At 63.1% G+C, this 229,088-nt stretch carries 204 protein-coding genes, 2 pseudogenes and 1 riboswitch (2 of these 207 only partly in view); of the genes and pseudogenes, 102 read left to right on the plus strand and 104 right to left on the minus strand.

What is annotated here, in order from left to right:
• Nucleotides 1-819, plus strand: partial view of an NAD(P)/FAD-dependent oxidoreductase gene (locus AWB77_RS09325; protein ID WP_061134155.1) — the 3' portion only. The gene continues 399 nt to the left of window position 1, outside the view; 819 of the gene's 1,218 nt are visible here — the last part of the coding sequence; its start codon lies beyond the left edge, outside the window; it ends in the stop codon at nt 817-819.
• Nucleotides 820-838: 19 nt separating this feature from the next.
• The gene (locus AWB77_RS09330; RefSeq protein WP_061134156.1) at nt 839-2,266 is read left to right on the plus strand and encodes an MFS transporter; all 1,428 of its coding nucleotides are present in this window, start codon (nt 839-841) and stop codon (nt 2,264-2,266) included.
• A gap of 108 nt (nt 2,267-2,374) precedes the next feature.
• Here AWB77_RS09330 and AWB77_RS09335 read toward each other — a convergent pair whose 3' ends face one another.
• The 4 genes from AWB77_RS09335 to tssB all read right to left on the minus strand — a co-directional run bounded on the left by AWB77_RS09335 (nt 2,375) and on the right by tssB (nt 5,390).
• Entirely contained in the window at nt 2,375-2,785 is a 411-nt protein-coding gene (locus tag AWB77_RS09335) for a type VI secretion IcmF C-terminal domain-containing protein (RefSeq protein WP_061134157.1), read from the minus strand.
• A gap of 9 nt (nt 2,786-2,794) precedes the next feature.
• Nucleotides 2,795-2,968 (minus strand): hypothetical protein, encoded by a 174-nt coding sequence (locus AWB77_RS37295; RefSeq protein ID WP_341844957.1) that lies wholly within the window; start codon nt 2,966-2,968, stop codon nt 2,795-2,797.
• Nucleotides 2,969-3,269: 301 nt separating this feature from the next.
• Entirely contained in the window at nt 3,270-4,823 is a 1,554-nt protein-coding gene (gene tssC / locus AWB77_RS09340) for a type VI secretion system contractile sheath large subunit (protein WP_061134158.1), read from the minus strand.
• 54 nt (nt 4,824-4,877) lie between these two features.
• Nucleotides 4,878-5,390, minus strand: coding sequence for a type VI secretion system contractile sheath small subunit (tssB, locus tag AWB77_RS09345; RefSeq protein WP_061134159.1), 513 nt, complete (start codon nt 5,388-5,390; stop codon nt 4,878-4,880).
• Nucleotides 5,391-5,844: 454 nt separating this feature from the next.
• On the opposite strand from tssB, the gene AWB77_RS09350 reads away from it, so the two are divergent.
• The 4 genes from AWB77_RS09350 (at nt 5,845) to tssH (ending at nt 11,627) form a co-directional block, all read left to right on the plus strand.
• Nucleotides 5,845-6,570 (plus strand): DotU family type IV/VI secretion system protein, encoded by a 726-nt coding sequence (locus AWB77_RS09350; RefSeq protein WP_061134160.1) that lies wholly within the window; start codon nt 5,845-5,847, stop codon nt 6,568-6,570.
• A gap of 5 nt (nt 6,571-6,575) precedes the next feature.
• Complete coding sequence (locus tag AWB77_RS09355) at nt 6,576-8,258, plus strand: OmpA family protein (protein WP_061134161.1); 1,683 nt, start codon at nt 6,576-6,578, stop codon at nt 8,256-8,258.
• A 98-nt stretch (nt 8,259-8,356) separates the two neighbouring features.
• Nucleotides 8,357-8,842 carry an Hcp family type VI secretion system effector gene (locus tag AWB77_RS09360; RefSeq protein WP_061134162.1) on the plus strand — a complete coding sequence of 162 codons (486 nt, stop codon included), beginning with the start codon at nt 8,357-8,359 and terminating at the stop codon, nt 8,840-8,842.
• A 127-nt stretch (nt 8,843-8,969) separates the two neighbouring features.
• Nucleotides 8,970-11,627, plus strand: a complete 2,658-nt coding sequence (gene tssH, locus AWB77_RS09365; protein WP_061134163.1) for a type VI secretion system ATPase TssH — start codon at nt 8,970-8,972, stop codon at nt 11,625-11,627.
• A gap of 2 nt (nt 11,628-11,629) precedes the next feature.
• Here tssH and AWB77_RS09370 read toward each other — a convergent pair whose 3' ends face one another.
• The 5 genes from AWB77_RS09370 to AWB77_RS09390 form a co-directional block, all read right to left on the minus strand.
• A complete protein-coding gene (locus AWB77_RS09370) occupies nt 11,630-13,069 on the minus strand; it encodes an amino acid permease (RefSeq protein WP_061134164.1) in 1,440 nt (479 codons plus the stop codon).
• 84 nt (nt 13,070-13,153) lie between these two features.
• Nucleotides 13,154-13,543 carry a nuclear transport factor 2 family protein gene (locus tag AWB77_RS09375; protein WP_061134165.1) on the minus strand — a complete coding sequence of 130 codons (390 nt, stop codon included), beginning with the start codon at nt 13,541-13,543 and terminating at the stop codon, nt 13,154-13,156.
• 33 nt (nt 13,544-13,576) lie between these two features.
• Complete coding sequence (locus AWB77_RS09380; RefSeq protein ID WP_061134166.1) at nt 13,577-15,010, minus strand: NAD(P)/FAD-dependent oxidoreductase; 1,434 nt, start codon at nt 15,008-15,010, stop codon at nt 13,577-13,579.
• A 112-nt stretch (nt 15,011-15,122) separates the two neighbouring features.
• Nucleotides 15,123-16,859 carry a cobaltochelatase CobT-related protein gene (locus tag AWB77_RS09385; RefSeq protein WP_061134167.1) on the minus strand — a complete coding sequence of 579 codons (1,737 nt, stop codon included), beginning with the start codon at nt 16,857-16,859 and terminating at the stop codon, nt 15,123-15,125.
• Nucleotides 16,856-17,842 (minus strand): AAA family ATPase, encoded by a 987-nt coding sequence (locus AWB77_RS09390; RefSeq protein WP_082852625.1) that lies wholly within the window; start codon nt 17,840-17,842, stop codon nt 16,856-16,858. Before AWB77_RS09390 ends, AWB77_RS09385 begins: the two co-directional genes overlap by 4 nt.
• 150 nt (nt 17,843-17,992) lie before the next feature.
• Between AWB77_RS09390 and AWB77_RS09395 the strand changes: the two genes are divergently transcribed.
• The 8 genes from AWB77_RS09395 to pdxR all read left to right on the plus strand — a co-directional run bounded on the left by AWB77_RS09395 (nt 17,993) and on the right by pdxR (nt 28,535).
• Nucleotides 17,993-18,745, plus strand: a complete 753-nt coding sequence (locus AWB77_RS09395) for an IclR family transcriptional regulator (RefSeq protein WP_061134433.1) — start codon at nt 17,993-17,995, stop codon at nt 18,743-18,745.
• A gap of 116 nt (nt 18,746-18,861) precedes the next feature.
• Nucleotides 18,862-19,710: an IclR family transcriptional regulator gene (locus AWB77_RS09400; protein WP_061134168.1), complete on the plus strand. Its 849-nt coding sequence runs from the start codon at nt 18,862-18,864 to the stop codon at nt 19,708-19,710.
• 290 nt (nt 19,711-20,000) lie between these two features.
• The gene (xsc, locus tag AWB77_RS09405) at nt 20,001-21,767 is read left to right on the plus strand and encodes a sulfoacetaldehyde acetyltransferase (RefSeq protein ID WP_374728684.1); all 1,767 of its coding nucleotides are present in this window, start codon (nt 20,001-20,003) and stop codon (nt 21,765-21,767) included.
• Between the two features lie 59 nt (nt 21,768-21,826).
• A complete protein-coding gene (gene pta, locus AWB77_RS09410) occupies nt 21,827-22,840 on the plus strand; it encodes a phosphate acetyltransferase (protein ID WP_061134170.1) in 1,014 nt (337 codons plus the stop codon).
• Between the two features lie 9 nt (nt 22,841-22,849).
• Nucleotides 22,850-23,674 carry an IclR family transcriptional regulator gene (locus AWB77_RS09415; protein WP_244158507.1) on the plus strand — a complete coding sequence of 275 codons (825 nt, stop codon included), beginning with the start codon at nt 22,850-22,852 and terminating at the stop codon, nt 23,672-23,674.
• Between the two features lie 195 nt (nt 23,675-23,869).
• The gene (locus AWB77_RS09420) at nt 23,870-25,543 is read left to right on the plus strand and encodes a GMC family oxidoreductase (RefSeq protein WP_061134171.1); all 1,674 of its coding nucleotides are present in this window, start codon (nt 23,870-23,872) and stop codon (nt 25,541-25,543) included.
• A 41-nt stretch (nt 25,544-25,584) separates the two neighbouring features.
• A complete protein-coding gene (locus AWB77_RS09425; protein ID WP_374728685.1) occupies nt 25,585-26,889 on the plus strand; it encodes an MFS transporter in 1,305 nt (434 codons plus the stop codon).
• 128 nt (nt 26,890-27,017) lie between these two features.
• Nucleotides 27,018-28,535: a MocR-like pyridoxine biosynthesis transcription factor PdxR gene (pdxR, locus tag AWB77_RS09430; protein ID WP_061134173.1), complete on the plus strand. Its 1,518-nt coding sequence runs from the start codon at nt 27,018-27,020 to the stop codon at nt 28,533-28,535.
• Nucleotides 28,536-28,545: 10 nt separating this feature from the next.
• On the opposite strand, the gene AWB77_RS09435 is transcribed toward pdxR, so the two are convergent.
• From AWB77_RS09435 to AWB77_RS09460, 6 genes are all read right to left on the minus strand, one after another.
• Nucleotides 28,546-29,079, minus strand: coding sequence for a cytochrome b (locus AWB77_RS09435; RefSeq protein ID WP_061134174.1), 534 nt, complete (start codon nt 29,077-29,079; stop codon nt 28,546-28,548).
• Nucleotides 29,076-30,137, minus strand: a complete 1,062-nt coding sequence (locus AWB77_RS09440) for a catalase family peroxidase (protein ID WP_061134175.1) — start codon at nt 30,135-30,137, stop codon at nt 29,076-29,078. The genes AWB77_RS09435 and AWB77_RS09440 overlap by 4 nt, the downstream gene beginning before the upstream one ends.
• Before the next feature lie 103 nt (nt 30,138-30,240).
• On the minus strand, nt 30,241-30,573 hold the full coding sequence (locus AWB77_RS09445; protein ID WP_061134435.1) for a ribbon-helix-helix domain-containing protein: 333 nt from the start codon (nt 30,571-30,573) through the stop codon (nt 30,241-30,243).
• A gap of 89 nt (nt 30,574-30,662) precedes the next feature.
• A complete protein-coding gene (locus tag AWB77_RS09450) occupies nt 30,663-32,246 on the minus strand; it encodes a GMC family oxidoreductase (protein WP_061134176.1) in 1,584 nt (527 codons plus the stop codon).
• A 41-nt stretch (nt 32,247-32,287) separates the two neighbouring features.
• Complete coding sequence (locus tag AWB77_RS09455) at nt 32,288-32,935, minus strand: twin-arginine translocation signal domain-containing protein (protein WP_061134177.1); 648 nt, start codon at nt 32,933-32,935, stop codon at nt 32,288-32,290.
• 117 nt (nt 32,936-33,052) lie between these two features.
• Nucleotides 33,053-33,451, minus strand: a complete 399-nt coding sequence (locus tag AWB77_RS09460) for a VOC family protein (protein WP_061134178.1) — start codon at nt 33,449-33,451, stop codon at nt 33,053-33,055.
• A 312-nt stretch (nt 33,452-33,763) separates the two neighbouring features.
• Between AWB77_RS09460 and AWB77_RS09465 the strand changes: the two genes are divergently transcribed.
• Genes AWB77_RS09465 through AWB77_RS09475 form a run of 3 tightly spaced genes read left to right on the plus strand, consistent with a single transcriptional unit; the run spans nt 33,764 to nt 38,702 of the window.
• A complete protein-coding gene (locus AWB77_RS09465; RefSeq protein ID WP_061134436.1) occupies nt 33,764-35,053 on the plus strand; it encodes an MFS transporter in 1,290 nt (429 codons plus the stop codon).
• A 25-nt stretch (nt 35,054-35,078) separates the two neighbouring features.
• Nucleotides 35,079-37,493 carry a glycoside hydrolase family 31 protein gene (locus tag AWB77_RS09470; protein ID WP_061134179.1) on the plus strand — a complete coding sequence of 805 codons (2,415 nt, stop codon included), beginning with the start codon at nt 35,079-35,081 and terminating at the stop codon, nt 37,491-37,493.
• Nucleotides 37,494-37,523: 30 nt separating this feature from the next.
• On the plus strand, nt 37,524-38,702 hold the full coding sequence (locus tag AWB77_RS09475; RefSeq protein WP_082852626.1) for a porin: 1,179 nt from the start codon (nt 37,524-37,526) through the stop codon (nt 38,700-38,702).
• 11 nt (nt 38,703-38,713) lie between these two features.
• On the opposite strand, the gene AWB77_RS09480 is transcribed toward AWB77_RS09475, so the two are convergent.
• Nucleotides 38,714-40,276 carry a glycerol-3-phosphate dehydrogenase/oxidase gene (locus AWB77_RS09480; RefSeq protein ID WP_061134180.1) on the minus strand — a complete coding sequence of 521 codons (1,563 nt, stop codon included), beginning with the start codon at nt 40,274-40,276 and terminating at the stop codon, nt 38,714-38,716.
• A 1-nt stretch (nt 40,277) separates the two neighbouring features.
• Nucleotides 40,278-41,804 (minus strand): glycerol kinase GlpK, encoded by a 1,527-nt coding sequence (gene glpK / locus AWB77_RS09485; RefSeq protein WP_061134438.1) that lies wholly within the window; start codon nt 41,802-41,804, stop codon nt 40,278-40,280.
• 223 nt (nt 41,805-42,027) lie between these two features.
• Here glpK and AWB77_RS09490 point away from each other — a divergent pair, with 223 nt between their 5' ends.
• Nucleotides 42,028-42,804 carry a DeoR/GlpR family DNA-binding transcription regulator gene (locus AWB77_RS09490; protein WP_061134439.1) on the plus strand — a complete coding sequence of 259 codons (777 nt, stop codon included), beginning with the start codon at nt 42,028-42,030 and terminating at the stop codon, nt 42,802-42,804.
• 24 nt (nt 42,805-42,828) lie between these two features.
• On the opposite strand, the gene AWB77_RS09495 is transcribed toward AWB77_RS09490, so the two are convergent.
• From AWB77_RS09495 to AWB77_RS09530, 8 genes are all read right to left on the minus strand, one after another.
• The gene (locus AWB77_RS09495; protein ID WP_061134440.1) at nt 42,829-43,230 is read right to left on the minus strand and encodes a hypothetical protein; all 402 of its coding nucleotides are present in this window, start codon (nt 43,228-43,230) and stop codon (nt 42,829-42,831) included.
• Nucleotides 43,231-43,241: 11 nt separating this feature from the next.
• The gene (locus AWB77_RS09500) at nt 43,242-46,553 is read right to left on the minus strand and encodes an adenylate/guanylate cyclase domain-containing protein (protein ID WP_061134181.1); all 3,312 of its coding nucleotides are present in this window, start codon (nt 46,551-46,553) and stop codon (nt 43,242-43,244) included.
• Nucleotides 46,554-46,572: 19 nt separating this feature from the next.
• Nucleotides 46,573-46,965 (minus strand): hypothetical protein, encoded by a 393-nt coding sequence (locus tag AWB77_RS09505; RefSeq protein WP_061134182.1) that lies wholly within the window; start codon nt 46,963-46,965, stop codon nt 46,573-46,575.
• 42 nt (nt 46,966-47,007) lie between these two features.
• Nucleotides 47,008-48,186 (minus strand): porin, encoded by a 1,179-nt coding sequence (locus AWB77_RS09510; protein WP_061134183.1) that lies wholly within the window; start codon nt 48,184-48,186, stop codon nt 47,008-47,010.
• A gap of 172 nt (nt 48,187-48,358) precedes the next feature.
• Nucleotides 48,359-49,174, minus strand: coding sequence for a poly(3-hydroxyalkanoate) depolymerase (gene phaZ / locus AWB77_RS09515; protein ID WP_061134184.1), 816 nt, complete (start codon nt 49,172-49,174; stop codon nt 48,359-48,361).
• Nucleotides 49,175-49,213: 39 nt separating this feature from the next.
• Complete coding sequence (locus AWB77_RS09520; RefSeq protein ID WP_061134441.1) at nt 49,214-50,848, minus strand: alpha/beta fold hydrolase; 1,635 nt, start codon at nt 50,846-50,848, stop codon at nt 49,214-49,216.
• Nucleotides 50,849-50,929: 81 nt separating this feature from the next.
• Entirely contained in the window at nt 50,930-51,394 is a 465-nt protein-coding gene (locus AWB77_RS09525) for a MaoC family dehydratase (protein ID WP_061134185.1), read from the minus strand.
• Nucleotides 51,395-51,507: 113 nt separating this feature from the next.
• On the minus strand, nt 51,508-51,972 hold the full coding sequence (locus tag AWB77_RS09530) for a cupin domain-containing protein (protein WP_061134186.1): 465 nt from the start codon (nt 51,970-51,972) through the stop codon (nt 51,508-51,510).
• 87 nt (nt 51,973-52,059) lie between these two features.
• Between AWB77_RS09530 and AWB77_RS09535 the strand changes: the two genes are divergently transcribed.
• Nucleotides 52,060-52,983 carry a DMT family transporter gene (locus AWB77_RS09535; protein ID WP_061134442.1) on the plus strand — a complete coding sequence of 308 codons (924 nt, stop codon included), beginning with the start codon at nt 52,060-52,062 and terminating at the stop codon, nt 52,981-52,983.
• A gap of 4 nt (nt 52,984-52,987) precedes the next feature.
• On the opposite strand, the gene AWB77_RS09540 is transcribed toward AWB77_RS09535, so the two are convergent.
• Nucleotides 52,988-54,730: an IlvD/Edd family dehydratase gene (locus AWB77_RS09540; protein WP_061134187.1), complete on the minus strand. Its 1,743-nt coding sequence runs from the start codon at nt 54,728-54,730 to the stop codon at nt 52,988-52,990.
• Between the two features lie 326 nt (nt 54,731-55,056).
• Between AWB77_RS09540 and AWB77_RS09545 the strand changes: the two genes are divergently transcribed.
• From AWB77_RS09545 to AWB77_RS09570, 5 genes are all read left to right on the plus strand, one after another.
• Nucleotides 55,057-56,163, plus strand: coding sequence for a sugar ABC transporter substrate-binding protein (locus tag AWB77_RS09545; RefSeq protein WP_061134443.1), 1,107 nt, complete (start codon nt 55,057-55,059; stop codon nt 56,161-56,163).
• A complete protein-coding gene (locus tag AWB77_RS09550) occupies nt 56,163-57,173 on the plus strand; it encodes an ABC transporter permease (protein WP_061134188.1) in 1,011 nt (336 codons plus the stop codon). Before AWB77_RS09545 ends, AWB77_RS09550 begins: the two co-directional genes overlap by 1 nt.
• Entirely contained in the window at nt 57,173-57,988 is an 816-nt protein-coding gene (locus AWB77_RS09555) for an ATP-binding cassette domain-containing protein (protein WP_061134189.1), read from the plus strand. The genes AWB77_RS09550 and AWB77_RS09555 overlap by 1 nt, the downstream gene beginning before the upstream one ends.
• Nucleotides 57,989-58,020: 32 nt before the next feature.
• On the plus strand, nt 58,021-58,764 hold the full coding sequence (locus tag AWB77_RS09560) for a FadR/GntR family transcriptional regulator (protein ID WP_061134190.1): 744 nt from the start codon (nt 58,021-58,023) through the stop codon (nt 58,762-58,764).
• A gap of 300 nt (nt 58,765-59,064) precedes the next feature.
• Entirely contained in the window at nt 59,065-60,333 is a 1,269-nt protein-coding gene (locus AWB77_RS09570) for a hypothetical protein (protein ID WP_244158508.1), read from the plus strand.
• Here the strand turns inward: AWB77_RS09570 and AWB77_RS09575 are convergent.
• The 6 genes from AWB77_RS09575 to AWB77_RS09600 all read right to left on the minus strand — a co-directional run bounded on the left by AWB77_RS09575 (nt 60,326) and on the right by AWB77_RS09600 (nt 65,619).
• A complete protein-coding gene (locus AWB77_RS09575; RefSeq protein ID WP_061134193.1) occupies nt 60,326-60,649 on the minus strand; it encodes a Rieske (2Fe-2S) protein in 324 nt (107 codons plus the stop codon). The two genes, AWB77_RS09570 and AWB77_RS09575, sit on opposite strands and share 8 nt — an antisense overlap.
• Nucleotides 60,646-61,464: an intradiol ring-cleavage dioxygenase gene (locus tag AWB77_RS09580; protein WP_061134194.1), complete on the minus strand. Its 819-nt coding sequence runs from the start codon at nt 61,462-61,464 to the stop codon at nt 60,646-60,648. Before AWB77_RS09580 ends, AWB77_RS09575 begins: the two co-directional genes overlap by 4 nt.
• Nucleotides 61,461-62,516, minus strand: a complete 1,056-nt coding sequence (locus tag AWB77_RS09585) for a maleylacetate reductase (protein WP_061134445.1) — start codon at nt 62,514-62,516, stop codon at nt 61,461-61,463. The genes AWB77_RS09580 and AWB77_RS09585 overlap by 4 nt, the downstream gene beginning before the upstream one ends.
• A 32-nt stretch (nt 62,517-62,548) precedes the next feature.
• Nucleotides 62,549-64,012, minus strand: a complete 1,464-nt coding sequence (locus AWB77_RS09590) for an aldehyde dehydrogenase family protein (RefSeq protein ID WP_061134444.1) — start codon at nt 64,010-64,012, stop codon at nt 62,549-62,551.
• 82 nt (nt 64,013-64,094) lie between these two features.
• A complete protein-coding gene (locus AWB77_RS09595; RefSeq protein WP_061134195.1) occupies nt 64,095-65,090 on the minus strand; it encodes a hypothetical protein in 996 nt (331 codons plus the stop codon).
• Between the two features lie 37 nt (nt 65,091-65,127).
• A complete protein-coding gene (locus AWB77_RS09600; RefSeq protein ID WP_061134446.1) occupies nt 65,128-65,619 on the minus strand; it encodes a cupin domain-containing protein in 492 nt (163 codons plus the stop codon).
• A 304-nt stretch (nt 65,620-65,923) separates the two neighbouring features.
• On the opposite strand from AWB77_RS09600, the gene AWB77_RS09605 reads away from it, so the two are divergent.
• A complete protein-coding gene (locus AWB77_RS09605) occupies nt 65,924-66,889 on the plus strand; it encodes a LysR family transcriptional regulator (protein ID WP_061134196.1) in 966 nt (321 codons plus the stop codon).
• A 6-nt stretch (nt 66,890-66,895) separates the two neighbouring features.
• On the opposite strand, the gene AWB77_RS09610 is transcribed toward AWB77_RS09605, so the two are convergent.
• From AWB77_RS09610 to AWB77_RS09620, 3 genes are all read right to left on the minus strand, one after another.
• Nucleotides 66,896-67,816, minus strand: coding sequence for an AEC family transporter (locus AWB77_RS09610; RefSeq protein WP_061134197.1), 921 nt, complete (start codon nt 67,814-67,816; stop codon nt 66,896-66,898).
• A 119-nt stretch (nt 67,817-67,935) separates the two neighbouring features.
• On the minus strand, nt 67,936-68,982 hold the full coding sequence (locus tag AWB77_RS09615) for a catalase (protein ID WP_061134447.1): 1,047 nt from the start codon (nt 68,980-68,982) through the stop codon (nt 67,936-67,938).
• Between the two features lie 70 nt (nt 68,983-69,052).
• A complete protein-coding gene (locus AWB77_RS09620; protein WP_061134198.1) occupies nt 69,053-69,430 on the minus strand; it encodes a hypothetical protein in 378 nt (125 codons plus the stop codon).
• A gap of 321 nt (nt 69,431-69,751) precedes the next feature.
• Between AWB77_RS09620 and AWB77_RS09625 the strand changes: the two genes are divergently transcribed.
• Both AWB77_RS09625 and AWB77_RS09630 read left to right on the plus strand, forming a co-directional pair.
• Complete coding sequence (locus AWB77_RS09625; protein WP_061134199.1) at nt 69,752-70,219, plus strand: zinc-finger-containing protein; 468 nt, start codon at nt 69,752-69,754, stop codon at nt 70,217-70,219.
• 28 nt (nt 70,220-70,247) lie between these two features.
• Nucleotides 70,248-70,721: a hypothetical protein gene (locus tag AWB77_RS09630; protein WP_061134200.1), complete on the plus strand. Its 474-nt coding sequence runs from the start codon at nt 70,248-70,250 to the stop codon at nt 70,719-70,721.
• 15 nt (nt 70,722-70,736) lie between these two features.
• On the opposite strand, the gene AWB77_RS09635 is transcribed toward AWB77_RS09630, so the two are convergent.
• From AWB77_RS09635 to AWB77_RS09645, 3 genes are all read right to left on the minus strand, one after another.
• On the minus strand, nt 70,737-72,806 hold the full coding sequence (locus AWB77_RS09635; RefSeq protein ID WP_061134201.1) for a TonB-dependent receptor: 2,070 nt from the start codon (nt 72,804-72,806) through the stop codon (nt 70,737-70,739).
• Nucleotides 72,807-74,187: 1,381 nt separating this feature from the next.
• Complete coding sequence (locus tag AWB77_RS09640) at nt 74,188-75,165, minus strand: ParB/RepB/Spo0J family partition protein (protein WP_061134202.1); 978 nt, start codon at nt 75,163-75,165, stop codon at nt 74,188-74,190.
• Nucleotides 75,162-76,373, minus strand: coding sequence for an AAA family ATPase (locus AWB77_RS09645; RefSeq protein WP_061134203.1), 1,212 nt, complete (start codon nt 76,371-76,373; stop codon nt 75,162-75,164). The genes AWB77_RS09640 and AWB77_RS09645 overlap by 4 nt, the downstream gene beginning before the upstream one ends.
• Nucleotides 76,374-77,008: 635 nt before the next feature.
• Between AWB77_RS09645 and AWB77_RS09650 the strand changes: the two genes are divergently transcribed.
• Nucleotides 77,009-78,415 (plus strand): replication initiation protein, encoded by a 1,407-nt coding sequence (locus AWB77_RS09650; RefSeq protein WP_061134204.1) that lies wholly within the window; start codon nt 77,009-77,011, stop codon nt 78,413-78,415.
• 33 nt (nt 78,416-78,448) lie between these two features.
• Here the strand turns inward: AWB77_RS09650 and AWB77_RS09655 are convergent, their stop codons facing one another.
• Complete coding sequence (locus AWB77_RS09655; RefSeq protein ID WP_061134448.1) at nt 78,449-79,705, minus strand: YbfB/YjiJ family MFS transporter; 1,257 nt, start codon at nt 79,703-79,705, stop codon at nt 78,449-78,451.
• Between the two features lie 133 nt (nt 79,706-79,838).
• Between AWB77_RS09655 and AWB77_RS09660 the strand changes: the two genes are divergently transcribed.
• The 7 genes from AWB77_RS09660 to asnB all read left to right on the plus strand — a co-directional run bounded on the left by AWB77_RS09660 (nt 79,839) and on the right by asnB (nt 89,162).
• On the plus strand, nt 79,839-80,114 hold the full coding sequence (locus AWB77_RS09660; protein ID WP_061134205.1) for a hypothetical protein: 276 nt from the start codon (nt 79,839-79,841) through the stop codon (nt 80,112-80,114).
• Between the two features lie 29 nt (nt 80,115-80,143).
• A complete protein-coding gene (locus AWB77_RS09665; protein WP_061134206.1) occupies nt 80,144-82,258 on the plus strand; it encodes a phosphocholine-specific phospholipase C in 2,115 nt (704 codons plus the stop codon).
• Between the two features lie 238 nt (nt 82,259-82,496).
• On the plus strand, nt 82,497-83,066 hold the full coding sequence (locus AWB77_RS09670) for an NUDIX domain-containing protein (protein WP_244158509.1): 570 nt from the start codon (nt 82,497-82,499) through the stop codon (nt 83,064-83,066).
• A gap of 210 nt (nt 83,067-83,276) precedes the next feature.
• The gene (locus tag AWB77_RS37185; RefSeq protein WP_279616176.1) at nt 83,277-83,405 is read left to right on the plus strand and encodes a hypothetical protein; all 129 of its coding nucleotides are present in this window, start codon (nt 83,277-83,279) and stop codon (nt 83,403-83,405) included.
• Nucleotides 83,406-84,395: 990 nt separating this feature from the next.
• Entirely contained in the window at nt 84,396-85,754 is a 1,359-nt protein-coding gene (locus AWB77_RS09675) for a glucosamine inositolphosphorylceramide transferase family protein (protein WP_061134207.1), read from the plus strand.
• A gap of 206 nt (nt 85,755-85,960) precedes the next feature.
• Nucleotides 85,961-87,094 (plus strand): glycosyltransferase family 4 protein, encoded by a 1,134-nt coding sequence (locus tag AWB77_RS09680; protein WP_061134208.1) that lies wholly within the window; start codon nt 85,961-85,963, stop codon nt 87,092-87,094.
• Nucleotides 87,095-87,140: 46 nt separating this feature from the next.
• Nucleotides 87,141-89,162, plus strand: coding sequence for an asparagine synthase (glutamine-hydrolyzing) (asnB, locus tag AWB77_RS09685; RefSeq protein ID WP_061134209.1), 2,022 nt, complete (start codon nt 87,141-87,143; stop codon nt 89,160-89,162).
• 240 nt (nt 89,163-89,402) lie between these two features.
• On the opposite strand, the gene AWB77_RS09690 is transcribed toward asnB, so the two are convergent.
• A complete protein-coding gene (locus AWB77_RS09690; RefSeq protein ID WP_061134210.1) occupies nt 89,403-90,536 on the minus strand; it encodes an MraY family glycosyltransferase in 1,134 nt (377 codons plus the stop codon).
• Nucleotides 90,537-90,731: 195 nt separating this feature from the next.
• Complete coding sequence (locus tag AWB77_RS35700) at nt 90,732-90,989, minus strand: hypothetical protein (RefSeq protein ID WP_157694786.1); 258 nt, start codon at nt 90,987-90,989, stop codon at nt 90,732-90,734.
• Between the two features lie 328 nt (nt 90,990-91,317).
• Between AWB77_RS35700 and AWB77_RS09695 the strand changes: the two genes are divergently transcribed.
• The 10 genes from AWB77_RS09695 to AWB77_RS09740 all read left to right on the plus strand — a co-directional run bounded on the left by AWB77_RS09695 (nt 91,318) and on the right by AWB77_RS09740 (nt 104,891).
• A complete protein-coding gene (locus AWB77_RS09695; protein ID WP_061134211.1) occupies nt 91,318-93,558 on the plus strand; it encodes a polysaccharide biosynthesis tyrosine autokinase in 2,241 nt (746 codons plus the stop codon).
• 94 nt (nt 93,559-93,652) lie between these two features.
• A complete protein-coding gene (gene tviB, locus AWB77_RS09700; RefSeq protein WP_061134212.1) occupies nt 93,653-94,930 on the plus strand; it encodes a Vi polysaccharide biosynthesis UDP-N-acetylglucosamine C-6 dehydrogenase TviB in 1,278 nt (425 codons plus the stop codon).
• 115 nt (nt 94,931-95,045) lie between these two features.
• Nucleotides 95,046-96,257: a glycosyltransferase family 4 protein gene (locus tag AWB77_RS09705; RefSeq protein WP_061134450.1), complete on the plus strand. Its 1,212-nt coding sequence runs from the start codon at nt 95,046-95,048 to the stop codon at nt 96,255-96,257.
• On the plus strand, nt 96,250-97,320 hold the full coding sequence (locus tag AWB77_RS09710) for an SDR family oxidoreductase (protein ID WP_061134213.1): 1,071 nt from the start codon (nt 96,250-96,252) through the stop codon (nt 97,318-97,320). Before AWB77_RS09705 ends, AWB77_RS09710 begins: the two co-directional genes overlap by 8 nt.
• On the plus strand, nt 97,317-98,483 hold the full coding sequence (locus AWB77_RS09715) for a glycosyltransferase family 4 protein (RefSeq protein WP_061134214.1): 1,167 nt from the start codon (nt 97,317-97,319) through the stop codon (nt 98,481-98,483). Before AWB77_RS09710 ends, AWB77_RS09715 begins: the two co-directional genes overlap by 4 nt.
• A gap of 13 nt (nt 98,484-98,496) precedes the next feature.
• Nucleotides 98,497-99,660 (plus strand): glycosyltransferase family 4 protein, encoded by a 1,164-nt coding sequence (locus AWB77_RS09720; RefSeq protein ID WP_061134215.1) that lies wholly within the window; start codon nt 98,497-98,499, stop codon nt 99,658-99,660.
• Nucleotides 99,660-100,679 carry a hypothetical protein gene (locus AWB77_RS09725; RefSeq protein WP_061134216.1) on the plus strand — a complete coding sequence of 340 codons (1,020 nt, stop codon included), beginning with the start codon at nt 99,660-99,662 and terminating at the stop codon, nt 100,677-100,679. The genes AWB77_RS09720 and AWB77_RS09725 overlap by 1 nt, the downstream gene beginning before the upstream one ends.
• 58 nt (nt 100,680-100,737) lie before the next feature.
• A complete protein-coding gene (locus AWB77_RS09730; protein WP_061134217.1) occupies nt 100,738-101,811 on the plus strand; it encodes a hypothetical protein in 1,074 nt (357 codons plus the stop codon).
• 5 nt (nt 101,812-101,816) lie between these two features.
• Complete coding sequence (locus AWB77_RS09735) at nt 101,817-102,830, plus strand: polysaccharide deacetylase family protein (protein ID WP_061134218.1); 1,014 nt, start codon at nt 101,817-101,819, stop codon at nt 102,828-102,830.
• Between the two features lie 126 nt (nt 102,831-102,956).
• Nucleotides 102,957-104,891 carry an acyltransferase family protein gene (locus AWB77_RS09740; protein ID WP_061134219.1) on the plus strand — a complete coding sequence of 645 codons (1,935 nt, stop codon included), beginning with the start codon at nt 102,957-102,959 and terminating at the stop codon, nt 104,889-104,891.
• A 4-nt stretch (nt 104,892-104,895) separates the two neighbouring features.
• Here the strand turns inward: AWB77_RS09740 and murJ are convergent, their stop codons facing one another.
• Together murJ and AWB77_RS09750 are read right to left on the minus strand one after the other, a co-directional pair.
• The gene (gene murJ / locus AWB77_RS09745; protein ID WP_061134220.1) at nt 104,896-106,281 is read right to left on the minus strand and encodes a murein biosynthesis integral membrane protein MurJ; all 1,386 of its coding nucleotides are present in this window, start codon (nt 106,279-106,281) and stop codon (nt 104,896-104,898) included.
• 212 nt (nt 106,282-106,493) lie between these two features.
• Nucleotides 106,494-107,069: a serine O-acetyltransferase gene (locus AWB77_RS09750; protein WP_061134221.1), complete on the minus strand. Its 576-nt coding sequence runs from the start codon at nt 107,067-107,069 to the stop codon at nt 106,494-106,496.
• A gap of 1,102 nt (nt 107,070-108,171) precedes the next feature.
• Between AWB77_RS09750 and AWB77_RS09755 the strand changes: the two genes are divergently transcribed.
• Nucleotides 108,172-109,380 (plus strand): glycoside hydrolase family protein, encoded by a 1,209-nt coding sequence (locus tag AWB77_RS09755; protein WP_061134222.1) that lies wholly within the window; start codon nt 108,172-108,174, stop codon nt 109,378-109,380.
• Between the two features lie 71 nt (nt 109,381-109,451).
• Here AWB77_RS09755 and AWB77_RS09760 read toward each other — a convergent pair whose 3' ends face one another.
• From AWB77_RS09760 to AWB77_RS09770, 3 genes are all read right to left on the minus strand, one after another.
• Nucleotides 109,452-110,627: a GDSL-type esterase/lipase family protein gene (locus AWB77_RS09760; RefSeq protein ID WP_061134223.1), complete on the minus strand. Its 1,176-nt coding sequence runs from the start codon at nt 110,625-110,627 to the stop codon at nt 109,452-109,454.
• 295 nt (nt 110,628-110,922) lie between these two features.
• Entirely contained in the window at nt 110,923-113,283 is a 2,361-nt protein-coding gene (locus tag AWB77_RS09765) for a penicillin-binding protein 1A (RefSeq protein WP_061134224.1), read from the minus strand.
• 83 nt (nt 113,284-113,366) lie between these two features.
• On the minus strand, nt 113,367-113,894 hold the full coding sequence (locus tag AWB77_RS09770; protein WP_061134451.1) for an Lrp/AsnC family transcriptional regulator: 528 nt from the start codon (nt 113,892-113,894) through the stop codon (nt 113,367-113,369).
• Nucleotides 113,895-114,046: 152 nt separating this feature from the next.
• On the opposite strand from AWB77_RS09770, the gene AWB77_RS09775 reads away from it, so the two are divergent.
• On the plus strand, nt 114,047-115,063 hold the full coding sequence (locus AWB77_RS09775) for a 1-aminocyclopropane-1-carboxylate deaminase (RefSeq protein ID WP_061134225.1): 1,017 nt from the start codon (nt 114,047-114,049) through the stop codon (nt 115,061-115,063).
• Here AWB77_RS09775 and AWB77_RS09780 read toward each other — a convergent pair.
• The 5 genes from AWB77_RS09780 to AWB77_RS09800 form a co-directional block, all read right to left on the minus strand.
• Nucleotides 115,060-115,929, minus strand: coding sequence for a nucleotidyl transferase AbiEii/AbiGii toxin family protein (locus AWB77_RS09780; protein WP_061134226.1), 870 nt, complete (start codon nt 115,927-115,929; stop codon nt 115,060-115,062). The genes AWB77_RS09775 and AWB77_RS09780 overlap by 4 nt on opposite strands.
• On the minus strand, nt 115,907-116,923 hold the full coding sequence (locus AWB77_RS09785) for a type IV toxin-antitoxin system AbiEi family antitoxin (protein WP_061134227.1): 1,017 nt from the start codon (nt 116,921-116,923) through the stop codon (nt 115,907-115,909). The genes AWB77_RS09780 and AWB77_RS09785 overlap by 23 nt, the downstream gene beginning before the upstream one ends.
• A 217-nt stretch (nt 116,924-117,140) precedes the next feature.
• On the minus strand, nt 117,141-117,461 hold the full coding sequence (gene ppnP / locus AWB77_RS09790; protein ID WP_061134228.1) for a pyrimidine/purine nucleoside phosphorylase: 321 nt from the start codon (nt 117,459-117,461) through the stop codon (nt 117,141-117,143).
• A gap of 102 nt (nt 117,462-117,563) precedes the next feature.
• Complete coding sequence (locus AWB77_RS09795; protein WP_061134229.1) at nt 117,564-118,886, minus strand: MFS transporter; 1,323 nt, start codon at nt 118,884-118,886, stop codon at nt 117,564-117,566.
• Nucleotides 118,887-118,958: 72 nt separating this feature from the next.
• The gene (locus AWB77_RS09800) at nt 118,959-119,813 is read right to left on the minus strand and encodes a class II aldolase/adducin family protein (protein ID WP_061134230.1); all 855 of its coding nucleotides are present in this window, start codon (nt 119,811-119,813) and stop codon (nt 118,959-118,961) included.
• A gap of 100 nt (nt 119,814-119,913) precedes the next feature.
• Between AWB77_RS09800 and AWB77_RS35705 the strand changes: the two genes are divergently transcribed.
• Both AWB77_RS35705 and AWB77_RS09805 read left to right on the plus strand, forming a co-directional pair.
• Nucleotides 119,914-120,180: a hypothetical protein gene (locus AWB77_RS35705; RefSeq protein WP_157694787.1), complete on the plus strand. Its 267-nt coding sequence runs from the start codon at nt 119,914-119,916 to the stop codon at nt 120,178-120,180.
• Nucleotides 120,181-120,587: 407 nt separating this feature from the next.
• On the plus strand, nt 120,588-121,319 hold the full coding sequence (locus AWB77_RS09805) for a Crp/Fnr family transcriptional regulator (RefSeq protein WP_061134231.1): 732 nt from the start codon (nt 120,588-120,590) through the stop codon (nt 121,317-121,319).
• Nucleotides 121,320-122,139: 820 nt separating this feature from the next.
• Here the strand turns inward: AWB77_RS09805 and AWB77_RS09810 are convergent.
• The 6 genes and pseudogenes from AWB77_RS09810 to AWB77_RS09835 all read right to left on the minus strand — a co-directional run bounded on the left by AWB77_RS09810 (nt 122,140) and on the right by AWB77_RS09835 (nt 128,717).
• A complete protein-coding gene (locus tag AWB77_RS09810; protein WP_061134232.1) occupies nt 122,140-122,967 on the minus strand; it encodes an ABC transporter permease in 828 nt (275 codons plus the stop codon).
• Between the two features lie 14 nt (nt 122,968-122,981).
• A complete protein-coding gene (locus tag AWB77_RS09815) occupies nt 122,982-124,235 on the minus strand; it encodes an ABC transporter permease (protein ID WP_061134233.1) in 1,254 nt (417 codons plus the stop codon).
• Nucleotides 124,236-124,260: 25 nt separating this feature from the next.
• Nucleotides 124,261-125,307 (minus strand): ABC transporter substrate-binding protein, encoded by a 1,047-nt coding sequence (locus AWB77_RS09820; RefSeq protein WP_061134234.1) that lies wholly within the window; start codon nt 125,305-125,307, stop codon nt 124,261-124,263.
• A gap of 1 nt (nt 125,308) precedes the next feature.
• Nucleotides 125,309-126,490, minus strand: a complete 1,182-nt coding sequence (locus AWB77_RS09825; protein WP_061134235.1) for an ABC transporter ATP-binding protein — start codon at nt 126,488-126,490, stop codon at nt 125,309-125,311.
• Between the two features lie 19 nt (nt 126,491-126,509).
• A pseudogene (locus AWB77_RS09830) lies at nt 126,510-127,635 on the minus strand (Rieske 2Fe-2S domain-containing protein).
• A 155-nt stretch (nt 127,636-127,790) separates the two neighbouring features.
• Nucleotides 127,791-128,717, minus strand: a complete 927-nt coding sequence (locus AWB77_RS09835; RefSeq protein ID WP_061134236.1) for a LysR family transcriptional regulator — start codon at nt 128,715-128,717, stop codon at nt 127,791-127,793.
• 175 nt (nt 128,718-128,892) lie between these two features.
• Between AWB77_RS09835 and AWB77_RS09840 the strand changes: the two genes are divergently transcribed.
• The 5 genes from AWB77_RS09840 to AWB77_RS09860 all read left to right on the plus strand — a co-directional run bounded on the left by AWB77_RS09840 (nt 128,893) and on the right by AWB77_RS09860 (nt 134,038).
• Entirely contained in the window at nt 128,893-130,236 is a 1,344-nt protein-coding gene (locus AWB77_RS09840) for a flavin-containing monooxygenase (RefSeq protein WP_061134237.1), read from the plus strand.
• Between the two features lie 30 nt (nt 130,237-130,266).
• Nucleotides 130,267-130,710, plus strand: a complete 444-nt coding sequence (locus tag AWB77_RS09845; protein ID WP_061134238.1) for a RidA family protein — start codon at nt 130,267-130,269, stop codon at nt 130,708-130,710.
• Nucleotides 130,707-131,384, plus strand: coding sequence for a DUF1028 domain-containing protein (locus tag AWB77_RS09850; RefSeq protein WP_061134239.1), 678 nt, complete (start codon nt 130,707-130,709; stop codon nt 131,382-131,384). Before AWB77_RS09845 ends, AWB77_RS09850 begins: the two co-directional genes overlap by 4 nt.
• Entirely contained in the window at nt 131,377-132,540 is a 1,164-nt protein-coding gene (argE, locus tag AWB77_RS09855; RefSeq protein ID WP_061134240.1) for an acetylornithine deacetylase, read from the plus strand. Before AWB77_RS09850 ends, argE begins: the two co-directional genes overlap by 8 nt.
• Nucleotides 132,541-132,616: 76 nt before the next feature.
• On the plus strand, nt 132,617-134,038 hold the full coding sequence (locus AWB77_RS09860) for a purine-cytosine permease family protein (protein ID WP_061134241.1): 1,422 nt from the start codon (nt 132,617-132,619) through the stop codon (nt 134,036-134,038).
• Here AWB77_RS09860 and AWB77_RS09865 read toward each other — a convergent pair whose 3' ends face one another.
• Entirely contained in the window at nt 134,039-135,433 is a 1,395-nt protein-coding gene (locus AWB77_RS09865) for an MFS transporter (RefSeq protein WP_061134452.1), read from the minus strand.
• Between the two features lie 303 nt (nt 135,434-135,736).
• Between AWB77_RS09865 and AWB77_RS09870 the strand changes: the two genes are divergently transcribed.
• From AWB77_RS09870 to AWB77_RS09900, 7 genes are all read left to right on the plus strand, one after another.
• Nucleotides 135,737-136,756, plus strand: coding sequence for an alcohol dehydrogenase (locus AWB77_RS09870; protein WP_061134242.1), 1,020 nt, complete (start codon nt 135,737-135,739; stop codon nt 136,754-136,756).
• 172 nt (nt 136,757-136,928) lie between these two features.
• Nucleotides 136,929-137,333, plus strand: a complete 405-nt coding sequence (locus AWB77_RS09875; protein WP_061134243.1) for a thioesterase family protein — start codon at nt 136,929-136,931, stop codon at nt 137,331-137,333.
• 26 nt (nt 137,334-137,359) lie between these two features.
• Nucleotides 137,360-138,703: a phenylacetate--CoA ligase family protein gene (locus AWB77_RS09880; protein ID WP_061134244.1), complete on the plus strand. Its 1,344-nt coding sequence runs from the start codon at nt 137,360-137,362 to the stop codon at nt 138,701-138,703.
• Complete coding sequence (locus tag AWB77_RS09885; protein WP_061134245.1) at nt 138,700-139,470, plus strand: enoyl-CoA hydratase/isomerase family protein; 771 nt, start codon at nt 138,700-138,702, stop codon at nt 139,468-139,470. The genes AWB77_RS09880 and AWB77_RS09885 overlap by 4 nt, the downstream gene beginning before the upstream one ends.
• A complete protein-coding gene (locus tag AWB77_RS09890; RefSeq protein ID WP_061134246.1) occupies nt 139,467-140,186 on the plus strand; it encodes an HAD family hydrolase in 720 nt (239 codons plus the stop codon). The genes AWB77_RS09885 and AWB77_RS09890 overlap by 4 nt, the downstream gene beginning before the upstream one ends.
• Nucleotides 140,183-141,316 carry a branched-chain amino acid ABC transporter substrate-binding protein gene (locus AWB77_RS09895; protein ID WP_061134247.1) on the plus strand — a complete coding sequence of 378 codons (1,134 nt, stop codon included), beginning with the start codon at nt 140,183-140,185 and terminating at the stop codon, nt 141,314-141,316. The genes AWB77_RS09890 and AWB77_RS09895 overlap by 4 nt, the downstream gene beginning before the upstream one ends.
• A gap of 88 nt (nt 141,317-141,404) precedes the next feature.
• Nucleotides 141,405-143,225 (plus strand): sigma-54 interaction domain-containing protein, encoded by a 1,821-nt coding sequence (locus AWB77_RS09900; protein ID WP_061134248.1) that lies wholly within the window; start codon nt 141,405-141,407, stop codon nt 143,223-143,225.
• A gap of 153 nt (nt 143,226-143,378) precedes the next feature.
• On the opposite strand, the gene AWB77_RS09905 is transcribed toward AWB77_RS09900, so the two are convergent.
• From AWB77_RS09905 to glyA, 3 genes are all read right to left on the minus strand, one after another.
• The gene (locus AWB77_RS09905) at nt 143,379-143,927 is read right to left on the minus strand and encodes a GNAT family N-acetyltransferase (protein WP_061134249.1); all 549 of its coding nucleotides are present in this window, start codon (nt 143,925-143,927) and stop codon (nt 143,379-143,381) included.
• Between the two features lie 27 nt (nt 143,928-143,954).
• Nucleotides 143,955-144,569, minus strand: coding sequence for a helix-turn-helix domain-containing protein (locus AWB77_RS09910; RefSeq protein ID WP_061134250.1), 615 nt, complete (start codon nt 144,567-144,569; stop codon nt 143,955-143,957).
• A gap of 103 nt (nt 144,570-144,672) precedes the next feature.
• Nucleotides 144,673-145,920, minus strand: a complete 1,248-nt coding sequence (gene glyA / locus AWB77_RS09915; protein WP_061134251.1) for a serine hydroxymethyltransferase — start codon at nt 145,918-145,920, stop codon at nt 144,673-144,675.
• A gap of 267 nt (nt 145,921-146,187) precedes the next feature.
• Nucleotides 146,188-146,295: riboswitch (guanidine-I (ykkC/yxkD leader) on the plus strand.
• Between the two features lie 58 nt (nt 146,296-146,353).
• Between glyA and AWB77_RS09920 the strand changes: the two genes are divergently transcribed.
• The 7 genes from AWB77_RS09920 to atzF all read left to right on the plus strand — a co-directional run bounded on the left by AWB77_RS09920 (nt 146,354) and on the right by atzF (nt 155,981).
• Nucleotides 146,354-147,418, plus strand: coding sequence for a putative urea ABC transporter substrate-binding protein (locus tag AWB77_RS09920; protein WP_061134252.1), 1,065 nt, complete (start codon nt 146,354-146,356; stop codon nt 147,416-147,418).
• A 30-nt stretch (nt 147,419-147,448) separates the two neighbouring features.
• A complete protein-coding gene (locus tag AWB77_RS09925) occupies nt 147,449-148,273 on the plus strand; it encodes an ABC transporter permease (protein ID WP_061134253.1) in 825 nt (274 codons plus the stop codon).
• Nucleotides 148,270-149,043, plus strand: a complete 774-nt coding sequence (locus AWB77_RS09930; RefSeq protein WP_061134254.1) for an ABC transporter ATP-binding protein — start codon at nt 148,270-148,272, stop codon at nt 149,041-149,043. The genes AWB77_RS09925 and AWB77_RS09930 overlap by 4 nt, the downstream gene beginning before the upstream one ends.
• 16 nt (nt 149,044-149,059) lie before the next feature.
• Nucleotides 149,060-149,767 (plus strand): urea amidolyase associated protein UAAP1, encoded by a 708-nt coding sequence (locus AWB77_RS09935; protein ID WP_061134255.1) that lies wholly within the window; start codon nt 149,060-149,062, stop codon nt 149,765-149,767.
• A 13-nt stretch (nt 149,768-149,780) separates the two neighbouring features.
• Nucleotides 149,781-150,425: an urea amidolyase associated protein UAAP2 gene (locus AWB77_RS09940; RefSeq protein WP_061134256.1), complete on the plus strand. Its 645-nt coding sequence runs from the start codon at nt 149,781-149,783 to the stop codon at nt 150,423-150,425.
• A gap of 169 nt (nt 150,426-150,594) precedes the next feature.
• Entirely contained in the window at nt 150,595-154,152 is a 3,558-nt protein-coding gene (gene uca / locus AWB77_RS09945; RefSeq protein WP_061134257.1) for an urea carboxylase, read from the plus strand.
• Nucleotides 154,153-154,181: 29 nt separating this feature from the next.
• Nucleotides 154,182-155,981 (plus strand): allophanate hydrolase, encoded by a 1,800-nt coding sequence (gene atzF, locus AWB77_RS09950; RefSeq protein WP_061134453.1) that lies wholly within the window; start codon nt 154,182-154,184, stop codon nt 155,979-155,981.
• Between the two features lie 4 nt (nt 155,982-155,985).
• Here the strand turns inward: atzF and AWB77_RS09955 are convergent, their stop codons facing one another.
• Together AWB77_RS09955 and AWB77_RS09960 are read right to left on the minus strand one after the other, a co-directional pair.
• Nucleotides 155,986-156,678, minus strand: a complete 693-nt coding sequence (locus tag AWB77_RS09955) for a GNAT family N-acetyltransferase (protein WP_061134258.1) — start codon at nt 156,676-156,678, stop codon at nt 155,986-155,988.
• 118 nt (nt 156,679-156,796) lie between these two features.
• Nucleotides 156,797-157,684: an SDR family oxidoreductase gene (locus AWB77_RS09960; RefSeq protein WP_061134259.1), complete on the minus strand. Its 888-nt coding sequence runs from the start codon at nt 157,682-157,684 to the stop codon at nt 156,797-156,799.
• 98 nt (nt 157,685-157,782) lie between these two features.
• On the opposite strand from AWB77_RS09960, the gene AWB77_RS09965 reads away from it, so the two are divergent.
• Nucleotides 157,783-158,610, plus strand: a complete 828-nt coding sequence (locus AWB77_RS09965) for a helix-turn-helix transcriptional regulator (RefSeq protein ID WP_061134260.1) — start codon at nt 157,783-157,785, stop codon at nt 158,608-158,610.
• A gap of 4 nt (nt 158,611-158,614) precedes the next feature.
• On the opposite strand, the gene AWB77_RS09970 is transcribed toward AWB77_RS09965, so the two are convergent.
• The 7 genes from AWB77_RS09970 to AWB77_RS10000 form a co-directional block, all read right to left on the minus strand.
• The gene (locus tag AWB77_RS09970; RefSeq protein WP_061134261.1) at nt 158,615-159,316 is read right to left on the minus strand and encodes an SDR family NAD(P)-dependent oxidoreductase; all 702 of its coding nucleotides are present in this window, start codon (nt 159,314-159,316) and stop codon (nt 158,615-158,617) included.
• Nucleotides 159,317-159,453: 137 nt separating this feature from the next.
• The gene (locus AWB77_RS09975) at nt 159,454-159,711 is read right to left on the minus strand and encodes a hypothetical protein (protein ID WP_061134262.1); all 258 of its coding nucleotides are present in this window, start codon (nt 159,709-159,711) and stop codon (nt 159,454-159,456) included.
• A 37-nt stretch (nt 159,712-159,748) separates the two neighbouring features.
• On the minus strand, nt 159,749-160,006 hold the full coding sequence (locus AWB77_RS09980; RefSeq protein WP_061134263.1) for a hypothetical protein: 258 nt from the start codon (nt 160,004-160,006) through the stop codon (nt 159,749-159,751).
• A 46-nt stretch (nt 160,007-160,052) separates the two neighbouring features.
• The gene (locus AWB77_RS09985) at nt 160,053-160,310 is read right to left on the minus strand and encodes a hypothetical protein (RefSeq protein WP_061134264.1); all 258 of its coding nucleotides are present in this window, start codon (nt 160,308-160,310) and stop codon (nt 160,053-160,055) included.
• A gap of 406 nt (nt 160,311-160,716) precedes the next feature.
• Nucleotides 160,717-160,974 (minus strand): hypothetical protein, encoded by a 258-nt coding sequence (locus AWB77_RS09990; RefSeq protein WP_061134265.1) that lies wholly within the window; start codon nt 160,972-160,974, stop codon nt 160,717-160,719.
• A 43-nt stretch (nt 160,975-161,017) separates the two neighbouring features.
• Nucleotides 161,018-161,275, minus strand: coding sequence for a hypothetical protein (locus AWB77_RS09995; RefSeq protein WP_061134266.1), 258 nt, complete (start codon nt 161,273-161,275; stop codon nt 161,018-161,020).
• Between the two features lie 310 nt (nt 161,276-161,585).
• Nucleotides 161,586-163,409: an alpha/beta fold hydrolase gene (locus AWB77_RS10000; protein WP_061134267.1), complete on the minus strand. Its 1,824-nt coding sequence runs from the start codon at nt 163,407-163,409 to the stop codon at nt 161,586-161,588.
• Nucleotides 163,410-163,840: 431 nt separating this feature from the next.
• On the opposite strand from AWB77_RS10000, the gene AWB77_RS10005 reads away from it, so the two are divergent.
• From AWB77_RS10005 to AWB77_RS10035, 8 genes are all read left to right on the plus strand, one after another.
• A complete protein-coding gene (locus AWB77_RS10005) occupies nt 163,841-164,167 on the plus strand; it encodes an HdeA/HdeB family chaperone (protein ID WP_061134268.1) in 327 nt (108 codons plus the stop codon).
• Nucleotides 164,168-164,508: 341 nt separating this feature from the next.
• On the plus strand, nt 164,509-164,958 hold the full coding sequence (locus tag AWB77_RS10010) for a cupin domain-containing protein (RefSeq protein ID WP_061134269.1): 450 nt from the start codon (nt 164,509-164,511) through the stop codon (nt 164,956-164,958).
• 102 nt (nt 164,959-165,060) lie between these two features.
• Complete coding sequence (locus AWB77_RS10015; RefSeq protein WP_244158511.1) at nt 165,061-165,993, plus strand: GlxA family transcriptional regulator; 933 nt, start codon at nt 165,061-165,063, stop codon at nt 165,991-165,993.
• Between the two features lie 141 nt (nt 165,994-166,134).
• Nucleotides 166,135-167,346, plus strand: coding sequence for a M24 family metallopeptidase (locus tag AWB77_RS10020; RefSeq protein WP_061134271.1), 1,212 nt, complete (start codon nt 166,135-166,137; stop codon nt 167,344-167,346).
• A gap of 84 nt (nt 167,347-167,430) precedes the next feature.
• Nucleotides 167,431-168,774, plus strand: a complete 1,344-nt coding sequence (locus tag AWB77_RS10025) for an MFS transporter (RefSeq protein ID WP_096031109.1) — start codon at nt 167,431-167,433, stop codon at nt 168,772-168,774.
• A 566-nt stretch (nt 168,775-169,340) separates the two neighbouring features.
• On the plus strand, nt 169,341-169,706 hold the full coding sequence (locus AWB77_RS10030; protein ID WP_157694788.1) for a hypothetical protein: 366 nt from the start codon (nt 169,341-169,343) through the stop codon (nt 169,704-169,706).
• Nucleotides 169,707-169,804: 98 nt separating this feature from the next.
• Nucleotides 169,805-169,972, plus strand: coding sequence for a hypothetical protein (locus AWB77_RS35710; RefSeq protein ID WP_157694789.1), 168 nt, complete (start codon nt 169,805-169,807; stop codon nt 169,970-169,972).
• Nucleotides 169,973-170,006: 34 nt separating this feature from the next.
• The gene (locus AWB77_RS10035; protein ID WP_061134273.1) at nt 170,007-171,383 is read left to right on the plus strand and encodes an undecaprenyl-phosphate glucose phosphotransferase; all 1,377 of its coding nucleotides are present in this window, start codon (nt 170,007-170,009) and stop codon (nt 171,381-171,383) included.
• A 15-nt stretch (nt 171,384-171,398) separates the two neighbouring features.
• On the opposite strand, the pseudogene AWB77_RS10040 reads toward AWB77_RS10035, so the two are convergent.
• From AWB77_RS10040 to AWB77_RS10075, 8 genes and pseudogenes are all read right to left on the minus strand, one after another.
• A pseudogene (locus AWB77_RS10040) lies at nt 171,399-172,129 on the minus strand (maleate cis-trans isomerase family protein).
• A gap of 12 nt (nt 172,130-172,141) precedes the next feature.
• Nucleotides 172,142-173,527, minus strand: coding sequence for an isoxanthopterin deaminase (locus tag AWB77_RS10045; protein WP_061134274.1), 1,386 nt, complete (start codon nt 173,525-173,527; stop codon nt 172,142-172,144).
• A gap of 24 nt (nt 173,528-173,551) precedes the next feature.
• Nucleotides 173,552-174,889: a nucleobase:cation symporter-2 family protein gene (locus AWB77_RS10050; RefSeq protein WP_061134275.1), complete on the minus strand. Its 1,338-nt coding sequence runs from the start codon at nt 174,887-174,889 to the stop codon at nt 173,552-173,554.
• 40 nt (nt 174,890-174,929) lie between these two features.
• A complete protein-coding gene (locus tag AWB77_RS10055) occupies nt 174,930-175,976 on the minus strand; it encodes a CobW family GTP-binding protein (protein ID WP_061134276.1) in 1,047 nt (348 codons plus the stop codon).
• A 17-nt stretch (nt 175,977-175,993) separates the two neighbouring features.
• Nucleotides 175,994-176,569 carry a UbiX family flavin prenyltransferase gene (locus tag AWB77_RS10060; RefSeq protein ID WP_061134277.1) on the minus strand — a complete coding sequence of 192 codons (576 nt, stop codon included), beginning with the start codon at nt 176,567-176,569 and terminating at the stop codon, nt 175,994-175,996.
• Complete coding sequence (locus tag AWB77_RS10065; protein WP_061134278.1) at nt 176,566-177,951, minus strand: UbiD family decarboxylase; 1,386 nt, start codon at nt 177,949-177,951, stop codon at nt 176,566-176,568. The genes AWB77_RS10060 and AWB77_RS10065 overlap by 4 nt, the downstream gene beginning before the upstream one ends.
• A gap of 54 nt (nt 177,952-178,005) precedes the next feature.
• Nucleotides 178,006-178,938 carry an amidohydrolase family protein gene (locus AWB77_RS10070; protein WP_061134279.1) on the minus strand — a complete coding sequence of 311 codons (933 nt, stop codon included), beginning with the start codon at nt 178,936-178,938 and terminating at the stop codon, nt 178,006-178,008.
• Entirely contained in the window at nt 178,938-179,870 is a 933-nt protein-coding gene (locus AWB77_RS10075) for an amidohydrolase family protein (RefSeq protein ID WP_061134280.1), read from the minus strand. The genes AWB77_RS10070 and AWB77_RS10075 overlap by 1 nt, the downstream gene beginning before the upstream one ends.
• 244 nt (nt 179,871-180,114) lie before the next feature.
• Between AWB77_RS10075 and AWB77_RS10080 the strand changes: the two genes are divergently transcribed.
• Complete coding sequence (locus AWB77_RS10080) at nt 180,115-181,008, plus strand: LysR substrate-binding domain-containing protein (RefSeq protein WP_061134281.1); 894 nt, start codon at nt 180,115-180,117, stop codon at nt 181,006-181,008.
• On the opposite strand, the gene AWB77_RS10085 is transcribed toward AWB77_RS10080, so the two are convergent.
• A complete protein-coding gene (locus AWB77_RS10085) occupies nt 180,986-181,891 on the minus strand; it encodes a LysR substrate-binding domain-containing protein (protein ID WP_061134282.1) in 906 nt (301 codons plus the stop codon). The genes AWB77_RS10080 and AWB77_RS10085 overlap by 23 nt on opposite strands.
• 106 nt (nt 181,892-181,997) lie before the next feature.
• Between AWB77_RS10085 and AWB77_RS10090 the strand changes: the two genes are divergently transcribed.
• Both AWB77_RS10090 and AWB77_RS10095 read left to right on the plus strand, forming a co-directional pair.
• Nucleotides 181,998-182,453: a (2Fe-2S)-binding protein gene (locus AWB77_RS10090; protein WP_061134283.1), complete on the plus strand. Its 456-nt coding sequence runs from the start codon at nt 181,998-182,000 to the stop codon at nt 182,451-182,453.
• On the plus strand, nt 182,454-184,661 hold the full coding sequence (locus AWB77_RS10095) for a xanthine dehydrogenase family protein molybdopterin-binding subunit (RefSeq protein ID WP_061134284.1): 2,208 nt from the start codon (nt 182,454-182,456) through the stop codon (nt 184,659-184,661).
• A 13-nt stretch (nt 184,662-184,674) separates the two neighbouring features.
• On the opposite strand, the gene AWB77_RS10100 is transcribed toward AWB77_RS10095, so the two are convergent.
• A complete protein-coding gene (locus AWB77_RS10100; protein ID WP_061134285.1) occupies nt 184,675-186,594 on the minus strand; it encodes an AAA family ATPase in 1,920 nt (639 codons plus the stop codon).
• Between the two features lie 520 nt (nt 186,595-187,114).
• On the opposite strand from AWB77_RS10100, the gene AWB77_RS34070 reads away from it, so the two are divergent.
• Nucleotides 187,115-187,276 carry a DUF1328 family protein gene (locus tag AWB77_RS34070; RefSeq protein WP_064506476.1) on the plus strand — a complete coding sequence of 54 codons (162 nt, stop codon included), beginning with the start codon at nt 187,115-187,117 and terminating at the stop codon, nt 187,274-187,276.
• A 77-nt stretch (nt 187,277-187,353) separates the two neighbouring features.
• On the opposite strand, the gene AWB77_RS10105 is transcribed toward AWB77_RS34070, so the two are convergent.
• The 10 genes from AWB77_RS10105 to AWB77_RS10150 all read right to left on the minus strand — a co-directional run bounded on the left by AWB77_RS10105 (nt 187,354) and on the right by AWB77_RS10150 (nt 197,046).
• On the minus strand, nt 187,354-188,607 hold the full coding sequence (locus AWB77_RS10105) for a cation:proton antiporter (RefSeq protein WP_061134286.1): 1,254 nt from the start codon (nt 188,605-188,607) through the stop codon (nt 187,354-187,356).
• Between the two features lie 103 nt (nt 188,608-188,710).
• Complete coding sequence (locus AWB77_RS10110) at nt 188,711-189,064, minus strand: RidA family protein (protein WP_061134287.1); 354 nt, start codon at nt 189,062-189,064, stop codon at nt 188,711-188,713.
• 85 nt (nt 189,065-189,149) lie between these two features.
• Entirely contained in the window at nt 189,150-190,322 is a 1,173-nt protein-coding gene (locus tag AWB77_RS10115; protein ID WP_061134288.1) for an NAD(P)/FAD-dependent oxidoreductase, read from the minus strand.
• Nucleotides 190,315-191,721 carry an FAD/NAD(P)-dependent oxidoreductase gene (locus tag AWB77_RS10120; protein WP_061134289.1) on the minus strand — a complete coding sequence of 469 codons (1,407 nt, stop codon included), beginning with the start codon at nt 191,719-191,721 and terminating at the stop codon, nt 190,315-190,317. Before AWB77_RS10120 ends, AWB77_RS10115 begins: the two co-directional genes overlap by 8 nt.
• On the minus strand, nt 191,711-192,073 hold the full coding sequence (locus tag AWB77_RS10125; RefSeq protein ID WP_061134290.1) for a (2Fe-2S)-binding protein: 363 nt from the start codon (nt 192,071-192,073) through the stop codon (nt 191,711-191,713). Before AWB77_RS10125 ends, AWB77_RS10120 begins: the two co-directional genes overlap by 11 nt.
• 7 nt (nt 192,074-192,080) lie before the next feature.
• Nucleotides 192,081-193,208: an NAD(P)/FAD-dependent oxidoreductase gene (locus AWB77_RS10130; protein ID WP_061134291.1), complete on the minus strand. Its 1,128-nt coding sequence runs from the start codon at nt 193,206-193,208 to the stop codon at nt 192,081-192,083.
• A complete protein-coding gene (locus AWB77_RS10135) occupies nt 193,205-194,002 on the minus strand; it encodes an ABC transporter permease (protein ID WP_061134292.1) in 798 nt (265 codons plus the stop codon). Before AWB77_RS10135 ends, AWB77_RS10130 begins: the two co-directional genes overlap by 4 nt.
• 16 nt (nt 194,003-194,018) lie before the next feature.
• A complete protein-coding gene (locus tag AWB77_RS10140; protein WP_061134293.1) occupies nt 194,019-194,891 on the minus strand; it encodes an ABC transporter permease in 873 nt (290 codons plus the stop codon).
• Complete coding sequence (locus AWB77_RS10145) at nt 194,878-195,957, minus strand: ABC transporter ATP-binding protein (protein WP_061134294.1); 1,080 nt, start codon at nt 195,955-195,957, stop codon at nt 194,878-194,880. The genes AWB77_RS10140 and AWB77_RS10145 overlap by 14 nt, the downstream gene beginning before the upstream one ends.
• A 33-nt stretch (nt 195,958-195,990) precedes the next feature.
• A complete protein-coding gene (locus AWB77_RS10150) occupies nt 195,991-197,046 on the minus strand; it encodes an ABC transporter substrate-binding protein (RefSeq protein WP_061134295.1) in 1,056 nt (351 codons plus the stop codon).
• 160 nt (nt 197,047-197,206) lie between these two features.
• On the opposite strand from AWB77_RS10150, the gene AWB77_RS10155 reads away from it, so the two are divergent.
• The 3 genes from AWB77_RS10155 to AWB77_RS10165 are packed head-to-tail and all read left to right on the plus strand — an operon-like array spanning nt 197,207 to nt 199,651.
• The gene (locus AWB77_RS10155; RefSeq protein ID WP_061134296.1) at nt 197,207-198,145 is read left to right on the plus strand and encodes a LysR substrate-binding domain-containing protein; all 939 of its coding nucleotides are present in this window, start codon (nt 197,207-197,209) and stop codon (nt 198,143-198,145) included.
• 40 nt (nt 198,146-198,185) lie between these two features.
• Nucleotides 198,186-198,659, plus strand: coding sequence for a VOC family protein (locus AWB77_RS10160; protein ID WP_061134455.1), 474 nt, complete (start codon nt 198,186-198,188; stop codon nt 198,657-198,659).
• Between the two features lie 26 nt (nt 198,660-198,685).
• Nucleotides 198,686-199,651, plus strand: a complete 966-nt coding sequence (locus tag AWB77_RS10165; RefSeq protein ID WP_061134297.1) for a GlxA family transcriptional regulator — start codon at nt 198,686-198,688, stop codon at nt 199,649-199,651.
• Nucleotides 199,652-199,660: 9 nt separating this feature from the next.
• On the opposite strand, the gene AWB77_RS10170 is transcribed toward AWB77_RS10165, so the two are convergent.
• Nucleotides 199,661-200,962: an aspartate aminotransferase family protein gene (locus AWB77_RS10170; protein WP_061134298.1), complete on the minus strand. Its 1,302-nt coding sequence runs from the start codon at nt 200,960-200,962 to the stop codon at nt 199,661-199,663.
• A gap of 76 nt (nt 200,963-201,038) precedes the next feature.
• Between AWB77_RS10170 and AWB77_RS10175 the strand changes: the two genes are divergently transcribed.
• The 5 genes from AWB77_RS10175 to AWB77_RS10195 all read left to right on the plus strand — a co-directional run bounded on the left by AWB77_RS10175 (nt 201,039) and on the right by AWB77_RS10195 (nt 204,815).
• Nucleotides 201,039-201,923 (plus strand): LysR substrate-binding domain-containing protein, encoded by an 885-nt coding sequence (locus AWB77_RS10175; RefSeq protein ID WP_061134299.1) that lies wholly within the window; start codon nt 201,039-201,041, stop codon nt 201,921-201,923.
• A 234-nt stretch (nt 201,924-202,157) separates the two neighbouring features.
• Nucleotides 202,158-202,664, plus strand: a complete 507-nt coding sequence (locus tag AWB77_RS10180; protein ID WP_061134300.1) for a helix-turn-helix transcriptional regulator — start codon at nt 202,158-202,160, stop codon at nt 202,662-202,664.
• On the plus strand, nt 202,661-203,077 hold the full coding sequence (locus AWB77_RS10185; protein ID WP_061134301.1) for a VOC family protein: 417 nt from the start codon (nt 202,661-202,663) through the stop codon (nt 203,075-203,077). Before AWB77_RS10180 ends, AWB77_RS10185 begins: the two co-directional genes overlap by 4 nt.
• Before the next feature lie 76 nt (nt 203,078-203,153).
• The gene (locus AWB77_RS10190) at nt 203,154-203,660 is read left to right on the plus strand and encodes an SLATT domain-containing protein (protein ID WP_061134302.1); all 507 of its coding nucleotides are present in this window, start codon (nt 203,154-203,156) and stop codon (nt 203,658-203,660) included.
• Between the two features lie 300 nt (nt 203,661-203,960).
• Nucleotides 203,961-204,815: a hypothetical protein gene (locus AWB77_RS10195; RefSeq protein WP_157694790.1), complete on the plus strand. Its 855-nt coding sequence runs from the start codon at nt 203,961-203,963 to the stop codon at nt 204,813-204,815.
• Between the two features lie 20 nt (nt 204,816-204,835).
• On the opposite strand, the gene AWB77_RS10200 is transcribed toward AWB77_RS10195, so the two are convergent.
• The 3 genes from AWB77_RS10200 to AWB77_RS10210 all read right to left on the minus strand — a co-directional run bounded on the left by AWB77_RS10200 (nt 204,836) and on the right by AWB77_RS10210 (nt 208,248).
• On the minus strand, nt 204,836-205,054 hold the full coding sequence (locus AWB77_RS10200) for a hypothetical protein (RefSeq protein WP_061134304.1): 219 nt from the start codon (nt 205,052-205,054) through the stop codon (nt 204,836-204,838).
• Between the two features lie 261 nt (nt 205,055-205,315).
• The gene (locus tag AWB77_RS10205; RefSeq protein ID WP_061134305.1) at nt 205,316-207,244 is read right to left on the minus strand and encodes a sensor domain-containing diguanylate cyclase; all 1,929 of its coding nucleotides are present in this window, start codon (nt 207,242-207,244) and stop codon (nt 205,316-205,318) included.
• 161 nt (nt 207,245-207,405) lie between these two features.
• Nucleotides 207,406-208,248 (minus strand): EamA family transporter, encoded by an 843-nt coding sequence (locus AWB77_RS10210; protein ID WP_061134306.1) that lies wholly within the window; start codon nt 208,246-208,248, stop codon nt 207,406-207,408.
• A gap of 102 nt (nt 208,249-208,350) precedes the next feature.
• Between AWB77_RS10210 and gcvA the strand changes: the two genes are divergently transcribed.
• The 3 genes from gcvA (at nt 208,351) to AWB77_RS10225 (ending at nt 210,703) form a co-directional block, all read left to right on the plus strand.
• Nucleotides 208,351-209,250 (plus strand): transcriptional regulator GcvA, encoded by a 900-nt coding sequence (gene gcvA, locus AWB77_RS10215; protein WP_061134307.1) that lies wholly within the window; start codon nt 208,351-208,353, stop codon nt 209,248-209,250.
• 1 nt (nt 209,251) lies between these two features.
• Entirely contained in the window at nt 209,252-210,277 is a 1,026-nt protein-coding gene (locus AWB77_RS10220; RefSeq protein WP_096031115.1) for a porin, read from the plus strand.
• Nucleotides 210,278-210,364: 87 nt separating this feature from the next.
• On the plus strand, nt 210,365-210,703 hold the full coding sequence (locus tag AWB77_RS10225; protein WP_061134309.1) for a DUF3140 domain-containing protein: 339 nt from the start codon (nt 210,365-210,367) through the stop codon (nt 210,701-210,703).
• 3 nt (nt 210,704-210,706) lie between these two features.
• Here the strand turns inward: AWB77_RS10225 and AWB77_RS10230 are convergent, their stop codons facing one another.
• Nucleotides 210,707-211,660, minus strand: a complete 954-nt coding sequence (locus AWB77_RS10230) for a quinone oxidoreductase family protein (protein WP_061134310.1) — start codon at nt 211,658-211,660, stop codon at nt 210,707-210,709.
• Nucleotides 211,661-211,763: 103 nt separating this feature from the next.
• Between AWB77_RS10230 and AWB77_RS10235 the strand changes: the two genes are divergently transcribed.
• A complete protein-coding gene (locus tag AWB77_RS10235) occupies nt 211,764-212,543 on the plus strand; it encodes an AraC family transcriptional regulator (protein WP_061134311.1) in 780 nt (259 codons plus the stop codon).
• A 61-nt stretch (nt 212,544-212,604) separates the two neighbouring features.
• Nucleotides 212,605-213,768, plus strand: coding sequence for a phytanoyl-CoA dioxygenase family protein (locus tag AWB77_RS10240; protein WP_061134312.1), 1,164 nt, complete (start codon nt 212,605-212,607; stop codon nt 213,766-213,768).
• Nucleotides 213,769-213,771: 3 nt separating this feature from the next.
• Here the strand turns inward: AWB77_RS10240 and AWB77_RS10245 are convergent, their stop codons facing one another.
• Genes AWB77_RS10245 through AWB77_RS10265 form a run of 5 tightly spaced genes read right to left on the minus strand, consistent with a single transcriptional unit; the run spans nt 213,772 to nt 219,058 of the window.
• The gene (locus tag AWB77_RS10245) at nt 213,772-214,494 is read right to left on the minus strand and encodes a FadR/GntR family transcriptional regulator (protein ID WP_061134313.1); all 723 of its coding nucleotides are present in this window, start codon (nt 214,492-214,494) and stop codon (nt 213,772-213,774) included.
• Between the two features lie 7 nt (nt 214,495-214,501).
• Complete coding sequence (gene yjfF, locus AWB77_RS10250; protein WP_096031110.1) at nt 214,502-215,524, minus strand: galactofuranose ABC transporter, permease protein YjfF; 1,023 nt, start codon at nt 215,522-215,524, stop codon at nt 214,502-214,504.
• Nucleotides 215,521-216,579 carry an ABC transporter permease gene (locus AWB77_RS10255; protein ID WP_061134314.1) on the minus strand — a complete coding sequence of 353 codons (1,059 nt, stop codon included), beginning with the start codon at nt 216,577-216,579 and terminating at the stop codon, nt 215,521-215,523. Before AWB77_RS10255 ends, yjfF begins: the two co-directional genes overlap by 4 nt.
• A complete protein-coding gene (locus AWB77_RS10260) occupies nt 216,572-218,092 on the minus strand; it encodes a sugar ABC transporter ATP-binding protein (RefSeq protein ID WP_061134315.1) in 1,521 nt (506 codons plus the stop codon). Before AWB77_RS10260 ends, AWB77_RS10255 begins: the two co-directional genes overlap by 8 nt.
• A gap of 6 nt (nt 218,093-218,098) precedes the next feature.
• Nucleotides 218,099-219,058 carry an ABC transporter substrate-binding protein gene (locus AWB77_RS10265; RefSeq protein ID WP_061134316.1) on the minus strand — a complete coding sequence of 320 codons (960 nt, stop codon included), beginning with the start codon at nt 219,056-219,058 and terminating at the stop codon, nt 218,099-218,101.
• A 393-nt stretch (nt 219,059-219,451) separates the two neighbouring features.
• Between AWB77_RS10265 and AWB77_RS35715 the strand changes: the two genes are divergently transcribed.
• The 4 genes from AWB77_RS35715 to AWB77_RS10280 are packed head-to-tail and all read left to right on the plus strand — an operon-like array spanning nt 219,452 to nt 221,112.
• Nucleotides 219,452-219,619 carry a hypothetical protein gene (locus AWB77_RS35715; RefSeq protein ID WP_157694791.1) on the plus strand — a complete coding sequence of 56 codons (168 nt, stop codon included), beginning with the start codon at nt 219,452-219,454 and terminating at the stop codon, nt 219,617-219,619.
• A gap of 2 nt (nt 219,620-219,621) precedes the next feature.
• Nucleotides 219,622-219,804 carry a DUF6726 family protein gene (locus AWB77_RS10270; protein WP_061134317.1) on the plus strand — a complete coding sequence of 61 codons (183 nt, stop codon included), beginning with the start codon at nt 219,622-219,624 and terminating at the stop codon, nt 219,802-219,804.
• Nucleotide 219,805: 1 nt separating this feature from the next.
• On the plus strand, nt 219,806-220,426 hold the full coding sequence (locus AWB77_RS10275; protein ID WP_061134318.1) for a hypothetical protein: 621 nt from the start codon (nt 219,806-219,808) through the stop codon (nt 220,424-220,426).
• A gap of 20 nt (nt 220,427-220,446) precedes the next feature.
• Nucleotides 220,447-221,112 carry a flagellar basal body L-ring protein FlgH gene (locus AWB77_RS10280; RefSeq protein ID WP_061134319.1) on the plus strand — a complete coding sequence of 222 codons (666 nt, stop codon included), beginning with the start codon at nt 220,447-220,449 and terminating at the stop codon, nt 221,110-221,112.
• Between the two features lie 11 nt (nt 221,113-221,123).
• Here AWB77_RS10280 and AWB77_RS10285 read toward each other — a convergent pair whose 3' ends face one another.
• Nucleotides 221,124-221,873 (minus strand): response regulator, encoded by a 750-nt coding sequence (locus AWB77_RS10285; RefSeq protein ID WP_061134320.1) that lies wholly within the window; start codon nt 221,871-221,873, stop codon nt 221,124-221,126.
• A 244-nt stretch (nt 221,874-222,117) separates the two neighbouring features.
• Here AWB77_RS10285 and AWB77_RS10290 point away from each other — a divergent pair, with 244 nt between their 5' ends.
• Genes AWB77_RS10290 through AWB77_RS10300 form a run of 3 tightly spaced genes read left to right on the plus strand, consistent with a single transcriptional unit; the run spans nt 222,118 to nt 225,049 of the window.
• Nucleotides 222,118-222,846, plus strand: a complete 729-nt coding sequence (locus AWB77_RS10290) for a response regulator (protein ID WP_061134321.1) — start codon at nt 222,118-222,120, stop codon at nt 222,844-222,846.
• 5 nt (nt 222,847-222,851) lie between these two features.
• On the plus strand, nt 222,852-224,159 hold the full coding sequence (locus AWB77_RS10295) for an ATP-binding protein (RefSeq protein ID WP_061134322.1): 1,308 nt from the start codon (nt 222,852-222,854) through the stop codon (nt 224,157-224,159).
• Nucleotides 224,156-225,049 (plus strand): tyrosine-protein phosphatase, encoded by an 894-nt coding sequence (locus tag AWB77_RS10300; protein ID WP_061134323.1) that lies wholly within the window; start codon nt 224,156-224,158, stop codon nt 225,047-225,049. Before AWB77_RS10295 ends, AWB77_RS10300 begins: the two co-directional genes overlap by 4 nt.
• A gap of 141 nt (nt 225,050-225,190) precedes the next feature.
• Here AWB77_RS10300 and AWB77_RS10305 read toward each other — a convergent pair whose 3' ends face one another.
• From AWB77_RS10305 to yghU, 3 genes are all read right to left on the minus strand, one after another.
• On the minus strand, nt 225,191-225,721 hold the full coding sequence (locus AWB77_RS10305) for a hypothetical protein (RefSeq protein WP_061134324.1): 531 nt from the start codon (nt 225,719-225,721) through the stop codon (nt 225,191-225,193).
• A gap of 173 nt (nt 225,722-225,894) precedes the next feature.
• The gene (locus AWB77_RS10310) at nt 225,895-226,929 is read right to left on the minus strand and encodes a lipopolysaccharide biosynthesis protein (protein WP_341844959.1); all 1,035 of its coding nucleotides are present in this window, start codon (nt 226,927-226,929) and stop codon (nt 225,895-225,897) included.
• 688 nt (nt 226,930-227,617) lie between these two features.
• Complete coding sequence (yghU, locus tag AWB77_RS10320; RefSeq protein ID WP_061134327.1) at nt 227,618-228,493, minus strand: glutathione-dependent disulfide-bond oxidoreductase; 876 nt, start codon at nt 228,491-228,493, stop codon at nt 227,618-227,620.
• A 108-nt stretch (nt 228,494-228,601) separates the two neighbouring features.
• Between yghU and AWB77_RS10325 the strand changes: the two genes are divergently transcribed.
• On the plus strand, nt 228,602-229,088 hold the 5' portion of the coding sequence (locus AWB77_RS10325) for a TetR/AcrR family transcriptional regulator (protein WP_061134328.1). The gene runs 125 nt beyond the window's last position; 487 of the gene's 612 nt are visible here — the first part of the coding sequence; the start codon lies at nt 228,602-228,604; its stop codon lies beyond the right edge, outside the window.

Here is a 229,088-nt window from a genome sequence, read left to right on the forward strand (position 1 = left end):
GACGATGCGGTTCATATCGGCAAGCGTCTGCGCGAAAGTCATAGCAAGCGTCTCGTCGTGATCGGCGGCGGATGGATCGGTCTCGAAGTCGCGGCGACCGCCAGAAAGCTCGGCGTAGACGTGACGGTGATCGAAGGCGCGCCGCGTTTGTGCGGACGTTCGGTGCCCGAGAGCGTGTCGGCGTTTTTGTTGAAGCTGCATCGCAATCACGGTGTCGATGTGCGGCTGAATGCATCGCTTGCATCGCTCGAAGATAACCAGCAAGGCGTGCGCGCTCTATTGGCGGATGGCACGTTCGTCGACGCCGATTTCGCCGTCGCGGGCATCGGGCTGAAGCCGCACACGGCGGTTGCGGAGAGCGCGGGCATCGAATGCAACGACGGCATCGTCGTCGACGAATTCGGCGCAACCAATGATGAACACGTGTTCGCTTGCGGCGATGTGGCCAATCATCCGAACGCGTGGCTCAAGCGCCGCGTGCGTCTCGAATCGTGGGCAAACGCGCAGAACCAGGCCATCGCGACCGCGCGCGCGGTGCTCGGCGCGCGCACGCCGTATGCGGAGATTCCGTGGTTCTGGTCGGATCAATACGACGTGAACCTGCAGATTCTCGGCGACGTTCCGCCCGGCGCGACGCCTGTCGTTCGCGGCGATCTGGACGCGCGCCGCGCATCGCTGTTCTTCTTCGAGGGCGATGTACTGCGCGGCGTCATCGCGATCAACGCGACGCGCGATCTCAAGGTCGCAAAGAAATGGATGAGCCAGGGGCGCGCGGTCGATATCGCGACGCTCGCGGATACGGCGAAAGCACTCGCATAACACATTGACGGGAGCAGGCATGAGAAGCATGAGCAACACGGCGGTCGAGCACGGCGGCTCGGCCACGACAGTCGCCGATGCGGCTGCGGCCGCTCAAGCGGTCACGAAGGGATCGATCATCGCGCGCATTGAACGTCTGCCCGCCAATGCGATGCAGGTGCGCGCGCGTATCCTGATCGGCGCGGCCACTTTCTTCGACGGCTTCGATGTCATCGTCATCGCGGCGACGCTGCCGCTGCTCATCCAGAAATGGGGGCTCACGCCGGGGCAGATCGGCTTTCTGATCGCGTCGGGATCGATCGGGCAATTGATCGGCGCGTTCCTGTTTCCGTCGCTCGCGGAGCGCTTCGGGCGCGTGCGTTCGATCGCGTGGAGCTCGGGCATCATCGGGCTGACGAGCATCGCGTGCGGCTTCGCGCCATCGTTCGCGGTGTTCGTTGCGCTGCGTATCGTGCAGGGGCTCGGGCTCGGCGGTGAGTTGCCGGTCGCGGCGACGTACATCAACGAGATCACGCGCGCGCATGGACGCGGGCGTTTCGTGCTGCTCTACGAGATCGTGTTTCCGATTGGCCTGCTGGCATCGAATGCGCTCGGCGCGTGGATCGTGCCGCGCTTCGGCTGGGAAGCGATGTATTTCATCGGCGGCATACCGCTCGTGCTGTTCTTCATGCTGCGCACGCTGGTGCCGGAATCGCCGCGCTGGCTCGGTGAACGCGGCCGCATGCGCGAAGCGGGCGATGCGCTCTGCGCATTCGAGGCGACCGTGAAGCAGCCGCTGCCGCCGCTCGGCAATCTCGCCGAATTCGAAGCGATGGCGAATCGTCATCCGAAGCGGCGTCGTCTCGATCTGATCGGACCGGCGTATCTGAAGCGCACGATTGCTGTCGCGCTGTTGTGGATGACGTGCGGCGTGCTGCAATACGGTCTTTCCACGTGGCTGCCGACGATCTACAAGACCGTCTATCACGCGCCGTTGCAGCTTGCGTTGAATCTTGCGGTGGCGGCATCGGTGCTCGGCGTGATCGGCTCGCTGACGTGCGCGCTGATCGTCGACAAGGTCGGGCGCAAGCCGGTCATCAACTGGTCGTTCGTGTTATGCGCGGTGTCGCTGGTGTGCGCGGGTGTGTTCGTCACGCAATCGGTGTATGTGGTTGCGACGTTCTGTGCGTTCGCGCTCGGGTTCATGGCTTGCGGGTTCATCACCGCCTATGTTTATACGCCGGAGTTGTATCCGACGAGCATTCGCGCTTTTGGATGCGGTCTGGGCGGTGCGTGGCTCAAGATCGCGGCGATTTTCGCGCCGGCGCTCGTCGGCAAGACCTTGATGGGCGGGAACATGGATGTCGCGTTTTATGCGCTCGCGGTCGTGCCGGTGATTGCGGCGGCGGCGGTGCATTTCATGGGGATCGAGACGAAGGGGAAGGTGTTGGAGCAGTTGGAGGTTTGAGAGATCTTGTCTTCATTGAGGCTTGAAGAAGAAACGCCGGAGCGTCCCTCGAGCCGCTCCGGCGTTTTAATAACCGCTACCGCAAACAATGGTACAAGCCCGCATGCATCAGTTCGCCCCCGGCAACGGAACGCCAACCTTCTGCGCGACTGCCCATGCACCCGGCGGCAAGGGCGGCGGCGTCGGTCCGGCAGCCTTCTCGGCGAGCGTCTTCGTCACGAAGATGCGCGAGGGCAGCGTAAAGTGACGGAGCGCCAGCACGTCAAGCGGACCCGCGCCCGCTTCGGCGCGCAACTGCACCGAGAGTAAGGGCCCCGCACCCTGGTCCGGCGTCCACGACAGCAGGTAGCGCGCATTATCCTGTTGTGTGACTGTCGCGCGCTCGAGCAGCCGGATGAATGCGAAGCGCCCCTGCGAGTACATCGTCGAACGCAAGCCGCCTTCCTCCGTCTCCCACTGAAGCTGCGCGTTGTTATCCAGCGCTTGCCCCGGCCATTCGAACGGCACCCACTGTTCCATCTGATTGAACTAGTGGAGTTGCTGATCCGATGAAATCAGCCTCATGTCCGTGATGCCCGGCGTCGCTACGCCTTGCAACTCGAAGCGCACGTGTGCATCGCCCGACGGGAAGAGCGCAGTCGAAACGTGGGTAAGCTTGTTGAGCGCCGTGAGGAGTTTCGGATCGTACCTTTGATCACACACGCGGGCAACATTCGTTCAGTCATGCGCTGTGTGCCTCTGCCTCGTTCACGAAGCCCACGGATTTCATTCTTTTGCCGAACTCCTCACGCTGCTTATTTGCACTCCAAGGCGGACTGTCCGGTGATCTTCCGAGCCAACATTTCTCCATCTAACAAAAATGACTCGTCTTGCCTGCCGAACCGGAATCCCGGTCGGCCGAAATGCAAGAGCTGCCGCTCCTGTGCGCGCCGGTCGAACCATAAAAAAACGCCGGAGCGGCCCTCGAGCCACTCCAGCGTTCCAGCAGAAGCTACGCAGCCAATCAGCTCTTCGCCTTAGGCATCTGCGAAACCAGCGACAGGCCAATATCCATCCCTTCCACCTGGAAATGCGGCACGATGAAAAGCTTGATGCGGAAGAAGCCCGGATTGTCTTCGATGTCCTCCACCATCACCTTCGCCTCGCGCAGCGGATGCGATGCCTGCAGTTCGTCGCCCGGATCCTTCATCTCGGTGACGAGACCCTTGATCCAGTTGTTCAGTTCCAGCTCGAGCAGACGCCGGTCCTTCGTGGTGCCGATGTTCTCGCGCTGAATCAGTTTCAGGTAATGCGCAATGCGCGACAGCAGGAAGATGTACGGCAGACGCGCGTTGATGCGGCTGTTCGCGGTCGCTTCCTTGGTCTCGTACAGCGCGGGCTTCTGCGTCGAGTTCGCCGAGAAGAAGCACGCGAAATCGTGATTCTTGTAGAACGAGAGCGGAATGAAGCCGAGGTTCGCGAATTCGAACTCACGCGTCTCGGGAATCAGAACTTCGGTGGGGATCTTCGGCTGCACGCCGGTTCCGAGGTCGTACAGATGCACCGGCAGGTCTTCCACCTTGCCGCCCGCCTGCGGACCGCGAATCTGCACGCACCAGCCGTTGTTCACGAAGCTGCGCGTCATGTTCGCCGCAAAGGCGAACGATGCGTTCACCCAGAGATAACGATCATGGTCCGGTCCCTTGACCTGCTCTTCGTAATTGAAAGCGCGCACGGGCGTCGTGTCCTTGCCGTACGGCAGGCGGCCGAGCACGCGCGGCATCACGAGGCCGACGTATCGCGCATCGTCCGTGTCGCGGAAGCTCTTCCACTTGATGTACTCCGCGCGATCGAAGTAGTTGCCGATGTCCTGAATCGCCGCGACTTCTTCCATCGACTTCTTGCCGAAGAACGCCGCGCCCACCGAGCCGATGAACGGCATGTGCGCCGCCGCCGCGACCTTCGAGATGTTGCGCAACAACGCCACGTCTTGCGCCGAGTTCGCGAATTCGAAGTCGCTGACGAGCGCGCTGATCGGCTGGCCGCCCGGGGTGTCGTATTCCTCGATGTACGTCAGGCGATACAGCCCGCTCTGAATGAGTTCCGGCGCGTCCTCGAAGTCGCGGATCAGCGCATCCTTCGACACGTCCAGCACTTCGATACGCGTGTTCTTGCGGAAATCCGTGCGCGACACGAGCATCTTCAGACCGCGCCAGCGGCCTTCCAACGCCTGGAACTCCGGGTTGTGCATCACTGAATCGAGCTGACGGCTGATCTGGCGATCAAGTTGCCCGATGAAGAAATCGAGCAGCGACTTGTCGAGGCGATCCACGGGCTTGCTCGTCTGCGCGACGAGATCGAGGAACGCGCCCATGCCACGCGCAAGGCGTTCGTCGGCGGATGCTTCGGAAAGCATGTCGTTGTCGCGGAATGCTTCGAGCGGGCGCGCTTGCACCACCGGACTCAGGTTGATCTTGTTGCAAAGCGACGCATAGACGCTGTCGCCGTACGACTCTTGCGGCGCATCGAGCACGACGGTTTCGCCTGCGGCGCTCGCGCGGACTTCTTTCTTACTCATTGTTTGTCCTGTCTGGAATGCTTGTCAGTTGAAGCGTGAGAAAGGCGGCCGGAATCAGGCCTGGCCTTCCGGCTGCGTCGCCGCCGTGGCGATCTGCGAAAGCTCGCCGCGCAGCTTGTCGGAGAGTTCCTTGTTCTTCAGGATCTTTTCGAACTCTCGACGGAACGTGCCGTTGTCGAGCAGGTTCGACTTCAGATCGCGTAGCAGATTGCGCACGGCGAGCAGCGCCTGCAATTCAGGAATCTGACGCGCCACCTGTTCGGGCTCGAAGTCCTTCATCGAACGGAAGGAGAGGTTCACCGGCAGCTCGGAGCCATCGTTCGCGAGCGTGTTCTCGGCGGCGAATTTCAGGTCCGGCGCGTGATCGGCGAGGACAGCGTCGAAGTTATTCTTGTCGATGTTGACTTTTTTGCGCTCGGAAAGCGGCGCCTGTTCGCGCCCCGCGCTGAAATCGCCTGCGACCAAAAGTTTCAGCGGCAATTCGACCTTCTTTTGCGCGCCGCCGGTGTGCAGATCGAGCGTGATCGAAACACGGCTCTTGGGAATTTCTCTGTGGAAGCTATCCATCAATAATCCTTAATAAAATTTGGAAAACAAGTACCTATCTCGCTTTCTTTCGCGGCGTATATTAGAACAGGTTTCACGGCAATCCAACAGAATGCTACGTCTGCCTAAATAAACGGCAAACAGTATGCGACACTCGTAGATTGCCTTTGATAAACAATGGTTTTTCAAATTCTTCTGACCGCTCCTGGATACGCGCCAAGCTAATGAACGATGCCGCGAGAAACATTAATTGACAAATTACAGCGATCTCCGTGCTCTCTCGAAAATAGCCGGAAATGGCTTCCTGCACCGCAAGTTACTGTTTTCGAAAGACCTTTCGCCTTTGCCCGTTATTTCTCTCCCGCTTATCCCGAAACTATACGAATCGTGTTCCGGAATATAAAATGCGCCGCCCGAATCACAAATAAGCATTCCGAAATATGGAAAGGCGGAAAGCAAAACCGCTTCGACACTCATGAACATGCTGTCTTCGTCTTCCGCCCATCCGAGCCTCGTGGAGGCTGCGCCGGGGGTTCCGCCGTCGCCCATGTCAGGTATTCGCGATCTTCTTCGCGACACCGCGCTTCTCGTCGCGACGCTATCGACCGGCGGCGCCCCCGAGAAATTCGACGTCTTGCGTCCGCGCTGCGCGGCGCTGGTCGCGGAATTCGGCGCCGCTCTGGATCGACGCGGCTATCCGGCGGACGTGCGTGAAGATGCGCGGAAGGCGCAATGCGCCTTGCTCGACGAGGCGGCACTGCATCATCTGTCGGACAAAGAAAAGTCGAGCTGGTCCGCGCAGCCGTTGCAGGTCGAGAATTTCCAACAGCACGATGCCGGCGAACGCGTGTTCGAGCGGCTCGAATTTCGGATGCGCGAACGCGCCCCGCAGGTCGACCTGCTCGAATGCTATGCGGCGCTTCTCGGACTGGGATTTCGCGGCCGGTACGCTGTCGGCGGCGAAAGCGAGCGCGCGGCGCTCATCGCTGAATTGAACGCGATGATCGAGCGCCTGCGTCCTCGAAGCGAGCGCGCGCTCGTCATCGACGAACCCGGTCGGCGCTTCGGCGACTGGCTGCGGCGCTTTTCGCCCTGGGCGATCGCCGGTATAGGCTCTTTTGCCGCGCTCGTGACGTGGCTCGTCTGGCACATCGCGCTCGATGCGCAACTGGCGGCGCTGATTCCCGCCGTCAAGCCGTGAGCGCCATGCAGAGACTGGGTTATCCGGCGCGCGTGATGATCGTTCTCGCGACGCTTCTCGCGCTGTGCGTGCACTGGTTCGTGCAGCCGTTCGGCAAGGAATGGATCTGGTTGTCGACGGTCGGCGTGCTGATCGTCGCGGCGAGCCTGATCGTCTGGCGCACGCGACAGTTGTCGCGTGCGCGCCGGCGCAGCGCGCATATCCTGAATGCGCTGGGCGCGGCCACCGTCGACATTCCGCTCAATCTGCGCACCCGCATGCCGCTCGTGCTCGTCACCGGCGATGCGCTCGCCACGCTCTTCGACCGCTCCGCTGGCGAGAAGCGCCTCGTGTTCATCGGCGATGGCGCGATCTGGCTGCGCGTGGATCGTCCGCAGGATCTGCCCGAAATCGCGCTCGCGACGCGCCAATGGCGTGACGGACAGCCGCCCGATGGCGTCGTGCTGAGCGTCGCGCCCGCGCTTCACGCCGATGCCGACGCGCTTGCGCAACGCCTGCGCGTGGCGCGTCAATCACTCGCCGATGCATCGCGCATCGTGAGTGCGCGCCTGCCGGGTTACGTGGCCGTCTATCAGCGCCTAACGAGCCTCGCGCCCCGCGATGCGAACGTGGCGCGCGAGTGGCATTGCGCGTCGGCATCGGCGCCGCTCGTCGATGCAGAACGCTTCGAAGCCGTCATCCGCAACGCGGAAGACAATGCGTGCCGCCACGCGGACAGTCGTTATGCGTCGGTGCATGCGGCGGCGCTGGCGTCGATCGTCGGATGGACGCAGCGCGTCGTGATCGACACGCTCACCGATTCCCGCCAGCCGGCTTCGCCGTGGGCGCTTCATGGCGCGGGCTGGATCGATTGCGGACCCGCGAGCGATGCGGCCAAACCGTGGGAACTCCACGTACAGACGCAGACGCGCATCGCGCCCGCGAGCGTCGATGCGACACCCGCGCCGTGGCCGTTGCCGCAACAGTTGATCGCATCGATGCCGCGCCGCATCGTGACATCGCCGCGTATGGCCGCGTTCGCGCATGCCATCGGCATCGTCGCGCTGGCTGCGGGCGCGGCGTTCCTCGGCGCGGGACGCCATAACGCGCAGCTTCTCGAAAGGATAAAGACGCATCTGGACCGCTACGCGTCGATCGCGCCGGATCACGACGCCGCACGCCGCGATGCGCTGCAAGCGGTCGTCGCCGACCGCGACGAACTGGATCGTTATAACCGGACCGGCGTGCCGCTGCGGCTGTCCTTCGGGCTGTATCACGGCGCGCAGCTTTCGCCTGCGCTGAATGCGGCCATCGCGAGCTATCAGCCGCCGCCACCACCGCCGACCGTCGTCACGCTCGACAGCATGTCGCTCTTCGACAGCGGCAAGACGGAACTGAAGCCCGGTTCGACGCGCGCGCTCGTCGCCGCCGTGGAACTCATCAAGGCGCATCCCGGCAAGCGGATCATCGTCGCGGGCCACACGGACGATGTCGGCAGCGCGGCGGCCAACCTGCTTTTGTCGAACGCGCGCGCGGCTGCATTGCGCGACTGGCTGATCGATGCATCCGGCATCCCGGCGACGCAGTTCGCGGTTCAAGGCTACGGCGATACGCGTCCTATCGCCGCCAACGACACGCCTTCGGGTCGCGCAAAAAACCGCCGCGTCGAGATTACGCTCGTACCGGACACCACGAACAACGCGAACTGACATCGCCATTCGAATCCCCGGAGTTCTCTCTCCGGGATCTTGTCGCTCGGAAAGCGAATTTTCGAGCATTGATTGGCAGTACCAAAGAGGAGTAGTAAATGGCAATTCCCGCATATATGTGGCTCAAGGATGACGGCGGCGCCGACATCAAGGGTTCCGTCACGGTGCAAGGCCGCGAAGGCAGCGTCGAGCTGACCGCGTTCGATCACGGCGTGCATATCCCGACCGATGGCAACACCGGCAAGCTGACCGGCACGCGCGTGCACGCGCCGATCACGCTGACGAAGGAAACCGATTCCTCGTCGCCGTATCTGTACAAGGCAGTGACGAGCGGCCAGACGCTGAAGTCCGTCGAGATCAAGTGGTACAAGATCGACGACGCGGGCAAGGAGAAGGAATACTTCAACACCAAGCTCGACAACGTCAAGGTCGTCGCCGTGCGTCCGAAGATGCTCGACATCAAGAATCCGGAATTCGAGAAGCACAACCATCTGGAAGAAGTCGAACTGCGCTACGAACAGATCACCTGGTCGTACAAGGACGGCAACATCATCCACAAGGACACGTGGAACGAGCGCGCGTAAGCGACTCGACTGAGCGTCTCATGACCACATGAGACGCCGATGCCGGCCCGTTCCGCGGGCTGGTCTTTTTTCTGCATATCCAAAATCCCCGCACGCTCTCTTTCATCTCCCTCGTCACGGACTTCATATGACAATGCGCGACTCCACTCATCTGCTTCGCCGGCTCAACCCGCATTGCGCCCGCACCCTCGAAGCGGCCGCGAGCCTGTGCCAGACGCGCCTTTCCGACGAGATCACCGTCGAGCATTGGCTCCTGAAGCTGATCGAGGCAGACGAAGGCGATATCCCCGCGATCCTGCGTCACTATGAAATCGATGTCGATGCAATCTGGAACGCGTTGCTCGCAGCCATCGAACGTGCGCCGCGCAATCTGCGCGGCATGCCGTCGCTGTCTATTCAACTCGCGAGCGTGCTGCAGGACGCGTGGAATCTCGCATCGCGCGAGGATATCGACGGCACGATCCGCTCGGCGCATCTGCTGCGCGCCATCATCGCGGCGCCGCACGTGATGCGCACGCAGGACGCGTGGCCCCTCTTCTCACTCTCCGACGCGCAGATCGAAAGGCTCGTGCCGCGTCTCGGCCGCGCATCGTGCGAGAACGCGACGCAGCCGCAAGACGATGTCGATGAAAGCGCACCCGTTGCCGATGAGAACGCGCCATTGAAACAAACACCCGCACGCTCGACCGAAGGCGAGGCGCTGGAACGCTTCGCCATCGATCTGACGGAGAAGGCGCGGCGCGGCGACATCGATCCGGTATTCGGCCGCGATCGCGAGATCCAGCAGATGATCGACGTGCTCGTGCGCCGCCGCAAGAACAACCCGATTCTCGTGGGCGAGCCGGGCGTCGGCAAGACGGCGCTCGTCGAAGGTCTCGCGCTGCGCGTCGCGGATGGCAGCGTGCCCGCGCTCTTGCGCGGCGTGCGTATCCTCACGCTCGATCTCGGCTTGTTGCAGGCTGGCGCGGGCGTGAAGGGTGAGTTCGAGCAGCGCCTGAAAAACGTGATCGATGAAGTGAAGGCATCGGCGACGCCGATCGTGCTTTTCATCGACGAAGCCCACACGCTCATCGGTGCGGGCAATTCGGCGGGCGGTTCCGATGCCGCCAATCTGCTGAAGCCTGCGCTCGCGCGCGGCGAACTGCGCACCATCGCCGCGACGACGTGGACGGAATACAAGGAATACTTCGAGCGCGATGCGGCGCTGGAGCGGCGCTTCCAGATGGTGAAGGTGGAAGAGCCGGACGACGACACCGCCTGCCTCATGCTGCGCGGCCTCGCATCGCACTATGCGAAACATCACGACGTGCATATCCGCGACGAAGCGCTCGTTGCGGCCGTCAGGCTGTCGCGTCGCTACATTCCCGCGCGGCAGTTGCCGGATAAGGCCGTCGATTTGATCGACACCGCTGCCGCGCGTGTACGCATGGGTCTCGATACGCCGCCCGCGGAGTTGCAGCGCGCCCGCGCCGCCGTGGCTGCACTGGAACTCGAACGAGCGAGCATCGATGCCGACGAACGTGCGGGTATCGACGAACCATCCGCGCATCGGGACGCGCTCGACGCCGCGCTGAAACAGGCGAATCAGGAGCTTGCGGCTATTCAGACGCGCTATGAGCGCGAGTTGCCGCTCGTGCTCGCGCTGCTGGAACGACGCGGCGACGGCAAGACGAAGCCCGACGCCGATGCCATCACCGCCGCGAACAACGCGCTCGCCAATGCGCAAGGCAAGACGCCGCTGATCTTCGCCGATGTCGATGCGCAAGCCATCGCGCGCGTGGTCGCGGAGTGGACGGGCGTGCCGGTTGGCAATCTCGTCGAGGACGAATTGTTGAATCTGCTGACGCTCGAAGATCAGTTGCAAAAGCGCGTGGTCGCACAAGACGATGCACTCGGCATGCTCGCGCAAAGTCTGCGCACCGCGAAGGCGGGGCTCAAGAGCGAACACGCGCCACTCGGCGTGTTCCTGCTGACGGGCACATCGGGCGTCGGTAAAACGGAGACGGCGCTCGCGCTCGCCGACGTGCTCTTCGGCGGCGAGGCCGCGCTCACGACGATCAACATGTCGGAGTATCAGGAAGCGCACACGGTATCGCAATTGAAGGGCTCGCCGCCGGGTTACGTCGGTTATGGACGCGGTGGCATCCTCACCGAAGCAGTGCGTCAGCGCCCGTATAGCGTGGTGCTACTCGATGAAGTGGAGAAAGCGCACCGCGACGTGCTCGACGTGTTCTATCAAGTGTTCGATCGCGGCTCGATGCGCGACGGCGAAGGCCGCGAGATCGACTTTCGCAACTGCGTGATCCTGATGACGTCGAACCTCGGCAGCGAAGAGATTCATACCGCGACGACGGACACGCCCGACATCGCGCATGCCGCGTTGCTCGATGCGATTCACGATCCGCTCGTGAAGCATTTCCAGCCCGCGCTGCTCGCACGTTTCCAGACCCTGGTTTATCGTCCGCTCGATGTAAATGCGCTCGGCAACATCGTACGTCTGAAGATCGCGAAAATCGCGGACAGGCTGAAACGTCAGCATGACGTCAAGCTCGTCTGCGATGAATCGCTGATCGCATCGCTTGCTGAAGTCTGCCTGTCGCGTGAATCGGGCGCGCGCAACATCGATGCGTTCCTCGATCAGCACATCCTGCCGACCGTCTCGCGCGAACTGCTCACGCGCATGGCGAACGGCGCCGCGCCTGCCGGGATTCGCCTTGCGAATTCGGAGGACGGGAATCTTACGATTGAGTTCATCGATCGTGATGAGGCCGGCCCTCTTCTCTAAGCTTATCGTTCGACCGCTTGCAGATGCCGCGCCGAATGCGCTTCGTCATCGGTCTCGACATCGTTGCGGCCGCGCTTGAACACCGCATACGCGACGATCAGAATCCCGAGGCTCGCTACGCCGAGCCATAGCGGCTTGCGTTGATCGGGAATGAAGGCCATCGCGATGAGGATCGCCATCATTCCGAAGATCGCGAGCCACGTGAGATAGGGAAATCCCCACATACGCACGCGCAGATCGCCCACCTCGAAGCTCGTCATGCGGCCACGCAGACGCAGTTGGGAGAACGCGATCAACAGGTACACGAAGATCGCCACCGTGCCGTACGAGTTCACCAGGAAAGCGAAGACCGTATCCGGCGATATATACGACATCACCACCGACACATAACCGAACACCGTGCCGAGCAGAATCGCACGCGTGGGCACACCGCGCTTGTTGACCTTCGCGAGTCCAAGCGGCGCATCGCCGTGACGCGTCAGTGCGAACAACATGCGCGATGCCGCGTACAGCCCCGAATTGAGCGCGGAGAGCACGGCGGTCAGCACGATCGCGTTCATCACGTTGGCGGCGGCAGGCATGCCCATGACTTCGAGCGCGCTCACATAGGGCGTGGCCATCTGACGCGAATTCCACGGCACCAGCGCGACGACGAGCGCCACCGAGCCGACATAGAACACGAGCACACGCGTAATGACGGAGTTGGTCGCCTTCGCCACGGCCTTGGCAGGCTCCTTCGCTTCAGCCGCCGCGATCGTGACGATCTCCGCGCCGAAGTAGAAGCCCGTTGCCGCGACCGCGCCTGTCATCACCGGTCCGATGCCTTTGGGCATGAAGCCGCCGTGCCCGAGGAAGGTCGCGGCGACATCGGTCGTGTGCATCGATGCGGGCCACAAGCCGCATACATAAAGACCGCCGAGGAACAGGAACACGATGATCGCGCCGACCTTGATCGACGAGAACCAGAATTCGAATTCGCCATAGCTGCCGACCGATATGAGGTTGGTCAGGGTGAGCACGACGAGCAGCACGAGACTGATGATCCATGCGGGCACATCAGGGATCCAGAACTGCACGAGCTTCGCGCCCGCGACCGCTTCGAGCGCGATCACGATGACCCAGAAGTACCAGTACATCCAGCCCGTCAGAAAGCCTGCGAGACGGCCCGGCCCGCGCTGCGTCCTGAAGGCGAGCCGCGCATATTCATAGAACGAGCCGACGGCTGGCATCGCGCAGGCCATCTCGCCTAGCATCCGCATGACGAGAACGACGAGGCCGCCCGTAATGAGAAACGAAAGGATTGCGGCAGGCCCGGCCTGCTGGATCACTACACCGCTACCGACGAAAAGTCCGGCGCCTATGACGCCGCCCAGCGCGATCATCGTCATGTGGCGCTGCTTGAGGCCGCACTTGAGATCGCCTTGCTCTGTGCTCGATTGCATGTCGTCTCCTGATTGCTCGTGTCGATTCGGCGCTCGCCCGCGGATGCGTTGCCCGCGATGTCGAGGCGCACATTCAATGATGCGTCAAAGCGCCGGACGATCCTTGCGATAGGCATTCTTCACGGCGATCTTGCCATCGCGGAACGTGAAGACGTCCACCATGCGCGCCTCGATGCGCGAACCGTCCGCTTTGGTGCCGCGAAACGTCGACTCCGACACGCCGCGCTCGCCGCTCACGAAGTGCTCGCCGTCGTTCCACGATGCATCCGGAAAGGTCTCCCACGCGAGCGTGAAGCCCTTGCGCACTTCGTCGCGGCCCTTGAACGTGCGGCCCAATTCATCGGGTCCGGCCACGCCGTGAAAGACGCATTCATCCGCCATGCAATTCATCAATGCATCGATATCGTGGCGATTCCATGCATCGTTGAATGACTCCAGGAGGCGAATGTATTGCTGATTCGTTTCAATGCTCATGTCTCGAAGTTCTCGGTGCGTTACTGGAAAATTTCAGCGCCTCTCGTCCTGCGCCAGATACTTGTGATACAGAAAACGTTGACCGACACGGCGAAACGGCGCGAATCCTTTCCATCGCACCATGCCCATCACATTCGGATATTCGAGCGCGGAGTCGTAGATCGGCAGATCGTCGCGGCTCTTCTGCCATTTGCCCGCGACGCGCTCCGCCATGCGCCGTCCCGCGTGTGCGGAGAACGACACGCCGTTGCCGCCATAACCGAGCGCATAGAAGATGCTCTGCTGCGGATCGGGCTGTGCGACGCGCGGCATCATGTCGTGACTGACATCGACCCAGCCCCACCACGAATAATCGATACGTATGCCCTTGAGCGACGGAAACTTGCGATGCAGTCCTTCGATGAGCACGTCCATGTGCCGGGGATTGGCCGCGTCCGCGCCAGTGATCGCGCTGCGGCTGCCGATCTGCACGCGGTTATCCGGCAGCAGGCGATAGTAGAAGCGCAGCGTGCGCGTATCGGTGATGACCTGGCGCGACAGAAAATTTGTCGATGCGAGTTCGTCCTGCGTGAGCGGCCGCGTAACGAGCGAGTTCGAAAGAATCGGCATGATCTTCGCGGACAGCGCGCGATGCATGTCGTTGCGCGTATAGCCGCCGGTCGCGAATGCGATCGCCTTCGCTCGGATCACGCCGCGAGGCGTGCGCACGTGATGCACGCCGCGAATCGTCTCGACATTCACCACAGGGGTGCTCGTATGCACCTTCACGCCGAGCGAGCGCGCCATGCGCATGTAGCCGAACGCGAGCTTGAGCGGATGCACGCCGATGCCATCGGGCTCCAGCAATGCGCCGCAATTCTCGCGGTCATCGACATACGATTGCGCCACTTCCTTCGCGCTCAGCATGCGGGCGTCGTAGCCGAACACATCGCGCATCACGCGGCATTCGTTCGCGAGAAAGTCCATCTTGCGCGCGCGATGCGCGATGTAGAGATGACCGCCCGGCTGCGGATCGCAAGCGAATTCGCCGATCAACTGCTTGAACGTGTCGAAGCCCTCGCGGATCTCCGCATCGAGCCTGAGCGCCGTCTGCTTGCCCCAGCGTTCGATCCATTGCGAACGATACAGCCGCCCGCTCGCGTTCTGCCCTTGTCCGCCATTACGGCTCGTGCAGCCCCACGCTGTGCGGTTCGCATCGACGATGGTCGCGCGGATGCCATGTTCGCGCGCTAGAAAGAGCGCGGTCGAAAGGCCCGTGAAGCCCGAGCCGACGATGAGCACGTCGACATCGGCGTCGCCGGGCAAGGGACCATCGTCGTCGGGCGGCTCACCCGCGGTCGCGACCCAGTAGGTCGGCGCGTAGTCCATCGCCTGTTTGCCGATGGGCGAAACGAGTGGATCGTAAAGCGGATCGTATGGGGCGCACGCGCCACGGAAAGCCGGTGCAACGTAGTCGAGAGTAGCCACCGATAACTCCTTGGAAAGTACCTTCATACTGCACCGAACTTTCCGTCTTGCTTAGAGCCACGCCGGGGCCTTCGTTAGTGCCAGGAGCGATTTCGTCTGCTCTTAGCGCGGGTCACGTGCTGCTTCTGCGGCGCGCGCCGAGCCATGCCGCGAGCTTCGCAAACAAGGTCATATCGGGCGGCGTGGACAGATCGACCGCGAAGTGATGCCGATAGTACGGGCTCAGATCGAGTCCGACGCCCAGACCAAGCACTTCCGTGCTTTGCGATGCCTCATGCCGCGCGACAACTTCGCGCAAGTGCTGATCGAGATAGCTCGGATCATTGGCTTGCGCAGTGGCGCTATCCATCGGGCTGCCATCGGAAATGACGACGAGCATGCGTCGCGCCTCATCGCGCTCGGTTAGCCGCGAGCACGCCCAGTCGACCGCCTCGCCATCGATGCCTTCGCGGAACAGATCGGCCTTGAACAGCGCGGCAATGTCGCCGCGCGCCGCGCGCCAGCTTGCGTCGCCATCCTTGAAGATCATGTTGCAGGCTTCGTTGAGCCGTCCCGGATGCTTCGGCCTGCCCTTCGCGAGCCATTCCATCTTCGCGCGTCCGCCGTTCCACGCGAGCGTCGTGAAGCCGAGCACCTCCGTCGCGACGCCCGCCATGCCGAGCGCACGCACGAGCACGTCGATCATCACGGCGACCGGTTCGATGCTCGCCTTCATCGACCCCGAACAATCCACGAGAAAACTCACCACGCAATCCGCGCGCGGACGCTCGCGCTCGCGCCTGAAGACGCGCCGCTCATCGGGCGATGCCACCACTTGCGCGAGCCTGCGTCCGTCGATACGTCCGTCCTCCTCGCCGAACGACCAGCCATCGCGATGCGGCACGGTAATCGATGCCTGAAGCATTCGCGCGAGACGCGGCACGTTGATATGCCGCGCGGCGATAAGATCGTCGAGGCGCTCGCGATACTCGCGCAACAACGCGGCGCGAATCGACGTCGACGGGCGAATGGTCTTGTCATAACGCGCTGTGAACACGCGATAGTCCTCGCCCGACGCCTCACGCGCGCTGCTTGATCCGCTCGACGCGAGCGCGAGCCGTTCGACTTCGCCTTCATCGTCGTCGATGTCGAACCATGTGCCGAGCATGGTGCGCGCTGCATCGTCCTCATCGTCCTCATCGGACGATGCATTGTTTTCGACGAACGCCTGACGCAAATCGCGCACGCGCTCGCCGATATGCAGCGCGATGTCTAGCGCATGTACCGCGTAGGCGCGCTGGTCGTCGCAATGACGGCGCATACCCGCGAGCGCATGACCCAACGATGGCGCGAGCGCGGCACGCGTCGCTTCGATGAGACCTTCGGTTTCTTCGAGCACCGCACGCCCCGAAAGCCGCGACTCGGCCATCTGCGCGACGGTGTAGATCAACAGGCCGATATCGCTGTCGAGCAGGCCCGACGCGTGACACGCGCGCGACCACGTATCGAAGCGATGACGCACGTTGCGCGTCACGCCTCGCATGCCCGAAGGCACGCGCGTTTCGCAACGCAATTGTTCGAGCATGTCGAAGACCATGCGCGCGACGGCATCGCCGGGTGCCAGCGCGCGATGCAGCGCCGCATCCGAATGCGCGATACGCAGCGCGGATGCATCCGCCGCGCCGCGTGTCGAATCGAAGTCCTCGTCGTCTCTGTGCTCGCTCCGCAGATGCGGCGCGTGCGCAGGCACCGGCCGCAAGTGTCGATACAGCTTACCGCCGCGATAGTGCAGCGCGTCGTCACCCGTCAGCGCGCGCACGGCCGCGGCGCACAGCGCGTCGCGTCGCGCGGGTTCACGCGAGCCGTTCATCTCGTCGACTCGTCGTACCACTGCGATGGCGTATCCAGTTCTTCGCCGAAGGCACGCTGAAAATATTCCGCGACGATCGGCCGTTCCGCTTCGTCGCATTTGTTCAGGAAAGTGAGACGCAGCGCGAGCTTCGTATCGCGGAACACTTCGCAGTTCTCGGCCCAGCTGATGACGGTGCGCGGCGACATCAGCGTCGACAGGTCGCCCGATTCGAAGCCGCGCCGCGTGAGACCGGCCATGCTCACCATCGAATCCACGAGCGCGCGGCCCGCGTCGTCATCGAGTTTCGGCACGCGCGCAAGCACGATGCGAGCCTCTTCATCGCGCGACAGATAGTTGAGCGTCGCGACGACATTCCATCGATCGACCTGCGCATGGTTCAGCATCTGCGTGCCGTGATACATGCCGTTGAGATTGCCGAGGCCGATCGTGTTCGTCGTCGCGAACAGGCGAAAGAAACGATGCGGCTGGATCACGCGATTCTGGTCGAGCAGCGTGAAGTTGCCGTTGCGTTCCAGAATACGCTGAATCACGAACATCACATCGGGCCGGCCGGCGTCGTATTCGTCGAACACGAGCGCGACCGGACGTTGCAGCGCCCACGGCACGATCCCTTCCTGGAACTCGGTGATCTGCATGTCGTCGCGCACGACGATCGCGTCCTTGCCGACGAGATCGAGCCGGCTCACGTGGCCATCGAGATTCACGCGCATGCACGGCCAGTTCAGCCGCGCCGCGACCTGCTCGATGTGCGTCGACTTGCCCGTGCCGTGGAGACCCTGCACCATCACGCGCCGGTTGAACGCAAAGCCGGCGAGGATCGCCAGCGTAACCTCGGGATTGAAGCGATACGCGTCGTCGATTTCCGGAACGTGCGGATCGCGCGTGCCGAATGCGGGCACCTGCAAGTCCGTATCGATTCCGAAAAGCGCGCGCACCGACACTTTCCGATCCGGCTCGTCCAACCATGTGTCGCGCATCATGTCGCTCTGCCCTCGTAACGAAGGCTTCAGCATATCAACAAATTTTTTCCGGAACAATTCATTTCGTTTATTTTTGTCTATACGGACTAGGGGGCCGAAACAGGCGCCTCAATTAAAATAATGCAGAACGAATTCATGGAAATCATGCCGATGGACAAGCCCGACACGCCCACGCTGCGCGCCTTCGCGCTGCTGGAATATCTCGTCCAGGCAGGCACGCCGGTGTCGCTGACGGATATGGCCGACGACATGGGCATGCCGAAGCCTTCGTTGCACCGCATGCTGGCGTCGCTCGAAACGGGCGGACTCGTCATCCGCGAACCGGGCGACAAGAACGCGTATGTCGTTGGCCCGCGCCTCGCGCAACTGGGTCTCAATGTCATGACGCACGCAGGCGCGCGGCGCTTGCGTCACGCGATTCTCACGCGGCTCGTTTCCGATCTGGGCGAAACCTGCAACCTCACGATGCTGCACGAGAACGAAGTCCTGTATCTCGATCGCGTGGAAGCGCCGTGGCCGCTGCGGCTGGACCTCAAGCCCGGCTCGCACGTGCCCGTATGGTGCAGCGCGAGCGGCAAACTGCTGCTCGCCTTGCAGCCGCGCGCGGAACGCAATGCGCTCGTGCGCGCGATGAAACTCGAGCGCTACACCGCCAACACGATCACCGATACGGAGATGCTCGAAGCCGAGCTCGACCGCATCGCGAAGAAAGGCGTGGCGATCGACAACGAGGAGTTCGTGCAGGGCATCGTGTGCGCCGCCGCGCCGATCGCCGACGCGCACGGCACCTGCATCGCGGCCATCGCGGTTCACGCACCGGTCTCCCGCACGCCGCTTTCGCACGCGATCGAAATGGTGCCGCGCCTGAAGGAAGCCGCGGTGGAACTGGGACGGACGTTCTGAACCGCACACCCTCGGCGCAGTAAAACGCAACCGCGCGTTCCGAAAATTATCACGCAGGGACGCGATCATCGGCGTAAAGTGACCGAATCCGAAACCAACCGTTCCGTTTCTGGTTCATGCGCGACGTCACTCATCTCGATCCCGCCGAGCATGCCGGCGATGAAACGCGGACGCTGCGTCCGCTTGCCGTGCTCGAACAACTGGCTGCGGCGGGCCACGCCTATACGCTGTCGCAACTCGCCGCGCGCCTGCGCATCCCCAAAGCGACACTGCTCCGGCTGATCGATTCGCTGGAAGCGCAAGGCTATGTCACGCACATGCCCGATTCGCGCGGCACCGATCGCGGTATCGCGCTCGGGCCACGCGCCGCGCAACTCGCGCTCGCCACGCTCGCGAACAACTCGTTCACGCGCGCCTGCCGTTCAATCCTGCGTTCGCTCGTCGACGTGATCGGCGAAAGTTGCAATCTCACCGCGCTCGACGGCGACACGGTTCTGTACATAGAACGCGTCGAAACAGCGGAGCCGCTGCGTCTGCACATGCAGGCCGGCATGCGCGTGCCCTTGCATTGCACCGCGAGCGGCAAGCTGTTTCTCTCGCAGATGCCGCTCGCCGAGCGCAGACAGATCCTCGGCCGCCTCTCGCTCACGAAGAGAACGCATCGCACGTTGACCGATCAGTCGTTGCTCGAAGCCGAACTCGATCGGCTCGCGGCGCGCGGTATCGGCATCGACAACGAAGAGTTCGTGCTCGGCATGGTCGCGGTCGCGGTGCCCATCACCGACGCTGCGAGCGGGCGCGCGCTCGCGTGCCTCGCCGCGCATGCGCCGACCGCGCGCGCGAATCTCAACGATCTTCTGCAGGCCGTGCCGCAATTGCGCGAGACCGCGGTCAGGCTCGCATCGCTCATCGATACGTCCGATGGGCTAACGCTCATGGGGCGTCATCGCCCGGCCGCGCGCTAGTTCCCTGGTTCGCTCCAATTCCGCCGGAGCCCGCAGCACGAGGCTCCAAGGGTAAAAGGCCGTTCGCGCATGAACCGCGTCGATATTTTTAGAGACGCATCATTCCGTTTACTTAAGAAACATGTTGACGACGGGGTCGTCCCGTCCTACGATGTGTCAAATATTCATATTTCGGAACCCATCGTTCCGTTTTATTCACATCGGAGACACTCATGAGCGAGCACGACCAAGCCCGTCCTTCCCAGACCACCCTCGCCGCCACCGGTGCTGCCGCGAGCGGTCCGCAGGCGATGACCCCGTCCGAAGCATTCGTCGAAACGCTCGCCGCCAATGGCGTGACCGAGATGTTCGGCATCATGGGCTCGGCATTCATGGACGCGATGGACATCTTCGCGCCCGCCGGCATCCGTCTGATTCCCGTGGTGCATGAACAAGGCGCGGGCCACATGGCCGACGGTTATTCGCGCGTGTCGGGCCGGCACGGCGTCGTTATCGGCCAGAACGGCCCGGGCATCAGCAATGCCGTGACGGCCATCGCGGCGGCTTACTGGGCGCATAGCCCGGTCGTGATCGTCACGCCGGAAGCGGGCACCATGGGTATCGGCCTCGGCGGCTTTCAGGAAGCGAAGCAACTGCCGATGTTCCAGGAGTTCACGAAGTATCAGGGGCACGTCACGCATCCCGCGCGCATGGCCGAGTTCACGGCGCGCTGCTTCGACCGCGCGATGTCGGAGATGGGACCGACGCAGCTCAACATTCCGCGCGACTACTTCTACGGTCAGGTGAAGGTCGAAATCCCGAAGCCGCAGCGTCTCGATCGCGGCCCGGGCGGCGATCAGAGCCTGAACGAAGCGGCCGACCTGCTCGCGCAAGCGAAATTCCCGGTCATCATCTCGGGCGGCGGCGTGGTGATGTCCGACGCCATCGAGGAATGCAAGGCGCTCGCCGAACGTCTGGGCGCGCCGGTCGTCAACAGCTATCTGCATAACGACTCGTTCCCCGCGAATCATCCGTTGTGGTGCGGCCCGCTCGGTTATCAAGGATCGAAGGCCGCGATGAAGCTGCTCAGTCAGGCCGATGTCGTCATCGCGCTCGGCTCGCGTCTCGGGCCGTTCGGCACGTTGCCGCAGCATGGCCTCGACTACTGGCCGAAGGAAGCGAAGGTCATCCAGATCGATGCGGATCACAAGATGCTCGGCCTCGTGAAGAAGATTTCCGTCGGCATTTGCGGCGATGCGAAAGCGACGGCCATCGCGCTCACGCAACGGCTTGCCGATCGCAAGCTCGATTGCGATGCAACGAAGGATGCGCGCGCGGAGACCATCGCCGCTGAAAAGGCCGCGTGGGAGAAAGAACTCGACGACTGGACGCACGAACGCGATGCGTACAGCCTCGACATGATCGAAGAGCAGAAGAGCGAGAAACCGTTCAGCGGCGGTCAATATCTGCATCCGCGTCAGGTGTTGCGCGAACTCGAGAAGGCGATGCCGGATGACGTGATGGTGTCCACGGATATCGGCAATATCAATTCGGTCGCGAACAGCTATCTGCGCTTCAACAAGCCGCGCAGCTTCTTCGCGGCGATGAGCTGGGGCAACTGCGGCTATGCGTTCCCGACGATCATCGGCGCGAAGGTCGCGGCACCGCATCGCCCGGCCGTTTCGTATGCCGGCGATGGCGCGTGGGGCATGAGCCTGATGGAAACCATGACGTGCGTGCGCCATAACATTCCGGTGACGGCCGTCGTGTTCCATAACCGTCAATGGGGCGCGGAGAAGAAGAATCAGGTGGACTTCTATAACCGCCGCTTCGTCGCGGGCGAGCTCGACAATCAGAGCTTCGCGGAGATCGCGAAGGCGATGGGCGCGGAAGGCATCGTGGTCGACAAGCTGGAAGACGTGGGACCGGCGCTCAAGAAGGCCATCGATCTCCAGATGAATCATGGCAAGACGACCATCATCGAGATCATGTGCACCCGTGAGCTCGGCGATCCGTTCCGCCGCGATGCGCTCTCAAAGCCGGTGCGCATGCTGGACAAGTACAAGGACTACGTCTGAGTCCTTCGTCACGCCGCCCGTCCCTGGGCGGCGTTTTCTTTCCAACGAAGTGAGCCGCCATGAAAGCCATGCATCGCATCATCGATCAGGCTCGCGACCTGCCGATGCGTATCGTCCTCTCCGAAGCCGAAGACGCGCGCGTGCTGCAGGCGGCGCAGCGCGCGCATAAAGATGGCATCGCGCGTGTCGTGCTCGTGGGCGCGAGTTCGCGCGCCTTTCAGGTTGCGGATGGCGCAGGCATCGATCTCGATGGCATCGACGTGATCGATCCTGCCCATTCGCCGCTTTGCGAACGCTTCGCCGAAGAACTCTTCGGCTTGCGCGAGAAGAAAGGCATGACACGCGATCGGGCGCGCGCCGCCATGCTCGATCCGCTGTGCTTCGCGAACCTGATGGTACGCATGGGTGAGGCGGACGGCTCGGTATCCGGCGCGGTCAACACGACAGCGGATGTCGTGCGCAACGCAATTCAGATCATCGGGATACGGCCTTCGTTCAAGCTCGTGTCGAGCTTCTTCCTGATGATGCTCTGCGAGCCTTTTCATACGATGAAAGGCGGTCTCGTCTTTTCCGATTGCGCGCTCGTCGTCGAACCGGATGCGGAGCAACTCGCGGAAATTGCGATGGCCGCCGCCGACAGCGCGCGCAGTCTGCTGATGGAAGATCCGCGCGTTGCGATGCTGTCGTTCTCGACGAGCGGCAGCGCGCATCATGCGGCCGTCGACAAAGTGGTCGATGCGACGCGGCGCGTGAAGGAAGCGCGCCCCGGTCTCGCGATCGATGGCGATGTGCAGCTCGATGCGGCCATCGTCGCTGAAATTGCGATGCGCAAGGTGCATCACTCGCAGATCGATGGTCATGCAAACACGCTGATCTTCCCGAGCCTCGAAGCTGGCAACATCGGCTACAAGCTCGCGGAGCGCATCGGCGGCGCGAAGGCGATCGGGCCTCTGCTACAAGGGCTTGCGAAGCCCGCCAACGATCTTTCGCGCGGCTGCAGCGCCGACGACATCTATCACGTGATCGCCGTGACCTGCGTGCAGGCGCAGGCGGCGCGGCATCAAACGGCATGAGTGCGCATCATGGATACGCGAGCCGATACCGAAGCGTTCATCCAGACCGAATCGACGGATAGCGCGCCGCCCGCCGAAAGCGCCGCGCGCACCGATACACCCACGCTGCGCGCGTTCAGCGTGCTCGAACATCTGGTCGCGGCAAAAGGCGCACTGTCGCTCGCGGAGCTTGCGAACATCGTCGAGCAGCCGAAGGCATCGTTGCATCGCATGTTGCAATCGCTCGAAGCGGGCAGCTTCGTCGCGCGCGAGCCGGGTCAGAAGAACGCGTATGTGGTCGGACCGCGTCTGGAAAGGCTCGGCGTCGACGTGATGATGCACAGCGGCGCCCGGCGGCAACGTCATGCGATTCTCGAGCGACTCGTCGCCGATCTGGGCGAAACGTGCAATCTGAGCACGCTGCACGACACACAAGTGCTCTATCTCGACCGCTGCGAATCGCCGTGGGCGCTGCGGCTCGAACTCAAGCCCGGATCGCATGTTCCCGCGCATTGCAGCGCGAGCGGCAAGCTGCTCCTTTCGACGATGCCGCACGACGAACGCGCCGCCCTCATTCGCGCAATGCGGCTCGAACGCTTCACGCCCAACACGCTCGACGATCCGAACCTGCTCGAAGCGGAACTGGATCGCGTCGCGCACAAAGGCATTGCCGTCGACAACGAAGAGTTCGTGCTGGGCATCGCGTGCGTCGCCGTGCCCGTGTTCGACTCGCGCGGCAAATGCATTGCGGCCATCGCCGTGCATGGGCCGGTGTCGCGCATGGCGCTGTCGCGCGCGTTGACGTTCGTGCCGCGCTTGCAGGAAGCCGCCGCCGATCTCACGGCGACCTTCTGACGCGCCGCAGCATACTTAGTTCGGATATCGAATCGATTAGGCAAGCATTCTATTTTGATCCGAATTCTGCACTTTCCGTTTCACTTTCGCGGCTTTGCGCGCTTTTCTCTTGGCATCCCTGCCCGCTTCTTCCACATTGGACGAGACGCAAGCGAAACGAATCGTTCCAGAAGAAGAACTCAGGAGACAGGTGTCATGCAGCAGGAAGTCGATTACGTCATCGTCGGTGCGGGCTCGGCAGGTTGCGTGCTCGCCAACCGGCTGAGCGCCGATCCGTCGAACACGGTGCTGCTTCTCGAAGCGGGCGGCCCCGATACGAATCCGTGGATCCATATCCCCGTCGGCTACTTCAAGACGATGCACGATCCCGCGCTGGACTGGTGCTATCGCACGGAGCCGGACGATGCCGTCGCCGGGCGCAGCATCGACTGGCCGCGCGGCAAGGTGCTCGGCGGCTGCAGTTCGCTCAACGGGCTGCTTTATGTGCGCGGCCAGCACGAAGACTACGACCGCTGGGCCGAGCTCGGCAACGCGGGCTGGAGCTTCAAAGACGTGCTGCCCTACTTCAGGAAGTCGGAAGATCAGGAACATGGCGCGAGCGAATATCACGGCGCGGGCGGGCCGTTGAAGGTATCGGATCTGCGGCTGCGCCGTCCGATTGCCGATCACTTCATCGCGGCCGCGCAGGAAATCGGCATTCCCTTCAACGACGACTACAACGGCGCAACGCAGGAAGGCGTCGGCTATTTTCAGCAGACGGCCCACAGGGGCCTTCGCTGGAGCACCGCGAAGGGCTTCCTCAAACCGGTGCGCGACCGGCGCAGTCTGATCGTGCGGACCGGCGCGCAAACGCGCAAGGTGCTCTTCAACGGCAAGGAAGCGACCGGCATCGAGTACATGCATGAAGGCGTCGTGAAGACGGTGCGCGCGCGCGTCGAAGTGATTCTCGCGGCCGGTGCGATCGGTTCGCCGCAGATTCTGCAGAACTCGGGCGTCGGGCCTTCGGATGTCTTGAACGATGCAGGCGTGCAAGTGAGACATGAACTGCGCGGCGTCGGCCAGAATCTACAGGATCATCTGCAAGTGCGGCTCGTCTTCAAGACGCATGAACGCACTTTAAACGACGAGGTCAACAATCCACTGAAGAAAGCACTCATCGGCCTGCAATATGCGATCTCACGCACCGGGCCGCTCACGCTCGCGGCGAGTCAGGTCGCGATCTTCACGCGCTCGTCGCCCGATGTCGTGCGCCCCGACATCCAGTTCCACATGCAGCCGCTTTCCGCCGACAAACCCGGACAAGGCGCGCATCGGTTCTCGGCGTTCACGTCGTCCGTGTGCCAGTTGCGGCCGTTCAGCCGCGGCAGCATTGCGATCCGCTCGAACGATCCGCTTCAGTATCCGTCGATCCATGCGAACTATCTGTCCGACGAACGCGATCATCCTGTCGTCATCGGCGGCATCAAGGTGGCGCGCCGCATCGCTGCAGCGCCGTCGCTCGCGAAGCACATCGTGTCGGAGTTCGTTCCCGGCTCGGCGTATCGGACCGATGCCGAATTGCTCGACGTCGCGCGCAAGTTCAGCCAGTCGATCTATCACCCGGCAGGCACCTGCAAGATGGGCGGCGATGCGCTCGCGGTCGTCGATGAACGTCTGAAGGTGCGCGGCATCGGACGTCTGCGTGTGGTCGATGCGTCGATCATGCCGGAACTGGTGTCGGGCAATACGAACGCGCCCGTCATCATGATCGCGGAGAAGGCCGCCGACATGATTCTCGAAGACCAGCGCTATCAGCACGTCACGCGTGTGGAAGACGTGCCCGAAGTCGTTGTGAAGAAGCCCACGGCCCATGCAGGCCAGAGAGACTGAGCACAAGTCTCACACACATCACGGAGACAACCATGAACGCACTGCCCCGAACCGATGGCAAGCAGATGAGGAAGGTCGTCGTCGCGAGCCTGATAGGCGCGACGATCGAGTGGTACGACTTCTTTCTATACGGCGTGGTCGCCGGTATCGTCTTCAACAAGCTCTATTTTCCGAGCGGCGATCCGCTCATCTCCACGATGCTCGCCTACGGCACCTTCGCCGTCGGCTTTCTTAGCCGGCCGCTCGGCGGCGTGATCTTCGGCCACTTCGGCGATCGCGTCGGCAGAAAGAGCATGCTCGTGATGACGCTGACGATCATGGGCATCGCGACGGTATTGATCGGCATGGTGCCGACGTATGCTCAGATCGGCATCTGGGCGCCCTCGCTGCTGCTGTTCCTGCGCGTGCTGCAAGGCATCGGGTTGGGCGGCGAATGGGGTGGCGCCGTGCTCATGGCGTTCGAGTACGCGCCTGAGAACAAGCGTGGCTTCTACGCGAGCATTCCGCAGATCGGTCTCGCGCTCGGGCTGTGTCTGTCGTCGGGTGTCGTCGCGGGTTTGTCGCTCACGCTGACCGATGCGCAGTTTCTCGCGTGGGGCTGGCGTGTCGCGTTCTTCCTGTCGTTCGCGCTCGTGCTCATCGGCATGTATATCCGGCTGAACGTGATGGAAACGCCGGAGTTCGCGCGCATTCAGAAGACGGGCAGCGAAGCACGCATGCCGATCGTCGATGTCATCACGAAATATCCCGGCAACACGATTGCGGGCATGGGCGCGCGTTTCATCGATGGCGTTTTCTTCAACGTGTTCGGCGTGTTTTCCATTTCATATCTCACGGGCACGCTGCATCTGCAACGCACGGACGCGCTGCTCGGCGTGATGGTCGCCGCGTTCGTGATGATCTTCACGATACCGCTTTTCGGGCGGCTTTCCGACCGCATCGGACGCGCGCGCATCTATTTCTGGGGATCGCTCGCGACCGGGCTTTCGGCGTTCTTGGGCTTCTGGCTCATGAAGAATAGCGGCGGCAATACGATGCTTGCGTGGCTCGCCGTCGTGATTCCGCTGGGTGTCGTGTATGCATCGATCTATGGTCCGGAAGCGGCGCTATTCTCCGAACTCTTCGATGCAAAGGTGCGTTACTCGGGCATCTCGTTCGTGTATCAGTTCTCGGGAATTTTCGCGAGCGGCATCAGCCCGATCGTCGCAACGTGGCTCTTGCAGCGCAATGGCGGCGATCCGTGGATGATCGCGGGTTACTGCCTCGCGGCGGGCATCGTCAGCGCGATGTCGGCGGCGTGGGTGGGAATGCGGCAGCGGCGGGAGTTGGCGTTTTCGGTGGGGTGAGGGTCGTCACGCGAAACATCGTGAGCCGCCGCGCCGCATCATCGGTACGGCGGTTTTTGTCGCACTGGCATGACGTGGAAGCCGCACGTAATATCTATACATCAAGACGAACCGCGCAGGAGACATGCATGCCCACCCGCCCAGCCGCCACGCTTTGGGCGCAGCTCTTCGAGCGCTCGCGGGTCTCGGGGATGAGCTTGCAGAATCAGATCCGCCAGATGATCGTCAATGCGATCCTGAGCGGTCATATCGCGCCCGATTCCGCCCTGCCTTCGAGCCGCGAGCTTGCCGATCAACTCAGCGTGTCGCGCAATACGGTCGTGCTCGCGTATCAGCAACTCGTCGAGGAAGGCTATCTCGTATCGCGCGAGCGCAGCGGTCACTTCGTGAATCCGGCGACCGACGAATTGCAGCGCGGCTTTACCGCAACCGGGCTCGCGGATACACCGACCATCGAAGCGCAGCAAGGTCATCCCGACTGGAGCGCGCGCATCCGGCACGCGCCCTCGCATCAGCGCAACATCGTCAAGCCGTCGAACTGGCAAAGCTACGAATATCCCTTTATTTACGGGCAATTCGATACCGAACTCTTTCCGACGAGCGACTGGCGCGAGAGCTGCATGCACGGTCTTTCGGTGATGGAGATCCGCAACTGGGCGCCCGATCTCATCGAACGCGACGACGAAACGCTCGTCGAACAGATACGCACGCGCGTGCTGCCGCGCCGCGGCGTGTTCGCGATGCCCGAGGAGATCGTCGTCACGAACGGCTGCCAGCAGGCGCTGTATCTCATCGGCGCATTGTTGTGCGGCGCGCAGACGAGCGTCGGCATGGAGAATCCCGGCTATCCCGATGCGCGCAACATCTTCCAGCATCACAACGCGCAGATCATGCCGCTCGAAGTCGATGCGGACGGCGCCGTCATCGACGACGAAAGCGTGATCGCGCCATGCGATTACGTCTATGTCACGCCGAGCCATCAATGTCCGACGACCGTGACCATGCCGATCGAGCGGCGTCGCAGATTGCTCGACTTGTCGGTGAAGCATGATTTCATCGTCGTGGAAGACGACTATGAAAGCGAGAACACGTTTTCGGGCACGCCTCATCCGGCGTTGAAGAGTCTCGATACGGCGGAGCGCGTCGTGTATATCGGATCGTTGTCGAAGACGCTCGCGCCCGGTTTGCGGCTCGGCTATATCGTCGCGCCGCGCGCGCTGATACGCGAATTGCGCGCGCTCAGGCGCCTGATGATCCGCCATCCCGCCGCTTACATTCAACGCGCGTTCGCGACCTTTCTCGCGCTCGGTCATCACGACACGCTGTTGCGCAAGCTCGGACGCGTCTACAAGGAACGCGCCGAAGTGCTGACGGATGCGCTCGCGAAGCATCTGCCCGACATGCGTGCATCGAACGTGACAGGCGGCGCGTCGTGCTGGGTCGAAGGACCGCCGTGGCTCGACGCGACGCGCCTCGCGAAAGACGCGCAGGCGCTCGGCGTGCTGATCGAGCCGGGCAGCGTCTTCTTCGCCGATCCCGCCGATGGCCAGCGCTGCTTTCGCATGGGCTTTTCAGCGATACGCGCCGAGCTGATCGCGCCGGGCGTGCGCGCGCTTGCTCAGGTCGTGCAGCAGCGGCGCCCGTGAACGCGTGTGTTCATTTCCACGGCGCCATTGCGTGGAAAACGCCATCGCGCCGAACGAGCGCATGAAAGAGCGCCGCCGCGAGATGCACGACGATCAGCGCGAAGAAACACAGCGCGAGAAACCGGTGCGCGTTCCACAAAACCGTGTGCAACGCATTGCTGTGCGGCAGAAGCGAAGGCAGCCGATAGCCGCCGATCACGACCGGATAATCCGCCGCCGACAGCATTCCGTAGCCGAGCAGCGGCAGCGCGATCATCAGCGCATAGAACGCATAGTGCGAGAGATGCGCCGCGAGCTTCATCGGCTCGGGCATGTTCGCGGGCAGCGGCGGCGCGCCGCGCGCGATGCGCACGGCAAGACGTATCAGCGCGAGCACGAGTATCGCGATGCCGAGCGGCTTGTGAATAGACACGAGCGTCAGATAGTCGGGCCGCACCGTCGACACCATGCCGACGCCGATGAACAGCATCGACAAGATGCAGATCGCCATGATCCAGTGCAGCGCGCGTTGCAGCGGCGAGAACCGTTGGTTGATCGCGTTCATTGCCGTGCTCCTTGCGAAGGCGTGCGCGGATAGTCCTTGTCCTCGGCGGTGCGTCGATTGAACGATACGGAGTAAGCGGCCGATCGCGCGGCGGGAAACGGATCGTCCGATACACGCATGCCGGAAGGCAGCACGGTCGGGTCGAAGTTGAGATCGCGGCACGGTCCATCGGGCTCGGGCTCGATCGTCTTCACGACGAGCGTGCCCACTTCCACCGTATGCCTGTCTTCGGGCCATGCCTTGCTCGGGTCGGCCGTGGCGTCGCCCGGATTCGCGACGGTGACGACCATCGCCCAGCGTTGCGGCGCGCTCTGCACGCGCTGCGTGATTTCGGCATCGAGAAAATTGGCGCCCTTCTGTTTCAGTTCGTCCGGCGTCAACGTCTCGGGTTTCGCGGCGGGAACGAAGGACCAGCGCACCGTCTGATCCTGTCCGTCCGCATTCGTGAAGACGAAGCTGTTGAGGCTGTTGTAGCGCTCGTCCGCGTACGAAGCGGTCCACGGCGCGCTGCCCGCCCATGCGCCGAACGCAGCGATCTCGGGGTGCGCGGCGGCAAACTTCTGCATCGCCTCGGGATCGTTCTTGTTCGCGAGCGCGCGCTGCAGATCGTAGAAAGCCTGCGGCGTCGCGACGGGGAAGAAGGGCGCGTCGATCATCGCGGAACGCCACTCGCTGCCGTCGGGCGTCAGGATACGCAGGCTCAGGCCGCGCACCCGCGCCATCGCGTCGGATGCTTTCGGGTCGGGCGTCGCGAGATTGAAGCGGCCGGTGACGGGAAACGTGCCCGGCATGAACATCCTGGCTTTGGAGAGCGCCGCGCCCGAACCGTTGGATTCGAAATCGCCGCTGAAGCAGATGCCCTTTGCGTGATTGCGACGGAAGCCCGGCACCGCGCCGCCCGGTGGCGCAAGGCTGCCGACGATCTTCGCCGGTGTGAGGCGCTGCGGCGTGAGCCAGCCCGCCGTGTAGGCGAAAGCCGCGACCAGCGCGGCAACGATGACCGCGATGAGTATCAGCGCAGGAAAGGGCGAACGCGGGGAAGCGGATTTGTCAGGCACCGTAGTCTCTCGATCAACGATTCTGTTGCCCGGTAATCTAGCAGCGTGACGGAAATCGTGCCAGTAACGCGCAAAAATCGCGGAGACTTCGGCCTCGCCCGCGCTATCCCGCTTTCAGCACGCGCAAGGCGACCGCGCCCGCCGCCTCGCTTTCCGCCGTCGTCTGCCTCGCTTCGCGCATCGACAGATAACGCAGACAGCACACGCGCAGAAACGATGCGAAGTTGGTCGGCACTTCGCCGCGCAGCGCGATGAGTTCGTCGTAGAGCTTGACGGCGAACTGGCTCGTCGTGAGATTCTCGCGGCCGGCGATTTCGTGCAGCACGTCCCAGAAGAGATTTTCCAGCCGGACCGTGGTGATCACGCCATGAATGCGCAGCGATCGCGTGCGCGATTCATAGAGGATCGGGTCGGCGTCGATATAGATCCTGCACATGACATCGCCCTCCAGAAAAGCGGCCGTCATGCCCGCGCACGACGGCCAACACGAAAAGCTACTCCGCTAAACGCGCATGGCCAATTGCATCAAACCCTGCGCTGCTTCATCTGACCGGCGATGTAGTCCGCCTGACGGATCGCCAGTGTGACGATCGTGAGCGTCGGGTTTTCCGCCGCGCCGGTCGTGAACTGGCTGCCATCGGAGATGAACAGGTTCGCCACTTCGTGCGTCTGGCCATGCGCGTTGCAGACGCCGTCGCTCGCTTTGGCGCTCATGCGCGCGGTGCCGAGATTGTGCGTCGACGGATATGGCGGCACGAGATACGTCGCCTTGGCGCCCGCCGCTTCATACACCGCGCTGCCCTGCTTGTACGCGTGCTGGCGCATCGCTTCGTCGTTCGGATGATCGTCGAAGTGGACGTTGGGCACCGGCAATCCGTACTGATCCTTCACGTCGGTGTTGAGCGTGACGCGGTTCTGCTCGCGCGGCATGTCCTCGCCGACGATCCACATGCCCGCCGTGTACTGATACTGATCCATCGCCGCCGCGAAGTTCGGTCCCCACGAGCCGGGATCGAGAAACGCCGCATAGAACGGCAGCCCGAGCGAGAGCGTCTCCATGTGGTAGCCGCCCGCGAAACCGCGCTTCGGATCGAACACGGCTTCGTCCTCGATGATGCCGGCCATCGTCGTGCCCTTGAACATCTCGACCTTCTCGTTGAACACGCCGTAGACCGAACCCGTGGTGTGCCGCATGTAGTTGCGGCCGACCTGGCCCGAGCCGTTCGCGAGGCCATCGGGGAACTTGCTCGATTGCGAGTTGAGCAGCAGGCGCGGCGTTTCGATGGCATTGCCCGCCACGGCGACGACGCGCGCCTTCTGGCGCTGCAGCTTGCCGTCCTTGTCGTAATAGACGACGCCTGTCGCCTTGCCGCGCGCATCGTGCTCGATCTTCACCACATGCGATTGCGGACGCAGCTCCATGCGGCCCGTTGCCTGCGCGCGCGGCAGTTCGGTATAGAGCGTCGACCACTTCGCGCCCGTGCGGCATCCCTGGAAGCAGAAGCCGCGCTGGAAGCAGTGCGTGCGATCGTCGCGCACCGTGCTGTTGATCGCCATGTGGCCGGTGTTGCATTCCTTGTAGCCGAGCTTCGTCGCGCCCGCCGACATCACCTTGAAGTTGTTGTTGCCGGGCAGCCCCGGATTGCCGTTCGTGCGCGTCACGCCCATCTTCCTTTCGGCGCGGTCGTAGTAAGGGTCGAGTTCCGCGCGCGTCACCGGCCAGTCGAGCAGATTGGCGCCCTGAATGTCGCCGTATGTGGTTTTCGCCTTGAACTCGTGCGGCTGGATACGCAGGCTCGCGCCCGCCCAGTGAACGGTCGTGCCGCCCACCGTCTTGCAGATCCACGTCGGCAGGTTGGGAAAGTCCTTCGCGACGCGCCAGTTGCCCGATGTCGTGCGATTGTCGAGCCACGAAAGCTGCTTGAACGCGCTCCACTCTTCCGTCGAGAAGTCGCCCTGCGTGTGCATCGCGCCTGCTTCGAGCACGACCACGTCGACGCCCTTCTGCGCGAGCTCGTTGGCAAGCGTCCCGCCGCCCGCGCCCGATCCGATGATCACCACGACGTGATCGTCGTTGTGCCTGAACTGCACCTTGTTGTCCGTGTACATGTCTGTCTCCGTTTTCCGTTCCGATCGATCGCGCGGTCGAGTTAGCTGTCTTTCGGAATCGGGCCGCTGTCGGCCGCGGGCGGATCGGGCAGCCAGGACAGATTGTTGAAGCCCTGATAGAGATAGCCGCCATCGCCCTTCGATGCGCCGTAGCCGAAGTGCTCGTACGCCATCGGATTGCTGTAGAGCGATACGACGGCGGTGCCGCGGATCGTGTTGAAGAACGGCGTGCCCGCGAGCGCGGCGATGTCCTGCGCCTGATCGTTCGTGCCGCGCTTCGTCCAGTCGGAGCCGGCTTTGGCGTCGAGCTGCGCGACGCCGTCGGCGAGTTGCTGGCGCACGGCGGGATCGGCTTTCGCCTTCGCGTCGAGATCCTTGACGACGAGCGCGTACACGGCGTCATCGAGCGTGGCGTGCGGATAGATCTGTCGCGTGACTTGCAGCAGCACTTCGCCCTGATGCGTGCTCAAGCCCTGCATCTCCAGCGCCCACACACGGCTCGGCGCGAGGCTCGCGAAAATCGACGTCGCCGCGATCGTGCCGACGAGCACGCCGGTGCCGCGCAGGAATTCACGCCGCGTGAGTGCGATCTTCGGTGGAGGCGCGGCGATGTCATCGTGATCGTGATGATGATGTGCACCGTCGTGCGCGCGCCGCTGCGCGACGATCGGAATGATCGTGTCTCGCATGTCTCTCTCCTTGTGGGGCACTGCAACCGCTTTATGTGTGTATTCCCGTCTGATGCGACCGGCTGCCATTCGTCATTGCTGTACTCGATCGCTATTCGTGATTGCTATTCGTGATTGCTATTCGTAATGTCCGTGACGTTCGAGCACTTCGATCTTGTAGCCGTCCGGGTCCTGAATGAAGAAGTAACGCGCAATGAGCGATCCGTCGTCGTTCCTGAATTCGCGCACGTCGTTGGGCGCAAGGCCGAGCGCGATCAGACGCTCTCGCTCCGCCTTCACGTCCGGCACGCTCACGGCGACATGGCCGTAGCCGTCGCCGTGCGTATAGGGTTCCGCGCGTCCCTTGTTCCAGGTGAGTTCCAGCTCGGCGTGCGTTTCGTCGTTGCGCAGATAGGCGAGCGTGAAGTCCGGAAAGTCCAGCCGATGCGCGACGCCGAGATCGAAAGCCTTTTGATAGAAGTCGAGCGAGCGTTGCAGGTCCTGCACGCGAATCATCGTGTGAATGAGCTTTGACATGGGCGTCTCCTCCTTTTGAAACAAGTTTAGGAAGCCGCGCGCGCAAAGGGTAATGGCGGGCTAAATCGGGGCTAGGCGTTTGCCCGGAGAGGCTGCGTCGCGTCCGCTGCGATGTGTTCGCGATGCGCGAAAACGAACATCTCCGCTAAGCAAACGAAACTATTTGTCGCAATTACGATAAATTTAGCTCGCAGTAGTACGATCGGAGGCGATATCGCGCGCTCGATTTTCGAATTCGATCATCGCGGTATCCGGGAAACGGGCGTGGCGCGCAGCCGCCTTCCGCCCGCCAAGAACAATGGAGACTCAATCTTGAAAACAGTCATCGGCTTGCGCTGGTGGATCATCGCGCTCGTCTGCGCCGGCACCATCGTCAACTATCTTTCGCGCAACGCGCTCGGGGTCATGGCCGCCGAGCTCAAAACGCTCATGAACATGAGCACGCAGCAGTATTCGTATGTCGTCGCGGCGTTTCAGGTCGGCTATACGATCATGCAGCCGGTGTGCGGACTCATCATCGACGTGATCGGGCTGCGGCTCGGCTTCGCGCTCTTCGCGTGCCTCTGGTCCGCGACGGGCATGGCCCACGCGCTCGCCAGCGGCTGGCTGTCGCTCGCGGCGCTGCGCGGGCTCATGGGGCTGTCGGAGGCCGTCGCGATTCCGGCGGGCATGAAGGTCGTCGCGGAGTGGTTTCCGAATCGCGAGAAGTCGGTCGCGGTCGGCTACTTCAACGCCGGCACGTCGCTCGGCTCGCTCTTCGCGCCGCCGCTCGTCGTGTTTCTATCGCTGCGCTACGGCTGGCAAAGCGCGTTCGTCGTGACCGGCGCGATGGGCTTCGTGTGGGCCGGATTCTGGTACTGGCTGTATCGCGCGCCGGGCGAGCATCCGCGTATCGGCGAAAAGGAAAAGCAGGCCATCGCCGATGGCCAGACGCCGCACGCGCAACGCACGGGCGAAAAACGCCGCATCCGCGAAGTGCTCGGCACGCGCCGCTTCTGGGCGATCGCGCAGGCGCGCTTTTTCGCCGAACCCGCATGGCAGACATTCAGCTTCTGGATTCCGCTCTATCTCGCAACAGAGCGGCACATGGACCTCAAGCACATCGCAATGTTCGCGTGGTTGCCCTTTCTCGCCGCCGATCTCGGCGGGCTGTTCGGCGGCTATCTGTCGCCGTTCCTGATGAAGCGGTTGCGCCTGCCGCTCGTCGCATCGCGCATCGCGGGCGTCGTGCTCGGCGCGTTCATGATGATCGGGCCGGCGTGCATCGGGCTCGTCGCGTCGCCGTACGAGGCCATCGCGCTGTTCTGCGTCGGCGGTTTCGCGCATCAGATGATCTCCGCGCTCGTCAACACGCTCGCCGCCGATGTCTTCGAGCCGGGCGAAGTCGGCACCGCCGCCGGCTTCGCGGGCATGGCCGCATGGATCGGCGGGCTGGGCTTCTCGCTCGTCGTGGGCGCGCTCGCGGACTCCGTCGGCTACGCGCCGCTCTTCGCCGCGCTCGGCGCGTTCGACCTGATCGGCGCGGCGCTGCTCGTCGTGCTGATGCGCGGCGTGAGCGACAGCGGGACACCGTCCGCGACGGCGCAACGTGCCGCCGCCTGACATCGAATCGAAACGGGAGAACATCATGGCCAACCTGAAGAATCGTCCGCGTTTCGCGGTATCGGAACGGACGGACAATCGCGTCACGCTGAAATCCGACGACGGCGCGCGCATCGAATTGTTCGTGCTCGCCGACGACATCATCCGCGTGCTGGTGTTGCCGCATGGCGAACTGCGCGGCCCGCGCACGTGGGCGATCGCGCCCGGCCTGGACGACGTGCCGCTCGAAGGACGCGACCGTTACGATCTCGGCGGCTTCGCGCCCACGCGCTTCACGTGGTCGGAAGATGCGGGGCATGTCGTCGTGCAGACTGCGCAGATCCGCCTGACGGTCGCGCTCGACGGCGGCTTCTGCGCGTGGCGCATCCTGCGCGCGGGACAGTGGCACGAAGTCATGCGCGATCGCAGGACGCAGGCGTACAACTTCGGCTTCTGGGACGAGCGCGTGTATCACTACGTCGAGCGCAAGGCGGGCGAGATGGTGGTCGGTCTCGGCGAGCGCGCGGGCTCGCTGGATCGCGCGAATCAGAGCTTCGACATGCGCAACGTCGATGCAATGGGCTACAACGCGCGCACGACCGATCCGCTCTACAAGCACATTCCGTTTTACGTGACGTGGCAGCCGGAAACGTCGACGGGCTTCGGTCTCTTCTACGACACGCTCGCCGATTGCCGCTTCGACATGGGCCGCGAGCTCGACAACTATCACGGGCACTACCGGCATTTCATCGCGGAGCACGGCGATCTCGACTACTACTTCATCGCATCGGCCGATACCCCGCTCAACGCGGTGCGCCGCTTCACGTGGCTGACGGGCCGCCCCGCATGGATGCCCAAGTGGGGCCTCGGCTACTCCGGCTCGACGATGAGCTACACCGACGCTCCCGACGCGCAGAAGCGCATGAGCGAATTCATCGATCGATGCCGCGAACACGACATCCTGTGCGACTCGTTTCATCTGTCGTCGGGCTATACGTCGATCGGCGGCAAGCGCTACGTGTTCAACTGGAACCGCGACAAGTTTCCGGATATCGGCGGCTTCGTCGCGAGCTATCTGCGCGAAGGCGTGCGGCTCTGCCCGAACATCAAACCGTGTCTGTTGCAGGATCATCCGCTGTTCGACTCGGTCGCCGCCGCGGGTCTGCTGATCGAAACGCGCAACGGCGATCCGGCGTGGGTGCAGTTCTGGGACGAAGTCGGCGCGTATCTCGACTTCACGAATCCGCACACCATCGACTGGTGGAAGGCGCGCGTGAAAGAGAGCCTGCTCGCGTACGGCATCGGCGCGACGTGGAACGACAACAACGAGTTCGAGATCTGGAGCCCGAACGCGATCGCGCGCGGCTTCGGCGAGCCGTTTCCGGCGCATGAGGCCAAAGTGCTGCAGACGCAACTGATGATGCGCGCCTCGCGCGATGCGCAACGCGAGCACGCGCCGGGCATGCGGCCGTTTCTCGTATCGCGGTCGGGCGGCGTCGGCATGCATCGCTACGTGCAGACGTGGTCCGGCGACAACTACACGTCGTGGGAAACGCTGCGCTTCAATCTGAAGATGGGCCTCGGTCTCGCGATGTCGGGCGTATCGAACAGCGGGCATGACATCGGCGGCTTCGCGGGTCCGGCGCCCGGTCCGGAACTGCTCGCACGCTGGGTCGCGTTCGGCATCTTCCTGCCGCGCTTTTCCATTCACTCGTGGAACGACGACGGCACCGTCAACGAGCCGTGGATGTATCCGGAAATGACGGATGTCATCGGCGGACTCATCAAGCTGCGTTACCGGCTCATCCCGTACCTGTACGAACTGCTGTGGCAATCGCATCGGGCGTATGAACCCGTGCTGCGTCCGATGTTCGCCGAATTTCCCGGCGATCCGCGCTGCCTCGCCGATGGCGACGACATGATGCTCGGCGCGTCGCTGCTCGTTGCGCCTGTCGTCGAACCGGGGCAAAGCGAGCGGCGCGTCTGGCTGCCTCTGGGCACGCGCTGGGCGTCGTACTGGAGCGGCGAAGTCTTCGACGGCGGCCAGACGATCACGCAGCCCGCGCCGCACGACCGCCCCGTCATGCTGATCCGCGAAGGGCATGTGATCGCGTTGAACATCGCCGAACAGCACTTCGCGCGCCCCGCCGATGAACGCGCGTTCATCGCGTTGCCTTACGCCGGCGCGGGCATCGCGCGCGGCGAATGCGTCGAAGACGACGGCGACAGCGAAGCCTGGCGCGACGGCATGCAAGGGCGCTGGAGCGTCGTCATCGGCAGCGATGCGCGAAGCCTGCGTATCGCGGTCGACTATCGCGGGCAGATGCCGCGCGTGCAGGACCGCGTGCGCGTGAGCGTGCCTGCATCGGACACGCGACGCGTGATCTGCGCGACGGGCGAATCGATCGGCGAGTACATCGCCGATGGCTGGCGTCATATCACGCTGCGTCTCGCGGTCTGATCCTCAACTTTCACGGAAGAACAACAAGCAATGAAGTCCATTAATCGCATAGGCATCCTGACGTCTTTCTCGCTAACGGTCGCGGCTTTCTGCGGCACGGCGTCCGCTCAAAGCAGCGTCACGCTATACGGCGTCGTTGACAACGCATTCGCGTATGTCAACAACCAGCGCGGGCAATCCAACATCTACATGAGCCAGGGCAACTTGCAGGCGAGCAAGTTCGGGTTCCTCGGCGCGGAAGATCTGGGCGGCGGCACGAAGGCCGTCTTCCGTCTCGAAAGCGGCTTCAATTCGCTGACGGGCGCGCAAGCCAGCGCGAACACGATCTTCAACCGGCAAGCGTATGCGGGCTTGAGCAACGAGCGCTACGGCACGCTGACGCTCGGCCGCCAGTACACGCCCTACTTCAGCATGGTCGGCGCGCTCGGTCCGACCGGCGTGCTAACCGGCGCGACTGGCGCGCATCCCGGCGACGTCGATGCGCTCGACACCACCCTGCGCTTCAATAACGCGGTCACGTATGCATCGCCGGTCATCGCGGGTCTTGCGCTCGGCGTGCAATACGGTCTCGGCGGCGTGCCGGGCAGTATCGCGACTGGCAGCAACTTCAGCGCCGCGCTGCGCTACGACTACAAGCCGGTGTCGATCGCGGCGGGCTACGTGAAGCTGAGGGACATCGCGACGAGCCCTGCGCTCGGCAGCTTCGCGATCAACTCGCCGGTGAACAACGGCTACGCGAGCGCGCAGCGCGCACAGTTGATCGCGACGGCCGCGCGTTACACGTATCAGGATCTGATGCTCGGGCTCAACTATTCCAACGTGCAGTACACGCCGGGCGCGCGGTCGCTTTTCGCGGACGAAGCGGTGTTCAACAGCTACGGCGCGATCGTCACGTACCGCTTCACGCCAGCCGTGAACGTCGCGGCAGGCTACAGCTATACGCGCGCGAGCAAGGCGAACGGCATCGCCGATCCGGCGCAGTATCACCAGATATCGCTCGAGGAAACGTATAGCCTGTCGGCGCGCACCACGTTCTATGCGCTGCAGGCGTACCAGCATGCGCGCGGCCAGTCGCTCGTCGCATCGGGCGGCGCGGGCGGCGTGGCGATTGCAAACGCGGTCGCGGTCGTCGGCGATTCGCAGAATACGTCGCCTGCGTCGGGACCATCGCAGATCGTCGCGATGGTGGGCATTCGCCACGCGTTCTGATCGACGCGACGTTATTCGAGCATCCACCGCCGCGCGAATTCACCGAACCGAGCAACTTCTTCCGCTTCCCATTCCCGCGATTTGCCCAGCTCGTCAGCGACGATCCGCGCCACTTCCGGCGCGGCGTCGCGGGCAGCGGCGGCATCCAGAAACAGCGCGCGATTGCGCCGCGCCAGCACGTCTTCGACACCGCGCGCGAGTTCCGCCCGAACCGCGAAACGCGTCTGCGCCTCGGTCAGCCCGCTCGCCTTCACCAGGACGTTCTGCGCGCCGGGGAGGCTTTCGATCAGCGCGGCATCGGAACCATAACTGCCGTGCTGCTCCGCCGTCGCGCCGTGCAGCGGCAAGGACGCCGTCCGGCACGGCGCCGCCGGCAACAGGCGCTTCTCGACAGCCATGTCGATGACTTCCTGCGCCATCAGGCGATACGTCGTCCACTTGCCGCCCGTCACGGTAATCATTCCGGCCGCGTTCGTTTCGATCGTATGTTCACGCGACAGCGCCGCCGTCGACGCCTGGCCGTCGCTCTTGACGAGCGGCCGAAGCCCCGCCCACACGCTCAGAACATCGTCGCGTGTCGGCCTGACCGAGAGATAATCGCCCGCCGCCGCGAGAATGAAGTCGATGTCTTCGTCGCTCGCGCGCGGATCGAGCGGCAAGTCGTGACGCGGCGTGTCCGTCGTGCCGACGATCGCATGGCCGTGCCACGGCACGATGAACAGCACGCGGCCGTCCTTCGTCTTCGGCACGAGTATCGCGTCGTTGCTTTGCAGGAAGCGCGCGGGCAAGGTCAGATGCACGCCCTGGCTCGGCGCGACGATCGGGCGCGCGCCCGGCTCCGCCATCGCGCGGATCGCATCGACCCAGACGCCCGTCGCGTTGACGAGACAGCGCGCGCCGACCGTGAAGGTGCCGCCGGTTTCGGCATCGGTCACCGTCAGCCGATGATGTCCCGCCGCGCGATCGAAGCCGACGCCGCACACCGCCGCGTTGTTCACCGCGATGCCGCCGAGATCGAACAGCGTGCGCATCAGCGCGACGGCGAGGCGTGCATCGTCGAACTGTCCGTCGCAATAGAGCGTGCCGCCGCGCAGCGCGTGACCGTCGAGGGAACCGGCGAGCATCGGCGATTTCTCGCGCGTCTGCGCAAGGCTCAGGGTTCGGCTCGCGCCGAAGTTCAGCGAGCCCGCGAGCCAGTCGTACATCTTCAATCCCGCGCCGTAGATCAGCTTGTCGCCGAAACGGTAGGCCGGAACGATGAACCCGAGCGACTGCACGAGATGCGGCGCATTGCGGGCGAGCAGGCCGCGCTCGCGCAGCGCCTTGCGCACGAGCGGCACGTTGCCCTGCGCGAGATAGCGCACGCCGCCATGCACGAGCTTGGTGGCCTTGCTGGACGTGCCCTTGGCGAAGTCGCGCGCCTCCAGCAGCAAGGTTCCATAGCCGCGCGATGCCGCATCGACGGCGGTGCCGAGTCCGCTCGCGCCGCCGCCGATCACGACGACATCGAAAAGCGGCGTCTGGTCCAGTTCGCGCAAAAGCGATGCGCGGCTCGAAGGCGTGACGGTTCGCATGTCAGAGCGCCTCGCAGGTCGGTGCAACGGCGGGCGTTTCCCAGCCGCGTGCGCGTTCGATCGCGCGCTGCCATCGTGCGATGTGGGACTCGCGCGCATCGACGGACATCGCGGGTTCGAAGCGCCGCGCGGCGGGCGTCGCGCACGCAATCTCGTCGTCGCCGGACCAGAAGCCCGAGCCGAGCCCCGCGAGCCGTGCGGCGCCCAGCGCGGTCGTCTCGATGACATGCGGGCGCACGACGGGCCTGTCGAGCAGATCGGCCTGAATCTGCATCAGCAAGTCGCTCTGCGACGCGCCGCCGTCCGCGCGCAATTCGCTCACGGCGATGCCCGCGTCGGCTTCCATCGCGGCGAGGACATCGACCGTCTGTAACGCGATGGCTTCGAGCGCCGCCCGCGCGATATGCGCGCGCGTCGTGCCGCGCGTCATGCCGAGCAGCGTGCCGCGCGCATACGGATCCCAGTACGGCGCGCCGAGTCCGGCGAACGCCGGCGCGAGCACGACGCCTTCGCTCGACGCGCATTGCGCCGCCAGCGCGCCGACCGCCTGCGCGTTCTCGATGATGCCGAGACCGTCGCGCAGCCATTGCACGATCGCCCCACCCATGAACACCGCGCCTTCCAGCGCGTACGTGAGATGGTTATCGCGTTGCCAGCCGATCGTCGTCAGAAGACGATGTTTCGACGCCACCGGCTGCGCCCCCGTGTTCATCAGCATGAAGAGGCCGGTGCCGTACGTGTTCTTGACGAGACCCGGCTCGACGCAGCCCTGGCCGAAGGTCGCCGCCTGCTGATCGCCGACGACGCCCGTGACCGGAATCGCCGCGCCGAACCACGCGGCGTCCGTATGGGCGACGAGTCCGCCCGATGGCACGACGGCGGGCAGCACGGCGCGCGGGATATCGAAAAGCGCGAGCAGTTCGTCGTCCCAATCGCACACGTGAATGTCGAAGAGCGCGGTGCGCGCGGCGTTCGATACGTCCGTCACGTGCACGCGCCGCCCGCTCAGTTGCCACACGAGCCAGCTATCGACAGTGCCGAAGGCCAGCTCGCCGCGACGCGCTCGCTCACGCAGACCCGGCGCGCTGTCGAGCAGCCACGCGAGCTTCGTCGCGGAAAAATACGGATCGATGCGCAGGCCGGTCTTGCGCCCGATCAGCGTCTGCGCGCCGCTTTCGATTAGGCGCGCGCAGTGCGCGGCGGTGCGCCGGTCCTGCCATACGATTGCCCGGCCGATGGTCTCGCCCGTGCGCCGGTCCCACAGAATCGTCGTCTCGCGCTGATTCGCGATGCCGATGCCCGCGATCTCCGACGCCTGCGCGCCGGCGTTCTGCATCGCTTCGCGCGCGACATGGAGTTGCGACTGCCAGATGTCGAGCGGATCGTGCTCGACCCAGCCCGGCTGCGGATAATGCTGCGCGAACTCACGCTGCGCGCGCGCGGCGATACGGCCCGAGCGGTCGAAGAGCATCGCGCGGGAACTCGTGGTTCCCTGGTCGAGCGCGAGGATGAAACGTTGCTGGCCCATGCCGCCGACTCCTGACAATCTGTTTTCGATCATGTTCGCAAACGAATCTGGATATTCGTTTTCGCACATCCTAACATCGAGGCAACGATCGGGAGAAGACGGCGGACAGTGCGCGCGGGAAGTTGTTTCGGCAAGCATCGGTCGCAGCGCGCACGGCGGCGGCGCGTTTTCGTCGTACACTTCTGCATCCGACAATTTTCACTTTTTTGCGATTTTGCGCGATTTGAAGACATCCGAACCTGCGCTCAACGGCCGGCAGCGCGCGTTGCTCGACCGCGTCGCGCGCGACGGCTTCGCGACCATCGAAGATCTCGCCGCGCAATTTCAGGTCACGCCGCAGACCATCCGCCGCGACGTGAACTGGCTGGCCGATCAGAACCTTCTGCGCCGCTATCACGGCGGCGCGAGCGCGCTGACGAGTTCGGAAAACACCGCCTACACCGCGCGTCAGCAGATGTATCTCGACGAAAAGCGGCGCATCGCGCGGCTCGTCGCGTCGGAGATTCCCAATCAGGCCACGCTCTTCATCAACCTCGGCACGACGACGGAGGAAGTCGCCCGCGCGCTCTGTCAGCACACGGGTTTGCGCGTCATCACGAACAACCTGAACGTGGCGAACATTCTCGCGGACGAATCCGACGCCGAACTGCTGGTCGCGGGCGGCAAGGTGCGCGCGCGCGACAAGGGCGTGGTCGGCGAGCAGGCCGTCGACTTCATCCGGATGTTCAAGGTGGACTTCGGGATCATCGGCATATCGAGCATCGAGGAAGACGGCACGCTGCGCGACTTCGACATCGCCGAAGTGCGCGTGGCGCAGGCGATCATCGAACAGTCGCGCACGGTGTTTCTCGTCGCGGATCACTCGAAGTTCGGCCGCGCCGCGCTCGTGAAGCTCGGGCATCTGAGTCAGATCGATGCGCTTTTCACCGATGCCCCGCCGCCCGAGTGGATGGCCGAAAGCCTCGCCGCCGCCGACATCGCCATTCGCGTCGCGCAATGAGCGATGCGGGAAAGCGCGCGGGCGTCATCCGAAAACGCGCGTCCACACCGCGCGAATGCGGCGCGCGCGGTCTTCGAACAGATACGACGCGAGCAGCGCCAGAAGCCCGGAAACCACGCCCGTCAGCACGTGCTCGACGTAGGGCAGACGGTAATGGCTCGTATGCGCGTAGGTATCGCCGATCATGGTCAGCGTGCCGACCATCGCCGCGTTGCCGTAGCGGTTGCCGTACAGCTTCGCGGCGGGCGTGAAGGTCAGCAGCACCGCGAGCAGTCCCGTCAGCAGCCCGGTCTTGAACGCGATCGTCCAGTGCGCGACGCTCGCAACATTGGCCCAGCTTCCCGGCATGCACGTCATGCACGCGCTCGTCGGCTGCCAGAAGCGCTGCACGAATAGCCTGATCCGGCGTTTCCAATCGTTCGACATGACCGCCGTCCTCATCGGCATCGACGATGAATCGCCGCGCCTGACAATGCGCGATCGATTGCGTCGAGCGCGTAAATGAATCCGCGTTGCCGGCCTTCGCGTTCGAGCCGTCGTAGTTCATCGGTCAATACGGCGTTCCGCTCGCCTTTTCCGTGCGCGGCGAGTGCGCGCCCGCGCGCCACGGCGAACGCGGAAAACGGCGACGGCTCACGGCGCGCGTAATCCTCCAGCGCCGTCGCATGATGCAGAGTCTCGTCCCAACGTTCGCGGTCGAGGCACGCGTCGATCGCATCGCGCCGGAAGAGAAAGTGATTGTGGCTCACCGCGCCCGCCGCGAGCACGGCTTCGCCTTGCGCGAGGGCTTCGTCGAACACGGCGATGTCATCGGTCGCGCGCGCGAGGTTGCCGAGATATGCCGCGCCCAGATACGCCATGCCGGTTTCGCGGCTGATCGAGAGCGCTTCTTCGATGTCGTCGAGCGCCTCGCGCCGCCGTCCGTCGATACGATGCAGCTCTCCCCGCAACGCGAGCGCCTCGCCTTCGAAACGCCGCGACTTCAGCTCGCGCGCGCAGCGAAGCGCGCCGTCGACATGTTCCCACGCGCGCGCAAATTCCGCGAGATCGTGCAGGCAGTGCCACGCGGCGTGATGCGCGACCGCGAGCGCCCTGAGATGGCCCGCCTTGCGCGCGGCGGCGACGCTCGCGAGCGCGGCATCGACTCCCGCTCTCGCTTCGCCCGTGAACCAGGTCGTGATGGCGTGCATCGGCAGATTGGCGACCTCGATGCGCCCGAAGCCATGACGCCGGCACAATTCGATGCATCGGCTGAACGCATCGTGCGCGCTGATCATCCGCCCGCGCATGTACGCCGCGTCGCCGAGGCCGCCGAGCGCCGCCGCTTCCTGTTCCGGATCGCGCGCCCGTTGCGCGAGCGCGAGGCTGCGTTCGTGTTCGCGCACGCAACCGTCGATATCGCCGCGCGGAAAACACAGGTTGCCGCGCAGGAAGTGAATGCGCGCTTCCTCGCGCCCGAGCCCTTGCGCGGCGGCGGCCTTCGCGGCATGACCGAGATCGGACCAGGCGCCATCGAGATCGTCGATGACGCGCTTCACCGTCGCGCGCCCGATCCACGCGTGGCATCGCTCGGCGTCGGTCGTCGCGATGCAAAGCGCCGCTTCGAACGATGCGAGCGCCGATGTCATATCGCCCATGTCGTGCAGGATGTTGCCGCGCAGACATTGGAGCGCGACGCGTTCGCTGCCCGCGTCCGCGAGCGCCAGCCCGCGATCGACGAGCGTCAACGCCGATTCATGCCGATACGCCGACGCCTGCGCGCGCGCCGCATCGCGATAGGCGAGCGGCGCGTCCCGATCCGCCGCGCGGTCCAGATGCTCGGCGCGCAGCACCGGATCGCGCTCGCCGTACCATTGGGCCGCGCGCCGATGCAACTCGCGGCGGCGGCTTTTCAGCAGGCCGTCGTAGACCGCGTCGCGGATCAGCGCGTGATGGAAGAGGAAGCCCGTGCCCTGGCGTCGCAACAGGCGGCCCGCGACGAGCGATTCCATTGCGCCGCTTGTCGCGCCGTCATCGACGAGATGATCGAGCGCCTCCTTCGCGACAAGCTGGCCGAGCACGGAAGCCGCCTGCAACACGGTCTTGTGCGCGGGATCGAGCCGGTCGAGGCGTGCCTGCACGAGACTGCGCACCGACCCGGGCACGGCCTCCTCCGCGTCGTCTTCGGCATGATTGAGCAACTGTTCCAGAAACAGCGGGTTGCCCGCCGCCCGCGCGATGCAGCGCCCCGCCAGTTGCGCCTGCGCATGCGGAAACGATGCGGCCATGACTTGCGCCTCGCCATCGCTCAGCGGACCGAGATCGACGGGCGAACACGGCGCGCCTTGGGCCGCGCGCCACGTTTCGTCGAACGCATCGGCGAGCGGCCGCGCCGTCATCACCAGCACGGCGGGACACGCCGACGCCGTTGCGGAGAGCGCCGCGAGATCGCGCAGCGTCGCTGCGTCCGACCAGTGAATGTCCTCGACGGACAGCACGCGCGGCTGCCGCACGCTCGCGCGCCGCACGAGCCCGATCACGGCGTCGCGCCGGCCGCGAATGCGCATCGCGTTATCCATCGCTTCGTAGATCGTGCGGTCGGCGGGCGGCATCGGAATATCGAGCAGATCGTCGAGAAAGAGCGCGTCGTTGGCATCGATCAGGCCATCGGCGGCGGCGCTGGCGAGCGCATCCGCGTGCGCCGGTTCGTCGAGCGCCAGAAGGCCGCGCACGAGCGATTGAATCGCGCCCCGGCCAGCCGCCGCGCCGAAGTCGAGCACGAGGCCGCTATGACAGGCGAATCCCGCGTCGCGCGCTTCGCGTTCGAACTCTTCGAGCAGGCGCGTCTTGCCGATGCCCGCTTCGCCGCAGAGCAGAAGCGCGCATCCGGCGCGGGTCGCGCGGCATGATCGGAGGATCGCGCGGAATTGCGCCAGCTCGTCGCATCGTCCGACGAACGGGCGGTCGCGCGTCGAACGCCGCAGACCGGTCACGCGCCACGCGCTCACCGGTTCCGCGAAGCCCTTCACGCTGAGCGCGCCGCGTTCGGCGCAGTCGAGACGGTCGGCGAGACACTGCCGCACGGCATCGGATATCAGGATTTCGCCCTGCCCGGCCGCGCCGGTGAGACGCGACGCGAGGTTGACCGTCTCGCCGGTGACGGTGTATTCGCGATGCGTGGCGCTGCCGGTGCCGCTCGCGACGACCACGCCGCCCGCAATGCCGATATGCGCGCGAACCGGACGCGCGACGCGCTGCGACAGGCCGGGCATCGCCTCGCCGATGGCAAGCGCCGCCCGCACCGCGCGCTCGATGTCGTTGCCGTGCGAGACCGGCGCGCCGAACACCGCCATGACGGAATCGCCCACGTGTTTGTCGACGCGACCGCCATGCTGCGAGACGATGCGATCGACGTGATCGAAATACTGCTCCAGCAACGCGTGAACGTCTTCCGGATCGATCCGCCGGCTCAGGTCGGTGAAGCCGCACAGATCGGCGAAGAGCACGGCGACCTGGCGACGCTCGCCTTGCGCCTCGCCCAGACGCGCGGGCGCTTTCCCGGCTTCAGGCTCGGCTCCGGCTTCGCCGTGCGCGCGCAATCCGGCGAGCGCATCGAGCAGCGTGCGCCGATGTCCGACCGGCGTGACGCCGAGATCCTTGAGATCGTCGGCGGTGAGTTTGCGGAGTACCTCGCCGTCGATGGCGTTTTCGCGAAACGTCTGCTCGTATCGTTCCAATCCGAGGCTGCGCAGCCACGCGGCGACGTCCACGATCGCTTTCCTCGATTGCCTATTTCGCGGGCTCCGGCGAGCCGCACTTCATGCCGGCGCCATGCGCGCCATCGACGTTTTTCAGCGAGACGAGCAGCCGGCTCCCCGTGGTCGCGGTGATGATGTGGCCATAGCTGACCGTCGGGATGAACTTGATGTCCGGCGCCACGGCGACCGGCGGATTCTGCGCGCCATCGACGGTCAGATCCAGCTCCACGGTCACCGAATCGATCGTCACGCCGTAATCCTGCTTGCCGGCCGCCTGAGCCTTCTTGAAGTCGCAGAGACCATCCAGCACGTTCTGCAACGCGGTGGGGATATCGACGGGCTTGCCGGCGGGCACAGGCGGCGTATTGCATCCGGCGACGAGAAAACATGCGGCAAAAACAGGCACTGAGAAGACGACGCGCATGGAAATCCTCCGGTCATACATCCAGTTCGACAGCACGCGAGATCAGAAGCGATGTCTTATTCCGGCTGTCGCCTGGAGCTGCGTCGCCGTGGACGACGGATTGCTCACGCCGTTGATCCACGCCACGCCGAGCGGCGACGTGCCGCTCGGGCTCACGCGCTGCCACGCGCCCTGAACATAGACATCGGTGCGGCGCGAGAATCGGTAGTCGGCCATCGCGCTCACCTGGTTCCAGTGCGGAACGCCGCCGCCGCCGTTTCCGCCCGCGCGGGAATAGGTGTAAGCGCCCGAGAGCTCGAGCGCCGGTGTCAGCGCGTAGCGAATATTTCCTTCGAAGTTCTGAAAATTCGCGCTCAGGTTCGTCTGAAAGAATCGCGTGAGCTTGCTCTGCGAATACACGAAGCCCGCCACGGCCGGGCCGAACGCATAGTTCACGCCAACGCCGAGCGTCTTCTGACTGTCGGCCAGCACGCCGACCGGCACCGCGCTCGTCGAGAGCACGCCTTGCAGCGACGACGCGGTCGTATCGGTGACCGCGCCGTTCGGGTTCAACTGGGCGGGCGTGCGCGCGGAACTGTTGAGCTGGAGATAGCCGAAACCGACATTCCACGGCCCGTTCGCATACGACACACCGAAGCTGTACGCACGGTTATTCGTAAAGCCGCCTGCCTGATTGGAGAAACCGTACATCGCGCCGAACCGGAAGCCGGCGAATTCCGGGCTCATGTACTTCACGGCGTTATTGATCTGGAACGAATCGTTCAGATTGTCGATGTCGAACGGATGCGCGAAATGCGTACCGCCGAACTCCGTGCCTGTCAGCGACAGCGGCGCGACGAAATCGACCATGCCATCGGTCTGTCGACCGAGCGTGAGCGCGCCGTATTCGCGGCTCGACACGCCGACGTACGCCAGACGATTGAAGATCCGATTGCCCGACGAGTACTGTCCGCTGTTTACGTCGAAGCCGTTCTCCAGCGCGAAGACGGCTTTCATACCCGCGCCCAGATCCTCGGCGCCGCGCAAGCCCCAGCGGCTGTCCTGAACGGCGCCGCTCGTCATCTGCCAGTTGCTGTGTCCGCCGCTCGTGCCCGTGGTCTCGTTGCTCGTGTATGTCAGACCGGCATCGATCAGCCCATAGAGCGTGATGCTGCTTTGCGCATGGACCGCGCTCGCCAGCGTGATCATCGTCGTGGCACTGCTCATAAGCATCTTCTTCATTTGCCTGCTCCAGCCAAGACAGGGAGAAAGGAATCTCCCGGTACGCTTCGAATACAGGACGTCGGCGATCGCGGCGCGGGTAGCCGCGCGGATCGCCGGGAAAACGCACGATGTTCTTCACACACTCTATGCGAGCGCGGCGGAAAACGGCAACCCGCAATCGAGGGCGGCGTTAATCGTGCTGCAGAAATCCGCGCACGAGCGGGCCGATTTCGCGCGTACGCGTAATGAGAAAGAGATGACCGTCCTCGACGACATGCAGCGTCGCGCGACGAATGCGGCGCGCAAGGATTTGCGCGTTGACGAGCGGCACGATGGGATCGTCGTCGCCGTGCATGACGAGCGTCGGCTGGCGCAGCGATCCGAGCCACAAGAGGCTGCTCCATCCCCATGTCGCGAACAGTTGATAGATGTAGCCGCGTCCGCCCGGCGCGCGAATGTGACGGCCGTGTTCCTCGAGCAGCGCGGGGTCGCGCCGGTAAGCGCCGCCATAAATCTCCGCGCCGACTTCGCGCAGATAATCCGGGTCGCGATAACGGCGCGCACCGATCAGCTTCGACAACACGGAAAGCCGTCCCGGCACCATGATGACGCCCGGCGACGTCGCGGCGAGCACGAGCTTGCGGCAACGGAACGGATAGAGATGCGCGAACTGCTGCGCGAGCGCGCCGCCCCACGACACGCCGAGCGCATCCACGGGTCCATCGTAGCCGAGCTTCGCGAGCAGCTTGTCCGTCATCACGGCGAGCGTGGAGAAGCGATACGGCACGAGCGGTGCGGGCGAACCGCCGACGCCGGGAATGTCGAAGATGACGACCTCGACGTCGCCGAGCGCATCGGCGAACGGCTGTATCAGTTCGAGATTCGCGCCGATGCCGTTGAAGACGACGAGCGGCGGCGATGCATTGCTGCCGCGCCAGATGCCCACGCGCAGCAGTTGGCCATCGAGCGAAACGGTCTGTATTTCTGGCGCACGCGTCATCTTCATCGTTATCGTTCCATGTGAATGCCGCAAGACCGCTTCGAATCAACGTTCGACGACGTACGTGCCCGGCGCATCGGCGAGACGCTTGTGCCGCCGGTTGCCCAGCGCGCGCGGCGCGGGGCGCAATTCGCCCGAACGTTCGGCGAGCCATGCGCGCCAGTCGGTCCACCACGAATCCGCTTCGGCACGCGCGCCGGCGAGCCATGCGTCGGGGTCGTCGGGAAGTGCGTCGTTATGGAAGAACTTCGCTTTCGGATTGCCCGGCGGATTGATGAGGCTCTGGATATGACCGCTCGAACTCAGCACGTATCGCGTCTTGCCGCCGAACGCGCGCGCCGTGCCGTAGACGCCCTTCCACGGCGTGATGTGATCCGTCATGCCAGCCATGACATACGTATCGCAACTGACTTTCGACAGATCGACGTTCTTGCCGAGCACCGTCAGCTTGCCCGGCGCGCTGAACAGGTTGCGCGTGAAGATGTCGAGCAAGTCGCCGTGCAGTTTCGCGGGCAGGCGTGTCGCGTCGTTGTTCCAGTAGAGAATGTCGAAGGCGGGCGGCGCTTCGCCCATCAGATAGTTGTTGATCCAGAAGCTCCAGACGAGGTCGTTCGGACGCATCCATGCGAACACGCGGCCCATGTCCTCGCCCGGCAGCACGCCCTTTGCGCGGCTGTTGCGCTTGGCGAGTTCGACGGCTTCGGGCGTCGTGAAGAGACCGAGCTGCGATTCCGACAAGCTGTCCAGCACCGCGACCATCAGCGTGGCCGCGTGCACCGTCTTGTCGCCGCGCGCCGCGAGATGGCCGAGCAGCGCGGAGATCGTCATTGCGCCGGAGCATGCGCCGTGCAGATTCACGTCCGCGTGGCCGGTGATGTCGCGCACCGCGTCGATCGCTTCGATGAGCGCGGCGACATACGTGTCCATGTTCCAGTCGCGCTGCGCTTCGGCCGGATTGCGCCAGCTCACGGCGAACACCTGAAACTCGCTCTTCACCAGATATTCGACGATGCTCTTGCCCGCCGACAGATCGAAGATATAGAACTTGTTGATCTGCGGCGGCACGATGAGTTGCGCACGCGCGCGGACCTTCGCCGTCGCTGGCGCGTACTGGATGAGTTCGAGCACTTCGTTGCGGAACACGACCGCGCCGGCCGTCGTCGCGAGATTGCCGCCGACGCGAAACGCGTGCTTGTCGACCTGCGACGGCATGCCCTTGTTGCCGATCGTATCGGCGAGCATGTTGCGCATACCCGCGACGGCACTCGCACCGCGCGATTGCACGAGCTTCCTGAGTGCGGCCGGATTGCCCGCGAGCGTGTTGGTCGGCGCGAGCGCATCGGTCATGAGGGACATCGCGAATTGCGCGCGCTCCTTGTTCGGACCGTCGAGCGCCGAGCGTTCGACGAAGCCCGCGAGCGCGTTGCGCCATGCCAGATAGCCCTGCAACGTCGCGCGATACAGCGTCTGTTCGCGCCACGCCGGATCGGCGAAACGCTTGTCGCCTTTCTCCGGTGTGCATGCTTCCTCGCCGATAAGCGCCGATGCGAGATCACGCACGAGCGACGTGGTCTGACTCATCAGCAACGCGGGATGCAACATCGCCTGCGCGCCGATCTGCCCGGCGGCGGCGAACATGTCGGTCACACGTAATCCGACGAACGGATTGGGCCCGAGCATGCCGTCCGTTGCGCTGGCCGTGAGGCCGCCGTTTTCGTTGAACTTCTCCACCTTCACTTCCGTCTCCTTCGAACGCCGCGTTCATGCGACGAGCATCGCGAGCGTCTGCGCGATCAGCGCCGGCTTCTCCTCGCCTTCTATCTCCAGTTCACTGTCCGTCTTCACGAGAATGCGGCCGCCGGCCTTCCGTTCCACCGAACTCAGCACCACGCGGCAACGCACGCGCGCGCCGGATCGCACCGGCGTCATGAAGCGCACCTTGTCGAGCCCGTAGTTCAGCGCAGCGGACGCGTCTGCCGGAATCAGGCCGATTTCGACCGAAAGCGTCGCGAGCAGCGAGAGCGTCAGATAGCCGTGCGCGATCGTTCCGCCGAACGGGCTCTCGCGTTTCGCGCGCTCTTCGTTGACGTGGATCCATTGCGTGTCGCCGGTGCAGTGCGCGAAGGTTTCGATGCGCGACTGATCGACGACGATCCAGTCCGACACGCCCAGTTCGCGGCCGACGAAGGCGTCGATCGTCGCCATGCTGTATCCGATGGTGCTCATGCTGTTGCCTCGCGATGCGGCGACCGCGCGCCGCGTAATGTGATAGCGAAGAATACGGAGAACGCGCGCACGCCGCCCCTCTCGCAGAGAGAGGGGCGCACGTTGCGATGAACTCAGCGATCCGGCGCGATGGGCGTCCCGTCCTTGTGGACGAAGCGGCCATCGGCGTTGGCGCTGATCATGTCGACATCGGAACAGGTAGTGAGATCGTCATATACGCGGCTGCCGACTTCTAGATATACCGCAGTGTTCTCCGAACGGTTAATCATGTGATGGCCGTTGCCCGTTCCCTTGCGGAACGCCGCGCTGTCGCCCGCGCGCAGGATGGTTTCGCCTTCGTTTTCGATCAGCACGAGTTCGCCTTCGAGCACATGCACGAACTCGTCTTCGTGCGAATGCCAGTGACGCTGGCTCGACCATCCGCCCGGCGGCAGGCGCATGAGATTGACGCCGAAATCGGTGAGGCTTGCCGCATCGCCGAGACGTTGACGGATGCGGTTGGCGCACGGCGCATCGAAGGGCGGCGGGTATCCCGAGCCTTTTTCCTCGGGCACGGCGGCAAGATCGATCTTCGGCATGGCGGGCTCACGTATCGATTGAAGCGATGAATGTCGCACACTTCACTACAATCGGATACTTTCGCTGCATCGAACAAGGACGCGAACATGGCGCAGGCGCCGCACATCGAACGGCAGGAAGACAGCAGCACGCAACGAGAACGACGCTGGCTCACGACAGGCGGCCCGATTCTCTTTCTGCTTCTCTGGTCCGCAGGCTTCCCGATCGCGAAGACCGGTTTGCATTACGCGTCGCCGTTGACGTTTCTCGCGATACGTTTCGCATTGAGCGTCGGCGTGCTGCTCGCGGTGTGCGCCGTGAAGCGTCCGCAATGGCCGCGCAATGCGCGCGCGTGGCTGCATCTCGGCGTCGTCGGCTTTCTCGTGCAGGTGATGTACTTCGGACTCAGCTATCTGTCGATGACGGCGGGCATCGCGACCTCCGTGCTCGCGCTGATCGTGTCCTTGCAGCCGATACTCGTCGGCGTGCTCGCGCCGCAGTTCGTCGGCGAGCGCATCGGCGTGCGCAGATGGATTGGCTTGCTGCTCGGGCTCGCGGGCGCGGCGGGCGTGATCGTCGCCCGCGGGACGCTGCATGCGGAAGCGCTCGGGCCTGTGCTGCTCGCAATCGGCGCGCTCATCGGCATCACGGGCGCAATGCTCTATGAAAAGCGTCTGGGCACCGCGCAGGATCCGGTGACATCGAACCTCGTGCAATACAGCGTGGGCTTCGTGTTCTGCGCGCCGATGGCGCTGCTCTTCGAGCACACGCAAGTGCAATGGACGCCCACGCTCATCGCGACGCTCGCGTATCTCGTCATCGGCAATTCATTGATCGCGATCACGCTGCTGCTGGCAATGACGCGCGCGGGCAAGGTTTCGCAAGTCGCGTCGCTGTTCTTCTTCGTGCCGCCCGCCGCCGCCGTGCTGTCGTACTTCTTTCTCGGCGAAGTGTTGCCGGCGGCGGCATGGTGGGCGATGGGCGTCGCGGTATCGGGCGTCGCGATTGCAACGTGGAACCCGCGCAAATGATGCGTCAGTGCGAGTGCTTCGGCACTTCCGCGCCACGGCATCCGACGAGAAAGTCGAAGTCGCAGCCTTCGTCGGCTTGCAGCACATGCTCCACATATAGCTTGCGATAACCCGTTTTATCCTCGGGGATGTCGCTCTTCGACGCATGCCACGCATCGAGGCGCGCGCGGATTTCATTGTCGTCGATGTCGATGCGCAGCACGCCGTTATCGCAATCGAGTTCGATGAAGTCGCCATCGCGCACGATCGCAAGCGGCCCGCCCGCGCGCGCTTCGGGCGCGACGTGCAGCACGACGGTGCCGTACGCCGTGCCGCTCATGCGCGCATCGGAGACGCGCACCATGTCGGTCACGCCTTGCGCGAGCAGCTTCGGCGGCAAGCCCATGTTGCCGACTTCCGCCATGCCCGGATAACCCTTCGGTCCGCAGTTCTTCATCACGAGCACGGAGTCCGCCGTGACGTCGAGATCGGGATCGGCGATACGGCGCTTGTAGTCGTCGAAATTCTCGAACACGACCGCGCGCCCGCGATGTTTCAGCAACGAAGCCGTCGCCGCCGATGGCTTCAGCACCGCGCCGTTCGGCGCGAGATTGCCGCGCAGCACGCACAATCCGCCATCCGCGACGAGCGGTTTGTCGAGCGGACGAATCACTTCGTCGTTGTAGAGCGGCGCTTCCTTCACGTTCTCCCAGAGCGTGCGGCCATTTGCGGTGAGCGCATCGGGATGCGGAATCAGCTTCGCTTCGCCGAGTCGCCGCAATACGGCAGGCAAGCCGCCCGCGTAATAGAACTCTTCCATGAGGAAGCGCCCCGACGGCTGCAAGTCGACGAGCGTCGGCGTGCCGCGACCGATGCGCGTCCAGTCGTCGAGTTCGAGCTTCACGCCGATGCGCCCCGCGATCGCCTTCAGATGGATGGCCGCATTCGTCGATCCGCCGATGGCCGCGTTCGCGCGAATCGCATTCTCGAAGGCTTCGCGCGTGAGCAGCTTCGACAGACGCACGTCCTCCAGCGCCATTTCGACGATACGCATGCCCGACAGATGCGCGAGCACGTATCGACGCGAATCGACGGCCGGAATCGCGGCGTTATGCGGCAGCGTGACGCCGAGCGCTTCGGCCATGCACGCCATCGTCGATGCGGTGCCCATCGTGTTGCAGGTGCCCGTCGAACGCGACATGCCCGCTTCCGCCGACATGAACTCGTGAATCGAGATCTTGCCCGCCTTCACCTGCTCGCTCAGTTGCCACACGACCGTGCCCGAGCCGATGTCGCGCCCTTCGTGCTTGCCGTTCAGCATCGGGCCGCCCGAGACGACGATCGCGGGCACGTCGCAGCTCGCCGCACCCATCAGCAGCGCGGGCGTGGTCTTGTCGCAGCCGACGAGCAGCACGACCGCATCGACGGGATTGCCGCGTATCGCTTCTTCGACGTCCATGCTCGCGAGATTGCGCGTCAACATCGCGGTGGGCCGCAGGTTCGATTCGCCGTTGGAGAACACCGGAAACTCGACCGGGAATCCGCCCGCTTCGAACACGCCGCGCTTCACATGCTCAGCGAGCTTGCGGAAGTGCGAATTGCACGGCGTTAGTTCGGACCACGTATTACATATGCCGATGATCGGCTTGCCCGCGAACTCGTGATCCGGAATGCCCTGATTCTTCATCCAGCTCCGGTACATGAAGCCGTTCTTGTCGGCGGTGCCGAACCACGCTGCCGAACGGAGCTTCGGTTTAGGGGCGCTCATGGCTTTGCTCACTCTGCGAGAAAGACCTATAAATAGCATGACTATATCGACAACACGTACCGGGAAAACGCTAATCGAAACGTCAAAACACTCTGCATATAGTTTGTCTATTGAAGTCAGCGCGCAGGCTTCACGTATCCCAATTACTAGTTCAAAACGCCGCGCATCCGAATCGCCCTCTCGCATACAGTTCGCATCGTCATCGTCGCGTTCGTTCTTTCAACCATGAAAGCCGCGCGCCGGTGACATGTGTGAAAGCCCAGTATCTGAACGTGATCGACGATGAGTCGACCTATCGACCAACGAAGAAGAGACCGGAGGAACACATGGCGCAGAATCGGGATGACGATGCAAAAGACGGCAGCCTCATCAGTGCGGGCCGGCGCGGCATCATGCAGGGCGCGGGACTCGGCGCGGCACTGTCGCTCTTGGGCGGCGTCACCGGCGGCGGCGGTTTGATCTCGGCCGCGCAGGCGGCCGAAGCAGCGTTTCCGCAGCACAAGAAATGGAAGATCGTGTTCGTCAATCATGTGACGACGAACCCCTTCTTCGTGCCGACGCAATACGGCATTCAGGATGCGTGCTCGATGTTCGGCATGGACTATCAATGGACCGGCTCCGCCACGTCCGATGCGGGCGAAATGGTGCGCGCGGTGAATTCCGCGATCGCCGCGAAAGCCGATGCGATCGCCGTGCCTATCGTCGATCCGAACGCATTCGACAAGCCGATCCAGGCCGCGCTCGATGCCGGCATTCCCGTATTCGCTTACAACGCGGACGCGCCGCGCGGCAAGACGAGTCCGCGGCTCGCTTACATCGGACAGGACCTGTATCTGTCGGGTTATCAGATGGGTGAGCGCATCGCGAGCATGATCGACAGCGGCATGGTCGCGCTCTTCATCGCGACGCCGGGACAGTTGAACATTCAGCCGCGTCTGGACGGCGCGAGCGATGCGATCAAGAAGTCCGGCAAGAAGATCGACATTCAAACCGTGGCCACGGGCGCGACCGTCAACGAAGAACTGTCGAAGATCAAGTCGTTCTATCTCGGCCATCAGGACCTGAAAGGCATGTTCGCCGTCGATGCAGGCAGCACGCAAGGCGTCGCGCAAGTGATGAAGGAATCGAATCTGCCTTCGAAGGGCGTGCACGGCGGCGGCTTCGATCTGTTGCCGCAGACGATCCAGCTCATCCACGAAGGCTTCCTCGACTTCACCATCGATCAACAGCCGTACGTGCAGGGCTTCTACACGGTGATGGAAGCGTTCGTGTTCCTCGCATCGGGCGGGCTCGTCGGGCCGGCGAACATCAACACCGGTCTCAAGTTCGTGACGAAGGATACGGTCGAGCCGTATCTCAACACGTCGACGCGCTATGAGGGCAAGACCACCAAGCCGCAGATCGTGCCTATGAAAGGCGCGATCAAATCCTGATGAACACAGTGAACGAACCTCGTAAAGCAACCCCGTCCCCGCGGATCGCCAGTCCGCGCGGTGCGTGGGCGTCGCATTGGGCGCCCGAGTTGCGCATCCTGCTCGTGGCCGTGCTGCTCGCGACTTACTTTCAGTTCGTCAATCACGACTTCCTGTTTAGTAACGCGAGCCTCGTCAACCTCTCGCAGTATGTCGCGCCGGTCGCGATCATCGCGTTCGGCGAGATCATGCTCATGATCGGTGGCGACATCGATCTGTCGGCGGGCATGGTCTTCGCATTCGCGCCGTTCATGATGGTCTTCGCGAGCGATGCGGGCGCGCCGATGTGGCTTGCGGTGATCGCGGGTCTCGTCGCCGCATCGATCATCGGCTTCGTGAATGGCGCGGTGACGGTCTTTCTGCGCCTGCCTTCTTTCGTGACGACATTGGGCACGCTCTTTCTGATCAACGGCATCACGTTGACCGTCTCGCGCGGCACGCCCGCCGCAACGCCGGGCTCGCCCGAATTCGCCGCCGTGATGGGTGCGTGGGGCTACAGCGAAATCATCTGGACCGTGGCGATCGCGTTCGTCATGCACGTGCTGTTGCGGCACACGCGTTGGGGCCTGCATACGCAGGCGGCGGGCGCGAACGGCCTCGGCGCGAGCGAAGCGGGCATACGCGTGAACCGCCTGCGGCTCGGTAACTTCGTGCTCGCGGCCGTGCTTGCAGGCTTCACGGGCATTCTCGAGAGCTTTCGCATCACGTCGATCGATCCTCAAGCGGGCGGCAATCAGATCATGTTCCTCGCTGTCGCCGCAGCCGTGATCGGCGGCACGCCTTTGACGGGCGGCTCGGGCACGATCGTGGGCGGGCTGCTCGGCGCGGCGGTGCTCGGCATCCTGAGCGACGGCTTCACGCTCATCGGCATCAACGCGTTCACCTTCAACATCATTCTCGGCGCCGCGATTCTCGCCGCGATGATCTTCAATATTCACGTCGGCCGCATTCGCCGCAAGGGGGCACGGTGATGGCAGAACCGCAAACGGCTCCCGTCGTGAACGTCGATCCCGCCAATCTTGCGCTGCGCGGCGACAAGATCGTCAAGCGCTTCGGCGCGGTCACCGCGCTCGATGGTGTATCGCTCACGCTCGGCAAAGGCGAGATTCTCGGCATTCTCGGCGACAATGGCGCGGGCAAGTCGACGCTCGTGAAAATACTCACGGGCTTTCATCAGCAGACCACGGGCACCTTGCATGTGCACGGCGAGGAGACGCTGCTCAAGTCCGTCGATCATGCGCGCGCGCTCGGCATCGAATGTGTGTATCAGGATCTCGCGCTCGCGAACTCATTGTCGATCTATCACAACATGTTCCTCAATCGTGAGATCGTGCGCCGCGGGCCGGGCCGCGTATTGCGTCTTGTCGATCACAAGCAGATGCGCGAGCGCGCCGCGCAGTTGCTCGAGGATATCGGCGTGCACGTGCCGTCCGTCGATCTTCCCGTGGAGCGTCTGTCGGGCGGTCAGCGTCAGGCGATCGCCGTGGCGCGCGCCGTGCATTCGAACGCGAAGATCCTGCTGCTCGACGAGCCGCTCGCCGCGATGGGCGCGCGCGAGGCCGCACTCATCATCGATCTCGTGATGCGTTTGAAGGAGAAAGGCGGCCTCTCGATCATCATGATCATGCACAACTATGCGCAAACGCTCGACATCGCGGATCGCATCATGTTGATGCAGCGCGGACGCGTGACTTACGAGCAACGAAGCGCGAACACGTCGGTCGCGGAGCTGATGGATATCGTGCGGCGGGAATATCGGGCGATGCGCGCGACGACCGCTCAATAAGCGCCGGCAGAAGCGATAGAAGCGCGCGCGTCATGGACTACCGCAACCCCAGGCAACGCAAGAGCATGCACGGACGCATCGTGCAGGAGCTCGGCATGCTGATCGTGAGCGGCGGCATCGCGCCGGGCGAGCGGCTGCCGGCCGAACCCACGCTCTGCGAAAGCTATGGCGTGAGCCGCCCGGTGTTGCGCGAGGCGACGCGCGTGCTCGTCGCGAAGGGGCTCGTCGTGTCGAAGCCGCGCGTGGGCAGCGTCGTGCGCGCGCGCGCCGAGTGGCACATGCTCGACCCCGACGTGCTCGTGTGGACCATCAGTCATCTTCCCGAAGGCGAGTTCTTCCGCTCGTTGATGACCGTGCGCCAGATCATCGAACCGGCCGCGGCCGCGCTCGCGGCGATTTCCGCCACGGATGAAGACATCGCGCGCATCGGGGCGGCCTACGAGCGCATGGAAGACGCGCCAACCGCCGCCGATCTGCTCGATCCCGACCTCGCTTTTCATCGCGCCATCATGACGGCCACGCACAACGACATGCTCGCGTATATCGGCAACATGCTGTCGCTCGCGCTCAGCGAATCGATCAAGCTCACGAGCCGTCATCCCAACACGCACGCGCTGTCATTGCCGCGTCACAAGGCGATCTACACTGCGATCGCGAACCGCGACGCACTCGCGGCACGTCAGGCAAGCGTCGTGCAGCTCGATAACGCGCGCGCCGACGCGACATCGATCCTTGGCGGCGCTGCGCTCGAACCAGAGCGTCCGTTGTCGGGGTAAAGATTTCCGATCCGCAGCATCGCAACGTTTGCTTCGGACGAAATTCGTTCAAGTCCCGTCCAACCTCGCCGTAAACCCTATAGAGACCGGCATCGACGCGGTCTCCTCTTCGCCCCCTGCTTTCATCGGCGCCCGCTCACGGGCCGCTCACCGGGGTTAATCGACGAGCAATCCACCATCCCTGCGTCCGACGCGGGATGAAGGTCCGTTATCGGTCCGTCCGCGCTCGTCCGGACGACTCGTGAAACGTGCGCCTACTTCGTGGACAGCGATGTTGACCATTCAGTAGTGCGTATCGACATGACGAACTTTGTTCAAACCCGCCTTCCGGCCCTGCGCTTCAGCCGATTCAAAGCCGTCACGCTCGCAGCAGCCACGAGCGTGCTGCTCGCCGCATGTGGCGGCAGTGGCGGCGGCGGCGACACCGCTTCATCCGCGAATGTCACGCAAAGCGGCGGCACGTCCGCGTCCGGCGTGAGTGCGCCGGCAGCGGATTCGGGAACGTCGAAGATCACGACGAGCCCGTCTCCCAACGTGAGCAACGGCACTTCCTCGCCAGCCGACAGTGCGCCTGCTGTCAGCGTGCCTTCAGCCAGCGCGCCCGACGCGGCTTCGAACCCGGGCAGCATCATCACGCCGCCTTCGACCGCCCGCCTCTTTTATGGCGTGAACGGCCACAACAACGAAGGCGGCGCATACGATATCTCCAGCCCCGCGCTTCAGCTTTCGCAATTGCAGGATCTCGGCGCAAAGCTCTATCGCAACGAGGTGTATGACCAGCACACGGCGACCAAGCTCGCGGGTATTGCGCAGACGATGGCGGCCGGCGGCGTCACCATCTATCCGGTGATCCTGTCGAGCATCAATACGTTCGCCAATGAAACCGTCGCGTATAACGCCGGCTTCGCGCTCGGCCAGCAGACGGCGAACTCGCGCCGCTATCCGTACTACGAGGTCACGAACGAGATGGAAGCGGAATTGCTCATCGGCAATGTCGATGGCGTCTATCCGCAGCAGTTCGATCTGACGAAGTTCAGGGTCTTGCGCGGCGTCATTCGCGGCATGATCGCGGGCATCAGGTCCGTGGATACGTCGGGCAAGATCATCATGGGCGGCGGCACGTGGCTGCACTATGGCTTCCAGAAGATGCTCGCGGCGGGCATGGAGCCGGATGGCAGCATTGGGCATCCGGTTGTCGACTGGGACATCACCGCGTGGCACTGGTACTCGGAACAGGGCGACATCACCAACGCATGCGGCGGCACCGGCTGTCATAACGTGCTCGCCGAACTGAAGTCACTCGGCAAGCCGATCTGGATCAATGAGTTCGGTGTGCGCCCGAACTACGGCACGGATCAGCAGATCGCGTCCTATCTCGTCGGCAATCTGATGATGGCTCAGTTCGTCGCGCTTGCATCGACGTATGACATCGAATCGATTCAAAGCTACGAGCTATACGACGATCCGGTCGGCGGCGAAGGCGCGTTCGGCTTGCTGAAGAACGATGGCTTCACGCAAAAGCCGGCCTATACCGCATACAAGAATTTCGTCGCCGCGCATCCTATGTAAGGTCGGCGTCTTCGATCACCACGCGGCCATGTTCGACGCGAATCGGAATGCGCCGCAGGCTCGCGCCGAGGCACGGTCCATCGACGCAAACGCCGTCCTCGAAGCGAAACATCGCGCTGTGATGCGCGCACATCAGAAGCGCGCCTTCGTAAGTCCAGAACGCGCCGGGCTCGTAATTGAGCGGAATGGAAAAGTGCGGGCAGACGTTGCGATACGCCCAGGCTTGCGCGCCGCGTCGCAGCAAGAGCACGGAAGGTGCGGCTTCGAAGCCGCCGCCATCGGGAATGTCGTGCAGCGCGCAGACATCGGTGCTCACGCTCGCTCCCGTGGAATCAGCACGAAATCGCGCGCGGCGTCGTAGCCTTCCTTGCCAGGCACATACTCGATGACGAGCGAAGGCTTTACGCCAAAGACCGCGTCCGACTTCACGTAGGGATCGTCAGAAGAGTAGAGCGCGGTCGTGAGCGGTTCGTAGCCATGCGCGTCGATGCGAAAGTGGATATGCGCGGGCCGCATCGGATGACGTCCAGTTGCAACGAGCATCTGACCGACGGGGCCATCGGTGGGAATCGGATAGCTCGTCGGCTTGATCGAATGAAACGCATACGCGCCCTCGGCGTTCGTGCGAAAGCGTCCGCGCAGATTGCCTTCCGGCTGATCCGGGTCTTGACCCTCGTACATGCCGTTCGGCGCGGTCTGCCACACTTCGATGAGCGCATCCGCAACGGGCTTGCCGTGAACGTCGCTCACCGTGCCATGAAAGAACACCGGCTCGCCATCGCTTTGCGCGATGTTCGCGCCGAACGCCGATTCCTTCACGCCATCGCGATAGAACGGACCTAGCAGGCTGCTTTCGGTCGCGTGTTCGTCGTGATGCTGGTTGATGTCGTCGAGTACGATCGAAAGCCCCAGCGTATCCGATAGCAGGATGAACTCTTGCCGAATTCCATCGCATTTCTTGCCGGTCGCGGTGAGGAACGCTATGCCGCGTCGCCATTCCTCATGCGTGAGCTTCACTTCGCGCGCGAATGCATGCAGATGACGCACGAGCGCACTGACGATTTCCTTCGTGCGCCCATCGGCGCATTGCGCAAATGAATCGGTGACGGACTGCGTGAGTGATTCGTTCATGGTCGTCGTCCTTCGTAAGCCGCTTCGAGCAACGCGCGCAGCGGCGCGCGCTCGATGGGCCGCGGATTCCAGTACGGGCTTTTCAGCGCGATGTCGACGGCGATTTCGATATCGCTCTCCTTCATGCCGATGTCCTTCAGCGCAGTCGGTGCGCCGTTCGCGCGCGCGAGGTCGAATGCGCCGCGCGCCGCGTCGTCCGAACCAAGTGCGCGCGCGATGCGCTTCATCGCGTCGGGCGCGGCATCGCGGTTATACGCAAGCGCGTGCGGCAACACGATGGTATGCGTTTCCGCATGCGGCAGATTGAACGTGCCGCCGAGCGTATGACACAGCTTGTGATGCAACGACATGCCGACGCTGCCGAGCACCGCGCCGCACAGCCACGCGCCATAAAGGCAATCGCTGCGCGCTTCGAGATCGTCCGGGCGCGCGGCGACGCGGCCGATGCCCTGCGCGAGCGCGCGTATGCCTTCTTCGGCCATGAGGCTCACGACGGGATTTGCATCCTGCGCATAGAGACCTTCGGCAGCGTGTGCAATCGCGTTGATGCCGCTCGTCACCGAGAGCGGCACGGGCAGCGACAGCGTGAGCTGCGAATCGTAGATGACGGTCTTCGGTAACACGCGCATGTCGCGGCCGGTCTTCTTGAGACCCGCTTCGGTGAGGCCGTAGATGGGCGTCATCTCCGAGCCTGCGTACGTGGTCGGCACCGCGAGTATCGGCAGCGACGATGTCAATGCGATCGCCTTGCCGAGTCCGGTCGTCGAGCCCCCGCCGATCGCGATGGCGCAATCCGCACCGATACGCTGCGCATAGTCGCGCGCCTCGCGCGCCGTTTCGACGGGTACGTGCATCACCGCTTCGGCGAACACGCCCGCCGCGCGATGCCCGATGCGTTCGGCAAGCGCCTCGGCCTGATCGCGCTGCGGCGGCGTCGAGAGAATGAGCGCGCGTTGCGCGCCAAGAAGTTCTATCTCGCGTTCGAGATGTTCGATGCTTCCCGCACCGAACACCACGCGCGACGGCATACCCTGATAAACGAACGATTGCATGATTTCGTATGCGCTCAACGTGCTTGACGTGTTCAACGTGGATAGTAAGGCGGAATGTTGGCGTCGACATTCACCCACACCGACTTCGCCTGAGTATATTCGCGCATTACTTCGAAGCCCATCTCGCGCCCATATCCGCTCGCGCCGACACCACCGAAGGGCGAGCCCGGACTCACGCGCTTGTAGCAGTTGATCCACACCATGCCGCTTTTCAATCGACGCGCGAAGAGATGCGCGCGTTGCAGATCGCGCGTCCATAGTCCCGCGCCGAGGCCGTATTCGGTGCCGTTGGCAATGGCGAGTCCTTCTTCGTCGGATCTGAACGTGCTGACAGTCACGAACGGCCCGAACACTTCCTCTTGCGCGACGCGATCGGTCGGTTTCGCCTGCACGATCGTCGGCTCCACATAGCAGCCCTTCGCGAGCGCGGCGGCGTCCGGCGACTTGCCGCCCGCGAGCACACGTCCGCCCTCTTCGCGCGCGATATCGACATATGAAAGCACGCGGTCGCGATGCATCTGCGACGTGAGCGGCCCCATCTCCGTCGACGGATCGAGCGGATCGCCGATGCGGATCGAGCGCGCGAGCGACGTGAAGCGTTCGAGCAAGTCATCGGCGATGGATTCGTGCACGATCAGGCGCGATGCCGCGATGCACGCCTGCCCCTGGTTGTGAAAGATGCCGAACGCGGAGCCTTGCACGACGGCATCGAGATTGGCGTCGCTGAACACGACGTTCGCGCCCTTGCCGCCGAGTTCGAGTTGCACTTTCTTCAGGTTTCCGCTCGATGCCTGCACGATCTTGCGGCCAACGGCCGTCGATCCGGTGAACGCCACCTTGCCGATTTCCGGGTGCTCCGCGATGTATTGCCCCGCGATGTGGCCGAGGCCCGGCAGCACGTTGACGACGCCCGCAGGAAAGCCGACTTCGGCCATCAACGCGGCGATCGCGAGGCTCGACAACGGCGTGAGTTCAGCCGGCTTCATCACGACGCAGTTGCCCGCCGCGAGCGCAGGCGCCATCTTCCAGCTCGTGAACATCAGCGGAAAGTTCCACGGCACCACTTGCCCGACGATGCCGACGGGCTCGCGCGTCAGATAGTTGAGGAAGCCCGCTTCGACCGGAATCACCGAGCCTTCGAACTTGTCCGCCATGCCGCCGAAGTAGCGGAATGTGGCGGCGGTGCGCGGCACGTCGAGATTGCGCGTATCGCGGATCGGATGGCCCGTGTCCATCGATTCGAGGCGCGCGAGTTCGTCGGCGTTCGCTTCGATCGCATCGGCGAGTTTCAGCAGAAGGCGTCCGCGATCCGCGGCGGCCATCGCGCTCCACGCGGGAAACGCTTTCTTTGCCGCTTGCACCGCGCGATCGATGTCCTCGCGGCCCGCCATCGAAACTTGCGCGATCACGCTGTTGTCGTGCGGATTCAGTGTTGCGAGCGTCTCGCCGGACAGGGCGGGCACGAAGCGGCCATCGATGAAGAGTTGCGTTTGCATGTCATGCTCGTGTCGAAGATTGAAGGCGAAGCGTTCCGGGCGACGCTGCTTGCGCGGCGTCGTATCGAACGAAGGGATGGGATCAAAGCGCGACCGGATACGGCGGCAGCTCGCCGCTTTCATAACGCTTTGGCAGATCGGGCGTCGCGTTCTCCCACACGAGCAACATCGAGCGCTTCTGCGAATAACCCTTGTGGCGGATGTCGGCGGGCATCGCGGCGATATCGCCCGCGTTCATCGTGATGCGTGCGCGCGGCTCGCCGGTGTCTTTGTCGGCGACATCCCAGATGATCTGATCCGACAACTGCAAGAACCACTCGACGCGATCGTTGCCATGAAAGACCGGAAGCACGAACTCTTCGGTCGTCGGGCAAAAGAGACTTTGCTTGCACACCGACGTGACCGACGGATTCCACGTCACGTCCGAGCGCGACAGATACTTGAAGAGGCTGAACGCGTGCAACTGCCCTTCGAATCCAGGCTCCGCGTGGATCTCCGGCTCGTCCTGCGATACGTCCGCGAACTGCCGATTCACCGGGAAATCGTCGCGCAAGGGCGAATCGCCTTCGAGGCCCGGCATGCGCTTCGTCGCGATGCGCGTGCGATCGATCGCCGCGATATTGTCGCCGTGCTTCGCGCCGAACGCAGAGCCGGTTTCCTCGGGCGCCGCGAACGGATCGAAGCCTTCGTTGACCCAGTCCTTCAGGATCGCCTTGAAGGTCGCCATGATGATCGGCGTTTCGAACTGCTGCGTGTAGTCGACGCCTGCATCGCGGAAGCTCGCGTTATAGGCGCCGGCATACATGTCGACCTTGCCGTAGTGATTGCGTGTGCCGATCACTTCGTCGAAGTTGACCCAGCCGTAGAAGAAACCCCACGCGACATCGCGCATCATCGCCCGCAAAAAGTCGTCGGCGTGCATCTGATGCGAACGCGTCTGTCCTTGCGCCGGCCACTTCACGGTGACGAAGTAAGCATCGCGGCTGAATTCGAAATCGCCCAGCTTGAACGTGCGATAACCGGTGGTCGCGTCGGGATCGGTGGCGACGACGCTTTGCAGGAAGATGGCTTGATCCATGATGATGTGCTCCGAAAAATGAGGGTTCGCGCGGCGCTTATTGAATGCAGATATCGGCCCACTTCTCGACCGATGCCGCGCCGAGAATCGTCTGCACGAGCAGCACGCCGGTCCTTCGCGCTTCGAAGCGATACGCCGCGCCCGCGGGCAGCAGCGCCTGATGCCCGCGACGCAGACGCACGAAGCCCATCTTCTGGCCCGATGGCTCGCCTTCGAGCTTCACCGTGCCTTCCGTCTCTTCGCCGACGAGCGCGCCATCGGACGGCTTGATGAAATGCACGTCGATTTCTCCGTCGAGCGCGACTGCGAATTCATCGTGCGATGCCGTGAACCAAGGCGACAAACCTTCCGCGCGAAGCGTTTCGATCACGTACTTGAGGTTCTTGCCGACGACCACCTTTTCATACGGCGCGGAACGGCTCGCGACTTCGAACACGTTGGACATCACGTAGTTCGAGGCCTGTCCCTTGATGATTTCGATGGTGCCTTTGCGATAGCTTTCGAGGCTGCCGAGTCGAGTCTGTTGCATGTCTGTCTCCATGTCCGCGTTCGATGCGTTGAATCAAGATTAGGGCTGCGAGGGTCGCCGCGCAATGAATCGAGGTTCGCGTTTGCCGAACGATGCGTGCTCGATTGCAGTCCTAGGGAAAGTACCTAGTTTCAGGGCTTTTCGGCGCGAGCGACGGATAGCGATGTGTGTTGCCTCACACGCGACGTTCGCGAACGGCGACCCATCGAACGTGCAGGCGCATCTATACTCGCGTGAATAGCGGCACGCGCGATCATGGGAGACATGACGAAGAGCGCCGTTGCGGGATATGCCAGGAGGAAGCATGGACCTCTTCATGTCGATGGAGGCCTTCGTTCGCGCAGCCGAAGCGCAGAGTTTCGCGAGCGCGGCGCGGCAACTCGGCGTGGCGAAATCGGTCGTCACGTCGCGCGTGAAGCAACTGGAAGAGCACTTCGGCGTGGCGTTGTTTCATCGTTCGACGCGCGCGGTGCGGCTCTCCGAAGCCGGCGAATCGTACTATCAGGATTGCCTGCTGCTCGTGTCGAAGGTGAACGAGTTGTCGGGACGCGCGAGTCCCGAAACGCAATCGCTTTGCGGCACGCTCAACGTGCATGTGCTGCCCGGCTTTGCGCTCGGGCACTTCTCACAAGCGTTGATTGCGTTTCGCGAGGCGCATCCGCGTATCGAATTCGTCGTGACGGTGAACGATCGCGTGATCGATCCCGTGCAGGAAGGCTTCGATCTCGCGTTGCAGATCTATCCGCCCGCGTCGAATCTTCTGGTCGAACGCAAGCTCTTTCCGGTGCGCGGCGTGTTGTGCGCGACGCCCGCGTATCTGAAGGAAGAGCCTGCCATCGAGACGCCGCTCGATTTGCTGCGCCATGATTTCGCGCGCTATGCGCACTATCCGTGGGGCGACAACTGGCCGCTCATGAAAGGCAACGAATGCTATGAAATCGCGCTCAATGCCGTGCTGAAGACCAACAGCGTGCATCTGTTGCTCGATTTCGCGCGCGCCGGCGCGGGCGTCGTTTATCTGCCGACGATGGTCGCCGCGAGCGATCTGCTCGAGCGCCGTCTCGTGCGCGTGTTGCCCGATTACGCTGCGCCGCCGTTATGGCTGTCGGCGGTGTATCCGACTTCGCACCGCTCGACGACCAAGGTGAAAGCCTTCGTCGACTTCCTGCGCGAGCGCTATCTGAGCGAACCGCAATGGGACAAGGCGCTCGGCATCTCACCGCCTGACGACGAAGAGCGCAATGTCGACGAAGAACTCGGCGATGTGTGAGCGCGCTCACAAGACATAGAGCCACGCGAGCAACGTGAAGATGGAAAGAAGCGTGGTCATGGAGATCACCGCGCCGACCACGCCTTTCTCGACATCGTATTCCGATGCGAGCACGTAAGCGCTTTTCGCTGTCGGCACGGCGGCGCAAACGACTGCCGCAATCGTCGCAGTGTGATCGAGTCGTACCGCGAGACACAACGCATACACGACGAGCGGCACGATGGCGAGCTTGAGCACAGTCAGAAGCGCATACAGATTCACGCGTCCGCGCAATTCGTCGAGCGTCAAATCGAGGCCGATCGCGAAGAGCGCGCATGGCGTCAGCGCTTCGCCGAGTATCGTCAGGAACGATGCGAGCGGCGCGGGCATCGTCAATCCTGCGACCGACCATAGCAGTCCGCAGATTGTCGCGAGAATCACGGGGTTGGTTGCGATCTGGCGCATGAGCGCGAGCGCATCGATCTTGCGCGACGCATCCATCCGTCCGATCTCGATCAACACGACGAGCACGGGAAACATGATGGCGCCGACGAACACTGTCGCGACCGCCGCCGCGAGCACGCCGGGTTTGCCGTACAGCGTCTTCAGTATCGGCAGCGCGACGAAGCCGGTGTTTGTCATCGCAACGGCGGCAGCGAGCATCGCGCTCGACGCAAGGCTCGCGCCGCGAACGATTCGCGCGGCGAGCAGCACGGCGGCGAAGCAGACCATCGAGCCCCCGCCGAACGCCCCGAGAAAGCGCCATTCGAGCAACGAATGAAGCGATTCGTCGGCGATGGTGAGGAAGACCAGCGCGGGCATCGCGACGTAATAAGCGAAGCGCATCAGCGACGGCGCCAGTGCGTGCGGCATGTAGCCCGACACGCGCGCCACCCATCCGACGAGGATGATGGCAAAGATCGGAAGGATCATGCCGGCAAGATGCATGGCGAACTCCGATAACGATGCAGCGCGCGGGCATGGGGCCCGCTTCCGAGTGGGCATCATTATCGGAGAAAAACGTCGCGCGACGTGCGATCTTGCGCAGTCGCGCGAGTGCCCCGCTGCTACCGCGCGTCGAGCAATGCGCGCGCTTCATCGCTCGACAACACGCCGCGTCCCTTGCGATTGGCCGCGCTCGCGGCATAGACATCGCGGCGTGCATGCGTGATGCCGAGGGGCGCGAAGCCGTTGGCCGGATTGAAGGCCATTCGGTCGATGCGCGCTTCAACATCATTCGCGGGCGGCGCATCGAGTTCGAGTTCACCGATTGTCAAGACATCCGCTTTCCATGCGATCGAAGCATCGTTGACGGGCGTCGCTTCTTCATCGACGAAGAACTGCACGCCGAGTTGCCACTTCACCGGCCCCTGCTCCAGACGATTGAAGATATCCGCCCGCAAATAGTTGTCGCCGTGCCGCTCCGCGTTAGTGCCAGGCGATGTCGACGGATGCGGATGCAGCGAGTACTTGATCGCCGCTTGCCCGAGTTGCACGACCGATCCCCAGTAATGCTCGGTCGCCACGCTTTCGACGTGATGCACACGCGTTTCCTTGAGCAGAACCCCGAGAATGCGTGCGCCCTCGACAGGCCCGAGCTTGGCCATCATCATCTCGCGCAAGCCCTGCGCGATGCCGCTCACCGTTCCTTCGGCAAGCAGCGCGACGATGATATCGGCGACCGCCATGAACTGGACCGCGTTGCGCGCGTGCGAACGGCCGCCTTCGTTCGTCATCAGAAGATCGGTTTCAACGCCCTCTTCCGTGAAGAACTTGAGCGCGATGCCGCGAACGTCTGGCGCGGTATCGGCTTGCGCGCACGGTTGTCCGTTGGAGATGCGGCATGCGACACGGTACGTCGCCGGAGGTTTCGCGAACGGGCCAAAGCGCGCGGCCCGGGGAATATCATTCGTTATCCGAATCGTTCCAATTGCGCCGAGCAATTGCTTTTGATGCTGCGCCCGATCGATCTGTCCGTTGAGACCCGTGTGACTGCTCGCAGCGAGCCTGGCCTGCTGTGCGCCGATCGCCTCGACGAGCATCGCGAGCGTGGCCGCGTCGTCGAGCTTGTCGGTCCAGCCGGTGCCGCCGCTGTCCGATTGAGTGGAGTTCATCATTAACCTCCGTTCGCGCCTCGCGTGTTGGCGCGCTATTGAAGTCTAGTTGCGTTATCTGACAAGCGACTCAACGATTGCGTCCCGCGAGCTTGCCGACGTATTTCCAGCCTTGATCGCGCATCCATACATAGGTGAAACCGGTCGGGCCGTCGATGAAGACGGTCATCGGCCGATCAGTGCTGGGCGCTTCCTTTTGCGGTTCCGTCGATGCGGGCGTGATGCGCGCTTCCATCGGTTTCAGGCGCGCGTCGCGATCGTCGATGCGCCAGCCGTCTTCATCGGCGTAAGTCAGGCGCGATATGCCGCCCGACGGCGTCTGAACGGTGAGTGCGAGCGGCTCGGCATCGTCGATGCCACTTGCGGCGACGCTGTTCGCGCACGCGGCGCTCAGTGCGATCGTAGCGATCGCGACGAACATCGCGTGCCTTGTCTGATTGGATTTCATTTTGAGTACCTCCTTGCTGGCCGCGCGCGGGCGGCTATCGAGATGTGCTGATGCATAGAGAACGAACGTGGCTTCGACAAATGTGAAGCCCAGAAATCCGCGAGCAATGGCGTTATGGATTCGCTACCGCTTCGCCGCGGATGAGCGTTGTCGCGTGAAACAGCGTCACGCGTGGCCGGCGAGCGGCCGTCTTCTGATGCGCTCTACTATCGATCGAACGGTCGTTTGGGGAAACCGTGCATAAGGAGGGAGTCGACCCCGCCATCGGGAGACTGCGTGATGTTTTGATATATTGGCTTCCCGCCCGTGAGTTTTCCTGCAATGCGCGTCGGCCGACCTGTCAAACCTCTGCCTCATCCGAACTGCGATTACTGCGGCCTGCCCGCGACCTTGACGCGCGCGGGCGACGAAACGTATCCGTATCGCGACGATCACGGCCCGCTCTGGACATGCGTCGATTGTCAGGCGTGGATCGGCATCTTTCCGCGCAGCACGCGCAACGTTCCGCTCGGCCGTCTCGCCGATGCCCGCCTGCGCGATCTCAAGGTAAAGCTTCACGCGGCGCTCGAACCGCTCGTGCAGGCGAAGGTCCGGCGCGACGGCTGCAATGTCTTCGAAGCGCGCTCGAAGGGAATGAAGTGGCTCGCGCAAGCGATCGGCGTCGATCCGGAAAAATGCAGCATTCACACGCTGGACGCCGATCAATGCGAGCGCGCGATCGCTGTCGTCGAACATTTCGAACAGGAACGCGGACAACACCCTCAAGATTCGGCGGTCGATGATCGTTAACCTGAAAAGGTCAACCATCGATCCTCGCATGTCACGTCCTATTCCTTTCCAGCGCTCGCCCCAGGCGACGCGCGCGCGGCTCAGCAAGGCGCAGCTGCTTCCCATCCCGCGCGCAGTGGCGGACGAGCTCGCGCTCGCCGCGCATATGTCGCTGACGGCCTTGCGCGCGGGTTCGCCGGATATCGCGCCCGCGCAGCACATCACCGAGGCGATGTATCTCGCCAAGTTCCTCGCGGAAGCCGGTCACGGCGACTTCGCGGACGACGAGCTGCTCCGCGCCGATCGCACAATGGCGGCCGTCTTCGACGCTGGCCGCGCGTCCGGCACGTGGACGCTGCCGGCGGAAGACTTCGACCGGCTCGCGGCGATCGTGTCGCTCTACGATCATCAGTTGCGGCGCGCATCGTTTGCGGCGCTTTCGGTCGCAAGCGAGCGGCTCGAGCGCTTCAAGGCCGGTGAGCCTTATCAGCCGATGCACACGCGCAAGTCGGCGCCGCTCTGAATCGCGCGATCGTCGTCAGAAGGCAGTACGCACGCCGATCATCACGCTGCGTCCGCCTTCCGGCGCAATGTCGCGCACGACCGAGCTCGCGTATCGCACGTCCTGATTCGTCAGGTTTTGACCGCGCAGGTAGGCGAGCCAGTTCGTCGCGCCAATGCGGAACTTGTACGTCAGGGTGACGCCGAGCGTGGTGTAGCTCGCGGTCGGCAGATCGTTTTCCGGCACGCGATGCTGCGCCCACGCGTGGACCAGTTCGGTTCGCGCGCCGTAGGGTCCATACGCGTAGTCGAGCGCGATCGTCGCGCGCAGCGGTGAGATGCGCGGCAGCGCTTCGCCTGTGTCGACATTGCGCGCGTGCGTGTAGTCCGCGACGAACTCGGCATCGAGACGCTGCGCGCCCTTATCGAAGATGCGCCAGGTGCCGTCCAGCTCGACGCCATAGAAGTCCGCGCGCACGCCGCGATATTGGGCTTCGTTGAGCGCGTCGACGGTGCCGGGCGTGACTGGGTTGTCGTCGTCATCGACTAGCCGGCCCGTGTTGAACTCGGTCAGATAGTTGCGAAAGCGGCTGTAGAAGACGCCCGCGCTCGCCTTGTTCGGGCCGCTCGCGAAGCGCAACGACAGGTCCGTCGAGATCGCCTTCTCTTTCTGAGCGTCGGGATTGCCGATCAGATACTGGCCGGTCGCATCGTGCGGACCGTTCGAATAAAGCTCGTAATACGTCGGTGCGCGCTCCGTATACGCGACGTTCCCCGCCACGCTCCACGCTGAATTCAGCTTGATTAGCGCGCCTGCGGAAATGCTGGCCGCGTTGAAATCGCGCTTCGTCGAATCGGCGAATTTTTCGTTTCCGCCGGATGTCGGGTCGATGTTCAAGTGCTCGTAGCGTGCGCCGATGCTCAATTTCAGCGCGTCGGCGACAGACCACTCTTCCAGACCGAACAGCGCCGCATTGGTCGTTCGCGATGTCGGCACGAGGGCTTCATCGCCAAGCGCCGAAAACGTGTTCTGGCTCAATTGCACGCCGATCGCGCCTTCGAGCGGCCCGATCTTCCTGTGGCGAGCCTCGACGCGCGCCTCGTATCCGTGATTGCGGAAGGTCGTGCCGGTTTCGCCGTCGTCGATTTCCTTGTGCTCGTAATCCGTATACGCAAAGTCGAACTTCACCTGGCTGAACGGCCCCTGCAGATTGCGCACCTCCGACGACGCCGCGATGCGGTCCTGATGCATACGAAGACGTACATCGTCCTCGGCGACCGAACCGTAATTCGCTTCGTAGCCGTTGTAGCTGATGCCCGCGTAGCCGTTCGCCCATGTGTATGAAGAGCCGATGGCGCCGCCGTGCCAGCGGCCATCGCTGTTCGGGATGCTGCCGTAGGGCTGCGGCGTGTCCGGGCCGTCGAGCGCGCGCTGGCGATCGGAATGCGCGAAGCCGGGGATGCGTTCGTTGCTGGTTGCGCGATCGAAGGCATCGACGTGGAAGGCAAATTTTCCGTCGCCGCCTTCGACTTGCGCCGCGCCGGCGCTCGCGTTGTTGGCGCCGCCGTAGCTGGCGTCGACTTGACCGGATACGCTGTCGATCGGCTCGCGCGGAATGCGATTGTCGATGGTATTCACTACCCCGCCGATCGCGTTGCCGCCGTAGAGGAGCGCGGCCGGTCCGCGGACGATTTCGATGCGTTCCACCGATAGCGTGTCTTGCGGAACGGCATGGTCGTATGACAGCGACGATGCGTCGTAGGCTGCGACACCATTTTGCAGCAGGCGGATGCGGTCGCCATCCATGCCACGGATGATGGGTCTTCCGACCATCGGGCCGTAGGTCGTTGTCGAGATGCCCGGAAGTCCGTTGAGGGTTTCGCCGAGGGAGTCGGCGCGTTTCAGGGTGAGAGCGGTGCCGTCGAGGGTGCTTGTGGGAGATACGAGTGTGTTTGCGCCGAGGGGGTTGGCGGTGATGAAGATCGGTTGAATCGGTGCGTCTTCGATCGCGGGTGATTGTGCTCGGGCGACGGCCGCGAGTAGCAGAGCGGCGGAGGGGAGGAGTTTGGCGCAGGCCGGAAAGATAGGTGGGTTTGATTCGACCATTTCGGTATGTAATGTTATATCGTTGCTGTTCGAGAATGTGCGTGTGACGTTTTTTCACGCCTGATTACAGTTTGCAATGATATAACGTATCACGTCGATCGCTTAATCGTCGGCTTCATAAGCGCGCGCTGCGCGGACACAAACGTATCGATTGATACACAACGGAATTGACGTGGCCTGGCGGATTGCACGCTGCGGTCGTCTCACACGACTTGCCGGAGTAAGACGGTTCGGCCGCGCGCGTTTCGTGAAACAATCTTGGATTCGTCGTCTAAGTATCTGTTTTAAAGAGGTTTAATTGTTATTCGACATGATAAAAGATGTTTCACGCGCGATGCGAACGCTCGCAGCAACAAGGAGTCTTTTGAACGTTCCTGCTAGAGGGACGCTGCGTTCGTCGAAGCGTCGTCGATGGCGGTGGAATGGTTTGGGTAAGACTTCGCGGGGACGCGCTGTGGCTGAATTGCGTCGGGTGATAAACCTGACCTCGGCGCCGTGCGCTGCGCTCAAGTCTCACCGCTTTTTCGACTGGACATTCCAGGATTGCTTCGGTCACCGAGCATCGGGACGGGGCCAAGGTTTCGCCTTGTATTTCTTATCGTCGCACTTTCGGCCGGCGAGGCCGCAGACATCGTTCGGCGTCGACGTTGCCCTACTCGATTACAAGCGAAGCAGTTTAATCAACGCGTTCCCGGCTTGTCGCTCATCATGCCGTGTTTGTGTTGCTTCGCGTTGTCGGCCGCCGTCGGTTCCTACTATGGGTAACGGACTTCGCTGCATGTCCACCTTTGTCGCGAAGCCGGACTGTCCAAATTCGGACACAGGGCGCGGGAGTCCCGTTCCGAGAATCAGTCGGAATAGGAGTGAGCGCGTTGATCTCGCCTGGTTCCCTCGGGCAAGTAGATTTACTCCCCATTCAAGGATGACGCCTCTTGGAAGCCAAGGCTGCACTCCCAATAGCCGTTTGAACAAGCCGATCGCTCGACTTCGAACAGTTATGCAGAGCCGATGTCGTGCGCTCAATCTTTGATCGGACAGGGCAAGTTGGGAACTGGTGTGGTTGAGGCATTGGTACCGTGCGGTGCATCGGTCGTCTGTGATTTCGCCAAGCCGCGAATCTAAGCGAGTTCCCTGCAGCTGCGCGTTGCTTGGAAGGCTTTCCCGCAGCTGTTCTTATGTTTCGAATTTGCGCGGAGCGCCTTCTTGCGGAGCCGAGTCTTGACAGGCGAGTGTCCGAATTCAGACAGTCGTTTTCGCAGCCAAGGTTGTCTTGCCAGCCGAAGCTGTCCGAATTCGGACACTTCGAGCTGAAGCGCTCTCTACACCGACTAACATCACCGTTCGCAAGACAAAAAAAACCCGCCGCAGCGGGTCTTTATGCTCATTCAGACTGTATCGAGAACATCTTGCCTATATGTTCCCTTAACTGATTTTCCTGCTCCTCCGTCATCACACCCGCCTTGAACTTGAACGTGAGCCCCTTAACATCCTTTGTGATACTGCCCGCCTGAACTTTGCCCGCAAATATCTTGAGGATGCTTCGTCCGCCGGCGTCAGTTGCGGACTCTCCCCGACTAGCCTGCGCGCTCATGCTCGCTGCAACTTTCGTTTGCACGAGATCGCCTGAAAGAACCTGCGGCCACAGTTCCTGAAGTGCCTTCAGGCCAGACTCGCCCGACTTCTTTAGCGCATTCGCAATATCTTGAGCCGACGAAGCACCAAGCACCGATGGTTTCAAATCAAGATCGCGCTTAACAAAATCTGGCAACGCGTCGTACGCAAGGAATCGATACAGATCACTACGAGTAATACCCATCGCTTCCGCAAGCCTGGTCCGATTCGGAAACTCCGATTCCGCGCGACGGATCGCAATCGCGATCTCATAGTCGGATAGATCATCGCGCGTGACGTTTTCCATCAGCGCCAACGCCGCCATGTCCTGATCGATACATTCGATCACGACGGCACGCACGGTGGCCTTATTGATAAGCTTGTGCGCCCGCCAGCGACGCTCACCCGCAACGAGCTGAAACCCCTCGCCCGCTCGTCGAACGGTCACGGCCTGAAGCAAGCCCACTTCTCCGATCGAGCGCGCCAGTTCTGCAAGTTTGGCCTCGCTGAATTGACGCCGCGGCTGCCAAGGATTCGGAACGATGGCATCGACGGAGATTTCGGTTTCAACACCGCGCGCCTCGAGTTCCTGAATCCGCAACTGAGCCGCTGCTAGTGCACTCGTAATACCTGGCATCGTCTGCGGACCGCGATTCGTCTTCTCTTTCTTGTTTTCACCTTTGAAATCCGCGGGCTTCGGCAAGTTGGCCGTCTTGGCCATGAGTTGTTCTCGAATGTTGTTACTCATGCCGACTCCTTCCACGATTTGACGAACATATCATCCAGCCATTTGGCGTATTGCATCATCGGCTGGCGCACGCGCTGAAGCGACTTGGCCGTAGAGTGCGTACTGACGACGTCCAGCGCAGTCGAGAAGGAGAGCGCCCCGCCGCTCATTACAGAGCTAGCCGGTATTTCGAAGGGGTCGAGCCAGCGACCGTACGCGCTCTGCGCCCATTGACGTACGACCGGCGCCGACGACGTCTTTCCATAATCCACTTTCGACAGGAGGATGGATATGAAGTCGTACACCTTGTCTTCTTCGTACGGAAGAAAATCCTCTGCGACATCGGAAAAGAGACGCCAGAAAGCAAGCGAACTGATGAAGTCGAGGTTTTCGGGAATCATCGGCATGACGAGCGCGTCCGCTGCAAGAAGCGCGTTCAAGTTCATATAAGACAGCGACGGAGACGTATCGATCAAGATGTAGTCATACTGCGATCGCAACGGCTCAAGCCCCTCGCGCAGCACAGCCCAAAATCGATAACCCTGAATCGTCTTTTGGCGCGCGGGCAGAAGAAACTCCGCTCCATATAAGAAGGTATGTCCGGGGATGATGTCGAGGCCGTCCCAGTATGTCGACTGGACGCTCGCTCCCAAACCGCCTTCCACATTCTGATCGTAGATGTACGGCAGCACGGTGTCATCGCCGGATATTTCCTTCTCGGCATAGAGGCCGCACAGCTCCGACGCCGACGCCTGCGGATCGAGATCGACAAGTAGCACTTTCCGACCGAGCAGCGTCAACGCCTGTGCCAGACAGACGGTCGTCGTGGTTTTGGCGGAGCCGCCTTTCAATTGGGCGGTCGTCAGGACTTTGCCCTTGAATGTGCCGTCACCATCATCGAGCCGGGTTTGATAGATGTCGGATGCCATCTTCACCCAGACCCGCACTTCGGGCAGCGTAAACGTCCTGCTGCGGCCATTGCCGTTGAGCGTTCCAGGAGGCAGTCCGCCTTCTCCCTTCGTCACCAGATATTGAATCTGCTGCCTCGTCAAATTGCACATCTCGGCCAATTCGCTGATCGTGTAGAAAGGCGCGAGCTTACGCGGACGGGGAGCAAGAATCTGCTCCCGCAAATTATCCGAAAAAGGTTCGAGGTTATCTGCAAACTCCGCGACTTCGCGAAGCGTAACCTTCCGATCTTCCATAGGTAGGGTGCCTACGTTTGCCATTCTGCGCTTTCTCCAAGTATTGACGTCGAAGCGCAGAATACACGAATACGCGTTAACAAGGTTGTATTGCGCCGAGAATTGACCGATCGGCAGATGCGGAAGTCCTAGCCGATTGATTTTGAAGCGAATTCTCAAACACCCGATCCAGCAGAATCTCATTATCGACGCTGTTCCGATTAAACCCGCGCGATTAACATGCGCCCTGCGCAGTGCCAGCACAAAAAACACCCACAGGACGGTTTTTGTGCGGAAGCGTTTTTCCCAGTATTTTCCGACACTTAGCGACTGATTACGGGCCCATTCGGCGTAAACTCCCATCGTGTTTGTTTTGTTGTTTTGTAAACCTAGACCCACCCACCTACTAACAAACGCCGACTTTTCCCTTAAAAATCAACGTCAAACCCTGTGGATAGGGACGGTTTTTGTGCAGCAAAAGGCGGTTTTTGTGTTGGCCGAGTTGGAAATTGGGCACCGCAGGGGCGAAAGTTGTGTCGAGCGGGGTGGAAGTTGTGCTCACCGCGCGTCACGGGGACGCCTTTTGTGCAGACGAAGCCTCGTGCCGGACGGGGCGGTTTTTGTGTTGACACCCCTTGCTCGCCTGTTAGAGTGCCGGGGATCGAAGCCGAATCGGAAGCATGGAAAACCAAGACCTCACTGTCACGCCGCAGCAACTCGCACTGGACATCTACGAAGATATGTCCGCGCAAGGCTCGGCAATCTACGAATCGACACGAGACATCGGTTTCCTGCGCAACAATATCTTCACGCGTGTCGGCGGCCTTGGCATCGCGGCGCGCCGCGTGCTCGATGCGGCGTATTTCATCGTCGCGACGAAGGCGCCCGAAGAACTCATCGACGACAAGGTCTACACGTTCACGGCCGACATCAACTACTTCAAGTGGCTGATGCGTTACGACAGCCGCAATCACAGTCACCTCATCGCGCAGATGCGAGCCGCAGCGCGCGCACGCGTCGAAATCATGACGGCGCCGTCGATTGAGGAACTGACCGAGAAGGACTCGTGGGGCACGATCAGCCTGCTGGGCGATTGCTACATCGAACGCAATGTCGTGTGCATCCTGCTTGCGGGCCGCGTCATCAAGTATCTGATCAGCCCGTACAAGGCGCATTGGCTGAGCCTGCGCGCATCGACGGCGTTCTCGCTTTCGCTCTCCCGCGCGATCTATGACCGCCTGATTCCATGCGAAGGCCACGGCGTGACGGAGTGGTTTGCGTTCGAAGACGTGCTCGAATGGCCGGGCAAAGTGGGCGAGTCGCGCAAGGAAGTGAAGGAATTCAAGAAGCGCTTTCTCGAGCCCGCGATCGACCAGCTCAATGAAGTCTCGGACTTCGATGTCAGCTGGGAGCCGAACGCCGAGCGCGTTCCCGCAGACAAGCTGAAGATCCGTTTTCGCTTCACGAAGAAGCAGGGCGCCGACGCCGCGCGCGCCGGCATTCAGGATTCGATGTATCTCCTGCTGCACAACGAATTCGCTTTCGATACACCCGACTTCGAGCGCCTCGCGAAGCGTCGCGACATCTGGACGGACGAACGCCTCGAGCAGGCCATCGAATACACGCGTTACAAGCTCAATGAAGGCAAGGTGACCGTCAGCCCGCGCGGTTATCTCTTCAAGGCGCTGGAAGGCAACTACCGCATCGGCGACGCGGACCGGAAGATGGCGTCGATCAAGGCGAAGCAGCTAGAGGACGACAGGAAGGACCGTCGTTCGCGCGATACGGCGCAGGCGAATCTCGAAGCCAGCATTCAGGCTCAGAACGACACGGCGCGCGCCAAGATGAGCGAAGAGATCAAGGCCGGACGCGAGTACTTCGAATCAGTCGATGCGCCTGCACGCAAGGAACTGTGTCACTCGTTCGTGAGCCAACTGATCCCGCAGCGACTCATCGAGAAACAGGGACTGTCGCGCGAGAGCCTGAGCGCCGATAACATTCTCACCGTCAATCGCGTGGTCGCCGACGCCTTCTGCTCGCATGTCTACGCGAAACTGAAGAAGGCGCGCGCCGGCAGCCGCATCTGAAATCGCAGATTCGTTCGGATTCCGGATGAATCCTCAACCCGGCGCCGATGTTCTCTGTAACGGCTTCTGACAAGCCGCGAGCACCGCGCCCACCGCGAGCACGAGCGCCGAATACACGAGACCGCGCGTCAGCCCGGCGCTATCCGAGACACGCCCGATCACCACTGGACCGATAATCTGCCCCAGCGCGAAAACGATCGTGAATGCGTTGATCCCACGCGGCCACTGCGCGGCGGGCAGGTTGTGCCGCACGAATGCCGTCGTTGACGCCACCGCCGATAGAAACGTCGCGCCGAACAACAAGCCCGATGCGAACGCCGCCAGCGGATGCGCAAACAGCGCGGGAACGAGCGTCGCGGCGGCGAGAAGGCCATTGAGGATCGCGAGCGCCTGACCGCCGCGCATGCGATCGAGCAGCCCTGACCACATCCGCGCCGATACGACGGTCGCCACGCCCAGAAGAATATAGAAGCCGGTTACGACCGCCGCGCTCATACCCGCGTTGCGAAGCAGGGCGACGATGAACGTCATGTAGCCGATATACCCAATGCCGAAGCAGCCGTAACCGGCGAGCGCGAGCGCGAAGCGCCGCCGTGGCACTGGCGCGCCGGATGCACGGTCCGCGCCGTGACGCGTCGATGAAGCCGGTTGCGCGGATTCGATGCGACGCGCGGCCCAGACCGCCGCGCCCGAGCACGCGGCGCAACCCAGCGCGAGCGTGAACCACGCGAAGCGCCAGCCGTGCGCGACGGGCAGCACCGCAAACGGCACGAGGATGGACGAGATCACGATACCCCAGCCCGTGCCGCCGTAGTAGAGGCCGATCACGAGCCCGGCATCGCGCGGCGACATCGATGCGAGCCGTGCCGCGAGCACGCCGCCGCTCACGAAGACCAGCGCGCTTCCGACGCCCGTCGCGACGCGCAGCGCGAGAAGGGCATCGGTGTTCGTCGTTGCGCCGCTTGCCGCCATCAGAAGCGCGGTGAGCGCGCAACCGGCGACGAAGAGCGTGCGCGATGCCACGCGCGTCGACAACCGTGAGAACGCGAGCGCGCCGAGCAGATAGCCGAACGCGTTCGCGGTATTCATCGCGCCGGCCTGGGCGAAGTTCCATGCGAGGTCGAGCCGCATCGGCGGAAGCAGCAGTGCGTAGGAAAAGCGTGCGAGCCCGAGCGCGATGGCGCTGCCGAGCGAAAGCGCCATCGCGAGCCGCAGCGCTTGTCTGCGACCCGTGGCATCGCGCGCAGTGAAATGCGCTCCGCTTGCATCGTCACGCTCGATCACGCTCATGTCGTCCTTTCGTTCGCGGTTCGTCCGGTCATGCGTGCGGTCATGGTAACGCGGACCGGTCACATTGCTTACACAAGCGATGGCTAAGCTTCGCAGCGCTGTATCGAACTGCGCGACCCTGCCGGAGAAACCGATGTCGACTGTCGCATACCGCCACGCGCTCGTGGCGTGTCTCGTCGTTTGCGCATGCGCAATCGTTTGCGGTTGCGGCAAGCCGGCGTCGGCCACGTCGTCATCGGTCGATGCGACGAGCGCCGCGCCGTCCGCGACGGGCGTAACCAGCGAGCTGCAGGACTGGGCGAAACAGGCCACGGGAGACGCATCCGATCAGATTCTTATCGCGCGACCCGTCATGGCACGGGCCGCGTCGGAGCCGCTCGCAACACCGGTGATTCACACCGCCGACTGACCCTTCCTTTTCACTTCCCCGCGAAACGAATGAAAAACAACAACCGTCGAGACTTTCTGCGCGCGGCCATCCAGGCCGCAGGCGCGACCGCCGCGTTGAACGTGATGCCGCTCGGCATTCGCCAGGCGCTCGCGATCCCCGCGAACAACCGTCACGGATCGATCGAGGACATCGAGCATATCGTCGTATTGATGCAGGAGAATCGTTCGTTCGATCATTACTTCGGCACCTTGCGCGGCGTGCGCGGCTTCGGCGACAAGACCGCCGTGACGCTCGCGAACGGCAAGCCGGTGTTCAATCAGCCGATCGCGGCCGGCGCGGGCGAAGTGCTGCCGTTTCATCCCGGCGCGTCGAATCTCGGCCTGCAGTTCCTTCAGGACTTGCCGCACGGCTGGACGGACGGGAAGGGCGCGTTCCACGACGGCCGATACGATCAGTGGGTGCCGTTCAAGGGCACGACGACGATGGCGTATCTGCAACGCGACGACATCCCGTTCCACTATCAGCTCGCCGACGCCTTCACGATCTGCGATGCGTATCACTGCTCGACCAACACATCGACCGATCCGAACCGCTATTACATGTGGACGGGTTACGTCGGCAACGACGGCACGGGCGGCGGCCCGGTCGTCGACAACGCCGAAGCCGGCTATGGCTGGTCCACGTTCCCGGAAGTGCTGGAGCGCGCGGGCATCTCGTGGAAGATCTATCAGGACATCGGCAACGGGCTCGACGCGAGGAACTCGTGGGGCTGGACCGACGACGCCTACATCGGCAACTACGGCGACAACTCGCTGCTGTATTTCACGCAATACCAGAACGCGCAGCCGGGCAGCCCGCTCTATGAAAAGGCGCGACGCGGCACGAACGCGGTCGCGGGCGACGACTACTTCTCGATCCTGAAGCGTGACGTGCAAGCGAACACGCTGCCGCAAGTGTCCTGGATCGTGGCGCCCGAGGCGTTCTCCGAGCATCCGAACTGGCCGGCGAACTACGGCGCCTGGTATATCGATCAGGTGTTGCAGGTGCTCACGTCGAATCCGGACTTGTGGAGCAAGACGGCGCTGCTCATCAATTACGATGAAAACGACGGCTTCTTCGATCACGTCGTTCCGCCGTTCCCGCCGACCTCCGATGCGAATGGCCTCTCGACGGTCGATACCAGCGCGGAAATCTTCCCGGGCAGCGCGAAATACGCGAGCGGTCCGTATGGTTTCGGTGCGCGCGTGCCGATGCTTGTCGTGTCGCCGTGGTCCAAGGGCGGCTGGGTGTGCTCCGAGACCTTCGACCATACCTCGGTGATCCGCTTCATCCAGAAGCGTTTCGGTCGCGGGCACAGCCTGGCCGAGCCGAACATCTCACCGTGGCGCCGCGCGATCAGCGGCGATCTGACATCGGCGTTCGATTTCCGCAATCCGAACAGCGCGATGCCCACGCTGCCGAGCACGAGCGGCTACGCGCCGCCCGACAAGCTGCGTCATCCCGATTACATTCCCGTGCCGCCCGCCGCGCAGGCGTTGCCGAAACAGGAAGCCGGCGTGCGCGCCGCGCGGGCGTTGCCGTACGAGCTTTTCCTGCGCGCGCGGCCGGATGCGTCGAAGGACAGCGTCGCGTTCCAGTTCATCAACACCGGAAGCGCGGGCGCGGTCTTTCTGCTCTATCGCAACGCGAGCGCGGATGCACCGCGAACGTACACGGTCGAAGCGCGCAAGCGGCTCGCGGATCGCGTCGCGACGAACGCCGACGGCAGCTTCGACTTCGTCGTGCACGGTCCGAACGGCTTTCTGCGGCGCGTCGCGGGACAGGCGACGGAAAAGCAGCACGGCTGGTGGACGCGCGAGCAGGCCGAACCGGAAGTCGCTGAAGGCTATGATGTGGCCAACGGCAATCTGCAACTTCGGCTCGCGAATCGCGGGACGGCCGCGTGCACCTTCAGCGTGATCAATGCGTACGATCCGTCGAAGACGATCTCGCGGCGCGTGCGCGGCGGCGACACCGAGCAGGTCTACCTCGATCTGCGCGGCGCGCACGGCTGGTACGACGTCGAAATCAAGGTCGACACGGATCGCACGTTCCTGCGGCGTCTCGCGGGCCATGTCGAAACCGGACGCGACAGTATGAGCGATCCGGCGCTCGGCGCATGACGAAGGCCTCGCACATCGCGCACTCGTCGCGGTAAGCATCGCGCGGCCGTGCGCCTCGAACCGCGCACGGCCGCGCTCCAAATGCGGGCATCCTTGTCCGTCTTCGGCAGTCACGCGGAACTCGTCCGCTCGAACTCACTCCCATTAGCCTTGCAAGAGCAGGCGAACTTTCCGCTCACGGCTCGTCGTGCAGCGCACATACGTGGGACATCACGCATTGCGTAGCCTGGCGAAGCCTGTGAAGATCGAACGTGCACACCAGTTCAAGCTTCGGATCGACGCGACGGTGAAATCAAAATGGCACGCCGCGCGTCGTATCGCACCATCAATCAACAACGAACTGGAGTGCAATACGGAGACGGGGATGAGAGAACGAGCAACAGTACTGCTGGTTCGTCACCAGTCAGTGCTGCTGGTCCGGGAGCGTGGCGGACCGTGGTTGCTACCAGGCGGGGCGGTGGCATTCGACGAATTGACGATTGTTGCAGCGATCCGAGCGCTGCACGAAGACACCGGCGTGGAGGCGAGCGCTGCTGCGTTTCTGTTTCAGCAAGCGTCCGCGCATCACCTGCATCATGTATTTCGTATCGCGATACCGGAGGGCCTGCATTTGCGGCCCAAAGCCGATGCGCGGTTCCACGAGCTAATGTGGGTCGAGGCATCGCAACTCGCGAACGTGAGCGCCACGCCGGGCACGCGCGCAATCCTCACCCGCGCGATGGGCGGCGCCCGCGAGTCCGCGCGACATGCGTGGCAGCACGGCGCCGAAGCCGAAACGGCGGCGGGGTTCGGCAGGCGAGGGCGCTGAATCTGGCGGCGTTGCGCCGTGTCCGATGAGTTTTTTCGTCTGCGCAAAAGGCTCGGGCGCATATTTCGCCGTGAATGAATACTTTCTCGGTGAAGATGCGCCTATGCTACCGATTGAGCGGTTGCGGCGTCCGTGCGTGCGTTCATTCGATGCGCGCCGGCGGCAGCCATGAGCAACGGAAGCACTCGCCTTCGACTGGCGGAGGAAACCATGAAGCTCGTCAGCATGTTCGCGGGAACCGTCGGGTTCGTCGCCGTGTTGAGTCTTTCCCTTTTGGCGGTAGCCGACATTCTCATGACGGCGCCCGACAAACCCGGCGAGAAAGAGCGTCTCGCATGAACAGGGATTTCTTACGGTTCCCGGTCATTTATTTGTCGGTCAAATAGACGACGCGCGATTTGCAAAGCGCATTCGAATCGTGGAATGCAGTCTTTTGAAACTTGTGCGGCGCGATTAACACGCCGCCGCAGATCAGCGATTAATTCCTGGACGCGCTCGCGCGTCGCTGATCGACGCGCAGCGCCGCAGACCCTTGCTGCCTGCGACGTCAGCGCGAGGCAGCGCGGTCGGCGGAACAGACCCGCTTTCACCCTTTTGTTCAGGGATTTGCCCGCGCGCGCTCCGTCCGAAAATCATCCGTATAGACCTTCGCGTTGGAATTCGGCCGATATGCGATGTGATATAATCAGTAATCAATAAAAAGAAATCCGGCCAAAACTTTTTTAAACGGGATTTATCAAATGCTTGATTCAACGCGGACGAGCGCGGAGGAAGCATGTCTGTAGTCGGTGTTATAGGCGCAATTGTTTTTTTCGCAATAGTCGGCCTGGCATTGCTAGCCGTGTTCGAAATCATCTTTTCGCCCGGCGCCAGGAAGAAGGCAGATCAATCGAGCAAGACCGGTCACAAGCGGCCTACGTGGTATCGCAGGCGTGAAGTCGCCGTGCGCCGCGACGAGCCCTGAGCCGGGACAATTTGTCCTGATCCGCCAATGGGTTAGGACTTTCCCCGAGACACCGCAAGAGGGCCGCCCCAGGCCGCCCGTCATCACGCGACGCAGACACAGCGCAGAAGCAACGCAGAAGCAACGCAGCGTTTGCCGCACAATCGTTCAAAATCCCTCGCTTTATTTCGCTGTCGCAACTGTGTGCGAAAGCGCACTGCGCACGCCTCTCTCACACCCTAGTCTTTGTTCGCCGGCATCCGCTTTGAAATGTATGTTCATCATTTCGAAAGCGCCGGACCACAACACATATAAAGACAGTTAAGCGTTTAGCTAAGGATTTAATCGGTCGACTGGCGAAACCGCTGCTGTCTGAGGGAAAAGAAATGGCGCAACCCGCATATCCTTCCGTGCTTCAGTGGTGGACGCGCGTCGAAAAGCGGCTCTACGGTGACTCCGGCGAGACACCGGGAGGCAGCGTTCGTGCGCGTGCGTCGATCATCGTCCTGTACGACGGCTACGAGAACATCGAAGCGCTGTGGAAGGCGCTTCTCCAGTGCCGGACACCGCATATCCAGGTCGCGTGGAAGTCGCCCGACTCCGGCGAGATGCGTCTGCTCGCCGAGTCGTATGTGGCGATACCCGAGAAGCTCTTCTTCCTGAAGTCGCTCCAGACGAGCCTTCAGCGCGTCGGCGTGCTCGTCGAGCGGGCGCAGAAGCGGCTCGACGCCGCATCGTCGGTGCGTGACTTTCCGGTCATCCGGCCGGAGGTGCGGCCGGCGCGTTTGTCCGCGTTGACGTCGGCGTGGTTCGCGCTGCGGCATCTCGGCCGCAAGGTGCTGAATCAGCCCGCCAAGCTGCTGATCCAGCGCGGCCATTGGGTGCTGGCGTACCGTCGCGCGGACGCGCCGGCCGAAGCGCGCGCGGAGAGCAACGTCGACGGCGACGAAAGCCGCAACTGGGTGACGCTGCCCGGCATGACGTCGCAGTTCCACGCCGATCCGTTCCTCTGGCGCGGCAAGAACGGCGATTACCACCTGTTCTTCGAAAGCCTTCCCTACGACACGAACCGCGGCACGATCAGCCATATCGCGTTCGACCCCGCCACGCAGTCGTGGCAGGAAACGCCGCGCGTGGTGCTCGACAAGAGCTATCACCTGTCGTACCCGTTCCTGTTCGAGCATGAAGGCGATGTCTTCATGATCCCGGAGACCTGCGGCAACCGCACGATCGAGATGTACCGCGCGGCGTCGTTCCCGACCGAATGGGTGCTGCACAAGGTCATCATGCGCGATGTGGTCGCCGCCGATACGACGCTGCATCACGACGGCAAGACCTGGTGGATGTTCACGAGCATGACCGAGGATGGCGGGTCGAACTGGGACGAACTGTCGATCTTCCATTCCGACAGCCCGTTCGGCGAGTGGACGCCGCATCCGATGAATCCCGTCGTCTCCGACTGCCGTCTCGCGCGCATGGCCGGAAACCTCTTCAAGGACGGACAAAACCGCCTGATTCGCCCCGCGCAGAATTGCGAGCGCGAATACGGCGCGGCGCTGACGTTCCGCGAGATCACCGAACTCACGACGACCACCTATGCCGAGCGTACCGTTTCGATCCGCAATCCGCCGCGCGGTCACCAGGGCCTGCATACGTGGAATGCGGTCGGCGGAATCACCGTCATCGATCTGAAGACGCAGCTTCGCAAGTGGAATCCGTGGCGCGGTGCGATGCGGCGCGCGTGACGTGCTTCGTGTAGGACGAACGGCGTGTGGCACGTCGCACAGTACGTGCCATCGCGCCGGCTTACATTGGTGACTCGTTGGAGCGTCCTCCGGCGAGCTATCCCATCGTCATAAAACACACCCGTCAGCACAAGCATTGCCGCCAGCGACGCGCGCGTCGGTTGCCTGGGGACGGGCCCAATCGTAGAAAAACGGCAGCCGGGACCATGAAGCTTCTCCATGTCATCGTTGCGCTCAATGCGGACGGCGCAGAACGCATGCTTCAGCGCCTCATCGAGTCGCATATCGAACATCCGCGATTCCGTCACGTCGTCTGCTCGCTCACGACGGCCGGCAAGATCGGCGAAGAACTCGCCGCGCGCGGGATCGAGGTGCATAGCCTCGGCATGAAATCCCCGCTCGGTTTCCCGCGCGCACTCGCGCGCCTCGTCAAACTGATCCGCGAAGTGCGCCCCGACATCATCCAGACCTGGATGTACCACGCCGATTTCCTCGGCGGCCTCGCGGGGCGGATCGCGGCGCACAAGCGCATCGTCTGGGGCGTGCGCACCACCGATGTCAGATCGGGCGGCTCGCGTGTCACCGTGCTGCTGCGCAAGGTGTGCGCGTGGCTCTCCTATTACGTGCCGCAGACGATCGTCTGCGCGGCCGAGGCATCGCGCCGCGCGCATGTTTCCGTCGGCTACGACGCGAGCCGCATGATGGTCGTGCCGAATGGTTTCGACGTCGCGCGCCTGTGCGCCACGCCCGAGCAACGCAGCGCGATCCGCGAGCAATGCGGCTTCAATGAACGCGATGTCGTCGTCGGCATTCTCGGGCGTTTTCATCCGGTGAAGGATCACCAGAATTTTGTGCGCGCGGCCGGCATGCTGGCCGCGCGTCATCCCGATGTGCGCTTCATGCTGGTCGGACGCGATCTCGACGCGAACAATCGCGAACTCGCGGACTGGATCGCGCAGACGGGATTCGCGTCGCGCTTCGTGCTGCTCGGCGAGCGGCGCGACGTGCCCGCGTGTCTGTCGGCGATGGATGTGTTCTGTCTGTCGTCGCGCACCGAAGGCTTTCCGAATGTCGTCGGCGAAGCGATGGCGATGGCGTTGCCATGCGTCGTCACCGACGTGGGCGATGCGGCCATGCTCGTTGCGGGCACGGGCGTCGTCGTCGAGAAGGAAAACAGCGATGCGCTCGCGGCGGGACTCGATCGCATCGTCGACATGAAACCCGACGAGCGCATTCGTCTCGGTCAGCTCGCGAAGGCGCGCATTCACGCCGAGTTCACGATGATGCGCGCGCGCGAGCGTTTCGAGGATATCTATCTGCGGCTCGTCGAAGAAAAATGAGCATCGCATCAGCGTGGCCTATGGCCGGATCGTAAGGAGAACGAATATGTGCGGTATCGTCGGCTTTCTGGGTGGACGCGGCTTCGGCGCGGGCGACCCGAAGACAACGGTCCGGAAGATGGCGCTCGCCATCGCCTATCGCGGACCCGACGACGCGGGCGACTGGACCGATGATCTGCGCGGCATCGCGCTCGGTCATCGCCGGCTCGCGATCATCGATCTATCATCGGCCGGGCATCAGCCGATGGCATCGGGCAGCGGACGTTATGTCATCGCCTTCAACGGCGAGATCTACAATCACCTCGACCTGCGCGACGAGCTCGAAGACACGCAACGCGCGCCCGCATGGCGCGGAAGTTCGGATACCGAAACATTGGTCGCGGGCTTCGACGCGTGGGGCATTCAGGCGACGATCGAGCGCGCGGTCGGCATGTTCGCGTTCGCGGTGTGGGACCGGCAGGAATGCCAGCTCACGCTGGCGCGCGACCGCATCGGCGAAAAGCCGCTTTACTACGGCTGGCAAGGACACGGCGACGAAGCCGCGTTCCTGTTCGGCTCGGAACTCAAAGGGCTGCGCGAGCATCCCGCGTTCGAGAACAATGTCGATCGCGGCGCGTTGACGCTGCAGATTCGCCACGGCTGCGTGCCGTCGCCGTATTCCATTTTCGAAGGCATCCGCAAGCTCGAACCGGGCAAGATGCTGACCGTGTCGCTGGAACGTCGCGAACCGCGTGTGTGGTCGTACTGGTCCGGCGTGGAAGCGGCGGTGAATGGCGCCGCGCGCGGCTTCGCGGGCAGCGCCGACGAGGCGGTCGATGAACTCGAGCATCTGCTGTCGGACGCGATCCGCCAGCAGATGCTTTCCGATGTGCCGCTCGGCGCGTTTCTGTCGGGCGGCGTGGATTCGTCGACGATCGTCGCGCTGATGCAAAAGCAGTCGTCGCGTCCGGTCAAGACGTTCACCATCGGCTTCAACGAAAGCGACTTCGACGAAGCCAAGCTCGCGAAGGCGGTCTCGAAACATCTCGGCACCGAGCACACCGAGATGTACGTGACGGCACGTCAGGCGCTCGATGTCATTCCGCGTCTGCCCGAGCTCTACGACGAACCGTTCGCGGATTCGTCGCAGGTGCCGACGTTCCTCGTTTCGCAACTCGCGCGGCAGCACGTGACGGTCTCGCTCTCCGGCGATGCCGGCGACGAGCTCTTCTGCGGCTATCAGCGTTACAAGACCGCGCCGGGCATGTGGGACAAGATGACGATGATGCCCGCGCCGTTGCGCAAGCTGGCGGCGTCGGGCATTGCGGGAATTTCGCCCAAGCGCTGGAACAGCATGGCGGGGCTCATGGAGCCGATCCTGCCTTCGTCGCTGCGCGGCGTGAAGGTCGGCGACAAGCTGCACAAGGGCGCGCAATTGCTGTCGTGCCAGTCGCGCGACGAAGTCTATCTGCATCTGATGTCGCAATGGAACGATCCGGCCGCGCTCGTGATCGGCGGCTATCAGCCTGCTACGCTGATGACCGGCAATGCGCCGGCCTTCACCGGTCTCGACGACGTCCAGCGCATGATGGCGCTCGACATGATCACCTACCTTCCCGACGACATTCTCACGAAGGTCGATCGTGCCGCGATGGGTGTCTCGCTCGAGACGCGCGTGCCGTTCCTCGATCACCGCGTCGTGGAGTTCGCGTGGCGTCTGCCGCAATCGATGAAGGTCCGCGACGGCCAGACCAAGTGGGCGCTGCGCCAGGTGCTTTACCGCCACGTGCCACGCGCGATGATCGAGCGCCCCAAGCAGGGCTTCGGCGTGCCGATCACGCATTGGCTGCGCGGCGAGCTGCGCGATTGGGCAGAGGCGCTGCTGGACGCGTCGCGTCTGCGTCGCGAAGGCTTCTTCGATGCGACCACCGTGCGCGCGAAATGGCAGCAGCATCTGTCGGGCGAGCAGAACTGGCATCGTCAGCTGTGGAACGTGCTGATGTTCCAGCAATGGCTCGAGCATCAGCAGGCTTCGTCGATCCCGCTGTTCACGTCGCGCGCCGCGGATCTCGCAAGCGTCGCAGGATGATTCGAACGTGCGATGCGCTCAGGCATCGCACATGACGGCATCGAATGAGAAAGGCCTTGGTTCAATGAGACCAAGGCCTTTTTGTTTGAGCCCTATCCGATGCATCCGAGTGCGCCCGAGTTCATTCCAGGGCATCCGATACGCAACGCTTCGCGGATCAGCCAAAACAAAAAGGCCCTGATCTATTCGATCAAGGCCTTTCGTCTTTCTGCAATTACGCGTCAGTCACATCGACGGCGATTACTTATGATGCGTCGTCTGTTCCGGAACGGCGGCGGCAACGACGCTTCTGCGTTGCGTGCCGACGAGCCAGCGCGGCGTCTTGAAGCGCACGATCGCCGTGTACAGCCAGACGTACGCCACTGCGAACACGACCGCCGTCACCGCGAGCACGACCGGGTTATGCCAGAAGAGCGAGGCGGGCACGATGCCGATCATGCTCAATACCCACAGATACGGCGACGTGCGTGCATTGCGGCGTTGACGCTGGCGCGGGTCCGAGCCTTTGCGCACGATGCGCTTGAAGATCAGCGTGTGCAGATGGATGCCGTCGGGCGCGCCGACCGGACGTCCGCGCACGATGCGGCGGCGATAGATCGAGAACAGCGTTTCGAAGAGCGGATAAATAGCGACGACCATCGCATACCATGCGCAGACGTTCGGATGCCGGGCGACCAGCAACACGAGCAATTCCGCGATCGTGAAGCCGATGAAATATGCACCGCCGTCACCGAGGAAAATCGACGCGGCCGGATAGTTCCAGATCGCAAAGCCGCCGATTGCGCCGATCATCGTGAGCGCGGTGCTCATTACGAGCAGATCGCCGACCTCATGCGCGACATAACCGATCGAGCCGAAGATCAGAATGGCCACGACCGCGGCGAGTCCGTTGAAGCCGTCGATGATATTGACCGCGTTGGTGAGGCCCGCCACGGCGAGCACTGTAAGACCGATCGCGATGGGCGCGACCGAAAGGATCGGATCGACGAGCGGCAGATCCACGCGGCCGATCACGCCATGCAGAATGAACGCGCCGAGAAGTGCGGCGAACATCGCGCTCAGGAGCCGCGCCCGCACGCTCACGCGTTTGGTCAGATCCTCGATCACGCCGCTGCCGAACGCGGGCAACGCGCAGAGCAGCAATAAAAAGGACTCGTCACGCGGATTGCCGCCGAATATCGCAGCGATCGGGAAAGTCACGCAGGCCGCGACCATCAATGCGATACCGCCAATCCGGGGAACCGGATGAGAATGATTCTTCTGAACTCCGTTCAAATCATGATCCAGGGAGAGCGCCCCGTAGCGCCCCGCGAATCTAACTATAAGTAGCGTCATGCAGAAAGAACTGATGAAGCCAAGCGCAAGGTTTAACATTTTTCTCACTCACGAAGAGGGCGCATCTCTTTTCGAATATCAAAACCCGAAAACGTATGGTAGGTACAACCCCTGCCATTGTCCACGCATTTATGGCGCTTTAATGTGTGAAACCGAGCCTACCGGCATTATATTGGGACTTCCACCGATTATTCATACAAACCGGATTTTAAAATCGCGGAAATAACAGCGATTTCACAAAATGGCCTTAATGCTTTTTTCCGAAAAGCGCGCGTTGTCGGTGCGCAAACCCACTTTCGCGCTCATTTTCTTCGTAGGGTCGGTGCGGTGGAACACTGAAACGCCGATCGAGCCGCCTCTTGCCCTAGGATAGGCGCAAAGCGGACGCTTTGGCAGCGACGAATTGTCCGGAAAGCGGTCGCCGGCTAAACCGCCTTTCTTCATAGAATTCGCTGTTTTATTAACAGCGATTGTATGTGCGGTGCCGCGCATACAACAAGCCGCGCTGTGATATTTTCCGATTTGTTCAAATGGCCGGCATACTCAATAAATTCTTAAAAGCGGTAAAGCGAACACTCGGTCGCGTTGAAAGGTTCGATAAACAACAAAAATCGTCTGTGGGAATTTCTCTTTTTTTGAGTCGTGTGTTTCAATACCACTGCAATGCCGGAGCGGGATTTTAACGGCTCCGAATGCAGGCCTGAATTCAAGAATAAGCAAATGATGTTTGTGCCCTTTTGGGCGCACAGCAGGTGTTTCGATCCGCATCCGGCGCGCATACCGCGGGCCGGTCCCATAAGAGCCTGTAACGAGACGTTCTATGAAAGTTAAAAATCAGGCGTCAGCCGTAACGGCCGAGACCGACAAAGAGATCGAGCTCACGTCGATTCTCGAAACGCTGGGCCGTCACTGGAAGATGATCGCGACGACCGTAGCGGTCGTCTTCACCATCGGGGTGGTGTACGCGTATTTCTCGGCCCCGATTTACCAAGCCGGCATGCTCGTCAGAGTCGACGACTCGAGCACTGCCCAACCCGCCGACTCGCGCGACATGGTGAGAACCGCCGCGACGATGTTCGACCAGCGCGCGACCGCCGAAGGCGAGATCCAGGTCATCGGATCGAAGTTCGTGCTCGGTCCCGTCGTCGATGCGCTCAAGCTGTATATCCAGGCCGCGCCGCATCGCTTCCCGGTGATCGGTGGAATGATCGCGCGCATGTCCGACGACGTGTCGACCCCGGGCCTCTTCGGCCGTGGCGGCTACGCATGGGGCGCCGAATCGATCGACGTCTCCGCGTTCGACGTGCCGAAAAAGTACGAAGGCAAGGAATACACGCTGCGCTATCTCGGCAACGGCCAGTATCAGGTGCGCGGCCCGGGCGTCGAGACGGGCGTCGGTGGCCAGGTCGGCAGCGTGCAGCGTTTCGACACCGATGCCGGTCCGATCTCGCTGCTCGTCGGCTCCATCCGTGGCGAGAAGGGCGTCGAGTTCGATCTGACGCGCAACTCACGCGTATCGGCTATCGATCGTCTGCAGAATTCGCTGGCTATTGCCGAACAGGGCAACAAGTCCGGCGTCATCAGCACGACGCTCGAAGGCAAGGACCCGGTGCTCGTGGCCGCGACGATCAATGAACTGTCGCGCATGTACGTGAAGCAGAACGCCGACCGTCGCGGGATCAACGCCGAGAAGTCGCTCGAATACCTCGAGCAACAGCTTCCCGACGCCAAGCGTCAGATGGAAACGGCCGAAGACAACTACAACGCGTATCGCAACAGCCGCACGCTGTTCAATCCGGACGAAGAAGGCCGCATCGTGATGCAGCAGGCTTCGCAAGCGGACGCGCAGTTGCTCGACCTGAAGCGCCGCCGTGCCGACCTGGCCGTGCACTTCTCGCCGTCGCACCCGAGCGTGGTGGTGATCGACCAGCAGATCGCGGCGACCGAGAAGTACATCAACGATCTGGCAGCGCGCGTCAAGGCGATGCCGCAAGCCGAGCAGGGCGCGCTTCGCCTGCAACGCGATGTCCGCATGAGCACCGATGTCTATTCGGCCTTGCGCAACAACATCGAAACGATGCGCCTCATCAAGGCTGGCCGCACGCCGACGGTGGAACTGCTCGATCACGCCGAAGTGCCCGAGCGTGCCGTCAAGCCGGTCAAGGCGCTGGTGCTCGTGATCGCGGCAGGCATTGGTCTTTTCATCGGCATCGTGCTGGCATTCGCTCGCGATTTCCTGTTCAAGGGCGTGCTCGATCCGAAGGAACTGGAATCGAAGACGGGTCTTTCGGTGTTCGCGACCATTCCGGACAGCGACCGCCAGAAGGAACTCGCGAAGCGCATCGCCGAGAAGAAGCCGGAACAGCTTGCGCTCGCCTCGCGTTACCCGACCGACCCGGCCGTGGAAGGCCTGCGCATGATGCGCTCGTCGCTGCAGTACGCGTTGATGGATGCGCCGAACAATGTCGTGATGCTGGCGGGCCCGCTGCCCGGTATCGGCAAGTCGTTCGTGTCGGCCAATCTGGCGACGCTGCTCGCCGCGGGCGGCAAGCGCGTCCTGCTGATCGACTGCGACCTGCGCCGCGGCCATCTGAACCAGTACTTCGGCATGCCGCGCGGCAAGGGTCTCGTCGACATCGTCAACGGCTCGGCCACGCTCGAAGAAACCGTGCATCGCTCGGTGCTGAACAACCTCGACTTTGTCCAGTGCGGCTTCTATCCGCCGGACCCGGCCGAGCTGCTCCTGTCGGATGCGTTCACGGAATCCGTGAGCCGTGCGTCGGAGGAATACGACATCGTGCTGCTCGACGCGCCTGCAATCCTGGCGGTGTCGGACACGGCGATCATGGCGCCCGTCGCGGGTTCGATCTTCCTGGTTGCGCGTTATGGGGATACGCGTTCCGGGGAAATCTCGGAGTCCGTGAAGCGCCTGGAACAGTCGGGCGCAAGCGTCACCGGCGTGCTGCTCAACGGTTTCAAGGTGCATTACGGCAACTACGCCCAGGCGCGCCAGTACGGCGGCTATGCCTACGCTGCCTATAAGGCCGACGAAAAAGCCTGAGGCCTGACTCATCCGGCATTCGCTCCTGCTGGACCCCGAATCAAAAAGCAGTACTAAACAAACGTCCTGAGTTGTATAACGAGGAGAAGTGAATATGTTCTCGCCGCAAGAGTTGAAACTCGGCATCGTCGGTCTGGGCTACGTGGGCCTGCCGCTCGCCGTCGAATTCGGAAAACGCCATCCTGTCGTCGGCTTCGACATCAATCGTGCGCGCATCAACGCGCTGCGCGAAGGGCGTGACGCCACGCTCGAAGTCAGCGATGAAGAGCTGGCTTCCGCCACCTTGATGCAGTACAGCGCCGATGTCGAAGACCTGCGCAGCTGCACGGTGTTCATCGCGACGGTGCCGACGCCGATCGATCACTACAAGCGACCGGACCTGTCGCCGCTGATCGGTGCGTCGACGACCATCGGCAGCGTGCTGAAGAAGGGCGACGTCGTCATCTATGAATCGACCGTCTATCCCGGCGCGACCGAGGAAGAGTGCGTGCCCGTGCTCGAAAAGATGTCGGGCCTGAAGTTCAACGAAGACTTCTTCGTGGGCTACAGCCCCGAGCGCATCAACCCGGGCGACAAGTCGCACCGTTTGCCGGACATCAAGAAGGTCACGTCCGGATCGACGCCCGAAGTGGCCGATTTCGTCGACGAACTCTATCGCGGCATCATCACGGCCGGCACGCACAAGGCGAGCAGCATCCGCGTCGCCGAAGCGGCCAAGGTGATCGAGAACACGCAGCGCGACGTGAACATCGCGCTCATCAACGAACTGTCGATCATCTTCAACAAGATGAACATCGATACGGAATCGGTGCTGCTCGCGGCCGGCACGAAGTGGAACTTCATCCCGTTCCGCCCGGGTCTGGTCGGCGGCCACTGCATCGGCGTGGACCCGTACTACCTGACGCACAAGGCGCAGGCGATCGGCTATCACCCCGAGATCATCCTCGCCGGGCGCCGTCTGAACGACAGCATGGGCAACTACGTCGTCTCGCAGCTCGTGAAGACGATGACCAAGCGCGACATCGCCATCTCGGGCGCGCGCGTGCTCATCATGGGTCTCACGTTCAAGGAAAACTGCCCGGACCTGCGCAACACGCGCGTGGTCGACATCATTGCGGATCTGAAGGAATACGGCGTTCAGGTCGACGTGTATGACCCGTGGGTCTCGAAGGAAGAGGCGCATCACGAGTACGGCATCGATCCGATCGACCAGCCGGCGAAGGGCATCTACGACGCGATCGTGCTCGCCGTGGCGCACAAGCAGTTCGCCGACGAAGGCGCGCAGGGCATCCACGCCTACGGCAAGTCGGAGCACGTGCTGTGCGACCTCAAGTACGTCCTGCCGCCCGAGTCGAGCGACATGCGTCTCTGAGGCCCGGCGGCGTCGGTTTCGACCGATGCAGGCCGTCGCACAACATCGCCGCGGTTCGGCTCCCGACATTCGGGCGCTGCCCGCGGCGATGTCAACCGGAGGTTCGGAGTTCGCAATGAAGATGCCCAAGGTAGTTCTGTACGCCAACACCGATTGGTATCTATTTAATTTTCGGCTTTCGTTCGCTCGCAAACTGCGCGATGCGGGTTTCGAGGTCATTCTATTGTCACCGGAAGGCGAATACGGCCCGAAGTTGCGTGACCTGGGCTTTCGCTGGCATGCCGTGCCGATGAACCGGCGCAGCCTGAATCCGCTGCGCGAGCTCGCGCTCGTGCTGTGGCTTGCGCGCTTTTTCCAGCGCGAAAAGCCGCAACTTGTGCACGGCTTCACGATCAAGAGCGCAGTGTACGGCTCGTTCGCAAGCAAGCTCGCGGGCGTTCCGGCGCGCGTGAACGCGGTCGCGGGCATGGGCTATGTCTTCACGAGCCGCGACCTCAAGGCGCGCATCCTGAAGCCGGTCGTGCGCTCGGTGATGCGTACCGCGCTGAATGGCCGCGACAGCATTCTCGTCCTGCAGAACCCGGACGACATCAAGCTGTTCGAAGCCGCGCGCATCGTGGAGAAGAAGTCGATCCGTCTCATCAAGGGATCGGGTGTCGATCTGCGGCGCTTCAAGGTGCGTGAAGAATCGGCGGACGATGCGGGCAAGCCGCTGCGCATCCTGCTCGCGGCGCGCCTCGTGTGGGACAAGGGTATCGAAGAATATGTGGAGGCAGCGCGCATGCTGCGGCGCGAGAACCGCACCGTGCGCTTCCTTCTCGCAGGCTCGCCCGATGACGGCAATCCGGCATCGGTGAGCACGGCGATGGTCGAGGGCTGGGTGAAGGAAGGGCTCGTCGAATGGCTGGGCCACGTGAGCGACATGCCCAGGCTCTTCACCGAAGTGGATGTGATGGTGCTGCCGAGCTATCGCGAAGGCTTGCCGAAAGCGTTGATCGAAGCGGCGGGCTGCGCGCTGCCGCTCATCACGACGGACGCGCCGGGCTGCCGCGAAGTGGTCAGCGAATCGGGCGTGGATGGTTTGCAAGTGCCGGTGCGCGACGCACGCGCGCTCGCCGATGCGATCCGCCAGCTCGACGACGACCGCGCGCTCGCGAGAAAGCTCGGTCTCGCCGCGCGCGAGAAGGCACTGAAGAATTTCGACGAACGCATCGTCATCGAGAAGACCCTCGCCGTGTATCGCGAGCTGGTGCCCTCGATCGCGATCGAAGACGAGCGCCGCGAACCCGTCGCGCCCGTCGGCAAATTTGGAGACTTTCATGTCTGACCGTTACGAATCGATCCGTCAGCAACTGACGCGCGATCCGCAGAAGTGGCTCATCACCGGCGTTGCCGGATTCATCGGCTCGAACCTGCTCGAAGCGTTGCTCAAGCTCGACCAGGAAGTCGTCGGGCTGGACAACTTCGCGACGGGCCATCAGCGCAATCTCGACGAAGTGCGTTCGGTCGTGACCCCTGCGCAATGGGCGCGGTTTCGCTTCGTCGAGGGCGATATCCGGAATCTCGACGATTGCCGCGCCGCGGTGAAGGGCGCAGCGCACGTGCTGCACGAAGCGGCGCTCGGCTCGGTGCCGCGCTCGGTCAACGATCCGATCACGACGCACGAAGTCAACATCAGCGGCTTCTTGAACATGCTCGTCGCCGCGCGCGATGCGAAGGTGGAGAGCTTCACGTACGCTGCGTCGAGCTCGACCTACGGCGACCATCCGGGCCTGCCGAAAGTCGAGGACCGCATCGGCCAGCCGCTTTCGCCGTATGCGGTGACGAAGTACGCCAACGAGCTGTATGCATCGGTATTCGCGCGCACATATGGGCTGAACGCGATCGGCCTGCGCTACTTCAACGTCTTCGGCAAGCGCCAGGACCCGGACGGCGCGTATGCGGCCGTGATCCCGAAGTGGACCGCGGCGCTCATCGCCGACGAACAGGTGACGATCAACGGCGACGGCGAGACGAGCCGCGACTTCTGCTTCATCGACAACGTCGTGCAGATGAACATCCTCGCCGCGCTCTCCGAGCCGCAGGCGCGCAATCAGGTCTACAACGTCGCGGTCGGGGATCGCACGACACTCAATCAGCTTTATGACGGCCTCAAGCGCGAACTCGCGGAGAACGGCGTCATCAATGAGGGCAGCGCGGTGTACGCGCCGTTCCGCGCGGGCGACGTGCGTCACTCGCAGGCCAACGTCGACAAGGCCGTGCAACTGCTCGGCTATGCGAGCGCCATTCCGCTCGCGGATGGTCTCGCGATCGCGATGCCCTGGTACATCCGCTTCCTGTCGGAACGGCGCGTGCCGGCCGAAGCCGACATGGCGACGAGGCCCGCATGAAGATCGTCGTCTTCATCTACTCGATGCACGGCGGCGGCGCGGAACGCGTCACCGCCAACCTCGCGAACGAGTGGGCGGCGCTCGGCTGGGACGTGACGGTCGTCACGCTGACGGCGGGCATCGGCGATGTCTATCCGTTCCATCCGGGCGTGAAGCGTATCGAGCTGGGACTCGCGGGCGGTGTCGAGGGCGGCGGCTTCGTGCGCACGCTGCTGTCGAACGTGAAGCGCGTGCTCGCGTTCCGCAAGGTGCTGCGCGAGACCAGGCCGACCGTCGCGCTCGGCGTCATGGCGACGGCCAACGTGCTCGCCGTGCTCGCGGGCATCGGCCTGCCGTGCAAGATCATCGCGAGCGAGCACACGCATCCGCCGCGCGCGCCGCTCACGCCGTTCTGGGAACGTCTGCGGCTCCTGACGTATCGCTTCGCGGACAAGGTCGTCGCGCTCACCGACGAAACGCGCGAGTGGATCGAAACGCATTGCCGCTGCACGGACGTGAAGGTCATTCCGCCGCCGTTCACGCTGCCCATCGCAAGAACGAATCCGGTCATCGAGCCGAAGCGTGTCGTGAAGGATGACCGCAAGCTGCTGCTCGCGGTCGGACGCCTGTCGCCCGAGAAAGGTTTCGACAGCCTCATCGACGCATTCAGGAAGATTGCCGGCGCACTGCCGCAATGGGATCTCGTGATCGTCGGTGAAGGTCAGGCGCGCGCGAGCCTCGAACGACGTGTCGACGAAGCGAAGCTGCATGGCCGCGTCTTCCTTCCGGGCCGCGCGGGCAACGTCGCGGACTGGTACGAGCGCGCGGATCTCTATGTGCTGAGTTCGCATTACGAAGGCTTTTCGATGACGCTCGTCGAAGCGATGGCGAGCGGCTGCGCGGCCGTCAGCTACGACTGCGATTCCGGCCCGCGCGTGATTGTCACGCACGGCACGAACGGCCTGCTCGTGAATCCCGTCGGCGATGCGGGGGCGCTCGCGAAGTCGCTCGAATCGCTGATGAAGGACGAGGCCGAGCGTCATCGCATGGCGCTCTGCGCGAGCTCCGTCAACGATACGTTCGCGTTGCCGAAGACCATCGCGCTGTGGCAGGAAGTGTTCGAAGAGTCCGGCGCGAAGGTGCCGCATCGCGCGGAGCTGCGCGTTCCCGCAGCCGGACGATAAGGAGCCGCCACCCATGAAAATCATGCTCGTGGTCAGTTCGATGGGAAGCGGCGGCGCCGAGCGCGTCGCGGCTTCGCTCGTCAATGCGTGGGCGCAGCGCGGCGATACGGTGACGCTCGTCATCACGTATAGCGGCCGTGGCGCGTGCTTCTATCCGCTCGCGCCGAACGTGCGCTGCATCTTCCTCGCCGATCGCGTGAAGGCCGGCGCACGCATGCTGCAATATCCCGCGCGGTTTCGCGCGCTGCGTTCGCTGATCCGCGAAAGCGCGCCGGATGTCGTCGTGTCGTTCCTGTCGAATGTGAACATCACGACGATTCTCGCGACGCGCGGTCTCGGCATTCCGGTGATCGCGGCCGAGCACATCGATCCGTCCGCCGATGGCCGCTCGCAGCTCATGAGTCAGATGTGCCGCTTCGTCTATCCGAGCGCGGACTTGCTCACGCTGCTCACGGACAACATGGAAGCGTCGTTCAGGAAGATGGTGCCGCGCGTCAAGCGCATCGAAGTGGTGCCTAATCCGCTGCCGGACGAGTTGTTGCTGTTGCAGCCCGAGAGCGTGGAGAAAAGCGAGCGCAAGCGCCTCGTCGCGGTCGGCCGTCTCAACACGCAAAAACAATTCGATCTTCTGATCGATGTCTATGCGACGCTCGCTCCCGAGTTCCCCGATTGGGATTTGTGGATCTGGGGCGAAGGCCCGGAACGCGCGGTGCTCGAAGCGCAGATCGCGCAACTGAAGATGAAAGAGCGCGTGCTGATGCCAGGCAAGACGACCACGCCGTGGGAAGAAATGGCGCGCTCGGATGCGTTCGTGCTGTCTTCGCGGTATGAAGGCTTGCCGATGGCGATGCTCGAAGGCATGGCGCTCGGACTCGCGACCGTCGCGTTCGATTGCAAGAGCGGCCCGCGCGAACTCACGCGCGACGGCCAGGACGGCCTGCTCGTGCCGCCCGGCGACAAGGCGGCGCTCATCGACGCCTTGCGCCGCGTGATGTCGGACGAAGCGTTGCGTGCCGAGCTTGGCCGCAAGGCGGCGGCATCGGTCCGGCAGCGTTATTCGTCGCCGGCGATTCTGCGCCAGTGGGATGCGATCTTCGCGCAACTCGGCGCACGCTCGCGTGGCGGCGAAGGCAAGGGCACCGCTTATCCGCGCGCAGTCACGGGGGAGAAGGCGTAATGGTGGGCCGGCGACGCGTGATCCACTCGCTGCTGTTGGGCGCCGTCGCCGGTGGCATGGGCGTCGCGGGCATCGGTGCGCGCGCGTCGCAGAAGCGCGATGTCGTCATCGACAAATCGTTCGGCGTGAAGGGCGATGGCAAGACGAACGACCGCGTCGCGCTGCAGAGAGCCATCGATCAGTCGGTCGATCAGACGCTCGTCATCACTGGCAGGTGCCGTATCGACGAGAAAGGGCTCGACCTGCGGCGCGATAGTCACATTCGCTTCGCGCCGGGCGCGTCGATCAAGCTGCTGCCGCACGATACGTCGTTCTATTCGATCTTTCGTTTGTGGGACGTGAGCAACGTGCTCGTCGAGAACGCGGTGCTCGACGGCAGCAAGGAGTTGAACGCGGCGAAGCCGGAGTTGCGTGAGAACGGTCACGGCATGGGCTTTTCGATTGCCGGCAGCACGGAGGTCACGCTCATCTCGCCGAAGACGGTCGGCTGCTGGGGCGATGGCATCTACATCGCGAACAGCTACAACGTCGGCTTCAAGTACAGCAGCGGCATTCGCGTGGTGAATCATCACGCGGACCGCTGCCGCAGACAAGGTGTGTCGATCATCAGCGGACGCAACATCGTGTTCGAGAATCCGCTGTGGGAGAACATCGGCGGCACGCAGCCGGAAGCGGGATTCGACGCGGAGCCGAACAGCAACGCGGACATCCTCGAGAACATCCGCATCGTGAATCCGACGACGCGCAATTGCCGGTACGGAATCATCGTCTGGCTGGAGGAGATCGTCGGGCCGATGCCCAAGCATGTCGATATCGGCATCATGAATCATCGCGACGAAGGCGCGAGCGATGCCGCGTTCGCCGTGTCCTCGCTCAAGCTGAAGGGGCGCACGGTGTCGGGTCAGATAGCGAGTCATTCGCCGACGTGGGTAAGTCCGAAGATGTCGACCGTGGAGAGTATCGATTACGACAAGGCAGGACCGAAGATCGTCGTCACCAACCTGAGGCTCGTGCCCTGAAAGCCGCGCCCACACAATAAATAAAGCGCAAATGGCCAATACGATGCAAGCAACGACAATGAACAATACGGCGCAGCAAAGCGCACCCGTCAGACGAATGACCGGTTTCGCGTACTTCATGACGCCGTCCGGATGGGCGTTTCTCGTGCTGGCCGCAACCGCGCTCGCGATCCTCGCGTTTCGCGAGCGCAGCGTCGGACTGATCTTCGACCAGGAAGCGTACATCCAGTATTTCCGCTCGACGGACTGGCACTGGCTCGTGCAGTTTTATCAGAACCGCGAGTCGGACATGGGCTTTCTCATCAGCCTCATCACCGAGGAGCTGGGCTGGCGTTCGTGGGTCATCTTTCTCAACGCGTTCGGCGTCACGCCCGAAGGCGGCATCCGCACGACGGTCGTGCTGCTCAACATCGTCGTCATGTATTCGCTGCTGCAGACGCGCCGTCCGCTCGTCGGCCTGATCCTGTGGCTCGTCATTCCATATGCGCTCGCAACGGTCGGCTTGTTCCAGATCCGTCAGGGCTTCGGACTCGCCATCGCGATGCTGTTCGCATGCCGCTTCAACAAGCCGACGCTCGGCATGGGACTCGCGAGCTTCGTGCACACGACGTTCGCGGTGCCCACGGCGTTCCTGCTGACGGCCGGTTTGTTCAGCGAGCAGAAGAAGGCGCGCGCGCTCGTCGCGGTGAGCGCGGTCGCGATCGTGCTCGCGTCGGCAGCGAAGTTTCTCTTCGCGACTTACGGCGGCCGTCGTATCGACGAATACTCGGGCTATCAGGAAAACTTCACGATCAAGCTGCTGTCGCTGCTGTTCTTCTACACGATGGCATCGGCGATGGTGCTTTATTCGACGTGGCGTTCGCAGGACACGCAACGTCAGCGCGCATTCACGCGTCTTTCCATCATGCACGTCGGCCTCTTCGTGTATCTCATCGTTGCGTTCTTCGTGTTCCCGTTCGCGAAGGGCCGCGTGTGGTACTGCGTGCCGCTCCTGCTGCCGTTCCTCGCGCCCGAGATCAAGTTCAAGAACGCGATGGTCCTCGTCATCACCTTCGGCGTGTTCGTAGCCGTTGCCGCCGATGCCACGAAGAGCTATTTCGAAGGCGTCTATCACTACTTCCTGATGCCCTGACGACGATGTCCTACTTCCTGATCTCACTCGATTTCGAACTGATGTGGGGCGTGCGCGACCATCGCACGGTGGCCACGTACGGCAAGAACATCCTCGGCGTGCGCGAGGCGATTCCGGCCATGCTCGCGATGTTCACGAAGCATCGCGTGAAGGCGACGTGGGCGACCGTCGGCATGTTGCTCTTCGATAACAAGAAGGACCTGCTCGCGAATCTGCCGGACGTGCGGCCGACCTATACCGACGCGAAGCTGAGCCCGTACACGAACGGTTATCTCGACTCGATCGGCGATAGCGAAAAGAGCGATCCGTATCACTACGGTCTGTCGCTCGCACGCCAGATCGTCGACACCGAAGGCAGCGAGCTCGCGAGCCACACGTTCTGTCATTACTACGCGCTCGAAAAAGGCCAGGACAAGGCGCAGTTCGCCGCCGATATGGCAGCATCCGTCGCGTCCATCCGGCGTCTCGCCGATCCGCCCGCCAGCATCGTGTTTCCGCGCAACCAGGTGAACAATGCGTATCTGCCGGTGTGCGCGGAGCAGGGGCTCATCGCGTATCGCGGCACGGAGCGCAACTGGATGTATCGCGAGACAGCGCGCGCCGATGAAGCCGCGCTGCGCCGTGCGGCGCGTCTCGCCGATGCGTACGTCAACCTTTCGGGCGATCACGCGTTCGAGCCGCGCGCGTCTTCACGCGGACTCGTCGACGTGCGTTCGAGCCGCTTCCTGCGTCCTTACGCGCACAACAAGCGCGCGCTGGAATGGTTGCGCATTCATCGGATCAAGCAGTCGATGACATCGGCGGCGCGCACGGGGCGCTCGTTTCATCTGTGGTGGCATCCGCATAACTTCGGTGCGAATCTCGCAGAAAACATCGCGGTGCTCGAAGCGGTGCTGAAGCATCACGTGTACTTGAGAGAGACCTACGGCATGCAGCCCGCGACGATGGCGGAAGTCGCGCGGGCGACGCAATCGCAAGAGACCGGGCTTGCGGAAATGGAATTCGGTTTGTCCGTTTGATCAAGCAGCAATCAGAAGTCACAAGACGCTAGAAAACGACCCGCACCGCGGGCGCGATGCCTTGGCGACAGCCATCGCATCGCGCCTGCGCGCGCGCGGCATAAAAAGAGTTTTGGGGGAAGCGCGATGAACTTTCGTAACGACATAAACGGCCTGCGCGCGTTCGCGGTTCTCGCGGTCGTCCTTTTCCACTTCGACGTGCCCGGCTTCAAAGGCGGCTTTCTCGGCGTCGACGTGTTCTTCGTGATTTCCGGCTACCTGATGACGAGCATCATCTTCAGGCGCCTGTCGAAGAACACGTTCTCGGTGCTCGAATTCTATGGCGATCGCGCGCGGCGCATCATTCCCGCGCTCGCGTTTCTCTGCTTCGCGCTCGGCGTGTTCGGCTGGCTCGTGTTCCTGCCGTCTGAGTTCCGCGCGTTCGGCAAGGCGGCGGGATCGAGCCTCGGCTTCTTCTCGAACATCGTCTACTGGCGGGAAGCGGGTTACTTCGATACGCGCTCGCATCTCAAGTGGCTTCTGCATACGTGGTCGCTGTCGGTGGAATGGCAGTTCTATCTGCTGTATCCGCTCGGCATTCTGCTCGTGCGCAAGCTCTTCGGTCAGCGCGGCACGGTGATCGCGCTGATCGTTGCGGCCATCGTGTCGTTCGCGGCGTGCGTCTATCTCTCCGATCCGACCAAATGGCCCACCGCAGCGTTCTTCCTGCTGCCCACCCGCGCATGGGAGATGATCGCGGGCGGTCTCGTGTTCCTCTTTCCGGTGACGCCGCGCAGGCTCGTTCGACGGACGATGGAGTTCGCCGGTCTTGCGATGATCGTCTACGGCGCGTTCACCTTCAACGAAGACATTGCATGGCCGGGTTATCTCGCGCTCGTTCCGGTGCTCGGCACGTCGCTCGTGATTCTTGCGGGCCGCAAGACTTCGATCTTCACGGGCAATCCGCTCGCGCAGTTCATCGGCAAGATTTCGTATTCGGTCTATCTGTGGCACTGGCCGTTCGTCGTCGCGCTCACGTACTTCGACAAGGAAGGCTCGCTGCACTGGCGCGTCGCGGCAATCGCGGGCGGCTTCGCGATGGGTTATCTGTCGTATGCGCTCGTCGAGTCGAAGACGCGCAAGGCGTCGGGCGGCGAGGCGCGTGCGTTCCCGAGCTTCATGACCTTGCGTCCGATCCTCGCGTTCACGCTGCTGCTCGCGATCGGCGGCGGCAGCATCTTTGCGAGCCAGGGCGTGCCGAACCGTTTCGACCGTTCGGTGTTCATCGCCGATAGCGAGACTTACGACACGAACCCGCATCGCACGAAGTGCCACATGATGATCGATCCGTGCGATGTCGCGAACCGGCAGAAGCAGAGCCGCGTGGTCGTGCTCGGCGACAGTCACGCGGAGGCGATCGCCGAAGCGGTCGTCGATGCCGTGCCCAACGGCAAGCCGGACGATGTCCTGCTCATCACGATAGAGGGCTGCCCGACGATCTACGGCATCCGCCGCGGCAATGGCGACTGCTTCGATCAGGACCGCAAGTACATCGATATCCTGAGCCGCGATCCCACCGCGAAGACGCCGGTCATCATCGCCAATCACTGGTCGCAATACTGGTCCGGCCCGACGATGGACGACTTCACGTTCGTCAATCCGGAGCAGCCGGCGCAGACATCGACACCGTTTTCGACGGAGCAGTATCGCGAGCATTTGCTGTCGACGGTGTGCCGGATCTCGAAGATTCGCCCGGTCTATCTCGTCGAGCCGATTCCCGAGTTCGACTTCAACGTGCCGCTCACGCTCGCGCGCGAGAAGATGAAGAACCCGAAGGCGCCCGATCTGTCGATCAGCATGTCCGACTATGTCGCGCGCAACGGCGCATTGCTGCGCGCGATGCGCGAGGCGCACGACGAATGCGGCATCCAGTTGCTCGATCCGCGCCCCTACCTGTGCCCGGACGGCCGATGCATGGGTTCGCACGACGGTCGTCCGTTGTACTCCGACTTCCATCACATGAGCGAATACGGCAACCGCTTCCTCGTGCCGATGTTCCGGCGCGTGTTCGAGCAAGGTTGAGACTTCATTGCGGCGCGTCCGTGCCTGCTTGCGGACCGTTGCCGGTGAAGGGCGGCGCGAAGCGCGTCCAGAAGATGTAGCTCGCGAGCACGGCGATCGCGCCCGCGCCGGTCGCGAGCAGCACGCCCTGCGCGCCGTAGATGCGCACGAGAATGATGTTGCCGATGATTTTCGTCGCGAAGCCGATCACCGATATCACCGAGATCGCGCGATAGCGCGTTTCGCTCGCGAACAACTGCACGAGCACGCACATGCCGAAGTAGAACGGCACTTGCAGCAGACCGTAGCGAAAGAGCGTGGTGACGGCGATGGTGTCGTCGGCGGTGAACGCGCCCTTCTGAAAGAGCAGCTTCACGACGTACGGCGCGAGCGCATAAGCGATGAGACTGCCGGTGAGACCGAGCATCGTCATGATGACCGACCACTTGAGCGCGGTGCTGCGCGCCCGCGCATGATCGCCGCGATGAAGAATCTCCGCGAGGATCGGCAGCGTCGCGCGCGTGATCGCAAGCGCGCCCATGCTCAGCACGAGCGACAGCAGCCGGCTCGCGTAGCCTAGCGTCGCGATGGCGCCGTCGCCTTGCCGCGCCATGAAATACTGGTCGATGGGAAGCCACAGACTTGCGACCACCGCGCCGATCGTGAGCATGCCCATCGAGCGGATCGTCGACGGCCATTGCTTCGAGCGCATCGCGACGCTCGGCATCGCGCGCAGGGTGTCGGCGCGTCGTGCGAGCACGCGCAGCCACGCGGCCTGCACGATAAAGCCGAGCGACGTGCCGACGACGAGCGGAAGAATCGATTCGTTGTTGCGCGCGATGAGCACGAAGACGAGCAGGCCGATCGCCGGCACGCATTCCAGCAACGTGTTGATGTGCCTGCCCGACGCCTGAAGCCGCGCCGACGAGATGCAGATCGTGAAGGTCAGCACGCCGACCGGCGTCATGCTGATGATCATCGCGCGGCACATGTCGCGTGTGGATTCGGCGAGACTGCCCGCGATCACATTCGCGAGATATGGCCAGAAAAGCCACAGCAGAAGCGACGACGCGAGTCCGATGACAAGCCCCGCGCCTTCGAGCTCGCCGAGAAACCCGTTGCGCTGCGACGTGTCTTCCTTGAGCGAAACGAGCGTGGGAACGAGCAGCACCGCGAGCACGTTCGTGAGCATCGTGGGCAGCCAGGTGACGAGCGTGAGCGCGAACTGATAGGCGTCGACGGTGCCGCTGATCCCGTAGCGATAGGCGATCGCCATTTCCTTCGATGCGCCTATGCACTTCCCGGCGATCACGAATATCAGCAGAACGACCGCGCTTCTCGCGATTCGCTTGTGATCCTGATGCACTCCGCCAAGGCGTCGTCGAACCGATTGCACTGCGGTGCTCAGCACTATTGCTCTCCAGCATGAAGCTTCTCGCCGCGTGGCCCGGCCTCAGAACGAGATCGCCATGCGATTGAAACGGGCGAGGGCCGGCGGCCTTTCGCGCGAGAGAGGCAAGCGTGCAGGAAAACGGCAGACGTGACTGTTCGCTGGGGCACCCGGCAGCGCCGATGCCCGCGCGTGCAGGACGGTACGCGGCGGTACGTGACGACGCGTGGCGGCTATGAGGCGCCCACGGACACGCCCGCCGGCCACGGACGCACGATGTAGCGCGCGGCACGGTCGAGCGAGGCGTCGTCGGTCAGGATGCGGGCCGGGCAGCCGGCGACGGTCACGTTCGGCGGAATGTCCCGCGTCACGACGCTGCCCGCGCCGATCGTGACGTTATCGCCGATGGTCACGTTCTCGACGATGCAGACGTTCGGCCCGATATAGACGTTGTTGCCGATCGTCGCGGCCTTGCCGTGATTCGAGCCGATCGTCACGCCTTGCGAGATGTTGCAGTTCGCGCCGATGACCGTCGTCGGATTGACCGCGAGTGTGCCGACATGACTGATGTAAAAGCCCGGCCCGATCTTCGTGCGCGGGCTGATGACGAAGCCGAAGCGGCGCTGCTTGAGCCGCACGATGTGATTGAGCACGAGGCGCACAGGCCGCGACGACGCCGCGCTCGCGAGCCGCAGCCAGAACATGTAGTTGAACCCTTCGTTCAGCACGAGTTGCTCGAGAAGCAGCATGAGGCTGTACTCGCCGGTGTAGCGGTAGAGGTCGCTCTTGATCAGGTCGAAGGTTCTCATCGCGGCACGTCTGTTCGTTTTGGTGATTTCTTGTAATACCTCGGGCCGGTCGGCAATGCTTATCCGAAGACTAATGCGTTGCAGCCCGGCGTTCGGTGCGAAATGGAACATATGACCGACGCGCGATGCGTCGCCCGCCTGAAACGCGGAATTATTTCGTCTGCTGAATGGAGATTATCCTCAATCAGATTATTAGCAATATCGCTTGAACCCAACGCAGACGCGGGCGGCAGGGGTTTGAAACTCACATTCGTATTAACCCGATAAGGGTAAGCACTGTAGGGTCTTTCGTCATGCGATTAAAAAAATTTTGAGTGCTGCGCTTACAAAATTGGTCTGGACAGCATTAAGGGCTGAAAGAGGACATTTCAGACTGTAATTTTTTCGTATGGGCAGCGTTGTAAGCGGTCATTTTGGCGCTCTAAATAAGAATTGCGGCTGACTGAATGGGAAATAAAGCGGAATAATCAGATGTTTCTTGCGCGTTTCGGCATACGAAAGGCGTCCGCTCAAGCCTTGCAGGGCGCGACACAGGGTTCTGGCGCGTTTTTTTCGCGTGCACGTTCGTAATGTTAAAATCGATTCTTCTGAAGAATATTTATCGTCATATCGAATGCGGTTTAAAGTGGTGTTATTCATCTACCGTATTAACTTTAAAAAGCACGTAGATTTTTTCTCTCTTCAGTCTTCAAAACGGAAAACGCTCCGCATTAAAGTTTCGAAAACACAAAATAAAAAGTTACAAGCGTACATTCTGTAACAAGTGCCGGGTAGAAATACACCGTAACAATCTGTAGGATTTAAAAAAGACGGTAATTCATGCCGTCGGACTTAAGTGCTCTTTCAGACCGTTCGCGGACCGATCGAGTACGGGGTGATGGGTTCTCCCGGTTACTGGTTTCATCCGATCCCGAGTCATCCGTTTTTCGCCGAGATGCCTTTCGGAGTCGCCGTGTGCGGCTGTCGAGCGCTGAGCGGCGCAATCGTTTGCGCCTGCTTATTAGCGTTGGTCATCTCTTATCCATAAAGAAACGTTGCGTGCGGCCGATGTCGCATGAACGGGTTCGCCCGTCGACAACGCACAACCAATCTTGGAAAGACAATGCTTTCGAACAACACTCAGGCAGACACCCAGGCAAACAACTCCGTCGTCGACTCGCGTATCGCAACCCGTCGCAAGCTGCTGACCTCGCTCATCGCGGGTAGCGGCGCGTTCGTCCTCGCCGCATGCGGCGGCGGCGGCGACGGCGCGGCGCCCGATGCGGTCGCCGACCGCTTTAGACGCCGCAACACGAGCGGCGCATCGACCGCGACGCCCGCAAGCTCGGCATCGTCGGCTAGCACGACGACGAGCGCCAGCGCACCGGCCGCGGCCAGCTCGACGAGCGCCGCCAGCACCAGCACCGCAGGCACCATCGCCGCTTCGTCGTTCGGCGTGAAGGCAGACGGCAAGACCAACGACCGCGCCGCGCTGCAGGCCGCGATCGACGGCTCCGTCGGCCAGATTCTCCTGATCTCGGGCCAGGTCCGCATCGACACGACCGGCCTCAAGCTGCGCACCAACACGCACATCCGCTTCGCGTCGGGCGCTTCGATCAAGCTGCTGCCGCACAACGCCGACATCTACCAGATGATGCTCATCGAAGACGTGAGCAACGTCATCGTCGAAAACGCGTACCTCGACGGCAGCAAGGAGCTGAACTCGGCTTCGGGCGGCGAGCACGGCATGGGCTTCTCGATCATCGGCGCGCAGAACGTGCACCTGATCGCGCCGACGACGATCAACACGTGGGGCGACGGCATCTACATCAACGACAGCCAGAGCAAGAAGAACACGCCGACGTACAACCTCGTCGTCGACAACCACAAGGCCGACGGCTGCCGCCGTCAGGGCGTGTCGATCATCTCGGGCGACACGATCACGTTCAACAGCCCGGTGTGGCAGAACATCAACGGCACGGCGCCGGCGTGCGGTCTGGACTTCGAGCCGAACGACAACTCGGCCGTGTTCAAGAGCATCACGATCAACAGCCCGACGACGGCGAACTGCAAGGGCGGCGGCATCAACGTGTGGTTCGGCTCGCTGCCGGGTCCGATCAGCAAGACGGTCACGATCGCGATCAACAACCACGTCGATACGACGAGCCCCGGCGGTTCGTTCGCGGTGCAGGGTCTGTCGCTCGACGGCTACATCGTCAATGGCCAGATCAGCAGCACGAATCCGAAGTGGAAGTACCCGCTGATCGTCGAGCAGTGGGACAACAACGGTCCGCGCATCAACGTGCAGAATCCGACGATCGTCAAGTCGTAAGCGGCGATGCAATGAAAAACGCCATGCGGGAATGCTTTCCCGCATGGCGTTTTTTCGCTGTGACGCGCGGCTTACTTGAACCAGCCGAGATTCACCGAGTTGGCGATCGCCTGCAGTCCCGCCGGATTCGGATGCAGATGGTCGCCGCTGTCGTACGCGCCGCGCATCACGGGCGGATTCGCCGGATCGCCGAGCGCGGCGGCCTGATCGAGCACGGCGTCGCAGCCGCTGTCGGGCGTGGCGACGAACGCGTTCACCGCGGCGCGCGTCGCCTCGATGTCCGCCGTCCACGACGACACGCCTTCGAACGGCGTGAGCGTCGAACAGATCACGCCGACGCCCGCCGCGTGCGCGCTCTGCGTGAGTTGCGTGTAGGCGGCGGTGAGGCGTGCGGCGGTCGGCGGCGCGTGGCCGATCAGGTTGTTCACGGCGTCGTCGGAAACGATGACCCACTTCACGTTGTACTTGTCGAGTGCGTCGCGCGCGAAGCGTGTGAGGCCGGCATCGCCGGAATCGTTCGTGAAGAAGTCATTGCCGGAAATGCCCTGATTGAGCACGCCGATCGTCATGCCCGCCTGCTGCAGACGCGCGGCGAGCAGGTTGGGCCAGCGGCCGTTCGTGTTCGGCGTCGATGCGATACCGTCCGTGATCGATGCGCCGAACGCGACCACCGCGCCCGTCGCATTGGCGTTCTGCACGACGGCGTCGGTGAGGAAGTAGTAAGACTGCGCGCCGAGCGCGTTGACGACGCCGCCGCGGAATTCCGTGTCGGCGCTCACGTCGCCGGGCGCAATGTAGACGTCCTGCAAACCTTCGGCGTGGCCGGTCGTTTCCATCGGCGTCTGTTGCGGAAAATACGCGCTGACGACGATGTCCGACTGCGCCGGCACCGCGAACGCGATCGGATCGCTCATCTCCGTCTTGCCGGGCGGAATCGTGACGAAGGACTGACCGTTGAAGGTGACGGCCCTGTCGCTGCCCGCGACGGTGCGCTGGCCGCCCGCGCGCAACGCGACGCGCACGTCGCCGATCACGAGCGGCTCGTTGCCGTATTGATTCGAAAACTGCACGCCGAGCGCCGTTCCGCCGATGCTCGTGTGCACGATCTGACGGATCGTCTGATTATTGAAGCCGCCGTCGCCGGTGATCATCGGCGCGGTGCTCCATGTGCCGGTCCACGGCAAGGTCGCGCTGATGTTCTGCGCGAAACTGGATGATGCGAGCGGCAGAGCGAGCGCGGTGGCCACGAGGGCTCGCCTGAGGCGGGGAAATCGCTTGTTCAACTTGTTCTCCGAAACCAGCCGGGTATGAGTTCGATGTCTCGCGGATGCGAGACCTTTTGGCAGGCGCGTGTGGCCACAGCGCGCCGGTGTGCGCGGCGAAATCTTGTCGTGATTGTTCCGCCTTGGTGAATCGAAGCACCGTTTGCGCGCGCGCTCTGTACGCGGCCGCTCGTATGAGCGTAAAGCGGCTTTCGAAATGCCTTCGCGCAACTAACCGCCGATGTTTTGCGCCCGCGTCAGGCGCGGGACGCGTCGAACGTTACTGCTGCGCGTCCAATGCGGGCGTTGGCGCTTCCGTCGCCGGGTCGCTCGCGCTTTCGGCGGGCGCGGGCAGGATCGGCGGCATCGTCGTGAAGACGGGCGGCTGAGGCGCGTCCTCGGTCACTTCGGCTGCCGGCCCGGTTGGCGCGCGCTTCGGACGCACTGGCTGCGATGCCGTCTGCGCGGTCTTCGGCTTCGACGGCTTCGGCGCTTTCGTGAAGGTCTCGTCGAACCAGCTTTCGACGCGCGTGAGCATCGTTTGCCACATGCCCGGCGTTTCCTGGGTATCGAAGCGCGCGCGGGCATCGACGAGATGCGAACGCAGCGCACGCTGCATTAAATCGCCGACGATCGGCAACGCGCTATGCGCGCCTTGTCCCCAGTAATCGCTGCGCAGCGTGACGCGGCTGTCGTTGAAGCCGACCCAGGCGCCCGCCACGAGCTGCGGCTGCATCAGGATGAACCAGCCGTCCGCGTTGTCCTGCGTCGTGCCCGTCTTGCCCGCGACGTCCGCGCGAATGCCGAAGCGCGTACGGATCGCCGTGCCCGTGCCGCGATTGATGACGTCGCGCATCACATCGACGAGCTTGCGCGTCGCATCGACCGGCAGCGCGCGTTCGGGCGTGCTCTCGAACTGCGCGAGCACGTCGCCGTCCTTGTTCTCGATGCGCGTGACGAGCAGCGGCTCCATATAGCTGCCGTCGTTCGCGATCGTGCCGTACGCCGACACCATCTCCTTCAGCGTGACCGGACTCGTGCCGAGCGCGAGCGACGGCACCACGTCGAGATGACTGTCGCGCACGCCCATGTCGCGCGCGAGCCGCGCAACGCGACCCGGCCCGACCTGTTCCATCAATTGCGCGGTGATGCGGTTCTTCGAATAGGCGATGCCGTCGCGCAGGCTCACCGGCCGGCCGGACGGCGGCGCGTCGTCGGCTGGACGCCAGATTTCGTCGCCGCGAATCGGGATTTCGACGGCCTGATCGACGATCGTATCGGTCGGCTTCGCGCCACGCTCGAACGCCGCGCCATAGACGAAGGGCTTGAAGGTCGAGCCGGGCTGGCGGCGCGCCTGCGCGACGTGGTCGAAAGGATCCTGCGAGAAATCGCGGCTGCCGACCCACGCCTTGATCTGGCCGTTGCGCGGATCGAGCGCGAGAAACGCGGCCTGCACGCGCGTCTTGTTCTCGCACAGCGCCTGCATGAACGGGCGATCCGACGCGAGCTTCCTGATGGCGTCGGCGTCGTTCGCGCCGCTCGCGCGCATCGCGCGATACGCATCCGTCTCGCGGATGAACGCGTGCCCGAGATCGGCGTTCGCGTTCGCGCAACCGGCGCGGCCGCCCCATGCGGCATTGGCGATCGACTGAAGTTGATTGCCTTGCAGCGCGAGCGCGTTCGTCGCCATCGATTGCAGGCGCGAATCGATCGTCGTGCGCACGACGAGGCCATCGGAATAAATGTTGTAGTCGTTGTCGTCGGCCCAGCCGATCAGCCATTTGCGCAACTGCTGCGCGAAGTGCGGGGCGCGGCCGGGCTCTTCCGTCTGCCGCTCGAAGTCGATGCGCAACGGGCGCTTGCTGAGCGCGTCGAGCTTCGCCGGCGGCAAGTGGCCGAACTTCACCATCTGCCCGAGGACGATGTTGCGCCGGTCGAGCGCGCGCTCCGGATTGATCACCGGGTTGTAGTAGCTGTTGCCCTTCAACATGCCGATGAGCGTCGCGCTCTCGAGCACGTCGAGCTGGCCGGCGGATTTGTCGAAGTACGTGCGCGCGGCCATTTCGATGCCGTACGCGTTGTAGAGAAACGGCACCGTGTTCAGATACGTCTCGAGAATCTCGTCCTTCGAATAGAGCGCTTCGATCTTGAAGGCGGTGATCGCTTCCTTCAGCTTGCGCGTGAGCGTTTGCGAGCGGCCTATGTCCTCGGGATACAGGTTGCGCGCGAGCTGCTGCGTGAGCGTCGAGCCGCCTTGCCGGTCGCCGGAGAACGTGCGCAGCGCCGCGCCCGCCGTGCGCCGGAAGTCGATGCCGTGGTGCTGATAGAAGCGCCGGTCTTCCGTCGCGATGAGCGCGTCCATGACTTGCGGCGAGATCTGCTTGAGGCTCACCCATTCGCGATGCGTCGGCTTGAATTCGGCGAGCAGCTTGCCGTCGGCGGAATAGATCTGCGCGGGTTGATCGACCTTGGCGCGGCGGATATCGCGGATGCCGGGCGTGAACGGGATCAGCACCAGCACATATATAAGAAGGAGCGCGGGCAACAGAAGCAGCGTGCGCGCGCGCAGATGCGGACGCAGCCGCGACGCGAGGCGAGCCAGAAGCGCCTTGGCCCAGGCTTTGAATTCAGACGCGGTCACAACGAAACGGGATGCCTGGACATGGAAAACCCTGAATCGTAGCGTAATTTTTCAGCAGGTCTTTCGCAAAAGTGTCGCCGACGCTACACCGCGCGCGTTCCCGCCGACTCGCCGATCGGAAACGCCGTCGTCGAGAGCACTTCGCGCAGCACGACGAACGTGCGAATCTGCCGCACGCCCGGCAGATAGAGCAGCTTTTCGGCGTGCAACCGGTTGAAGCTCTCGCTGTCGCGCGTGCGGATCAGCATGAAGAAATCGAATTCGCCGGTGACGACGTGGCATTCCATGCAGCCGGGCACTTTCTGCGCGGCTTTCTCGAAGGCGTCGAAGGAGTCGGGCGTCGAACGGTCGAGGATCACGCCGATCAGCACGAGCATGCCGGCATCGAGCGCTTTCGGATCGAGCAGCGCGACGGTCGCCCGGATGAGGCCTGCTTCGCGCAGCCGCTCGACGCGCCGCAGGCACGCGGGTGGACTCAGATTGACCCTCTCCGCGAGCGCGACGTTCGAGATCGACGCATCGCGCTGCAACTGACGCAGGATCGCGCGATCGACGCGATCGGTCTGAACGCTTGCTGGATGCGGGTTCGGAGATGTTCCGGTTATTTTCATTGCGTCGTTCCACTTTTTTTCGGAATAAAAGTTTGCAAGAAATTCGATCCGATTGAAGACGTTAGGCCGAAGCCATTTTTTTCGCAACCCGGTGGTTCACGAGAATCTCTACGATTCAGTGCATGCAGTCCCACCTTCACGAGGATGCCGATATGAACCTGCAACGTTTTCCCCGCTATCCGCTCACCTTCGGGGCGACGCCGATTCAGCCGCTCAAGCGCCTTTCCGCGCATCTCGGCGGCAAGGTCGAGTTGTATGCGAAGCGCGAAGACTGCAACAGCGGCCTTGCGTTCGGCGGCAACAAGACGCGCAAGCTCGAATACCTGATTCCCGAGGCGATCGCGGAAGGCTGCGACACGCTCGTATCGATCGGCGGCGTGCAGTCGAACCAGACACGCCAGGTCGCGGCGGTCGCGGCGCATCTCGGCATGAAGTGCGTGCTCGTTCAGGAAAATTGGGTCAACTACTCCGATGCCGTCTATGACCGCGTCGGCAATATCCAGATGTCGCGAATGATGGGCGCGGACGTGCGCCTCGTCGCCGATGGCTTCGATATCGGCATTCGCAAAAGCTGGCAGGACGCGATGGAAAGCGTGCGCGCGGCAGGCGGCAAGCCGTTTCCGGTGCCGGCCGGCTGCTCGGAGCATCCGCTGGGCGGGCTCGGTTTCGTCGGCTTTGCGGAGGAAGTGCGCGCGCAGGAAGCGGAACTGGGTTTCAAGTTCGATTACATCGTCGTGTGTTCGGTGACGGGCAGCACGCAGGCGGGCATGATCGTCGGCTTCGCGGCGGACGGGCGCGCGCGGCGCGTGATCGGCGTCGATGCATCGGCGAAACCGGAACAGACGCACGCGCAGATTCTGCGCATCGCAAAGCACACGGCGGAGCTTGTCGATCTCGGCCAGGACATCACGCGCGACGACGTGATTCTCGATACGCGTTTCGGCGGTCCCGAATACGGCCTGCCGAGCGAAGGCACGCTGGAGGCGATCCGTCTGTGCGCGCGGCTCGAAGGCGTGCTGACCGATCCCGTGTACGAAGGCAAATCGATGGACGGCATGATCCAAATGGTGCGCGACGGCGAGTTTCCGGAAGGCTCGAAGGTGCTGTACGCGCATCTCGGCGGCGTGCCGGCGCTCAACGCGTACAGCTATCTGTTCCGCAACGGTTAAAACGCGTCGCGGAATGCGTCGAACAAAGCGGCGACGTGTTCGGCGGTTTCGGCTTCGAAAACCGGAATGCGCGTGCCGAGCATGTGCGTGAGAATCGGCGGCGCGGCGTCTCCGGGGCGCAGGATGGCGAGAATTTGCGCGCGGAGGGTTTCATCGGCGAGCGCGGCCGTGTCGCGGGCGAGCAGCGCGGCGCCCGCGATATCCGGATCGTGGCCGTGGCGCTCGACGAGATCGAAGGCATCGGCATAAAGGCGGTCGAGATTGCCGGCTTGCGCGTAACGCGCCATCAGAAAGAGCAGGTCGATCGCGTCCTTGCGGTCCGATGCGTGCCGGTCTTGCCACGCGATGATCTTCAGCATCGCCTGCGCGGGCAGCGACGCGACCGGCACGACGAGATCCTGTGCGACGCGCACGGCGAGCGCAGCATCGAGCGCCTGGCGGAAACCCGCGACGTTCATGCGCACCGATCCATCCGGCGGCCAGGCGATTTCGCCCTGCGCGTCCTGCACGCCGCCGAAGGGCACGATATCGAGCCACGTGCGCTCGCCGGTTTGCGGCGCGCTGAAATTCAGCCGATGCGCCGAGCCTTTGGGCGCCGTGAAATGTCCCGATGCGATGAGGGCGCGCCGCAGCGCGTCGTGGCCGCTCCAGCTTTGAATCGAGATGCCGATGTCGATATCGGCGGTGGCCCGCGTCGACGGAATGTCGTGAACGTGCGTGAGCAGGATGTCGCGCGCGCTCGCGCCGCCGACGAACCACGCGATGTTCGTCACTCGCGACGCGGCGACGACTTCGCGCAGCATCGCGGCAAAGACGCTGGCGAGCGGGCGATGCGGCAGCAGTTCAAGCGGCGAGGTAGCGTTCACGCAGCATCCTGGCGGTTTCGAGATTGCGCGGATCGCCGCTCGCGACGAGATCGGCATAGACGATGAGCGGCGCGACGACGTTGGGCGGAAGGCCATCGACGGGCGCGAGCGCGACGGGCGCGCGCAGGAATTCGACGTTTCCGGCGGGATCGGGCCGCAAGCGCGCCGCACGTATCCATTCGCGCGGCGGCGCGTCGGCGCAATAGGCGGTGACGGTCGCAGGCTTCAGGTATTGCGTGAGGATCGCCGCGGCCGGCTCGCCGCCGAACTGGCATTCGCCTGGCAGATCGGGCATGTCGCGCCACCAGTCGTTCGATTCCGCGCGATATCGCCCGATCAGCAGCGACTCGCGCAATTGCCGCGGATACAGCGTCACCCATTCGTCGATGAGGCGATCCTTGTCGGCGAGTTGCAGGCCGCGTCCGTCGGGCTGCTCGAATATATCGCGATGATCGATGAGCGCGCGCACGGCGTTTTGCACCGTGCCGTGGCTGACGCCCGCGTGTTGCGCGATATCGCGATAGCCGCGCTGCAGCAGCGCGGGCGTGACGAGCAGGGCGAGCGTGACGCGCAGTGTCGATTTCGTCCACGTTTTCGAGCGGCGCGCCCTGCCGTGCGCAATGCGCGGACGGCCCGAGACGATCACGACGACGCTATCGCCTTCGACGACGCTCGCGTTGCCAGCGAGATCGAAGGCATCGACGTTCAGCTCGCGGCATGCGCGGATCATGTCGGGTGAGAGATACGGGGTGACGAGCGCGGGTTTCGCGCCGCCGTGTTGCGCGGCCGATGCGCTGAACGCGGACAGCGCGCTGAATCTGTCGATGTTGTCGCGCACGATGACCGGGCGCTTGATGCGCGTGCCGCCGATGCGCAATTCGATGGCGGCGTCGTAGTTGCCGCGTGCGGGCGGCCTGAGGCGGCGCGCGGCGAAGCCGGTGGCCTCGGTGAATGCGGCTGCAGCGGCTTCGACGAGTGGGTCGGTCGGGAGCATTGGCAGGAGAATGTCCAATTTTGGTCAGTGTACACGAAACGTGGACGGGATGAAAAATTGGACGGACGTCGATCTTGTCAGGCAGCACCGCGAAATAAGACCATGCGGTGTTCTTCGATGCGTGCGTTCAACGCTTCGGAATCGCTAAACGGCATCGGATTTGAACGAAAAACGGATCTCATCGCCGAGATCCGCATACGTTCCTCACACGCCTCAATCAAAGATAACTACAAACGTAATCCAGCGTTTCCGTCACTTCGATATCGAAGCGGCTCTTGCCCGGCACCGAGAACGATTCGCCCGCGCGATACGTCTTCCACTCGTCGCTGCCGTCGAGGCGGATGCGGCATTGGCCGGCTTGCACTTCCATGAGTTCGGGCGCATCGGTGCCGAAGTTGAGCGTGCCGGGCAGGATCACGCCGAGCGTTTTCTTCGTGCCGTCGGCGAAGAGAACCGTGTGCGAGACGCACTTGCCGTCGAAGTAGACGTTTGCGCGCTTGATGACGGAAACCTGATCGAACTGCGTTGCTGCGGTCATGACGATGGTCCTTTGGACGGTTGCGAGGGATGGTCCGCCATCATACAAAAAAGGCGATGCGGCTCACACCGCATCGCCTTTCTCGAACCGGTGCAAGACGCATCAGCGGTTCACGAGCCGCTTGGGCAACAGCAGAACCAGCAATCCGCCGATCGCGAGACACGCCGCGAGCGTGTACACGCCGAGGTCCGTCGAATGCGTCTTGTCGATGATCCAGCCGATCACGTACGGGCTGATGAAGCCCGCGAGATTGCCGAACGAATTCACCACCGCCACGCCCGTCGCTGCGGCCGCGCCGGCGAGGATCGCGGTCGGCAGACACCAGAACTGGCATAGCGTCGTCATCACGCCCATCGTTGCGACGGTGAGGGCGATCATCGCCAGCGTGACGTTGCCGCTGCCCGCCATCACCGCGGCGATCCATCCCGCCGTGCCGATCAGACCCGGCACCGCGACGTGCCAGCGGCGCTCGCGGCGCGCATCCGAACTGCGTCCGACGACGATCATCGAGATCGCGGCGGCGGCATACGGCAGCGTCGTCAGAAAGCCGATCATCAACGGGTCCTTCACGCCCGAACCCTTGATGAGCGTCGGCAGCCAGAAGCCCACGCCGTACAGCCCCATGATGAAGAACAGATAGATCACGGACAGTGCCCAGACCATCGGGTTCGTGAAGCCGTCCTTGAACGAGTGCGATGCAACGCCGTCCGCATCGGCCGCGACGTTGGCCGCGAGCACTTTCTTCTCGTCGGCGGTGAGCCACTTTGCCTGCTCGATGCCCTTGTCGAGTAGGAAGATGATGACGAAGCCCAGCACGAGCGACGGAATCGCTTCGAGCAGAAAGAGCCATTGCCAGCCCGCGAAACCGTGCGCGCCGCTCATCGCGTGAAGAATCCAGCCCGACAGCGGACCGCCGATCACGCCCGAGATCGGAATGCCCGTCATGAACATCGCGATGATCTTGCCGCGCCGCGCCGACGGATACCAGTACGTCAGATACAGAATCACGCCGGGAAAGAGGCCCGCTTCGGCGAGACCGAGCAGGAAGCGCAGGATATAGAACGTCGTGGGCGTCTGCACGAACATCATCGCGGCGGAGATGATGGCCCACGTGATCATCACGCGTGCGATCCAGAGCCGCGCGCCGACCTTGTGCAGGATGATGTTGCTCGGCACTTCGAAAATGAAATAGCCGATAAAGAAGATGCCCGCGCCCAGTCCATACACGGTTTCGCTGAAGCCGAGGTCCTTCAGCATCTGCAGCTTGGCGAAGCCGACGTTCACGCGATCCAGATAAGCCGCGACGTAGCAGAGGAACAGCAAGGGAATGAGGCGCCACGTCACTTTCGCATAGAGCGCGGACTCCGATCGGTCCGCGCGCTCGAACTCAGGCGACGCCGGGAACGCATGTCTCGACGTACTCATGGAAATGTCTCCAATCTTATAGGGGTGACGTTTCGCCTTTCTGCGAAGGCGAGGTGCTGCATGATGAAGCGGTCAGTCGAACATGTCGGGCTGCGTGGCGACGAGATCGTTCCAGATCGTCTGGAAGTGCAGCCAGCCGATGTAGTCGCTGCCCACGTGCTCGCGGCTATAGCGCGCGCGGTCTTCGGGCACGAGCTTCGGCGCGATGCCGGTCGCTTCGATCATCAGTTGTTGCTGGCAGCAGCGCTCGAGCGCGATGAACCAGAACGCCGCCGAATCGATGCTATGACGGCTCGCCGTGAGCAGGCCGTGATTCTGATGGATCGCGGCCTTCACGCCCTGAAACGCATTCGCGACCTTGTTGCCGCCCTTCACTTCGACGGCGACCTTGCCGGCTTCATCGCCGATCACGACGTGGTCTTCGAAGAACGCGCACGCGTCCTGCGACATCGGAACGAGCGGCTTGCCGAGCGCCGCGAACGCCGTGCCGTAGACGGTATGCGCGTGGCACATCGCGACGATGTCCTGATGCTGCTCATGCACGGCGGCGTGCAGCACGAAGCCCGCGCGATTGATCGCGTAGTTGCCTTCCACCACGTTGCCCCGGTGATCGGCGCAGATCAGGTTCGAGACCTTCACTTGCGCGAAGTGCACGGCCATCGGATTCGTCCAGTAAAGCGACGGATGCTCCGGATCGCGCACGGTGAGGTGACCCGCGAAACCGTAATCGAAGCCTTGCAGCGCGAACGCACGGCACGCGGCGACGAGATGCTCCTTCAAGTACTGACGATGCTCTGCGTGGCTCGAAAACGTCGGCAGCTCGGGGAAGACGAGGCCTTCCTGCTCCGGCTGGTAAATCGACACGCGGCCTTTGAGGTCGATGGACTGCTCGTCGGTCTTCGCGGGATTCTCCATGACGTCGCTCATCTTTTCGCTCCATGCGGATCAAGTGGGTATGTCACGCATGGTGCCGCGAGCGATGCTTGCGCACAAACGAAGGTTGTTCAACGTTGCATGAGTCACATTCATGCATGGAAGGTTTGAAGCGCCTGCTGAATGGGAATTCGTAGAAGGTTTAGGCGATGCAACATTTTTCGCTGCGGCGCGGAACCGCTACCTGTCACGCGCATCGATGAGACAACGCATCGCCGTTTCGCGCACAGGCCCGCCGGATAAGGCTTCGACGGAAACCATCGATAGCACTTCAAAAGCCGCACTCGAAGCCGTTAACCACCTTTGCAACATTTTTGGCGCGAGGCTTGTTTCTACCGCGACAAGGCTTTCAGGCGCTTGAACGCGAATGTTCGGCACCGCGCACACTTCCGCGGACCCTTATCCCGCGTGGGCATTCCCCATAGGAAAACGTTTGGCGTTGGCGGGCCGTCGCATGCGATCCGTATGAAGGTCGCTTTTCACGGTTGAATCATTTTTCTTCGTACTTGAGCGCACGTAGCGACGCGTTGTGCGGGGAACCGCGCAAAGGCCTGTTGGTATAAGGATTAGCGCTCGCTGGCACACCTCTCGCTAATGTATGACCACGCACGAACATCGACGCACGATACAAACAACAACAAGCGGCGGGTTCGTACTACGGGGCTGGCCGCAACAGGTTCGATGTACGCCATCGAGATGCATACACGAATCCTGTTGCGAGCTGGAAGAAAGCAAAAGCGCGAAGCGCACACGAACGAGACTAATAACATGTTGACTCTTCAATCCGATCTGCACGGCAATCATCTGTTGGGCGCGCTTCCCGCGCAGGAATGGCAGGCCATCGCGCCGCACCTCGAACTCGTCCAGTTGCGCACGGAGCAACTGCTGTGCGATTCCGGTCAACGCATTCATCACGTGTATTTCCCGACGACGGCGATCATCTCGCTGCTGCATACGATGGAAGACGGCGGTTCCGTCGAGGTCGCGGCTGTTGGGCGTGAGGGGATGTCGGGTGTTCCGGTGCTGACGGGCGGCGACACGATGCCGACGCGAGTGCAGGTTCAATGCGCGGGCTTTGCGTATCGCATGAGCGCGGGGGCGCTGCGTGAGCACTTCGGTCGTTCGGACTTTCTGCGTCGCGTGATGTTGCTGTACATGCAAGCCCTGCTGACGCAAGTTGCGCAAACGGCGGCGTGCAATCGTCACCATTCGCTGTCGAAGCAACTGTGCCGCTGGCTGCTGATTCAGACGGACCGCACGCCGTCGGATCAACTGCGTGTGACGCAGCAGATGATCGCCGATATGCTCGGCGTGCGCCGTGAAGGTGTGACGGAAGCGGCTGGCAAGCTGCATGATGCGGGGCTGATTCATCACAGCCGTGGATGCATCAAGATTCTCGATCGCGCTGGATTGGAAGAGCGGGCTTGCGAGTGTTATGGCATCGTGAAGCGGGAGTTCGATCGGATGCTGCCGCGGCGGGCTGCTGAGGCTTTGGTTTAAGGGTTTTGTGCCTCGCTGCTTCCCGTTGCGGTTTTGTTCTGTTGGCGCTGCCCCTGTGCGGGGCGGCAGTCACTTTCTTTGCTGCTGCAAAGAGAGCAGCTTTCGTAGGCTTGCGGTCATATGCACGTTGGGTGTTGCTCTCGGTCATTGGGGTACTTGCCTTCGGATCGCGGCGGGCTGCTTTCGTTTGAAGGTTCTTTGTCGCTGGATCCCGATTTGCTATTGGTCTATTAGCACTGCCCCTGTGCGGGGCGGCAGTCACTTTCTTTGCTGCTGCAAAGAAAGTAACCAAAGAAAGCAGCTTTTCAAGCCCGCGGTCACACGCACGTTGGGTAGTCCTCTCGTCCTCGGTGGCACTCGCCTAAAGAGTGCCCTCGTAGGACCAACCGGGCTTGGATCGCGCACGGTCTGACTAGCTAGTCTGTCTCGCGCGTTGGTTCAGCGCAAAACAGCTTCGGCACAGCGCTACGCGCTGCCGCCGGGTCTGCAAGGGAAACCGATGGTGCGCGTATGCTCGGGCATCGATCAACCCCTCGGCCGCGCAGCGGGCCGGAGCTATTTGGTGCTGAACCAATATGTTGTGTCGTGCGATGTGGCAGACCGTGCGCGAGCCAAGCCCGCTTGGTCCTACGAGGGCACTCTTTAGGCGAGTGCCATCTGCAACGAGAGGACTACCCAACGTACGTGTGACCGCGGGCGTATCGAGAGCTGCTTTCTTTGGTTACTTTCTTTGCAGCAGCAAAGAAAGTGACTGCCGCCCCGCACAGGGGCAGCGCTAATAAACCAATAACAAATCGGGATCGAGCGACAAAGAAAACAATCAAACCAGCGCCCGATTCGCCGCCGCCGCCCGCCCCCTCAACCAATTGATGCTAGCAAAGAGCAAAACAGCAAACACAATGAGCATAGTAGCGACAGCAAGAATAGAAGGATCGATGGAATCGCGAATACCGCTCCACATCTGCCGGGGCACGGTCCTTTGATCCGGCCCGCCGATGAACAGAATCACGATAACCTCATCGAACGAAGTCGCAAAAGCAAACACGCTGCCCGTAGCCACAGCAGGTGCAATAAGCGGCAATGTCACGCGCCGGAAAGCGATCCACGGCCTGGCCCCAAGCCCCGACGCAGCACGCAGAAGACTCTGATCGAACGACAGCAAAGAAGCCGTCACGGTAATCACGACGAATGGCGTGCCAAGCGCCGCATGCGCGAAGATCACGCCAGGATAGGAATTCACGAGCCCGAGCGGCGCGAAGATCAGATAGAACCCCGCCGCAACGACGACGATCGGCACGATCATCGGCGAAATGATGATAGGCATGATCACCGAGCGCAACGGAAACTGCGATCGCGAAAGCCCGAGCGCGGCAAGCGTGCCGAGACACGTCGCGATCAACGTCGATGCCGCGCCAATGCCGATGCTGTTCAAAAGCGAACGCTGCCAGTCGGAACTGGTAAGCGCCTGCTCGTACCAGCGCAGCGAAAAGCCCTGCAACGGGTACGAAAAGTAAGAACCCGAATTGAACGAGAGCGGAATGATCGCGAGAATCGGCGCGACGAGAAAGAAGAGCACGAGCGCCGTATGCACGCGCACCCATCGCGATGCGATGCGTTCGGTCAGCACCTTGTTGCGTTGTTCCGTCATGATGGAATCACTCCTCAACCGAAGCGCAAGCGGTCGATGCCGACGATGCGATTGAACAGGAAATAGAAGATCGCGGTGAAGATCACGAGATACGCCGAGAGCGCGCCCGCCAATCCCCAGTTGAGTTGCGTGTTCGTCTGCAACGCGATGAGCTGACTGATCATTTCATCGCCTGCGCCGCCGAGCAAAGCGGGCGTGATGTAGTAGCCGAGCGCGAGCACGAAGACGAGAAAGCAGCCCGCGCCGACGCCCGGCAGCGTCTGCGGAATATAAACACGCACGAACGCCGTGAACGGATGCGCGCCGAGCGATTGCGCCGCGCGCAGATACACCGGCGATACGCCTTTCATCACCGAGAAGATCGCGAGAATCATGTACGGCAGCAACACATGCGTCATGCCGATCAATACGCCCGTACGATTGAAGATGAGCGGCAACGGATGCGTCGCGAGGCCGAGTCCCATCAATAAACCGTTGATGACGCCGCCCGGTTGCAGCAGCACATACCACGCGGTCGTGCGAACGAGCAGCGACGTCCAGAACGGCACGATCACGAAGAGCATCAGCCGGTTGCTGCTTTGCGCGGGAAGATTGGCGAGCAGCCACGCGACCGGATAGCCGAGCACGAGACACAGCAATGTGACCGATGCGCTGATCGATATCGTGCGCAGGAACGCTTGCCGATACACCGACGAGTTATCCGGCACGAACGCCACGCTACCTTGCGGCGTCACTTGCGCATCGACTGCGGCGAGCAGATAGTCCGGCGTCGGCGATGTCGCCGCGCGCTTCAAAAGACGCCATATCTCCGGCGAATTCCAGCGCTCGTCCATCTCGATCAACGCGGGCTTCCACGCGCCCGGCGTCTCATCGCGCACGCTGCGCGCGGTACGCATCAGCAAGCTGCGAAACTCGGGCTGCGCGAAGTTGAGCCTGCGGGCGACGGTGCCAAGTTGTCCGCTCTGCTGCGCATCCTTGAGGCCGGATGCGAGCAGCGCGAACGTATGTTCATCGGGGACGCCGCGACCGTCCCATGCATCGAGCGCGCGCGTGAGCGCGGGCATGCTGTCGGGCACTTCCTTGTTCTCGACACTGCGCGCAAGTAACAGCGCGATCGGCGCGATGAACGTCGACAGCAAGAACACGATCAGCGGCAAGGCAAGCAACAACGCCTGCACCGATGCGCGGCGGCGCGCTCTTTGATATGAGGCGCGGCCATCGGCTCTCGTCGGAGAACCGGCGGCGTGCGCGTGGATCGATGCAGGCATGTCGTTCCCTTGATCTCTAGCTACGTTACTGCGTCAGCCAGACCTGAAAGCGCTTGTTGATCTGATCCGCGTTATCGGCCCAGAAGTTGGCGTTGATCTGCACGGCGCGCTTGAAGTTATCGGGCGCGGTCGGCATGTCGGCAAGACGCTGTTTGTCGACGAGCGCAACGGCATCCTTGCGCGGCGGCGCATACGCGATGTACTTCGACAGATCCGCCGATGCCTTCGGCTGCGCCTGCGCGACGATGAACTTCGCGGCGGTGTCGGCGTGCTTCGCGCCCGTCGGAATGGCCCACCATTCGAAGTCGTAAACCTGCGCATCCCATACGGCCTTGAACGGCTTGTTGTCTTTCTTCGCGGCATCGTCGATACGGCCGTTGTAGGCCTGCACCATCACGACCGCGCCATCGGCGAGGAGCTGCGGCGCCTGCGCGCCCGATTCCCACCACACGATGTTCTTCTTGATCGTGTCGAGCTTCTTGAATGCGCGATCCACGCCGGCAGGGGTGCCCAGCACCTTATAGACATCTTTCGGATCGACGCCATCGGCGATGAGCGCCCATTCCATCGATACCTTCGGCGACTTGCGCAGGCCGCGTTTGCCGGGAAATTTCTGCAAGTCGAAGAAGTCGTTGACCGTGGAAGGCGCGGTCTTCAGCTTGCTTGCGTCGTAGGCATACACGGTGGACCACACCATGCTCGCGACCGCGCAATCGCTGATCGATCCGGGAATGAAATCGCTCGTCTTGCCAAGCGACTTCTTGTCGAACTTCTGCAGCAGACCTTCATCGCATGCGGTGATCGCATCGTTGGTCTCGAGATCGATGAGATCCCACGTCGTGTTCTTCGCCTGCTCCATCGCCGAGAGCTTGGCCAGGCCGCCGTCATACGATTCGGTCGAGAAGTTCACGCCCGTTGCTTGCGTGAACGGTTCGAACCAGGCCTTCTTCGCGGCGGCTTCGTATGCGCCGCCGAACGTCACGACGGAAAGCGTCTCCGCCGCGTGTGCGGGGATAGTGGCGAATGCGAGTACTGCGAGTGCGGCGCATTGTGCTTTGATTTGAGTGCGCATGTCAGTTGGCTCCTGCGGGTGCGGTCGAGATGAGTGAAGGTGAGGGCGGTGTGGTCGGGGCCATCGCGGGTGCGCTCTTCGGCGCCATCATCGCGAGAATCTTGCAGTCGTCGTGACGCCATGCGATATCGATCGTGCTGCCCGCTGCGGGCAATGCATGACGTTGCGTGTTGGGCACCTTGACGACGATGGAATCGCGCGTGCCGAGCTTCAGATGCACGCGATGATGATCGCCGCAATACACGAGTTCCTCGACGCAGGCGCGCACGACGTTGCTGTGCTCGTCCGGCTGCATGGTGTCCGCGCCGGGAATGTGCGCGCGTTCGGGGCGCAGCGCGAGCATCGCTTCGTCGCCGGCGCGCAGGCCGTGCTCGCATCGTCCGCGAATCACGCTGCCGTCCGATAGCGAGAGCGTCGCCCATTCGCCGTTCGCACTGACGACGCGCCCCGTCAGCCCGTTGTTCTCGCCGACGAAGTTCGCGACGAACGCGTTCTGCGCATTCTCGTAGAGTTCACTGGGCGTCGCGGCCTGTTGGATGCGGCCATCGGAGAAGACGGCGACGCGGTCGGACATCGTCAACGCTTCGGCCTGATCGTGCGTCACATAGACGATGGTCAGCGCAAGCTCGCGATGCAGCCGCATGATCTCGTATTGCATCGTTTCGCGCAGGCGCTTGTCGAGTGCGCCGAGCGGTTCGTCCATCAACACGACGCTCGGCTCGAACACGAGCGCGCGTGCGAGCGCGACACGCTGCTGTTGTCCACCGGAAAGCTGCGAAGGGCGCCGGTTCGCGAGATGCGGCAACTCGATCATCTCGAGCGCCCGCTTCACGCGCGTCTTCTGCTCCGCGCGGCTCACGTGCCGCACCGAAAGCGGAAACGCGACGTTCTCCGCGATCGTCAGATGCGGAAAGAGCGCGTAGTTCTGAAACACCATGCCGATGTCGCGCTGATGCGGCGGCTTGTCGTCGAGGCGTCGGCCATCGAGACGAATCTCGCCTTGCGTCGGCGATTCGAAGCCCGCGAGCATCATGAGCGTCGTCGTCTTGCCCGAGCCCGATGGTCCGAGCAGCGAAAGAAACTCTCCCTTGCGCACATCGAGGTTCAGGTCCTCCACGACGTAATGCGCGCCGTCGTACGATTTGCTCACGCCCGAGAAGGAGATGAAGGAAGGGTCTGACATCGTGATTGCGTCCTGTCTTTCAGTGCTGTGCGAGCTTCGCGGCGAGGTAGCGCGCGAAGTCGAAATTGGGCCGTTCGAGATGGCTCAGATTGCCCGGCTTCGCAAGAGGCGCATGCACGCCGCGAAACACTGCTTGCACGCCTTGCCTGTCTTCGGCGTTCACTTCGTCGAGCAGCTTCTTCAATGTCGACATGTGCGCGTTCGCTTGCGGGTCGGCTATGAACTCAGGCGCAAGACCGCCGCCGAAACGGATATGCACTTGACCGACGCCGCGCGGTTGCAGCACGAGATACCAGAAGTAACCCGGCGTGAGCGTGACGAGATGCGTCGGATAGATCGCGAGCAACGCGGTCGTCTTGCGCCAGTGACCGGTCAAACGCGTGTTGTCCGGATGCGCGTTGCCGATGGGCAAGCTCGCTTCCTTCGTGATCCAGTGATAGTTGAACGCGGGGTAACCCGGCGGACATTCCATCTCTTCGAGCTTCGAATGCGGCCCTACGGTTGCACGATGCAGCATCGGCAAGTGATAACTTTCCATGAAGTTTTCCGCGAGGATTTTCCAGTTCGTATCCCACACGTGTTCTTCATAGAAAGTTTCGATGTAGCCGCTCATGCCGTATGCGCCGATCAGTTCGCTCAAATCCGCAAGCTGCGTTTGTACCGGCGGCGCGTTTTCATCGAGCGTCACATAGATCCAGCCTTGCCATTCCTCGCAGCGCACGGCGGGCAGCTTATAGCTTTCCTTGCAGAAGCCCGCTTGCCGGTCCATCAGCGGTGCGCCCTTCAATTCGCCGTCGAGTCCATAACTCCATGCGTGATACGGGCACACGATGCGTCGCTTGTTGCCGCGCCCTTCGAGCAGCACCGACATGCGATGGAGGCACACGTTCGACATCGCCTTGAGCTGCCTATGTTCGTCGCGCAATACGGCGATCGGCTGCGCGCCGATCTGCGCCGTGAGGTAGTCGCCGGGCTCTTTCAAGGCACTCGCGCGGCCGACGCATTGCCATTCGCGCGCAAAGATGTCGCGCTCTTCCAGAGACAGGAATTCGGGCGACGTATAGACGCCGCATGGCGCGCGCATCGCTGAATGGTCGTTCGCAATTCGAGCGCAACTCGTCGACGAGCATTTGCACCGCGATCATGAAGCCCTCCTTGTCCCGACTCGTGAGAGCGCGCTGGCGCGGGCTTTGACCGCATTGCGCTCGACATGGACATCAATCTATCAAGCCAAATTGCCAGCCAAAATATTGTTTTCGGATACAAAGCAAAGCTTTTCCCTATGCAGCGCGGATAACTTTCATATGTCGATGTGCAGCCTGCGAATATAGGTTTCGCAGAACGACGAAAAGCGATGCACGACCTGGCGCGGACGCATCGTGCGTGATTGCGCGATGCCGAGCGTCGTCGCGTTGACGTTGTCCTTGAAGCGCTTAATCACGAAGTCCTCGCCATCCACCGTGCGATTCGACTTCAATGGGAAATTCAGGATGCTATAGCCGAGACCATTCGCCACCATGCCGCGCACGACTTCCGGCTGCGACGACCGGAACGCGGGCACGGGACGGCTGCCGACTGCATCGAACAGCGCGGCGAAATACTCGCGGCTATGCGGTAAATCCAGCATCACATAAGGCTCCGATTGCAGATCCGCGAGCGATACCTTGCGCGCGCGCGCAAGCCTGTGCGTCTTCGGCAGGATCGCATAAGGCGGCAAGGAAAGCAGCGGCGTGAAGGCGATGTCCTCGGTCAGATCGAGGCTATATGTAAGAGCGATATCGAGCGAGCCGTCATGCAGACCGCGCAGCAAGCCGTCCTGATGCGCTTCGACGGTGCGAAACGAAATGCCCGCGTGCCCGGCCGTGAAGCGGCTGATGAGGCCCGGCATCAACGGCGGCGCGAGCGAAACCAGACAGCCAAGCGCGATGGAACCGGTCATGCCGCCATCCATTTCCTTCGCGGCCATCTGCAGTTCTTCGGCGATCTTCAGCAGATTGCGCGCTTGCCCGAGCAGATCGCGGCCGGCCTGCGTAAGCGACAAACCGCTCGCATGATGTCGAATGAATAGTTGCACGCCGAACGATGCTTCGAGATCTGCGAGCGCGGTGGATATCGACGGCTGCGAGATATGCAGTTTCTTCGCGGCGGCCGTGAAGGACAACGCTTCTGCGGTGACCACGAAATAGCGCAACTGACGCAGCGAATAGCGCAACGGATGGCTTTCCATCGATGACATTCCGGAAATGAGCTTCGATCAGCCGCATTGTGATGTGCTCAAAATTCATTGCATAGCCAGATCCGATGCTTTGCATTTTTTAAATATATTTTTCGAATTCTATTGAGGCGCGTAGATTTTTACGGGAGACATCACGGAAACAACGGCCTTTCAGAAGGACATAACCATGACAGTGGACACAACGTCTATCGATACGCTCGTCGTTGGCGCGGGCCAGGCGGGGGTTGCCATGAGTGAGCATCTGAGCAAGCTCGGCGTGCCGCATCTCGTGCTGGAGCGCGACCGCATCGCCGAGCGCTGGCGCACCGGCCGATGGGATTCGCTCGTCGCCAACGGCCCGGCCTGGCACGACCGTTTCCCTAATATGGAGTTCGCGGATTTCGACCCCAATGCGTTCGCATCGAAAGATCAGGTCGCGGACTACTTCGCCGCGTACGCAGAAAAATTCGATGCGCCCATTCGCACCGGCGTCGAAGTGAAGAAGGTCGTGCGCAATGCGGGGCGGCCGGGCTTTACCATCGATACATCTGACGGAACCATCGAAGCGAATCGCGTCGTCGTCGCGACCGGTCCGTTTCAGCGTCCCGTGATTCCGCCTATCGCGCCGAAGTCCGCGAAGCTCACGCAGATTCATTCCGCCGACTATCGCAATCCGCAGCAATTGCCGGAAGGCGGCGTGCTCGTCGTCGGCGCGGGATCGTCGGGCGTGCAGATCGCCGATGAATTGCAGCGCGCGGGACGGCATGTGTATCTCTCGGTCGGAGCGCACGATCGTCCGCCGCGCGGTTATCGCGGACGCGACTTCTGCTGGTGGCTCGGCGTGCTCGGCGAATGGGACGCGGAAGTGATGAAGCCAGGCCGCGAGCACGTAACCATCGCGGTAAGCGGCGCGCGCGGCGGTCATACGGTGGATTTTCGCCGTCTCGCGCATCAGGGCATCACGCTCGTCGGCCTGACGAAATCATTCGACGATACGCGCGTCACGTTCGAAGCCGATCTCGCGGATAACATCCGTCGCGGCGACGAGAACTATCTGTCGTTGCTCGACGCCGCCGATGCCTACGCCCAACGCAACGGCCTCGATCTTCCCGACGAGCCCGAAGCGCGCGTCATTCCCGCCGATCCCGAATGCATGACGCATCCGCTGCTCGAACTCGATCTGGCGGAAGCGGGCGTCACGTCGATTATCTGGGCAACGGGTTATGCCGTCGATTTCAACTGGCTGCAAGTCGATGCTTTCGACGAGAAGGGCAAGCCGAAACATCAGCGCGGCGTGGCGAAGGAACCGGGCATCTATTTCCTCGGCTTGCCGTGGCTTTCGCGACGTGGCTCCGCATTCATCTGGGGCGTGTGGCACGACGCGAAACATATCGCCGATCACATCGTCACGCAGCGCAAGTACCTCGCTTATTACGACACGCCGCAACGTCGCGTGGATATCGACCGCGAAGAAGAGCGCGCGCCGGATGCATCGCGCGCTCACAAGGTCAGCGAGATGGGCGTCAACTGATTACAAACTATTCGTATCAAGGTGCATTCGATGAGCCAACCCACGCATACCCGTATCCGCATGTTCAACACGAAGGATACGTATCCGAATCAGTCGCTCGATAACGATCTCTGTCAGGCCGTACGCGCGGGCAACACGGTCTATGTGCGCGGTCAGATCGGCACGGACTTCGACGGCAAGCTCGTCGGTCTCGGCGATCCGCGCGCGCAAGCCGAACAGGCGATGAAGAACGTGAAGCAGTTGCTCGAAGAAGCGGGCAGCGATCTATCGCACATCGTCAAGACGACGACCTATCTCACCGACGTGCGGTTTCGTGAGCCTGTGTATCGCGAAGTCGGCAAATGGCTGAAGGGCGTGTTCCCGATTTCGACGGGCCTCACCGTCGTCGCGCTCGGTCAGCCCGAATGGCTGATGGAGATCGACGTGATCGCCGTCATTCCCGAGGGATGGACGCCGCCACAGGAGCACGCATGACCTTCTCCATCGTCGGGCGATGCGAAGAGACCGGGCAGCTCGGCATCGCGATCAGTTCATCGAGCATCGCGGTTGGCGCGCGTTGTCCGTGGGTGCGCGCGGGCGTCGGCGTCGTCGCGACGCAGAACGTCACGCTGCCCGCGCTCGGTCCGCAGATTCTCGATGCGCTCGAAGGTGCGCAGATCGATGCCAGCGCCGCGCTCGAACGCACGCTGGGCGCGCATGAATGGCGCGAGTATCGGCAGGTGACCGTCGTGGATGCGCAAGGCCGCACCGCGTTTTTCAGCGGCAAGCAGGCGCTCGGCACGTATCACGCGGTCGCGGGCGCGCAATGCGTCGCGGCGGGCAACATGCTCGCGGGCGTGCATGTCATCGAAGCGATGATTCCCGCATTCGAGAACGCATCGGGCCATCTCGCGGATCGTCTGCTGGCTGCGATGCACGCGGCCATCGCAGCGGGCGGCGAAGCGGGGCCGGTGCATTCGGCGGCGCTGAAGATAGCGGGCGAGCAAAGCTGGCCGCTCGTCGATCTGCGTGTCGACTGGGCCGACGACGATCCCATCGGCAAGCTCGATGCGCTCTGGCGCGCCTACGAGCCGCAGATGCGGGACTACGTGACGCGCGCGTTGAATCCGACCGCCGCACCCAGCTACGGAGTGCCGGGCGATGAGTGACGTGACGAGCCGCGCGCTGCTCGAACGGCTGATCGGTTTCGCTACCGTCAGCCGCGATTCGAATCTCGCGCTGATCGAGTTCGTGCGCGATTACCTCGCGCAATTCGATATCGAAAGCGAGCTGTTCTACAACGCCGAGCGCACGAAGGCGAATCTGTTCGCGACGATCGGACCGCGCGATCGCGGCGGCATCGTGTTGTCGGGGCACACGGATGTCGTGCCCGCCGATGGTCAGCCGTGGACCGTCGATCCTTTCCGTCTCACGGAAAAAGATGGCCGGATGTATGGACGCGGCACAGCGGACATGAAAGGCTTTCTCGCGTCGGTGCTCGCGTCGGTGCCGATGTTCGTCGAACGCAAACTGAACATGCCCGTGCATCTGGCGTTTTCATACGACGAGGAAGTCGGATGCCTCGGCGTGCGGCCGATGCTCGCGCAACTCGAAAAGCGCGCGCACAAGCCCGTGCTGTGTCTGATCGGCGAGCCGACATCGCTCACGCCCGTGCTCGGTCACAAGGGCAAGCTCGCGATGCGTTGTCAGGTCAAGGGCGCGCCGTGTCATTCCGCATATGCGCCTTATGGCGTGAACGCGATTCAATATGCGGCGCGTCTCATCAATCGGCTCGAAGAGATCGGCGAAGCACTCGCGCAGCCCGACCATCACGACGCGCGTTTCGATCCGCCTTTCTCGACCGTGCAAACGGGTGTCATCAAAGGTGGCCGCGCGCTCAACATCGTGCCCGCGGAATGCGAGTTCGATTTCGAAGTGCGCGCGTTGCCGGGCTTCGACGCGAACGCCGTCGCCGGCGATTTGCACGCCTACGCGCAAGCTGAGCTATTGCCGAAGATGCGCGCCGTGAAATCCGACACTGACATTCGCCTCGAGGCGCTGTCCGCGTATCCCGCGCTCGCGACATCGCCCGATAGCGAAGCGGCGCGTCTCGTCGCGCTTCTGAGCGGATCAACGGAATTCGGCACGGTGGCGTTCGGCACGGAAGGCGGACTCTTCGACGAAGCGGGCATTCCGACCGTCGTATGCGGTCCCGGCAGCATGGATCAGGGTCACAAGCCCGATGAATACGTGAGCATCGAACAACTTCACGATTGCGACGCGATGCTGGTACGCCTCGCGGACCATCTCTCTACAGCAGCCTGAATCTTCAGACGCCGCAGGCGATACCGGCGCACGCGCGCCAGGGCATCGCTTTGCCGCGCACAAACAGGAGACGACTTTGACTAGTACGCCACGCAACGCTTCTCCGCTGATCGAGAAGCACACCATCGGCTATGTGCCGCCCGAGGATCGACACGGCAAGGTGCGCGACCTGTTCACGTTGTGGTTCGGCGGCAATATCGCGCCTTTGCCTATCGTGACGGGCGCGCTCGGCGTGCAGATCTTTCATCTGAACTTGCTGTGGGGCATCGTTGCGATCATCGTCGGGCAGGCGGTGGGCGGCGTGCTGATGGCGCTGCATTCCGCGCAGGGGCCGCAAATGGGCATCCCGCAGATGATCCAGAGCCGCGCGCAGTTCGGTTCGTGGGGCGCGCTGCTCGTGACCGTCATTGCGGGCGTGATGTACGTGGGCTTCTTCGCGTCGAATATCGTGCTTGCGGGGAAATCGCTGCATGGCATCGAGGCATCGGTGTCGGTGCCCGTGGGCATCGTGATCGGCGCGCTGGGATCGGGGCTGATCGGCATCATCGGATACAGGTTCATTCATATCCTGAACCGCATCGGAACGTGGGTGCTCGGCATCGGTATTTGTGTGGGCTTCGGCTACATCCTCACGCATGTATCGACGGACGATTTCTTCACGCGCGGCGGCTTCAACATCGCCGGATGGCTCGCGACGGTCTCGCTCTCGGCGCTGTGGCAGATCGCGTTCGCGCCGTACGTGTCCGACTATTCGCGCTACTTGCCGGCGAACGTGCGCGTATCGTCGACATTCTGGGCGACGTATCTCGGCTGCACGATCGGCTCGACGCTCGCCTTCGCGTTCGGCGCGGTCGCGGTGCTCGCGGTGCCGCCCGGCGCCGATGCGATGGACGCCGTGAAGCTCGCCACCGGACCGCTCGGCCTGCCGATGCTCGTGCTGTTTCTTCTGAGCGTCATCAGCCATAACGCGCTGAATCTCTACGGCGCGGTGCTCGCGGTCATCACGTCGTTGCAGACGTTTGCGTATCGATGGATTCCGACGGCGAAGGCGCGCGCCGTGTTGTCGGTCATGATCCTGATCGCGTGCTGCTATGGCGCGATCGGCGCATCGACGAACTTCGTCGGCAATCTCGTCGATCTCGTGCTCGCACTGCTCGTCGTGCTCGTGCCGTGGACCGCGATCAATCTCATCGACTTCTACGTGATTCACGAGGGCAAGTACGACATCCAGTCGATCTTCCAGGTGGACGGCGGCATCTACGGACGCTTCAGCCCGCAGGCGCTGATCGCCTATGCGATCGGCATCGCGGTGCAGATTCCGTTCATGAACACGCCGATGTACGCGGGCCCGGTGCCGAAGTATCTCAATGGCGCGGACTTGTCGTGGGTCGTCGGCTTGCTGCTGACGTCGCCGGTGTATTACTGGCTCGCGTCGCGCGATACCGGTTATCGGCGCCGGCAGAACGCGGCGCACGTGGCCTCCAACGCCGCGCGATGATCACGCCTGCGACGACCGCAGATGTATGCCGAGCGCGCGCCGCGCGCTCAACGCAAGCAGCGCGCACGACAGCGCGTTGAACAGAAAGAGTCCGCTCGGCCCGACGATCGTCATCATCGCCGATGCGAGCGCGGGCCCGGTCATGCCGCCGAACGAGAACAGCACGAGCAGCAACGCCGATATCGCCACGCGATGATGCGCCTCCGTGCGGTCCTGCACGTGCGACACGATCAGCCCGTATTGCGTGAACGTCACGGCGACATAGACGAGCGTCGCGGCCCAGGTGACCGCGCGCACGTCGAAGCAGAAGAGCACGAGACTCAGCGCCGCCGATATCGACGCCGTGTAGTACACGAGGCGGCGGCGGTCGACCTTGTCGGAGAGACGGCCCATCGGCCATTGCGGCACGAGCGCGCCGATCAGCGCGATGCCCATGAAGGTCGCGAGATCGCTCGTCGAGAAACCGGAACGTTCGAGATAGACGGGCATCATCGCGTAAAAGCTGCTGTAGATGAGGCCCGCGAGAATGCAGCCCGGCACCGCGAGCGGCGCGGACACCATCATCTCGCGCACGCTTTCGCGCCATGTGCGCGCAGGCACGCGATGCAGCGTCTCGTCGGCGACTTTCACCGGCCAGCCTTCGAGCAGCGTCACCGGCATCACGGCGGCGGCGAAAAGCGCGGCGGCGATCGAGAATTGCTGCCCGCCCGAGCCCGCGCCCACGTTCAGCAGAAATTGCCCCGTGCCAACCGCCAGATAGTTGATGGCCGCGTAGGAGCCGAAGACCTGCCCGCGCTTCTCGTTCTCGACCGTGCCGTTGAGCCAGCTTTCGATCGACGTATAGAGCCCCATGAACGCGAAGCCGGTCAACAGACGCACCGCGCCGAGCGTCCACGGCGATTGGGCCGCGCCGAACGCGAGCGCGAGTATCGACGCCGCCGCCGAGAACGCGACGAACGTCCGGTGCTGCCCGATCCGGTCGATGAGCCTGCGATTGAACACCGCGCCGAGGATGAAGCCTGCGTAATAGCAAGATTGAATCAGGCCGATGACGATCGTCGGATAACCCGATTGCAGGATGCGCAAGGGAATCAGCGTCTGGAAGAGACCGTTGCCGACGATCAGCAACGCGTAGCTGCACAAAAGTCCGGCGAGCGCGCGGTAACTGCTGCCCGCGACGCCTGAAACGTGCGGCGCGGCATCGGCGGGTGCGGCGGCGGCGGGCGGCGTCTGACGGCCGAACAGCTTGGCTTCGGAGAGGGGACCGGTGCGCGCGACGGCGGGCGCTTCGATATCCGGGTCCGGCTCGCCGTGCGGCTCGTCGTGCGTCTCGATGCGTGTCTCGTATGTTTTGCTTGCCTGATCGTCTGCCGCTGCGTCTTCGATATTTGACATGACACCCTTGAAGGTCGCTTCGATGATTGCGGTTTCGGCCGCTCGCGCTTCTTGTCGGCGCGCCGGATAACGATGGTAACCGGCGTCGGCGGTATCGGATGTTCCATTTTGTTTCCCGATTTGTTCCGTGACGCCTTCCGTCATCCGGACAACGCGGCGATGCGCCGCGTGAAGACCTGTCACAATCGCACTCTCCGACGTTACTCGACGAGACGGCCGCAATAGCGTGTTTGCCGGGCCGTGTCATCCGACTGCGGCGTGCGAGGCGCGCCGCGCTTTTTCTCCCATCACAAGGAGCAAGCGATGCCAACGATGCAGGCAGTGCAGGTAACGAAAGCGAAGGGTCCGCTCGAAGTGGTCGAGCGCGAGGTGCCGGAACCGCCCGCGGGACACGTGCTCATCAAGGTGCAGGCCTGCGGGATCTGCCATAGCGATTCGCTCACCGTCGAAGGACTCTGGCCCGGGCTGCAATTTCCACGCGTGCCGGGTCACGAGATCGCGGGCGTGATCGAGAAACTCGGCGCGGACGTCGAAGGATGGACGCAAGGGCAGCGCGTCGGCGTGGGCTGGCACGGCGGGCATTGCGGCCATTGCGAGCATTGCCGTCACGGCGACTTCGTGCTTTGCCAGCGCGCGCTCGTGCCCGGCATCAGCTATGACGGCGGCTACGCGGACTACATGGTCGCGCCGCAGGAAGCGCTCGCGCGCGTGCCCGACGATCTCTCCGACGTCGATGCCGCGCCGCTCCTGTGCGCGGGCATCACCACGTTCAACGCGCTGCGCAACAGCGGCGCGCGCGCGGGCGAAGTGGTCGCGGTGCTCGGCATCGGCGGGCTCGGGCATCTGGGCGTGCAGTTCGCGCGCAAGATGGGCTTCGAGACAGTGGCGATCGCGCGCGGACAGGACAAGGCGCCGCTCGCGAAAGAACTCGGCGCGCATCATTACATCGACAGCGAATCGCAGAACGTCGCCGATGCCCTCAAGGCGCTCGGCGGCGCGCGCGTGGTTCTCGCGACCGCGACGAGCGGCCGTGCGATGAGCGCGGCGATCGGCGGGCTCGGGCTGAACGGCAAGCTCATCATGGTCGGCATTTCCGAGGAACCGGTCGAGGTGCCGATCACGCAGTTCATCATGGGCCGGAACTCGGTGCAGGGCTGGCCGTCCGGCACGGCGGCGGATTCGCAGGAAACGCTCGCGTTCAGCGCGCTGTCGGGCGTGAAGCCGATGATCGAGGAATATCCGCTGTCGCGCGCGCCCGAGGCCTACGAACGGATGATGAGCGGCAAGGCGCGCTTCCGGGTCGTGCTGAAGCCCGGCGAATGAAGTCGGCCGCCGTCAGAAAAGCCGACGACCGTTTCGGATCGCAACGGTAAGAATCTTTCCGGTGCGCGCGAAGCGCATCATCGAAAATCGCTCGAAGCCCCGCCAGCCGGGGCTTCAACACATTTGGCCCGGCCCTTGCATTGATGGCGCTCCAGACAACCCGGAGCCGCACATGATCGAACCAGGCCGAGCCGCGACGCTCACCCACACCGTCACCCACGCCGACCTCGCGTCCGCCCACGCGCGCGATGCGGGCGAGCGTTATCCCGATGTGCTCTCGACGCCCGCGCTGCTGTCGCTGATCGAGCGCGCCTGCGCCGATGTGCTGCGCGATGTCGTCGGCGAGGGACAGCTTTCCGTCGGCGTGACGACGCATCTCAATCATCTCGCGCCGACGCCGCTAGGCGCCGACGTTTCCGCCACCGCGACCTTCCGCGATATCGACGGTGCGCTGTACTGGTTCGATGTCGTCGCAAGCGATGCACTCGGGCCGGTCGGCACCGGAAGCCACGCGCGCGCGATTGTCGAGCGCGCCGCGATCGAAGCGCGCGCCGCGAAACGCCGCCGCGCCGAATGACGCCCACACGAGGAGAGACCACGCACATGTCCGACTATTCCCCGACGCACGGCGTCTTCTTCGACGAAGCGTTCGAAACGCTCGCATCCGGCGAGGTGCGCCGTCATCAGGACGCGCTGTGGGCATCGCACTGGCCGTATCTGCGCGCGATGTCGGCGTTCTACCGGACGAAGCTCGCGCACTGGACCGGCCGCGACGACATCACGCTCGATACGCTGCAGGACATGCCCTTCACCGAGAAGGACGAGTTGCGCGTGAGTCAGGAAGGCGCGTCGCCGTACGGCGATTACGTCGCGTGCGCGGAGGCCGGCATCGCGCGGCTGCATCGCACGTCGGGCACGACCGGCCGTCCGCTGATTCTCGCCAACAGCGCGCGCGATGCCGAGGACATCGCCCGCGTCGGCGCGCGCTCGATGTGGGCGGCGGGCCTGCGTCCGGACGATCGCGTCGTGCATTGCCTGAACTACTGCATGTGGACGGGCGGCTTCACCGATCACACGATTCTCGAAGCGACGGGCGCGACGGTCGTGCCGTTCGGCGTCGGCAATACGCGGCTGCTGATCGATTCGATCGTGAACCTCGGCATCAACGCGATCTCGTGCACGCCGTCGTATCCCGCGCTGATCGAACAGGTGTTGCGCGAAACCGGCGGACCCGCGCCGCGCGATCTCGGGCTGAAGCTCGGCCTCTTCGGCGGCGAAGCGGGTCTCGACAATCCGGAACTGCGCGCCGCGATGGAAGAGAAGTGGGGCTTCAAGGTGCGCAACGCGAACTTCGGCCTCTCGGAAGTACTGAGCATTCTCGGCGGACAAACCGACTGGACGAACGATCTGCTCTATCACGCGGCGGATGTCGTGTTCGCGGAGATCGTCGATCCGCAGACGCTCGCGCGCTTGCCGATCGAAGCGGGCACGACCGGCGAGCTCGTCTGCACGCATCTGCGCAAGCAATGCCAGCCGCTCGTGCGCTATCGGACGCGCGACGTCGTCACAGTGACATCGACCGATCCCGGCCCGGACGGCCGCAGTGCGTGGCGCTTCCGCGTGACGGGCCGCACCGACGACATGTTCAACGTGCGCGGCATCAACGTGTTTCCGGGCGCCGTGCGGCTCGCTGTAGAGGCGTTGCCGCAATGGGCGTCGGGCATGTTCCGAATCGTGCTGAAAGGGCCGGGCCCGTATGACAGCATCGCGATGACCGTCGAGGCCGCGAACGGCTTGCCGGCCGAGCGCTGGCCGGATGCGGCATCGCGCATCGAAGCGGCGGTGCGCGAGCGTATCGGCGCGAGCGCGGCCGTGACGATGGTCCCGTTCGAACACTTTCCGCGCACCGAAGGCAAGACACGCTGGATCGACAAGGAGCCTGCATGAGCTACGTGAAGACACGCATGGATGGACCGGTTGGCATCGTGACGCTCGCGCGTCCCGAGCGCATGAACGCGATCGGCGGGCCGCTGCTCGACGATCTGCACGACGCGCTGCAACGCGCGAACGACGACGCATCGTGCCGCGTGATCGTGCTGACCGGCGAAGGCCGCGCGTTCTGCGCCGGCGACGATCTCAAGGAGTTCGGCGAACAGAGCGCGAGCGAGGCGAGCATTCGCAGCCACATCGAACGCATACAGCGCATCACGCGAGATCTCATGTTCAACGCGAAGCCGGTCGTCGGCGCGGTGCACGGCTTCGCGGTCGGCGGCGGCTTCGAATGGATGCTCAATTGCGATGTCGTCGTGGCATCGGACGATCTCGTCGCGTTCTTTCCGGAGATGGAGTGGGGCCAGTTCGTCACCGGCGGCGTCACGCATCTGCTGCCGCAATCGGCCGGCCATCAACGCGCGATGGAGCTATGGCTGCTCGGCGAGCGGCAAAGCGCGCAAGCGTTGCTGTCGATGGGCCTCGTCAATCGCGTCGTGCCGCGCGAAGCGCTGCTCGATACGGCGATGGCGCTCGCATCGCGCATCGCGCAGCGTTCGCCGTCGTCGATCGCGCGGCTCAAGCGGCTCGTGACGATGGACCTCACCGACACGCTCGCGCGCAGTCTCGACCTCGAATTCGCCGCGACGATCGAAGCCTTCGCGGACCCCGACGCGGCCGAGCGCGTGAAAGCCTTCGCCACGCGAAAGGAGCGCGCGCAATGAACCCGAAAGCCCTGACGTTCGATTACTTCGGCACGCTCGTCGACGTGGATCGCGGCGGCACGCTCGGCATGGCGGAAGTGCTGCGGCGGCTGTCGGTCGAAACCGGCGAGTCCGCGTTCGATGTCTATCTCGACTGGGACATCCGCAACGTGCGGCTGTATCGCGGTCAAGCCTACACGCGTTATCGCGATGTCGCGCGCGAGGCGCTCGCCGCGATGCTCGATGCGCGCTGGCCCGGCGCGCGCCGCGGTCATGCGATGGACACGCTCACCGACGTGTTCCTCACGCATCTCGTCGAGGCGTCGCCGCCGCACGACGACGCCGCGCCGTTTCTCGACTGGGCCGCGTCGCGCTATCCGCTCATGCCGATCACCAACATGGATAGCGACCTGTGGCGCCGCACGCAGCTCACGCGCTACTTCGAGCACGTGACGACCGCGGAGATGGCGCAGGCCTACAAGCCGTCGCAGGCGATCTTTTCGCTCGCGCTCGACCGCCTCGCGCTGAATGCGCGCGACGTGCTGCATTGCTCGCTCGCGAGCTGGGCGGATATCGATGGCGCGAAGCCGCTCGGCATGGCGGTCGCGTGGATCAATCGCGGCGGCGACACGCTCGGCACGTGGCAGCCGCGCCCGGATTTCGAGTTCGATACGCTGTCGCCGGTACGGGACGTTCTGGATGGTCTGTCATTCACAGCGACTGGGGAAACGATATGAAACCGATGAAAACGGCGATGAGTTTCATCGCATGCGCGATGCTGCTATCGAATGTCGCGCACGCGCAGGAAGTGGTGAAGATCGGCGTGGCCGGTCCGCTCACGGGCAGCGCGGCGCAAAGCGGCAAGGACGACGAACGCGGCGTGCGTCTCGCCATCGACGAGCTGAATGCGAAGGGCTTCACGATCGCGGGCAAGCCTGTGAAATTCGAACTCATCTCGATGGACGATCAGGGCGATCCGAAAGTCGGCGTGAATGTTGCGCAAAAGCTCGTCGACGATGGCGTGGCGGCGGTCATCGGCCATTACAACTCGGGCGTGAGCATTCCGGCGGCGCGCATCTACAACGATGCGAAAGTCGTGATGATGACGGGCGCGTCGTCGAATCCGGACCTCACGCATCTCGGCTATCCGTATGTGTTTCGCCTCGCCACCAACGACAACGTGATGGGCGGGCGCATGGCGGTCTATGCTTCCAAGGTGCTGGGCGCGCAACGCGCCGCCGTGATCGACGACCGCACCGCGTACGGCACGGGCGTCGCGGACGTGTTCATCAAGACCGCGAAGAAGGAAGGCTTGCAGATCGTCGCGCGCGAATACAGCACCGACAAGGCGACCGACTTCAAGGCGATTCTCACGCAGGTCAAGTCGCGCAATCCTCAGGTGGTGTTCTACGGCGGCTACTACGCGCAGGCCGCGACGCTCGCGCGGCAGATGGGCGAACTCGGCGTGAACGCGACGCTCGTGGGCGGCGACGGCATCTGTTCGCCGGAGTTCGACAAGCTCTCGGCGGGCGTAGCGGACAAGCGCATGTTCTGCGCGCAAGGCGGCGCGCCGCTCGACACGCTGCCCGACGGAAAGAACTTCCGCGCGAAGTTCAAGAGCGCATTCAGCGCCGATGTCGATACCTACGCGCCTGCGTTCTATGCGGCGACGCTCGTCGTCGCTGATGCGATGCGCAAAGCGGGATCGGCGAAACCCGAAGTGTTCGTGAAGGCGCTGCGCGAGCAGTCCTTCGATAGCATTCTCGGCCCCGTGAAGTTCGATGCGAACGGCGACTGGATCGATGCGCCCGTCACGGTGTATCGGCTGAACGGCGGCGCGCTCACGGCGATCGCGCAGAAGGACTGAACGCGCCGTATCGTGCCATGCAGCATCGGGCAGCGGGATTTTGTCCTGCTATATTCGAAGCCGTTGCCCGACCGTCACGCAGGTAGACATGGCCACCGTCGCGCTCGATCCCGATATCGCCACGCTGGAAAGCGCGCTCGCATCGTCGCGCTGGCGCGAAGCGCGCCGGCTCGCTGCGCGGGAAGCGAACGCGTGTGTCTTCACGCTGGATCGCAGCGGCCACGTGCTCGAAGGCCGCGCGCAAATCGGCGATGCCGCGCTCGATGCCTTCTTCGCGCGATGCCCTTCCGCGCGCCTCGCCGCGCTCGCGGAAGCGGCCACGGTTTCATCGGACGGACGCTGCGTGACGTTCGCGTTGCCGGACTTCGATGCAGCGATCGCGCAGGCATTCGCATTACGTGTCGACGCGCATGGCCGCCGCGTTTTTCTTGTCGCGTTGCGTTTGCACGATGCAGCGGAGAACGCCACGCCCGCGCCGTGGATCGCGCTGCTCGGCGCGACGCTCGACGTGCTGCTGCACAGCGCGTTCGATCTTGCCGCGTACGACACGCTCGTCGAAGAACAGCGCGCGATCATCGATCATATCGGCGATGGCCTGATGGTGATCGGCCAGGGCCATGTGTTGCGGCACGTCAATTCGGTTGCGGGACGCATACTCGGCATCGATCCGAAGACGAGTATCGGCAAGACGCTCAACGAGGTGATCGATTTCGAGCCTATCGTCGGGCCGATCTATCGGACGGGCGTGGGTTATGTGGATCGCGAACTCATCATCGATTCGCCCGCGCGGCATCTTCATCTGCTCGATACCGCGATTCCGATCAAGAATCGATGCGGCGAAGTGGTGTCGGTGGTCAACACGTTTCGCGAGATGCGGCGCGTGCGCAAGATGGCGGGGCGCTACGCGGGCAATCATGCGCGCTTCACGTTCGACAGCGTGATCGGTTCGAGCGCGGCGCTCAAACGTGCGGTCGACTCCGCGAAGAAGGCGGCGCGCGGCGCATCGAACGTGTTGTTGTCGGGCGAGAGCGGTGTCGGCAAGGAAGTGTTCGCGCAGGCCATTCACAACGCGAGCGCGCGCGCCGCGCAGCCGTTCATCGCGATCAATTGCGCGGCGCTGCCGCACGCGCTGATAGAAAGCGAACTCTTCGGCCATGCGCCGGGCAGCTTCACCGGCGCGGCGCGCGAAGGGCGTCCTGGCAAGTTCGAATCGGCGGATGGCGGCACGGTGTTTCTCGATGAAATCTCGGAGCTGCCCATCGACGTGCAGGCGAAGCTTCTGCGCGTGTTGCAGGAGCGCGAGGTCACGCGTATCGGCGATACGCGCGGCATTCCCGTCGACGTGCGGATCATATGCGCGAGCAATCGCGATCTTGCATCGATGGTGCTCGCAAAGACGTTTCGCGAGGATCTCTACTATCGATGCAATGTGATCGAGATCACGATTGCGCCGCTGCGCGAGCGTCGAGAGGACATTCGCGCGATGGCCGCGTTCTTTCTCGATCGATACTGCACGCGCATGCACAAGCCTACGCCGGAGATCGCGGAACAGGCGTTGCGGCAACTCGAAGCGCACGACTGGCCGGGCAATGTGCGCGAGATCGAGAACCTCGTCGAGAAGATCGTCAATTTCAACGAAGGCGAGCGTATCGCGGATGTGTCGGCGCTTCTAGGCGCTGCATCGGTTGCGCCGGCGCGCGGTGAATCGGCGGGGCGCGGTGGCGAGCCGGTGTCGCTGAAGGAAGCGGAGCGCATCGCGATTCAGGCTGCGCTCGAAGCGAGCCGTTTCAACGTGACGCATTGCGCGAAGTTGCTGCAGGTGTCGAAGCCCGCGCTTTACGCGAAGATGAAGCGGCACGGGATTCGGATCGAGCGGGGAATTCGGCAGGGGGCGGATATCTTGGACTAGCTAATCGTCCTTCCGCATCGACAACACCTCATTGCTAAAAACAGCGCTTGACCCGAGCGCATCGCATGCCGGCGAATTCCGCCGCCGATGCCCGGATCGATTCACTCGCCGTCTCGCCGCGTCGGATCATGGAAGCGCTTTCCATCGCCGATGTCAGCCGTCCACTGGCGCGAGCGGCGTTTCGAGATTGAGTTGATAAAACGCCGCATCCAGCCAGCGGCCGAACTTGAAACCGGCTTGCGTGATCGTTCCCGAATGCGTGAAGCCCAGCCGCGTATGCAGGCGAATGCTGCCCGCGTTCGCCGCGTCCACGCAGCCGACGAGCACATGCACCTGCGCCTGTCTCGCACGCTCGATCAGTTCGCGCAACAAACGCTCGCCGAGCCCGAGTCCGCGGCAATCGCGATGCACGTAGACGCTGTGCTCCACCGTGTACTTGTAGGCGGGAAACGCGCGGAACGTGCCCCAGCTCGCGAAGCCGAGCAGCTTGCCCGACGCATCGACCGCGCCCACGACAGGACAGCCGCCCGCGCGCTTCGACGCGAACCATGTCGACATTGCCGATGCGGGGCGCGGCACGTAGTCGTACAGCGCCGTCGAATTGACGATGGCCTCGTTCAGAATGTCGAGGATGGCCGCCGCGTGCTCGGCCTCGTTGCAATCGATGAGCCGCACGTCGTCGCGGTCTTCGGTGGTGTTCATACGTTTTCCGTTCAGGCTGAAGATGATTCAGGTTGCGGACGCGTCGCTGATCGCGAGGATGTAGCGCGCCGCCTTCGATGCAGGGTTGCTGAAGATGAGCGGCCGGTCGAGCCGCATCGCGAGGCAATCGCCTTGCTGGAGCGCATGGAGCACGTCGGCGATCACGATATCGATGCGTCCGCTCATTACCCAGACCTGCTGATGCAGCGCCGAGTCGCGTCCGCCCGTTTCGTAAGCGACGCGCGCCCCCGGCGGAAAATCCACTTCGACCAGTTTGAACGGCGACGGCCAGCCAGGCGGCGACAAGTTCCGGCGCGTGTAGCCGGATTCCGGATCGCGCCATTTAAGCTGCTCGCGACGCCGCACGACAGGCTGCGCGCGCGCGTTGTCCTGCTCGCCGCCGAAGAGACTCGCGAGCGATACGCCGAGCCCCGCCGCCAGCTTGTCGAGCACGACGGCGGTCGGGCTGGCCGCGCCGCGCTCGATCATCGATATCATCGAACGGCTCACGCCGCAGCGCGCCGCGAGCGCGTCGAGGGTATAGCCGCGCGCGGCGCGCAGCTCGCGCACGTACTCCGCGATGCGCGAGTTGATGTCGCTCTCGTTTCCATCGTCGGAAGAAGACTTGACGGTATCTAGCATAATGGACTCAGTTTCCAATAAGCTGGACGTCGATGTCAAGCGAAACGGGCTCCGCTGCACGAAGACAGCGGAGCCCGTCGAAGGCGCTTGCGGTCGAGTCAGATCAGCCGTACACGGGGAAACGCTTCGTCAGTTCGGCGACCTGTTGACGCACGCGTTCGAGATTGCCCGCGTCTTCGGGGCTTTCCAGCACATCGGCGATCAGGTTGCCGACGATCTCCGCTTCCTTCGTGCCGAAGCCTCGCGTAGTCATCGCGGGCGAGCCGAGACGCACGCCGCTCGTGACGAACGGCTTTTCCGGATCGTTCGGAATCGCGTTCTTGTTCACCGTGATGTGCGCCGCCCCGAGCGCGGCTTCCGCCGCCTTGCCGGTGATCTTCTTCGCACGCAGATCGACGAGCATCACATGGCTTTCCGTGCGGCCCGACACGATGCGCAGGCCGCGCTTCACCAGCGTTTCGGCGAGCACGCGCGCGTTGTCGACGACACGCTGCTGATACTCCTTGAACTCCGGCGACAGCGCTTCCTTGAACGCGACGGCCTTCGCGGCGATTACGTGCATGAGAGGACCGCCCTGAATGCCCGGGAAGATCGCGGAATTGATCTGCTTCTCGTATTCGGCTTTCATCAGGATCACGCCGCCGCGCGGGCCGCGCAGACTCTTGTGCGTGGTCGTCGTGACGAAGTCGGCGTGCGGCACAGGATTCGGATACACCCCCGCCGCAATCAGGCCGGCATAGTGCGCCATGTCGACCATCAGATAGGCGCCGACGCTCTTCGCGATCTTCGCGAGCCGCTCGAAGTCGATCTTCAACGCAAACGCCGACGCGCCCGCGACGATCAGCTTCGGCTTGTGCTCGTTCGCAAGCTGCTCGGCCGCTTCGTAGTCGATGTCCTCGGATTCGTTCAGGCCGTAGCTCACGACGTTGAACCACTTGCCCGACATGTTCACCGGCGAGCCGTGCGTGAGGTGGCCGCCTTCGGCGAGGCTCATGCCCATGATCGTGTCGCCCGGCTTGAGCATCGCGAAGAACACGCCCTGATTCGCCTGCGAGCCGGAATTCGGCTGCACGTTCGCGGCTTCGGCGCCAAAAAGCTGCTTCACGCGGTCGATAGCAAGCTGCTCGACGACGTCGACATACTCGCAACCGCCGTAATAGCGCTTGCCGGGATAGCCTTCCGCGTACTTGTTGGTGAGTTGCGAGCCTTGCGCGGCCATCACTGCGGGGCTCGTGTAGTTTTCCGACGCGATCAGTTCGATGTGATCTTCCTGACGCCGGTTTTCATCCGTGATAGCCGCCCAGAGTTCCGGATCGACGTTTTCAACGGTGCTGGCTGCGCGATTGAACATGATGGTTACCCAGTTGTAGAGAGAAGCGGGTTGGCGCGGGAACGCGTGACTGTCCCGTATTCCATCGAAAGCCGGCGTCGCAGGATAGAAGAATTTCGACATTGCGCTGGAACGCGGGCACCCGTCTGGTGCGCGCGTGCGTGCGCGTGTCGATGAGCGCGCGCCGCTTCAGTGCATGAATACGGCCGCAACGCGCCGCAGCCCCGTCAGTTCAACGTTGGCACGCTTATCGCATAAAGTGCTGCGGGAGTGGCAGTCACAATCTGGCAAATGGACGACTAGGGTTCCGGTCCGCATCGACGTCGATGCGCGACGCTGGTCCGAGAGTTGTCGACCTCGAACGAGGTTACACGGCGGGACAAAAGCCCGGGAGAGAACGCGATGCGTCGCGCCGCTCCTGCCGTCGATAACCGTTTACCGCGAGGTCAATCTCATGCGCGTCCGTTTTCTCGCCGCTGCCGCCGTCGCTCTCTCCCTGTGCTTCTCCACGCCTTCGTTCGCTCAGGCCCGCAAGGACTTCAAGGTCTGCTGGACCATCTATGCCGGCTGGATGCCGTGGGGCTATGCGAAGACGCAGGGCATCATGTCCAAGTGGGCGAAGAAGTACGGCATGGAAGTCGATGTCGTGCAGCTCAACGACTACATCGAATCGATCAATCAGTACACCGCCGGCAAGTTCGATGGCTGCGCGATGACCAACATGGACGCGCTCACGATTCCCGCGACGGGCGGCGTGGACAGCACGGCGCTCATCGTGAGCGACTACTCGAACGGTAACGACGGCGTGCTCGTGAAGGGCGCGGGCAAGAAGGTCGCCGATCTCAAGGGCCAGCAGGTCAATCTCGTCGAGCTTTCGGTGTCGCATTATCTGCTCGCGCGCGCGCTCGAATCGGCGGGCATGAGTGAGCGCGACATCAAGACCGTCAACACGTCCGATGCGGATATCTCCGGCGCATTCGCGACGTCCGCCGTGCACAACGCGGTCACCTGGAACCCGATGCTCGCCGATCTCAAGGCGAAACCCAACGTCACCGAAGTCTTCGATTCGAGCCGCATTCCCGGCGAGATCATGGACATGATGGTCGTGAACACGAAGACGCTGCACGACAACCCCGCGCTCGGCAAGGCGCTCACGGGCGCATGGTTCGAGATCATGCAGACGATGCACGGAACGTCGCCCGGCAGCGAGGCCGCGCTCACGTCGATGGCGAAGGCATCGGGCACCGATCTCGCCGGCTACAAGTCGCAGCTTTCGACCACCGCGCTCTTCTACACGCCGCAACAGGCGCTCGACTTTGCGACGAGCCCGGACATGCCGAAGATCATGACCCGCGTCGCGCAGTTCTCGTTCGACCACGGTCTGCTCGGCAAAGGCGCGCCGAACGCGGGCGCGGTCGGCATGGCGTTCGACAACAACGTGATCGTCGGCAGCAAGAGCAACCTGAAGCTGCGCTTCGATCCGACCTACGTGCGCATGGCCGCGCAAGGAAAGCTGTGAGCCTCGCGGCATTCTGAAGAGGAGAGGCCCATGCGGCTCATCAACCGGCACCCCGGCCGCACCGGCAGTCTGATGCTGTTGCTGCTGCCCTTCATCGTGCTCGTCGCGGTGTATTTCACCGGCTCGTCGTTGCGGCTGCAAGTCAATCCCGACGACAAGCTGTTGCCGTCCGCCGCGCAGATGAACAACGCGCTCGACGAATACGCGTTCACCGAAGACAAGCGCACCGGCGAACATCTGATGCTGAGCGACACGCTATCGAGCATGAAGCGCCTCGGGATCGGGCTTGCCGCGAGCGCGGCCATCGCGCTCGTGTTCGGCATCGTGACGGGCAGCATTCCGCTCGCGGGCGCGACGCTCTCGCCGTTCATCACGGTGATATCGATGATCCCGCCGCTCGCCGTGCTGCCGATACTCTTCATCGTCTTCGGACTCGACGAGTTGTCGAAGGTCGTGCTGATCGTGATCGGCATCACGCCGATGATGATTCGCGATCTGCAGCAGCGCACGCGCGAGATTCCCGAGGAACTGTGGATCAAGGCGCAGACGCTCGGCGCATCGAGCTGGACGCTCATCTTGCGCGTGATCGTGCCGCAGCTTCTGCCGCGCCTTCTCATCGCGCTGCGGCTCGCGCTGTGTTCCGCGTGGCTCTTTCTGATCGCGGCCGAAGCGATCGCATCGACGGACGGGCTCGGCTATCGCATCTTCCTCGTGCGCCGCTATCTCGCGATGGACGTCATCCTGCCGTATGTCGCGTGGATCACGCTGCTCGCATGGCTCATCGACGAGGCGCTGCGCCGCCTCACGCGATGGGCGTTCCCCTGGTATCAGGAAGGTCGCGGAGGCCGCGCATGATCGAGATCCGCAACCTGTGGAAGCAGTACGGCGATCAGGTCGTGCTGGAGCGGCTCAATCTGCGTATCGCGGAAGGCGAGTTCTGCTCGATGGTCGGCGCTTCGGGCTGCGGCAAGTCGACCTTTTTGCGTCTGTTGCTCGGCCAGGAACGCCCGACACGCGGCGAAATTCTGCTCGACGGCGATCCGTTGCCAGGCGAACCGGACGCGCATCGCGGCGTCGTGTTCCAACGCTATTCGGTGTTCCCGCATCTCACCGTGCTGCGTAACGTGATGCTCGGGCTCGAACTGCCGCAAGCGCGTTTCACCGGTCGCCTGTTCGGCGCGCGCAGGCGTCTCGCACGCGATGAAGCCGTCGCGATGCTCGCACGCGTCGGTCTTGCCGATTCGCTCGACAAGTACCCGCATCAACTTTCCGGCGGCATGCAGCAACGTCTCGCGCTGGCGCAGGCGCTCGTGATGAAGCCGCGCGTGCTCCTGCTCGACGAACCCTTCGGCGCGCTCGATCCCGGCATCCGCCGCGACATGCACGCGCTGCTGACGAGCCTCTGGCGCGAAGCGAAGCTGACCGTCTTCATGGTCACGCACGATCTAAAAGAAGGCTTCACGCTCGGCAGCCGCGTGCTCGTGTTCGACAAGGTACGCATCGATCCGCAAGCGCCGCAGGCTTACGGCGCGCGCATCACCTACGACATTCCGCTCGAACGCAACGGCGTGCGTGCATCGCAACCGGCGCTGGAGATGCCTTCGCTGCTCGCCGTGCCCGCATGAACGAAAGGACCATCCAATGAACGAAACCCTGCTCGAAGAAACGATTCCCGGCGGCGGTCATGCGTCGCTGATCGTGAAGCGCGGCCAGTCGCTGCGTCTCACCGACGTGCGCGGCGGCGCGAACGTCGCAATGCTGTTGTTCAATGCTGCCGAAAAAAGCGAGCATTTGAATCTGCCCGATACGCTCAAATGCCAGCACACCGCGAAGCTCACGAGAGGACATTGCCTTTATTCCGACATGGGACGCGTGCTCGCCGCGATCGTTGCGGATACCTGCGGATGGCATGACAGTCTCGCGGGCGTATCGAACGCGGCGGAAGTGTTCGAGAAGTATGGCGAAGGGCGCTATCAGGAATTGCGCAACGCGTTCTATCGCAACGGCACCGACAACCTGCTCGTCGAACTCGGCAAATGGGGACTCGGCCTCGCGGACCTTCTGATGACGCTCAATCTCTTCAGCCGCGTCGACGTGAGCGATGCGGGCCTGCTGAACTTCGTTCGCGGCAATTCGCAAGCGGGCGATTACATCGAACTGTATGCGCCGATGAACACACTCGTCGTGCTGACGGCGATTCAACATCCGCTCGATCCGAACCCCGAGTACGCACCGAAGCCTGTGAAGCTCACGCTGAGCGATGCCGACGCGCAGACGGCGGAAGTTTGCCGCACGTCATGCGATGAAAACACGCGCGGCTTCATCAACACAGAACGATTCTTTCTCTGAGCGGGAGACGCGCATGACGACATCGATACTCACGGCCAGCACGCGCGATACCGCCGACGCGGCCTTTCGCGAGACCTTGCCCGCGGGCGAGCCGTGGCTCAAGGAACTGAAGGCGGGGCAGACCTTGCGCATCCGCGATGTCGAAGGCAATCAGGCCATCGACACGTTGTTCTACAGCGCCGCCGATCCGCGCGAACGCTACGACGCGCAACGCACGCTGCGCCGTCAGCAAAGCCTCTATCTGACGACGGGCACCGTGCTCTATTCGAACCTCGGCAATCCGATGCTGACCATCACCGCGGATACCTGCGGCCGTCACGACACCTTGGGCGGCGCGTGCGCGCAGGAAAGCAACACCGTGCGTTATGCGCTCGAAAAGCGCTACATGCATAGCTGCAGGGACAACTACCTGCGCGCATGCGCGCACGATGGCCGTCTCTCGAAGCGCGACATCGCCGCGAATATCAACTTCTTCATGAACGTGCCGGTGACGTCCGAGGGCGGCCTCACGTTCGAGGATGGCATTTCGGGCGCGGGCAAGTATGTCGAGCTGCACGCGGAGATGGACGTGATCGTGCTGATCTCGAACTGCCCGCAACTGAACAATCCGTGCAACGCATACAACCCGACGCCGGCGGAGCTGACGATATGGAACTGATCACCTTGCGCCGCTGGCTCTACGCGATGATGAAGGCCCGCGCGGAACGCCTTCTGCCGATGGATCGCCGCCCGAAGCACTGAAGGCGCCGGAAGCGACATGACGGGGACGACCCTGGCATGCATGCCCACGTGGCGGGACGACCCGCCCACGCATTGAACATCCACTCATGTTCGACAAAGTCCTCATCGCGAATCGCGGCGCGATTGCGTGCCGCATTCTGCGCACATTGCGCGAGCTGAACATTCCCGGTGTCGCCGTCTATAGCGAAGCGGATCGCGCGAGCCGTCATGTCCATCTCGCCGATACGGCCTTCAGTCTCGGCGACGGCCCCGCGAACGTCACCTATCTCGACATCGCGAAGCTGCTCGACATCGCACGCGAACACGGCGTGCAGGCGATTCATCCGGGCTACGGCTTTCTGTCGGAGAACGCGGCGTTCGCTGATGCGTGCGAAGCCGCTGGCATCGCGTTCATCGGCCCGGCGCCGGCGCACTTGCGCGCATTCGGCCTGAAGCACACGGCGCGCGCGATCGCCGCCGAACAAGGCGTGCCGATGCTCGAAGGCACCGGCCTGCTCGACGACATCCGCGCGGCGCTCGATGCCGCGCAACAAATCGGTTATCCGGTGATGCTCAAGAGTACGGCGGGCGGCGGCGGCATCGGCATGCGCGTGTGCCGAGGCGATGACGAACTCATCGCGCAGTTCGATATCGTCAAGCGGCTCGGGCAAAACAACTTCAGCGATGCGGGCGTGTTCCTCGAGAAGTACATCGAGCGCGCGCGGCATCTCGAAGTGCAGGTGTTCGGCGATGGCCACGGCGACGCGATCGCGCTCGGCGTGCGCGACTGCTCGGTGCAGCGTCGCAATCAGAAGGTGCTCGAAGAAACGCCCGCGCCGAACCTGCCTGAAGGCATGGAGGCCGCGCTCTGCGATGCAGCGATCAGGCTCGCGCGGGCGGTGTCGTATCGCTCGGCGGGCACGGTCGAATTCGTGTACGACAGCGAGGCGGCGCGCTTCTATTTCCTCGAAGTGAACACGCGCTTGCAGGTCGAGCATGGCGTGACGGAACAAGTGTGGGGCGTGGATCTCGTGCGCTGGATGATCGAGCTTGCGGCGGGCGAACTGCCGCCGCTCGATATGCTCGTGCGCGATCTCGCGCCGCGCGGTCACGCGATCCAGGCGCGTCTTTATGCCGAAGATCCGGGCCGCGATTTCAAGCCCTGTCCGGGCCTTTTGACGGACGTGTCGTTTCCATCGGCGGATGGCCGCGCGTTGCGTATCGACACATGGATCGAAGCCGGTTGCGATGTGCCGCCGTGGTTCGATCCGATGCTCGCGAAGCTGATCGCGTGGCAGCCGACGCGCGACGAAGCACGCCACGCGCTCGATGCGGCGCTCGACGCGACGCGCATCTACGGCGTCGAAACGAATCGCGCTTATTTGCGGCAGATTCTTGCGGATGCGCCTTTCGCGAGCGGACAGCCGTGGACGCGCTGTCTCGAAGGCCTGCGCTATCGCGCATCGACGATGGAGGTGCTGAGCGGCGGCACGCAGACGACGGTGCAGGACTATCCGGGACGCCCCGGTTACTGGGCCGTGGGCGTGCCGCCTTCGGGACCGATGGACGATCGCGCGCTGCGTCTGGGCAACAGCCTGATCGGTAACGACGACGATGCCGCCGCGCTCGAAATCACGATGAGCGGCCCGACGCTGCGCTTCAACACCGACGCGGTGGTCGCCGTAACGGGCGCGACGCTGCCCATCATGCTCGACGACATCGCACAGCCGATGAACACGACGTTCTTCGTTGCGGCCGGCTCGACGCTCGCGCTCGGCGCGATTCGCGGTGCGGGCGCGCGGGCGTACCTTTGCGTGCGCGGCGGGCTGGATGTCGCGCGCTATCTCGGCAGCCGCAGCACGTTCACGCTCGGCCAGTTCGGCGGACATGGCGGACGCGCGCTGCGTGCGGGCGACGTGCTGCATCTCTCCACGCTGACGAATCGCGATGCAGGCGCGGCGTTGCCCGATGCGCTCGCGCATCGCTTCGACGACGTGCGCGTGTTGCGTGTCATCTATGGTCCGCACGGCGCGCCGGAATATTTCAGCGCGGCATACATCGAACGTTTTCTCGATACCGAGTGGGAAGTGCACTTCAATTCGAGCCGCACGGGCGTGCGTCTCATCGGTCCGAAGCCCGAATGGACGCGCGCCGATGGCGGCGAAGCGGGACTGCATCCGTCGAACATTCACGACAATCCGTATGCCGTCGGCGCGATCGATTTCACCGGCGACATGCCCGTGATTCTCGGCCCCGACGGTCCGAGTCTCGGCGGCTTCGTGTGCCCGGTCACGGTGATCGAAGCGGACCTGTGGCGCATCGGCCAGTTGAAGGCGGGCGACAAGGTGCGCTTCGTGCCCGTCGATATCGGGTCGGCGCGTGCGGAACCCGTGCGGCAGACGGCATTGCAATCGCCGGTCGTGCTCACTATCGGTGACGGCAATGAACGGCTCGTCGCGCGCCTGTCCGGCGATACCCATCTGCTGCTCGAAATCGGCCCGCCCGAACTCGATCTCGTGTTGCGCTTTCGCGGCCACGCGCTGATGCAATCGCTCGAAGCGTTGCAGTTGCCCGGCGTCGTCGATCTGACGCCCGGCATTCGCTCGCTGCAGATTCATTATCAGCCGGAACGATTGCCGCTCGATGCGCTACTCGAAAACGTCGCGACCGCATGGCAAGGCGTGCTGCTGCAAAAGGACTTGCGCGTGCCGTCTCGCGTCGTGCATCTCCCGCTGTCGTGGGACGATCCCGCGTGCCGCCTCGCCATCGACAAGTACATGACGACCGTGCGCAAGGACGCGCCCTGGTGCCCGAGCAACCTCGAGTTCATCCGGCGCATCAACGGTCTCGATTCGATCGACGACGTGAAGCGCGTCGTGTTCGATGCGAGCTATCTCGTGATGGGCCTGGGCGATGTCTATCTCGGCGCGCCGGTCGCAACGCCGCTCGATCCGCGTCATCGGCTGGTGACGACGAAGTACAACCCGGCGCGCACGTGGACCGCGGAGAACTCGGTCGGCATCGGCGGCGCGTATCTTTGCGTGTACGGCATGGAAGGGCCGGGCGGATACCAGTTCGTCGGGCGCACGTTGCAGATGTGGAACCGCTATCGTGAAGTCGCGGATTTTGCGGGACGTCCGTACCTGTTGCGCTTCTTCGATCAGATCCGTTTTTACGAAGTTTCCGCCGATGAATTGCTGCGCATACGCGAGGCGTTTCCGCTCGGACGCCATCCGTTGAAGATCGAGGAGACAGAGCTGTCTCTCGCGGACTATCAGGCGTTTCTCGATCGCGAAGCGGACGGCATCACGCGTTTTCGCACGCAGCAGCAGGCGGCGTTTTCGGCCGAGCGGCAACGCTGGCACGAAGCCGGCAGCGACGAGATCACGCTCGACGCACCCGAGGCGATCGAAGCGCAGACCGCGCCGCTCGCCGATGGCCAGATCGCCGTCGACAGCGAGATCGCGGGCAATCTGTGGCAAGTGCGCGTCGAGCGGGGCGCGAGCGTCGAGGCAGGCGACGTGCTCGTCGTCATCGAGTCGATGAAGATGGAGATATCCGTCATCGCGCCATGCGCGGGCACCGTCGGCGAGATACATGTCGCGCCGGGTGCGTCGGTGCGCGCGGGGCAGCGCGTCGCCGTGATCGAACAGCATGCATCATGACAACATCGCATCAAGAGGAATCATCGGACATGGATTCATTCGACTTGCGTCTTTCCAGCTTGCGCGCGGCGTATCGCGAAGGCCGCGCGACGCCGCGCGCGTTGATCGGCACGTTGCGCGAGCGCGCGGCGCTGCTGAACCCCGACTATCGGCTGTTCATTCATCTCTTGAGCGATGACGAAATCGAGCCGTATCTCGCCGCGCTCGACGACCGCGACATCGATACGCTGCCGCTCTACGGCGTGCCGTTCGCGATCAAGGACAACATCGATCTGGCGGGCGTGCCGACGACCGCCGCGTGCCCCGCGTTCGCCTATACGCCGACGATCACCGCGACGCTCGTTGCGCAGTTGATCGCGCTGGGCGCGGTGCCGATCGGCAAGACCAATCTCGATCAGTTCGCAACGGGCCTCAACGGCACGCGCTCGCCTTACGGCAAGTGCCGCAACAGCGTGCTTGCGGACTATCCGTCGGGCGGGTCGAGCGCGGGGTCGTCGCTTGCGGTCGCGCTCGGCGTCGCGAGCTTCGCGCTCGGCACCGATACCGCCGGCTCGGGGCGCGTGCCCGCCGCGCTCAACAATCTCGTCGGCACGAAAGGGACGAAGGGTTTGCTGTCGACGGCGGGCGTCGTGCCCGCGTGCCGCACGCTCGATTGCGTCACGTATTTCACCGCGACGGCGAGCGAGGCGAGCGAGCTGCTCGCGCTCACCGCTCGCCACGATCCCGCCGATGCCTATAGCCGCGCGAATCCGCAATGGAACGACGCGTCGGCATTCGGCAAGATCGCGCGCTTTCGCTTCGGCGTGCCGCGTCAGCTCGAATTCGCCGGCTGCGACGAAAGCCCCGCGCTCTTCGAGCATGCGCGCGCGGCGCTCGAAGCGATCGGCGGCGAGGCGGTGGAGATCGACTTCGCGCCTTTCCTCGACGCCGCGCGGCTGCTCTACGAAGGGCCGTGGGTCGCCGAGCGATACAGCGTGGCGGGCGCGCTGATGCAGGCGCAGCCCGACGCCGTGCTGCCCGTCATTCGCGACGTGCTCGCCAAAGCGCCGGGTGCGACTGCCGTCGATGCGTTCCGCGCGCAATATGCGCTGCAGGCGTTGAAGCAACGCTGCGATGCCGTGCTCGCGCCGCTCGACTGCGTGCTGACGCCGTCGATTCCGCGCGCGGTCACGTTGGCCGAACTGGAGCGCGATCCGGTCGGCGCGAACTCGCTGCTCGGGCATTACACGAACTTCATGAATCTGCTCGATTACGCCGCCGTCGCCACGCCCGCGGGCTTCATGAAGAACGGCTTGCCGTGGGGCGTGACGCTCTTCGGGCGCGCGTTCACGGATCAATATCTGCTGAGCGTCGCCGATGCGCTTCATCGCAAGCTCGATGTGCCGCTCGCCGGCGGTGCGCCGCACGACGCCGCCGCGCCCGCGCGCACCGCACGCGACGACAGGATGAAGCTCGTCGTATGCGGTGCGCATCTCGCGGGTTTGCCGCTGAACGAACAGTTGACCGCACGCGGCGCGCGTCTTGTCGAAGCGACGTCGAGCGCGCCGCGTTATCGGCTGTATGCGCTGGCGGGCGGTGCGATTGCGCGGCCCGGCATGGTGCGCGATGAAGCGAACGGCGCGGCGATCGCGGTCGAAGTGTGGGAGATGCCGAGCGCCGAAGTCGGCTCCTTTCTCGCGGGCATTCCCGCGCCGCTCGCGCTCGGCAAGGTCGAACTCGCGGACGGCCGCCGCGAGACCGGCTTCGTGTGCGAGGCGCAGGCGCTGGAAGGCGCCATCGACATCACGCAATACGGCGGCTGGCGCGCATGGATGAATCGCGCGACGTAAGGGCTCAACCGCGAGCGATCTGCGTCAGTGCGAACGCGTGGCGCAGCGCGAAGCCGAGCCGTTCGTACAGCGCGATCGCGCCTTCGTTATGGCTGAACACATGCAGAAACGGCGTGTCGCCGCGCCGCGCGATGTCCTTGCGCAGGATGTTCATGAGCCGGCCGGCGAGACCGCGCCCGCGACAACGTTCGTCGACGCATACGGCGCTTATCTCGACATGACCTTCGATGGCGAGGCGCTCGCCCGCCATTGCGATGAGTTCGCCGTGCTCGCGAATGCCGATGTAGCGGCCTATTTCGCGTGTGCGCTTGCCGAACGGACCCGGCTTCGTGCGTTGCACGAGCGCGATCATGTCGTCGACATCGGCGGGGCCGAGCGCGATCACGTCGCTATCGTCGATGACGTGTGTGAAGCGCTGCGTCTCGATCATCTGATGGATGGTGCCTATGCGCGTTGCCTGCAGGCCGTCGAGGTCCGCGATCGTCTCCGCCGACAACATCGCGACATGCTCGCCGGGCTGCATGAGCGCGTGCAGCGCGCGCCATGCGTCCGGCGTTTCCGAGGCGATGGCCGCGAACGGCGCGACTTCGGGATGAAAGCGCCGCGCCAGCGCGTCGCCCGAACCGAGATGCGCCTGTTTCGTCGTGAGCGCGGTCCAGATCGGGCGGTCAAGCGCGGCGTGGGTCGGACGGGTCATGTGTGCTCCGGATGCGTGAGTGGATCGGATATCGATCACTGTAGGCAAAAGAGAGCATACCGGCCATTGTCGGAAATGACATTTTCAGAGGCATTCACGCCAGGCAGCGCGGCGCGATTCAAACGTAACGCGCTTCGTCCAGATCGGCGATGAGCGTCGGTCCTGTCGGGTGCCAGCCTGAGCGCGCCTGCGTCAGCGCGCTCGATGCGGGCATGTCGAGGCCGACGAACATCGCCATCCAGCCGAAATGCGCGGCGGCATCGTCGGCGGACATCGATACGACCGGCAGTTCGAGTCCGCGGCCGAGCGCTTCGGCGATGGCGCGGCTCGCGATGCCTTCCTCACCGACCGCGTGATAGCGCGCGCCGCGCTCCGCTTTCTCGACGGCAAGCCGATAAAGACGCGCGACGTCGGACACGTGGCCCGCTGGCCAGCGGTTACTGCCGTCGCCGACATACGCGACGACGCCCTTGTCGCGCGCGATCCCGATGAGCGGCGTGATGAGCCCTTGCCGGAGCGGATCGTGGACTTGCGGCAGGCGCACCACCGACACGTTGATGCCCGCGTCGAGCAGCGCGTGGCCCGCGAGTTCGGACGCGATGCGCGGATTCGGATGACGCGCGTTGAAGACATCCTCGGTGGCGGGTTCGCCGTGCTCGCCGCTGCCCATGCCGGTGCCCGACGTGATGACGAGCGGACGATCCGAGCCTGCGAGGGCCGAGCCGAGCGCGGCGATCGCGCGCTTGTCCTTCTCGCAGTTCTCAGCGAAGCGCGAGAAATCGTGATCGAAGGCGGTGTGGATGACGGCATCGGCGTTCGCGGCGCCACGCGCGAGACTTTGCGGATCGTCAAGCGTGCCGCGATGCACGTCGGCGCCGGCAGCGGCGAGCGCCTGCGCGCCGGCGTCCGAGCGCGTCATGCCGGTCACCCGATGGCCTGCCGCGATGAGTTCGGGAACGAGGGCCGAGCCGATGAAGCCGGTCGCGCCGGTCAGGAAGATGCGCATCGTTGAGACTCCGTTGTCGTATCGCGCTTAATATCGGTCGAATGCTTATCCCGTTAAAGTAGTGACGTCATCCTATTAAAACGACTAACAGGTTCCGCATGTCAGTGGATATGGCGAGATCGCTCGGCGATTTTCTGCGCAGCCGGCGCACGCGTCTTGATCCGGCGAGCTTCGGCTTCTCCGGACGGCGGCGCACGCCGGGGCTGCGTCGCGAGGAGGTTGCGCAGCGCGCGAACATTAGTCCGACGTGGTACACCTGGCTCGAGCAGGGACGCGGCGGCGCGCCGTCGGCGGAAGTGCTGGAACGCATTTGCGGCGCGCTGATGCTGACCGATGCCGAGCGCGAACATCTCTTCATGCTCGGCCTTGGGCGGCCGCCGGAAGTCCGCTATCGTCTCGCCGATGGCGTGAGTCCGCGGCTTCAGCGTCTGCTCGATTCGCTGAGGACCAGCCCGGCCATCGTCAAGACGCCGACGTGGGACGTGATCGCGTGGAATCGTGCGGCGGCGGTGGTGCTCACCGATTACGGCGCGCTGCCGCCCGGCGAGCGCAATATCCTGCAGTTTCTGTTCCGCAATCCCGATGTGCGTGCGCGGCAGCACGACTGGGACAGCGTCGCGCGCTTCGTCGTCGGCGCGTTCCGGGCGGATGTAGCGCGCGCGGGTCTCGTGTCGGAAGTCGGCGAACTCGTGGCGCAGTTGAGTCGCGCGAGTCCGGAATTCGATGCGCTCTGGCGCGACAACGAAGTGCATAACCACGAAGAAAGCGGCGGCATCAAACGTCTGATGCATCCGGTCCTGGGATCGGTCGAGCTGGAGTATTCGGCCTTTTCCGTCGATGGCAGGCCGGACCTCGGCATGATCGTCTACACGCCGCTCGAGAGCGCGATGGCCGCGCGGATCGGCGAGCTCATCGCTAACGCGTGACGCTTCAGAACTTCTCGACCCACGGTCGCAACTCGATCTCCCACGCCCATGCGCTGCGATGCTGGCGCAAGACATCGACATAGGTTTGCGCGATGGCGTCGGGATCGAGCGTGCTGTCCGGCGCGTCGGCAGGATCGGCGCGCTGATCGGAGCGCACGCTGCCGTCGATGACGAAATGCGCGACGTGAATGCCTTTCGGCGCGAGTTCGCGCGCCGCGCTTTGCGCAAGGCCGCGCAGGGCGAACTTGCCCATCGCGAAGGGCGCGGACAGCGCGAATCCCTTGACGCCCGCGGTCGCGCCCGTCAGCAGGATCGCGCCTTTTCCCTTCGGCACCATGCGCCGCGCCGCTTGCTGGACGGCGTAAAACGCGCCGAGCGCCGATACGGCGACGGCCTGTTCGACCTGCGCCGCATCGAGTTCGGCGATCGGTCCGCGCACGCGTCCGCTCGCGTTGTACACGACGATTTCCGGCGCACCGATGCGCGACTCGGTTTGCGCGAAGAGCGTGTGCATTGCGCTTGCGTCGGAGGCATCGACGGGTAAGGCGATCGCGCCGGTTTCATCGACGAGATTCGCCAGCTTGTCGATGTTGCGCGCCGCGATGACGACCGGAATGTTCTCGGCGCGCAGACGCCGGGTGAGAGAGCCGCTGATGCCGGGACCGGCTCCGATGATGAGGGCGCTGCCGTAAGGAAGGGTGGTCATGGTTCCGCGCTCGGTGAGGGAGTGGAAACGATGATAGCGGGGTTGGGGGTGGGGTGTGCAAAGCGGGTCGCCACAACAAAAAAGGAGAAGGAACAACACCCGTGTTCCTTCCCCGACAACGATACTGCCGCGAATCCTCAAGCCTTCACGCCGTGCAGGAGGCTGCCGATTGCGTCGAGCGACTTCGTCACGTTGGTCAGATCGACCTTCGTGTATTGCGATGCATCGACCTGAGTCACGGGCGCCACGTTGATCTGCGGGCTCGCGAACGAGAAGCCGGTGATCGAATTGGAGTTGACGCCGTTATTCTGGAAGATGCTTGCGCCGCCGACAATCGCACCCATTTCAGCGCGGCCCAGTTCCTTGCTGACGGCGAGGTTTTCGATTTTCAACATGATGTCTCTCCTGATGACGTGATTGGCGAATGAGGACTTAGAGCTTCACGCCGCCGAGCACGCTGCCGACCGCTTCGAGCGACTTCGTGACGTTCTTCAGATCGACGTTCGTAGTCGTCGATGCGTCGACTTGCGTGACGGGCGCGACGTTGGTTTGCGGGCTCGCGAACGAAAAGCCGCCGTTGTAGTTGGAATTGATGCCGTTGTTCTGGAAGATGCTCGAGCCGCCGACGATGGCGCCCATTTCTTCACGGTCGAGTTCTTTGCTGACGGCGAGGGATTCGATCTTCAACATGATGGTTCTCCGGATGTGTGATGTGTCTGAAAGACTGGATGCGATATCAGAGTGCGACGCCGCCGAGCAGGCTGCCGACCGACGAAAGCGACTTGGTGATGTTCTTCATGTCGACGTCGGTGTGCTGCGATGCATCGACTTGCGTGACGGGCGCGACGTTCGTTTGCGGGCTCGCGAACGAGAAGCCGCCGTTGTAATTGGCGTTGATGCCGTTGTTCTGGAAGATGCTCGAGCCGCCGACGATGGCGCCCATTTCTGCACGGCCGAGTTCTTTGCTGACAGCGAGGTTTTCGATCTTCAACATGATGTAGCTCCTGACTTGGTTGGTTGGATGAGCACCAATCGTTGCGCTCGCAGCTACATATGCGAGGGCTGTGCCAGGCGCAGCTAGAGGATATTTTGGAGCGTGATAAGTTATTGATTTATAGAGACAAAAACATATTTCTATCGAGGCGCGCTTGCTTTTACGCAACCCGCTCTCCACGATGAATGTCGGTGGGCGAATGACAGAGCTTCGAAACGTGTCGGCGACAAACGAACAGTGGATCAAGAACGATTTGGAATCCGTATTAAATACGCAAAACGCATCGAACGCTGCGTCGCGATGAAATTAGAAGGAAGGGAAGGGAACGACAGGCGGGGCGTACGGCGAAGAAACGAAAAAAGGAGAAGGAACCGCTTGGGTTCCTTCTCCCGCGAAGACGATGCCTTTACAGCTTCGCGCCTCCGATCAGGCTGCCGACCGAAGCCAGCGTCTTCGTGACGTTGGTCAGATCGACGTTCGTCTGCGTCGAAGCATCGACTTGCGTCACGGGCGCGACGTTCGTCTGCGGGCTCGCGAACGAGAAGCCGGTCACGGCGTTGGAGTTGATGCCGTTGTTCTGGAAGATGCTCGCGCCGCCGACGATGGCGCTCATTTCAACGCGGCCGAGTTCCTTGCTAACCGCGAGATTGTCGATCTTCAGCATGATGTGTCTCCTGAGATTCGGTGGATGGATGAGCGTTGATCGCTTACAGCTTCGCGCCGAGCACTTCGCTGCCGACGGTGGCGAGCGTCTTCGTGATGTTCGTCAGATCGACGTTCGTATGTTGCGAAGCATCGACTTGCGTGACGGGCGCAACGTTGGTTTGCGGGCTTGCGAACGAGAAGCCGCCGTTGTAGTTGGCGTTGATGCCGTTGTTCTGGAAGATGCTCGCACCGCCGACGATGGCGCCCATTTCCGCACGGCCGAGTTCTTTGCTCACTGCGAGGTTGTCGATCTTCAACATGATGTAGCTCCTGGATTTGGTTGTTTGGTGAGCACCAATCGTTGCGCTCGCGGCTACTTATGCGAGGGCTGTGCCAGGCGTGGCTAGAGGATCGGTTCGGTTAAGTCAACGCGTTGATTGCAAAGGGAGTTTCGAGACGCTGCGCGTGAGACGCGCTGTTTATCGATGCGACCTGCAGAGCCGATCAGTCGGCTATGCAAGAACTTATCGGCTGGAGTTGTCGGCGTCCAACGAACAGTGTCGCGATACGAAGGCGTGCGTGCTGATGCACGCCGCGCTTCGTATCGGTATGGAAGTGATGGAAAACAGTTCAGAGTTGCTGCGACACGCCGAGGGGCGCGAGCGGTTCCATGACCGGCACGCTTTCCGGCTTCAGATCCCTGATGAAAGTTTCCGACAGCGCGATCACGCTCGCGAGCGCACGCGTGTCGTAGAGCGCGTGATCGACGTCCCCGCACACGGCCGCCTTCACGCGCGACATGCGCGACAGCTTCTTTCCGTGCCTGCCGAAATGCGCATTGAGTTGATCGAGGCCCTCGTCGCCCGCGCCATACACGAGCAGCGTACGCACGCCCTTGCGTTCGAGCGCATGCACGACGCTGTGCGGATCGGTGAGCGGTTTGTGATCGGCATGCATGACCTTCTTGCGCGTCACGCCGAGCATCTGCGATTGCAGTCGCGCCGCCGCATTCGATGCAAAGGCTTTCACAATGGGCTTGAGCCCGCGCTTGCCGCTCAGCACCAGCCACCATTTCTGCGGCTTCAGGATGGCGGGTCCGAGACGCGCCATCGTGTTGCGCCGTTGCGCTCTGAGCTCCTGCAGCGTGAGATGCTCGGATATGTGGAAGCGCTGCAGATTCACGGCGATGATCGCGCTGATAGCAGGCTCGACGAGCGATGCGCGCAACGCGCTATACGCGCCCGAGCAGATGCCGAACACGACGACGTTGTCATAGCCCTTGCGTTTGAGCCATGCGGCGGCCGTCGCGACGTCCTCGATCGTGCTCGATGCATGAATCGACGCGACCGTGTCGAGCGTGCCGTCGGGCGAACGCGCGGGACTGTCGCCGATGCCGCGCGCATCGAAACGCAACGACGCGATGCCACGTTGCGCCATCTCGCGCGCGATACGCACGGACAGCCGGCTGTCGCCTTGATGCACGCTGCCCGCCGTATTGGTGATGACGATGACCGGCCCGCCCGCGAGTCCGTCGCGCGGCTCGCACAAGATGCCGAAGAGTCCCGCCGCGCCGAAGATCACTGGCCGCTCGATCGCTTCCGGTGTTTCAATGATCGCGTCGTCGCTCATGCTCGGACGTGCTGCCTTGCGCATGCGAGCGGGTCTGGGATCGGCGAGTACGTCATCGGCCATGCCATGCGCGATCCATTGCGCGGTGCGCTTGAGCGTCTTCTCCGGCAAGGTCGATGAAGCGGTCTCCTGCATGAACTCGAAATAGTCGTCGAAGGCTTCCGTCTGTACGTCGACACCTCGTGCGCGCAATGCGTCGCATAGCGGCTTGCTTGCACTCGCGCGCATATCGGCGATGAATACGCGCTTGGGCATCACCGACTGACGCGCCATCGACTTGCCGAGATCGAACGCGCTCAAGGTATTGCGAAAGGCTTCGCTATAAACCTGTCCGAGCACGTGATATGGCGAATCGCTCTGCATCGCACGCACGACGACGGGCAGATTCTCCACCCACGTCTGCCGCAGCGCGGTCAGTTCGCGAAGATAATGGCGTCCTTTGACAACGGGCGCGAGCAGTGCAATCGAATCCACGAGCGAATGTTGCGATGCGAGCGCGGCCAACGTGCCGCCCAGACGCAAGCCGCATAACGTGACTTTCGTTACGCCTGTCTCCTGCCGCAAACGTTCTATCGCCGCGTTGATATCCGCGACGAAGTGATCGAGCCGGTCGCCATCATGATCGATGCCGACCGAATCGCCCGTTGCGAGATAGTCGAAGCGGAGGACAGGAATATCGCGTTGGGAAAGTTCTTCGGCCAGAAAACGCATGGCCTTGTGGCCCCACGCCTCTTCATGTCCGAAAGGGTTGCACAGTACGACGCCGTGCTTGCCTTGGCCGGCATGAAGCCAACCAAAGCGACCTCCAAAGACGATCGGCGTCATGCGTTGGCTCCCTGCCCGACATTACCGAAATGCACGCACGCGCTTCGGTAAGAAGCGAGGTTGGCAACGTGATGCATCCCTGGGCCGCTCAATGTTTTAATAAGGTCGCGCATTTTGTTGAGTTTCTCATTGCACGTTTTGCGAAATTAAACCTCCTTTCGAATCTTCCCTTCGGTGCGCTGGACAACAATTGATGTCCGTATGCCGGTGTGTGGGGTAGACCGCATTCGTTGCAAACGGGTTTTTCGAATGTGCGCCAGACCGGACATCTAGACAACGACGTACTGACGGCCTGCATGAACTACTACGTTAGCGCGGAAGCACCGCTGACGCCTGCATGGCGCGTTCTCGCTTTCATAATTCTCTGCTAACTCCGCCTTCATAAGATGCACGTGCAGTTTGCTCAATCTTATCCATGCAAGGAGTGTCTTATGAAGCCCGCCAAAGTTCTGCTCGCCCTGTGCTGTGTCTTCGTCGCCGGCGCCGCGAGCGCCAAGGAAGCGAAGGTCGCACCCGCCACGATGACGTGCGCGGACTTCGTGCAAGTCGATGATGCGTACAAGCCCGCGCTGGTATATTGGGTTGCCGGCGTCGATAAGCTTGGCGTGAAGGGAACCGAAACCACCGTGATCGATACGGCGCAACCCGTTGCGGCGACCGTGTCGGAAGCATGCATGAAAGATCCCACCGCGAAGTTCAGAACCAAAGTTCATTCGATGGTGAAGGCAAATCAGATCGCGCTCTTCGATCATCATTGATGTATTCGTTCCGATAACCAACCGTTACGTATCGGAATTCAGAAACCTTCTACACTTCTGGTCAAACACAAGGCGGCAATTGTCTTGCGGCACAGGCGATTGCCCGCATCGAGGCGATCGGTGTCCACCGGATCGCTGTTTCGCCTACCAAAACCGGCCTTTAGACCAAGGTCGTCATTCGTCAGTCTTATTGCGCGCTTTGATCATACAAGGCGGGCGTTTTCCGTTTTCATTTCCACGGGGTGCGGTATGATGGCCTAATATTACAGATTGTAATGTTAGCAACGAACGAATTGCTTGGGCATTTGTCTGCTCAGGACGAACCGATGAAAGGAGCATCCATGGCAAGTCCCGTTTTCGAGTCTGTGCGGCTGGACGATGTAGCGCTCGAGCCAGATCCAATCGATCCCGCATGGATCCTCGAAGGCAATCCTGTCGCGCGCAGCGGCCAATGGTCGCAAAGTCTCGATACGACAACATCATCGTGGGTCTGGGACTGCACCGCCGGCCGGTTCAACTGGTACTTCGAACAAGACGAAACCATCTACGTGATCGAAGGTGAAGTTATCATCACAGCCGAAGGCCAGGAACCGCGCACGCTGCGTGCCGGCCACGCCGCGCTGTTTTATGCAGGCACGCGGTCCCAATGGCACGTACCGAAGTACGTTCGAAAGCATGCCATTCTTCGTCCGCATATCACCAAGCCGGTATTGCTTGCGCTCAAGGTGAGCCGCAGGCTGCAGAGCAAACCGAGCGGCTATCTGCCTCGCACGAGTCCGCGCGCCATGTGAGAATCGGTATCACATCGAACTTCATTCGCCGCTGTGCCGCCCGAGAATAAAAAGCGAACGCATCCCGGCGTGCACGATTTGCGCGTATTGCGAATCGGCTTTTTGCTTCTGGATAACTTTTCGCTGATTGCGCTCGGCACGGCCGTCGATCCGCTGCGCATCGCCAATATGCTCGTCGAACGCACGGTCTACGAGTACACGCTGATCGGCACGAATGGCGATGTCATGCGCTCTAGCGACGGCATTCGCGTGATTCCCGATGTCGCGATGCCAGACGCGGCCGACTTCGATGCCGTGTTCGTCGTCGGACCGAATCCAATTCCACGAAAGGGCATCGGCGCAATCATGGATTGGCTGCGCTTGCAGGCGCGTCGAGGCAGCGCACTTGGCGGCCTCGACACGGGCAGCTATTTCCTTGCCCGGGCGGGATTGCTCAATGGCTATCGCTGCACCATTCATTGGGAAGATCAGGACACGCTGCTGGAACACTTTCCGAAGCTCACCGTTTCAAATCGCCTCTATGAAGTGGACCGCGACCGGTACACATGCAGCGGCGGCGTCGCGCCCCTCGATCTTATGGTGCATCTGCTCGCGCTTGCTCCCGGAAGTCCCGCGCTCGCGGCGCGCGTGCTTGAACTGCTCGTTGCCGAGCGGCGGGGACATGAAGAGCGGCAAGTGACGTCGCTCAGGCAATACATTGGCGACGCGCACGCGAAACTCGACGAAGCATTGCAGGTGATGGAGAGCAATATCGAAGAGACGCTCAGCATTGCCGAGATCGCGTCATTCGTGAAGGTCTCGCAACGTCAGCTCGAACGCTGGTTTCAGGAGCGGCTCGACAAGACACCGGCGCAGGCTTATCTGGAGATACGGCTGCTGCGCGCGCGTCAGTTGCTGTACAGAACCGCGCGCACGCTAGAAGAAGTGTGCGCGCGCACCGGCTTCACTTCCCTCACGCATTTCTCGACGCGCTACAAGGCGCAGTTCGACATTTCACCGATTGCCGATCGACGGCGTTATCAGAAAACACTCTGAACCGCCCGCATGAGCGCGTTGTTCGTGGTTAACCCTCGATGTCGAAAACGAGAATTTTGACGTCGAATCGGGAAACGTTCGAAATCACGAGGCTCCTACCATTCACTCACCCCGACGGACTTCCAACCAGGAGTTGAGTGCATGAAAATGGCAAACGTGATCCGTATCGAGAACGGCGATAAAGCAAAGCACACGTTCTCAAATGCCGAATACGCGAATCGACACGGCAAGCTGCGCGAACTGATGGCGCGCGAGAACATCGATGCCGTGCTCTTCACCTCGTATCACAACATCAACTATTACGCGGATTTCCTGTACTGCTCGTTCGGACGCAAATACGGACTCGTGGTGACGCCGCAGAAAGTCGTTTCGATATCTGCAAACATCGACGGAGGGCAGCCGTGGCGGCGTACCGTGGGCGACTATAACGTCGTCTATACGGACTGGCAGCGGGATAACTTCTTTCGCGCCGTGCAGGGCGAGATCGATAATAAGGGGCGCGTTGGCGTCGAGTTCGATCAATTGCCGGTCGAGACGTTATCGAAGCTGCAAGCCGCGCTGCCAGCGGTCGAATTCGTGGATATCGGCATGCAGACGATGCGCATGCGCATGATCAAGTCGGCGGAGGAAATCGAAGTTATCAGACACGGCGCGAACGTGTGCGATGTCGGCGGCGCTGCGCTCGCAAAGGCTGTGCGCGAAGGCGTGCCGGAGCACGAAGTGGCGCTCGCCTCGACGCAGGCGATGGTGCGCGAGATTGCCCGCCGCTTTCCTGACTCCGAACTCATGGATACCTGGACGTGGTTTCAGTCCGGCATCAACACGGATGGCGCGCATAACCCGGTTACCACGCGCAGGGTTCAGAAAGGCGACATTCTCAGCCTCAATTGCTTTTCGATGATCGCGGGCTATTACACGGCGCTCGAACGCACGATGTTCTTCGACCATTGCTCCGATGCGCACCTGCGTCTCTGGCAGATCAATGTCGAAGTACATGAGGCAGGACTCGCACTCATCAAGCCGGGCGCGCGCTGTTGCGATATCGCCGCCGAGCTCAACAAGATCTATGCGGAGTACGGCGTTCTGCAATACCGCACCTTCGGTTACGGGCATTCGTTCGGCGTGCTTTCGCATTACTACGGGCGCGAGGCCGGACTCGAATTACGCGAGGACATCGATACGGTGCTCGAACCGAACATGGTCGTTTCGATGGAACCGATGATCATGCTTCCGCAAGGATTGCCCGGCGCGGGCGGTTATCGTGAACATGACATTCTCGTCGTCGGCGAAAAGAGCGCTACCAATATCACGGCCTTCCCGTACGGACCCGAGCACAACATCATCGCGGCCTGACGCGCAAGCCGCGCAATATGCGCTCCGATAGCATCGTTGTCGGGGCGCGCACAGCTATCGCATCATCATGTCCGGAGACATTCGATGAACACGGAAAGAGCGGTACCCGCGCAGGTCGCGATGCCTCGGGCGTCGCATGAAGAAGGCACGCAAGTCGATCCGAAGCTATTGAAGCGTGCCGCCTGCGCGAGCTTCATCGGCAATTTCGTCGAGTGGTTCGACTATGCATCTTATGGCTATCTCGCGACGATCATCGCAGTCGTCTTTTTCCCGAAAACAGACGGCGCGACCGGCCTGCTCGCGACGTACGGCGTATTCGCGATCTCGTTCATCGTGCGGCCGATAGGCGGCATCGTGTGGGGACACGTGGGCGACAGGATAGGCAGGCGCACATCGCTCTCGCTGTCGATTCTCATCATGTCGTGTTCGACATTTCTTATCGCGCTGCTTCCCACCTATGCCCAGGTCGGCATGCTCGCACCCATATTGCTGTTGCTCGTGCGTGTGGTGCAGGGCTTCTCGGCATCGGGTGAGTATGCCGGCGCGGCTGCGTTTCTCGCGGAATACGCGCCGGACAAGCGGCGCGGTGTCTATACGAGCATCGTGCCCGCGAGCACGGCTGCGGGTTTGCTGTTCGGCTCCTTGCTCGTCGTGCTGATGCATGCCGCGCTCACGAGCGAGCAGATGCAGTCCTACGGCTGGCGTCTTCCGTTTGTTCTTGCGGCGCCGTTCGGGCTGATCGGTCGATACATTCGCGTGAAGCTCGAGGACACGCCGCGTTTCAAGGCAATGGAACATCATCACCACGCCGCGCAGGCGCCGATAGCCGAACTGCTGTCGAAGCATCGCGGACGGATGTTGATCGCGTTCGGCGTGACCTGTCTGAATGCGGTGGCGTTCTATCTCGTGCTGAGTTATATGCCGACTTATCTCTCGACCGAAATGGGAAAGAGCGAGACATCGTCTTTCATCGCGGCGACGATTTCGCTCACCGCATACATCGGCCTGATCTTCCTGATGGGCGCCATATCCGATCGCGTGGGGCGCAAGTCTATGCTGATTGGCGCATCGATCCTCTTCGCCGTGTTGACGGTGCCGCTGTTCAAGGGACTTGAAGGAGCGAGCTTCGCGATGATCGTCGCCATTCAGATTGCGTTCGGCGCGCTGCTCACGATGAACGATGGCACGCTGCCTTGCTTCCTGTCGGAGATCTTTCCGACTCGCGTGCGCTACAGCGGCTTCGCCTTCTGCTTCAACGCGGCGAATGCGTTGTTCGGCGGCACGGCGCCGCTCGTCGCGACATGGCTCATCGGCGTGACGGGCAATAAGCTCGCGCCGGCGTGGTATCTGGTTGGAGCGGCTGGCATCGCCTTGATGGCGATGCTTGCGAGTCGTGAGACTTCGCACGCGCCATTGGCGGACGAGTAGCATTGTCTCGTAACATATGAGGTGAATTAGATAGCTACTGAGCTTTCTGAAAAGTGGGCGCTTATATGCGCCCACTTTTCATTTGTGCTTGCGCAGAAGTGTCCGTCAAGAACAGCTTCCAAAAATAGCCGGGCAGTTTTCTCATATGGATGCGTGCGTTGTTCAACACTCGACGCGGTTTTTTCTTGCCTGTAACCTGCGTCCGTAGTCGCTCAGAGTTCAACAACCGACGACTCATCAGTCGCTACGCGCGTTCCGTACGAAGAACACTGACGCAACGACCCGGAGGCTCAGCGATGTCGACCTCATATGACGTCCTCGAACCCAGGTCATACAGTAGCAGGCTCGCAAGCGAAAGTTGTCGGGTTGCGGAACGAATGAGGCGGCGCGCGTTCTATCTCCCTGGCAGTCTCGCGATGACCAAAGCGCAACAGGATCGAGCGGCAGCAGCGGTCCGAAAAATGCTTAGCTTGTCCGCTCCATATGTCCGTCATCCTCCGCATCGATGATGTGCCGCCATGCCACTGAGTGCAGCCATGCGAAATGCAATGGGTCCCGCAGACGTGATGTCGATACACACGGAAGAAGCGCCCGATATGGGCGCTTGCCTCCGCATTGCACCGGTCATACTTGCCCGCGGATCGGGCACGCACCTCTGGCCAAAGTTGCGAGAACAGCTCGTGAAGCTACTGGCGTGCATTATGCCGGTGCACAAACGTATTGGTGGAACAGTGGTATCGTCCTCGGTCGCGCACGTGCGGTTCGATGCGCTCGCGCACCCCGACGGCGTGATGCATGCAACTTACAACCCGGCTCTGAAGGATCTTCAAACAGACGGTCGTTTTATCCGTCTCTGTCCTTATCAGTTCTGCCGCGTTCCCTCCGGGCGGCGATGGAACATGTCGGCGGCGGCTCGCCTTGCGAAAGCGTGATCGTGCCACTGTCGGCGGGATGATGGAGCCTGGGATCGTATGCCGCCGGGTGTGAAGCAATTTAGAAGGACGGACTGAGTAACGTCGGAAGCGGCGGCGTGGTCTTCAAATGCGCGACCGCAAGTCATGCGCGCTCCGAGGGCGTCGCGGATCGCTCGGATACGCAGGATATCGAGCGTCAGTTCGAAGTCATCGAAGTTCAATCAAGTTTCCATTTCGGCGAGGACGACATCGTGCGTCTCGACGATGGTTTTTTCTGCATCTGACCGCACCGCTGGTGCTTCGAATCCGAGGGATGACATGCGCGACTTTCAGGGATTGCTGGCACGGCTTTTCGATGTCGCCATGGTGGTGGGCGGCGCCACGGTCGCATCGCGGATCAGGTTCGAGAACATCGCGGAGCCGGCCTACTACATACCGTTTGTCGCGTTCGCGGCGGCGTTTTCACTCGTGCTGTTTCCGGGCTTCGGTCTGTACGAATCATGGCGCGGTCGTAGCAAGGTCGTGCTTGCGAGCCGCGTATCGCTCGCGTGGCTGGTCGTGCAGGCTTGCGTGCTCGTGCTGATGTTCTCGCTGCATCGTATCGATGCCGTTTCGCGGCTCTGGTTCGCGTACTGGACCGCGATGTCGGGCGCGCTGATGATCGTCGGACGACTCGTGATGCACGCGCTGCTCGCGCGTATGCGTCATGCGGGTATGAACTTCCAGCAGGTGGCGGTCGTCGGTTGCGGACGGCATTGCGAAACAATCATGCGACGAATCCAGCGCGCAAGTCATTCGGGCTTTCGCACGATCGCGGTGTTCAATGCATCGCCCGAAGTGCCGATAACTTCGCGCATCGCGGTCTTCGATGACTTCAATGAATTCGTGCGTCATGTCCGCGAGCAACAGGTACAGGAGGTCTGGCTGGCGCTGCCTTTGTCGCAGGACAGAACGATATTGCGCTTCGTGAACGAGTTCCGCGACGATCTCGTCAACGTGCGATTCATTCCCGACGTGCGCGACCTGGCGCTTTTCGAAAGCGGCGTCAGCGATCTCTTGGGCGTCGCCGCGATCAATCTCGTGGCATCGCCGTTATCGCAAAGGGCGCTCTTGCAAAAGGATATTTTCGACAGGCTATTCGCGCTTGCCGCGATCATCGCGGTTGCGCCGATTCTGATCAGCGTCGCGATAGCGGTCAAGCTAAGCTCGCCCGGCCCGATCTTGTTTCGACAGCGCCGCAAGGGCGCGGACGGGCGCGAGTTCACCATCTACAAGTTTCGCTCGATGCGTCTGCATACCGAAGAGGCGGGTGTGGTGAAGCAAGCAACGCGCAACGATCCGCGCGTGACGCGTGTGGGCGCATTCCTTCGCCGCACGAGCCTCGACGAACTGCCTCAGTTCTTCAATGTATTGCGTGGCGAGATGTCGGTCGTCGGGCCGCGTCCGCATGCGATCGCGCACGACGATCTCTATCAGAAGGTCGTGCAAGGCTATATTCACCGATATCGCATCAAGCCAGGCATCACGGGTTGGGCGCAGGTCAATGGCTTTCGCGGTGAAACCGACCGCATAGAAAAGATGGAAGCGCGCGTAGCGCACGATTTGTACTATCTGGGGAATTGGTCGTTCGCGCTGGATATGCGCATCATTGCCGCGACGGTGTTCAAGGGGCTACGCAGCGCGAATGCTTATTGACTGTCGAATTCCACTTTAGAAGCGCAACGTAAACAGCTTTCCCCAAGTCGATAACGCCGACGTATGACGTCGAGCATCCTCAATGCTTTCCATACGACGGTCGCGACCGTGTCATACGCAGCGATACCCGTGTCGCGCTCGAACGGCCGCGCCAGATGCGCGGCATGCAGATTCGTGCAGAATGTCGTCACCGCATCGGGGCGGGCGAACGCGGTTTCGCGCATCATGCTGTTTATCAGCGTGTCGCGCACTTCGGCGAAGCTGAAGTTGTCGCTCAGGTCAAGATGCCGCTCGGCCACGCATTCGATGCCGAGCCTTTCGTAGTTGGCGATGATGCGCTCCTGCACGTCATCGATATAAGGTGTGACGAGACCGAGGCGGCGCACGCCGGTCATCGCGAGAATCTCGTTCAACGCGAGCACGGATGTCGTCGCCGGAATGCCGGTCGCTTCCGTCAAATGACGGCACAGCGCATGGTCGCGCTCGAAGCCGAGCCAGCCGGCCGACGTGCCGCTCCATCCGATGACATCGACGCGCGCATCAGCAAGCTGCTTTGCTGCATCGAGAATTGGCGTCACGTCGAACTGTCCGAGCGCGTGATCGGCGAGACTGATCTGCGTCACCGTGAAGCGCGCGAAGTGTGCGCTCACGTGCGGTAACGCGCTCAACATCGCGCACGTCAGCGGTTCGAGCGCCGTGTTGGACGACGGCGTAAGAATGCCGAGCCGCAGACGTTGCTTTCGCATGGCGATGTCTCCCTAGTCGTCGAGCAATGCCTTCACGCCATCGGCGGCTTCGCGGCGCAGCGATTCGAGATCGAGGCCCGGAATCACGCCATCGTCGACGACCACGCGGCCATTCACGATGTTGTAACGCACGCGCGCCGGCTCGCCCGAAGCCACCGGCGCGACCGCGAGATCGTGATAACCGTAAAAGCGCGGATCGTCGATGTCGTACAGCACCAGGTCGGCGGCCTTGCCGACTTCGAGCGTGCCGACCGCATCGAGGCCGAGCACGCCCGCGCCGCCCGCGCTGCCCCAGTGGATCGTTTCCTCTACCGTTGTCGCCGACACGCCTTGCGCCGCGCGATGCACGAGCCACGCGAAATGCGCTTCGTTGATCATGCTGCCCGATTCGTTGGACGCGACGCCGTCGACCGCGAGCGACATCGGCACGCCCGCTGCAGCCATTCGCGGCGCGGGCGCGATGCCGCTGCCGAGGCGCGCGTTGCTGACCGGGCAATGCGAGCAACCGCTACCGGTTTCGGCAAGCATCGCGATTTCGCTCGCCTCAAGATGCACGAGATGCGCGAACCAGACATCGGGGCCAAGCCATTCGTGATCGGCGACGAATTCGACCGGCAACTGGCCGAATCGCTCGCGGCAGAAATCGACATAACGCCGCGTCTCCGACAGATGCGTATGCATGCGCAGACCCATGCCGCGCGCAGCACGCGCAATCTCCGGCAAGAGCGCGGGCGGCAGCGAGAAGGTCGGTGTCGTCGGCGCGACGACCACACGGCGCATCGACGTGCCGCGCGCATCGTGATAGCGCGCCTTTAGACGTTCGATATCGGCGAGCATCTGATCGAGCGTCTCGGGCTTCAACGCAACCTTCGAGAAGCCCGGATGATCGCCCGCCGCCTGCAACGCGCCGCCGCGGCACAGCACGAAGCGCAGACCGAACGACGCCGCTTCGTCGAAGAGCAGGTCGCCGGTTTCAGTGGTGCCATCCGCGTGATAGAGATAGTGATGATCCGCGCACGTCGTCACGCCGGACAACAACAGTTCGGCCATGCCGAGGCGTGCAGCCACGCGCGCAAGCTCGGGCGTGAAGCGCGCGAGACGCGGATACGGCACGGCAGCGAGCCATTCCTGAAGATCGGCGTTGATGCCGGAAGGTACCGCTTTCAGCAGGTTCTGGAACAAGTGATGATGCGTGTTCACCCAGCCCGGATAGACGACGCATGATCGCGCATCGATGACGCGTTCGTCGTCGATTGCTTCGAGATCGGGCGCGATCTTCGTGACGATGCCGTCGCGGATGCGAATATCGACCGCGCCGAGACGCGCTGCATCGCCGCGCAGTCCACTCATGACCGCAAGCGGATTCTTGATGAGTATTGCTGTATTTGAAGTCTTCATGAATATTTGTCCTGTCGTCATGTTTTACTCGCGGACCATGTTGTGCGCAGGCACGACATCTTCCTCATGGGCGCCGTTGAGCACCGCGTTGAGCACGACCGACACGAGACAGGCGAGCACGACGCCGCTGTGCACGAAGGGCTGAGTCCAGTCGGGCATCTGCTTGAAGACTTGCGGCGCCATCACCGGAATGAGTGCAGTGGCGATCGTGAAGCCGACGATCAGCACGTTATAGCGATTGCGTTCGAAGTCCACTTTCGAGAGCGTCTGTACACCCGCCGCGACCACCACGCCGAACATCGCGATGCCTGCGCCGCCGAGCGCGGCCGAAGGTGTCGATGCGACGATCGCGCCGATCTTCGGCACCAGCGCGACGACGCACATCAACACGCCGCTTATCGCCACGACCCAGCGGCTGCGCACGCCGGTGAGAATCACGAGCCCGACGTTCTCCATGAACGCGATGAAAGGAAACGCGGCGAACATGCCGGCAATCGCGCTCGCGAGACCATTGGCGCGCATGCCCCGCACGGCGTCTTCCTCGCTGATGTTCTTGTCGACGATATCGCCGATAGCGACGAAGAGACCCATCGACTCGACCATCTGCACGACCATGACGACGATCATCGTCAGCACGGGCACCACCGAGAACACGGGCATGCCGAAGTGGAACGGCAGCGGCATCGTGAACCACGGCGCATTGGCGACGTTGCTGAAGTCGCCCATGCCGAGTGCGCACGCAAGCACACTGCCCGCAACGAGTCCGATCAATACCGACAGATTGCGCAGGAACGCGTTGGCGAAGCGATTGACCGCGAGAATCACGAGCGCGACGACGAGCGCGACGCACAGGAAGGGCAGCGCGCCGAAGTGCCGGGCGTTCTCGCCGCCGCCCGCCCATTGATACGCAACGGGAAAGAGCTGCAGGCCGATGACGGTGACGATGCAGCCGGTCACCACGGGCGGAAAGAAACGCCGCAGCCGTCCGACGAGCGGCGCGGCGAACATCGTGAAGAAACCCGCGCCGATTACCGCGCCGCACACGCCCGCGAAGCCGACGCCCGGGCTCAGGCCGATCGCGATGACCGGACCCACGCTGCTGAACGCCACGCCTTGCAGGATCGGCAGACGCACGCCGAACTTCCATACGCCGACGGTCTGAAGCACCGTCGAGATGCCCGAGCAGAAGAGCGCCGTGCTGATGAGCACGGTCGTATCGGCGGGCGACATCTTCAATGCGGATGCGACGATCAACGGCACGGCAATCGCGCCGATGTAAGCAACGAGCATGTGTTGCAGGCCGAGCGTGATCATCTGCCGTTTGGGCAGGACGCGATCGACGGGATGTTGGTCGGTGTTCATCAACGTGTCTCCTGATTATCGTTATCGGCGGCTGCGTTCGTCAGGCCGCAACGGGCACGGCAAGGCAGGCATGGAAGCGCTCAGTCAGTGCCGCGCGATCGAGCTCGCGTCCAATGAACACGATGCGGCTCGAACGCGGCTCGTAGCCCCACGCCTGTGCCGCGCGCAGTTCGATGATGTCGTGCACGCCTTGCAGCACGTAGCGATACGGCTGGCCTTTCACGGCGAAGATGCCCTTCATGCGGAAAAGGTTCGTCGCGTCCGATGCGCGAAGTTCGGCGAGCCACGTTTGCAGCGCATCGAGGTCGACGTCCGCATCAACTTCGATTCCGACCGACGAGACGCTGTCATCGTGATGATGATCGTCATGATCTTCCTCATGATGATGGTGATGTTCGTGCTCGTCGTCGGCTTCGACTAGCTGTTGCGCGAACTCGTTGGCGCCCACGCCGAGAATCTTGCGCAGATCGATCTGCGCATAGCTCGATTCGACGATCTCCGCTGTCGCATTGAGCCCGCGCAGGCGTTCCTTCAATGAGGCGATGTCCTGCGGGGTGACGAGATCGACCTTGTTCACGACGATGCGGTCCGCGCAGACGATCTGATCGACCGCCTGATTGTCGCGTCCATCGAGCACGAGGTCGTCGAGATGCGCGGCGATGTGCTTCGCATCGACCATCGTCACGACGGCATCGAGCGTGACGCGTTGCGCGATCGGATCGTCGATGAAGAAGGTCTGCGCCACCGGATAAGGATCGGCAAGCCCGCTCGTCTCGACGATGATGTGATCGAGCCGCTCGGGGCGTTCGACGAGCATCCGCACGATGCGAACGAGGTCTTCGCGCACCGCGCCCACGCAGCACACGCATCCGTTGGTCATTTCGTAGATCTCTTCGGTTGATTCGAGCACGAGGCCGCCATCGATGCCGACTTCGCCGAACTCGTTCTCGATCACCGCGATCTTGTGACCGTGCTTCTCGCGCAGGATGTAGTTGAGCAGCGTGGTTTTGCCCGCGCCGAGAAAGCCGGTCAGCACTGTGACCGGAATCTTCTGGAACGCGTTATGAGTCGTATGAATGTGGGTCATTGCATGTCTCCTTTGAGTCAGTCAGCGTTGTGTTCTTTCCAGCGTCGAACGACGTTGCAATCGAGACCGAACAGATCGAGCACGCGGCCGAGGGTGTGATCGATCATCTGGTCGAGTGAAGCAGGGCGCGCGTAGAACGCGGGCACCGGTGGCGCGACGACGCCGCCCATCTCGGTCACCGCGATCATGTTGCGCAAATGCGCCAGCGTGTACGGCGTTTCGCGTGCGAGCAGCACGAGCGGGCGGCGTTCTTTCAACGTGACATCGGCGGCGCGCGAGATGAGGCTCGATGAAAGACCGCTTGCGATTTCCGCGAGCGTCTTCATCGAACAGGGCGCGACGATCGTGCCCAGCGTGCGGAACGATCCGCTGGAGATGGCGGCGGCCATGTCGTCGCAGCGGTACGTGACGCTTGCGAGCGCGCTTACATCGGCGAGCTTGTAGTCGGTCTCATGCTGCATCGTGAGGAGCGCGCTGCGCGAGATCGTCAGATGCGTTTCGATGTCGAGTTCGCGCAGCAACTGCAAGAGGCGCACACCGTACGTGAAGCCCGACGCGCCGCTGATGCCCACCGCGATACGTCGCGTGCTCATCGCGCGGCTCCATTGAGTATTGCGGCTGCGCGTTGCATCGCATCCGCATCGATGCGCGCGCGTATGCCATCGAATCGCGAGCCGCGCGTCGCGTCGATGCCCATGCGCGACGTCGTGCCATCCACGGACGATGAAGGATCGAGCGGACTGCCCGGCAAGCCGCCGACGATGAACACGTCCTCATGCGGTTGCGCATGCGCGGAGATCGCCCATAGCACTTGCGAATCGTCGGTGATGTCGATATCGCTATCGACCGCTACGACGTGCTTGAGATACGGATCCCAGCCGAGCAGCGCGAGCATGATCTGGCGCGCTTCGCCATCGCGCGTCTGCTTCAGCGCGACATAGCAATGAAAGTGCGTGCCGGAATTCGGATAGTGCAGCGCGGTGACCGAAGGGAAACGCGCCTTCAGTTTCTCGCTCATCTCCGCTTCGCGCGGCAGGCGCGCGAGCGTCAGATGTTCGGCATATGGACCGCCGACGACATCGACGAGCCACGCATCGCGGCGACGCATCATCGTATCGACGCGCAGCACGTTGTTGGTCGAACGATCCGATGAATAACCGGTGAACTCGCCGAACGGACCTTCTTCCGCGCGCGCATCGGGATCGATCGTGCCGTCGAGCACGAACTCCGCAGCGGCCGGCACGCCGACGCCATGACGCGGCGTGCGCACGAGTTCGAGCGGCGCGCCGAAGAGTCCACCGGCAATGGCGCGCTCGTCTGTACCGAACGGCACTCGCGATGCCGCAGCGAGCATGAACAACGGATGCGCGCCGACGACCATCGCGACCTTCAGCGTGTCGCCGCGCGCTTTCGCTGTTTGCAGCATGCGCCACAGATGACCGCGCGAATGCAGACTCGTTGCGAGCGCGTTCTTCGCGTGCAGCATCGAGCGGTGATAGCTCATGTTGGCGATGCCCGTCACAGGGTCTTGCGCGACGATCACCGCGTTTGTGATATACGGGCCGCGATCGGTGGCGAAGTGACGGATCATCGGCAGTTGCGCGAGATCGATCGCATCGCCTTCGATGACATCATCGAGCACGGGACCGCTTGCGACATGCACCGGCGCAATCGGTGCATTCGCGCGTCGCTGATACGCGTCGAAGAGATCGCGTGCCTCGACATCGAACAAGCGTGCGATACGTTCGCGCGATGCAAAGAAGTTGGTGGCCAGAGGCGTATCGATGCCTTCGATGTTTTCACACACGAGCATCGGATGCTGTCCGCGCGCGGCGAGCGCCGCGACGATCGCGGTCACGTCCTGATTGGCCGATAACGGTTGCGTGAGCGTCAGCACATCGTCCGGATATCGCTCGCGATACGCGTGCGCGAAGCAATGAAAGTCCTGCGTGGCGCGAAAGAGGTGATCGGCCATCGTGTGCTCCGTCGTGAGAATGAAGGGCGCGTGAACGACCGCGCCCGCGTGATATCAGGCCGTCTGCGCGACTTCGTCGCTCTTCACATACGTGGCCTTCAGGCGCTTCTCGGCTTCGGCAAGATCCTTCGGCGGCTTCGTCGGTTCGATGCCCACCAGCCGCGCGATGTTGTTGCCCATGTAGTCTTCGAGGCCGTCTTCATCGAGGTCCATGCCTTGCGGCGCGGGACCGCAGAGCATCTCCAGCTCGCGCAGCCACATGCCCGGCTCGTTCGGCGGCGAATCGGTGCCGAACACGATCTTGTTGCGCGGCAACTGACGCGCGAATTCGACGATGCGCGACTGATAGCACCAGCCCGATTCGCAATAGACGTTGGGCGTGTCCATCGCCATCCAGAACGCTTCGAACGAGTAATTGCCGCCCGTCTGAATGCCGAAGTGACCGATGATGAAATTCACCATCGGGAACTCGCGGATGATCGGATAGAACTGCGTGGGAATCGTGTACGGCCCGTCGCCGGTATGAATCAGCACGACGACGCCCAGCTCCGCGCATTTCTTCATCGCGGGACGCAGCCAGTCGAGCGCGCGATCGGGCCGGTAGCCGTGCATGTTCGCGTGCAGCTTGAGCATCTTGAAGCCGTATTCCTTGACGTGGAACTCGAGTTCCGCCGCGCCATTCTCCGGACCCCAGCGCGGGTTATACGTGAAGTTGCCGATGAAGCGATCCGGGTACTTCTGCGTGAGTTCGGCGATATAAGACATGTAATCGCGAATGCCTTCGCGTCCGCGCCGGTTGCCGTCGCGATAGCCGGTATTGCCCGGCGGCGGTTGAATGAAGCCCATGTCGATGCGGCGCGGCTTGCCGTTGATGATGTACGGACCGTCCATCATCTTGAGAAGACGTTCGCCGGTGAACGGCTCGCCCGTATGACGCCAGGCTTCGTCGACGAGGTTGGTCGGATGCAGATGGGTATCGATGATCATCAGCGGGCTCCCGCGTAGTCGGCTTCTTTGTATTGATCGAGATAGGCTTGCGCCTCTTCGACGCTCTTCGGCGGCGCGCTCGGCTCGATGCCGAGCATGCGCGCGAGGTTGTTGCCGAGATAATCCTCGAGCGTGTCTTCGTCGAGATTCAGACCTTGCGGCGGCTCGTGGCACAGCACTTCGAGCAGACGCAGCCACATGCCCGGCTCGTTGGGCGGCGTGTCCGAGCCATAGAGAATCTTGTGCGTGGGCAAGACCTTTGCGAACTCGACGATGCGCGATTGCAGGCACCAGCTCGATTCGCAATAGACGTTCGGGGTATCGAGCGCCATCTGATACGGCTCGAAGCAATACACGCCGCCGGTCTGCACGCCGAAGTGCGCCATGATGAAAGGCACGGAAGGAAACTCGCGGATCAGCGGATACCATTCGCTCGGAATGCTGTATGGGCCGTCGCCGGTATGCAGCTTGACGATCAGCCCCAGGTCCGCGCACTTGCGCAACGCGGGGCGCAGCCAGTCGAGCGCGCGGTCGGGGCGATACGCATGCATGTTGGCCTGCAACTGCACCATCCTGAAGCCGTGCTCCTTCGCATAGAACTCGATGGCGTCCGCGCCGTTCTCGGGACCGCAACGCGGGTTATAGACGAAACAGCCGAGCAGACGGTCGGGATACTTCTGCGACATCTCTACGGTGTACGCCATGTAATCGTCGATCGACTCGCGGCCGCGTCTCACGCCGTCCGTCCACGTATAGATGGTGTTGCCTTGCGGCGGTTGAATGAATGCCTTGTCGATGCGGCGCGGCTTGCCGTTGATGATGTACGGTCCGTCCATCACTTCGATCAGACGCTCGCCCGAGAACGGTTCGCCGTCATGGCGCCAGGCGAGGTCGACGAGATTGGTCGGATAACAGCTTGTGTCGATGATCATGGGTCTCGATCTCCTTGAGGGGAACTGGCGTGTCCAGTTGCCGGATCGCGGGCAGGCGCGTCGATGGAACGAAAGCTCTTGCGAGCTTGCCCATGCGGCCTTTTGCAAGACGCATATCGATTGCGCCTTCCCCTCGCCGGCATCGAGTGTCACACTGACGTGCACTGCTGCTTGCGATGCAGTCTCACAAGTTATGCACGCTCTGTACAATATTTTTTGACCACGATCTTGATACGTTAGCGATATGGACATGCGGCTTTTGCGGTACTTCGCGGTGCTCGCCGATGAACTGCATTTCGGCCGCGCAGCCGCGCGCCTGCACATCTCGCAGCCGCCGCTGAGTCAGCAGATACGCATCCTCGAAGAAGAGATGGGCACCGCGCTTTTTCTGCGCTCGCAGCATCGCGTGGAGTTGACCGAGGCAGGGAAAACACTGAAGGAACAGGCGCCGCTGATCTTCGCGCAGTTCGAGCGCGCAATCGACCTCACGCGTTGCGCGGGTCGCGGCGAAGCCGGCAGTCTCGAGATCGGCGTCATCAGTTCGGCGATGGTCGAACCCATTCCACGCGCGCTCGGCGTGTTCGCGCGCAAGCATCCGCAAGTGCGATGGACGCTGCATGAATTGACGCCCGCCGCGCAGATTCAGGCGTTGAAAGAGCGGCGGCTCGATGTGTGTTTCTTTCGCGTGTCGCACGACGATCCGCAGATCGTCAGCGAAGTCGTGTTGCGTGAACCCGCGGTGCTCGCGCTGCCGCTCGCGCATGCGTTCGCTTTACGCGCGCATATCGCGTTGCGCGAGCTCGAAAACGAGCGCTTCCTGTCGTTCGGATTGCTGCAATCGCAGCTTGCGCGCTTTCTGCGCGACTGTTGCGTCGAAGCGGGATTCACGCCGCGCATCGAACAGGAAGTCGTCGAGCTTCACACGCTCTTGTGTCTCGTGCGCGAAGGGCTCGGCGTCGCGTTGCTGCCGGCTTCGGCGCAGCAGTTGTCGAGTGGCGGCGTCGCGTTCGTGACGCTCGCCGCGCCCGCTCCCGAAGTATCGCTGCATGCGCGTTATCGTGCGGAAACGCCGTCGCCCGTGCTGGCGCGCTTTCTCGATACGGTGCGCGATGTCGTCACAGCGGACGTCGTGCGTTGACCGTTTGCGCGACGAGTTCGCGTATCGCATCGACGAGCCGCTTGACGCGTTCGGCTTTCTCGCGCGGCCAAACGGCATAGAGGTTGTAGTGCGTCGGTATTTCCACCGATGTCAGTTCGATCAGCTTGCCTGCGCGTTGCGCATCGGCGGCGAGCAGGCCGCGCGCAAGTCCGACGCCCACGCCCGCGCTCGCTGCCGCGATGAGTCCCGCCGCGTTGTCGAACACGGCGATTGCATGCGGCTCGGCTTCCGGAAGACCGGCGGCGGCGAGCCACGGAATCCATGAGCGCTTCGTGTAGCCGAGCAAGGGCAATGCGAGCACTTGCTGCGGTGCGAGCGGCGCGGCGAGTCCGCGCGCGCTCAGCAACGTTGGCGATCCCATCACCGTCAGACGATCGCCACAGATGAGCGCGTTCTCGAAGCCATCCCACTCGCCGTAACCGTAACGCAGCGCGAGATCGACGCGCTCGAACGCGCTGCGATCGTGACGCGGTGCGGAAAGCATCGTCAGCGATGTGCCCGTCAGCGCGCCGAGCAACGCGGGCAAGCGCGCGGCGAGCCAGCTTTGCGCAAGCTCCGGATCGACGTCGAGCGTGAGCGTGTGCTTCACCGCGCGTTCCTTCACCGACGACAACGCGCGATCGATCTGCTCGAAGCCATCGCCCAATTGATTGGCGAAGAGCGCGCCCGCATCGGTCAGCACGACGCGCGCGCCTTCGCGCACGAACAGCGGCTGCCCGACGAACTCTTCGAGCGTGCGGATCTGCTGGCTGATCGCGCTATGCGTGAGCGACAACTGGCGCGCCGCACTCGAGAAGCTGCCGGCGCGTGCTGCTTGCAAAAAGGCCTGCATCGATTGCAGCGAAGGGTAGCGCTTCAACATGGGTGTTAGCCGGGCTTACGGATGATCCAGGAAATCGTCGCTGGCGTTCGTGCCAGACGTCTTCGGATAATGGCTGCACGCACGAACGACATTCAGGAGACAGCGCATGATCGAACTCATCGTCAACGACACGCGGCACTCGCTCGACAATGTACCGGAAGACATGCCGCTATTGTGGGCGCTGCGTGATTCGCTTGGTTTGACAGGCACGAAATTCGGCTGCGGCGGCGGCTTTTGCGGCGCATGCACGGTGCATCTCGATGGCGAAGCGGTGCGCTCGTGCCTGTTGCCGATCGCCGCCGTCGCGGGCCGGCGCGTCACGACGATCGAAGGTCTTTCCAAGGACGGCACGCATCCGCTGCAACGCGCGTGGGTCGCCGAAGACGTGCCGCAGTGCGGCTATTGTCAGTCGGGACAGTTGATGCAGGCGGCGGCCTTTCTGAAGGGCAAACCATCGGTCAGCGATGAAACCATCACTGCCGCGATGTCCGGCAACATCTGCCGCTGCGGCACGTATGCGCGCATTCGCCAGGCCATCAAGCGCGCGGCGGCGGAGGTCTGAATGCTGATCGAACATCACCCGGCGCGCCGTCGCTTCATCAAGCAAAGTTCGGCTTTGCTGGCAGCGGGACTATCCATCGGTTTTCGATTGCCTGAAGCGGTGGCGAAGAACGGCGATCCGCATCCGCGCAACGGAGAGTTCGAGCCGAACGCATGGGTTCGCGTGCTGCCCGACGACACGATCAGGCTCGTCGTTCACAAGCACGATTCGGGCACCGGCACGCGCACGGCGCTCGCCGCGCTCGTTGCGGAAGAACTGGATGTCGATCCGTTTCGCATCGACGTCATCACGCCCGAGAATCCCTTCTATGCCGACTACATTCATCCTTTGTGGAAGGTGTTTTCGACGGGCGGCAGCACGAGCGTGTCGCTCGAATACGATCGCTTGCGTCATGCAGGCGCGACCGCGCGCGCGATGCTGATCGCCGCCGCGGCGAAGCAATGGAAGGTATCGCCATCCGCCTGTTCGACGAACAACGGCTTCGTCATCGACACAGCAAGCGGGGCGCGCGCGAGTTACGGATCGCTCGCCGAGGTCGCCGCGAGCATGCCCGCGCCGAAAGACGTGCCGTTGAAAGACGCGTCGCAATTCAAGTACATCGGCAAGCTGCAAAAGAAGCGCGATGCCGCGCAGAAGGTGTGCGGCGCGTTCGCTTATAGCATCGACGTGCGGCTGCCCGGCATGCTCGTCGCGGTCGTCACGCGCGCGAACGTGATCGATGCACGCGTGCGCAGCGTCGATGCCAAAGCGGCGCTCGCCGTGCCCGGCGTGCGGCAAGTGCTGCAGATACCCGGACGTCCCGATGTGCTCGGCGGCAATCAGGCGGGCGTCGCCGTGCTCGCCGACGATTACTGGTCCGCGCACAAGGGTCAGGCCGCATTGCGCATCGAATGGGAAGACAGTCTCTTCGAAAACTTCGACAGCCGCGACGTGTCCGCGCGTCAAGCCGCATGGCTCGACGATCCCGCCGCGCGCGTTGTGCCGACCGTCACGAACGGCGATGCGGAATCCGTCATCAAGCGTGGGCCTCGCGTGATTCAGGCGTCGTATTCGATGCCCTACAAGGCGGCGAATCCGCTCGAACCCATCAACGTGACGGCTTGGGTGAAGGATGGCGGCATCGCGTATTGGGGCGGCTTGCAAGTGCCATCGACGGCGCAGGAAGCCGCGCAAGCGATCGGCAGCATTCCGGCGGATCGCGTCACGTTGCACGAGTTCGTGTCGGGCGGCAGCTTCGGCGCGCGCGAATCGAAATACTGGCTATTCGAAGTGACATGGCTCGCGTTGCAAACCGGCAAGCCTGTCAAGCTGATGAACAGCCGCGAGGATGAGATGCGCGCGCTCTTCTATCATTCGGCGAGTCATCATCGCGCGAGGGCCACGCTCGATGCGCGCGGCAATCTATCGGCGCTGCAAGTGCGAGCGGTGATGCCTGCATCGCCCGAGCAATGGGAGCCGGGTTATTTCGATCGTCCCGATCGCATGGACTACAGCACGACGGAAGCGATCAGCAAGTACGAGTTCGCCTATGCCGCGCCGAACGTCGATATCGGTTGGGTGCGCCACGAAACGGGCATGCCGACGGGCTGGTATCGCGCGGTGAGTTATGTCCCGAACGTGTTCGCGGTCGAATCGTTCATGGATGAAGCCGCACATGCGGCAGGTCGCGATCCCGTCGACTTTCGCATCGCGCATATGAAGGATGCACGGCACGTCGCCGTGTTGCGCGAGGCCGCGTCGCGTGCGGGCTGGGGCAAGCCGTTGCCGCGCGGCACTGCGCTCGGTGTCGCTACGAATCGCGCGTATGGCAGCTATATCGCGGTGATTGCGCGCGTGACGCGCCGCGACGGCAGCATCGTGATCGGGAAGCTCACGTGCGTCGCGGACTGCGGACTCGCGGTATCGCCGGGCGGCGTAGAAGAACAACTGTATGGCGGATTGATGTGGGGACTCGGACACGCGCTCGCCGATCGCATCGATATCAGACACGGCCAGGTGCAGCAGACCAACTTCGATTCATATCGCGTGATGCGTATGAACGATATGCCTGATATCCACATTCATATCGTGCAGGGCGATCTGTCGAAGCCGAGCGGTGTCGGTGAGTTGTCGAGCCCATCGGTTGCGCCCGCCATCGCCAATGCGATGTTCACGCTCACCGGCAGGCGTCTGCGCGAGACGCCGTTCGATATGCGTCCCGCCACGTAAATGACGCGAGAGGTCAGGCGGCGAGCGCTTCGTTCGCCGCCGCGTCCGCTTCCACGACAGCGGCCGCATGTTCGCGGATCAGTCGGTAAACCGTCGCGCCCGGCACGGTCTCCGATTCGAGCAACTGATCGGCGATTGCGCGCAACACCGGCTCGTTCGCCTGCAACAGGGCGAGGCACTCATCGCTCAGTTCGTGCAGCAGCGCGTTCGCATGGCCGATCGAATTCTTCAGTTGCAAGCCCGCGTACTGTTGCGGCAGCGCGGCGAGGCTGAACAGATTGCCTTCCTCGTTGAAGCCGAACTTCGACACCATGTCGAGGCTGATGCGCGAAGCTTCCTGAAGATCCGACGCCGCGCCGCTCGATGCTTCTTCGAACATGAGCAGTTCCGCGTTGCGACCGCCGAGCAGCACCTGAATCTCGTTGCGCAATTCGGTTTCACGATACAGATGCTTGTCCTGCATCTTCGTGATGAGGGCGACACCGAGCGCGCCGCCGCGCGGCAGGATCGTCACTTCTTCGAGCACGCCGGTGCCGAGCAGCGCCGCGACGAGTCCGTGACCCGCTTCGTGCACCGCGATGCGCGTGCGTTCATCGTCCGACAATGCGCGCTCCGCGCCATTCACATCGCCGATGCGCGCGATCTTGATCGCTTCCATGAAATGCGCCGCGCCGACTTCGCGCTCGCCCTTCTTGCGCGCGACGAGACCCGCCTGATTGCAGATCATTGAAAGCGTTGCGGGCGAGAGACCTGTCGTGAGACGCGCGAGTTGATCGAAGTCGATGTCGTCGCGCTTCGTCTTCAGCGTATCGGCGTAGAAGCGCAGGATTTCCGCGCGGTCCTCTAGACTCGGCAGACGCACCTGCACCGTGCGGTCGAAACGGCCGGGGCGGCGCAGCGCTTCATCGAGATTGTCCGGATGGTTCGTCGCCGCGACGATGATGACGCCTTCGTTCGACGCGAAGCCGTCCATTTCCGCGAGCAGTTGATTGATGATGCGGTTGCTCTCCGCTTCGACCGGGCCACCGCCCGTATCGGTGCGCTTGCCGAGGCCATCGGCTTCGTCGATGAAGATCACGGTCGGCGCATTCTTGCGCGCGAGCTCGAAAAGATGCTTCACTTTCTGAATCCCGACGCCGTAATACTTCGCGCTGAAATAACTGCCCGTGATTGCGATGAAGTTCGCGCCGCATTCGCCCGCGAGCGCCTGCGCGAGGCGTGTCTTGCCGACGCCCGGGCCGCCCGTCATCAGAATGCCGCACGGCGCGCGCACGCCCATGCCGGTGAATTGCGCGGGTTCGGTGAGCCACGCGCGCACGTCGTTGAGCGCGGCTTTCGCTTCGCCTGCGCCGATCACGTCGTCGAATCGCAGTGTCGGCGATTGACCGAGCAGTTGCGCGCCGCCGCGCATCTCGCGGCGCATGAACCAGAGAAGGCCGCCGACCATCAACAGCGGCAGCAACAGGCTCAGGATGTCGCGCGAGCGGTCGAACATATCGCTCCAGCGCGCGACGCCGGTTCGCACGTCGGCATCGGGCAGCCACACGAGTTGATATGGCGAACTCGCGCCAGGCTTCATATCGCCGAGCAGGAGCGCGTTCGAGAACGCGCCGTTATGATCGGCGACGTAGTACTTCTCGCCTTTGATCGTCGAGACGAGGATCGCATCGGGACTTACACCGATCGTCGCGACATTCTTCTCGCGGATATCGGTCAGCATTTCCGATGCGTCTCGCTCTCGATGCGTCCACGCCGAAGCGTCATGGCGCATCTGGCTGGCCACGCCCGTCAGCACCGCGGGCTGCGCATGCGCCGCGCGTTGTTCGTGACGCCAGTGAAGAAAGCTCACGCCCGCCACGAGCGTAGCCGCGATCACACCATACGCGATATATCGGCCAACGCGTGACCGCAGCGAATTCCTTGCCGGTTTCATCAATTCTTTCCCAATGGGGCCGCGCGGGCGGCGCCCTCAATCTATCGTCGGACGAATAGTGTCCAGACGTGTCTCAGTTCGTGCTTCGGAGCGTGCTTCTGAGGTGGGATGCCCGCGTATGTCTTGATGCTCAAGATGGCGAAGCGATCGACCTTAACCGCGGATCGTCAACCATGCGAGCATGGCCCTTTTAGGGAAGTGCTCCGCTGGAATGGTGCCCGTAATGCATGACCATTCGATAACGCGGAGCAGCGCGCGAACGAGCGTTCGACATGCCGGTCCGAATGCCCGTCCCTTTCTTCCGATTAACGGCAAATGACGAGTCTTCTTGACGGCAATGTAAAAAGCGGATGATCCGCGCTCGCGGCGTGATGCAGGTTTGATGGTGTATGCAGGACGGAGCCAAGGATATCACGCAAAAAATCTATGCTCCATCCGGTAAGGAATACTGCTTGCTTACGCTAGGGAACTGTCCGCGCACATGGGGCGCGCGGCGGGCCAATGAGAGGGAGATAACATCATGTTGTATTACGCGTTGGTCTTTTTCATCATCGCGGTCATCGCCGCCGCGCTCGGGTTCGGTGGCATCGCGGCAGGGGCGGCGAGCATCGCGAAGATCCTGTTCTTCATATTCCTCGTGATATTCCTCGTGACGCTCGTGATGGGCCTCATGCGACGTTGACGGTCCTCACGCGAAAAAAGCGCCGTGCCGAGGCTGGTCGGCACGGCGCTTTTTTTTGCGCGCGCGATTCGTGGACGCTAACGCGCGATCGCCGCGCGCAGCGCCGCATTACGCCGCACGATCCAGTTGAAGAGCGGCGTCGCCATCAGCGTGCTGGTTACGGCCATCAGCACGAGGATCGAGAAGAGTCCCGGCAATATCACGCCCGCCGCAAGGCCGATGTTGATGATGATGAGTTCCATCAAACCGCGTGCATTCATCAGCGCGCCGATTGCCATCGCATCGCCGGAGGGCTCGCCGTTGGCGCGCGCCGCCGCCCAGCACGCGATGCCCTTGCCGCCGAACGACGCGAGCAGGATGACGATGGCCGCGAGCATGATCGACGGCTCCATCAGCATGTCGAGCCGCGTGTTGAGGCCCGAGTAGGTGAAGAAGATCGGCAGCAGGAACACGACGACGAAAGGCTGCAGCATCTCGCGCAACTTCTCCGTGAGCGGACCGCGCGGCAGCGCGACGCCGAGCAGAAAGCCGCCGAATACCGCATGAATGCCGATTGCGTCCATCGCGAACGCGCACAGCGAAAAGAGCGCGAGCACGGCCGCGAACACGGTCGCGGGCAACGGCGCGTCCGGCTTCAGCCCGGCCGCGAGCCTGCGCAGCAGCCTGCCGCCGAAGAAGATCATGAAGAGCGCGAAGCACGCGCCGCCGCCGATCGCCGCATATGCGCCCGTCCACGAACCGCCAAAACTCGCGAGCACGATGGCCAGAATGCACCACGCGGCGGCGTCGTCGAATGCGCCCGCGGTCAGCGCGAGCGTGCCGAGCGACGTGCCCGCGAGACCGCGTTCGTGGATGATGCGCGCGAGCATCGGGAACGCGGTGATCGCGATCGCCGCGCCGAGAAAGAGCGACGCCTCGTAAAGACGCACCTTGTCCGCGAAGAGACCGGGAATGCCGTGCAGCCACGGCGTCAGCGCGAACGCGAGCGCGAACGGCGCGACGATGCCCGCGAGCGACACGCTCATCGCACTCTTTGCACGCGCGCGGAAATGTTCCGCGCGGAACTCCGTGCCGACGAGAAACATATAAAGCCCGACGCCAAGCTGCGCGGCGACGTAGAGCGTGCCCATCGTCGCTTTTGGAAACAGCGCCTGTTGCCAGTGCGGAAGAAGCAGGCCGAATAGCGACGGCCCGAGCAGCACGCCCGCGATCATCTCGCCGACCACTTGCGGCTGGCCGACGCGCCGCGCGAGCTTGCCGACGAACTGGCTCGCGAGCACGATGGCGGCGGTCTGGATGAAGAAGTAAACGGACAGTTGAGACGTGGGCATCGTGCGCAGGCGTGAGAAACGGACGACGGCAGTCTGACGGCGGGAAGGTCAGTCTGTCAACGCGCGTTTCGAACCCCTCGCTCAAGCCGACGCAACGCGACGTTCAGGCGAGCGCCACGACCGCGATCTCGACGAGCAGTTCAGGCGACGCGAGTTGCGCCTGCACCGTCGCGCGCGTCGGTGCGCAGCCTTCGGGCACCCACGCGTCCCACACTTCGTTCATGCCGGCGAAGTCGCGGGCGATGTCGGCGAGCCACACTTGCGCGGACACGAGGCGCGTCTTGTCGATGCCGGCCTTGTCGAGGAAGCCGTCGATCTTTTCCAGAACTTTCGCGGTCTGCAATTTGACGTCGGGCGTGTGATCGGCCGATGTCTGTCCGCCGATGAACACGAGTCCCGCTGCCTTGACGACGCGGCTCATGCGCTGATTGGTGTCGATACGAACGATATCGCTCATGAATATTTCTCCGATAAGAACAGTCGAGACGAACGAAGCCGATGCGCGCGCTCATGCACGCGCACACGGCGAAAAAAAATGCGCATCAGTGAGCGACGAGTTGCGAGGCGCGCGCGTTCGCGGATGCGCTGTCGCGCGCGAAGCGATCGATCGCGAAGGCATCGAGTGAAAGCGATGGCGCGCCATCGAGCATCAATTCGGACACGAGCTTGCCGCAGCCCGGTCCAAGCTGAAAGCCGCTGCCGCAATAGCCGAACGAGTAATACAGATTCGACGCCGTGCGGCTCGCGGAGATGACGGGCAATTCGTCTTGCGTGAAGGCTTCGACGCCCGCCCACGCGCGATTCACGCCGAGATGCTTCAGATGCGGGAAGAGATCGGTAACGGTGCGCGCGCTTTTCACGAGACGGATGAAATCGACTTCGCCGTGACGGTTCGCAAGCTCCGCAATGCCGATCAGCTTGCCGCCGATGACCACCGTGCCGTTATCGAACTGCTTGAACGACAGCGGCCGTCCAGTGGCGCCGAGCGTCGCGCGGCAGAAGGGCGCGACCCGATGCGTGACCATCAGCATCAGGCCTTCGGGATGAACGGGCACCGCTTCGCCGGCCTGCTTCGCGAGTTCGCCGGACCACGCGCCCGCCGTGACGAGCAGCTTTTCCGCGCTGAACGTGCCGCGCGGCGTATACGCGAACCAGCGCGCGCCGCGCTGCTCGATGCGGCGCACGGGCGTGCCTTCCAGAAAACGCGCGCCGAGCTTTTGCGCGGCGAGACGGAATGCGGTCGTCGTTCTGAACGGCAGCGCGTAGCCGTCGCGCTCGACCCAGATGCCGCCCGTCACATGCCGTGCAAGCGCCGGTTCGAGTTCGAGCACGGTGTCGCGATCGATGACTTTCTCGTGCGTGAAGCCGTGCGATTCGAGTAGCGCGGCACGCTGACGGCAGGCTTCCAGCTCGTCATCCGTTTCGGCGATCTTCAACTGACCCGAAGCGACGAATCCACCATCCGCGCCGATGAGATCAGTCATGTTGTGCCATATTTCGCGCGACATCAGCGCGAGCGGAATTTCGGGCAGCGGTCGCCCGAGCGTACGCACGCCGCCCGCGTTCACGCCCGACGAATGACGCGCGACGTAATCGGCTTCGAGCACGATCACCTTCGCGCCGCGCTTCGCCGTATGGAACGCGCTGCTCGTGCCGTGCAAGCCGCCGCCGATGACGAGCACGTCCGCTTCCTGAATCACGCTTGCGTCAGTCACCGGCGAGTTCTCCGAGTGTGAGCGGCTTGATCGGCGGACGAATGCGGTAATAGCCGACATCGGCGGGCGAGACGCGGCGCGCATTGGCGATGACTTCCGTCACCGTGAGACCGCACATGCGGCCCTGGCATGGACCCATGCCGCAGCGCCCGAACGATTTCGCCTGGTTCGGCCCGACGCAGCCGAGTTCGACGAACTGGCGCAACTCGCCCGCCGTCACTTCCTCGCAACGGCACACGATGGTTTCGTCGCGCGGGATGCGGTTGACCTCGCGCGGGCGATACAGGCTGTCGAGGAACGGCCGGATGCGCATGACGTCCGCGAGCGTGCGGCGCAGCGGGGCGGCTTCGGCATCGCGCCTCTTTGCATCGATCGCGCCGAGTTGCGCCGCCGCAGCGAGTGCCGCAAGCGAGCCCTGCAATGCCGCTGCCTGCGCGCCGCCGATGCCCGCGCCATCGCCCGCGACGAAAACGCCGGGCACGTCCAGCTCGCCCCATGCGTCGGTTTTCGGCGTGAAGCACAGTTGCGCATCGTCCCAGCGATGCGTCGCCCGCAGCGCCTGCGTGAACTGCGTATTCGGCACGACGCCCTGATGCAGCAGGATCACGTCGGCTTCAATGCGATGCGCCGTGCCTTGCGTCGTGAAGGCGAGCGCCGCCGCGTGTTCGGCGTGATCGTCGCCGATGCGCGATTCCACGCGCAGATCGTCGGCGGCCTCGAAGATCGGCACGCCCGCTTCGCGCAACGTGCGGATCAGTTGCAGTCCCTTCGACAGGAACGGCCACGCGCGCAACGCCGACAGCATGTGACGCTTCGCGCGCCAGCGATCTTCGTGACGCGTCGTGTCGACGAGCGCGCGGATCGGCACGCCCGCGCGCACGTATTGCCAGCCGAGCAGATAGAGCAGCGGCCCGCAGCCCGCGAGCACCGGCGGCGCGGCGGGCACTTCTCCCGCGCTTTTCAGGAGAATCTGCGCGGCGCCGGCCGTGAGCACGCCGGGCAGCGTCCAGCCGGGAATCGGGAACGGACGTTCGAGCGCGCCGCTCGCGAGAATCACGCGCTGCGCATCGAACGAGCCGATCTTGCCGTCCTTCAGGTAGTTGACGGCACGCTCGCGCGTCACTTGCCAGACGCTCGCATGCGTGACGTGTCGCGCGCCGGATGCCGCGAACGCTGCCGCAATCGACGATCCCGCCGCGTAATCGGGCCCGAGAATCTCCTTGCGGCGCGCGTCCGCTTTCCCGATCCCGCGATAAATCTGCCCGCCGACGGCGTCCTGCTCGTCGATCAGGACGGTTTTCAGGCCCGCGCGCGCCGCGACGGTGGCCGCGCGCATGCCGGCGGGACCGGCACCGACCACGACGACATCGACGGCTTCGGATGCGAAATCAGCGGCCATGCGCGTTCTCCAGCGAGACATCGACAGCGTTCGACGGCGGCAGATCGCGCGCGCCTTCCTGCGAGCGCACGCGCATGCCGGGCTTCACTTCGACCATGCAGCTCTGGCGGCTCGGCACGCCGTCGATCTCGACGAGGCATTCGAAGCAAGCGCCCATCATGCAGTAGGGCGCGCGCGGTGCGCCGGAAACGGGCGTCGCGCGAAACCGCGATACGCCCGCAGCCAGCAGCGCCGCCGCGACCGAGCAACCGGCGGGCACGCTGAGCGCTTCGTCGTTGAACCAGATGTCGATGTTGCCGCCTTCCCGGCCGTCGAGCGGCCTGAAAAGCGAGTGTTTCGATTGGACTGTCATGGCGGATTCAGTGTGCGGAAATCAGTTCTTTGGCGTGCTCGAAACGGCGCGCGGAGAAGGTGGGCAGCTCGCCGGGCATCGGCGCGCCCGCGATCCACGGCGCGACGCGCAGCGCATGGGCGGCCGCGAGCGTCACGCCGCTATGGCAGGTCACGACGAACGCGCCCGGATGCTCCGGCGACTCGTCGTAGATCGGAAAACCATCGGGGCTGTAGACGCGCAGCGCGGCCCACATGCGCACGAGGCGGACGTGCTGAAGCATCGGGAAGGCGCGCACGCCGCGCCGGGCGATGTCGGCGAGCACGTGTGTCGTGGTGAGATCGTCGAAGCCGACTTCTTCCATCGAATCGCCGAACTGCACGCTGCCTTCGTCGGTCTGTCGCACGTTGAGCGTCGGATAGTCGAGAAACGGCGCGACGCGCTCGCTCACCAGTACCTGCCCGCGATTCGGCGCGACCGGCGCATTCAGCCCTACGAACGGCGCGAGCGCGCGATTGCCGAGGCCCGCCGCGAGCACGACACGCCCCGCGTGATACGTCCCGCGTTTGCCGTACACGGTGAAGCCGTTCGCGCCGGGCACGATGCGTTCGGCGCGCTCCGACGACACGAGCTTCACGCCGCGCGTCTGCATCGCGGCGTGCAGTGCGCGCAGCAGCTTGAGCGGATTGACGTGGCCGTCCATCGGCGTGTAGCTCGCGCCGATCACCGCCGGGCCGATCTGCGGGATGCGCGCGCGCACGTCGGCGGCATCGAGTATTTCAAACGGATAGTCGCCGAGTTCGGCGCGAAGTGTCGAAAGGCGCTGCTCGCGTTCGGCGCGCTCTTCGTCGCTGAAAAGAAACTGGAAGCCGCCCGGCTGACGCAAGGCGACATCGATGCCGGTTTCGCTGAAGAGCGCATCGGCAAGACCCGGCCAGCGCGTCGCGGACGAGCGCGACCAGGTCGCGTAAGGCGACAGGCCGTAGCCCTTGCCCTGAATCCACACGAGGCCGAAGTTGCCGCGCGAGGCGCGAAAGCCGCCGTCGTCCTCGTCGAGCACGGTCACGCGCGCGCCTTCGCGAGCGAGCCCGTAAGCGACAGCCGAACCGACGAGGCCGCCGCCGAGAACCAGTACGTCGGGACTTGCAGAAGTCATCGGGCTTCTCCGATCAGAATGCGATCCAGTCCGACCATGCGGTCGAGCAGGATCATCAGCAACACCGTGCCGACGATCAGCACCGCCGACACCGACGCGACGAGCGGATCGATCGTCTGCGCGATCTGGTTGTACATGGCGACGGGCAGCGTCGTGGTGCCGGGCGTCGCAACGAAGATGGTCATCGTGAGTTCGTCGAAGCTCTGGATGAACGACAGCACCCAGCCGCCCGCCACACCGGTGCGGATCATCGGCAGCACGACGCGGCGAAATGCGGTGAAACGGCTCGCGCCGCACGACAGCGCCGCGCGTTCGGCATCGCGATCCAGCCCGATCGCCGACGACAACGCAAGCCGCAACGCATACGGCAGCACGATCACGACGTGCGCCGCGACGAGCGACCAGAACGAGCCTGACAGATGCAGGAGCGACAGGAAGCGCAGGAACGCGATGCCGAGCACGACGGCGGGAATCATCATCGGCGAGAGAAAGAAGCTCGTGAGCGCGGCGCGGCCCGGAAAGCGATAACGCGCAATCGCGAGCGCGGCGGGCACGGCAAGCAATACGCCGATGGTCGCCGCCGCGAACGCGAGGCGGATCGACAGCCAGAACGCGGACACGATGTCGCCGTTCTCGATGATCGCGTGGAACCAGCGCAGCGACGCGCCATCGAAGGGCATCGAGATGAAGCCCTTGTCGGTGAACGCGACGAGCATCACGACGACGAGCGGCGCGAGGATGAAGGTGAGGAAGAACGCGTTGTAGACGAGTCCGAGCGGTCCGTTGCGGTTCATGATCGTTCTCCGGAACTCAGTCGAAGATATGGCGGAAGCGGCGTTCGGCGAGGCGGCTGCAGCCCATCACGATCGCTACGTTCGCCACCAGCAGCAGCACCGCGATGCTCGCGCCGAGCGGCCAGTTGAGCGTGCCGAGAAACTCGTCGTAGGCAGCGGTCGCGACCACTTTCAGACGCCGTCCGCCGATGAGCGCGGGCGTCGCGAAAGCCGAGGCCGAAAGCGCGAACACGATGATCGATCCCGACAGCACGCCCGGCATGATCTGCGGCAGCACCACGCGGCGAAACACCGCGAACGGCGAGCCGCCGAGCGAGCGCCCGGCCCATTCGACTTGTGGATCGAGCTTTTGCATCGTCGCCCAGACGGACATCACCATGAAGGGCACGAGAACGTGCGTGAGCGCGATGACGACGCCTGTCATCGTGAAGACGAGGCGCACGGGTTCATCGGTGATATGCAGCGCCTGCAGCGCGTTGTTGAGCACGCCGTTGTTGCCGAGCAGAATCTGCCAGCCGAGCGTGCGCACGACGACCGAGATCAGCAGCGGCCCGAGCACGATCAAAAGACACAGCGATTGCCACGGCTTCTTCATGCGCGCGAGCACGATGGTTTCCGGCACGCCGAGCACGATCGACAGCAGCGTGACCGCGAATGCCAGCCCCGCCGTGCGCAGGAAAATCGTGCCGTAGTACGGATCGCTCACGACTTCCCAGTAGTTCGAGAGCGTGTAGGCGGCCGTGACGCCGGCCGTATCGCTGAAGACGCGAAACGACAGCAGCAGCGTGAGCGCGAGCGGCACCAGCAACAGGCCGATGAACAGCAGCAGCGCCGGCCCCGACAGGATCCACGGCGCGGCGCCGGGACGGGCATCGTCAAGCGTGGCCATCGACGTTCTCCCGTTGCTCCTGCGTCAGCACGCGCAGGTCGTCGTCGGTCCAGTCGAGGCCGACTTCGTCGCCTTCTTCGGGCGGCGGCGCGCCGTGATTCGGCTGCGCGACGCGCAGCTTGCCGAGTCCCGTTTCCACTTCGAGCAGCCATTGATTGCCGACGAACACGCGCGTCGCGATGCGGCCTTTGATGCGCGCGTCGCCATTGGCGAGATGCACCTTCTCCGGACGGATGTAGACGTTCACCGCGCCATCGACATGACGGCCTTCGTGCGGAACGTGCAGCGTCGTGCCAGCGACATCGACGATCGCGCAGCGCGGATTGCGTTGCAGCACTTCGCCTGTGAACGCGTTGGTGCGCCCGAGAAACGTGGAAGCGAACGGCGTCGCGGGACGCTCGTACGCGTCGTATGGCGTGGACAGTTGCGAGATCGCGCCGCGATGCATCACCGCGATGCGATCGCTCATCGTCATCGCTTCGACCTGATCGTGCGTGACGAGGATCGTCGTGATGCCGAGGCGCTTCTGGATCGCGCGCAATTCGATGTGCATCTCTTCGCGCAGCTTGGCGTCGAGATTGGACATCGGTTCGTCGAGCAGGAGCAGTTCGGGCTGCATCGCGATGGCGCGCGCAATGGCCACGCGCTGCCGTTGTCCGCCCGACAGTTCCTTCGGATAGCGATGCCCGAGGCCCTTCAGACGCACGAGCGCGAGCGCCTCTTCGACGCGCGCCTCGCGCTCCTTCTTCTTCACCTTGCGCATTTCCAGACCGAAGCCGACGTTGCCCGCCACGGTCATGTGCGGAAAGAGCGCGTAGCTCTGAAACACCACGCCGATGCCGCGCTTCTCCGGCCGCTCGTGGGTGATGTCGCGTCCGTCGAGGAGGATGCGCCCGGTCGTCGGCGTGACGAAGCCCGCGACCATTTGCAGCGTCGTGGTCTTGCCGCAGCCCGACGGCCCGAGCAGCGACAGCAGCTCGCCGCGCTCGACCGACAGATCGAGCGCTTCGATCGCCGTGAAATCGCCGTAGCGTTTCGATATGCCTTGCAGTGTCAGGAAAGCCATGCGCCTTGCTCCTTCGTCAACGGATGCCGCGATTCAGCGCTCGACCGAACGGTTCCAGCGTTCGGTCCACTCGGTGCGATGCTGATTGATCGTCGCCCAGTCCATTGCGGTGAGCTTCGCAATCTGATCGGGACCGTAGGGCACGCGCGCCGCGACTTCGGGCGTGAGCTTCACCGTCTTGTTGACGGGGCCGAGACCGATGTTCTGCGCCTGCAGCATCTGCACTTCGGGCGTCAGCAGGTACTGCACGAATTGCTGCGACAGTTGCGGCTGCGCGTTCTCCGCGATGGCGCACGCCGCCACCTGCAACGCGACAGCGCCTTCTTTCGGATAGACGAACTTGAGCGGAAAGCCGGTGTTCTGCAACGCGACCGCGCGGCCGCTGCCGTAGGGCGCGAGGATCACGTCGCCGGACTGCATCTGGCCGTCCATCTCGCCGGGTGTCGGCGCCCACGAAAGCACGTTCGGCGCGACCTGCTTCGTCATTTCGGCGAAGCCCGGATCGATGTTCTTCTCGCCGCCGCCCGACAGCCGCGCGAGCATCACGAGCGTATGCAGACCGTAGGTGTTGGTGATCGGCGGCACGCCGAGCTTGCCCTTGATGCGCTTGTCGGCGAGCACCTTCCACGAATCCGGCGGCGGCAGGCCGGCCTTCTTGAACGCCTCCTCGTTGTAGCCGATGCCCGTCGCCACCATGCCGACGCCGATCGCCGTCGGCCCGAGCTTCGCGAGCGGATAGACGTCGTTCATGATGGGCGCGTCGTCGAGCTTCGCGCAGAGGTTCATCTGCATCGCCTGATACATCGGGCCGTCGTCCATCACCGCGACGTTGATCTGCTGATGGCCCTTCTGCGCCTGCAGCTTGGCGAGCGTATCGCTCGAATTGCCCGCGACGTAGACGATCTTGACGTTGTGCGCCTTCTCGAAAGGCGGAATGATTTTCTGCCGATAGAGCTGTTCGTTCGAGCCGCCGACATTGGCGACATACAACGTGGTTTCGGCGTGGGCGGCGAGCGTCCCGGCGATGCAGGCGCCCGCGATCGCGGTGCGGGACAGGACGGCCAGACGGCGATGCAGCGCGCTTCTCATGACGACGTTCTCCAGTTCCGTTACGTGGGGAGCGGGCTTGCAGGCCCGTCGAATGAGATTGAGTGTCGCGCCGCCGATTCATATCGTCCAATACGAATAAAATGGGTATCCATGCATGGATGATATGGATTCGGGACATCGAGAATAGGGAAACCCCGCAATGAATCTGAAGCACATCGAGGCTTTTCGCGCGGTGATGGTGTCGGGATCGATGACCGCCGCGGCCAAGGCGCTCTTCACGTCGCAGCCGAACGTGAGCCGGCTGATCTCGCAACTGGAGGGCGAAACGGGCTTGCAGCTTTTTCAGCGCAGCGGCGTGCGCCTGATTCCGACGAGCGAGGGCACCGCGTTCTTTCGCGAGGTCGAGCGCGCGTTCGTCGGCTTGCAGGGGCTCGCGAACGCGGCGGCGCAAATCCGCAATCTCGGCAGCGGGCGTCTGCGCATCGCGGCGATGCCCTCGGCGGGCATCACGCTCATCCCGCACGCGATCAAGCGCTTCGTCGAACTGTTTCCCGAGGTCACCGTGTCGCTGCATGTGAACACGTCGGGGACGGTGAATCACTGGACGGCGTCGCAGTTCTGCGACCTCGGCGTCGCGGTGTTCGTGAGCGAAGCGTCGACCTGCGAAGTGGAGCAGCTATCGAGCGTGGCGGCCGTGTGCGTGATGCCGGCGAAGCATCGGCTGGCGGAGAAGCGCGTCATCAGGCCGGAGGATCTGGAGGGCGAATCGTTCATCTCGCTGTGTCACGGCGACGGCACGCGCGCGCTGATGGACGAAGTGTTCCAGCGCGCGGGCGTGAAGCGCGTGCTCGCGATCGAGGCGCAATACACCGCGATGTGCTGCGAGATGGTGCGGCACGGCATGGGCGTGACGCTCGCGCATCCGATTGTCGCGCGCGATTTCCGAGGGCCCGATATCGCGATCCGCCCGTTCATGCCCGCAACGCGCTTTCCGATGCATCTGCTGTTTCCGCCGCATCGTCCGCGCGAAAGACTCGCGGCGGCGTTCGTCGACGTGTTGCGCACGCTGCACGACGAACTGCTCGCGGAGGTCGTGCCGCCCACGCGCGGGCGGGCGCGAGCATCGGTGCGGGCGTGATATCGTCGGCGGCACTGTTTTCATGCCGAAGGAGCGTGCGATGACCGAGCTCGTGAACTGCCTGTGGTTCGATGGAAACGCGCGTGAAGCCGCGGAGTTCTACGCCGCCACGTTCCCCGATAGTCACGTCGGCGCGGGGAATGTCTCCGCGAAACCGGGCGTGGGCGCGGGGCCTGAACTGACCGTCGAGTTCACCGTGCTCGGCAGGCGCTTCATCGGGCTGAACGGCGGGCCGAACTTCACGCCGAACGAAGCGGTGAGCTTCATGGTGCGCACGGGCAGCGTGCAAGAGACGGATCGCTACTGGAACGCGATCGTCGGCAATGGCGGCGCGGAAGGCCATTGCGGCTGGTGCAGGGACCGCTGGGGCTTTTCCTGGCAGATCGCGCCGCAGCGCCTGCTCGATATCCTGAACGGCGCCGACCGCGAAGCCGCCCGCCGCGCGATGGACGCAATGCTGTCGATGAAGAAGATCGACATCGCCGCGATCGAGCGCGCGGTGTTATCGTCGTAAATGACACGTTCAGAGTCATTCACGCCATGCGCATCGCGGTTCTCGCTCTCGATGGTCTCTTCGATACCGGTCTCGCCGTCACGCTCGATACGCTCAAGGCCGCGAACGGACTTTCCGCGCGCTTGATGGGCGGCGCGCCGCGTTTCGATGTATCGACTGTCGGCGTGCGCAGGCGCGTGCGCTCCGGTCAGGGCTTCGCGATTCCGGTGCAGGCCATCACGCCCGATCTCAAGCCCGACTGGGTGATCGTCCCGGCGCTCAACGCGACGACGCCCGAGCTGCTTGTACCCGCACTGGAACGCGCCGACGTGAAGGACGCTGTGAGGCAATTGCGGCAATGGCGCGATGAAGGCGTGCTGATCGCGGCGTCGTGCATCGGCACGTTTCTTCTGGCGGAGACGGGTCTGCTCGATCATCGGCACGCCACGTCGACGTGGTCGCTCGCGCCGCTTTTCCGGCAACGCTATCCGCACGTTCTACTCGACGAATCGCGCATGCTCGTGCCGAGCGACATCGGCGTGACGGCGGGCGCGGCGATGGGCCATCTCGATCTCGCGCTGTGGCTGATACGCAAGACGAGCCCCGAGCTGGCCGCGCTGGTGTCGCGCTATCTGCTCGCCGATATCCGCACGCTGCAGGCGCCGTACATTATTCCGAATCATCTCGCGCAGGCCGATCCGCTGATCCAGCGTTTCGAGCGCTGGTCGCGCGAGCATCTGAAAGAAGGATTTTCGCTGCAACGCGCGGCGAACGCGCTTGCGACGAGCACGCGTTCGCTGCAACGACGATGCCGCGAAGTGCTCGGCAAATCGCCGCTCGCGTATTTTCAGGACTTGCGCGTCGAACGCGCGCAGGCGCTTCTGCACGGCAGCGGCCTCGATCTCGAGGCGATCGCGGCGGAAGTCGGCTACGAGGACGGCGCGACGTTGCGCACGCTATTGCGTCAGCGGCTCGGGCGCGGCGTGCGCGATCTGCGCGCCGAGTTGCGCTGACGATTGCCTCTATAACGAACGCTCGATCGCCCGGCCGAGCAGATCCAGACCGAGATCGATCTCTTCCTCGCTCACCGTCAGCGGCGGTGCAATGCGGAACACGCCGCCCATGCCGGGCAATTGCACGATGTTCATGCTGAGGCCCAGATTCATGCACTCGCGCGTGATCTTCGCGCCGAGGCCATCGGCGGGTTCCTTCGTGCGGCGATCCTTGACGATTTCGACGCCGAGCAGCAGGCCGCGGCCGCGCACATCGCCGATGCAGTCGAAGCGCTCCATCAGATCGAGCAGGCCGCTCTTGAGCCGCGCGCTCATCACGTTCGCGCGCGCGACGAGACCATCGCGCTCCACCACGTCCAGCACGCGCAAGCCGACGGCGGCGGGCAGCGGATCGGACACGTGCGTCGTGTAGAACAGATAGCCGAGCTCGTGCGCTTTCTCTTCGATCGCCGCCGACGTCACCATCGCCGCGAGCGGCAGGCCCGCGCCGAGCGTCTTCGATAGCGTGAGGATGTCGGGCGTGACGCCGTCGCGCTGGCACGCGAACATCGTCCCCGTGCGGCCGATGCCCGTCTGCGCTTCATCGAGGATCAGCAGCATGCCGCGCTCTTCGCACTTGCGCTTCAACGCCGCCATATAACCATCCGGCAATTCGATGATGCCGCCCGAACTCAAGATCGGCTCCGCGATGAACGCGGCGAGATTGCCGCTCGACTGGCGATCGACGAGATCGAACGCGTAGTCGAGTTCCGCGAGCCAGTCGTATTGCCCGTTGCGCTCGAAGCGTGCGCGATACGCGAACGGCGCGGGGATCGCGAACGAGCCGACCGCCGCCGGCCCGACGCCCTTGCGCCCCGCGCTATAAGTGGCCGATGCAGCGTGGCCCGTCATGCCGTGCCACGACTGTGCGAAACCGACGACTTCATATTTGCCGGTGACGAGCTTCGCCATGCGCAGCGCCGCTTCGTTCGACTCGGCGCCGGTGCTGAGCAGCAGCGCGCGATCGAGACCGTCGGGCGTGATGTCGGCGAGACGCGTCGCGAGATCGACGACGGGACGCGAGAGCATGCCGCTGAACAGATGGTCCAGCTTGCCCGCGTATTCGTTTATCACCGACACGATCTCGGGATGGCTGTGGCCGAGCACCGCGCTCATTTGCCCCGACGTGAAATCGAGGATCGCGCGGCCATCGGCATCGTAGACGAAGCTGCCTTGCGCGCGCTCGATGATCATCGGCTCGAAGGTGCCGCCGTAGCGGATGAGATGCTGCCTGGCGTTGTGCCAGAAAGTTGCGTCGTCGTTGCGGGACACCGTGCTTCTCCTGGCGGACATGAGAGGAATTTGCAGTGTAGACAACGCTCGGGTTTTATAGAATCGAATAGTTCTAATGCAAGATAGAAGCGGGGCTAATACCTTGAGCCTGTCACTCGAAATCGAATTGCTGCGCTCGTTCGCGGTGATCGCCGAAGTGCGCGCGCTGAGCCGCGCGGCGGCGCGCATCGGCCGGACGCAATCGGCGCTCAGTCAGCAGATGAAGCGGCTGGAGGACATCGTCGATCAGCCGCTGTTTCAGCGCACCGGGCGCGGCGTCGTGCTGACGAATCCCGGCGAGCGTCTGCTCGTGCACGCGCAGCGCATCCTGCGGCTGCATGACGAAGCAATGGCCGATCTCTGCGGCAAAGGGCTGTCAGGCAGCATCCGCTTCGGCTGCCCGGACGATTACGCCGCCGTCTTTCTGCCCGCGCTGCTGCGGCAATTTTCGAGTCAGCATCCGCACGCGCAGGTGGAAGTCGTGTGCGGCCCGACGCCCCGGCTCGCCGAGCAATTGACGAAGCGCGCCCTCGATCTCGCGATGCTCTCGCTGCCCGAAGACCGTTCCGGCGGCGATGTCATCCGGCGTGAGCAACTCGTGTGGATCGGTTGTCCGGGGATGGAATCCGCGCATTACGATCCGCTGCCGCTCGCGCTGTCCGATCCCGACACGCTCGATCACATCGCCGCGTGCGAGGCGCTACGGCGCGCGGGCCGGGCGTATCGCATCGCGTATGCGAGCAGCAGTCTCGCGGGACTCATGGCGCTCGTGCGCTCGGGACAGGCGTTCGCGGTCATCACGCAGACAGCCGTGCCCGCCGATCTCTGCGTGCTCAACGCCGATGCCGGGCTGCCCGCGTTGCCGGGCGTCGGCATATCGCTGAAGTTCGCGCGTGAGCGCCCGTCGCTGTTGACGTCGGCGTTTGCGGAGCACATCCGGCTCACGCTGCCGCTGCTGTAACGCGCGTGCGATCCGGCGAACTGCGGTGCAATGCGGCCGCTTTCCGGCACTTTGCGCATCCGCGGCGGACGCTAAGATACTTCCATCTCCTCTAGCTTTTTCTTCTCCAGGGAATGAGCGACTTTCGCGTCGTGCGGATTCACGTCCTCACGACGCTTTTCTTTGCGCCTCGGATGACGCGCACAGCGGGCTACACTAGCCGCACGTTTTCATCCGCCACGCCATAGACCCGCCATGCCATCCCGCGATTCCGAGAGCGCCGCCTTGCAAGACCCGGCACTGCTGCGCCGATTGCTGCGCGCGAAGGATCGCATGGACGCGTCGTCGCACGAAGCGTGGCCGGTCAGCCGCCTGGCCGAAGTCAGCGGCGTATCCGAAGCGCATTTCGCGCGCTCGTTCAAGCGGGCGTTCGGCATTCCACCGCATCGCTATCTGTTGACGCGGCGCATCGAGCAGGCCGTCACGTTACTGCGCGATACCGATCTCGCCATCACCGATATCGCTTTCGTCACCGGCTGGGAAAGTCTCGGCACGTTCGGGCGCATCTTTCGCGACATCACCGGCTGCACGCCCGGCAAGATGCGAGTGAAGGCGCGCGCCGGCGATGCTTCGCTCGATCGCGTGCCGGCCTGCGTGCTGAAAGCCGCGCAACGTCCCGATCTGACGATCGCAGTTTTGGAGAAGCGGCGGCGCGGTGCGAAAGGTACAGTGCGGCCATCTTCAACGAAGGAGGTCACATGAACCAGGGCATCAGCGTGGTAGGCATCTATGTCGACGATCAGGACGAGGCGCTCGCGTTTTACGTCGACAAGCTCGGATTCCGCGTTCACACGGACGTGCGCAACGGCACGTATCGATGGCTCACCGTGCAGCATCCGGATCAGCCGTCGTTTCAGCTCGGGCTGTTCGCGCCCGGCCCGCCCGTTCACGACGATGCGACCGCGCAAACGCTGCGCGCGATGATCGCGAAGGGCGCGATGCCGCCGCTCGTGCTGTCGGTCGCGGATTGCCGCGCGGCTTACGAGCGGCTGAAGGCGGCTGGCGTGGAGTTCACGCAGGAGCCGGTCGATCGCTATGGCAGCGTCGATGCGGGCTTTCGCGATCCGGCGGGCAACGGCTGGAAGATGATTCAGGCGCCGCGCAACGAGCGCTGAAAGGGCGCGTCATCGGGACATGAACTGTCCGGATCGGCGGAGAAGATGAGGTCTGTTTTCGCACATTGTCACGAACATGACCGATACGCTCCTTCATCCTTCGCGAACCGGGCGCGACCGCCCGTACGACCCGCCCCGCGATACGCCCGCGCTCGTCCTGGCGTGGATCAGGCGCGCGCGTGAATCGCAGGTTCGTCACTATTCGATGGCCGACCGGCTCACGCGCTGCGGCCGGCGGCTCGGTCTTGCCGTCATCGGCATCACGGCGGCGACGGGCACGTCGGCGTTTCTGTCGCTCGTCGCGACGGTCGTGTCGCCCGATGTGCGCGTCGTCATCGGCATGACGAGTCTGAGCGCCGCGGTGCTGGCTTCGTTGCAGACCTTTCTCCGATACAGCGAGCGGGCGGAATTGCATCGCCGCGCGGGCGCGCAGTATGGCGCGGTGCGCCGACGGCTCGAAGCGATCCATGCCGCCGATCCTTCCATGCATGACGCGCGCGTCGTCGATGCGGTGCGCGACGAACTCGATCACATCGCGCAGAGCGCGCCGCATTTGCCGCGTGGGGTGGTTGCGAAGGGGTGAGGCTCAACGCCTGAAACACGCGCAAATCCCTGATTCGACTGATGAATATGGGTGTTCGAAAGGGGTTGTTTTCTCTTCCGAAACACTGCCCGGTATGCTACGGTGATTCGTATGTATTACTTGCGACCGGACGATCGCTGATTGTCGATCGGCCTTCCGAACTGATTCGGACGGAGTGGGACAATGGAACAGCGAGGCGATGGCTCGTCGCTTTATTTCGTCATCTGCCCCCGATGTGAAACCCTTTCATCAGTAGAAGAAAGTGTGTGCCCGTTTTGCGGCGCGGACCGGCATGGCGCCGTGCTGACGAAAGGCGCCGAAACGGCGCTACGGGCGGTCGAGGCGGCGCGCGGGGTGACGCGCCATTTTCAGGAACCGCGCGAAGTGGCCCGCGTGCGCTGGTTCGTGCGTCCGCGTGCCTACGGACCGCGCCTGCCCGCGCCGGTTTCTGCATCGAACGGCGCGGCGGTTCTGGGAGCGGAACGGTCGTCGAGTTCGATACTCGCGACTATCGCGATGGCCATCGTGGTTCTCGGCCTATGCTTTATCGCCCGCGCATACTTCGAGCAACGTGCATCGACGGCGCGCGCATCCGCGATGCCTGTCGCCGCCGCGGGCGTGGTCCGTCCGGCCGCGCCAAAAGCCGATATCGCCATGCCCAATCTGGACTCCGCCGACCGTCTCGCCGACGGCGCCGCGCGCGACGCGAGCCGTCCACCGGTCGAAGCCGCCTCGGCGCTGATTGCCGTCACCGCGTCGAGCAAGGACAGCGTGCATCAAGGCGTGGTCGCCGAACGTTCGGTCGATAAGAAGCTGGCTGCGCCCGTCGCGAAGCGCGTGACGAAGACCGCGTCGAAATCGCCATCGAAAGCTGCAACGAAAACTGCAGCAAAAACATCGAAGGTCACGCAAAAAACCGCCGCCGTATGCGCGCGCAAGTCCGACCGCGGATGCGCCGAGCGCACGCAACGTCACGCGTCGAAGCCGGAGTCGAAGCAGCGTCAGACGCGCGCGGCGCCGCGTGCGGCGCCGGCGGTCCGGGCAAAGTCGGATGAGAAGGAGTTTCAGAAAGTCGCGGCGATCCCGCAACCGGTGAGGCCCGCGATGACCGCCGACGATAGCTGGCGGCCCGGCAAGAGCAGGAACAAGAACTAGGCCGCGCTCATTCGACCAGTTTATTCGACCAGTTCCCAATGTTCGTCGACGGTCTTGTCGGTCACGCGGACCTTCGCGATCATCGGCGCATAGCCGCGCAGCTTGATCTCGTCGACGGCGAGACGCTCCGAGGGATAACGCTGCTGCGTCATGCGCGTGCCGTCGGGAAATTCCAGCGCATAGCCGTCGATAGGTCCCCACTGACCCTTCGGCATCGGTTCGATATAGACATTCTGCATCGCGTTTCTCCAGCTTGATTGGAAAGCAGCGGGCGGTTCGCGTCGGCGAATGTGCGCCTCTTGTATAAGAGGTTAGCGAAGAAAGCGCTCGCTCCGGCGGCGACGCGTGGTAGCGAATATTAAATAAAAAGCGATAAGAATCAGCGCACTAGCCGAACGCTCTCATGATGAGAAAGGCCATTCTCCGATGTGCAACCTCCGCCGTGCTGCCATGCAGCGTGCATTTTCGGAAAACGGACCTTCATCCCGCATCATGAAAATTCAGTGACTGACTGCCTCGTGACGATGCGCTTCGAGATAGTTGTTGACGGCCGGCGCGGCGTCCGCCATTACCGAGGCGAAGCGAAAGCCGTTTCGTCCCTTGCGCTTGGCCTCGTACATCGCGCGATCTGCGTCGCCGAGTATCGCTTCGGCGGACGTGTCATAGCCGCCCGCGCACATCGCGATGCCGACGCTCGTGCCGAGCAGCGCTTCCGCCTCGCCGAGCGCGAACGGCCGTCCGATCGCGCGGCAGATGTCCTGCGCGATCCGGCTGCACGCACTCGACGACGAAATGCCGCGCGCAAGCAGCACGAACTCATCGCCGGCGAGACGGCAGACGAGATCGCCTGCGCGCGTGGTTTTCTTCAGGCGCGCGGCGACCTGTCTGAGAAGCGCATCGCCGGCGTCGTGGCCGTGCTGGTCGTTGACGCTCTTGAAGCCGTCGAGGTCCATGAAGAAGAGCGCGAAGGGCACGGCGTCGTCGCGGGCGGCATCGATGCACAGCGCGAGTTGCTCGGCGAGCGCGCGGCGGTTCGGCAAGCCCGTGAGCGCATCGAGCATGACTTCGGAGCGCATCTGATTCTCGCGATGCTTGGTCTCGGTGATGTCCTGCGACATGATGTAAAAGCCGACGACTTCATCGCGCTGAAACTCGGGGATATACGTCGCGTTCCAGATGCGGCTCGGCGCGCCTTCGTAGACGATGTCCTCGTGCGACACGCGTTCGCCCGCCAGCACGCGCCGGAAGTAGGGCAGGCAGCGCTCGAACGTCGCCAAGCCGATCACCTCGCGCACGTGCGTTCCACGCAACGCGGAAGGCTCGACGCCGAACACCTCGCGATACACCTGATTGTTGAAGCGGTAGCGCAGGCCGGCGTCGACATGAGCGATCAGCACGGGCAGGTTGTCCGTGATCGTCTGCAGCGTGGCGCGGCTGCTCGTCAGCTCGCAGGTGCGTTCGAGCACACGCCGTTCGAGCTCCTGACGATAATCGCGCAACACCTGTTCGCTGTGCTTGCGGCTCGTGATGTCGTGCATCACGCTCACGAAGTGCAGCGGCCGGTTGCGGTCGTCGCGGATCAGCGCAACGGAGAGCTCGATCCACACCGGCTCGCCGTCGCGGCGGCGATAGCGTTTTTCGAGCGTATAAGTCTTGCGCGTGCCGTCGAGCAATTCGGCGACGTGCCGCAGATCGGTCGGAAGGTCCGCCTTCTCAGTGATCTGCTGGAAGGTCATCGAAACGAGTTCGTCGGCGCTGTAGCCGGTGATTTCGCAGAGCTTCGGATTGACTTCGACGAAGCGGCCATCCAGCGCGACGATCGCCTTGCCCGTCGGCGTCTGCTCGAAGATCGTGTGAAAGCGCGTTTCGGACAGGCGCAGCTTGCGGCGGTCGACTTCCTGCATCTGGCGCGTCTCTCGCGCGGCTTCGCGCTGCACGATCTCGCGCTCGACGGTCGCCGCGAGATCGCAGAGCGCAGCTTGCGCCGATGCGCTGAGCGTGCGCGGCCGCGTGTCGATCGCGCAGAGCGTGCCAAGCACGGGCCCGTGCGACGAGCGTAGCGGCACGCCCGCGTAGAAGCGCACGTGCGGCGCGCCGGTGACGAGCGGATTGCCGGCGAAGCGCGCATCGGCGTGCGTATCCTCGACGAGCAACAGGCGTTCGGAATGTACCGCGTGCGCGCAGAAGGACACATCGCGCGCGGTTTCGCATACATCGAGTCCGACGCGCGACTTGAACCACTGCCGGTTTTCATCGACGAGCGATATCAGCGCGATCGGCACCTGCAACAGTTCGGCAACGACGCGCGTCGCGCGGTCGAAGACTTCCTCCTGCGGCGTGTCGAGCAGATCCAGGCGGCGCAGCAATCGAAGCCGCTTTGCTTCTTCGGCGGGCAGAGGCGCCGCATGCCATTCGTGTACGGGTTGCAAGGTTATTCTCGTTTCGTTCGGGTTGCGTCCCGGATTGCCATCGGGCCCAATGCCACGATGAGCAATGTATCGAAATGTACGCAATCCCGATCCGCCGATCAAAGGCCCGCTTTTCCCTCAGTTCGCGGCATCTGCCTCACGCTCGAAAAGAGAACGGTCGTTCAAAGTCCGAGGCAGACGGCGCCGCCCGCGACCACCACGCACGCGAGCCAGCGTTTCGCGCTGACCGGCTCGCGCAGGAACACGCGGCCGATCAGCGCCGCGAACACCACGCTCGTCTCGCGCAACGCGGACACCGCGCCCATCGCGCCGGATTGCATCGCCCAGATGACGATGCCGTAGGCCGCAATCGACACGAGGCCGCCCGCGAGCGACGAACCGATGGCCATCGGCGCGTCCCTGAAGGGCGTCCAGAGTGCTGCCGCGCCGCGCCGCGCGATGAAAATGAGCGGCATGATCCAGTAGAACATGAACATCCACGCGGTGTAGGTGAGCGCTTCGCCGTCCGAAAGACGCACGCCGATTCCGTCGATCACCGTATAGATTGCGATGGTCACGCCGGTCGTCAGCGCGGCAAGCGCGCCCGCGCGCGATACGTGGCCGCCCTGCAATGCAAGCGCGATGATGCCGCCCGAGATCAGCACGATGCCCAGCGCGTGCAGCGGACCGATTGCCTCGTGCGCGAAGATTGCCGCGCCGAGCGTGACGAGCATCGGCGACGATCCGCGCGCGATCGGATAAGCCTGCGCGAGATCGCCGCGCCGGTACGAACGCACGAGGCTCACGTTGTAGACAATATGCACGAGCCCCGACGCGACGATGTACGGCCATGCGGCGCTCGCGGGCATCGGCAGATAAAAGACGACGAACGAGGACACGACGCCGATGGCGATGCTCATCCACGTCATCGAGAGAAAGCGGTCGCGATTGCCGTGGAGCATTGCGTTCCAGCTTGCATGCAGCACGGCTGCGAGGAGGACGACACCGCCGGTGTAGGTGAACATCGTTTATGTAGATTACGTGACGGGTATTTCATAGATTAACTATCTTGTACCCGGGCCACAAACCATATAAATTGCGCTGTCGCGTTAGAAAATCTCCTCTGAATGAGATCTGCATTGCCTTCGCTCAACGCGCTGCGCGCCTTCGAGGCGTCGGGGCGGCTCGGCAGCTTCAAGGAAGCGGCGGCCGAACTGCATGTGACGCACGGCGCGATCAGCCAGCAGGTGCGGCTGCTCGAAGCGTGGCTCGGCGCGCCCTTGTTCGAGCGTCATAACCGCCGCGTCGTGCTGACGCCGGCGGCGCGCGCGTATCTCGCGGAAATCGGACCGCTTTTCGCGCAGCTTGCACAGGCGACGGCGCGTTACGGCTTGCCGGAGGCCGTGTCGCGCACGCTCACGGTCAACGCGCCCGCCACCTTCACCTTGCGCTGGCTCGTGCCGAGGCTCGAACGATTCCGCGCGAATCATGCCGATGTCGAAGTGAGGATCGAAACGTCGAACGAGCCGGTCGAGCGTTTGAAGGACGCGTGCGATGTCGTCATTCGCGGCGGCCCCGACACGTTCTACGGCTACGTGATGCGGCCGTTCCTGACGGAAGAGCGCATGCCGGTGTGCAGCCCCGCGCTGTTGCGGCGTCTGCCCTTGCGCACGCCCGACGACATGCGGCGGCATACGCTGCTGCATACGTCGAGCTTGCCGCGCGTCTGGCCCGACTGGCTTGCACTCGTGAACCTGCCCGCGCTGACGCCCGCAGCGGTGCTGACTTTCGACCACTTCTATCTGACCTTGCAGGCGGCCGTCGATGGCATGGGCATCGCGATGGGGCCGAGCGCGCTCGTCGCCGACGATCTCGCCACGGGCCGGCTGGTCGCGCCGTTCGACGGTCCGCGTCTGCCGTCGCGAAGCTATTGCACCTATATCGCCGATGAAAAGGCGGGCAACGATCTCATCGTGCTGTTCCGCACGTGGCTGGAGGATGAAGGCGATGCGTTCGGGAGCGCGTGACATGCGGGCATCGAACTCGTGCGTTCGCGTGCTGGCGCTAGCGGCGATGATCTGCGGCTTCGGTGTATCGGCGCATGCGCAGAGCGCCGTGACCCTGTACGGAACGATCGATACGAGCATCGAAGTGACGAATCCTGGATCGTCGTGGACGCCGCGCATGGATTCGGGCGCGTATCGCGGCTCGCGCTTCGGCCTGCGCGGCTACGAGCAACTGAGCGCCGATACGCGTCTGCTCTTCGATCTCGAAAGCGGCTTCAATTCCGCCGATGGCACCTTCGCGACGGCCAACACGCTCTTCAACCGGCAGGCGTGGATCGGTCTCGGCGTGCCGTGGGGCGAGTTCCGCATGGGCCGTCAATATTCGCCGATCTACATTCCGTTCAAAGGCGGGCTCGATGCCTTCGGCGCGGGCACGATTGCGTCGGGTCTGAACAATCTGTCGAAGATCACGCCTTATACGAACAACGGCATCACGTATCTGTCGCCCGATGTTCACGGCTTCACGACGACGCTCATGGTCGCATTGCGCGACAGCGGCGACGGCAACGGACTCGCGGGCGACTACGAGACGTTCGCGTATCGCAACGGGCCGTTCCGCATTTCCTACGCGCATCAGCAGACGCAGGGCGACGCGGGCTTGCGCGCGAATCTCGGCGGCGTGTCGTATCGCATCGGCAAGACGACGGCGTTCGTGTCGTATTTCAATGGCGATGGCGGCGCGCCGCGCTATCACAGCGACGGCCTCGCGTTATCGATGCGCTATGCGGTCAGCCCGCGCCTGCGCGCATCGCTCGGCTATGCGTATGCACGCGATCGCTCCGGCGGCGACAACGATGCGGACCAGTTCAGCGTCGCGTGCGAGTACGACCTGTCGCCGAAGGTGCTGCTCTACGCGAGCGGCGCGATGCTGCGCAATCACGGCGACGCGACCTTCACGCTGCGCGGCGTGAACGTCGTCGGGATTCCGGCGGCTTATCCGGGCGCGCCGGTGCGCGGGGTGCAGGTCGGGATGATCGAGCGCTTCTGATCTTCGGTTGGCGATGCGTCATTCGGTGCGGGCGTGATGCTTGCTGGAACCTCAGCCATGCACATCGCCCGATGAAAGAGGCAGCTCATGACCACCCAGCACCACGATGACGACGCCGCCACTTACGACGCCTTCAAGGACCTCGTCAACATGACGCCTGCGCAACTCGACAAATGGCTAGCAACCGACGAGTCGCGCGAAGTCGGCCAGAAGAGCGGCGGCGGCGAATCGGTGGGGCACAAGTCGGGCCGACATATCATCGACATTCTCGGCAAGAAGAAAGCCGATCTCGGCGATGGCGACTACGCGCACATGCGCAAGGTCGTCGGCTATATCAAGCGGCATCTCGCGCAACGCCCGCACGAAGTCGAGCATTCGCACTGGCGTTACTCGCTGATGAACTGGGGCCACGATCCGCTGAAATAAGCCTCAGCCGGTGACGAAGACCGTGCGCATGCCGTCGTCATCGTCCCAGTGCGCGTCGAGTTCGGCGAGCGGCACGGCTTTCGCATCGACATGCAGCCCGCCTGACGCGGCGGCATCGAGCACGGCGCGCACGGTGACCAGCAGGCGCTCGAACGCGATACTGCCCAGCCCGCTGCCGATGAGCGTGATCGCGCTCGACCGGAGCACGGCGGCAGGCAACGCGATCTCGCCGCCGCTGATCGAGCCGATCTGCACGAAGCGCAGCGCGCGCTGCGCATCCGATGCCCGCGCCGCCGCCATCAGCATCGCGCGCGCGCTCGGTCCCCACAGATAGTCGAGCACGATATCGACGCCATCGGCGAAGCTTGCTTCGAGCGTGCGGTCCAGCGCGGCTTCGTCGTCGCCGAGCGGGATGATCGTATCGGCGCCCAGCGCGCGCAGCTTGTCCAGCACCGCCCGATTGCGTCCCGTCGCGATGATCCTGCCGGCGCCGAGTTGCTTCGCGACCTGAACCGCGAGTTGCCCGGACGCGCCCGTCGCGCCGTTTATCAGCACCGTTTCGCCGGCGACGAAACGCGCGCGCTCGGTGAGCGCCGCCCACGACGACATGCCGGGAATCGCGATCGCGGCGGCGGTGATGTCGTCGAGCGCGTCGGGCAGGGCGATGCACTGCGCGACGGCTGCGAGCGTGCGTTCGGCCATCGCACCGAAAGGCGCGGCGGGCGCGAAGAAATAGACGCGCGTGCCGTCGTCCAGCCGCCCGGCGCCATCGACGCCCGCGACGAACGGATACGTGCCCGTCGACGAATAATGCTGCCCGGAAGCCCGCGCGCGCGCCAGTTGGCTCAGCGCGGATGCGCCCACGCGCACGACGCAATGTCCGTCCGACGCGGCGGGTTCATCGAACTTGGCATAGACGGGCTTCTGTCCCGGCCCGCTGACGACTGCTGCTTTCATGCGATCACCTTTGCGTTGAATGTGCTTGATCGATGCAGCCAGTGTAGGCGTGCGCGATCGGCCGGTCTCCGGTATAAAGGCCAATCGATACCGCAATCCGGCCATGCACACACCGATCATCCGCGCGGACCTCGTGACGTCGCACGAAGGCCCGTTTCTCGCCGCCGCCGAACTCACGCAAGCCGGGCCGCGCGAAATGACCGCGCACAGTCACGCGCGCGGGCAGTTGATGGGCGCGCTGATCGGGCTGCTGTCGATCGGCGTCGATGCGCGGCAGTGGGTCGTGCCCGCGATCCACGCGATCTGGATTCCGCCGCATCGCGTGCATTCGGTGCGCTCGTTCGGGCCGTTCTCGGGCTGGAGCGTGTTCATCGCCGAGGCGCATTGCACGATGCTGCCTATGGAGCCGCGCGCGATCCGCACGACGCCGCTGCTGCGCGAGGCCGTGCATCGCGCGGCGACGTGGGCGGACGCGCCGCTCGAAGCCTCGCGGGCGCGCATTGCGGGCGTGATCGTCGACGAACTCGCGGCTGCATCCGAAGAGCCGCTGCATCTGCAACGTCCGCGCGATCCGGCGCTCGTGAAGATCACCGATGCGCTCGCGAACGATCTCTCCGACAACCGCCGTTTCGAGGAATGGGCGGCGTGGGCGGGCGTGTCGCCGCGCACGATGAGCCGCCGCTTCGTTGCGCATACCGGGCTGACGTTCGCGCAGTGGCGGCAGCAGGCCCGCATGCTGCGCGCGCTCGAACGCGTGGCCGATGGCGTGCCGGTCACGACGATCGCGCTCGAACTCGGCTACGGCAACATCAGCGCGTTCATCGACGTATTCCGCAAGACCTTCGGCACGACGCCGGGACGTTACATGACGACGCAAGATTGATCGCCGGACAGCCGCGCGAGCCGTTATCCTTGAAGAAAACGGAGCGAAAGCGGAGCGACACATGGACGAGACGAACTGGTACACGGAGGACGGTTGCTCGCTCGAAGACTTCGAGCGAGCGTTGAAACGCGATTCCCAAAGCAAGCCCGCGTTCGCGTCCGGCATCGCGCAGGGCATTCCGCTTTACGATTGCCGCGCGCTCGAGAACACGTTGAACGATGCGGCGGCGCGCATGGCGTTGCAGGCGGAGTGGGCGGCGGTCCTGCGCGACGGCGCGGGCGTGTTCGTGCTCGAACATGCGTATGCGGACACGCGTCCCGTCGACGAAGCCACAGAAATGTTCGAATCGATCATTCGCGGAGAACGTGAACGCGGCGCGAGCGCGGGCGATCACTTCGCGAAGGCGGGCGCGAACGATCGCATCTGGAATGCGCAGGAAAAGCTCTGTCTGCAGGCACCGCGCGTGTTTGCGCGTTACTTTGCGAACCGGTTCATCGAATGCGCGGCGCAGGCGTGGCTCGGGCCGGGTTTTCAGATGACATCGCAAGTCAATGTCGTGCGGCCTGGCGGCGACGCACAACAGGCGCATCGCGATTATCACCTCGGTTTCCAGACCGCCGATGAAGTGCGGCGCTATCCGGCGCACGTCCACGCGATGTCGCCGTATCTCACGTTGCAGGGCGCGGTCGCGCACAGCGACATGCCCGTCGAAAGCGGTCCGACCAAGCTGCTGCCGTTCTCGCAACGCTATGCGCCGGGATATCTCGCGTGGCGTCGCGCGGACTTCCGCGAGTACTTCGAGTCGCATTACGTGCAAGTGCCGCTCAAGAAGGGCGATGCGCTCTTCTTCAGCCCCGCGCTTTTTCATGCGGCGGGCGCGAACCGCACGCGCGATGTGCAGCGCATGGCGAACCTGCTGCAGGTTTCATCGGCGTATGGACGCGCAATGGAAACGCTCGATCGGGCGCGCATGTGCGAGGCGGTTTATCCGGTGCTGCTCGATTACAGATCGACGGCGCGTCTGAGCGATGAAGAGATCGATGCGGTGATTGCATCGTGCGCGGAAGGCTATGCGTTCCCGACGAACCTCGATCGCGATCCGCCGATCGGCGGGCTTGCGCCGAAGAGTCAGCAGGCGCTGTTGCGTCAGGCGCTCGATGAAGCGTGGGCTGTGGATATGTTGGTGAAGGCGTTGCAGGACAATGCCTGGCGGCGGAGTACGTAAAACCTACTCCTGATAAACCGCAGACAACACATTCTCCGCATCGGTCTTCGCGTTATCGAGCTGTACGAGACTCGCATGACGCGCGCCGAGTGGATCGCGATTCGCAATTGCTGTCAGAATCGCCTTGTGCCGAGGCAGCGACAGCGCATGCGTGTCCGGATGCCGGCTCGTCAGCTTGATCGACTCCGACAGCGCGAGCGACAACATGTGCCCGATATACATCAACATGTCGTTATGCGTCGCTGACATGATCGCGCGATGAAACTCCAGATCGGGCGCGAGCAACGCCTCGGGCGTGGGCGCATGCGACATGCGCTCGTACGCATCGCGAATGCGCGTGACATCCTCTTGCGTCGCATTCGATGCCGCAAGCGCCGCCGCCGCCGGTTCGACGATCCTGCGCACCACCAGCAGCGACTGAAAGAACTCGCCTTCGTGCACGCTGTTGATGGTCCAGAAGAGCACGTCGGGATCGAGCGTGTGCCATTCATCGCGTGCGCGCACGACGCTGCCAAGTCGCGGCTTCGAGAGCACGAGTCCTTTCGCGACCAGCACGCGCGTCGCTTCGCGCAACACGGGGCGGCTCACGCCATAGGCTTCGCACAGCTTTGCTTCGGCGGGCAGGCGATCGCCCGGCTGCAACTTGCCGCTCACGATATCGATGCCCAGTTCCTGCACGATGCGCGCGTGCATGCTTTTGCGGGGCTGTGGATGGCGATAGTCCATAACGTCGTCAGCGCTTCACCGCCGGGCGCTCGCCGAACGCGCGCTGCGACAGGCAGAACACGAGCAGCAGCGCGCCGACCGCGATCTTCGTCCACCAGGAACTGAGCGAGCCATCGAACGAAATCAGCGTCTGGATGATGCCGAGCAACAGCACGCCGAAGAGCGTGCCGATCACATAGCCGACGCCGCCCGCCAGAAGCGTGCCGCCGATCACGACGGAGGCGATCGCATCGAGTTCGAGGCCCATCGCGTGCAGGCCGTAGCCCGACAGCATGTAGAACGTGAACAGCACGCCGCCGAGCGACGAGCAGAAGCCCGACAACGCATACGCGCCGATCGTCGCCGCGTTCACGGGCAGGCCCATCAGCAGCGCGGATTGCGGATTGCCGCCGACCGCGTAGATCGTGCGGCCGAACGGCGTGTAATGCGCGATGAACACCGCCGCCGCGAGCACGGCGAGCGCGATCACCGCGCCGAGCGACAGCGACGCGCCGCTCATCACCGGAATGCGAATCTGCGACACGGCCGCGTACCACGGATCGGTGATGCTGATCGAATCGATGCTGATGAGATAGCACAGGCCGCGCGCGAGAAACATCCCGGCAAGCGTGACGATGAACGGCTGCAATCGAAAGCGCGCGATCAGCCAGCCCATCAGCGTGCCGAAGACGGTGCCCATCGCGAGCACGAGCGGAATCACGACGAGCGGATGCCAGCCCGCTTTCTCGACGAGCGCGGCGCAGACCATCGTCGTGAGCGCGATGACCGATCCGACCGACAGATCGATGCCGCCCGACAGAATCACGAACGTCTCGCCCACCGCGACGACGATCAGAAACGCATTGTCGATCAGCAGATTGAGAAAGACCTGCGGCGAGAAGAAGCCGGTGTACATCACCGAGCCGAGCACGGATACAGCGACGAACAGCGTGACCGTCGCGGCCAGCGGCAGATAGCGGCTGCGCGCGGCCTTGCGCGGCGGCGCAGGATCCTTGCGATGTTGCGTGAGCGTGCGCAGGTCCGAACTCATCGGCGCACCTCGCTATGGCCAGGCGCGGGGCGGCGCGCGAACTTCACGACCGTCGCGCGGAATTCGCCCGATTGCAGCATCATCACCGCGAACACGACGATCGCCTTCACCACGAGATTCACCTCCGGCGGCACGCCGAGCGAATAGATCAGATACGTGAGCGTCTGAATGATGAGCGCCCCGATCACGCTGCCCGCGAGCGTGAAGCGCCCGCCCGTCAGCGCGGTGCCGCCGAGCGTCACCGCGAGGATCGCATCGAGTTCGAGCAGCAGGCCCGCATTGTTGCCGTCGGCGCTCTTTACGTTCGAGCTGATGAGTATGCCCGCGACGCCCGCGCACAAGCCGCTGAACGCATACGCGCCGAGCGTGAGCCGCCTCGCCTGAACGCCCGCGACGCGCGCCGCGGTCGGATTGATGCCGATGGCCTGAAGGAAGAGCCCGAGCGCCGTGCGTGTGATCGCGAGATAGAGCAGCACGAAGACGAGCGCGACGATCCATATCGATGTCGGCAAGCCGAGCAGATAACCGCCGCCGAAGAAGAAGTAGGGCGAATAGTAGATCGTGATGATCTGGCCGTTCGTGATGAGTTGCGCGATGCCGCGTCCGGCGACCATCAGGATGAGCGTCGCGATGATCGGCTGCATGCCCGCGCGCGCGACGAGCAGGCCGTTCCACAAGCCGCACAGCAACGCGACGCCGAGCGCCGCCACGATCACGACGGGCAGCGCGAAGCGCGTGACGTTGCCCGCGACCGATCCGCCGATCGCCCATGCGGCAACCGCGCCCGCGATGGCGACGACCGCGCCCACGGATATGTCGATGCCGCGCGTCGCGATCACGATGGTCATGCCGAGCGCGACGACCGCGAGCGGCGCGGCGCGATTGAGAATGTCGACGAGACTGCCGTACACATGCCCGTTGCGCCACTCCACATGCAGAAAGCCCGGATTGAACGCCGCGTTCAGCGCGAGCAGCAGCGCGAGCGTGACGATCGGCCAGAGCAGCCGATGCTCCATCGCCGAGCGAAGCGTCATGCGTCGCACGCTGTCATCCATGTTCGGCTCCGATGAGTTCGCATACGGTGTCCTCGCTCGTGCCCGCCGGCAATTCGCCGACCTTGCGCCGGTCGCGCAACACGACGATGCGATTCGCGATACGCACGACCTCCGAGATCTCCGAGGAGATGAAGAGCACGGCCATGCCCGTCGATGCGAGCCGGAGTATCTCGTCCATGATTTCCTGTTTCGCGGCGACGTCGATGCCGCGTGTCGGCTCGTCGAGAATCAGCAGGCGCGGTTCGGTCGCGAGCCATCGCGCGATGAGCGCCTTCTGCTGATTGCCGCCGGACAACAGGCCGATAGGCATGTCGAGCGTCGCGGCCTTGATGCCGAGCGCGCGCACGAAACGTTCGGCGAGCGCGTTCTGTTCCGCGCGTGTGAGACAGCGCCGCGCGCCCATGCGCGCCTGCAACGCGAGCGCGATGTTCTCGCGCAGCGACAGTTCCGCGACGATGCCATCGGCCTTGCGCTCCTCGGGACAGAATGCGATGCCGTGACGGATCGCCTGCGCGGGCGTCGTGAACGAAACCGGCATGCCGTCGATGCGCAGTTCGCCTTCGTCGGGCTTCTCCAGTCCGAACAGCAGCTTCGCGAGTTCCGTGCGCCCCGAACCGAGCAGGCCCGCGACGCCGACCACTTCGCCCGCGCGCACGCGCAGATCGAGCGGCTGGAGCTGTCCTTTCTGGCCGAGGCCCGTGGCGTCGAGCAGCGCCGTTTCCTGCGTGGCCGTGTCGATGTCGTCGGGCGGTGTCTGACGCGCTTGCGCGGCGGCGAGTTCGCGCCCGAGCATCGCGGCGATGAGCGCCTGCGTGCCGAGTTCGCTTGCCCGCCATTCGCCCACGCGCCGGCTGTTGCGCAGCACGGTGATGCGGTCCGAGATCGCGTAGACCTGATTCAGAAAGTGCGTGACGAAGAGAATCGCGAGCCCTTGTTCGCGCAGGCGGCGCAGGACGTCGAAGAGACGGCGCACTTCGTCGTCGTCGAGGCTGGAGGTGGGCTCGTCGAGGATCAGCACTTTCGACGACAGCTTCAGCGCACGCGCGATCGCGACCATCTGCTGCACGGCGACGGAATAGCTCGTGAGCACGCGCGTCACGTCGATATCGAGCCCGATGCGCGCGAGCAGCTCACGCGCCTCGCGATGCGTCGTGTCCCAGTCGATGCGATAACCCGCGAGCGCGCCGCGCCGCGGAAAATAGCCGGCGAAGATGTTCTCCGCCACCGACAGATTCGGGCACAGATTAACTTCCTGATAGACCGTGCTGATGCCGAGCCGTCGCGCCGCGAGCGGCGAGTCGGGGCGGATCGCGCGGCCGTCGAGCAGGATCTCGCCGGCGTCGAGACTCACGACGCCGGTCAGCACCTTGATGAGCGTCGACTTGCCCGCGCCGTTCTGGCCCATGAGCGCGTGAACCTCACCCGGATAGAGCGTGAGGTTCACGTCCTGCAGCGCATGGACGCCGGCGAAGCGCTTGTCGATGCCGCGCAACTCCAAGACTGGCGATGTCATCGTCGCTCAATATTTGCGGTTGGGGAATTCCTTCGCCGCGACCTCCATCGGGAAGATGCTTTCCTGCGTCACGATGCGCTTGGGCACCGATTTGCCCGCCTTGATGTCCTTCACGACCGACATCAGTTGCGGCCCGAGCAGCGGACTGCATTCCACCGATACGTTGAGCTTGCCCGCCATCATCGCTTCGAACGCGCCCTTCACGCCGTCGACGGAAATGATGATGATGTCCTTGCCCGGCTTCATGCCCGCTTCCTCGATAGCCTGGATCGCGCCGATCGCCATGTCGTCGTTATGCGCGTAGAGCACGTTGATCTTCTTGCCTTCGGCCTTGAGGAACGCCTCCATCACTTCCTTGCCCTTCGCGCGCGTGAAGTCGCCGGTCTGCGAGCGGATGATCTTGAACTTCGGGTCGGACTTGATGATTTCCTCGAAGCCCTTCTTGCGATCGATCGCGGGCGCCGAGCCCACCGTGCCCTGCAACTCGACGATGTTGATCGGCCCTGCATTGCCTTTCTCTTTCTCGACGAGCCAGCGGCCTGCCTTGCGGCCTTCCTCGGTGAAGTCCGAGCCGATGAACGTCACGTAGAGCGTCTCGTCCTTGCTGCTGATCGCGCGATCCGTCAGCACGACGGGAATCTTCGCGTTCTTCGCCTCGACGAGCACGGTGTCCCAGCCGGTCTCGACGACGGGCGAGAACGCGATCACATCGACCTTTTGCGCGATATACGAGCGGATCGCCTTGATCTGGTTCTCCTGCTTCTGCTGCGCGTCGGAGAATTTCAGGTCGATCCCGGCATCCTTCGCGCTCGACTTGATCGACTCGGTGTTCGCGGTGCGCCATTCGCTCTCCGCGCCCACTTGCGCGAAACCGAGCACGATGGGCTTTTGCGCGAAAGCGGAAAGCGGGAGCATGGCGCCCAGCGGCGCGGCGGACAGCGCGACCAACACGGTGCGGCGTTTCATGTCAGTGGTTCCTCCATTCGTTGGCTATTTATCCGACCTTGTTCGAAGGATTCTGGAATAACCTGTTAATTCGTTCTTCTATTTATCTCGCCGCCATTCCGGTATTTGGGTTTTGATCGTTCGATGCAACCGGCGTCGAGATAGATTGACTATATGAAGGTATTTGGCCTCTTTGCATTCACGTTAACCCGCTTTGAGCGCGGAAACAGTAATACGATCTCGCGTCGTGCATTGCGGCGCAGCATCGCATTTCAAGCTGCGAAATAGCTGGTAAGCGCTCGTAAGCACTCGAGGAAAGCGCGTGTTGATCGGCTGATCGCCGCAGTGCGTGCCCGGAGAAGATTGCGTCCGTTGCAATCCGCAACGGTCTCTCATCTTCGAGGAGCATGCAGCATGAACGTCACCGGCCCGAGCACACAACACACGACGCAGGCGCTGCCGCACGCGCAGTCCATCAAACGCGCCACCGACACGCCCGCATTGCCGACCGGCACGCCCGATCTCAAGACGCCGTCGAGCAATCCGGCGCATCTCGGCAGCCATGTCGACACGACCGCGTAATCATGCCGTCGTCCTTTCGTCTCGCGCTCGCCTGCGCCGCGCTCGCCGCATTCCCGTTCATGCTCGATGGCTGCGCGCTCGCCGCGCTGCCGTGCCGTGCGACATCGGCGGTGCTGAAGATCGTGCCCGTCGTGGGTCATGCCGCGTCCACGCCGTTCGATGCCTGCGCTACCGCCATCGACTGATATGAAGCGAACGTTACTCCGCAGCGCGCTCTCCGTTTGCATGGCGATCCCCGCGCTCGCCGCTGCGCAAAAGCCTTTCGATTTTCGCGGACTGCCGCTCGGCATCGCGCTCGATGCGTTCCGCCGCGACGAACCCGCGCGCGCCACGCCGCCCGGCAGCGTCGCGGTATGCGACACGGACATCGAAGCGGCATCGCTCGGCATGGTGCTGCGCGATGCGCACAGCCTGAGCATCGCGTGCAAGTGGGCGCATCGCACGCAGACGGGCTGGAGCGCATCGCTGGCCGTCGTCGATGGCGTGCCCGCGCGCGATCACGTGCTGCGCTTCATGGCGATGCCGGGCGATGCGTCGCCGCGGCTTTACCGGATGTCGTTCGTGATCGATGCACACGTCGCCGATGACTTCGCCAACGGGCTGTCGTCGAGATTCGGACAAGGACGCGTCGAGCGCGCGAACGGCTATCGAACGCAAACGTGGGAGAACGCGACGAGTTCGATCACGCTGGAAGCGAACGGCGCGGCGGCGTCGGCGCGCGTGATCTATCGGCTCAAAGCGTATGAAGCGTGGCTGCGCGATACGACCGCCCGCTGGCGTCTTGCCGCCGTGCACGACGCGCCCTGAATCGAAGGAGAGGATTGTTCATGAAACTGGCGTCATTGCCTTGCGCGGTGCTCGTACTTGCCGCGTGCTCGTCATCGACGGAATCGCGCTCGATCGTCGAGATGCCCACGTATGCGCCGGCGGTCTCGCAGCCGGTCAACGTCAACACATTGGGCGCAATCTATCAGGCGGGATCGTCGGTGTCGCTTTACGAGACATCGCGGGCGCAGAAGGTCGGCGACGTGTTGACGATCCGTCTGGCGGAGTCGTATCAAGGTAGCAATTCCGCCGATGCCGCCGCGAGCCGCGCGAGCAGCATCAGCGCCGAGGCCGCCGACAAGTCGAGCGGCGCGGCGGCGCGGCTTGCGCGCCTGTTCAACGTAGGCACGGCGGATACGTCGTTCAAGGGCAACGGCAAGACGAGCAATCTTTCGGCGATGAGCGGCACGCTCGCGGTGTCGGTGATCGGCGCGTTGCCGGGCGGCAATCTCGTCGTCGCGGGCGACAAGATCATTGCGATGAGCGGCAATCAGGATCGTCTGCGCTTCTCGGGCATCGTGAATCCGAAGGATATCGAGGCGGGCAATTACGTCGCGTCGAACAAGGTCGCGAATGCGCGCATCGAACAGGCGGGCGTCGGCATGCTCGCCGACTCGACGACGATGGGCTGGCTGCAACGGCTGTTTATGAATGTGCTGACGTTCTGACGTTGCGCCAGCTACGCTTGCGCGCACGCCGCAATGCGTCCGGCCGCCGTTGGATCGCCGTGCGGCACGAAAATATAGCCTTGGCCCCACACGGTCTGCACATAGCGCGGTTCCGACGGATCGATTTCGAGCAGACGACGCAGACGCCAGATCGCGACATCGAGACTGCGATCGCGATGCGCGCCGTTGCCGCGCATCTTCTCGTTGAGCTCGGCGCGCGTGAGCACGACCATCGCGTTCTTCACGAGCGTCTTGAGCAGCGCGAATTCGCCCGAACGCAACGCGATGCGCTCGCCGCCGCGGCGCAATTCGCGCGCGCCGAAGTCCACTTCGAACGGGCCGAAGCGATACGCAGGGCGCATCTCGGGCGCGCTCGCCGCATGGGAAGGCGCGGGCTCGCGGCGACGCAGGATCGTGCGGATGCGCGCGAGCAGTTCGCGCGGATCGAAGGGCTTGCCGAGATAATCGTCCGCACCGAGTTCGAGGCCGATCACGCGATCGAGCACGTCCGAGCGCGCCGTCAGAAGAATCACGGGAATATCGTCGCGGGCGTTGCGCAATTCACGTAACGCGCTGATGCCGTCCTTGCCGGGCATCATCACGTCGAGGACGACCATCGCGGGGCGCTCGGCCTGCACGCGGCGCTTCAGTTCCGTGCCGTCGCTGAGAACGGAGACATCGAAGCCATGCTGCTGCAGATAATCGCGGACATGGTCGCGTACGACGGGATCGTCGTCGACCATCAGTACATGTGGTGTCATCCGCGAATTCTAAGCGCAAGGCAAACGCCATCGCGCCGGTCGCGAACTTACCGTTTCTTTCCGTTACGGCGTGTTTCACCGGTTGGTACATAGCCGCTTCTCGCGCGTGCGAGGCTCCGCGCGGAAATAGCACGCGCGTGCAGCGCCGGTTCATCGGCTGAAAGACGCATGCGGTAAGAATCCGTAATGTCGCGCCGGACGTGCGACGCGCGGTAAGGGTTTTGTGTACGAATAGAATTTTGGGATGTCTACATCGGTTCTCATCGTCGACGACGATCCCGCGGTGCGCGACCTGTTGCGCCATTTCTTCAACGCCCAGGGCATCGACGTTTCCGTGCTGCACGACGGCGCCGGGCTGCGCCGCAGGCTCGAACTCGAACGTCCGTCCATCGTCGTGCTCGACATCATGATGCCGGAGACCGACGGCCTGCGCGCGCTGCGCGATCTTCGCGCGGCGGGCGAGGACATTCCGGTGATCTTCGTGACCGGTTGCGACAGCGTGCCGCAAAAGATCGCGGGACTGCAATCCGGCGCCGACGACTATCTCGCCAAGCCGTTCGATCCGCATGAACTGCTCGCGCGCATCGAAGCCGTGCTGCGGCGGCGCGCCGTCGCGCCGAGCCGGCCGGAGCCCGCGCCGCGCGAACGTTTCGGGCGCTTCGAGGTGGACTTCGTGACGCGCTCGCTGCTGCGCGGCGACGAACGCATCGCGTTGCGCGACAGCGAGTTCGCGCTGCTCAAGGTCTTCATCAAGCATCCGTACAAGGTGCTGTCGCGCGTGCTGATCCACGATCTCGTGCATCGCGACGAACTGCCTTTCCGCGATCGCGGCCTCGACGTGCCGATCTGGAGGCTGCGCCGTCTCATCGAGGACGATCCGTCGCATCCGCGACATGTGCAGACGGTGCGCGGCCAGGGCTATGTGTTCGTTCCCGACGCGGACGCCGCCGAGACCGACTGGACCGGAGCCTGAGCCGCATGCGTTCGCTTTGCTGGCGGTTCGTGCGCCGTGCGCGCGGTTTTATCGACTCGCTGTTCGGCCGCATGGCGATCGCGTCGATTTGCGTGCTGGTCACGCTGCAGGTCGGCTGGTTCGCGATTCTCCATGTGCAAGGTCCGCACAAGGAAGCCGATGGTTACGCGCGCGCGCTTCTGATCGTGCTCGAAGCGGCGCATAACGATGTGGCGCTCGGCGGACGGCTCATGCGCGAGACGCGCGTGCATATCGTGCCGGTGTGGAACATGCCCGAGGGGCTCTCGTTGCGCGATCCGGCGAAGACGCGTCACGGACATCTCGCGCGCCAGCTCGCCAGCCGCCTGCCGAACGGGACGCAGATCGCCATCGATAGCGATGCGCACAACAAATCGCGGCTCTGGGTGCGCTATCCCGACAGCAACGTGTGGATCGTCGCGCCGATCGATTTGCCGCCGCCCGCGCCGTTCATGACCGAAGGCGTCGTGCTGCTCGCGGGCGCGCTCGTGCTCTCGCTCATCGCGACATGGCAGTTGCAGCGGCCGCTCGCGCGTGTGGCGCAGGCCGCGCGGCGCTTTGGCGGCGGCGAGCGGCCGGTGCCCATCGAGGAGAATGGGCCGCGCGAGTTGCGCGAATTGATCGGCGCATTCAATCAGATGATGAAGAAGCTCACCGATACCGACGACGACCGCGCCGTGATGCTCGCCGGCATCGCGCACGATCTGAAGGCGCCGCTCACGCGTCTGTCGCTGCGCGCAAGCGTGCTCGCGAAGGACGAGCGCGAGCGCGCGCACTTTCTGCGCGACATCGATTCAATGACGCGCATCGTGCAGCAGTTTCTCGAATTCGCGGGGCGTTCGCCGGCGCAGAGTTCGCAGACTCGCGTCGATGCGTTCATCGCGGAGCAGTTCGCATCGCCCGAAGATGGCGACGTGCCGTTGTTCGCGCTGTCGCTCGAGGCGGGCGATGCGCTTCGCCTGCCTCGCACGTTCATCGACCGTCTGATGACCAATCTCGTCGACAACGCGCTCGAATACGGCGAGCCTCCCGTCGAAATCCGCACAGCGCGGCAGGACGGCGAATGGCTGATCGAAGTGCGCGACCACGGCCCCGGCATTCCCGACGAGCGTCTCGACGAAGCGCTGCGGCCCTTCGTGCGGCTCGATCCCGCGCGCGGCGGCAACGGGCATTGCGGGCTCGGGCTCACCATCGTCGATCGTCTTGCGCGCGAGCAGCGCGGCCGCTGCGAGATCGGCAACGCCGGGAGCGGCGGGCTGATCGTGCGCATCGTCATTCCCATTGAAGAAACATGAAGCCTGCTTCGACCTTGCGCGCCGCCGATATGTCGCGCCGCGCGTTCATTGGCAGCGGCGCGCGCGTCGCGTTGCTATCGACGACGCTCGGTGCGGGCGCGTTGCTCTCCGCGTGCGGCGGCGCGAACGACGAACAGAGCGCGATGGAAACGCCTGCGCTGCCGTCCGTCGAAAACTTTCGCGACGTGGCAGGCGTGGGCGAGGGCTATCCGACCGTCGATGGCGGCCGCTTGCGCCGCGGCGTGTTCTTTCGCTCGGGCGCGCTCACGCCCGACGATGCCGATACGGCGTTGCTCGCACGTTTCTCGCTGCGCATGGTGCACGATCTGCGCGCGGTGGCCGAGGCATCGCTTGCGCCCGATCGCGTGCCATCGGGCGCGGTGCGCGAGACGCACGAGATCGCGCCGATCGACGCCGCCGCCGCGATGCCCGCCGATGCGTCGGCGGCAAGCGCATGGATGAACGCGCGTCAGCGTCAACTCGTCACCGATCCGGCAGCGCGCCTGCAATTCGGCCTGCTGCTTACGCGGCTCGCGCGTGTTTCAGGCGCGCAGGTGTTTCATGGCACGGCGGGCAAGGATCGCACGGGCTGGGCGGCGGCGTTGCTGCTTTCCATCGCGGGCGTGCCGCTCGACGTCATCATTCAGGACTATCTGCTGACGAACACCGTGGCGCAGACGCGGATCGACGCGCGCATCGGGGCGCACGCGACGCGGCTCGCAACGAACGCGCAAACGGTCGCGCCGCTCTATCAAGCGCAAAGCGCGACGATCGAAGCGGCGTTCGACGAGATGAATCGTCAGTTCGGAACGTTGAACAACTATCTAGCGCAGGGTTTGTCGATGGCTTCTGCCGACGTGACGATGTTGCGGACGAAGCTCGTCGTCTGATCGCGCGTTGAAAAAAAACGGCTCGCCAGAAAAACGCAGGCGAGCCGCAAGAGGGATCGGTCAACAGCTACAGCGACGGCAGATTAGCACCGGTTCCATGCGCGAATCGGCATCGGAAAGATGCCGTAAGGAAAGCGGCCGTTACTGTGTGCGGGAGACCACCATGCGGCCGATGAGCGCCTCCAGCTTTTGCCGCGCGCCCGCGAAACGATCGATGTTCAGACCATTGGTGTCGTAGCGTGCGCTGACGAGAATTTGCCCTTGCCGCAGGAGCGTCAGATCGATCGCCTTCAGATAAGGCATGGGCTCGGCGCTGAAGGCGTGACGGTCCCAGCTCGTCGTCGCGCCGTAGACGAGCATCGCCTCGCAGCCGGGCGGCGACGTGCCGGGGTTATAGACCGTCGAATTCACGCCGCGCCGTTGTAATGCGCCCTGCAGCACGGGCACGAAGTCGTCCGTCGTGACGCTCTGATTCAACTCGATGCATACGGATCGCAGCGAGGCGGGCGAGCCCGTCACCGATGTCGGCGACGAATAGCTCGATGCAACCGTGAAGCCCGCTTGCACCAGTGAGCCGGCGGCATCGGCGGCGGTGATCAGCGTCCACGTGCAGCCGGAGAGCGCGCCGGCGCACGCCGCAGAAAGCGCACGAGCGATGAGTTTGCTGGGCATGGGCGTCGTGTCGAAGGAAGATGCGCGGTGTGTCGACAGCCGACATCACGCACGAACATCTTCCCGCGATGCTCCGCCGTTCGATAGGCGGAGCACGGCGCCAAACCGTCGAGTTGTTTCCAGGTATTAACGAGCATCGAACGACGACACCTGCGTTGCAGATGCCGCCGTCGTTACATCGGATGGCCTTGAACGAAGTTCTTGTACGCCCAGTAAGCGGGCTTCTTCGTGCTGCCGTCGTTCTGGACGAGACCGTAGGCGCCTTCGCTGTCGTCGTAGAGCTGGAAGGCCTGGATCGACTGGATGTTGTACTTCGATGCCACGCTCGCGAATTGCGCCATCATCAGATTGCCGGTGATGTAGTTCGCGATCTGGCTATACGAGCCGAAGTCGGGACGCACGCCGAATTCGCTGATCCACACCGGCTTGCCCATGTCGTGCAGAAACTGGAGCACGTCATGGCATCCCGTGCCGCCGCATGCGTGCGTCATGTCACCCTGGCTCGAATACCAGTGCCACGACGTGATGTCCCAGCTCACGGCCGGATGGCCCCAGGTGCCGTCGGGCTGCGAACCATCGGCAAGCATCTGGAAGAACGCGGTATGCAGCCATGTTCCGCCCAGCACGATCTTCGCCGAGCCATCGACGGATTTCACGCCTGCGATCATCCCGCGAATCGCGCCGCGCGCGAGCATGTACGACCAGTTGTTGTACTGATACCAGACCGTTCCGTCGACGTTGCCGATAAGCGCCTTCGCCTCCAGTTCGTTGCCGACTTCGTAATACTTGTAGCGATAGCTATTCGCCGTTTGCTGGCCGAGCTTGAATCCCGCGTCGTACGCTTCGTCCTCGCTGTCGTAGTTGAGGTTCATGAGAATCACGGGATACATCGTGATGCCGGCGTCTTCCATCGTCTTGGCGATGCCCGCGACCATGTTCGCCGATGTCTGGCTGTACACGTCGTTGCGATAGATCGTTGCGCCCAGTTCCTGCAATTGCGCAAGCTGCGTCTGCGCGCTCGTGACGTCGTATGCGCCGCCGTTGCTGTTATGGCCGTTCACGCCGTAAAAGATCGAGCCGCTGCCGTTAGCGGCCTTCGCGGTGGACTCGGGCGCCGTGGCGCTCTTCGCGGACGCAGCCGTATCGGCGGGGTCGTCGCTGCCGCCGCACGCGGCGAGCGTCATGCTCGCGACGAGTGCCGCAAGCATGGATCGTGATAACAGGGATGCAGTTCTGAAGTTCATGGCGATAAGTATGACTAACGGAGATGCGCGTGTTCGCGACATTCAGAAGATGCGCCGAAGGCCCGCATTCAGCGATGGACGAAACGAAGCGCATATCGGTCACGCAGCACTGGGCAACCGATGCAGTTGAAAGGCTTCGTTAGTGATCCGAATGACTGGCTCAGGATGGATTCCGTACCGGGCGCAAGACGGTGCGCCGCGGCAGCCGAGACAGTGCGGATTCGCTGAAGCAATGACGGACACACGTTCGACATGCATCCGAAGCGGGGCCGCCGGTCAAATGAATGGCGAGCGCTCGATGATGACCCGCGCACTTCGCGTCGCGCCGGTCATCGGTAACATGTGCAGCGAATGCGTTTTGATGACGTCAAAATTTCTGACGATGACGCGAACAAAGCCGCGCCCCGACACAAACGCTGCCGGGATCGATTCAGCGGGGAAAGGTTACTTTGTTCTGATGTGGATGTAAACCCGACAGCAGAAAAAACATCTTGCCGATAACAAGATTTCGAACAGTCCCTTCTTCCTTTTATCGTTTTGAGCGCAGCCGTTTCTATGTTCGTGCCGGCACACGGCGACGCTTCGTTTTCGGCTTTGCGCGCTAACTGTTCTTCTCCGCCAGATACGCAATAACGCGGCCGATTCCGAGCACTTACTTCTCCGCGACGATCTTGTCCTGCGTTTGTGTATCGAAGTCCGACGCATCGTGGCGCTCGTGCAACTGGCTCGAAGGCTCGCCGAACGTGCGATTCACCATGCGTCCGCGCTGCACGGCGGGACGTTTGCCGATCGTATCCGCCCAGCGGCGCACGTGCGCGTATTCATGCACGGAAAGAAACTCGGCCGCGTTATAAAGCCAGCCGTTCACGAGGCCGCCATACCAGGGGAAGATCGCAATATCGGCGATGGTGTAATCGTCACCGGCGATGTATGCGCTATTCGCGAGACGCTTGTCGAGCACGTCGAGTTGACGCTTCACTTCCATTGCAAAGCGGTCGATCGGATATTCCATCTTGCTCGGCGCATACGCATAGAAGTGGCCGAATCCGCCGCCAAGATAAGGCGCGCTGCCCATCTGCCAGAAAAGCCACGACAGACATTCGGCGCGCTTCGCCGGATCCGTCGGCACGAGCGCGGCGAACTTCTCCGCGAGATAAAGCAGGATCGCACCGGACTCGAAGACGCGCACGGGCGTCGCGCCGCTGCGATCCATGAGCGCGGGAATTTTCGAATTCGGATTGACATCGACGAAGCCGCTGCCGAACTGATCGCCATCGCCGATTCGAATCAGCCACGCGTCGTACTCCGCGCCGCGATGACCGAGCGCGAGCAACTCTTCGAGCATGATGGTGACTTTCACGCCGTTGGGTGTAGCGAGCGAATATAGCTGCAACGGATGATGTCCTACCGGCAAGGCTTTTTCATGCGTCGGTCCGGAGACCGGCCGGTTGATGTTGGCGAAGTGTCCGCCGTTTTCCTTACTCCACGTCCACACGGCAGGCGGCACGTACTCGGGCAATGCGCTCATGCGTCACCCTCCTTCGCAAGATGATTTCGCACGAGGTTATCAGGTCGCCCGCAAACATGCTTGACCGGCCTTTGTACAATCGGCGCTGCCCGTCACGAGATAAAACGAATGAGTCAGCGTCCGTCCCATAAGCCGTTTCGTCCTCGAAAAGCGCCCGCTCAGTCGCGTTCCGAAGCGACGGTCGCATCCATCGTCGAAGCAGCAGCGCAGGTGCTCGAAAGCGAAGGCTTCGACGGCTTCAATACGAATGCGGTCGCGCGTCGTGCAGGCGTCAGCATCGGCTCGTTGTATCAGTACTTTCCGGGCAAGGATGCGCTTATCGTCGCGCTGATCCGTCGTGAAGGTGCGCGCTTTCACGAGGATGCGTCGGGCGCGCTCACGCAGCGAAGCGGCAAGGCGGCGCTCGAATATCTGATCGGCGCGGCCGTGCGCCAGCAGTTGCAACGTCCGATGCTCGCGCGACTGCTCGATATCGCAGAAGGGCGTCCGGCGCTGCGAAACGAAGTCGCGAAAGGGGAGATGGACGAACTCGTCGAGTCGATCGTCGCGCGCGCCGCGCCACGTCATGCGCGCCCCGATGTGGCGTCAGCGGATC

This window comes from Caballeronia fortuita (assembly GCF_001544835.2).
GTDB classification, from domain to species: Bacteria; Pseudomonadota; Gammaproteobacteria; order Burkholderiales; family Burkholderiaceae; genus Caballeronia; species Caballeronia fortuita.

Bases quoted from the DNA above. Each gene is read 5' to 3' on its own strand.
- AWB77_RS09330 (WP_061134156.1), top strand. From the start codon at position 839: ATGAGAAGCATGAGCAACACGGCGGTCGAGCACGGCGGCTCGGCCACG.
- AWB77_RS09335 (WP_061134157.1), bottom strand. From the start codon at position 2,785: ATGGAACAGTGGGTGCCGTTCGAATGGCCGGGGCAAGCGCTGGATAAC.
- tssC (WP_061134158.1), bottom strand. From the start codon at position 4,823: ATGAGTAAGAAAGAAGTCCGCGCGAGCGCCGCAGGCGAAACCGTCGTG.
- tssB (WP_061134159.1), bottom strand. From the start codon at position 5,390: ATGGATAGCTTCCACAGAGAAATTCCCAAGAGCCGTGTTTCGATCACG.
- AWB77_RS09350 (WP_061134160.1), top strand. From the start codon at position 5,845: ATGAACATGCTGTCTTCGTCTTCCGCCCATCCGAGCCTCGTGGAGGCT.
- AWB77_RS09355 (WP_061134161.1), top strand. From the start codon at position 6,576: ATGCAGAGACTGGGTTATCCGGCGCGCGTGATGATCGTTCTCGCGACG.
- AWB77_RS09360 (WP_061134162.1), top strand. From the start codon at position 8,357: ATGGCAATTCCCGCATATATGTGGCTCAAGGATGACGGCGGCGCCGAC.
- tssH (WP_061134163.1), top strand. From the start codon at position 8,970: ATGACAATGCGCGACTCCACTCATCTGCTTCGCCGGCTCAACCCGCAT.
- AWB77_RS09370 (WP_061134164.1), bottom strand. From the start codon at position 13,069: ATGCAATCGAGCACAGAGCAAGGCGATCTCAAGTGCGGCCTCAAGCAG.
- AWB77_RS09375 (WP_061134165.1), bottom strand. From the start codon at position 13,543: ATGAGCATTGAAACGAATCAGCAATACATTCGCCTCCTGGAGTCATTC.
- AWB77_RS09385 (WP_061134167.1), bottom strand. From the start codon at position 16,859: ATGAACGGCTCGCGTGAACCCGCGCGACGCGACGCGCTGTGCGCCGCG.
- AWB77_RS09390 (WP_082852625.1), bottom strand. From the start codon at position 17,842: ATGATGCGCGACACATGGTTGGACGAGCCGGATCGGAAAGTGTCGGTG.
- AWB77_RS09395 (WP_061134433.1), top strand. From the start codon at position 17,993: ATGGACAAGCCCGACACGCCCACGCTGCGCGCCTTCGCGCTGCTGGAA.
- AWB77_RS09400 (WP_061134168.1), top strand. From the start codon at position 18,862: ATGCGCGACGTCACTCATCTCGATCCCGCCGAGCATGCCGGCGATGAA.
- xsc (WP_374728684.1), top strand. From the start codon at position 20,001: ATGACCCCGTCCGAAGCATTCGTCGAAACGCTCGCCGCCAATGGCGTG.
- pta (WP_061134170.1), top strand. From the start codon at position 21,827: ATGAAAGCCATGCATCGCATCATCGATCAGGCTCGCGACCTGCCGATG.
- AWB77_RS09415 (WP_244158507.1), top strand. From the start codon at position 22,850: ATGGATACGCGAGCCGATACCGAAGCGTTCATCCAGACCGAATCGACG.
- AWB77_RS09420 (WP_061134171.1), top strand. From the start codon at position 23,870: ATGCAGCAGGAAGTCGATTACGTCATCGTCGGTGCGGGCTCGGCAGGT.
- pdxR (WP_061134173.1), top strand. From the start codon at position 27,018: ATGCCCACCCGCCCAGCCGCCACGCTTTGGGCGCAGCTCTTCGAGCGC.
- AWB77_RS09435 (WP_061134174.1), bottom strand. From the start codon at position 29,079: ATGAACGCGATCAACCAACGGTTCTCGCCGCTGCAACGCGCGCTGCAC.
- AWB77_RS09445 (WP_061134435.1), bottom strand. From the start codon at position 30,573: ATGTGCAGGATCTATATCGACGCCGACCCGATCCTCTATGAATCGCGC.
- AWB77_RS09450 (WP_061134176.1), bottom strand. From the start codon at position 32,246: ATGTACACGGACAACAAGGTGCAGTTCAGGCACAACGACGATCACGTC.
- AWB77_RS09455 (WP_061134177.1), bottom strand. From the start codon at position 32,935: ATGCGAGACACGATCATTCCGATCGTCGCGCAGCGGCGCGCGCACGAC.
- AWB77_RS09460 (WP_061134178.1), bottom strand. From the start codon at position 33,451: ATGTCAAAGCTCATTCACACGATGATTCGCGTGCAGGACCTGCAACGC.
- AWB77_RS09470 (WP_061134179.1), top strand. From the start codon at position 35,079: ATGGCCAACCTGAAGAATCGTCCGCGTTTCGCGGTATCGGAACGGACG.
- AWB77_RS09475 (WP_082852626.1), top strand. From the start codon at position 37,524: ATGAAGTCCATTAATCGCATAGGCATCCTGACGTCTTTCTCGCTAACG.
- AWB77_RS09480 (WP_061134180.1), bottom strand. From the start codon at position 40,276: ATGCGAACCGTCACGCCTTCGAGCCGCGCATCGCTTTTGCGCGAACTG.
- glpK (WP_061134438.1), bottom strand. From the start codon at position 41,804: ATGGGCCAGCAACGTTTCATCCTCGCGCTCGACCAGGGAACCACGAGT.
- AWB77_RS09495 (WP_061134440.1), bottom strand. From the start codon at position 43,230: ATGTCGAACGATTGGAAACGCCGGATCAGGCTATTCGTGCAGCGCTTC.
- AWB77_RS09505 (WP_061134182.1), bottom strand. From the start codon at position 46,965: ATGCGCGTCGTCTTCTCAGTGCCTGTTTTTGCCGCATGTTTTCTCGTC.
- AWB77_RS09510 (WP_061134183.1), bottom strand. From the start codon at position 48,186: ATGAAGAAGATGCTTATGAGCAGTGCCACGACGATGATCACGCTGGCG.
- phaZ (WP_061134184.1), bottom strand. From the start codon at position 49,174: ATGAAGATGACGCGTGCGCCAGAAATACAGACCGTTTCGCTCGATGGC.
- AWB77_RS09520 (WP_061134441.1), bottom strand. From the start codon at position 50,848: ATGCTCGGGCCCAATCCGTTCGTCGGATTACGTGTGACCGACATGTTC.
- AWB77_RS09525 (WP_061134185.1), bottom strand. From the start codon at position 51,394: ATGAGCACCATCGGATACAGCATGGCGACGATCGACGCCTTCGTCGGC.
- AWB77_RS09530 (WP_061134186.1), bottom strand. From the start codon at position 51,972: ATGCCGAAGATCGATCTTGCCGCCGTGCCCGAGGAAAAAGGCTCGGGA.
- AWB77_RS09535 (WP_061134442.1), top strand. From the start codon at position 52,060: ATGGCGCAGGCGCCGCACATCGAACGGCAGGAAGACAGCAGCACGCAA.
- AWB77_RS09540 (WP_061134187.1), bottom strand. From the start codon at position 54,730: ATGAGCGCCCCTAAACCGAAGCTCCGTTCGGCAGCGTGGTTCGGCACC.
- AWB77_RS09545 (WP_061134443.1), top strand. From the start codon at position 55,057: ATGGCGCAGAATCGGGATGACGATGCAAAAGACGGCAGCCTCATCAGT.
- AWB77_RS09550 (WP_061134188.1), top strand. From the start codon at position 56,163: ATGAACACAGTGAACGAACCTCGTAAAGCAACCCCGTCCCCGCGGATC.
- AWB77_RS09555 (WP_061134189.1), top strand. From the start codon at position 57,173: ATGGCAGAACCGCAAACGGCTCCCGTCGTGAACGTCGATCCCGCCAAT.
- AWB77_RS09560 (WP_061134190.1), top strand. From the start codon at position 58,021: ATGGACTACCGCAACCCCAGGCAACGCAAGAGCATGCACGGACGCATC.
- AWB77_RS09570 (WP_244158508.1), top strand. From the start codon at position 59,065: ATGACGAACTTTGTTCAAACCCGCCTTCCGGCCCTGCGCTTCAGCCGA.
- AWB77_RS09580 (WP_061134194.1), bottom strand. From the start codon at position 61,464: ATGAACGAATCACTCACGCAGTCCGTCACCGATTCATTTGCGCAATGC.
- AWB77_RS09585 (WP_061134445.1), bottom strand. From the start codon at position 62,516: ATGCAATCGTTCGTTTATCAGGGTATGCCGTCGCGCGTGGTGTTCGGT.
- AWB77_RS09590 (WP_061134444.1), bottom strand. From the start codon at position 64,012: ATGCAAACGCAACTCTTCATCGATGGCCGCTTCGTGCCCGCCCTGTCC.
- AWB77_RS09595 (WP_061134195.1), bottom strand. From the start codon at position 65,090: ATGGATCAAGCCATCTTCCTGCAAAGCGTCGTCGCCACCGATCCCGAC.
- AWB77_RS09600 (WP_061134446.1), bottom strand. From the start codon at position 65,619: ATGCAACAGACTCGACTCGGCAGCCTCGAAAGCTATCGCAAAGGCACC.
- AWB77_RS09605 (WP_061134196.1), top strand. From the start codon at position 65,924: ATGGACCTCTTCATGTCGATGGAGGCCTTCGTTCGCGCAGCCGAAGCG.
- AWB77_RS09610 (WP_061134197.1), bottom strand. From the start codon at position 67,816: ATGCATCTTGCCGGCATGATCCTTCCGATCTTTGCCATCATCCTCGTC.
- AWB77_RS09615 (WP_061134447.1), bottom strand. From the start codon at position 68,982: ATGAACTCCACTCAATCGGACAGCGGCGGCACCGGCTGGACCGACAAG.
- AWB77_RS09620 (WP_061134198.1), bottom strand. From the start codon at position 69,430: ATGAAATCCAATCAGACAAGGCACGCGATGTTCGTCGCGATCGCTACG.
- AWB77_RS09625 (WP_061134199.1), top strand. From the start codon at position 69,752: ATGCGCGTCGGCCGACCTGTCAAACCTCTGCCTCATCCGAACTGCGAT.
- AWB77_RS09630 (WP_061134200.1), top strand. From the start codon at position 70,248: ATGTCACGTCCTATTCCTTTCCAGCGCTCGCCCCAGGCGACGCGCGCG.
- AWB77_RS09635 (WP_061134201.1), bottom strand. From the start codon at position 72,806: ATGGTCGAATCAAACCCACCTATCTTTCCGGCCTGCGCCAAACTCCTC.
- AWB77_RS09640 (WP_061134202.1), bottom strand. From the start codon at position 75,165: ATGAGTAACAACATTCGAGAACAACTCATGGCCAAGACGGCCAACTTG.
- AWB77_RS09645 (WP_061134203.1), bottom strand. From the start codon at position 76,373: ATGGCAAACGTAGGCACCCTACCTATGGAAGATCGGAAGGTTACGCTT.
- AWB77_RS09650 (WP_061134204.1), top strand. From the start codon at position 77,009: ATGGAAAACCAAGACCTCACTGTCACGCCGCAGCAACTCGCACTGGAC.
- AWB77_RS09655 (WP_061134448.1), bottom strand. From the start codon at position 79,705: ATGAGCGTGATCGAGCGTGACGATGCAAGCGGAGCGCATTTCACTGCG.
- AWB77_RS09660 (WP_061134205.1), top strand. From the start codon at position 79,839: ATGTCGACTGTCGCATACCGCCACGCGCTCGTGGCGTGTCTCGTCGTT.
- AWB77_RS09665 (WP_061134206.1), top strand. From the start codon at position 80,144: ATGAAAAACAACAACCGTCGAGACTTTCTGCGCGCGGCCATCCAGGCC.
- AWB77_RS37185 (WP_279616176.1), top strand. From the start codon at position 83,277: ATGAAGCTCGTCAGCATGTTCGCGGGAACCGTCGGGTTCGTCGCCGTG.
- AWB77_RS09675 (WP_061134207.1), top strand. From the start codon at position 84,396: ATGGCGCAACCCGCATATCCTTCCGTGCTTCAGTGGTGGACGCGCGTC.
- AWB77_RS09680 (WP_061134208.1), top strand. From the start codon at position 85,961: ATGAAGCTTCTCCATGTCATCGTTGCGCTCAATGCGGACGGCGCAGAA.
- asnB (WP_061134209.1), top strand. From the start codon at position 87,141: ATGTGCGGTATCGTCGGCTTTCTGGGTGGACGCGGCTTCGGCGCGGGC.
- AWB77_RS09690 (WP_061134210.1), bottom strand. From the start codon at position 90,536: ATGTTAAACCTTGCGCTTGGCTTCATCAGTTCTTTCTGCATGACGCTA.
- AWB77_RS35700 (WP_157694786.1), bottom strand. From the start codon at position 90,989: ATGCGCGGCACCGCACATACAATCGCTGTTAATAAAACAGCGAATTCT.
- AWB77_RS09695 (WP_061134211.1), top strand. From the start codon at position 91,318: ATGAAAGTTAAAAATCAGGCGTCAGCCGTAACGGCCGAGACCGACAAA.
- tviB (WP_061134212.1), top strand. From the start codon at position 93,653: ATGTTCTCGCCGCAAGAGTTGAAACTCGGCATCGTCGGTCTGGGCTAC.
- AWB77_RS09705 (WP_061134450.1), top strand. From the start codon at position 95,046: ATGAAGATGCCCAAGGTAGTTCTGTACGCCAACACCGATTGGTATCTA.
- AWB77_RS09710 (WP_061134213.1), top strand. From the start codon at position 96,250: ATGTCTGACCGTTACGAATCGATCCGTCAGCAACTGACGCGCGATCCG.
- AWB77_RS09715 (WP_061134214.1), top strand. From the start codon at position 97,317: ATGAAGATCGTCGTCTTCATCTACTCGATGCACGGCGGCGGCGCGGAA.
- AWB77_RS09720 (WP_061134215.1), top strand. From the start codon at position 98,497: ATGAAAATCATGCTCGTGGTCAGTTCGATGGGAAGCGGCGGCGCCGAG.
- AWB77_RS09725 (WP_061134216.1), top strand. From the start codon at position 99,660: ATGGTGGGCCGGCGACGCGTGATCCACTCGCTGCTGTTGGGCGCCGTC.
- AWB77_RS09730 (WP_061134217.1), top strand. From the start codon at position 100,738: ATGAACAATACGGCGCAGCAAAGCGCACCCGTCAGACGAATGACCGGT.
- AWB77_RS09735 (WP_061134218.1), top strand. From the start codon at position 101,817: ATGTCCTACTTCCTGATCTCACTCGATTTCGAACTGATGTGGGGCGTG.
- AWB77_RS09740 (WP_061134219.1), top strand. From the start codon at position 102,957: ATGAACTTTCGTAACGACATAAACGGCCTGCGCGCGTTCGCGGTTCTC.
- AWB77_RS09750 (WP_061134221.1), bottom strand. From the start codon at position 107,069: ATGAGAACCTTCGACCTGATCAAGAGCGACCTCTACCGCTACACCGGC.
- AWB77_RS09755 (WP_061134222.1), top strand. From the start codon at position 108,172: ATGCTTTCGAACAACACTCAGGCAGACACCCAGGCAAACAACTCCGTC.
- AWB77_RS09770 (WP_061134451.1), bottom strand. From the start codon at position 113,894: ATGAAAATAACCGGAACATCTCCGAACCCGCATCCAGCAAGCGTTCAG.
- AWB77_RS09775 (WP_061134225.1), top strand. From the start codon at position 114,047: ATGAACCTGCAACGTTTTCCCCGCTATCCGCTCACCTTCGGGGCGACG.
- AWB77_RS09785 (WP_061134227.1), bottom strand. From the start codon at position 116,923: ATGCTCCCGACCGACCCACTCGTCGAAGCCGCTGCAGCCGCATTCACC.
- ppnP (WP_061134228.1), bottom strand. From the start codon at position 117,461: ATGACCGCAGCAACGCAGTTCGATCAGGTTTCCGTCATCAAGCGCGCA.
- AWB77_RS09795 (WP_061134229.1), bottom strand. From the start codon at position 118,886: ATGAGTACGTCGAGACATGCGTTCCCGGCGTCGCCTGAGTTCGAGCGC.
- AWB77_RS09800 (WP_061134230.1), bottom strand. From the start codon at position 119,813: ATGAGCGACGTCATGGAGAATCCCGCGAAGACCGACGAGCAGTCCATC.
- AWB77_RS35705 (WP_157694787.1), top strand. From the start codon at position 119,914: ATGCATGGAAGGTTTGAAGCGCCTGCTGAATGGGAATTCGTAGAAGGT.
- AWB77_RS09805 (WP_061134231.1), top strand. From the start codon at position 120,588: ATGTTGACTCTTCAATCCGATCTGCACGGCAATCATCTGTTGGGCGCG.
- AWB77_RS09810 (WP_061134232.1), bottom strand. From the start codon at position 122,967: ATGACGGAACAACGCAACAAGGTGCTGACCGAACGCATCGCATCGCGA.
- AWB77_RS09815 (WP_061134233.1), bottom strand. From the start codon at position 124,235: ATGCCTGCATCGATCCACGCGCACGCCGCCGGTTCTCCGACGAGAGCC.
- AWB77_RS09820 (WP_061134234.1), bottom strand. From the start codon at position 125,307: ATGCGCACTCAAATCAAAGCACAATGCGCCGCACTCGCAGTACTCGCA.
- AWB77_RS09825 (WP_061134235.1), bottom strand. From the start codon at position 126,490: ATGTCAGACCCTTCCTTCATCTCCTTCTCGGGCGTGAGCAAATCGTAC.
- AWB77_RS09835 (WP_061134236.1), bottom strand. From the start codon at position 128,717: ATGGAAAGCCATCCGTTGCGCTATTCGCTGCGTCAGTTGCGCTATTTC.
- AWB77_RS09840 (WP_061134237.1), top strand. From the start codon at position 128,893: ATGACAGTGGACACAACGTCTATCGATACGCTCGTCGTTGGCGCGGGC.
- AWB77_RS09845 (WP_061134238.1), top strand. From the start codon at position 130,267: ATGAGCCAACCCACGCATACCCGTATCCGCATGTTCAACACGAAGGAT.
- AWB77_RS09850 (WP_061134239.1), top strand. From the start codon at position 130,707: ATGACCTTCTCCATCGTCGGGCGATGCGAAGAGACCGGGCAGCTCGGC.
- argE (WP_061134240.1), top strand. From the start codon at position 131,377: ATGAGTGACGTGACGAGCCGCGCGCTGCTCGAACGGCTGATCGGTTTC.
- AWB77_RS09865 (WP_061134452.1), bottom strand. From the start codon at position 135,433: ATGTCAAATATCGAAGACGCAGCGGCAGACGATCAGGCAAGCAAAACA.
- AWB77_RS09870 (WP_061134242.1), top strand. From the start codon at position 135,737: ATGCCAACGATGCAGGCAGTGCAGGTAACGAAAGCGAAGGGTCCGCTC.
- AWB77_RS09875 (WP_061134243.1), top strand. From the start codon at position 136,929: ATGATCGAACCAGGCCGAGCCGCGACGCTCACCCACACCGTCACCCAC.
- AWB77_RS09880 (WP_061134244.1), top strand. From the start codon at position 137,360: ATGTCCGACTATTCCCCGACGCACGGCGTCTTCTTCGACGAAGCGTTC.
- AWB77_RS09885 (WP_061134245.1), top strand. From the start codon at position 138,700: ATGAGCTACGTGAAGACACGCATGGATGGACCGGTTGGCATCGTGACG.
- AWB77_RS09890 (WP_061134246.1), top strand. From the start codon at position 139,467: ATGAACCCGAAAGCCCTGACGTTCGATTACTTCGGCACGCTCGTCGAC.
- AWB77_RS09895 (WP_061134247.1), top strand. From the start codon at position 140,183: ATGAAACCGATGAAAACGGCGATGAGTTTCATCGCATGCGCGATGCTG.
- AWB77_RS09900 (WP_061134248.1), top strand. From the start codon at position 141,405: ATGGCCACCGTCGCGCTCGATCCCGATATCGCCACGCTGGAAAGCGCG.
- AWB77_RS09905 (WP_061134249.1), bottom strand. From the start codon at position 143,927: ATGAACACCACCGAAGACCGCGACGACGTGCGGCTCATCGATTGCAAC.
- AWB77_RS09910 (WP_061134250.1), bottom strand. From the start codon at position 144,569: ATGCTAGATACCGTCAAGTCTTCTTCCGACGATGGAAACGAGAGCGAC.
- glyA (WP_061134251.1), bottom strand. From the start codon at position 145,920: ATGTTCAATCGCGCAGCCAGCACCGTTGAAAACGTCGATCCGGAACTC.
- AWB77_RS09920 (WP_061134252.1), top strand. From the start codon at position 146,354: ATGCGCGTCCGTTTTCTCGCCGCTGCCGCCGTCGCTCTCTCCCTGTGC.
- AWB77_RS09925 (WP_061134253.1), top strand. From the start codon at position 147,449: ATGCGGCTCATCAACCGGCACCCCGGCCGCACCGGCAGTCTGATGCTG.
- AWB77_RS09930 (WP_061134254.1), top strand. From the start codon at position 148,270: ATGATCGAGATCCGCAACCTGTGGAAGCAGTACGGCGATCAGGTCGTG.
- AWB77_RS09935 (WP_061134255.1), top strand. From the start codon at position 149,060: ATGAACGAAACCCTGCTCGAAGAAACGATTCCCGGCGGCGGTCATGCG.
- AWB77_RS09940 (WP_061134256.1), top strand. From the start codon at position 149,781: ATGACGACATCGATACTCACGGCCAGCACGCGCGATACCGCCGACGCG.
- uca (WP_061134257.1), top strand. From the start codon at position 150,595: ATGTTCGACAAAGTCCTCATCGCGAATCGCGGCGCGATTGCGTGCCGC.
- atzF (WP_061134453.1), top strand. From the start codon at position 154,182: ATGGATTCATTCGACTTGCGTCTTTCCAGCTTGCGCGCGGCGTATCGC.
- AWB77_RS09955 (WP_061134258.1), bottom strand. From the start codon at position 156,678: ATGACCCGTCCGACCCACGCCGCGCTTGACCGCCCGATCTGGACCGCG.
- AWB77_RS09960 (WP_061134259.1), bottom strand. From the start codon at position 157,684: ATGCGCATCTTCCTGACCGGCGCGACCGGCTTCATCGGCTCGGCCCTC.
- AWB77_RS09965 (WP_061134260.1), top strand. From the start codon at position 157,783: ATGTCAGTGGATATGGCGAGATCGCTCGGCGATTTTCTGCGCAGCCGG.
- AWB77_RS09970 (WP_061134261.1), bottom strand. From the start codon at position 159,316: ATGACCACCCTTCCTTACGGCAGCGCCCTCATCATCGGAGCCGGTCCC.
- AWB77_RS09975 (WP_061134262.1), bottom strand. From the start codon at position 159,711: ATGTTGAAAATCGAAAACCTCGCCGTCAGCAAGGAACTGGGCCGCGCT.
- AWB77_RS09980 (WP_061134263.1), bottom strand. From the start codon at position 160,006: ATGTTGAAGATCGAATCCCTCGCCGTCAGCAAAGAACTCGACCGTGAA.
- AWB77_RS09985 (WP_061134264.1), bottom strand. From the start codon at position 160,310: ATGTTGAAGATCGAAAACCTCGCTGTCAGCAAAGAACTCGGCCGTGCA.
- AWB77_RS09990 (WP_061134265.1), bottom strand. From the start codon at position 160,974: ATGCTGAAGATCGACAATCTCGCGGTTAGCAAGGAACTCGGCCGCGTT.
- AWB77_RS09995 (WP_061134266.1), bottom strand. From the start codon at position 161,275: ATGTTGAAGATCGACAACCTCGCAGTGAGCAAAGAACTCGGCCGTGCG.
- AWB77_RS10000 (WP_061134267.1), bottom strand. From the start codon at position 163,409: ATGACGCCGATCGTCTTTGGAGGTCGCTTTGGTTGGCTTCATGCCGGC.
- AWB77_RS10005 (WP_061134268.1), top strand. From the start codon at position 163,841: ATGAAGCCCGCCAAAGTTCTGCTCGCCCTGTGCTGTGTCTTCGTCGCC.
- AWB77_RS10010 (WP_061134269.1), top strand. From the start codon at position 164,509: ATGGCAAGTCCCGTTTTCGAGTCTGTGCGGCTGGACGATGTAGCGCTC.
- AWB77_RS10020 (WP_061134271.1), top strand. From the start codon at position 166,135: ATGAAAATGGCAAACGTGATCCGTATCGAGAACGGCGATAAAGCAAAG.
- AWB77_RS10025 (WP_096031109.1), top strand. From the start codon at position 167,431: ATGAACACGGAAAGAGCGGTACCCGCGCAGGTCGCGATGCCTCGGGCG.
- AWB77_RS10030 (WP_157694788.1), top strand. From the start codon at position 169,341: ATGTCGATACACACGGAAGAAGCGCCCGATATGGGCGCTTGCCTCCGC.
- AWB77_RS10035 (WP_061134273.1), top strand. From the start codon at position 170,007: ATGCGCGACTTTCAGGGATTGCTGGCACGGCTTTTCGATGTCGCCATG.
- AWB77_RS10045 (WP_061134274.1), bottom strand. From the start codon at position 173,527: ATGAAGACTTCAAATACAGCAATACTCATCAAGAATCCGCTTGCGGTC.
- AWB77_RS10050 (WP_061134275.1), bottom strand. From the start codon at position 174,889: ATGAACACCGACCAACATCCCGTCGATCGCGTCCTGCCCAAACGGCAG.
- AWB77_RS10055 (WP_061134276.1), bottom strand. From the start codon at position 175,976: ATGACCCACATTCATACGACTCATAACGCGTTCCAGAAGATTCCGGTC.
- AWB77_RS10060 (WP_061134277.1), bottom strand. From the start codon at position 176,569: ATGAGCACGCGACGTATCGCGGTGGGCATCAGCGGCGCGTCGGGCTTC.
- AWB77_RS10065 (WP_061134278.1), bottom strand. From the start codon at position 177,951: ATGGCCGATCACCTCTTTCGCGCCACGCAGGACTTTCATTGCTTCGCG.
- AWB77_RS10070 (WP_061134279.1), bottom strand. From the start codon at position 178,938: ATGATCATCGATACCCATCTGCATCCGACCAACCTCGTCGACGAAGCC.
- AWB77_RS10075 (WP_061134280.1), bottom strand. From the start codon at position 179,870: ATGATCATCGACACAAGCTGTTATCCGACCAATCTCGTCGACCTCGCC.
- AWB77_RS10080 (WP_061134281.1), top strand. From the start codon at position 180,115: ATGGACATGCGGCTTTTGCGGTACTTCGCGGTGCTCGCCGATGAACTG.
- AWB77_RS10085 (WP_061134282.1), bottom strand. From the start codon at position 181,891: ATGTTGAAGCGCTACCCTTCGCTGCAATCGATGCAGGCCTTTTTGCAA.
- AWB77_RS10090 (WP_061134283.1), top strand. From the start codon at position 181,998: ATGATCGAACTCATCGTCAACGACACGCGGCACTCGCTCGACAATGTA.
- AWB77_RS10095 (WP_061134284.1), top strand. From the start codon at position 182,454: ATGCTGATCGAACATCACCCGGCGCGCCGTCGCTTCATCAAGCAAAGT.
- AWB77_RS10100 (WP_061134285.1), bottom strand. From the start codon at position 186,594: ATGAAACCGGCAAGGAATTCGCTGCGGTCACGCGTTGGCCGATATATC.
- AWB77_RS34070 (WP_064506476.1), top strand. From the start codon at position 187,115: ATGTTGTATTACGCGTTGGTCTTTTTCATCATCGCGGTCATCGCCGCC.
- AWB77_RS10105 (WP_061134286.1), bottom strand. From the start codon at position 188,607: ATGCCCACGTCTCAACTGTCCGTTTACTTCTTCATCCAGACCGCCGCC.
- AWB77_RS10110 (WP_061134287.1), bottom strand. From the start codon at position 189,064: ATGAGCGATATCGTTCGTATCGACACCAATCAGCGCATGAGCCGCGTC.
- AWB77_RS10120 (WP_061134289.1), bottom strand. From the start codon at position 191,721: ATGGCCGCTGATTTCGCATCCGAAGCCGTCGATGTCGTCGTGGTCGGT.
- AWB77_RS10125 (WP_061134290.1), bottom strand. From the start codon at position 192,073: ATGACAGTCCAATCGAAACACTCGCTTTTCAGGCCGCTCGACGGCCGG.
- AWB77_RS10130 (WP_061134291.1), bottom strand. From the start codon at position 193,208: ATGACTTCTGCAAGTCCCGACGTACTGGTTCTCGGCGGCGGCCTCGTC.
- AWB77_RS10135 (WP_061134292.1), bottom strand. From the start codon at position 194,002: ATGAACCGCAACGGACCGCTCGGACTCGTCTACAACGCGTTCTTCCTC.
- AWB77_RS10140 (WP_061134293.1), bottom strand. From the start codon at position 194,891: ATGGCCACGCTTGACGATGCCCGTCCCGGCGCCGCGCCGTGGATCCTG.
- AWB77_RS10145 (WP_061134294.1), bottom strand. From the start codon at position 195,957: ATGGCTTTCCTGACACTGCAAGGCATATCGAAACGCTACGGCGATTTC.
- AWB77_RS10150 (WP_061134295.1), bottom strand. From the start codon at position 197,046: ATGAGAAGCGCGCTGCATCGCCGTCTGGCCGTCCTGTCCCGCACCGCG.
- AWB77_RS10155 (WP_061134296.1), top strand. From the start codon at position 197,207: ATGAATCTGAAGCACATCGAGGCTTTTCGCGCGGTGATGGTGTCGGGA.
- AWB77_RS10160 (WP_061134455.1), top strand. From the start codon at position 198,186: ATGACCGAGCTCGTGAACTGCCTGTGGTTCGATGGAAACGCGCGTGAA.
- AWB77_RS10165 (WP_061134297.1), top strand. From the start codon at position 198,686: ATGCGCATCGCGGTTCTCGCTCTCGATGGTCTCTTCGATACCGGTCTC.
- AWB77_RS10175 (WP_061134299.1), top strand. From the start codon at position 201,039: ATGCAAGATAGAAGCGGGGCTAATACCTTGAGCCTGTCACTCGAAATC.
- AWB77_RS10180 (WP_061134300.1), top strand. From the start codon at position 202,158: ATGCCATCCCGCGATTCCGAGAGCGCCGCCTTGCAAGACCCGGCACTG.
- AWB77_RS10185 (WP_061134301.1), top strand. From the start codon at position 202,661: ATGAACCAGGGCATCAGCGTGGTAGGCATCTATGTCGACGATCAGGAC.
- AWB77_RS10190 (WP_061134302.1), top strand. From the start codon at position 203,154: ATGACCGATACGCTCCTTCATCCTTCGCGAACCGGGCGCGACCGCCCG.
- AWB77_RS10200 (WP_061134304.1), bottom strand. From the start codon at position 205,054: ATGCAGAATGTCTATATCGAACCGATGCCGAAGGGTCAGTGGGGACCT.
- AWB77_RS10210 (WP_061134306.1), bottom strand. From the start codon at position 208,248: ATGTTCACCTACACCGGCGGTGTCGTCCTCCTCGCAGCCGTGCTGCAT.
- gcvA (WP_061134307.1), top strand. From the start codon at position 208,351: ATGAGATCTGCATTGCCTTCGCTCAACGCGCTGCGCGCCTTCGAGGCG.
- AWB77_RS10220 (WP_096031115.1), top strand. From the start codon at position 209,252: ATGCGGGCATCGAACTCGTGCGTTCGCGTGCTGGCGCTAGCGGCGATG.
- AWB77_RS10225 (WP_061134309.1), top strand. From the start codon at position 210,365: ATGACCACCCAGCACCACGATGACGACGCCGCCACTTACGACGCCTTC.
- AWB77_RS10230 (WP_061134310.1), bottom strand. From the start codon at position 211,660: ATGAAAGCAGCAGTCGTCAGCGGGCCGGGACAGAAGCCCGTCTATGCC.
- AWB77_RS10235 (WP_061134311.1), top strand. From the start codon at position 211,764: ATGCACACACCGATCATCCGCGCGGACCTCGTGACGTCGCACGAAGGC.
- AWB77_RS10240 (WP_061134312.1), top strand. From the start codon at position 212,605: ATGGACGAGACGAACTGGTACACGGAGGACGGTTGCTCGCTCGAAGAC.
- AWB77_RS10245 (WP_061134313.1), bottom strand. From the start codon at position 214,494: ATGGACTATCGCCATCCACAGCCCCGCAAAAGCATGCACGCGCGCATC.
- yjfF (WP_096031110.1), bottom strand. From the start codon at position 215,524: ATGAGTTCGGACCTGCGCACGCTCACGCAACATCGCAAGGATCCTGCG.
- AWB77_RS10255 (WP_061134314.1), bottom strand. From the start codon at position 216,579: ATGGATGACAGCGTGCGACGCATGACGCTTCGCTCGGCGATGGAGCAT.
- AWB77_RS10260 (WP_061134315.1), bottom strand. From the start codon at position 218,092: ATGACATCGCCAGTCTTGGAGTTGCGCGGCATCGACAAGCGCTTCGCC.
- AWB77_RS10265 (WP_061134316.1), bottom strand. From the start codon at position 219,058: ATGAAACGCCGCACCGTGTTGGTCGCGCTGTCCGCCGCGCCGCTGGGC.
- AWB77_RS35715 (WP_157694791.1), top strand. From the start codon at position 219,452: ATGAACGTCACCGGCCCGAGCACACAACACACGACGCAGGCGCTGCCG.
- AWB77_RS10270 (WP_061134317.1), top strand. From the start codon at position 219,622: ATGCCGTCGTCCTTTCGTCTCGCGCTCGCCTGCGCCGCGCTCGCCGCA.
- AWB77_RS10275 (WP_061134318.1), top strand. From the start codon at position 219,806: ATGAAGCGAACGTTACTCCGCAGCGCGCTCTCCGTTTGCATGGCGATC.
- AWB77_RS10280 (WP_061134319.1), top strand. From the start codon at position 220,447: ATGAAACTGGCGTCATTGCCTTGCGCGGTGCTCGTACTTGCCGCGTGC.
- AWB77_RS10285 (WP_061134320.1), bottom strand. From the start codon at position 221,873: ATGACACCACATGTACTGATGGTCGACGACGATCCCGTCGTACGCGAC.
- AWB77_RS10290 (WP_061134321.1), top strand. From the start codon at position 222,118: ATGTCTACATCGGTTCTCATCGTCGACGACGATCCCGCGGTGCGCGAC.
- AWB77_RS10295 (WP_061134322.1), top strand. From the start codon at position 222,852: ATGCGTTCGCTTTGCTGGCGGTTCGTGCGCCGTGCGCGCGGTTTTATC.
- AWB77_RS10300 (WP_061134323.1), top strand. From the start codon at position 224,156: ATGAAGCCTGCTTCGACCTTGCGCGCCGCCGATATGTCGCGCCGCGCG.
- AWB77_RS10305 (WP_061134324.1), bottom strand. From the start codon at position 225,721: ATGCCCAGCAAACTCATCGCTCGTGCGCTTTCTGCGGCGTGCGCCGGC.
- AWB77_RS10310 (WP_341844959.1), bottom strand. From the start codon at position 226,929: ATGCTTGCGGCACTCGTCGCGAGCATGACGCTCGCCGCGTGCGGCGGC.
- yghU (WP_061134327.1), bottom strand. From the start codon at position 228,493: ATGAGCGCATTGCCCGAGTACGTGCCGCCTGCCGTGTGGACGTGGAGT.